Source organism: Citreimonas salinaria (genome assembly GCF_900107235.1).
Taxonomy (GTDB): domain Bacteria; phylum Pseudomonadota; class Alphaproteobacteria; order Rhodobacterales; family Rhodobacteraceae; genus Citreimonas; species Citreimonas salinaria.
This window is the reverse complement of the sequence record NZ_FNPF01000007.1, coordinates 1-174,754: the sequence shown is the minus strand read 5'-3', so window position 1 is coordinate 174,754 and position 174,754 is coordinate 1. Positions and strand designations below refer to the sequence as shown.

Annotated in this window: 175 protein-coding genes, 3 tRNA genes and 1 pseudogene; 89 read left to right on the top strand and 90 right to left on the bottom strand. The window is 67.1% G+C overall.

Annotation, left to right across the window (positions count from 1 at the left end; all coding sequences use genetic code 11):
* Positions 1 to 212 precede the first annotated feature (212 nt).
* The 4 genes from BLW27_RS11145 to BLW27_RS21435 all read left to right on the top strand — a co-directional run bounded on the left by BLW27_RS11145 (position 213) and on the right by BLW27_RS21435 (position 3,205).
* Positions 213 to 1,559: a primase-helicase family protein gene (locus BLW27_RS11145; protein WP_089883248.1), complete on the top strand. Its 1,347-nt coding sequence runs from the start codon at positions 213 to 215 to the stop codon at positions 1,557 to 1,559.
* The gene (locus BLW27_RS11140) at positions 1,556 to 1,921 is read left to right on the top strand and encodes an HNH endonuclease (protein ID WP_089883246.1); all 366 of its coding nucleotides are present in this window, start codon (positions 1,556 to 1,558) and stop codon (positions 1,919 to 1,921) included. The genes BLW27_RS11145 and BLW27_RS11140 overlap by 4 nt, the downstream gene beginning before the upstream one ends.
* Before the next feature lie 93 nt (positions 1,922 to 2,014).
* Complete coding sequence (locus BLW27_RS11135; protein WP_089883243.1) at positions 2,015 to 2,287, top strand: hypothetical protein; 273 nt, start codon at positions 2,015 to 2,017, stop codon at positions 2,285 to 2,287.
* 453 nt (positions 2,288 to 2,740) lie between these two features.
* Positions 2,741 to 3,205 carry a toll/interleukin-1 receptor domain-containing protein gene (locus BLW27_RS21435; RefSeq protein ID WP_245710846.1) on the top strand — a complete coding sequence of 155 codons (465 nt, stop codon included), beginning with the start codon at positions 2,741 to 2,743 and terminating at the stop codon, positions 3,203 to 3,205.
* Positions 3,206 to 3,546: 341 nt separating this feature from the next.
* Here BLW27_RS21435 and BLW27_RS11125 read toward each other — a convergent pair.
* Together BLW27_RS11125 and BLW27_RS11120 are read right to left on the bottom strand one after the other, a co-directional pair.
* A tRNA-Gln gene (locus BLW27_RS11125) sits at positions 3,547 to 3,621 on the bottom strand.
* A gap of 119 nt (positions 3,622 to 3,740) precedes the next feature.
* Positions 3,741 to 4,025, bottom strand: coding sequence for a DUF3572 domain-containing protein (locus BLW27_RS11120; RefSeq protein WP_089883239.1), 285 nt, complete (start codon positions 4,023 to 4,025; stop codon positions 3,741 to 3,743).
* Positions 4,026 to 4,141: 116 nt separating this feature from the next.
* On the opposite strand from BLW27_RS11120, the gene BLW27_RS11115 reads away from it, so the two are divergent.
* The 3 genes from BLW27_RS11115 (at position 4,142) to BLW27_RS11105 (ending at position 6,906) form a co-directional block, all read left to right on the top strand.
* The gene (locus BLW27_RS11115; protein ID WP_089883237.1) at positions 4,142 to 5,575 is read left to right on the top strand and encodes a diguanylate cyclase; all 1,434 of its coding nucleotides are present in this window, start codon (positions 4,142 to 4,144) and stop codon (positions 5,573 to 5,575) included.
* A gap of 132 nt (positions 5,576 to 5,707) precedes the next feature.
* Positions 5,708 to 6,166 (top strand): DUF983 domain-containing protein, encoded by a 459-nt coding sequence (locus BLW27_RS11110; RefSeq protein ID WP_089883235.1) that lies wholly within the window; start codon positions 5,708 to 5,710, stop codon positions 6,164 to 6,166.
* A 20-nt stretch (positions 6,167 to 6,186) separates the two neighbouring features.
* On the top strand, positions 6,187 to 6,906 hold the full coding sequence (locus tag BLW27_RS11105) for an NUDIX hydrolase (protein ID WP_089883233.1): 720 nt from the start codon (positions 6,187 to 6,189) through the stop codon (positions 6,904 to 6,906).
* Between the two features lie 4 nt (positions 6,907 to 6,910).
* Here BLW27_RS11105 and BLW27_RS11100 read toward each other — a convergent pair whose 3' ends face one another.
* The gene (locus BLW27_RS11100) at positions 6,911 to 7,285 is read right to left on the bottom strand and encodes a hypothetical protein (RefSeq protein WP_143042246.1); all 375 of its coding nucleotides are present in this window, start codon (positions 7,283 to 7,285) and stop codon (positions 6,911 to 6,913) included.
* Positions 7,286 to 7,407: 122 nt separating this feature from the next.
* Between BLW27_RS11100 and BLW27_RS11095 the strand changes: the two genes are divergently transcribed.
* Positions 7,408 to 8,184 (top strand): alpha/beta fold hydrolase, encoded by a 777-nt coding sequence (locus BLW27_RS11095; RefSeq protein ID WP_089883229.1) that lies wholly within the window; start codon positions 7,408 to 7,410, stop codon positions 8,182 to 8,184.
* Entirely contained in the window at positions 8,184 to 8,852 is a 669-nt protein-coding gene (cuyB, locus tag BLW27_RS11090; protein ID WP_177177879.1) for a cysteate racemase, read from the top strand. Before BLW27_RS11095 ends, cuyB begins: the two co-directional genes overlap by 1 nt.
* Before the next feature lie 10 nt (positions 8,853 to 8,862).
* Here cuyB and BLW27_RS11085 read toward each other — a convergent pair whose 3' ends face one another.
* Both BLW27_RS11085 and BLW27_RS11080 read right to left on the bottom strand, forming a co-directional pair.
* Positions 8,863 to 9,210 (bottom strand): cyclin family protein, encoded by a 348-nt coding sequence (locus BLW27_RS11085; RefSeq protein WP_245710845.1) that lies wholly within the window; start codon positions 9,208 to 9,210, stop codon positions 8,863 to 8,865.
* A gap of 187 nt (positions 9,211 to 9,397) precedes the next feature.
* Positions 9,398 to 9,667, bottom strand: a complete 270-nt coding sequence (locus BLW27_RS11080) for an acylphosphatase (protein ID WP_089883225.1) — start codon at positions 9,665 to 9,667, stop codon at positions 9,398 to 9,400.
* Between the two features lie 569 nt (positions 9,668 to 10,236).
* Between BLW27_RS11080 and lepA the strand changes: the two genes are divergently transcribed.
* The 8 genes from lepA (at position 10,237) to BLW27_RS11045 (ending at position 19,262) form a co-directional block, all read left to right on the top strand.
* Positions 10,237 to 12,042 (top strand): translation elongation factor 4, encoded by a 1,806-nt coding sequence (lepA, locus tag BLW27_RS11075; RefSeq protein WP_089883222.1) that lies wholly within the window; start codon positions 10,237 to 10,239, stop codon positions 12,040 to 12,042.
* Between the two features lie 109 nt (positions 12,043 to 12,151).
* Positions 12,152 to 12,970, top strand: coding sequence for a hypothetical protein (locus tag BLW27_RS20715; RefSeq protein WP_143042245.1), 819 nt, complete (start codon positions 12,152 to 12,154; stop codon positions 12,968 to 12,970).
* Positions 12,971 to 13,365: 395 nt separating this feature from the next.
* Positions 13,366 to 14,940, top strand: a complete 1,575-nt coding sequence (locus BLW27_RS11070) for an ABC transporter substrate-binding protein (protein WP_089883220.1) — start codon at positions 13,366 to 13,368, stop codon at positions 14,938 to 14,940.
* A 91-nt stretch (positions 14,941 to 15,031) separates the two neighbouring features.
* Positions 15,032 to 15,295 carry a hypothetical protein gene (locus tag BLW27_RS11065; RefSeq protein ID WP_089883218.1) on the top strand — a complete coding sequence of 88 codons (264 nt, stop codon included), beginning with the start codon at positions 15,032 to 15,034 and terminating at the stop codon, positions 15,293 to 15,295.
* A 3-nt stretch (positions 15,296 to 15,298) separates the two neighbouring features.
* On the top strand, positions 15,299 to 16,282 hold the full coding sequence (locus BLW27_RS11060; protein ID WP_089883216.1) for an ABC transporter permease: 984 nt from the start codon (positions 15,299 to 15,301) through the stop codon (positions 16,280 to 16,282).
* 82 nt (positions 16,283 to 16,364) lie between these two features.
* Positions 16,365 to 17,261 (top strand): ABC transporter permease, encoded by an 897-nt coding sequence (locus tag BLW27_RS11055; RefSeq protein ID WP_089883281.1) that lies wholly within the window; start codon positions 16,365 to 16,367, stop codon positions 17,259 to 17,261.
* A 52-nt stretch (positions 17,262 to 17,313) separates the two neighbouring features.
* Positions 17,314 to 18,300: an ABC transporter ATP-binding protein gene (locus tag BLW27_RS11050; protein ID WP_089883215.1), complete on the top strand. Its 987-nt coding sequence runs from the start codon at positions 17,314 to 17,316 to the stop codon at positions 18,298 to 18,300.
* Complete coding sequence (locus tag BLW27_RS11045; protein WP_089883213.1) at positions 18,297 to 19,262, top strand: ABC transporter ATP-binding protein; 966 nt, start codon at positions 18,297 to 18,299, stop codon at positions 19,260 to 19,262. Before BLW27_RS11050 ends, BLW27_RS11045 begins: the two co-directional genes overlap by 4 nt.
* A gap of 21 nt (positions 19,263 to 19,283) precedes the next feature.
* Here BLW27_RS11045 and BLW27_RS11040 read toward each other — a convergent pair.
* Positions 19,284 to 19,359 (bottom strand) — tRNA-Thr (locus BLW27_RS11040).
* Between the two features lie 95 nt (positions 19,360 to 19,454).
* On the opposite strand from BLW27_RS11040, the gene BLW27_RS11035 reads away from it, so the two are divergent.
* The gene (locus BLW27_RS11035; protein ID WP_089883211.1) at positions 19,455 to 20,375 is read left to right on the top strand and encodes a hypothetical protein; all 921 of its coding nucleotides are present in this window, start codon (positions 19,455 to 19,457) and stop codon (positions 20,373 to 20,375) included.
* A gap of 25 nt (positions 20,376 to 20,400) precedes the next feature.
* On the opposite strand, the gene BLW27_RS11030 is transcribed toward BLW27_RS11035, so the two are convergent.
* The gene (locus BLW27_RS11030) at positions 20,401 to 20,658 is read right to left on the bottom strand and encodes a DUF2312 domain-containing protein (protein ID WP_089883209.1); all 258 of its coding nucleotides are present in this window, start codon (positions 20,656 to 20,658) and stop codon (positions 20,401 to 20,403) included.
* Positions 20,659 to 20,780: 122 nt separating this feature from the next.
* Here BLW27_RS11030 and BLW27_RS11025 point away from each other — a divergent pair, with 122 nt between their 5' ends.
* Positions 20,781 to 20,996, top strand: coding sequence for a hypothetical protein (locus tag BLW27_RS11025; RefSeq protein ID WP_089883207.1), 216 nt, complete (start codon positions 20,781 to 20,783; stop codon positions 20,994 to 20,996).
* 81 nt (positions 20,997 to 21,077) lie between these two features.
* Positions 21,078 to 21,506: a protein tyrosine phosphatase family protein gene (locus BLW27_RS11020; protein ID WP_089883206.1), complete on the top strand. Its 429-nt coding sequence runs from the start codon at positions 21,078 to 21,080 to the stop codon at positions 21,504 to 21,506.
* A 7-nt stretch (positions 21,507 to 21,513) separates the two neighbouring features.
* Here BLW27_RS11020 and BLW27_RS11015 read toward each other — a convergent pair whose 3' ends face one another.
* From BLW27_RS11015 to BLW27_RS10995, 5 genes are all read right to left on the bottom strand, one after another.
* Positions 21,514 to 22,710, bottom strand: a complete 1,197-nt coding sequence (locus BLW27_RS11015; protein WP_245710844.1) for a FliM/FliN family flagellar motor C-terminal domain-containing protein — start codon at positions 22,708 to 22,710, stop codon at positions 21,514 to 21,516.
* Between the two features lie 99 nt (positions 22,711 to 22,809).
* Positions 22,810 to 25,491 carry an ATP-binding protein gene (locus BLW27_RS11010; protein ID WP_425429292.1) on the bottom strand — a complete coding sequence of 894 codons (2,682 nt, stop codon included), beginning with the start codon at positions 25,489 to 25,491 and terminating at the stop codon, positions 22,810 to 22,812.
* On the bottom strand, positions 25,488 to 25,784 hold the full coding sequence (locus BLW27_RS11005; protein ID WP_177177877.1) for a hypothetical protein: 297 nt from the start codon (positions 25,782 to 25,784) through the stop codon (positions 25,488 to 25,490). The genes BLW27_RS11010 and BLW27_RS11005 overlap by 4 nt, the downstream gene beginning before the upstream one ends.
* Positions 25,781 to 26,155, bottom strand: a complete 375-nt coding sequence (locus tag BLW27_RS11000) for a response regulator transcription factor (protein ID WP_089883204.1) — start codon at positions 26,153 to 26,155, stop codon at positions 25,781 to 25,783. The genes BLW27_RS11005 and BLW27_RS11000 overlap by 4 nt, the downstream gene beginning before the upstream one ends.
* Positions 26,156 to 26,249: 94 nt before the next feature.
* On the bottom strand, positions 26,250 to 27,572 hold the full coding sequence (locus BLW27_RS10995; protein WP_089883202.1) for an XRE family transcriptional regulator: 1,323 nt from the start codon (positions 27,570 to 27,572) through the stop codon (positions 26,250 to 26,252).
* A gap of 219 nt (positions 27,573 to 27,791) precedes the next feature.
* Between BLW27_RS10995 and BLW27_RS10990 the strand changes: the two genes are divergently transcribed.
* The 11 genes from BLW27_RS10990 (at position 27,792) to aat (ending at position 38,758) form a co-directional block, all read left to right on the top strand.
* Entirely contained in the window at positions 27,792 to 29,135 is a 1,344-nt protein-coding gene (locus BLW27_RS10990; protein ID WP_089883199.1) for a substrate-binding protein, read from the top strand.
* Positions 29,136 to 29,253: 118 nt separating this feature from the next.
* Positions 29,254 to 30,285, top strand: a complete 1,032-nt coding sequence (locus tag BLW27_RS10985) for a branched-chain amino acid ABC transporter permease (RefSeq protein WP_089883275.1) — start codon at positions 29,254 to 29,256, stop codon at positions 30,283 to 30,285.
* Positions 30,286 to 30,435: 150 nt separating this feature from the next.
* On the top strand, positions 30,436 to 31,578 hold the full coding sequence (locus tag BLW27_RS10980) for a branched-chain amino acid ABC transporter permease (RefSeq protein ID WP_089883273.1): 1,143 nt from the start codon (positions 30,436 to 30,438) through the stop codon (positions 31,576 to 31,578).
* A gap of 12 nt (positions 31,579 to 31,590) precedes the next feature.
* Positions 31,591 to 32,346, top strand: a complete 756-nt coding sequence (locus BLW27_RS10975) for an ABC transporter ATP-binding protein (protein WP_089883197.1) — start codon at positions 31,591 to 31,593, stop codon at positions 32,344 to 32,346.
* Between the two features lie 21 nt (positions 32,347 to 32,367).
* The gene (locus tag BLW27_RS10970; RefSeq protein WP_089883195.1) at positions 32,368 to 32,553 is read left to right on the top strand and encodes a hypothetical protein; all 186 of its coding nucleotides are present in this window, start codon (positions 32,368 to 32,370) and stop codon (positions 32,551 to 32,553) included.
* 49 nt (positions 32,554 to 32,602) lie between these two features.
* Positions 32,603 to 33,358: an ABC transporter ATP-binding protein gene (locus BLW27_RS10965; RefSeq protein WP_089883193.1), complete on the top strand. Its 756-nt coding sequence runs from the start codon at positions 32,603 to 32,605 to the stop codon at positions 33,356 to 33,358.
* A gap of 148 nt (positions 33,359 to 33,506) precedes the next feature.
* Positions 33,507 to 35,453 carry an acetate--CoA ligase gene (gene acs, locus BLW27_RS10960; RefSeq protein WP_089883191.1) on the top strand — a complete coding sequence of 649 codons (1,947 nt, stop codon included), beginning with the start codon at positions 33,507 to 33,509 and terminating at the stop codon, positions 35,451 to 35,453.
* A 163-nt stretch (positions 35,454 to 35,616) separates the two neighbouring features.
* Complete coding sequence (locus BLW27_RS10955; protein ID WP_089883190.1) at positions 35,617 to 36,069, top strand: hypothetical protein; 453 nt, start codon at positions 35,617 to 35,619, stop codon at positions 36,067 to 36,069.
* 117 nt (positions 36,070 to 36,186) lie between these two features.
* The gene (accB, locus tag BLW27_RS10950) at positions 36,187 to 36,678 is read left to right on the top strand and encodes an acetyl-CoA carboxylase biotin carboxyl carrier protein (RefSeq protein WP_089883188.1); all 492 of its coding nucleotides are present in this window, start codon (positions 36,187 to 36,189) and stop codon (positions 36,676 to 36,678) included.
* 8 nt (positions 36,679 to 36,686) lie between these two features.
* Positions 36,687 to 38,039 carry an acetyl-CoA carboxylase biotin carboxylase subunit gene (gene accC, locus BLW27_RS10945; protein ID WP_089883186.1) on the top strand — a complete coding sequence of 451 codons (1,353 nt, stop codon included), beginning with the start codon at positions 36,687 to 36,689 and terminating at the stop codon, positions 38,037 to 38,039.
* Between the two features lie 74 nt (positions 38,040 to 38,113).
* Positions 38,114 to 38,758 carry a leucyl/phenylalanyl-tRNA--protein transferase gene (gene aat / locus BLW27_RS10940; RefSeq protein WP_089883185.1) on the top strand — a complete coding sequence of 215 codons (645 nt, stop codon included), beginning with the start codon at positions 38,114 to 38,116 and terminating at the stop codon, positions 38,756 to 38,758.
* Here aat and BLW27_RS10935 read toward each other — a convergent pair.
* The 16 genes from BLW27_RS10935 to BLW27_RS10865 form a co-directional block, all read right to left on the bottom strand.
* Positions 38,722 to 39,087: a DUF2155 domain-containing protein gene (locus BLW27_RS10935; RefSeq protein ID WP_089883183.1), complete on the bottom strand. Its 366-nt coding sequence runs from the start codon at positions 39,085 to 39,087 to the stop codon at positions 38,722 to 38,724. The genes aat and BLW27_RS10935 overlap by 37 nt on opposite strands.
* The gene (mlaD, locus tag BLW27_RS10930; protein WP_089883180.1) at positions 39,084 to 39,530 is read right to left on the bottom strand and encodes an outer membrane lipid asymmetry maintenance protein MlaD; all 447 of its coding nucleotides are present in this window, start codon (positions 39,528 to 39,530) and stop codon (positions 39,084 to 39,086) included. The genes BLW27_RS10935 and mlaD overlap by 4 nt, the downstream gene beginning before the upstream one ends.
* Positions 39,527 to 39,910 carry an NADH:ubiquinone oxidoreductase subunit NDUFA12 gene (locus BLW27_RS10925; RefSeq protein ID WP_089883178.1) on the bottom strand — a complete coding sequence of 128 codons (384 nt, stop codon included), beginning with the start codon at positions 39,908 to 39,910 and terminating at the stop codon, positions 39,527 to 39,529. The genes mlaD and BLW27_RS10925 overlap by 4 nt, the downstream gene beginning before the upstream one ends.
* Before the next feature lie 482 nt (positions 39,911 to 40,392).
* Positions 40,393 to 41,658 (bottom strand): ATP-dependent Clp protease ATP-binding subunit ClpX, encoded by a 1,266-nt coding sequence (clpX, locus tag BLW27_RS10920; RefSeq protein WP_089883176.1) that lies wholly within the window; start codon positions 41,656 to 41,658, stop codon positions 40,393 to 40,395.
* A 155-nt stretch (positions 41,659 to 41,813) separates the two neighbouring features.
* Positions 41,814 to 42,449 carry an ATP-dependent Clp protease proteolytic subunit gene (locus BLW27_RS10915; protein ID WP_089883174.1) on the bottom strand — a complete coding sequence of 212 codons (636 nt, stop codon included), beginning with the start codon at positions 42,447 to 42,449 and terminating at the stop codon, positions 41,814 to 41,816.
* A gap of 176 nt (positions 42,450 to 42,625) precedes the next feature.
* Complete coding sequence (locus tag BLW27_RS10910) at positions 42,626 to 43,225, bottom strand: hypothetical protein (protein WP_089883172.1); 600 nt, start codon at positions 43,223 to 43,225, stop codon at positions 42,626 to 42,628.
* An 82-nt stretch (positions 43,226 to 43,307) separates the two neighbouring features.
* Positions 43,308 to 43,475 carry a hypothetical protein gene (locus BLW27_RS21180; protein ID WP_177177875.1) on the bottom strand — a complete coding sequence of 56 codons (168 nt, stop codon included), beginning with the start codon at positions 43,473 to 43,475 and terminating at the stop codon, positions 43,308 to 43,310.
* 195 nt (positions 43,476 to 43,670) lie between these two features.
* Positions 43,671 to 44,867 (bottom strand): c-type cytochrome, encoded by a 1,197-nt coding sequence (locus BLW27_RS10905; protein WP_089883170.1) that lies wholly within the window; start codon positions 44,865 to 44,867, stop codon positions 43,671 to 43,673.
* Positions 44,851 to 46,128, bottom strand: a complete 1,278-nt coding sequence (gene soxC / locus BLW27_RS10900; protein WP_089883271.1) for a sulfite dehydrogenase — start codon at positions 46,126 to 46,128, stop codon at positions 44,851 to 44,853. The genes BLW27_RS10905 and soxC overlap by 17 nt, the downstream gene beginning before the upstream one ends.
* 22 nt (positions 46,129 to 46,150) lie before the next feature.
* Positions 46,151 to 47,848, bottom strand: coding sequence for a thiosulfohydrolase SoxB (soxB, locus tag BLW27_RS10895; RefSeq protein ID WP_089883168.1), 1,698 nt, complete (start codon positions 47,846 to 47,848; stop codon positions 46,151 to 46,153).
* A 91-nt stretch (positions 47,849 to 47,939) separates the two neighbouring features.
* Positions 47,940 to 48,791 carry a sulfur oxidation c-type cytochrome SoxA gene (gene soxA, locus BLW27_RS10890; protein ID WP_089883166.1) on the bottom strand — a complete coding sequence of 284 codons (852 nt, stop codon included), beginning with the start codon at positions 48,789 to 48,791 and terminating at the stop codon, positions 47,940 to 47,942.
* A 56-nt stretch (positions 48,792 to 48,847) separates the two neighbouring features.
* The gene (gene soxZ, locus BLW27_RS10885) at positions 48,848 to 49,177 is read right to left on the bottom strand and encodes a thiosulfate oxidation carrier complex protein SoxZ (RefSeq protein WP_089883165.1); all 330 of its coding nucleotides are present in this window, start codon (positions 49,175 to 49,177) and stop codon (positions 48,848 to 48,850) included.
* Between the two features lie 19 nt (positions 49,178 to 49,196).
* On the bottom strand, positions 49,197 to 49,604 hold the full coding sequence (gene soxY / locus BLW27_RS10880; RefSeq protein WP_089883163.1) for a thiosulfate oxidation carrier protein SoxY: 408 nt from the start codon (positions 49,602 to 49,604) through the stop codon (positions 49,197 to 49,199).
* Between the two features lie 25 nt (positions 49,605 to 49,629).
* Complete coding sequence (soxX, locus tag BLW27_RS10875) at positions 49,630 to 50,106, bottom strand: sulfur oxidation c-type cytochrome SoxX (protein WP_089883162.1); 477 nt, start codon at positions 50,104 to 50,106, stop codon at positions 49,630 to 49,632.
* Positions 50,107 to 50,256: 150 nt separating this feature from the next.
* Positions 50,257 to 50,835: a thioredoxin family protein gene (locus BLW27_RS10870; RefSeq protein WP_089883160.1), complete on the bottom strand. Its 579-nt coding sequence runs from the start codon at positions 50,833 to 50,835 to the stop codon at positions 50,257 to 50,259.
* A 23-nt stretch (positions 50,836 to 50,858) separates the two neighbouring features.
* Complete coding sequence (locus tag BLW27_RS10865) at positions 50,859 to 51,596, bottom strand: cytochrome c biogenesis CcdA family protein (protein WP_089883158.1); 738 nt, start codon at positions 51,594 to 51,596, stop codon at positions 50,859 to 50,861.
* Between the two features lie 79 nt (positions 51,597 to 51,675).
* Here BLW27_RS10865 and BLW27_RS10860 point away from each other — a divergent pair, with 79 nt between their 5' ends.
* The 3 genes from BLW27_RS10860 to BLW27_RS10850 all read left to right on the top strand — a co-directional run bounded on the left by BLW27_RS10860 (position 51,676) and on the right by BLW27_RS10850 (position 53,614).
* Positions 51,676 to 52,101 (top strand): thioredoxin domain-containing protein, encoded by a 426-nt coding sequence (locus BLW27_RS10860; RefSeq protein WP_245710843.1) that lies wholly within the window; start codon positions 51,676 to 51,678, stop codon positions 52,099 to 52,101.
* Between the two features lie 11 nt (positions 52,102 to 52,112).
* Positions 52,113 to 52,451, top strand: a complete 339-nt coding sequence (locus BLW27_RS10855; RefSeq protein WP_089883156.1) for an ArsR/SmtB family transcription factor — start codon at positions 52,113 to 52,115, stop codon at positions 52,449 to 52,451.
* Between the two features lie 107 nt (positions 52,452 to 52,558).
* Complete coding sequence (locus BLW27_RS10850; RefSeq protein ID WP_089883154.1) at positions 52,559 to 53,614, top strand: YeeE/YedE family protein; 1,056 nt, start codon at positions 52,559 to 52,561, stop codon at positions 53,612 to 53,614.
* 182 nt (positions 53,615 to 53,796) lie between these two features.
* Here BLW27_RS10850 and BLW27_RS10845 read toward each other — a convergent pair whose 3' ends face one another.
* On the bottom strand, positions 53,797 to 54,384 hold the full coding sequence (locus BLW27_RS10845; RefSeq protein ID WP_089883152.1) for a riboflavin synthase: 588 nt from the start codon (positions 54,382 to 54,384) through the stop codon (positions 53,797 to 53,799).
* Between the two features lie 91 nt (positions 54,385 to 54,475).
* Between BLW27_RS10845 and BLW27_RS10840 the strand changes: the two genes are divergently transcribed.
* The 3 genes from BLW27_RS10840 (at position 54,476) to BLW27_RS10830 (ending at position 59,115) form a co-directional block, all read left to right on the top strand.
* Positions 54,476 to 55,771, top strand: coding sequence for a capsule biosynthesis protein (locus BLW27_RS10840; RefSeq protein WP_089883150.1), 1,296 nt, complete (start codon positions 54,476 to 54,478; stop codon positions 55,769 to 55,771).
* 156 nt (positions 55,772 to 55,927) lie between these two features.
* Complete coding sequence (locus BLW27_RS10835) at positions 55,928 to 57,076, top strand: polysaccharide biosynthesis/export family protein (RefSeq protein ID WP_089883148.1); 1,149 nt, start codon at positions 55,928 to 55,930, stop codon at positions 57,074 to 57,076.
* 5 nt (positions 57,077 to 57,081) lie between these two features.
* The gene (locus BLW27_RS10830; protein ID WP_483862381.1) at positions 57,082 to 59,115 is read left to right on the top strand and encodes a capsular polysaccharide biosynthesis protein; all 2,034 of its coding nucleotides are present in this window, start codon (positions 57,082 to 57,084) and stop codon (positions 59,113 to 59,115) included.
* A gap of 4 nt (positions 59,116 to 59,119) precedes the next feature.
* Here the strand turns inward: BLW27_RS10830 and ribD are convergent, their stop codons facing one another.
* From ribD to BLW27_RS10815, 3 genes are all read right to left on the bottom strand, one after another.
* Positions 59,120 to 60,229, bottom strand: coding sequence for a bifunctional diaminohydroxyphosphoribosylaminopyrimidine deaminase/5-amino-6-(5-phosphoribosylamino)uracil reductase RibD (gene ribD / locus BLW27_RS10825; RefSeq protein WP_342708057.1), 1,110 nt, complete (start codon positions 60,227 to 60,229; stop codon positions 59,120 to 59,122).
* The gene (gene nrdR, locus BLW27_RS10820; protein WP_089883146.1) at positions 60,226 to 60,699 is read right to left on the bottom strand and encodes a transcriptional regulator NrdR; all 474 of its coding nucleotides are present in this window, start codon (positions 60,697 to 60,699) and stop codon (positions 60,226 to 60,228) included. Before nrdR ends, ribD begins: the two co-directional genes overlap by 4 nt.
* A gap of 179 nt (positions 60,700 to 60,878) precedes the next feature.
* Positions 60,879 to 61,283: a secondary thiamine-phosphate synthase enzyme YjbQ gene (locus BLW27_RS10815; protein ID WP_089883144.1), complete on the bottom strand. Its 405-nt coding sequence runs from the start codon at positions 61,281 to 61,283 to the stop codon at positions 60,879 to 60,881.
* 168 nt (positions 61,284 to 61,451) lie between these two features.
* Between BLW27_RS10815 and BLW27_RS10810 the strand changes: the two genes are divergently transcribed.
* Positions 61,452 to 62,123, top strand: coding sequence for an SDR family oxidoreductase (locus BLW27_RS10810; RefSeq protein ID WP_089883143.1), 672 nt, complete (start codon positions 61,452 to 61,454; stop codon positions 62,121 to 62,123).
* A gap of 38 nt (positions 62,124 to 62,161) precedes the next feature.
* Here BLW27_RS10810 and BLW27_RS21175 read toward each other — a convergent pair whose 3' ends face one another.
* From BLW27_RS21175 to BLW27_RS10765, 10 genes are all read right to left on the bottom strand, one after another.
* Positions 62,162 to 62,335: a hypothetical protein gene (locus BLW27_RS21175; RefSeq protein WP_177177874.1), complete on the bottom strand. Its 174-nt coding sequence runs from the start codon at positions 62,333 to 62,335 to the stop codon at positions 62,162 to 62,164.
* Positions 62,336 to 62,590: 255 nt separating this feature from the next.
* On the bottom strand, positions 62,591 to 64,582 hold the full coding sequence (gene rpoD / locus BLW27_RS10805) for an RNA polymerase sigma factor RpoD (RefSeq protein ID WP_089883141.1): 1,992 nt from the start codon (positions 64,580 to 64,582) through the stop codon (positions 62,591 to 62,593).
* A gap of 126 nt (positions 64,583 to 64,708) precedes the next feature.
* The gene (dnaG, locus tag BLW27_RS10800) at positions 64,709 to 66,679 is read right to left on the bottom strand and encodes a DNA primase (RefSeq protein WP_089883139.1); all 1,971 of its coding nucleotides are present in this window, start codon (positions 66,677 to 66,679) and stop codon (positions 64,709 to 64,711) included.
* A gap of 97 nt (positions 66,680 to 66,776) precedes the next feature.
* Positions 66,777 to 67,055 (bottom strand): hypothetical protein, encoded by a 279-nt coding sequence (locus BLW27_RS10795; protein WP_089883137.1) that lies wholly within the window; start codon positions 67,053 to 67,055, stop codon positions 66,777 to 66,779.
* Between the two features lie 87 nt (positions 67,056 to 67,142).
* The gene (locus BLW27_RS10790) at positions 67,143 to 67,712 is read right to left on the bottom strand and encodes a TadE/TadG family type IV pilus assembly protein (RefSeq protein ID WP_245710842.1); all 570 of its coding nucleotides are present in this window, start codon (positions 67,710 to 67,712) and stop codon (positions 67,143 to 67,145) included.
* Between the two features lie 4 nt (positions 67,713 to 67,716).
* A complete protein-coding gene (locus BLW27_RS10785) occupies positions 67,717 to 68,253 on the bottom strand; it encodes a TadE/TadG family type IV pilus assembly protein (protein WP_089883135.1) in 537 nt (178 codons plus the stop codon).
* Positions 68,250 to 69,860, bottom strand: coding sequence for a Tad domain-containing protein (locus BLW27_RS10780; RefSeq protein ID WP_089883133.1), 1,611 nt, complete (start codon positions 69,858 to 69,860; stop codon positions 68,250 to 68,252). Before BLW27_RS10780 ends, BLW27_RS10785 begins: the two co-directional genes overlap by 4 nt.
* Positions 69,861 to 70,069: 209 nt before the next feature.
* Entirely contained in the window at positions 70,070 to 71,503 is a 1,434-nt protein-coding gene (locus tag BLW27_RS10775) for a Glu/Leu/Phe/Val family dehydrogenase (protein ID WP_089883131.1), read from the bottom strand.
* Positions 71,504 to 71,685: 182 nt separating this feature from the next.
* Positions 71,686 to 72,171, bottom strand: a complete 486-nt coding sequence (locus BLW27_RS10770; protein ID WP_089883129.1) for a hypothetical protein — start codon at positions 72,169 to 72,171, stop codon at positions 71,686 to 71,688.
* 175 nt (positions 72,172 to 72,346) lie between these two features.
* Positions 72,347 to 73,180: a prephenate dehydratase gene (locus tag BLW27_RS10765; protein WP_089883127.1), complete on the bottom strand. Its 834-nt coding sequence runs from the start codon at positions 73,178 to 73,180 to the stop codon at positions 72,347 to 72,349.
* A 127-nt stretch (positions 73,181 to 73,307) separates the two neighbouring features.
* On the opposite strand from BLW27_RS10765, the gene BLW27_RS10760 reads away from it, so the two are divergent.
* The 5 genes from BLW27_RS10760 (at position 73,308) to BLW27_RS10740 (ending at position 79,913) form a co-directional block, all read left to right on the top strand.
* A complete protein-coding gene (locus BLW27_RS10760; protein WP_089883125.1) occupies positions 73,308 to 73,823 on the top strand; it encodes a c-type cytochrome in 516 nt (171 codons plus the stop codon).
* 229 nt (positions 73,824 to 74,052) lie between these two features.
* On the top strand, positions 74,053 to 75,999 hold the full coding sequence (locus BLW27_RS10755; protein ID WP_089883123.1) for an extracellular solute-binding protein: 1,947 nt from the start codon (positions 74,053 to 74,055) through the stop codon (positions 75,997 to 75,999).
* Positions 76,000 to 76,002: 3 nt separating this feature from the next.
* On the top strand, positions 76,003 to 77,079 hold the full coding sequence (locus BLW27_RS10750) for a microcin C ABC transporter permease YejB (RefSeq protein WP_089883121.1): 1,077 nt from the start codon (positions 76,003 to 76,005) through the stop codon (positions 77,077 to 77,079).
* Between the two features lie 3 nt (positions 77,080 to 77,082).
* The gene (locus BLW27_RS10745; RefSeq protein WP_089883119.1) at positions 77,083 to 78,321 is read left to right on the top strand and encodes an ABC transporter permease subunit; all 1,239 of its coding nucleotides are present in this window, start codon (positions 77,083 to 77,085) and stop codon (positions 78,319 to 78,321) included.
* Entirely contained in the window at positions 78,318 to 79,913 is a 1,596-nt protein-coding gene (locus BLW27_RS10740; RefSeq protein WP_089883117.1) for an ABC transporter ATP-binding protein, read from the top strand. Before BLW27_RS10745 ends, BLW27_RS10740 begins: the two co-directional genes overlap by 4 nt.
* A gap of 73 nt (positions 79,914 to 79,986) precedes the next feature.
* Here the strand turns inward: BLW27_RS10740 and BLW27_RS10735 are convergent, their stop codons facing one another.
* Positions 79,987 to 80,445, bottom strand: coding sequence for an Lrp/AsnC family transcriptional regulator (locus BLW27_RS10735; RefSeq protein ID WP_089883115.1), 459 nt, complete (start codon positions 80,443 to 80,445; stop codon positions 79,987 to 79,989).
* 133 nt (positions 80,446 to 80,578) lie between these two features.
* Here BLW27_RS10735 and ald point away from each other — a divergent pair, with 133 nt between their 5' ends.
* The 3 genes from ald to BLW27_RS10720 all read left to right on the top strand — a co-directional run bounded on the left by ald (position 80,579) and on the right by BLW27_RS10720 (position 83,089).
* Positions 80,579 to 81,700, top strand: coding sequence for an alanine dehydrogenase (ald, locus tag BLW27_RS10730; protein ID WP_089883113.1), 1,122 nt, complete (start codon positions 80,579 to 80,581; stop codon positions 81,698 to 81,700).
* Positions 81,701 to 81,791: 91 nt separating this feature from the next.
* Positions 81,792 to 82,244 (top strand): DUF2383 domain-containing protein, encoded by a 453-nt coding sequence (locus BLW27_RS10725; RefSeq protein ID WP_089883111.1) that lies wholly within the window; start codon positions 81,792 to 81,794, stop codon positions 82,242 to 82,244.
* Between the two features lie 146 nt (positions 82,245 to 82,390).
* Entirely contained in the window at positions 82,391 to 83,089 is a 699-nt protein-coding gene (locus BLW27_RS10720) for a glutathione S-transferase family protein (RefSeq protein ID WP_089883109.1), read from the top strand.
* A gap of 77 nt (positions 83,090 to 83,166) precedes the next feature.
* On the opposite strand, the gene BLW27_RS10715 is transcribed toward BLW27_RS10720, so the two are convergent.
* The 3 genes from BLW27_RS10715 to BLW27_RS10705 form a co-directional block, all read right to left on the bottom strand.
* Positions 83,167 to 83,616, bottom strand: a complete 450-nt coding sequence (locus tag BLW27_RS10715) for a YtoQ family protein (protein ID WP_089883107.1) — start codon at positions 83,614 to 83,616, stop codon at positions 83,167 to 83,169.
* Positions 83,617 to 83,677: 61 nt separating this feature from the next.
* Entirely contained in the window at positions 83,678 to 84,508 is an 831-nt protein-coding gene (locus tag BLW27_RS10710) for a hypothetical protein (protein ID WP_089883105.1), read from the bottom strand.
* A 60-nt stretch (positions 84,509 to 84,568) separates the two neighbouring features.
* Positions 84,569 to 87,088 (bottom strand): GcvT family protein, encoded by a 2,520-nt coding sequence (locus tag BLW27_RS10705; RefSeq protein ID WP_089883103.1) that lies wholly within the window; start codon positions 87,086 to 87,088, stop codon positions 84,569 to 84,571.
* Positions 87,089 to 87,429: 341 nt separating this feature from the next.
* Between BLW27_RS10705 and BLW27_RS10700 the strand changes: the two genes are divergently transcribed.
* The 7 genes from BLW27_RS10700 (at position 87,430) to rpe (ending at position 94,727) form a co-directional block, all read left to right on the top strand.
* A complete protein-coding gene (locus BLW27_RS10700) occupies positions 87,430 to 88,476 on the top strand; it encodes a rod shape-determining protein (protein WP_089883101.1) in 1,047 nt (348 codons plus the stop codon).
* Between the two features lie 71 nt (positions 88,477 to 88,547).
* Positions 88,548 to 89,495: a rod shape-determining protein MreC gene (gene mreC, locus BLW27_RS10695; protein WP_089883099.1), complete on the top strand. Its 948-nt coding sequence runs from the start codon at positions 88,548 to 88,550 to the stop codon at positions 89,493 to 89,495.
* The gene (locus BLW27_RS10690; RefSeq protein ID WP_089883090.1) at positions 89,488 to 90,027 is read left to right on the top strand and encodes a rod shape-determining protein MreD; all 540 of its coding nucleotides are present in this window, start codon (positions 89,488 to 89,490) and stop codon (positions 90,025 to 90,027) included. Before mreC ends, BLW27_RS10690 begins: the two co-directional genes overlap by 8 nt.
* A complete protein-coding gene (mrdA, locus tag BLW27_RS10685; protein ID WP_089883089.1) occupies positions 90,024 to 91,946 on the top strand; it encodes a penicillin-binding protein 2 in 1,923 nt (640 codons plus the stop codon). The genes BLW27_RS10690 and mrdA overlap by 4 nt, the downstream gene beginning before the upstream one ends.
* Positions 91,943 to 93,082: a rod shape-determining protein RodA gene (gene rodA, locus BLW27_RS10680; protein WP_089883087.1), complete on the top strand. Its 1,140-nt coding sequence runs from the start codon at positions 91,943 to 91,945 to the stop codon at positions 93,080 to 93,082. Before mrdA ends, rodA begins: the two co-directional genes overlap by 4 nt.
* Positions 93,083 to 93,090: 8 nt before the next feature.
* On the top strand, positions 93,091 to 94,026 hold the full coding sequence (locus BLW27_RS10675) for a 2-hydroxyacid dehydrogenase (protein WP_089883085.1): 936 nt from the start codon (positions 93,091 to 93,093) through the stop codon (positions 94,024 to 94,026).
* A gap of 20 nt (positions 94,027 to 94,046) precedes the next feature.
* Positions 94,047 to 94,727 (top strand): ribulose-phosphate 3-epimerase, encoded by a 681-nt coding sequence (gene rpe, locus BLW27_RS10670; RefSeq protein ID WP_089883083.1) that lies wholly within the window; start codon positions 94,047 to 94,049, stop codon positions 94,725 to 94,727.
* A gap of 184 nt (positions 94,728 to 94,911) precedes the next feature.
* On the opposite strand, the gene BLW27_RS10665 is transcribed toward rpe, so the two are convergent.
* Positions 94,912 to 95,355, bottom strand: coding sequence for a MaoC family dehydratase (locus tag BLW27_RS10665; protein WP_089883261.1), 444 nt, complete (start codon positions 95,353 to 95,355; stop codon positions 94,912 to 94,914).
* 138 nt (positions 95,356 to 95,493) lie between these two features.
* On the opposite strand from BLW27_RS10665, the gene BLW27_RS10660 reads away from it, so the two are divergent.
* Positions 95,494 to 96,510, top strand: a complete 1,017-nt coding sequence (locus BLW27_RS10660; protein ID WP_089883081.1) for an NADP-dependent oxidoreductase — start codon at positions 95,494 to 95,496, stop codon at positions 96,508 to 96,510.
* An 82-nt stretch (positions 96,511 to 96,592) separates the two neighbouring features.
* Here the strand turns inward: BLW27_RS10660 and BLW27_RS10655 are convergent, their stop codons facing one another.
* The 5 genes from BLW27_RS10655 to BLW27_RS10630 form a co-directional block, all read right to left on the bottom strand.
* Positions 96,593 to 98,125, bottom strand: coding sequence for an ATP-dependent DNA helicase (locus BLW27_RS10655; protein WP_089883079.1), 1,533 nt, complete (start codon positions 98,123 to 98,125; stop codon positions 96,593 to 96,595).
* A 130-nt stretch (positions 98,126 to 98,255) separates the two neighbouring features.
* Positions 98,256 to 98,939, bottom strand: coding sequence for an acyl-homoserine-lactone synthase (locus BLW27_RS10650; RefSeq protein WP_089883077.1), 684 nt, complete (start codon positions 98,937 to 98,939; stop codon positions 98,256 to 98,258).
* 135 nt (positions 98,940 to 99,074) lie between these two features.
* A complete protein-coding gene (locus BLW27_RS10645) occupies positions 99,075 to 99,809 on the bottom strand; it encodes a helix-turn-helix transcriptional regulator (RefSeq protein ID WP_089883075.1) in 735 nt (244 codons plus the stop codon).
* 339 nt (positions 99,810 to 100,148) lie between these two features.
* Positions 100,149 to 101,435 carry a crotonyl-CoA carboxylase/reductase gene (gene ccrA / locus BLW27_RS10635; RefSeq protein ID WP_089883071.1) on the bottom strand — a complete coding sequence of 429 codons (1,287 nt, stop codon included), beginning with the start codon at positions 101,433 to 101,435 and terminating at the stop codon, positions 100,149 to 100,151.
* A 120-nt stretch (positions 101,436 to 101,555) separates the two neighbouring features.
* A complete protein-coding gene (locus tag BLW27_RS10630) occupies positions 101,556 to 102,926 on the bottom strand; it encodes a 1-acyl-sn-glycerol-3-phosphate acyltransferase (RefSeq protein ID WP_425429291.1) in 1,371 nt (456 codons plus the stop codon).
* 286 nt (positions 102,927 to 103,212) lie between these two features.
* Between BLW27_RS10630 and BLW27_RS10625 the strand changes: the two genes are divergently transcribed.
* The 3 genes from BLW27_RS10625 to deoD all read left to right on the top strand — a co-directional run bounded on the left by BLW27_RS10625 (position 103,213) and on the right by deoD (position 106,327).
* A complete protein-coding gene (locus BLW27_RS10625) occupies positions 103,213 to 105,180 on the top strand; it encodes a protein meaA (RefSeq protein WP_089883259.1) in 1,968 nt (655 codons plus the stop codon).
* 117 nt (positions 105,181 to 105,297) lie between these two features.
* Positions 105,298 to 105,618: an H-NS histone family protein gene (locus tag BLW27_RS10620; protein WP_089883067.1), complete on the top strand. Its 321-nt coding sequence runs from the start codon at positions 105,298 to 105,300 to the stop codon at positions 105,616 to 105,618.
* A gap of 1 nt (position 105,619) precedes the next feature.
* Positions 105,620 to 106,327 (top strand): purine-nucleoside phosphorylase, encoded by a 708-nt coding sequence (gene deoD / locus BLW27_RS10615; RefSeq protein WP_089883064.1) that lies wholly within the window; start codon positions 105,620 to 105,622, stop codon positions 106,325 to 106,327.
* 69 nt (positions 106,328 to 106,396) lie between these two features.
* Here the strand turns inward: deoD and BLW27_RS10610 are convergent, their stop codons facing one another.
* From BLW27_RS10610 to BLW27_RS10560, 11 genes are all read right to left on the bottom strand, one after another.
* Complete coding sequence (locus BLW27_RS10610) at positions 106,397 to 107,242, bottom strand: urea carboxylase-associated family protein (protein WP_177177873.1); 846 nt, start codon at positions 107,240 to 107,242, stop codon at positions 106,397 to 106,399.
* A gap of 28 nt (positions 107,243 to 107,270) precedes the next feature.
* Positions 107,271 to 107,468, bottom strand: coding sequence for a hypothetical protein (locus BLW27_RS10605; RefSeq protein WP_089883060.1), 198 nt, complete (start codon positions 107,466 to 107,468; stop codon positions 107,271 to 107,273).
* A 79-nt stretch (positions 107,469 to 107,547) separates the two neighbouring features.
* A complete protein-coding gene (locus tag BLW27_RS10600; RefSeq protein WP_089883058.1) occupies positions 107,548 to 108,327 on the bottom strand; it encodes a succinate dehydrogenase iron-sulfur subunit in 780 nt (259 codons plus the stop codon).
* Between the two features lie 32 nt (positions 108,328 to 108,359).
* Entirely contained in the window at positions 108,360 to 108,683 is a 324-nt protein-coding gene (locus tag BLW27_RS10595; protein ID WP_089883056.1) for a hypothetical protein, read from the bottom strand.
* On the bottom strand, positions 108,683 to 110,500 hold the full coding sequence (gene sdhA, locus BLW27_RS10590) for a succinate dehydrogenase flavoprotein subunit (RefSeq protein ID WP_089883054.1): 1,818 nt from the start codon (positions 110,498 to 110,500) through the stop codon (positions 108,683 to 108,685). The genes BLW27_RS10595 and sdhA overlap by 1 nt, the downstream gene beginning before the upstream one ends.
* Before the next feature lie 40 nt (positions 110,501 to 110,540).
* The gene (locus BLW27_RS10585) at positions 110,541 to 110,912 is read right to left on the bottom strand and encodes a succinate dehydrogenase, hydrophobic membrane anchor protein (protein ID WP_089883052.1); all 372 of its coding nucleotides are present in this window, start codon (positions 110,910 to 110,912) and stop codon (positions 110,541 to 110,543) included.
* Between the two features lie 11 nt (positions 110,913 to 110,923).
* Complete coding sequence (sdhC, locus tag BLW27_RS10580) at positions 110,924 to 111,307, bottom strand: succinate dehydrogenase, cytochrome b556 subunit (RefSeq protein ID WP_089883050.1); 384 nt, start codon at positions 111,305 to 111,307, stop codon at positions 110,924 to 110,926.
* A gap of 218 nt (positions 111,308 to 111,525) precedes the next feature.
* A complete protein-coding gene (locus BLW27_RS10575; protein ID WP_089883048.1) occupies positions 111,526 to 112,554 on the bottom strand; it encodes a MaoC family dehydratase in 1,029 nt (342 codons plus the stop codon).
* Complete coding sequence (locus BLW27_RS10570; RefSeq protein WP_089883046.1) at positions 112,551 to 112,754, bottom strand: DUF1737 domain-containing protein; 204 nt, start codon at positions 112,752 to 112,754, stop codon at positions 112,551 to 112,553. The genes BLW27_RS10575 and BLW27_RS10570 overlap by 4 nt, the downstream gene beginning before the upstream one ends.
* 64 nt (positions 112,755 to 112,818) lie before the next feature.
* Positions 112,819 to 113,370: an NnrU family protein gene (locus BLW27_RS10565; RefSeq protein ID WP_089883044.1), complete on the bottom strand. Its 552-nt coding sequence runs from the start codon at positions 113,368 to 113,370 to the stop codon at positions 112,819 to 112,821.
* Between the two features lie 4 nt (positions 113,371 to 113,374).
* Positions 113,375 to 114,226 carry an HpcH/HpaI aldolase/citrate lyase family protein gene (locus BLW27_RS10560; RefSeq protein ID WP_089883257.1) on the bottom strand — a complete coding sequence of 284 codons (852 nt, stop codon included), beginning with the start codon at positions 114,224 to 114,226 and terminating at the stop codon, positions 113,375 to 113,377.
* Positions 114,227 to 114,530: 304 nt separating this feature from the next.
* Here BLW27_RS10560 and BLW27_RS10555 point away from each other — a divergent pair, with 304 nt between their 5' ends.
* Positions 114,531 to 114,842 (top strand): hypothetical protein, encoded by a 312-nt coding sequence (locus BLW27_RS10555; RefSeq protein ID WP_425429293.1) that lies wholly within the window; start codon positions 114,531 to 114,533, stop codon positions 114,840 to 114,842.
* A gap of 33 nt (positions 114,843 to 114,875) precedes the next feature.
* On the opposite strand, the gene BLW27_RS10550 is transcribed toward BLW27_RS10555, so the two are convergent.
* Positions 114,876 to 115,631: a sulfite exporter TauE/SafE family protein gene (locus BLW27_RS10550; RefSeq protein ID WP_089883040.1), complete on the bottom strand. Its 756-nt coding sequence runs from the start codon at positions 115,629 to 115,631 to the stop codon at positions 114,876 to 114,878.
* 160 nt (positions 115,632 to 115,791) lie between these two features.
* On the opposite strand from BLW27_RS10550, the gene mdh reads away from it, so the two are divergent.
* The gene (mdh, locus tag BLW27_RS10545) at positions 115,792 to 116,754 is read left to right on the top strand and encodes a malate dehydrogenase (RefSeq protein ID WP_089883038.1); all 963 of its coding nucleotides are present in this window, start codon (positions 115,792 to 115,794) and stop codon (positions 116,752 to 116,754) included.
* A 77-nt stretch (positions 116,755 to 116,831) separates the two neighbouring features.
* Here mdh and BLW27_RS10540 read toward each other — a convergent pair whose 3' ends face one another.
* Complete coding sequence (locus tag BLW27_RS10540; RefSeq protein ID WP_089883036.1) at positions 116,832 to 117,974, bottom strand: coiled-coil domain-containing protein; 1,143 nt, start codon at positions 117,972 to 117,974, stop codon at positions 116,832 to 116,834.
* A gap of 280 nt (positions 117,975 to 118,254) precedes the next feature.
* Here BLW27_RS10540 and sucC point away from each other — a divergent pair, with 280 nt between their 5' ends.
* The 9 genes from sucC (at position 118,255) to lpdA (ending at position 128,648) form a co-directional block, all read left to right on the top strand.
* Positions 118,255 to 119,448: an ADP-forming succinate--CoA ligase subunit beta gene (gene sucC / locus BLW27_RS10535; RefSeq protein WP_089883035.1), complete on the top strand. Its 1,194-nt coding sequence runs from the start codon at positions 118,255 to 118,257 to the stop codon at positions 119,446 to 119,448.
* 20 nt (positions 119,449 to 119,468) lie between these two features.
* On the top strand, positions 119,469 to 119,954 hold the full coding sequence (locus BLW27_RS10530) for a hypothetical protein (protein ID WP_089883033.1): 486 nt from the start codon (positions 119,469 to 119,471) through the stop codon (positions 119,952 to 119,954).
* A gap of 15 nt (positions 119,955 to 119,969) precedes the next feature.
* Positions 119,970 to 120,857 (top strand): succinate--CoA ligase subunit alpha, encoded by an 888-nt coding sequence (gene sucD, locus BLW27_RS10525; protein WP_089883030.1) that lies wholly within the window; start codon positions 119,970 to 119,972, stop codon positions 120,855 to 120,857.
* A gap of 469 nt (positions 120,858 to 121,326) precedes the next feature.
* Positions 121,327 to 124,299, top strand: a complete 2,973-nt coding sequence (locus tag BLW27_RS10520; RefSeq protein WP_089883028.1) for a 2-oxoglutarate dehydrogenase E1 component — start codon at positions 121,327 to 121,329, stop codon at positions 124,297 to 124,299.
* Positions 124,300 to 124,303: 4 nt separating this feature from the next.
* A complete protein-coding gene (gene odhB, locus BLW27_RS10515; RefSeq protein WP_089883026.1) occupies positions 124,304 to 125,908 on the top strand; it encodes a 2-oxoglutarate dehydrogenase complex dihydrolipoyllysine-residue succinyltransferase in 1,605 nt (534 codons plus the stop codon).
* Between the two features lie 112 nt (positions 125,909 to 126,020).
* On the top strand, positions 126,021 to 126,254 hold the full coding sequence (locus BLW27_RS10510) for a hypothetical protein (RefSeq protein ID WP_089883024.1): 234 nt from the start codon (positions 126,021 to 126,023) through the stop codon (positions 126,252 to 126,254).
* 88 nt (positions 126,255 to 126,342) lie between these two features.
* On the top strand, positions 126,343 to 126,729 hold the full coding sequence (locus BLW27_RS10505) for a cupin domain-containing protein (RefSeq protein WP_089883022.1): 387 nt from the start codon (positions 126,343 to 126,345) through the stop codon (positions 126,727 to 126,729).
* Positions 126,726 to 127,151, top strand: coding sequence for an MAPEG family protein (locus tag BLW27_RS10500; protein ID WP_089883020.1), 426 nt, complete (start codon positions 126,726 to 126,728; stop codon positions 127,149 to 127,151). Before BLW27_RS10505 ends, BLW27_RS10500 begins: the two co-directional genes overlap by 4 nt.
* Before the next feature lie 108 nt (positions 127,152 to 127,259).
* Positions 127,260 to 128,648, top strand: a complete 1,389-nt coding sequence (lpdA, locus tag BLW27_RS10495) for a dihydrolipoyl dehydrogenase (RefSeq protein ID WP_089883018.1) — start codon at positions 127,260 to 127,262, stop codon at positions 128,646 to 128,648.
* Positions 128,649 to 128,781: 133 nt separating this feature from the next.
* Here the strand turns inward: lpdA and BLW27_RS10490 are convergent, their stop codons facing one another.
* Genes BLW27_RS10490 through BLW27_RS10480 form a run of 3 tightly spaced genes read right to left on the bottom strand, consistent with a single transcriptional unit; the run spans position 128,782 to position 131,092 of the window.
* The gene (locus BLW27_RS10490) at positions 128,782 to 129,519 is read right to left on the bottom strand and encodes a lysophospholipid acyltransferase family protein (RefSeq protein ID WP_245710841.1); all 738 of its coding nucleotides are present in this window, start codon (positions 129,517 to 129,519) and stop codon (positions 128,782 to 128,784) included.
* Positions 129,519 to 130,409: a cell division protein FtsX gene (locus BLW27_RS10485; RefSeq protein ID WP_177177872.1), complete on the bottom strand. Its 891-nt coding sequence runs from the start codon at positions 130,407 to 130,409 to the stop codon at positions 129,519 to 129,521. The genes BLW27_RS10490 and BLW27_RS10485 overlap by 1 nt, the downstream gene beginning before the upstream one ends.
* On the bottom strand, positions 130,406 to 131,092 hold the full coding sequence (locus BLW27_RS10480; protein WP_089883016.1) for a cell division ATP-binding protein FtsE: 687 nt from the start codon (positions 131,090 to 131,092) through the stop codon (positions 130,406 to 130,408). The genes BLW27_RS10485 and BLW27_RS10480 overlap by 4 nt, the downstream gene beginning before the upstream one ends.
* A 178-nt stretch (positions 131,093 to 131,270) precedes the next feature.
* Here BLW27_RS10480 and BLW27_RS10475 point away from each other — a divergent pair, with 178 nt between their 5' ends.
* The gene (locus BLW27_RS10475) at positions 131,271 to 132,206 is read left to right on the top strand and encodes a zinc-ribbon domain-containing protein (RefSeq protein WP_218141103.1); all 936 of its coding nucleotides are present in this window, start codon (positions 131,271 to 131,273) and stop codon (positions 132,204 to 132,206) included.
* 102 nt (positions 132,207 to 132,308) lie between these two features.
* Positions 132,309 to 133,703 carry an aminotransferase family protein gene (locus tag BLW27_RS10470; RefSeq protein ID WP_089883012.1) on the top strand — a complete coding sequence of 465 codons (1,395 nt, stop codon included), beginning with the start codon at positions 132,309 to 132,311 and terminating at the stop codon, positions 133,701 to 133,703.
* A 58-nt stretch (positions 133,704 to 133,761) separates the two neighbouring features.
* Here the strand turns inward: BLW27_RS10470 and BLW27_RS21950 are convergent, their stop codons facing one another.
* The 3 genes from BLW27_RS21950 to BLW27_RS10455 form a co-directional block, all read right to left on the bottom strand.
* Entirely contained in the window at positions 133,762 to 133,887 is a 126-nt protein-coding gene (locus BLW27_RS21950; protein ID WP_281242748.1) for a hypothetical protein, read from the bottom strand.
* A 366-nt stretch (positions 133,888 to 134,253) separates the two neighbouring features.
* Positions 134,254 to 134,541, bottom strand: coding sequence for an HU family DNA-binding protein (locus BLW27_RS10460; protein WP_089883008.1), 288 nt, complete (start codon positions 134,539 to 134,541; stop codon positions 134,254 to 134,256).
* Between the two features lie 130 nt (positions 134,542 to 134,671).
* Complete coding sequence (locus BLW27_RS10455; protein ID WP_089883006.1) at positions 134,672 to 136,156, bottom strand: AMP nucleosidase; 1,485 nt, start codon at positions 136,154 to 136,156, stop codon at positions 134,672 to 134,674.
* Positions 136,157 to 136,302: 146 nt separating this feature from the next.
* Between BLW27_RS10455 and BLW27_RS10450 the strand changes: the two genes are divergently transcribed.
* Entirely contained in the window at positions 136,303 to 137,058 is a 756-nt protein-coding gene (locus BLW27_RS10450) for a class II aldolase and adducin N-terminal domain-containing protein (protein ID WP_089883004.1), read from the top strand.
* Positions 137,059 to 137,144: 86 nt separating this feature from the next.
* Here BLW27_RS10450 and BLW27_RS10445 read toward each other — a convergent pair whose 3' ends face one another.
* Positions 137,145 to 137,633, bottom strand: coding sequence for a lytic transglycosylase domain-containing protein (locus BLW27_RS10445; protein ID WP_089883002.1), 489 nt, complete (start codon positions 137,631 to 137,633; stop codon positions 137,145 to 137,147).
* Between the two features lie 293 nt (positions 137,634 to 137,926).
* Between BLW27_RS10445 and BLW27_RS10440 the strand changes: the two genes are divergently transcribed.
* Entirely contained in the window at positions 137,927 to 138,787 is an 861-nt protein-coding gene (locus tag BLW27_RS10440) for an SDR family oxidoreductase (RefSeq protein ID WP_089883000.1), read from the top strand.
* A 6-nt stretch (positions 138,788 to 138,793) separates the two neighbouring features.
* On the opposite strand, the gene dxs is transcribed toward BLW27_RS10440, so the two are convergent.
* The 6 genes from dxs to BLW27_RS10410 all read right to left on the bottom strand — a co-directional run bounded on the left by dxs (position 138,794) and on the right by BLW27_RS10410 (position 144,037).
* Positions 138,794 to 140,719, bottom strand: a complete 1,926-nt coding sequence (gene dxs / locus BLW27_RS10435; protein WP_089882998.1) for a 1-deoxy-D-xylulose-5-phosphate synthase — start codon at positions 140,717 to 140,719, stop codon at positions 138,794 to 138,796.
* Positions 140,720 to 140,732: 13 nt separating this feature from the next.
* Entirely contained in the window at positions 140,733 to 141,605 is an 873-nt protein-coding gene (locus tag BLW27_RS10430) for a polyprenyl synthetase family protein (RefSeq protein ID WP_089882996.1), read from the bottom strand.
* Positions 141,605 to 141,856, bottom strand: coding sequence for an exodeoxyribonuclease VII small subunit (locus tag BLW27_RS10425; protein ID WP_089882994.1), 252 nt, complete (start codon positions 141,854 to 141,856; stop codon positions 141,605 to 141,607). Before BLW27_RS10425 ends, BLW27_RS10430 begins: the two co-directional genes overlap by 1 nt.
* Positions 141,853 to 142,773, bottom strand: coding sequence for a histone deacetylase family protein (locus BLW27_RS10420; protein ID WP_089882991.1), 921 nt, complete (start codon positions 142,771 to 142,773; stop codon positions 141,853 to 141,855). Before BLW27_RS10420 ends, BLW27_RS10425 begins: the two co-directional genes overlap by 4 nt.
* A gap of 62 nt (positions 142,774 to 142,835) precedes the next feature.
* Positions 142,836 to 143,537, bottom strand: coding sequence for a response regulator (locus tag BLW27_RS10415; RefSeq protein WP_089882989.1), 702 nt, complete (start codon positions 143,535 to 143,537; stop codon positions 142,836 to 142,838).
* Positions 143,534 to 144,037 carry a MarR family winged helix-turn-helix transcriptional regulator gene (locus BLW27_RS10410; RefSeq protein ID WP_089882987.1) on the bottom strand — a complete coding sequence of 168 codons (504 nt, stop codon included), beginning with the start codon at positions 144,035 to 144,037 and terminating at the stop codon, positions 143,534 to 143,536. Before BLW27_RS10410 ends, BLW27_RS10415 begins: the two co-directional genes overlap by 4 nt.
* A gap of 150 nt (positions 144,038 to 144,187) precedes the next feature.
* Between BLW27_RS10410 and BLW27_RS10405 the strand changes: the two genes are divergently transcribed.
* Entirely contained in the window at positions 144,188 to 145,060 is an 873-nt protein-coding gene (locus BLW27_RS10405) for a branched-chain amino acid aminotransferase (protein WP_089882985.1), read from the top strand.
* Between the two features lie 103 nt (positions 145,061 to 145,163).
* On the opposite strand, the gene BLW27_RS10400 is transcribed toward BLW27_RS10405, so the two are convergent.
* From BLW27_RS10400 to BLW27_RS10375, 6 genes are all read right to left on the bottom strand, one after another.
* Positions 145,164 to 146,411 carry a PAS domain-containing protein gene (locus tag BLW27_RS10400; RefSeq protein ID WP_089882983.1) on the bottom strand — a complete coding sequence of 416 codons (1,248 nt, stop codon included), beginning with the start codon at positions 146,409 to 146,411 and terminating at the stop codon, positions 145,164 to 145,166.
* A gap of 114 nt (positions 146,412 to 146,525) precedes the next feature.
* The gene (locus BLW27_RS10395) at positions 146,526 to 147,719 is read right to left on the bottom strand and encodes an ABC transporter permease (RefSeq protein WP_089882981.1); all 1,194 of its coding nucleotides are present in this window, start codon (positions 147,717 to 147,719) and stop codon (positions 146,526 to 146,528) included.
* 3 nt (positions 147,720 to 147,722) lie between these two features.
* Positions 147,723 to 149,507: an ABC transporter permease gene (locus BLW27_RS10390; protein WP_089882979.1), complete on the bottom strand. Its 1,785-nt coding sequence runs from the start codon at positions 149,505 to 149,507 to the stop codon at positions 147,723 to 147,725.
* Between the two features lie 3 nt (positions 149,508 to 149,510).
* Positions 149,511 to 149,798: a DUF1330 domain-containing protein gene (locus BLW27_RS10385; protein ID WP_089882977.1), complete on the bottom strand. Its 288-nt coding sequence runs from the start codon at positions 149,796 to 149,798 to the stop codon at positions 149,511 to 149,513.
* A 183-nt stretch (positions 149,799 to 149,981) separates the two neighbouring features.
* Entirely contained in the window at positions 149,982 to 151,103 is a 1,122-nt protein-coding gene (locus tag BLW27_RS10380) for an extracellular solute-binding protein (RefSeq protein ID WP_089882975.1), read from the bottom strand.
* Positions 151,104 to 151,218: 115 nt separating this feature from the next.
* A complete protein-coding gene (locus tag BLW27_RS10375) occupies positions 151,219 to 152,322 on the bottom strand; it encodes an ABC transporter ATP-binding protein (RefSeq protein WP_089883251.1) in 1,104 nt (367 codons plus the stop codon).
* A gap of 388 nt (positions 152,323 to 152,710) precedes the next feature.
* Here BLW27_RS10375 and BLW27_RS10370 point away from each other — a divergent pair, with 388 nt between their 5' ends.
* Genes BLW27_RS10370 through BLW27_RS10360 form a run of 3 tightly spaced genes read left to right on the top strand, consistent with a single transcriptional unit; the run spans position 152,711 to position 155,705 of the window.
* The gene (locus BLW27_RS10370) at positions 152,711 to 153,907 is read left to right on the top strand and encodes a M24 family metallopeptidase (RefSeq protein WP_089882973.1); all 1,197 of its coding nucleotides are present in this window, start codon (positions 152,711 to 152,713) and stop codon (positions 153,905 to 153,907) included.
* Positions 153,865 to 155,064, top strand: coding sequence for an acetylornithine deacetylase (argE, locus tag BLW27_RS10365; protein ID WP_089882972.1), 1,200 nt, complete (start codon positions 153,865 to 153,867; stop codon positions 155,062 to 155,064). Before BLW27_RS10370 ends, argE begins: the two co-directional genes overlap by 43 nt.
* Complete coding sequence (locus BLW27_RS10360; RefSeq protein ID WP_089882970.1) at positions 155,061 to 155,705, top strand: GntR family transcriptional regulator; 645 nt, start codon at positions 155,061 to 155,063, stop codon at positions 155,703 to 155,705. The genes argE and BLW27_RS10360 overlap by 4 nt, the downstream gene beginning before the upstream one ends.
* Here the strand turns inward: BLW27_RS10360 and BLW27_RS10355 are convergent.
* Both BLW27_RS10355 and ribA read right to left on the bottom strand, forming a co-directional pair.
* Complete coding sequence (locus BLW27_RS10355; RefSeq protein ID WP_089882968.1) at positions 155,702 to 156,232, bottom strand: L,D-transpeptidase family protein; 531 nt, start codon at positions 156,230 to 156,232, stop codon at positions 155,702 to 155,704. The genes BLW27_RS10360 and BLW27_RS10355 overlap by 4 nt on opposite strands.
* Before the next feature lie 23 nt (positions 156,233 to 156,255).
* A complete protein-coding gene (gene ribA, locus BLW27_RS10350) occupies positions 156,256 to 157,344 on the bottom strand; it encodes a GTP cyclohydrolase II (RefSeq protein ID WP_089882966.1) in 1,089 nt (362 codons plus the stop codon).
* Positions 157,345 to 157,488: 144 nt separating this feature from the next.
* Between ribA and BLW27_RS10345 the strand changes: the two genes are divergently transcribed.
* Positions 157,489 to 158,175, top strand: coding sequence for a response regulator transcription factor (locus BLW27_RS10345; RefSeq protein WP_089882964.1), 687 nt, complete (start codon positions 157,489 to 157,491; stop codon positions 158,173 to 158,175).
* A gap of 219 nt (positions 158,176 to 158,394) precedes the next feature.
* A complete protein-coding gene (locus BLW27_RS10340) occupies positions 158,395 to 158,796 on the top strand; it encodes a hypothetical protein (protein WP_089882962.1) in 402 nt (133 codons plus the stop codon).
* Between the two features lie 43 nt (positions 158,797 to 158,839).
* On the opposite strand, the gene BLW27_RS10335 is transcribed toward BLW27_RS10340, so the two are convergent.
* The gene (locus tag BLW27_RS10335; protein WP_089882960.1) at positions 158,840 to 159,196 is read right to left on the bottom strand and encodes a YigZ family protein; all 357 of its coding nucleotides are present in this window, start codon (positions 159,194 to 159,196) and stop codon (positions 158,840 to 158,842) included.
* A gap of 218 nt (positions 159,197 to 159,414) precedes the next feature.
* A complete protein-coding gene (gene pnp, locus BLW27_RS10330) occupies positions 159,415 to 161,556 on the bottom strand; it encodes a polyribonucleotide nucleotidyltransferase (RefSeq protein ID WP_089882958.1) in 2,142 nt (713 codons plus the stop codon).
* Between the two features lie 411 nt (positions 161,557 to 161,967).
* On the opposite strand from pnp, the gene BLW27_RS10325 reads away from it, so the two are divergent.
* The 9 genes from BLW27_RS10325 to selD all read left to right on the top strand — a co-directional run bounded on the left by BLW27_RS10325 (position 161,968) and on the right by selD (position 170,710).
* Positions 161,968 to 162,252, top strand: coding sequence for an STAS domain-containing protein (locus BLW27_RS10325; protein ID WP_089882956.1), 285 nt, complete (start codon positions 161,968 to 161,970; stop codon positions 162,250 to 162,252).
* Positions 162,249 to 162,620, top strand: a complete 372-nt coding sequence (locus BLW27_RS10320; RefSeq protein WP_089882954.1) for a response regulator — start codon at positions 162,249 to 162,251, stop codon at positions 162,618 to 162,620. Before BLW27_RS10325 ends, BLW27_RS10320 begins: the two co-directional genes overlap by 4 nt.
* A 1-nt stretch (position 162,621) precedes the next feature.
* Positions 162,622 to 164,799, top strand: coding sequence for a chemotaxis protein CheA (locus tag BLW27_RS10315; RefSeq protein WP_089882952.1), 2,178 nt, complete (start codon positions 162,622 to 162,624; stop codon positions 164,797 to 164,799).
* Positions 164,792 to 165,259 carry a chemotaxis protein CheW gene (locus tag BLW27_RS10310; RefSeq protein WP_089882951.1) on the top strand — a complete coding sequence of 156 codons (468 nt, stop codon included), beginning with the start codon at positions 164,792 to 164,794 and terminating at the stop codon, positions 165,257 to 165,259. Before BLW27_RS10315 ends, BLW27_RS10310 begins: the two co-directional genes overlap by 8 nt.
* Positions 165,256 to 166,134 carry a CheR family methyltransferase gene (locus tag BLW27_RS10305; RefSeq protein WP_089882949.1) on the top strand — a complete coding sequence of 293 codons (879 nt, stop codon included), beginning with the start codon at positions 165,256 to 165,258 and terminating at the stop codon, positions 166,132 to 166,134. The genes BLW27_RS10310 and BLW27_RS10305 overlap by 4 nt, the downstream gene beginning before the upstream one ends.
* Positions 166,131 to 166,517: a response regulator gene (locus BLW27_RS10300; protein ID WP_089882947.1), complete on the top strand. Its 387-nt coding sequence runs from the start codon at positions 166,131 to 166,133 to the stop codon at positions 166,515 to 166,517. The genes BLW27_RS10305 and BLW27_RS10300 overlap by 4 nt, the downstream gene beginning before the upstream one ends.
* Positions 166,518 to 166,910: 393 nt before the next feature.
* Complete coding sequence (locus BLW27_RS10295; RefSeq protein ID WP_089882945.1) at positions 166,911 to 167,921, top strand: CheB methylesterase domain-containing protein; 1,011 nt, start codon at positions 166,911 to 166,913, stop codon at positions 167,919 to 167,921.
* Positions 167,918 to 168,448 carry a chemotaxis protein CheD gene (locus tag BLW27_RS10290; RefSeq protein WP_089882943.1) on the top strand — a complete coding sequence of 177 codons (531 nt, stop codon included), beginning with the start codon at positions 167,918 to 167,920 and terminating at the stop codon, positions 168,446 to 168,448. Before BLW27_RS10295 ends, BLW27_RS10290 begins: the two co-directional genes overlap by 4 nt.
* 126 nt (positions 168,449 to 168,574) lie before the next feature.
* Complete coding sequence (gene selD, locus BLW27_RS10285; protein ID WP_089882941.1) at positions 168,575 to 170,710, top strand: selenide, water dikinase SelD; 2,136 nt, start codon at positions 168,575 to 168,577, stop codon at positions 170,708 to 170,710.
* On the opposite strand, the gene mnmH is transcribed toward selD, so the two are convergent.
* Complete coding sequence (gene mnmH, locus BLW27_RS10280; protein ID WP_089882938.1) at positions 170,692 to 171,750, bottom strand: tRNA 2-selenouridine(34) synthase MnmH; 1,059 nt, start codon at positions 171,748 to 171,750, stop codon at positions 170,692 to 170,694. The two genes, selD and mnmH, sit on opposite strands and share 19 nt — an antisense overlap.
* A 136-nt stretch (positions 171,751 to 171,886) precedes the next feature.
* On the opposite strand from mnmH, the gene BLW27_RS10275 reads away from it, so the two are divergent.
* Positions 171,887 to 171,961 (top strand) — tRNA-Phe (locus BLW27_RS10275).
* A 488-nt stretch (positions 171,962 to 172,449) separates the two neighbouring features.
* Positions 172,450 to 173,991 (top strand): annotated as a pseudogene (locus tag BLW27_RS10270) (helicase HerA-like domain-containing protein).
* Between the two features lie 137 nt (positions 173,992 to 174,128).
* On the opposite strand, the gene BLW27_RS10265 reads toward BLW27_RS10270, so the two are convergent.
* On the bottom strand, positions 174,129 to 174,754 hold a 626-nt coding region (locus BLW27_RS10265; protein WP_143042242.1), incomplete at its 5' end, for an IS5 family transposase.

The window sequence follows — 174,754 nt, the reverse complement described above, 5'->3', positions numbered from 1 at the left end:
ACCCGCACTCAGGGCTGAAGATGCGCTCGCCACGCGACTTCATCGCAGCTCAAACCGCAACTGCCTGAGTGTCCGGCGAAACGGGGGCAAGACCACCGTGAAGAATAGTGAGCAAGGTATTGATAATAAAAAGAAATTCATGACTTGAGCCACCAGGGGTCACTTAAGGAGGACAGAACCTCCCCAAAGCCCACCAAAGGAGGCATATTTCAATGACGAATATCAATCATGAACACCGCCGGGAAATCTCCCGCGCAATCGCTAGCTGGTACGTCCGCAAGGACAACAAGTACTACCGCGTGGAAGCACCGGGGACCAGCATTTCCCAACCCGACGTGAGGCAGGCCAGCTACCAGAGAATCCGCACCAAGCTGCCGCACATCCCACTAAGCCCCGAGCTGCTCCAGGAAGCGTTCAGGGTTGCTTTCAGCTTGTATCCCGAGAACGCTGACGAAGCCATACGACCTTGGAACGGGCAAGTCGTCAGCAGGCCCGGAGACACCCGCACGCTTTTGATTGCAGACGGTTTCGCGACGATCAACCGTTGGCGGGAGCCGGACTACCGGAACCTACGCGTGAACCATGCCGAGTGGGGTGCGGCCGAGGAACTACTTCGGTGGATGCTGCCAGACGCAGGCACTAGACGGCATGTGACTGACTGGATCGCTTGGTGTCTCCAGAACGAAGCGGACCGACCGACGTGGTCGCTATTCCTTCACAGCAAGGCGAAGGGAACGGGCAAGAGCCAGCTCTGCCGCGTGCTGGACGCCCTGTTCGGCGAAGGGAACACAACATCGCAGAACGGCATCACCTACCTGACAGGACGGTTCAACGCGAGCGTGGTCGCATCGAAGCTGGTTGTCTGCGAGGAGGTGAAGGTAAAGCAGGGGTCGAGCGCTGCCAACAGCTTGAAGACCCTCATCAGTGAACCAACGATCTTGGTGGAGATGAAGGGGCAGGAAGCATACCAGACAGACCAGCGCTGCTGCTTCGTGTTCACGAGCAATCACGTGCCGTTATGGCTGGAGGCTGACGATCGGCGCTACTTCATCGTGGACGTGGAGCATCAGGGCCATGCGAACGGGCCGTTGACGGCGGAGTTCCAGAGGGTGGTGGCAAGGGTGAACGAGCAGATCAAGAACCCCGCATCGCTAGCGGCTCTCTACAATGCCTTCATGGCTCACAAGCCGGCTGACGGGTTCAATGCGCGGTCGCTGAACACCGAGACGCACTCAACGCCAATCATGGAGATGATCCGACAGTCCCAGCAGCAGGTGTCGACCGAGCAGTTGGAGGAATACCTGAACGGGCGTGAGCAGCACTATATCGCGCAGACGGACCTGCATCACTACTGCCAGAAGACGCTTCACGTGAACCCCGAGACGATCCGGCACCGGATGTTGGAGCTCGGATGGCACAAGGTTAAGGTGAAGTGGGGCGGCGTGGACTATGGGCGGGTGCTCTGGCTGCGTCCCGGATACTCAGCCCAACGGGGGGAGGTCGTCGGGTCTGACGGAACGCGACAGCCTGTCCGCGACGAGGTGGAGATCGGCCTATGAGCGGTCTCATGCTTGCACCAACGGAGCGGTGGCTGGACGATGTGATCCACCACCACCACCCTGAGGCTAGGGAGAAGGTAGCTGAGCTGCTGCAGGGCGCCTCAGAGAGGCCAGAGGGCTGTCTGGTGACCGCTGGGCCATCGAGACGAAAGGTCCGCTTCCTGGGCCAGCAGACACGAGCCTACCGCTTCATCTACGCTGTCACGAGGAAGGAGGTGCTGACGCCCGATGACGTGGTCCGCCACAAGTGCCACAACGGGCTGTGCATCAATCCGGAGCATCTGGAGGTTGGCACGAGGGCCGATAACAAGCGCGATGACTGGGAGTTCTCGGCTTATGGCGTGGACTTCAGCATGCTCTAGCGTGGCACAGCCTGTTAGGGATGGAGCGTCGCCTACCCGTTGAACCCGTTCGCTAACCTTGTACTACTTACTTCGGAACGACGGAGACAGGTGATGTCCGACAGCGACGACGACCCCGACATGATCTTATCGAAGCTGTCCGGGTCGTACATGGTCGACGGCATTCGTCTTGAAGTTAACATCCTCTGCGTCGATCCGGACCAAGGATGGGCGCTGGAGATCGTCAACGAACACGGAACCTCAACGACTAGGGATGAGTCATTCGCGTCAGAGCAGGATGCTTGGGACGAGTTCATCGGCACGATTGAGGCCGAAGGTCCGGAAGCGTTCTTTGACGAGGGAGAGTCAATCAACCGCTTGCACTGACCGTCACCTGACGCACAATACCCAATGAAGTTATAGTATCGGACACTAGTCCAAGTTCCGCCTCGACTACACACTTGGATGTGGTGTCAATGACGACCAGAGGCGGCGATCCGTTCGAGCATGAAGGCTTTGGGTTGAAGAACGCATCAAATGCTTCGAAGGGTGCTGGAGTGGCAAAGGAGACCAAGAGGCATGGCTAGATGCACTGCACCATCAAGGGGCCACAGATCGGCGGCCGCCGCAGCGAACTGCCCTGCATGCAGGAATCGATATGGTCGTCCCAGCTCTTTCGGCGGATATGGCGGCGGCTACAGCAGTTATACGCCATACTCGTCCACTTCGTACTCTACCTCAGGGAGCAGTAGCAGTCGGAGTAGCGGCGGTTCTGGACGTCGCACAGCGAAGCCACGCTGGTCCGGAGCAGGTTCGGCGGTCTGGTACACGACCGAACAAGTGCAGGCGCTCACGCCGGTGCGGGAAAACGTGGAAGACCTCGCGGTCTCGCAGCCTGACCTTCGTGACGTGTTTCTCTGCCACGCGTGGGATGACAGGCAGGGTTCGGCGAAGGAACTGTATGACCTTCTCGACGCGCGCGGTGTCCGAGTTTGGTTCAGCGAGAGGGACCTAGGGTTGGGCGTGCCGATGATGCGTGCGATCGATAAGGGCTTGGTAAATTCGCGCATCGGTATCGTTTTAGTGACTCCAGCTATGTTAAAGCGGCTCCCAGCTGAGGGTGTCGCAGACAAAGAGCTGTCCGCGCTCCTCCGACGCGAGCGGCTCATCCCGGTTGTTCATGGAACTACCTATGAAGAGCTTGAGAAGGTCAGCCTCTTACTAGCGTCCCGAGCTGGCCTCAGTACTGCTGAAGAGACGATGGCCGATGTCGCGGCCAAGATCGCCGAACTGGTCTCGATCTAATAGGGTGTGGGTTACCGCGCTCGAACCAGAAGCGGCCGTTGGCGCGAATGCGATTGAACAGCTTGCCATAGGCTATCATCCAAGAGACGAAGGTTGCGCCGCCCCCTAAGACCAGCGTGTTCTTCATGCGCATTGCTGTCGGTCGATCAATGCGAATGCCTGCAAGGTCCGCATAACTGCTTCTTCAACCTTCGTCCGAGCAACCGAAGCACGCCCAAGGCAGGCCGAGAATCTTGAACGGGGCGCCGACCAGCGAATTGGGGCACCGCTTGGGGCAACCGCCCCGCTACGAAGTCCGCTAACTACCTGAAGGGCAAGACGTCACGAGCACAGCGAGTGACTGGCTGGGGTGGTAGGATTCGAACCTACGGTACACGGTACCAAAAACCGACGCCTTACCACTTGGCTACACCCCAACCGTGAGGCGGTATTTACTTGGGCCGACTGGCGGGATCAAGACCCGAAAGGCGGAAAAATTCGTCGTTCTTTCCGCCATCTCCGAAGACCGCGCGTCGCCGCTCCGCCGCCGCGGGGTTCAGGTCCAGTGAACCTGCTCGCCGCCGGGCAGCACGGCGCGGACGCGCATCGGCGTGTCGGGCCGCAGATCGTGCGCCGCGCAGAACGCCTGCACCCAGGCATCCTCCATCAGGATGAAATCCAGCACCGAGGCCTGGAAGGCCGGATCGCCCAGACCGGCGCGGAAATCCGCCTCGGACGCGCCGGTGGCGCCCATGAACACGGGCAGAAGCTCGCCGTCGGCGGCCAGCCACGCCACGGCCTGCAGCCCGATGGTCTCTGCACGATCTCGTGTCAGGTTCATGTTTCCTCGCAGCCGAAAAGATTTTCTTAACCAAAGAGTCTCAATTCTGACGGCGTTGCAACGGGCAACGCTGCGTGTGGCTGGTCCGACGAAGTCGGCCAGGGGGGAAAGGCCGAATGACCGGAAGAATCCTGATCGTCGATTCCGTGCCGACCAACCGCATCGTGCTGCGGGTGAAGCTTGCGACCGCGTATTACGAGGTCGCGCAGGCCGGGTCGGGCGATTCGGCGCTGGGATCGCTGCGCCGCACCCGGCCCGACCTGGTGATCGCCGCCGGCAACCTTCCGGACATGAGCGCGCAGACCTTCTGCGCCAGCCTGCGGGAACACCCCCTGGGCGCGCGCGTGCCGATCATCGTGGTGCTCAACACCGACGATCCCGACGACCGGCTGGCCTCGCTCGCCGCTGGCGCCGACGACGTGCTGGCCCGCCCGCTGGACGAGCTGGTGCTGCTTGCGCGGCTGCGCTCGCTGCTGCGCGCCCGCGACGCCGAGGCCGAGCTTGCGCTGCGCGACGACACCCGCCGCGCGCTGGGCCTGGGCGAGCAGCCGGCCGACTTTGTCGCGCCCGCCCGCGTCATGCTGGTGCCCGCGCGCGCCGACGCGATGCCCGCCGCCCTGCCCGACCAGCTGCGCGCCGCGCTGCCGCACCGGGTGGAACTGGTCCACCCCGACGACGCGCTGCGCGACCGCGACCCGCCCGCCGACGTGATCGTCCTGCTCGAGGCGCCCGACGCGGCAAGCGACGCGCTGTCGCTCCTGCCGCAGCTGCGCAGCGCCACCCGCTCGCGCCACGCGGCGATCATCTACGTCGCGCGCCCGCACCAGCGCGCGCAGGCGGCCGCGGCGCTCGACATGGGCGCGTCCGACCTGCTCTCGGCCGGCCCCGAGGCGCAGGAACTGGCGCTGCGGATCACCAAGCAGGCCGCCCGCAAGCAGACCGCCGACCGGCTGCGCGCCAACATGCGCGACGGGTTGCGCGCGGCGCTGATCGACCCTCTGACCGGGCTCTACAACCGCCGCTACGTGATGCCCCATCTCGACCGGGTGGCCGAGCGCGCGATGCGCCGCGACCGGTCCTTCGCGCTGCTGATGCTGGACCTCGACCACTTCAAGACGGTCAACGACACGCTGGGCCACCCGGCTGGCGACGCGGTGCTGATCGACCTCGCCGACCGGCTGCGCGACAACATGCGCGCCGCCGACCTTGTCGCCCGCTTCGGCGGCGAGGAATTCCTGATCGTCATGCCCGACACGACGGCCGACGAGGCGCTGCGCACCGGCGAGCGGCTGGGGCGCATCATCGCAGCCGCGCCCGTCGTCCTGAACGACGGGCAGCGCATCACCGTCACCGCCAGCATCGGCATCGCGCTGGGCCTGCCCGGCACCACGATGTCGGCGCATTCGCTGATCGACGGCGCGGACCGGGCACTCTATCGCGCCAAGGAACTGGGGCGCAACCGCGTCGAGATGGCGGGGCCGCCGCACCTCCTGGCGGGTCCGCCCGACGCCCTGCCCGCGCCGGCCGAGGCCAAGCGCGCGCTGCGCTGACCGCGCGCGGCGTCCGCACCGACCGCCGCGCCGGCCGGTGCCGCGGTCAGCGACATCCGGACGCAACGACACCATCCGGCCTTCCGGTTACTCAGCACACTCCCCATCTTGCGGGCAGAGAACGAGGACCGCATGACCGACCTACACCACGGCGCCGCCGAAAGATCCGCCCCCGCGCAGGACCAGGATACGGCCCCGGATGCCGCCGCGACCGGCGTCGAGGAAGAGCGCCCCACCTGGCCCGCCGTGCTCAAGGGCTGGCACCGGCGCTGCCCGCGCTGCGGCTCGGGCCCGATGCTGTCGGGCTATCTCAAGGTGCGTGACCATTGCCCGGTCTGCCGCGAGCCGCTGCACCACCACCGCGCCGACGACGGGCCGGCCTACCTGACGATCCTGATCGTCGGGCACCTGATGGCGCCGCTTCTGCACGTGGGCTTCACCACGTTTCGGCCGGATCCGCTGGTGCTGTTCACCTTCTTCGCGGTCGGCTGCGTGGGGCTGTCGCTGTATCTTCTGCCACGGCTGAAGGGCGCGCTGGTCGCCTTCCAGTGGGCGCGGCACATGCACGGCTTCGCCGCGCGCCCCGAGTGAGGCCGAAGCCAGGAGCCCCCATGACGCGCGATACCACCACCCCTGCGACCGACGCCTCCGCCATCCGCGACGCCGCCACCGTGATCGTGCTGCGCGATCGCGCCACCCGGCCGCGGGTGCTGATGGGCCAGCGCGGATCGCAGGCGGCCTTCATGCCGAACAAGGTGGTGTTTCCCGGCGGAGCCGTCGATCCCGGCGACGCGCGGGTGCCCTTGGCCGAACCGCTGCCGCAATCCAGCGCCGCGCGCCTGGCCGAGGATGCCGATCCCGCGCGGCCGCCAGCGCTCGCCGCCGCCGCCGTGCGCGAATTGTGGGAGGAAACCGGCCAGATCCTCGGGCGCCCCGGCGCGTGGTCCGGGCCGGTCCCCGACGACTGGCGCGCCTTCGCCGAAACCGGCCATCTCCCCTCGGCCCACGCGCTGCAATTCGTGTTCCGCGCGATCACGCCGCCGGGCCGCCCGCGCCGCTTCGACGCGCGCTTCTTCCTCGTCGACGCGGACGACCTCTCCAGCGATCCGGACGATTTCGGCCCCGCCTGCGATGAGCTTTCGCACCTGCAATGGATCGCCCTCGACGCGATCCGCGACCACGACCTGCCGTTCATCACCCAAGTGGTGCTGGCCGAGATCGCCGCGCGGGCGCACGACACCGAACCGCCCGCCTCGGTCCCGTTCTTCCGCAACGACGACGAGGAAAGCCTGTTCCTGCGCCTGCACGGCCGCCGCCCGACCGCCGTCTGAGCGTCTAGAGGAACCCGCGCCAGCTCAGCACCGCGATCAGCAGCGCCAGCACGATCAGCAGGTTCGCCACCATCCCCGCGACCACCCGCAGGCGCGCCAGGGACCGCTTCTGGCGAAGTTCCGGCCCCTCGAGATACTGCACCGCCCGGTCGTAGGCCGCGCTCAGCGCCTGCGGGTCGACCTGCGCCTCGAGCCGCGGATGCCCGGCCTTGCGCGCCGCGCGCGCCACGTAGGCCGCATCGCGCCGCACCGCCGCCGGCAGCATCCGCCGCGCCCGCGCCACCCGCAGCTCGAGCGGGCCGCGCCGCAAGTGCAGCCGGTCGGCGAAAAGCACGTTCAGCCTGTCGGCCATCGCGGCGGCGTCGGATCGTGGGGCCATGCCCCCGCGATAGGCGAAAGCGCGGCGCCGCTCAAGCGCGGGACAAGGCGACCGCGTCCGGGCAGGCGCGGCGCGCGCATCTTGGGCTGGCGCGCCGCGGCGGAGGGCGGTATCCCGGGCCCATGCTCAACGTGATCTCACAGGGCGCCGACACGTCCGCGCCGCCGCTTCTCATCGTGCACGGGCTCTTCGGCTCGGGGCGCAACTGGGGCGTCATCGCCCGCCGCCTCGCCGAGGACCGCCTTGTCCTGACCCCGGACATGCGCAACCACGGCGACAGCCCGCGCGCCCCCGTCCACGACTATCCCGCCATGGCCGCCGACCTGGCCGAGGTGATCGAGGCGCATGGCGGCCACGCCGACGTGGTCGGCCACTCGATGGGTGGCAAGGCCGCGATGGTGCTGGCCCTCACCCGCCCCGAACTGGTCGACCGCCTGATCGTGGCCGACATAGCGCCCGTCACCTACACCCATACGCAGATGGACAACATCGACGCCATGCGCGCCGTCGACCTGTCGCGCGTCAGCCGCCGCTCGGACGCGGCCGAGCAGTTGGCCGCCACAATCTCCGAACCCGCGCTGCGCTCGTTCTTCACCCAGTCCGTCGACGTGACCGAGAAGCGGTGGAAGCTCAATCTCGACGTGCTGGCCGACCAGATGCCGAAGATCCTGTCCTTTCCGGACATCGACGCCACCTTCGACAAGCCCACGTTGTTCCTGTCGGGCGCGAATTCCGACTACGTCCGCCCCGAGCACCGCGACGCCATCCGCGCCCATTTCCCTTCCGCCCGCTTCGCCAGGATCCCCGGCGCCGGCCACTGGCTGCACGCCGAGAAACCGCGCGAATTCGAGGACTCGATCCGCGCCTTCCTTTCCATGACCTCGAAGCGCGAGGCGTGATGCGCCCGGTCGGCATCCTCGGCGGCATGGGCCCGCAGGCCACGGTGCTGCTGATGCAGAAGGTGATCGACGCGGTGCCCGCGCGCGACGATGCCGACCACGTGCCGCTGATCGTGCACCAGAACCCGGCCGTGCCCTCGCGCATAAAGGCGCTGATCGAGGGCACCGGCCCGTCCCCCCTGCCGGTCCTGCAGGCGATGGCGCGCGACCTTGCCGCCGCCGGGGCCTCGGCGCTGGCGATGCCCTGCAACACGGCGCATGCCTATGCCGACGGCCTGGCCGACGCGACCGACCTGCCGCTGCTGCACATGCTGGACCTCACCGGCGCCGCGCTGGCAGGCAAGGGCCGGATCGGCGTGCTCGCCTCGCCGGCCACGCGGCTGTCGGGGGTGTTCGACCGCCACCTGCCTGCGGGTTTCGCCTTCCCCAAGGACGACGCGCCGCTGCTGGCGATGATCCGCGCGGTCAAGGCCGGCGCCGCGCCTGCCGCCATCGCCCCCGACCTTGCGGCCGAGGCCATGCGCCTGATGGAGACCTGCGACCACCTGCTGATCGCCTGCACCGAGCTTTCGCTCGTGGCCCCCCTGCTGCCCGACGCCCTGCCGCGCACCGACAGCCTCGACTGTCTCGTCGCGGCCATCGTCGCCCATGCGCAGAGCCGGCCGTAGAAGTCCCCGCTCAGCGATAGGGGCTGCAAAGCCCTTCCGACGCGTCCGCGAAGGACCGGTAGCGTTTCCAGAATTCCTCGTGGCGCGGGTTGTCCGATTGCCGGATCTCCTGCGCGCGGTGCGGGTCCTTGAAGAAGTCCACCGCCATGCGCTGGTCGCCGCCCGAAAGGCTCTGGTTCGCCACGAACTGGATGCAGCGGCACAGCGCGGGGTTCGCCTCGCTCCGCCCGCCGGTCTGGCACGCCACCTGGATGGGGCCGTTGGCGAACGCCGCGCGGGTCGGCATCTCGTTCGACCGCCCGCCCCCGCACGCCGCAAGCATCAACGTCGCCGCCATGAGATATCGCGCTGGAATCATGTCACCTGCCCAAAGAATGCGGCCGCCCGGTGTTCCGGGTCGCGCCGCGCTGCCGATGCGCACCACCATGCGCGAAAACCGCGCCGCGATCAATTCGACTTCCCGTAAAAGGCGCACGCATCCGGCCCGAAATCCAACCGGAATCCGACCGGCCTCCGATCGGCGTGCCGCGTCGGCCGGCCCGCCCCTACCGCCGGATCTCGAACCCCTCCGGCAGCGCCCCGTCCGCCGGTTCGCGGTCGAGCGCCTCGACCCGCGCCGCCCTCGGCCCCTCGCGCAACCGCGCCACCATCGCCTCGACCGCCTCGGGCGTCCCGCCCAGCACCGCCTCGACCGAGCCGTCGTCCCGGTTGCGAACCCAGCCCCGCAGCCCCAGCGCCTGCGCCTCCTCCTGCGTCCAGGCCCGGAAAGAGACCCCCTGCACCCGGCCGGTGACGATCACGCATGTCTGCTGCATGTCTGTTGCTCCGATATTCCGTCCTGCGAAAGGAATTAGACGCACCACAGGGCTTGTCAGCTTATACCATGCGAGAGCCTTTGGAGAAGGTCTGGCCAGCTTTGTGATACCGCCGAGCCGGCAAGCCAACGTTAGCGCGGCTTCCGGATTTGGCGCAAGATCGCGGCACCGCAAGCCACCGCAAACTCGCCGGCCATCGTTCCGTAGGGGCTAGAACCGCGTTCACCTTGCCGGGATTGGCCGCCAGGTAACCCGCTCCGCCTGCCGGAAGGCAAACCTCTGTCGGCCGATCCATCAGGCAAACCCTCCCTTGGGTCGTCCCCGGTTCTCCGGATACATGCCGCCCCGCGTCCGTCCGCACAAGACCCCTGCACCCGGTCCTGTCCGCCCGAAGCATCCGACACAGCGTCTTCTTTTGACCACCGATCGCGGGCCTTTCCTAACAAATCCTGAATCCGTCCCTGTAACCCCTTGTAATCCCGTACCCGCCTTCATGTCCCACCGTGGGACACCTCAAGCGCCCCCGGCGCCACTTGACCGGGCCCTTGATCCGCAGCATATCGCAGGACATGAGCACACCCCAGTCCCGCATCCGCAATTTCTCGATCGTCGCCCATATCGACCACGGGAAATCGACCCTCGCCGACCGGCTGATCCAGCTGACCGGCACCGTCGCCGAGCGCGACATGAAAGAGCAGATGCTCGACGCGATGGACATCGAGCGCGAGCGCGGCATCACCATCAAGGCCAACACCGTCCGGATCGACTATCCGGCCAAGGACGGCCACACCTACGTGCTCAACCTCATCGACACGCCCGGCCACGTCGACTTCGCCTACGAGGTCAGCCGGTCCATGCGCGCGGTCGAAGGCTCGCTGCTGGTGGTCGACGCCACGCAGGGCGTCGAGGCGCAGACCCTCGCCAACGTCTACACCGCGATCGAGGCCGACCACGAGATCGTGCCGGTGCTCAACAAGATCGACCTGCCCGCGTCCGACCCCGAGCGGGTGAAGACCCAGATCGAGGACGTGATCGGCATCGACGCCTCGGAGGCTGTCGAGATCTCGGCCAAGACCGGCCTCGGCATCCCCGACGTGCTCGAGGCGATCGTCAAGCGCCTGCCGCCCCCGCATGGCGGCGACCCGGACGCGCCGCTCAAGGCGATGCTGGTGGACAGCAAGTACGACCAGTACCTTGGCGTCATCTGTATCGTCCGCATCGTCGACGGCACCCTCAAGAAGGGCGACCGCATCCGCATGATGAAGACCGGCGGCACCTACGACGTGGACGACGTGGGCATCTACCGCCCCGCCATGACCGGCGTCGACAGCCTCGGCCCCGGCGAGATCGGCTACCTGAACGCCTCGATCAAGCAGGTCCGCGACACCCGCGTCGGCGACACGATCACGCACGAGCGCAAGCCCTGCGACAAGGCCCTGCCCGGCTTCAAGCCGTCGATCCCGGTGGTGTTCTGCGGCCTCTTCCCGGTCGACACCTCGGATTTCGAGGACATGCGCGACGCGATCGAGAAGCTGGCGCTGAACGACGCCTCCTTCAGCTTCGAGATGGAGACCTCGGCCGCGCTCGGCTTCGGCTTCCGCTGCGGCTTCCTCGGCCTGCTGCACCTCGAGGTGATCCGCGACCGGATCGAGCGGGAATACAACATCGAGCTGATCACCACCGCGCCGTCCGTGGTCTACCACGTGCACATGAGGGACGGCAGCCAGCACGACCTGCACAACCCGGCCGACATGCCCGACATGTCGAAGATCAGCCACATCGAGGAACCGCGCATCAAGGCGACCATCCTCGTGCCCGACGACTACCTCGGCGACGTGCTGAAGCTGTGCCAGGACCGGCGCGGGCTGCAGATGGACCTCACCTACGTCGGCGGTCGCGCGATGGCGGTCTACGACCTGCCCCTGAACGAGGTCGTGTTCGACTTCTACGACCGGCTGAAATCGGTCACCAAGGGCTATGCCAGCTTCGACTACGAGATCACCGGCTACCGCGAGGACAACCTCGTGAAGATGCAGGTGCTGGTCAACGACGAGCCCGTCGACGCCCTGTCGATGATGGTCCACCGCGACCGGGCCGAGATGCGCGGCCGGGCCATGTGCGCCAAGCTCAAGGACCTGATCCCGCGCCAGATGTTCAAGATCCCGATCCAGGCGGCCATCGGCGGCAAGGTCATCGCGCGCGAGACGCTGTCGGCCATGCGCAAGGACGTGACCGCCAAGTGCTACGGCGGGGATGCCACGCGGAAGAAAAAGTTGCTCGAGAAGCAGAAGGCCGGCAAGAAGAAGATGCGCCAGTTCGGGAAGGTGGACATCCCGCAGGAGGCGTTCATCTCGGCGCTGAAGATGGATAGTTAAAGATCTAAATCGTCGAAATTATAATTTTCGAAACACAAGGCATGAAGCGATAATTAAAGGCCTTGAAAAAGCGTTAGAGAGCCTAGGCGAGGCGGGAAAATCCCGGCTTATGTGCATCGCCATTATTTTCGGCGCATTCCTGCTATCAGCGAGCAGCCTGTACTTAATATACTTCAGAACACTGGTAGCCCTTTCGCTTCCCGGAAACTTGGCGGCATTCGCCGATGCGGAACTGGCGGCCGGAAAATTTTTCTTTCTCACAATGTCTGTGGCTGTTTCGCTGTTTTTCGCGAATTATTTTCTGTACTATTTTACGTCTATGGCGCTAATGCTGACATCTCTCAAGGTGTCGCTTAAGCTTAATCACCGAGTAGCCCGAAACACAAGTATCGTTGTTCGGAAGTCGGTTAGGTTCGCAAAGCACAGGAAGCCATTTTTTCTGTTCATATTATCTGCGCTTGTATTTTCATTTATTGAGTACAGGAGTAATTTCTTCTACTTTCTTTGCTATATACTCGTGAACGCCATATCAGCAACTACCCTCTCAGCCTTCTTTCATTTCCGCATCTCTAATTTGGGCGATATTTTTCGTAATTTCGCGCACCTCGACTTCAGCCTCCCTAGCTCAATTGCGAAGGCCTCTGGAACCCGAAAGCTTTCAGCATTGCTCGTTGGCTTCGCTCTATTCTTTGGCGGATTTTCGATTATTGCTGCAACTTTCGATGCGGATGGCATTTTCTCAGGAAATCAAGCCGAGGTTACCTTTACAGATGGCACCGTTGTAACCGCATGGATATCGGCCCCTCTCAGCCGAGGTGTCGTTGTAATTCACAAAATTAAAAAGGGACTCGTTTTAACCTCAGCCGAAGAAGGGTCATTCATCCCCTATGAAAGCATTAAGATAATAGCATTTCCGGATGAGCCGTAGAGTGACGAACTTCCGCAGCGAGCCGCAGGGTGGGGTTTGACCCCACCATCTTCCACCGAACAAGGTGGGGTGAAACCCCATCCTACCCCATTAAATCGGCGTCGGCGCCATAGCGCGCATCGCGATGCGGCGACGAGAACGGCCTATCCTCGGGCCGCGCGACGTATCCGTGCTTGACCGGCTTCATCCACACGAACCGCCTCGGTGCCTCGCATGCGCATGGGATGTGCATGGATCGTGCATGCGCTGTGCCACCCTCGAAACCGGCGCCGGGCCGGGTGACGCGACAGCATCGCGCCCCGCCCCTCGCCGCCGGTTGCGGGCTGGTTCGGGCGCGTTATAGTGCCTGCCCATGAGGCCCGGAAACAGGGCCGCAACCCACAGGGAGACACGCCATGAAGACCACCGGCATCCTCGCCGCCGCGCTGCTGGCAAGCACCGCGCTCGGCGCCTCGGCCGAGACGCTGCGCTGGGCGCGCGCGGGCGACAGCCTGACGCTCGACCCCCACGCGCAGAACGAAGGCCCGACGCACACGCTGGCGCACCAGATCTACGAGCCGCTGATCATCCGCGACGTCACCGGCGCGCCCGAGGCCGCGCTGGCCACCGACTGGGCGCCCTCGCCCGACGACCCGACGGTCTGGGTGTTCAACCTGCGCCAGGGCGTGAAATTCCACGGTGGCGAGGACTTCACCGCCGAGGACGTCAAGTTCTCGATCGAGCGGGCGCAGTCCGAGGATTCGGACATGAAGGAGCTGCTGAACTCGATCACCGAGGTGCGCGTGGTCGACGACCACACCGTCGAGTTCGTCACCGACGGCCCGAACCCGATCCTGCCGGCGAACCTGACCAACCTGTTCATGATGGACAAGGGCTGGGCCGAGGCGAACGACTCGGTCGAGGTGCAGGACGTCGAGGGCGGCGAGACCACCTTTGCCGCGACCAACACCAACGGCACCGGCGCCTACAAGCTGGTCAGCCGCGAGCCCGACGTGCGCACCGTACTGGAGCGCAACGAGGAATACTGGGGCATGGACCAGTTCCCGATGGAGGTGACCCGGATCGAGTACACCCCGATCCAGAACGCCGCCACCCGCGTCGCGGCCCTGCTGTCGGGCGAGGTCGACTTCATTCAGGACGTGCCGGTGCAGGATCTGGGCCGCGTGGCCGAGACCGAGAACCTGACCGTCAAGACCGCGCCGCAGAACCGGACGATCTTCTTCGGCCTGAACGTGGGCGCCGACGATCTGGACAGCGACGACGTCGAGGGCAAGAACCCGCTGGCCAGCCCGCAGGTGCGCGAGGCGATGAACCTGGCGATCAACCGCGAGGCCATCCAGCAGGTCGTGATGCGCGGCCAGTCGGCACCCGCCGGCATGATCGCGCCGCCCTTCGTCAACGGCTGGACCGCCGAGATGGACGCGATCGAGACCGACGTCGACGCGGCCCGCGCCCTGATGGAGGAAGCCGGCTACGGCGACGGCTTCTCGATCCAGCTGGATTGCCCGAACGACCGCTACGTCAACGACGAGGCGATCTGCCAGGCGGCCGTCGGCATGCTGGCGCAGATCGGCATCACGGTGAACCTGGACGCCAAGCCCAAGGCGCAGCACTTCCCGCTGATCTCGAACGGGGAAACCGACTTCTACATGCTGGGCTGGGGCGTGCCGACCTACGATTCGGCCTACGTCTTCAACTTCCTGATCCACACCCGCGGCGACGAGCGCGGCAGCTGGAACGCGACGGGCTATTCCAATCCCGAGCTGGACGAGATGATCGTCAGCCTCGAGTCGGAGACCGATCTCGAGGCCCGGAACGAGACCATCGCCTCGATCTGGGAAGTGGTGCAGGAAGAACAGCTATACCTGCCGATCCACCACCAGGTGCTGAACTGGGGGATGACCGACGCCGTGGGCACCGAGGTCAGCCCCGAGGACGATCCGAAGGTCAAGTACTTCTCCATGAACTGACTTGACCGGCCGGCCATCTAGGCCGGACGCTGGAACAGGGGCACGCGGGCCGACCGCGTGCCCCGACCTTTTGGGGATGGGATTACCCGCGATGAAAGATGCCCTTACCGCCGGCGCCAACGACGCCGCGCCGGCCGCCGCCATCCATTGTCGGGCGGCACGTGCCGGCGCACGCCAGAACGGCAGCGGCAGCCGGGACATGGACCTCACGGAACGCGCCGCGGCGCTGGACGAGCGTGCCGCAACCGTGCAAGAGGGCGCCGTCCGCGCGCGGCCGCTGCTGCGGGGCGCGCGTGATCCTTTCGATCCGACGGTCCGCGAGGCCGACGTCCTGCGCTGTGAAACGGTGAACTGACCCATGCTTGCCTACATCATCCGCCGGATCGGGCAATCGATCCTCGTACTCTTCGTCGTCGGCCTTGTGGCCTTCTCGATGTTCCGGTTCGTCGGCGATCCGGTGGACAACATGCTGGGCCAGGAGCGCACGCAGGCGGATGTCGAACGCCTGCGCGAGCAGCTAGGCCTCGATCAGCCATTCGTCGTGCAATACTACAAGTTCCTCGAACAGGCGGTGCAGGGCAATTTCGGGCTGAGCTACCGCCAGGGCCGTCCCGTCGCCGAGATCCTGCTGGAACGCGCGCCCGCGACGCTGGAACTGGCTTTCGTCTCGGGGCTGCTGGCGCTGGCCGGTGGCATCGGGCTGGGCATCTACACCGCGATCCGAAGGCGGGGCATCTCGGCCAATGCGATCATGACCCTGTCGCTGGTGGGGGTGTCGCTGCCGACCTTCCTGATCGGAATCCTGCTGATCTACCTGTTCTCGGTCGAGCTGGGCTGGCTGCCCTCGTTCGGGCGCGGCGAGGTGGTCGACCTCGGCTGGTGGACGACCGGCTTTCTGACGGTGTCGGGGCTGAAGGCGCTGATCCTGCCGGCGATCACCCTTGGCCTGTATCAGATGACGCTGATCATGCGGCTGGTGCGGACCGAGATGCTGGAAGTGCTGCGCATGGACTACATCCGCTTCGCCCGCGCGCGGGGAATACGCGAGAAGTCGGTCAACTTCCGCCACGCGCTGAAAAACACGCTGGTGCCGGTCATCACCATCACCGGCCTTCAGCTGGGCAGCATCATCGCCTTCGCCATCATCACCGAGACAGTGTTCCAGTGGCCGGGCGTCGGCCTGCTGTTCATCAACGCGATCCAGTTCGTCGACATCCCCGTGATGGCCGCTTACCTGATGCTGATCTCGGTGATGTTCGTCGGCATCAACCTGATCGTCGACATGCTCTACTTCGCGATCGACCCGCGCCTGCGCGTCGACCGCACCGCCGGAGGCCACTGACATGCCCCTCTCCGACCGCCAGTCCGACGCCACGACCATCGCCGACAGCGCGCGCGTGGCGGGCCCCTCGCGCGCGCGGCGCATGTGGGACAGCGATTTCGGCTATGCCTTCCGCCGCGCACCGGTGGCGATGATCAGTTTCGCCGTCGTCATCCTGCTGGTTCTGGCTGCGCTGCTGGCGCCCTGGATCGCGCCGCACGACCCGTTCAACCCGGCCACGCTGAACCTGATGAACGGCTTCACCCCGCCCATGCAGGCCAATGCCTTCACCGGCGACTTCTTCCTCCTGGGAACCGACGACCAGGGCCGCGACGTCTTCTCGACCATTCTCTACGGGATGCGGATCTCGCTGTTCGTGGGCTTCGCAGCGGTGTTCCTGGGGCTGGTCATCGGCGTGACGCTGGGCTTGCTGGCCGGCTATGTCGGCGGCTGGGCCGAGACGATCATCATGCGCGTGGCCGACGTGCAGCTGACCTTCCCAGCGATCCTCGTGGCCATGCTGATCTTCGGCATCGCGAAGGGAGTCACCCCGCCCGAATACCGCGACCAGATGGCGATCTGGGTGCTGATCCTTGCCATCGGCCTGTCCGACTGGGTGCAGTTCGCCCGCGTCGTGCGCGGCGCCACGCTGGTCGAGAAGAACCGCGAATATGTGCAGGCGGCGCGGCTGATCGGGCGCACGCCCTTCGCCATCATGCTGCGCCACATCCTGCCCAATGTGCTGAACCCGGTGCTGGTGATCGCGACCATTTCCCTGGCGCTGGCCATCATCGCCGAGGCGACGCTGTCCTTCCTCGGCGTGGGCGCACCGCCGACCAAGCCGTCGCTCGGCACGCTGATCCGCATCGGGCAGGAATTCATGTTCTCGGGCGAATGGTGGATCCTGTTCTTCCCGGCGCTCACGCTGCTTGCGCTGGCATTGTCGATCAACCTGCTCGGCGACTGGCTGCGCGACGCCCTGAACCCGAAACTGCGCTGATGCCTGTAGCCATCGAACCGCGCGCATCCGTCGAATTGCGAGGCGTCCAGCCATGAGCACCCCCGTCCTGTCCGTCCGCGACCTGGTCGTGGAAATCCCCACCCGTCACGGCATCCTTCGCCCGGTGGATCATGTCAGCTACGACATCCACGCCGGCGAGATCCTGGGCGTGGTCGGCGAATCCGGCGCCGGCAAGTCGATGACCGGCAACGCCGTGATCGGCCTGCTGGACCCGCCCGCGCGCATTACCGTCGGGCAGATCCTGCTGTCGGGCGAACCGGTGCATGCGCTGAAAGGCGAGAAGCTGCGCCGCCTGCGGGGAAAGCGCATGGCGATGATCTTCCAGGACCCGCTGACCTCGCTCAACCCGCTGCTGACGGTGGGCGAACAGCTCGAGGAAACGATACTCGAGCACATGAACGTGTCGCAGGCCGAAGCACGTCGCCGCGCCGTCGCCCAGCTGGAAGAAGTGGGTATTCCTGCCGCCGAGGCGCGCATCGGCTCGTACCCGCACGAATTCTCGGGCGGCATGCGGCAGCGCGTGGTCATCGCGCTGGCCCTGTGCGCCGAACCCGAACTGGTCATCGCGGACGAGCCGACGACCGCGCTGGACGTCAGCGTTCAGGCGCAGATCATCGCGCTGCTGAAACGCCTGTGCCGCGAGCGCGGCGTCGCGGTGATGCTGGTCACCCACGACATGGGCGTGATCGCCGAGGCCGCCGACCGCGTCGCGGTGATGTATGCCGGCCGGCTCGCCGAACTGGGCCCCGTACGCGAGGTGCTGACCCGCGCGCACCATCCCTATACCGCGGGTCTCATGGCCTCGACCCCCTTGGCCAGCCAAGGGCGCAAGCGGCTGGTGCAGATCCCCGGCGCGATGCCGCGACTGGGCAACCTGCCGCAGGGCTGCGCCTTCCACCCGCGCTGCGACCGCGCGCAGGATGTCTGCCGCCGCGACCCCGGCCCGACGCTGGACGCCTACCGGGGCCGCGCCGCCTGCTGGTTTCCGCTGAACACCGAAGAAAAGGCCGCCACATGAGCGCACTCATCAAGGTCGAGGGGCTGACCCGCGTCTTCGACGTCTCGAAGCCCTGGTTGAACCGCGTGATCGAGCGCAAGCCGCGCGCGCTGTTGACTGCCGTGTCCGATGTAAGCTTCGAGATCGAGGAGAACTCGGTCTACGCCCTGGTGGGCGAGTCCGGCTCGGGCAAGTCGACCATCGGCAAGATCATGGTCGGCCTCGTGCCGCCGTCCAAAGGCAAGGTCGAGGTCGACGGCGTGGATCTCGCCACCGAGAAGGACAACGCCAAGGTCGAGGCCGTGCGCGCCGAGATCCAGATGATCTTCCAGGACCCCTACGCATCGCTCAACCCGCGCTGGCGGGTCCGCAACATCATCGCCGAGCCGGTCGCGGCCAAGGGCGGCGACACCAAGGGGCTGGCCGAGAAGCTGCTGGAACAGGTGGGCTTGTCGGCCGCGGACGCGTCGAAGTACCCGCACGAGTTCTCGGGCGGCCAACGCCAGCGCATCTGCATCGCACGGGCGCTGGCGTCGAACCCGAAGATCATCGTCTGCGACGAGCCGACCTCGGCGCTGGACGTGTCGGTCCAGAGCCAGGTCCTGAACCTGATGACCGACCTGCGCGAAGAGCTGGGCCTGACCTACCTGTTCATCAGCCACGACCTGACCGTGGTGCAGCACATGGCCGACAAGATCGGCGTGCTGTACTTGGGGCGCCTGGTCGAGGAAGCGCCGCGCGACCGGCTGTTCTCGGCGCCCAAGCATCCCTACACGCAGATGCTGTTCGACGCCGCCCCGCGCATGGACGCCTTCGGCCGCGAGGTCGAGCCGCCCAAGGGCGAGATCCCCGACGCGATCAACCCGCCGCCGGGCTGCGCCTTCCACCCGCGCTGCCCGATCGCCATCGACCGCTGCCGGACGGAACGCCCGCTGATGCGCCCGATCGGCGACACACGCGTGGCTTGCCACCGGGCGGAATGATCGCGGACGAAGAAGAGAAAATGGTGCCGGCAGAGGGACTTGAACCCCCGACCCCGAGATTACAAATCACGTGCTCTACCAGCTGAGCTATACCGGCACGCGGGCAGGCATAGGACAAGAGGACGGGCGTGCGCAAGGGCCAATGCGTGCCTTAAAAACCGTGCGGAATCGACAAGAATTTGCCGTCAATCGATGGCACCTTCGCTGCGTACCACCGGGGCGGCCAAGACGATGCAGGTGATCCTTCACTGCGGCGTGCATTGCACGGACGATGACAGGCTGCTGAAAGGCCTGCTTCGAAACGCGGACATGCTGCGCGCCGAGGGCACCGCCGTGCCCGGCCCCTCGCGCTATCGAACGCTGCTGTCCGAGATCGTCAACGCGCTCGATACCGGCACGCCCGCCCCCGCCGCACGTGACGTGGTGCTAGACGAGATCCTGGACATGCCCGCCGAGTCCACCGACCGCGTCGTGCTGTGCCACCCGGACCTGTTCTCGGTGCGACGCATCGCGCTTGCCGGCGGGCGGCTTTACCGCAAGGCGGAAAGCCGGCTGGCGATGCTGCGGGACCTGTTCGCCGAGGACCAGGTCGAGCTCGTGCTTGGGCTGCGCGACATGGGCAGCTTCCTTCCCGCGCTTCTGGCCGCCACCCCGCACGAGCATCTGGACGAGGTGCTGCACGGTGCCGATCCGACGGCACTGCGCTGGTCCGACCTGATCGTGCGCATCCGTGCCGCCGTCCCCGGCATGCCGATCACCGTCTGGTGCAACGAGGACACGCCGCTTCTGTGGGGCCAGATCCTGCGCGAGGTCGCGGGCCTTCCGCCCGACCGCAAGATCACGGGTGCCTTCGACCTGTTCGGCGAGATCGTCCGAGACGAGGGAATGCGCCGCTTCCGCGCCTTCCTGAAGGACAATCCCGGCGTGAGCGAGGATCAGAAACGCCGGCTGATGGCGGCGTTCCTGGACAAGTACGCGATCGAGGACGCGCTCGAGGAAGAGCTCGACCTGCCGGGTTGGGACGCGACCGGACTTGAGGCGCTGAGCGCGGCCTACGATGCCGATCTGGACCGGATCGCGGAGATCCCGGGCGTGCGCGTGCTGGTCCCGTGACGCGCGCCGTCGCGGGACCGGACGCTCAGGCCATGCCCAGCGCGGACTTGTACATCTCCAGCACCGCCTCTTCCTCGGCGATGTCGTCGGGCTCGCGCTTGCGCAGGGCGATGACCTTGCGCATGACCTTGGTGTCGTAGCCACGGCCCTTGGCCTCGGCCATAACCTCCTTCTGCTGGTCGGCGATTTCCTTCTTTTCCACCTCCAGCCGCTCGAAGCGCTCGATGAACTGCTTGAGCTCGCCCGCCGCGACGCCGTAGCTGTCGCCGTCACCATCCTGCATCGTGTCTCTCCTGCCGATCAGAGCCTACCGGTTACCCGCGCCGGCTGCGCCCATCAAGGGGTTGCGGGGCCGCGCCGCAGCGTCTACCGCACCGCACGGCGAGGGCATCGGGGAGATACGCTATGGAGTGGCTGATCTGGAGCGGCGCAGTGCTGTCGGCGGCCGGGCTGGCGGGGCTGATCTGGTGCATCGCGGTGGTCCTGCGCGCGCGCCGCAAGGCGGTCGATGACAAGGCGCTGCGCGAGACCGTGCGCCGGATGGTGCCGGTCAACATGGCTTGTCTTCTGGCGTCGGTGCTGGGCCTAATGATGGTGATCATGGGTATCTTCCTGGCCTGAAGCGGCGCGGCGGTCACGAGGTGCCGTCCCTGCCGCGCGGGCGACTGGACAAGACGTGCGCGCCGCAATAGGACGTGAAGCATGGACGCACGACAGATCACCGACCGCTACGCGGTCTCGCCGCAGATCGAGCCAGAAGACGCCGCCGCACTGCGCGACGCGGGCTTCGCCACGGTCATTTGCAACCGCCCCGACGCCGAGGTTCCGCCCGCCCTTCAGGCAGACGCGATCGGCGCCGCCATGCGCGCGGCCGGCTTGCGGTTCGAGGTGCTGCCGATCACGCACCAGACCCTGACGCCCGAGAACGCGGCGCGCCAGGCACAGATCATCGAGGAATCCGAGGGGCCGGTGCTGGCATATTGCGCGTCCGGCACACGATCGACCTTCATCTGGGCGCTGGGTGCGGCCGGCAAGATGAGCGCGGACGATATCGTCGCCGCTGGCGCGCAAGCGGGCTACGACCTGTCGCCGCTGCGTCCGACGATCGCGGCGGCTTCCGCGCGCGGCTGAACCGCGCTCAGGTCTCGAAGTCGAAATCCATCGTCGCGGCCGCGAAATCCTCGTCGGCATCCACCGCGCCGTCATCCTCCAGCGCCGCCGCGTCGAAGTCTCCTCCAAAGTCGCCACCGAAGTCGTCCCCGTCCTCGAAATCGAGCGGCGGCAGGTCCGGCAGCAGGTCGTCGTCGACCTCTTCCGTGAAGCCGCCCGGGAAATCGACCGAACCAGCATCGTCAGCGCTGAATTCCGCTTCGGTCTCCGCACCGATCGCCAAGGCCGCGTCAGCTTCGTCGAAGCCGCCCTGTGACGTCATCGCGTCGGCGCCTGCGGCGGCCATCGCACCGGTTCCCGTCGATTTCGGCCAGTTGATGCGTACGGCGCGCGCGCCGTTCATCTGGCCAAGGCGTCCGCCCGCCACGACCGCGCCGTTCGCGGCGACGATCTCGACCCCGTCCAGCGCAGCTGCCGGAAGCGTTATCAGATCGCCGGCCTTGAGCGCCTCGGCCTTCACAAGGGGCATCCGTACCCGCGAAAGGATGCAATCGAGCCGCGCGGGCACGTTCAGCATCGCCTCGCGGTGCGGTTCGGCGCCGGGGGCCGGCTTGCCGTCCTCCGGCGCGGCCAGCACGCGGTCGGGCAGGAACAGCGAAACGGTGCCGGTTCGCCTGCCCAGCGCCAGGTCGACTTCTGCGTGGAAGGTGCGGTACTCGGCCGCGTCCAGCAGCAGCGACGCGCTGCGCGGATCCTCGAGCATGGCACCGAAGCGGTAGCCCTCGAACTGCGGGCGCAGCGGGTTCTCGGCCAGATTTTCGACAAATTCCGCCAGCGCGCCGTCCAGCAGCGGCGCCATCATCGCCGCGTCGGTGTGGGTCAACGGGCGGGTGTCGACCGGCATCTTGGTGACCTGCTGGATGGTCTGGATCTCGGTCACGCCGGTCAGGATCTCGCGGTCGACCTGCGCCAGCCCGATCGCGCCGCCGGGACCGTCCAGAACGATCAGCAACGTGTCGGGCCGCAACGCCGCGACGACGCCGTCCTGGTCGAGCAGGTCGAGTTGCACGCCGCTGCACACCAGCACCAGCGACCAGGCATCTTCGGCCGTGCGGGCGAGCGCACGGCGCAGCGCCTTGGCCGTCGACATGCCGCGTGCCTCGTGGGCGCGCTGTGCCGCGCGCGCCTTCTGGCCCAGTACACCCTGTCCGCCGCCGTCAGCCATGCATGAATTCGCCAGTTCCCGTCACGGATTCTCCGCCATCGACTGCCGTTATGCGGGTATTTGGTTACCAAGGGCTTTAACGATCCGAGATATCCCGAGCTACTCGGCTGCCTGTTCCAGTGCGGCGGGCACGATCACCCGGAACGCAGCCCCGCCCTGCCCCGGCAGATAGCGGATGTCGCCCCCGAGGCGGGCCATGATCTGTCGACAGATCGCCAGCCCCAGCCCGGCGCCGCCGGCCTTCTGGTCCCCAACGCGCGAGAACTTCTCGAAGATGACGTCCTGCGCCTCGGTCGAGACGCCGGCACCGTTGTCGATGAAATCGATCACCAGCCCCCCAGCGTCCTCGGTCACCGTGATCGTCAAGGCCGGATCCCTGGCGTCGCAATATTTACGCGCATTGGCGATCAGGTTGATGAACACCTGCCCAAGGCGGTCGACGTCCGTCTCGAGCACGACCTGCTCGGCTATTGTGCTCCGATCGATACGGATGCACGCGCCCATCTCGTCCGCCGCCGCCGCCGCGACCGCCCGGTCCAGCAGGTCGGACAGCCGCTCGCGCCGGATGTTGAGATTGACCTGCCCGTTCTCCAGCACCGACAGGTCCAGCAGGTCGTCCAGCAGCCGCGTCAGGCGCAGCGTCTCGTCATGGATGATCGAGGCGTACTTGGCGCGCTGCCCCGGGTCCAGCGCATCCGAATCGCGCATGATCTCGGAAAATGCGCGAATCGACGTCATCGGCGTGCGCAATTCGTGGCTGATCTGCGACAGGAAGGCATCCTTCTGCACCGACAGGCGCGTCAGCTTGTCGTTCGCCTCGCGCAACTGGCGGGCGGTGCGCGTCAGTTCCTGACTCTGCGCCTCGAGCCGGGCGGAGTACTCCATCATCTGTGCGGTCTCGTCGGCCACGGCCATCAGGTCCTCGACCGACACCCGCATCGAGCCGACGATCTGCCCGACCATCGCATGCGCGGTCGCCGCCCCGACCGAGCCCGCCAGTTCGCGTTCCAGCACCTCGAGGAATTGCGGCGTGGGATCGGGCAGCAGGCCCGACACGCCCTGCTTGCGCGCCTCGCGCAAAAACAGCGCCTGCGCCTCGCGCGCGCCAAGGATGCGCTGCGCCATGACCATCAGGTCCTCGGACTGCGCCGCCGCCCCGGACCAGCCGCGCCGACCGGTGGCCGCCAGGTCGGCGTTGACGAACTGCGCGCCCTGCAGACGCTCGATCGGGCTGGGAAAGCTGACCATCGAGGCCACGAAGAACGCGATCGTGTTGAGCGACAGCGACCACAGCACCGCGTGCATCAGCGGGTCGAGCCCGCCGAGCCCGAACAGTGCGTGCGGGTGCAGCGCCGCGATGCCGAACGGCCCGGTCTCGAACACCGCGCGCGACAGGATCACGCCCTCGCCGAAGCTCGGCAGGAAAAGTGCATACATCCAGATCGCGAAACCGATGCCGATGCCGGCCAGTGCGCCGGACCGGGTCGCGCCGCGCCAGAAGATGCCTCCCAGCAACGCCGGCAAGATCTGCGCAAGCCCGGTGAAGCTGACCAGCCCGATCGCCGACAGCGCCGCACCGCCCCCCGACAGCGCGTAATAGACGTAGCCTAGCAGCAACACGCCCATGATCGACAGCCGCCGCGACAGCAGCACCACGTGCCGCACGTCGCCCGAGAAGCTGGCCGCGTCCCGGCGCAGGTGCAGCCAGACCGGCATCACGATGTGGTTCGACACCATCGTCGACAGCGCAATGGCTGCCACGATCACCATCGACGTTGCCGAGCTGAACCCGCCGAGGAAGCTGAGCACCGCCAGCCCCTCCTGCCCCTGGCTCAGCGGCACGGTCAGCACGAACAGGTCGGGATTCGCCCCTGCGGGCAGCAAATCGAGCCCTGCCACCGCGATCGGCACGATGAACAGGCTCATCAGCCCCATGTAGAGTGGGAAGGCCCACGCCGCGAGCCGCAGCTGCGCGTCGCTGTCGTTCTCGACGACCATGACCTGGAACATGCGCGGCAGGCACAGGAAGGCCGCCGCCGACAGCATCGTCAGCCCGACCCAGCGTCCGCCCTGCACGTCCCATTGCCCCAGCGCCGAGGCATCGACGCGCGCCAACGCCTCGGACACGCCGCCCATCAGGCCCCACACCACGAAGACGCCGACCGCCAGCAGCGCGAACAGCTTGACCACCGCCTCGACCGCGATGGCCATGACCACGCCGTGATGGCGCTCGTTCGCGTCGAGGTTTCGGGTGCCGAAGATCACCGTGAACAGCGAAAGACCCGCGGCGACCCAGAACGCGGTCATCAACTGGTTGGACCCGTCGCTTTCAGGATGCGCGAAGACATCGACCGACAAGGTGACCGACTGCAGTTGCAGCGCGATGTAGGGCGTGGTGCCGATCACCGCCAGCAGGGTGACGCCCACGCCCAGCAGGTTCGACTTGCCGTACCGGGACGAGATCAGGTCCGCGATCGAGGTGATCCGCTGGGCGCGGCCGATGCGCACCAGCTTGCGCAGCCCCCAGAACCAGCCGATCATCACGAGGCTGGGGCCCAGGTAGATCGTCAGGTACTCGAACCCGCCCCGCACGGCCGAGCCGACGGCGCCGTAGAACGTCCAGGCAGTGCAGTAGATCGACAGCGACAGCGTGTAGACGATTGGCGCGCGCAGCCAGTCCACGTGCCCTCGCCGCGCCGCACGTTCGGCGACGAAGGCCACCGTGAACAGGAACATCACGTAGGTCAGCGCGATCGCGGCCAGCGCGTTGGTGGTGATCACAGCGCCGTCTCGCGCCGGGCGCGCGCCTCGTCCTCGGCGGCGCGGGCGCGGCGTTCGGCGCGCTCGATCGCCCAGATCAGCAGGCCCGCGGACAGGCCAAGCGCCGCCCAGGTCCCGAACAGGTAGATCAGCGCCCCCGAGGCCGAGACCGCCTCGCCGGGCATGCTCCACAGGATCGGCACCAGCCACAGCATCAGCGCCAGCACCGGAAGCGCGCGGGCCGCATCGCGCAGCCGCCGCAGCCGGTAGGTCTGCCGCTCGACGAAAAGCGGCGGCGGCGGGCCGGCGTTCATGCGGTGCTCCGCGTCAGCGCCTTGACCGCCTCCAGCACCTCGGCGTTCGAGAACGGCTTGGTCATGAACCGGCTGGCGCCGGCACGCTCGGCCAGATCGCGGTCGCGGGTCTGACCGCGCGCGGTCAGCATCAGGATCGGCAGCGCGGCGGTCTGCGGGTCCTCGCGCAATTCGCGCAGGATGTCGTAGCCCGACCGCCCCGGCAGCATCGCGTCGAGGATCACCAGGTCGGGCGCACGGGCGCGCACCGCTTCGGCCGCGTCCACGCCGTTGCCGTGGCTGTCGACGCGGTAGCCCTCGCGCGACAGGATGAAGCTGATAGCCTCGATGATGTTCGGCTCGTCTTCGACCACCAGCACGTGACCGGCCATCCCGCTCTCCCCCCTGATACCAGCCGACGCGCCCCCGGTCGGGGTCCTCCTCGCGCCACCGGTTGCGCGATCCTAGAGCGCTTGGGCGGCTGCGTCAAAAGACCGGTGCGTCGCGCGCCGGCCCGGCCAGGATCGACGGTTCGCGGCGCGCGCGGCAGGGATGACGAGGGCAGACACGGCAGGCGCTGCCGACCTCCTCGACCGGGGGCGCGGTGCCCGCACCCTGCGGCCGCGGGCGGATCAGCATCTGCGCCCGAAACACCGGGTCGCGGTCGCGCAGCGGCGCGTCGATCGGCAGCGCCAGCGCCTCGGCGGTGAAGAACGTGCCGTCGCCCGCTGCCGGGCGCACGGTCTCCGAGATCACCACGAAGGGCCGCGCCAGCGCGCGGTAAAGCGGCCAGAGCGGACAGCCGGCGCCAACCCGCGGCATCGGAAAATCCGGCAGCGGCTTGCGGTAGCCCAGAACGCCGGAAGCGTCGCAGGTTACCAGTCCGACCGGTTCGGCTAGGCGGTCTGGCGGCATCGCCGCCAGGCGGCGCATCACCACCGCGACGTCGGCGCCAAGGGCATCGGCCACCACCACCGGGTCCGGACCCAGCCGGTCGACCGCCTCGTTCAGTCGATCCATCGGCAGCAGCGTCGCGTCGGCCGCATAGCGCGCCAGTTCCGCGCGCAGCACCGACCGCGCGCCGGCCGACAGTTCGCTCCCCATCGCGCGCAGCACCGCGTCCGCATCACCTCCGCGCTCCAGCGCCGGAACGTGGTGGCCCGTCGCATCCCAAGCGGCTAGCACCTCTTCCTGCGGGCTGCCGGTCTCGGACACCGCCTCGCCATCGGACTCGAGATAGGCCACCAGCGCGCGCGACGTCTCGGCCAACCGGGCGCTGTCCTCGTTGATGTTGCGGTGAAAGCGCGCCTGCCATTCCGGCGCGATCTCGACCGGCTCGGCCAGGATCGCCGCGGCCGAGCGGATCGCCGTGACGGTCGTCAGCATCTCGTGCAGTGCGGTGGCGAGATGCGGGTCATGCGTCATGCGATCGGTCAACGCCTCGACCGTACGTTCCAGCGTCGTCACGCGGGCCCGGTTTCGCGCCAGCAGGCGCGCCCAGCCGGGAAAGCGTCCGGCTAGTTCGTCCACACGGTCGATCTCTGCCCCGACATCGGGTGCCGCACCGGCGGCCTCGCGCAACGCGCCGATCAGCGCCGCGCCTGCGCCTTCGGCCAGAAGCGCAGGCTCGGTTTCCAGAAGCGCGGCAATGTCGACCAGCAGCTTGCCGCCGATTCTGCGCCGGTTGTGCTCGATGAGGTTGAGATACGAAGCAGAGATCCCGGCCGCGCGCGCGAGTTCTGCCTGCCGCATGCCACGCGCGACGCGTCTTTCGCGGATGCGCGACCCGATCAGCGTATCCCGGACCATGACTTTCCTTACGTCATTTCAACGCGTTTCTGCGCCGCAACATAAAAGAGTTTACATCATTCGGCTGCACACTTTGCAGACATTGACAAAAAAAGTATTGCGACGAAACCACTTGTTGCGCGGTTTTCCGATGTTTTGGCATTGTTGCTTTGCACCATGTGCATGCCTTGCCGGGAGGAGGAGTCCCGCCTGGGCGCTGAACCTGATTGGGAGGAATCCATGTCCAAGAGCAATCTGACGCGCCGCGGCGTGCTCAAGACCGGGGCCATCGGCGGCGCCGGTCTGGCACTGCCGACGATGTTCGCCTCGCGCGCCAACGCCTACACGAACGAGCCGACCGGCTCGACCGTCACGCTGGGCTTCAACGTGCCGCAGACCGGTCCCTACGCCGACGAGGGCGCGGACGAGCTGCGCGCCTACGAGCTGGCCGTGAAGCACCTCAACGGCGAGGGCGATGGCGGCATGATCAACACCTTCAGCTCGAAGGCGCTCAAGGGCAATGGCATCCTGGGCAAGAAAGTCGAATACGTCACCGGCGACACGCAGACGAAGTCCGACGCCGCGCGCGCATCCGCCCGCTCGATGATCGAGAAGGACGGCGCGGTGATGATCACCGGCGGGTCGTCCTCGGGCGTCGCGGTGGCCGTGCAGGCGCTGTGCCAGGAGGCGGGCGTGATCTTCATGGCCGGCCTGACGCATTCCAACGACACCACCGGCAAGGACAAGCGCGCCAACGGCTTCCGCCACTTCTTCAACTCGTACATGTCGGGCGCCGCACTCGCCCCCGTGCTCGAGGCGAACTACGGCAGCGACCGCAAGGCCTACCACCTGACCGCCGACTACAACTGGGGCTACACCACCGAGGAAGCGATCCGCTCGTCGACCGAAGCGATGGGCTGGGAAACCGTCGCAGCCGTGAAGACGCCGCTGACGCAGACCGACTTCTCCTCGTACATCGCGCCGGTCCTGCAATCGGGCGCCGACGTGCTGGTGCTGAACCATTACGGCGGGAACATGGTCAACTCGCTGACCAACGCCGTCCAGTTCGGCCTGCGTGAGGCGCAAGCCAACGGCAAGAACTTCGAGATCGTCGTTCCGCTCTACTCGCGCCTGATGGCGCGCGGCGCCGGCGACGCGGTCAAGGGCATCTTCGGCTCGACCAACTGGCACTGGTCGCTGCAGGACGAGGCCAGCCAGACCTTCGTGCGCTCCTTCGGCACGGAGTACGGCTTCCCGCCCAGCCAGGCGGCGCATACCTGCTACGTGCAGGCGCTTCTCTACGCCGACGCGGTCGAGCGTGCCGGCAGCTTCGAGCCCTGCGCGGTCGTCGAAGCGCTGGAAGGCTTCGAGTTCGACGGGCTGGGCAACGGTCCCACCCTCTACCGCGCCGAGGACCACCAGTGCTTCAAGGACGTCCTGGTCGTGCGCGGCAAGGAGAACCCGACCTCGGAGTTCGACCTTCTCGAGATCGTCGAGATCACGCCGGTCGACCAGGTCACCTATCCGCCCGATCACCCGCAGTTCGCCGGCGGCGCACTGGGATCGTGCAACAACGGCGCCTGATCGCCGTCACTGACTGCGAAGACAAGGCCGGGCCGGTCCCCAGAGGGGCCGGCCCGCACCGAACCGCTTTTTCGATTTCCTCGGGATGCGGCATATCTGGACCTGGCGGGGTGAGGCCATGGACGCAATCATTCTTCAAATCCTCAACGGCCTGGACAAGGGCTCGGCCTATGCGCTGATCGCGCTTGGCCTGACGCTGATCTTCGGCACGCTGGGGGTCGTGAACTTCGCGCACGGCGCGCTTTTCATGATCGGCGCGTTCTGCGCGGTGCTGCTCAGCCGCATCCTGTCGATGTCGTACACGACGATCGACGAGACGCGCACGGACTTCCTAGGCAACCCAATGCAGGTCAACGTGCCCTACGCTTACGACTTCTTCGGTGAAGCCGCGGGGCAGACAATCATCGAATGGGCGGTGCCGCTGGCGATCCTGTTCGCCATTCCGATCATGATCCTGATCGGCGTCGCGATGGAGCGCGGGCTGATCAAGCATTTCTACAAGCGCCCCCATGCGGACCAGATCCTGGTGACCTTCGGCCTGGCCATCGTGCTGCAGGAGATCATCAAGTACTATTTCGGCGCGAACCCCATTCCCACTCCGGCGCCCCCCGCCTTCACCGGCAGCTTCGATTTCGGAGCACTGCTGGGCTTCGACGCGAACCAGATCCTGTATCCGTACTGGCGCCTGGTCTACTTCATCTTCGCCGCGATCATCATCGGCGCGGTCTTCGCCTTCCTGCAGTTCACCACCTTCGGCATGGTGGTGCGCGCCGGCATGGCCGACCGCGAAACCGTGGGCCTGCTGGGCATCAACATCGACAAGCGCTTCACCATCATGTTCGGCCTGGCGGCCGCGGTGGCGGGCCTGGCCGGCGTGATGTACGGGCCGATCTACTCGCCCAACTACCACATGGGCATGGACTTCCTCGTGCTCAGCTTCGTGGTCGTCGTCGTGGGCGGCATGGGCTCGTTGCCCGGCGCCGTTGCCGCCGGCTTCCTGCTGGGCATCCTGGAAAGCTTCGCCTCCATGCGCGAGGTCATCAACATCATTCCCGGCATCAACCAGATCATCATCTATCTGGTCGCCATCATCATTCTGCTTGCGCGTCCGCGCGGCCTCATGGGTCGCAAGGGCGTGATGGAGGACTGATCAATGTCCGATCAATCGCAAACGACGGGAACCATCGCCCCCAAGGCGGCATCCCGGCCCGGCGCGTCCGGCGCGGCAGGCCGGTCCCGCGGCACGCTGGGCCTTGCGGGCAAGGATTTCCGCCTTCTGCTGCTCGTGGTGGCGCTGACGATGCTGGCGCCCTTCATCCTCAACCCGTTCCCGCAGACCTCGGGGCTGGCGCAGTTCAACGCGGGCTATCCCGACCTGATGCAGCGTTTCGTGATCTACGGAATCTTCGCGATCGGCTTCAACATCCTGTTCGGCCTGACCGGCTACCTGTCCTTTGGCCATGCGGCCTTCCTGGGCGTGGGCTCATACGCGGCGGTGTGGATGTTCAAGCTGGTCGGCATGAACGTGCTGCCCGCGATCCTGCTGTCTGTCCTGTGCGCGGGCCTCTTCGCGCTGCTGATCGGCTACATCACGCTGCGCCGTTCGGGTATCTACTTCTCGATCCTGACGCTGGCCTTCGCGCAAATGTGCTTCGCGCTGGCCTACTCGGTGCTGACGCCCCTGACCGGAGGCGAGACCGGGCTGCAGCTGGCGCTGGACGATCCGCGCATCCTGGGCACCTCGCAGACCGCCAGCGGAAACATCCCCGTACCGTCGCTGTTCGGGCTCGAGATGCGCGAGAGCGTGGACCTGTTCGTCGGCGGCTGGGCCTTCACCTTCAATGCCGGGTACTACTTCTGCGCGATCGTCCTGCTGCTGTCGTTTTACACCGCCATCCGGATCTTCCGGTCGCCCTTCGGCATGATGCTGCGCGCGATCAAGTCGAACCAGCAGCGGATGCGCTATACCGGCCTCAACCCGAAACCCTACGCACTGGCGGCTTTCGTGATCTCGGGGATGTATGCCGGGTTGGCCGGCGGTCTGATGGCGTCGATGGACCCGCTGGCAGGCGCCGAGCGGATGTTCTGGACCGCGTCGGGCGAGGTCGTGCTGATGACGATCCTCGGCGGCGCCGGCACGCTGATCGGGCCGGTCCTGGGCGCGGGCCTGATCAAGTACATGGAAAACATCCTGTCCAAGATCAATTCCGACATCCTGCACGGCTGGTTCGCCTTCATGCCCGACGGGCTCGAGGACTTCGTAATCACGGTCATCTATCCGTTCATCGGCAAGGGCTGGCACCTGACGCTGGGCCTGATGTTCATGGCGGTCGTGATCTTCCTGCCCGGTGGCCTGGTCGAGGCAGGTCAGCGAATCTCTCGTGCGGTACGCGGCAAGAAGGGCCACGACACCACCGACTCCAAGTCCGAACACGCCGAATAAGGAGCGCATCCCATGGGCATTCTCGAAGTCAAGGACGTGGGCAAGCGCTTCGGCGGGTTGCAAGCGCTGTCGGACGTGAACCTCAGCGTGCGGGAAAACACCTGCCACGCCATCATCGGGCCCAACGGCGCGGGCAAGTCCACCCTGCTGAACTGCCTGGTGGGCAAGCTGATCCCGGACACCGGGTCCGTGATGTTCGACGGACAGTCGGTGCTGGGCCGCTCGCCGCACGAGATCAACCAGATGGGCATCAGCCGCGTGTTCCAGACGCCCGAGATCTTCGGCGACCTCAGCGTCATGGAGAACATCCTCATTTCGCTGTTCGCCAAGCGCGACGGCGCCTTCCGCATGCACGCCTTCGAATCCGTCGCCGACGAGCGTGGCCTGCAGGAGGAGGCCGAGCGGATGCTCGACGAGGTCAACATGCTGGACAAGCGCCAGATGCATGCCGCCTCGCTGTCGCGCGGCGACAAGCGCCGGCTCGAGATGGCGATGTGCCTGGTCCAGAAACCAAAGCTGCTGCTGCTGGATGAACCGACCGCCGGCATGGCGCGCGCCGACACCAACAACACGATCGAGCTGCTGAAAGAGATCAAGGAAAAGCGCAACATCACGATCGCCATCATCGAACACGACATGCATGTGGTGTTCAGCTTGGCCGACCGGATCACGGTGCTGGCGCAAGGCACACCGCTGGTCGAGGACGTGCCCCAGAAGATCAAGGGCCACCCCAAGGTAAAAGAGGCCTACCTTGGTGAAGCCGCATAATCCGCCGAACCGGGGATCGACATGGAAAGCCTGATCGTCATTATGACGATTATCACCTTCAACCAAGGCGGCAATCTGCTTTCGGTGGAGACGCAACGGTTCGATGACCCGGCGACATGTTCATCCGTGGCCGCCTCGATCAACCAACGGATGCGGGTTCGGAAGGTGAACCCGGCCACCTATGACATATCCTGCGCTACCTTCTGACCCCGCCTGACGATAGCGCCGCGCCTATCCTTTCCGAGAGGACCATCCGATGACCGTTAAACCTGATTTTTCCAAGCATGCCAACCAGGCCGCGACGGCGCCGGCTTTCCTGTCCGTCTGGGACATGCACAGCTACTACGGCGAAAGCTACATCGTGCAGGGCATCAGCTTCAACGTGCACGAGGGCGAGATCGTGGCCCTGCTGGGCCGCAACGGCGCCGGCAAGACGACCACGCTCCGCTCGATCGCGCGGCTCGACAACCCTCAGGTCAACCACGGCGAGATCTGGCTCGACCACCAGCCGCTGCACAACATGAAATCCTACGAGGCCGCAGTGGCCGGGCTGGGCCTGGTGCCCGAGGACCGGCGCATCATCCCCGGCCTCACGGTGGAGGAGAACCTGAAGCTCGCGCAGATCCAGCCGCCGATCGGCTGGTCGATCCAGCGGCTCTACGAGCTGTTCCCCCGCCTGGGCGAACGTCGCAACCAGGAAGGCGTGACCCTGTCGGGCGGCGAGCAGCAGATGCTGTCGATCGCCCGCGCGCTGGCGCGCGACATCAAGCTGCTGCTGCTGGACGAACCCTACGAGGGTCTCGCCCCGGTAATCGTCGACGAGATCGAGAAGACGCTACGCCTCATCAAGGAGCAGGGCATGACGACGATCCTCGTGGAACAGAACGCAGTGCGCGCGCTGCAACTGGCCGACCGCGCGATCATCCTCGACACCGGCACGATCGCCTTCGACGGCTCGGCCGCCGAAGTTCTGGAGAACGAAAGCCTGCGCGCGGAATATCTTGCGATCTGACGGCCGGCGGCCGCGCGCACAGGGGTGGCGGCAGTCGGCTTGTCTTCGCGCGGCATTGCCGTAACCCTTGCGCCCAGGATCTTGTGACGGGCACGGTCAGCGCCTGCCGGAGAGCGCGGCCTTGTGCCATCAAGGAGGAGGACGACCCATGAAGGACAGCTATTCCCCGCCCGAGGAACTCGTGAAGAACGCCCACGTGGACGCCGCGCGCTACGATGCGCTGTACAAGCGGTCGATCGACGAGCCCGAGGCGTTCTGGGCCGAGCAGGCCGAGCGCATTGACTGGGTGAAGAAACCCACGCAGATCAAGAACACCGACTTCTCGTTGGGGCAGGTCAGCATCGAGTGGTTCCGCGATGGCACGCTGAACGTCGCCGCGAACTGCATCGACCGCCACCTAGAAAAGCGCGCACAGCAGACTGCGATCATCTGGGAGCCCGACGACCCGAACGAGGCCGCGCAGCACATCACGTACCAGCAGCTGCACGACGAAACCTGCCGCATGGCGAACGTGCTGAAGGACTTGGGCGTGGCTCGCGGCGACCGCGTCGTGCTGTACCTGCCGATGATCCCCGAGGCCGCCTACGCGATGCTGGCCTGTGCGCGGATCGGCGCGATCCACTCGATCGTCTTCGCCGGATTCTCGCCCGACGCGCTTGGTCAGCGGATCAACGGCTGCAACGCCAAGGTCCTGATCACCTCGGACGAGTCTCCGCGCGGCGGCAGAAAGACGCTTTTGAAGGCGAACGCCGACAAGGCGCTTCTGCATTGCGACGACAACGTGAAATGCCTCGTGGTCAAGCGCACCGGCGGCCAGACCACCTGGGTCGAGGACCGCGACTACGACTACCGCGCGCTGGCGGCCGAGGCGCCCGCAACCTGCGAGCCCGAGGAGATGAACGCCGAGGACCCGCTGTTCATCCTCTATACCTCGGGCAGCACCGGCCAGCCCAAGGGCGTGGTGCACACGTCGGGCGGCTACCTGACCTATGCCGCGCTGACGCACGAGGTCACGTTCGACTACCACGAGGGCGAGGTATACTGGTGCACCGCCGACGTGGGCTGGGTCACCGGGCACAGCTACATCGTCTACGGCCCGCTCGCCAACGGCGCGACCACGCTGATGTTCGAGGGCGTGCCCACGTATCCGGATGCGTCCCGCTTCTGGCAGGTTTGCGAAAAGCACAAGGTGGTCCAGTTCTATACCGCCCCGACCGCGATCCGCGCACTGATGGGCCAAGGCAACGACTACGTCACGAAATGCGACCTGTCCTCGCTGCGCATCCTCGGCACCGTTGGCGAACCGATCAACCCCGAGGCCTGGGCCTGGTACAACGACGTGGTGGGCGGCGGCCGCTGCCCGATCGTCGATACCTGGTGGCAGACCGAGACCGGCGGCCACCTGATGACCCCCCTGCCCGGCGCCCACGCCACGAAGCCCGGTGCCGCGATGAAGCCCTTCTTCGGCATCCGTCCGGTGGTGCTCGACCCGACCTCGGGCGAGGAGATCCACGGCAACCCGGCCGAGGGCGTGCTGGCCATTGCCGATAGCTGGCCCGGCCAGATGCGCACCGTCTGGGGCGACCACGCGCGCTTTGAGAAAACGTATTTCAGCGACTACAAGGGCTACTATTTCTCGGGCGACGGCTGCAAGCGCGACAAGGACGGCGATTACTGGATCACCGGGCGCGTCGACGACGTCATCAACGTCAGCGGCCACCGCATGGGCACGGCCGAGGTCGAATCTGCGCTGGTGGCGCATGAAAAGGTCGCCGAGGCCGCCGTGGTCGGCTACCCGCACAAGGTCAAGGGCCAGGGCATCTATTGCTACGTGACCCTGATGAACGGAATCGAGCCGACCGACGATCTCAAGAAAGAGCTGCGCGACTGGGTGCGGAACGAGATCGGTCCGATCGCCTCGCCGGACCTGATCCAATGGGCGCCGGGCCTGCCCAAGACACGCTCGGGCAAGATCATGCGCCGCATCCTGCGCAAGATCGCAGAGGACGATTTCGGCGCGCTCGGCGACACGTCGACCCTCGCCGATCCCGCGGTGGTCGACGACCTGATCGAGAACCGCATGAACAAGGGCTAGGCCGCGCCACCGGCCGGCCACGAAGGGCGGACGCTGCAACGTCCGCCCTTTTTCGTGCGCGGGTGAAAGGCCCCGCCGCCGCGATGACGTTAACCAGGTGTTACGAAGGCGCTACGTCAAGCACGGATTCTGCGGTACATTTTAGCATCGTTGAGGCATTCACATGGAGGACGCCATGCAGTTCTCGATAACGACGCTTTCGATGGCACCGATGATCACCGGCCACCCCCTCGGCCTGCCCGAAGCCAAGCGCGCCACCAAGTCGCCGTACGAAATCAAGCCGATCGCCAAGCGCGGCGACATCGACTCGGCCATTGCCGACGCCCGGACGCCGGCCGAGTTCCGGCGCGCGGTGTCCGGAAGGCCGACCGATGACCAAGCGGCGCCGCCCTCTATGCTGCAGATCCGCATATCCCAGCTTCTGGCCGAAGAGATCGCGCCACCGGAGCCCGGGAAGGACGACACCGCAGAGACGCGCGAACAACCCGCTGTCGCGCCCGCGCCACGCGGTGCCGCACAGGACACGACCGACCGCCCGGTCCCCTTCATTGCGGGCGCGCAGGCTTACCCGGCGCTGCCCGAGCTCCCCGCCCCGCAGCTGGACAAGGCCAGCTAGGCGCGCGCTCTTTCCTGACCGCATCGCTTTTCATGTGCGACATCCTGCCCTATAAGCGACACGCCGGTCCCGGACGCGCAGACGTTACCGGGCCGCTGAGGAACGGGCGAGGAACGGATGAGCAAAGAGAAGCATGACGCAGACGTGGCCTTCATCAAGGCACTGGCGGAACTGCTGCGCGAGAACGACCTGACAGAGCTGCAGGTCAAACGCGATTACGCCGAGGATGACAGCCTCAACGTGCGGGTCAGCCGCCACCATCCGGCGCCGGTGCAGCACAAGCAGGTTGCGCCGATGGCACAGCCGCAGGCCCATGCGCCCGGCCCGCGGACCGAGGCCGCCGCTCCCGAGGCGCCCGAGGACCCCGCCGCGCATCCCGGCGCCGTCACCTCACCGATGGTCGGCACGGTCTACATGCAGGCCGAACCCGGCGCCCCCGCGTTCATCTCGGTTGGCCAGTCGGTCAAGGAAGGCGACACGCTGCTGATCGTCGAAGCAATGAAGACGATGAACCACATCCCCGCACCGCGCGCGGGCACGATCAAGCGCATCCTGGTCGAAGACGGCGCGCCGGTGGAATACGGCGCTCCGCTCGTCATCCTCGAATGAGCGCGGCAATGTTCGACAAGATCCTGATCGCCAACCGCGGCGAGATCGCGCTGCGCGTCGTGCGCGCCTGCCGCGAGATGGGCATCGCCAGCGTCGCTGTGCATTCCACCGCAGACGCCGACGCCATGCACGTACGGATGGCCGACGAATCCATCTGCATCGGACCGGCCCCCTCGACGCAAAGCTACCTGGCCATGCCTGCTATCATCTCGGCGTGCGAGGTCACCGGCGCGCAGGCCATCCATCCCGGCTATGGTTTCCTGTCGGAAAACGCCCGCTTCGTGCAGATCGTCGAGGATCACGGCCTGACCTTCATCGGTCCCTCGGCCGAGCATATCAGCCTGATGGGCGACAAGATCACCGCCAAGGACACGGCCGCCAAGCTGGGCATCCCCGTGGTGCCGGGTTCGCCCGGCGGCGTCGCCAGCCTGGACGAGGCCAAGCGCATCGGCGCCGATTTCGGCTATCCGGTGATCATCAAGGCGACCGCCGGCGGCGGCGGGCGCGGCATGAAGGTCGCCCGCAACGAGGAAGAGATGGAGCGCGCCTTCCACACCGCCCGCTCGGAGGCGCTGGCCGCCTTCGGCAACGACGAGGTCTATATCGAGAAGTACCTCCAGAAGCCGCGCCACATCGAGATCCAGGTCTTCGGCGACGGCCAGGGCGGCGGCGTCCACCTGGGCGAGCGGGACTGCTCGCTGCAGCGCCGTCACCAGAAGGTCTTCGAGGAAGCCCCCGGCCCCGCCATCACCCCGGAGGAACGCGCCCGCATCGGCAAGATCTGCGCCGACGCCGTGGCCGAAATGGGCTATCGCGGCGCGGGCACGATCGAGTTCCTCTACGAGGACGGCGAGTTCTTCTTCATCGAGATGAACACCCGCCTGCAGGTCGAACATCCGGTGACCGAGGCGATCTTCGGCGTCGACCTGGTGCGCGAACAGATCCGCGTCGCCTCCGGCATGCCGCTGTCCTTCGGGCAGGACGACCTGAAGATCAACGGCCACGCGATCGAAGTGCGCATCAACGCCGAGAAGCTGCCGAATTTCTCGCCCTCGCCCGGCAAGATCACGCAGTACCACGCGCCCGGCGGCCTGGGCGTGCGGATGGACAGCGCGCTGTACGACGGCTACCGGATCCCGCCCTACTACGACAGCCTGATCGGCAAGCTGATCGTGCATGGCCGCGACCGCCCCGAGGCGCTGGCCCGGCTGCATCGCGCGCTTGGGGAACTGATCGTCGACGGCGTCGACACCACGGTCCCGCTGTTCCACGCCCTGCTGCAGGAGCACGACATCCATACCGGGGATTACACGATCCACTGGCTGGAAAAGTGGCTGGAGGCGGGCGGGCTGGCGCAGTAGCGTCGGCCCATGTTCCCCGCGCTGCCCGACCGCACCGGCCACGCGCGGCGCCCTAGGGGCGCCGTCGTGTCGCCATGACAACCACGGTCATAACGCCCCAGCTTCTGCTGCACGCCTATCGCAGCGGCATCTTCCCGATGGCCGAGCGGCACGACGACCCGGAGATCTTCTGGGTCGATCCACGCCGCCGGGGGATCATTCCGCTGGACGGTTTCCGCATCTCGCGCAGCCTCGCACGGCGGCTGCGGCGTGACGATTACTCCGTGACGCTGGACCGCGCGTTCGAGGACGTGGTCGATGCCTGCGCCGACCGCTCCGAAACCTGGATCAACGACGAGATCCGCAGCCTCTACACGCAGCTTCACCACCAAGGCCAGGCGCATTCGCTCGAGGTCTGGATGGACGGCCAGCTTGCCGGCGGCGTCTACGGCGTGTGCATCGGCGGATGCTATTGCGGCGAGTCCATGTTCTCGCGCCGGCGCGACGGCTCGAAGATCGCGCTCGCCTGGCTGGTCGACCTGCTGCCGCGCGCGGGGTTCAGGCTGTTCGACACCCAGTTCCTGACGCCACACCTCGCCTCGCTCGGGGGGATCGAGGTCACGCGCGCCGCCTATCGCAGCCTGCTGGCAGAAGCGGTCGACGCGCCCGCCGACATCCTATCGGCGCCGCTGGCCGCTTCGGGTCACGAGGTGGTGCAGCGCAACACCCAGACATCGTAGCGCGGGTGATCCAGCGGGTTCAGCGCCGGCGAGGCGGCGATCATCCAGCCGCGAAAGACCGGCTCCATCACGCCCGCCTCGCGGATCGTCAGGAAGGCATAGGCGTTGCCCGCCGGATCGTCCTGCGGGTAGCGGCATTCGCCCAGCACGATCTCGATCCGGCCGAACACGACGCTGTCGCCGGCCTGCAGCGTCAGGTCATCGACCGTGGCGTTCAGCTTGTCCAGGCCCCGCAGCACGGCGCCCAAGCCCTTGACCACGCTCTCCTCCTGCTGCGCCGCCACGCCCGAGGCCGCCATCGCGAGAGCCAGGACTGCCGCGCGGATCATTCGGGGCTTCCGCCGACGAAGGCCATCAGCAGCGAGATCAGGCTGACTGCGCTTTGCGTGTCGGTGATCCGGTCGCCGGCACCGTAGAAGAAGGGCGATCCGCCGGGGCTGAGTTCGACGTAGTTGCCGCCCAGCAGCCCCTCGGACGCGACGAGGATCGCGCTGTCGTCGGGGATCAGCACGTCGTCGCGGATCTGGACGGTCGTGTCGGCGCGATAGGTCTCGGGGTTCAGCGCGATGTCGGTCACGCTGCCCACCTTGACGCCGGCCAGGCGTACATCGGTGCCGACGGACACGCCTTCGAGCGAACGGAAGGACGCGTGCAGGTCGTATCCCTGCGGAGCGGCCGACAGGCCCGTCACCTGCATCGCGTAGAGCCCGAAGCCCAGCGCCCCGGCCAGCACGCAGCCGCCGACCAGCACCTCGGCCGTCGAGTGGCTCATTCCGGGCTCCAGGCTTCGTAGTCGCGGCGTTCGGGCGGGTTCTCGCGGCGGATCGAGCCCGCGGGCGCGTAGGCCAGCGCCGTGCCGGTCAGGTTCTCTCGGTGCGGTTTTTCCCACGGCTTGTGCGCCAGAGGCTTATCCAGCGGCGTCTCTGCGTGGGTGTGGTGCAGCCAGCCGTGCCACTCGGGGCTGACGCGGCTGGCCTCGGATTCGCCGTTGAAGATGACCCAGCGCCGCTTGCCGTCCTTGGACTGGTAGAAGGTGTTGCCCTGATCATCCTGACCGACCCTGGTGCCGTGGCGCCAGGTGTAGAACTGGGTGTTGAGCGTCTGGCCGTTCCACCAGGTGACGGCGCGCAGCAGCGTGTTGAGGATGCCCATGGACGACTCCGGTTGTTCGTGCCCCGGGTTTAGTCCAGCGGGGGTGAGAGGTCCAGTGCCGCGGAGCGTGGCGGCGCGCGGGTGGTGAAGGTGTGATCGGGCTGCGTTCCGGGCGGGAGTCCCGGTGTCCCACGATGGGACACGGGGGCGCCCTAAGGAAATCAATGACTTGCAGAGGCGGATTCATCATCCGTTAGGATTCTCGCCGGCGGGTCGTCGGGCATTCCGTCAAGGCCGGGCCCGAAGCGGGGCGGCATCCGGCCGACGCGGGCCGCGGCCGCCTTCCGCTCGCGCCTGCGGAGCCGCCGGGATGTCGGGCGTGTGGGAATGCCTTGGCGGCGGATCGCGGCCGGAGGCACGGCAGCGGATGCGGGGAAGCGCCGGAAGCGAGCCGGCGAAGCCGCGCGAACCGCGTCGCCAGAAACGACAGGGGCGGCCCGATGGCCGCCCCGCATTCGTTTCGGTGGAGAGCCTCCGTGCGGTCAGCCGGCGGTGGCGCCTTCCTTCTTCTGGTCGGCGTAGATCATCAGCGGCTTGGCGTCCGCGTTGACGACCTCGTCGTTGACCACGACCTCGGTCACGTTGTCCATGCCCGGCAGGTCGAACATCGTGTCGAGCAGGATCCCCTCGAGGATCGAGCGCAGGCCGCGCGCGCCGGTCTTGCGGGCGATCGCCTTCTTGGCGATGGCCGACAGCGCGTCGTCGGTGAAGGACAGGTCGGCATCCTCCATCTCGAACAGGCGCTGGTACTGCTTGACCAGGGCGTTCTTCGGCTGGGTCAGGATGGTGACCAGCGCGTCCTCGTCCAGGTCCTCGAGCGTGGCGACGACCGGCAGACGGCCGACGAATTCCGGGATCAGGCCGAACTTCAGCAGGTCCTCGGGCTCGAGCGCCTTGAACGTCTCGCCGATGCCCTGGGCGCTTTCATCGCGTACGTCCGCGCCGAAGCCCATCGCGCTGCCCTTGCCGCGCTGCTTGATGATCCGGTCGAGTCCCGCGAAGGCGCCGCCGCAGATGAACAGGATGTTCGTCGTGTCCACCTGCAGGAATTCCTGCTGCGGATGCTTGCGCCCTCCTTGCGGCGGCACCGAGGCAACGGTGCCTTCCATCAGCTTCAGCAGCGCCTGCTGGACGCCCTCGCCCGACACGTCGCGGGTGATCGAGGGATTTTCGGACTTGCGCGTGATCTTGTCGACCTCGTCGATGTAGACGATGCCGCGCTGCGCGCGCTCGACGTTGTACTCCGACGCCTGCAGCAGCTTGAGGATGATGTTCTCGACATCCTCGCCCACGTAGCCGGCTTCGGTCAGCGTGGTCGCGTCGGCCATGGTGAACGGCACGTCGAGGATGCGCGCCAGCGTCTGCGCCAGCAGCGTCTTGCCGCAACCCGTCGGGCCGATCAGCAGGATGTTCGACTTCGCCAGCTCGATGTCCGAGCTTTTCGACGCGTGGTTGAGCCGCTTGTAGTGATTGTGCACGGCCACCGACAGCACGCGCTTGGCCTTTTCCTGGCCGATCACGTAATCGTCGAGCACCTGGCAGATCTCCTGCGGCGTAGGCACCCCTTCCGAGGATTTCAGGCCGGCGCCGCGGGTCTCCTCGCGGATGATGTCCATGCACAGCTCGACGCACTCGTCGCAGATGAACACCGTGGGGCCGGCGATCAGCTTGCGCACCTCGTGCTGGCTTTTGCCGCAGAAGCTGCAATAGAGGGTGTTCTTGCTGTCACCGCCTGAATTCGTCGCCATTCTGAACCTTTCTCCACCGCTTTCGATCCGCGGCGGACCGTCGTTTGGCAGGCCGTTTCAGCTTCGGCCGCCAGCGTCCCGCCAGCTTAGGTCAGTCCAAACTGACGGGCAATGCGAAATTCCGCCGCCGCATCCCATGACGCGGCGGCGCCCCGTCACGTGTCCTTGGCCGCGTCCGCGGCCTGGTCGCGGCTTTCGACGATCTCGTCGACATGGCCCCATTCCTTCGCCTCTTCGGGCGTCATCCACTTGTCGCGGTCCATCGCCTCGCGCACCGTGTCGTGATCCTGTCCGGTGTGCCGCGTGTAGAGCTTGTACATGCGCTCGCGCGTCTGCTCGATGTGGCGGGCCGAGATCATGATGTCGGCCGCGGTGCCCTGCATGCCGCCGGACGGCTGGTGGACCAGGAATTCCGAGTTCGGCAGCGCGAAGCGCATTCCCTTGGCCCCACCCACGGCGATGACCGAGCCCATCGAGGCCGCCAGGCCGCAGACCAGGGTCGAGACCTTGGGCCGGATGTACTGCATGGTGTCGTAGATGCTCATCCCCGCGACGACCGAGCCGCCGGGCGAGTTGATGTACATCGAGATTTCCTTCGACGGGTTCTCGGCCTCGAGGTGCAGAAGCTGCGCCACGACCAGCGAGGACATGCCGTCATGCACAGGTCCGTTCACGAAGATGATGCGTTCCTTCAGCAGCCGCGAGAAGATGTCGTAGGCGCGCTCGCCCCGGCTGGTCTGCTCGACCACCATGGGGACGAGATTCATGTAGGTCTCGAAGGGGTCTTTCATGTGCGACTGCCTGCTTTCTGCTTTTCGTGAAACGTCTTCCCGGGCCCACGCCTACCGCGCGCGGGTTACCGGAGTCTTAGTGTCGCCCCCCAGCACCCGCAAGGGGCGCGGGGAAAAACGAGGCGCGGGATGGCGGTGTCGTGGCGCGGATGCGCGCCCGCGGGCATCGGAGGCGCTCAGAAGGTCGGGTGCGGTTCGTCCCCCGGCATCGGCCCCTCGGGGCGGCGCCGGGCCAGCACGACGGCGCGCGGCTCCCACTCGTATGGGTCGTCCCCAAGCACCGGCGCCCAGTAGAGCCGGCCGCCCTTCCGCCACGGGTCGATCACCAGGCCGTCGTTCATCCCCTCGCCGCGGGCCGAGATGATGACGGTCGAGTGTTCTAGCCGCATCGGCGGCTGCGAGATCGCGCGGTGCAGGTCCAGCGTCTCGAATCCCTCGGCGCGCAGGCGCTTTTCCATGTCCTCGGCCCAGTGCCAGCACAGGCCGCGCGGCCGCAGGCCGGCATTGACCTTCATGTTGTGGATCACCGGCGGGTCGGAGATGCCGTACTGCATCGCCAGCTCCAGCGGGTGCATGTAGGAGATCCGCGCGGCGCGGGCGGCTTCCTCGGGGTCGACCGAGGGGTCGAGCGCACGGATGGCGCTTGCGAGCTCGGCGATCCGCGCGGGCTCGGGCCTTGGCAGATCCTCCGGCGCGGGCGCGCAGGCGGACAGCAGCGCCGCCCCGAGAAGCAGGCAAAGGGCGCGCAGCGCGTTCAGGGGAAGAAGATCGTTCATGCGCGCTGATTAGCCGAGCCGTCGGCGGGTGTCGAGCCGGTCGCCCGCATCAGGGCGGTCCGGGATCGCCGGACGGCGCGCGTCAGACGTCCTGGAGCGCATCGGAGGGACAGGGCGTGACAAAGGCCGGCTGCCCGGCGGGCGCCGCGTCGATTCCGGGCTGCGAGCCCGCCTGGCGCGGGATCAGCCCCAGCGCGGCGGCGAGCGCCAGGCCGCTGGCCAGAACGACGATCTGCTTTCGAAAGGTCATGGTCCGGCCTCCTGCTATGGGTCCCGCATTCAGGATGCGCCCGCGCAGTCGATCTGCATAGACCGGTCTTGCGTGCAGTTTTAGGCAAAGGCCACCGCCGGCGGTTTCCTGCCGCGAAAGGCACCATTCCGCCTATCGGAGCGGCGGAACGCGTCGCGCGGCCGCCGGGAATCGGCGGCCGCGCGAGGATTTTGATCACTCCAGGCTTTCGAGATAGGCGATCAGGGCCTTCACGTCCTCCTGGTCGCGCACGCCGGCGAAAGCCATCTTGGTGCCGGGCACCGTGCCGCGCGGATCGGTGAGGAACTGCGTCAGCGTGTCGTGGTCCCAGGTGCCGTCCATGTCGGCCATCGCGGAAGAGTAGCGGAAGTCCTCGACTCCACCGATCTCGCGTCCGACGATTGCGTTCAGCTGCGGCCCCATCCGGTTCTTCGCGCCCTCGCCGACCTGGTGGCACGCGCTGCACTGGCGGAACACGGCCTCTCCGGCGGCGATGAGCTCGGGATCGGGCGCGTCTGCCGGCCCCTCCTCGGCGCTTGCGCTCTGCGCCTTGGCCTCGGCCTCGTCCGGCGCGGTCTCGACGACCGGCGTGGCGACCGCGGCTTCGGTCTCGGTCAGCGGCGCGTCGCCCGAGGGATCGTCGGGCGTCACGTCGAGGACCGTGGCGCGCATGGTGATCTCGACGCTGTCCTTGCAGTTCTCCATGCAGGGCTCGGTCCGCCACTGGGCGTACTCGGTCTGGGGGCGGTCATCGACGAAGAAGCCGTCGCGGTTGGGCATCTCGATCTCGGTGAAGTTCTCGCGCGACAGCACGAAGTCGTCCTCGACCAGGAAGTTCGAGTAGAGGATGTAAGCGGTGATCGCGTAGACCTCGTCGGCGGTGAGGCTTTGCGCGTTGCCGAAGGGCATCGAGCGATGGACGTAGTCCCAGACCGTCGACAGGTACGGCCAGTACGAGCCCACGGTCTTGACCGGGTCGGCGTTGTCCAGCGTGCCGTCACCGCCGGCCAGCTTGGGCCAGTTGCCCACGCCCTCGGCGAAATCGCCGTGGCAGACGGCGCATTTCTCGACGAAGACCTCTTCGCCGGTCATCACGTCGCCCGACCCTTCGGGCAGCCCGGTGCCGTCGGGGGTCACGTCCACGTCCCAGGCGGCGACTTCTTCCGGCAGAGCCTCGCGGCCGAGGCCGAAACGGGTGCCGCCGCCCTCGTCCGCGTGCGCGGCGGAGACCAGGCCGCCCAGCGGGGCCGGGTCGGGAATTGGCAGCGCGGTCAGCAGACGCGGATTGGCAGGCATCGGCGCGATGTTGCGATCGGCGAAATTGGCGGCCGCCGTGAAGGTCAGCACCAACCCGACAGCGGTTGCGGCATAGAGATTACGAGACTTCGACATTTTCGGCCTTCCCGTCCGGCGTGACGTGCCAGGTCTGGATGCAGTTGTTGTGATAGACCGAGTTCAGCCCCCGCACTTCGCGCAGCTGCGCCTTGGTGGGCTGGACATAACCGGTCTCGTCGATGGCGCGGGACTGCAGCAGCATCTCGCTGCCGTCCCAGTCGGTGTCGAGGTAGAAGCGCGTAAGCGCCTTGTTCTCGCCGTCCTTCGCGAGGCGCGCGGGCTGCCACGTCTTGCCGCCGTCCGTGGAGACGTCGACGCGGGTGATGCGGCCGTGACCGGACCAGGCCATGCCGGTGATGACCAGCGGACCGGGACCGTGGGTGATCGGCGATTGCGGGCTGGGTGAGGTGACGACGGATTTCGCGTCCATCACCCAGGTCCATTTGCGCGCGGAGCCGTCGGCCATGACGTCGGTGTATTTCGACGTCTCCTCGCGGCTCTCGACGGGGCGGTCCATGACCTCGATCCGGCGCAGCCACTTCACCCACATGTTGCCTTCCCAGCCCGGCACGACCAGCCGCACGGGATAGCCATGCTCCTTGCGCAGCGCCTCGCCGTTGGCTTTGAAGGCGACCAGAACGTCGTCCAGCGCCTTGTCCATCGGGATCGAGCGGCCGTTGGACGAGGCATCGGCGCCTTCGACGTAGATCCACTTGTCGGCAAGGTCGCCGGCGGCATCGAGCCCGGCTTCCTGCAGCAGGGTGCGCAGCGGCACGCCGGTATATTCCATGTTGTGGATCATGCCGTGGGTGAACTGCGCGCCGTTCAGCTGCGCGCCCGCCCATTCCATGCCGGTGTTGGCCGCGCATTCGAGGAAATAGACGTGGTTCTCGCGCGGGAAGCGTTCGAGATCCTCGTAGGTGAAGACCAGCGGCCGGTCGACGAGGCCGTTGATCATCAGCCGGAAGTCGGGCTTCGCGAGTTCGATCGCGCCGGAATGGTGCCGCTCGAACGCGCAGCCCTGCGGGGTGATCGTGCCGTCGAGCGCGTGAATCGGCGTGAAGTTGATGCTGCTGATCGTGTCGGCGGTCAGCCATTCCACGTTGCGGCGGATCACGTCGTCCTCGAACCGGATCGGCGTGCCGTAGGGATGCGCGTCGACCGGGTCGCCGAAGCCCGACGCCCAGGGCTGCACTTCGGTGATCAGCGGATCGGGTGCGGCGGCGCGGGCGGCGCCGGCGGCCACCGCCCCGGCACCCAGTGCTGCGGCACTGGTCAGGAACTGGCGCCGCGAAGCGCCATTCTTGTCCTTGGTCATGATGGTCTCCTCGATCGGCGGGTCAGCGGTCCGCGACCTCGACACTGGTGTTGTCGGGCACCGTCACGGTGCCCTGCTTGCGGATGTGGCTTTCCACCACGTCCCAGATCGGCGGGCCCTCGGTGCCCTCGTTCACGCTGGCCCAGCCGGTGACGACGTAGGCGCGCGCGGGGTCGATCCGCTCTCCGGTCTTCAGCAGGGTCATGTCGCTGATGCGCTCGCCCTGCGGCTTGGAGATATCGATCCGGTAGCCGAGGCCGCCGGTGCGGACCATGTCGCCGCCCTGCTGGTAGTACGGGTCGGGGTTGAAGATGTTGTCGGCCACGTCCTCGAGCACGACCTTGAGGTATTCGCCCGTCATTTCGGTGCGATATGCCTCGGGGTAGGTCAGTTCGGTGACGTTCCAGATATCCTCGCGCGTGATGTCCTGGCCGGGGATCAGCGACGGCCCCCAGCGGACGCCGGGCGACAGCGCGATCTCGGCGTCGCGTTCGGACAGCAGCGCCTCGCAGATCAGGTCGTCCCACGAGCCGTTGAAGTTGCCGCGACGATAGAGAAGCGTGTCGGTCTGGCCGATCACCTCCTTCAGCTCGGCCTCGAACGGTGCGCGCTGCGCCTGCACCAATGCGGTCATTTCCGGGTCCGGCGCGATCACGTCCGAGAAGATCGGGATCAGCTTGTGGCGGAAGCCCATCATGCGGCCGTCGGACACATCGAGATCGACGCGGCTGACGAACTTGCCGTTGCTGCCGGACGCCACGATGATGGTGTCGCCCACCAGCACCGGCTCGGGCAGCGCGTCGTGGGTGTGGCCCGACAGGATCACGTCGATGCCGGTCACGATGCCGGCCATCTTCTTGTCCACGTCAAAGCCGTTGTGGCTGAGGCAGACGACCAGCTCGGCGCCCTGCGCGCGCACCTCGTCGACCATGGCCTGCATGTTCTCGTCGCGGATGCCGAAGCTGTAGTCGGGGAACATCCAGCCGGGATTGGCGATCGGCATGTAGGGGAAGGCCTGGCCGATCACGGCGATCTTGGTGCCGCCGCGCTCGAAGAACTGGTAGGGTTTGAAGTGTTCGGCTGGCTCGTCCCACGTGGCGTCGAAGATGTTCTGGCCCAGTGCCGCGAAGGGCAGGCCCTCGACGATCTCGCGCACGCGCTCCTGGCCCAGGGTGAACTCCCAGTGGAAGGTCATCGCGTCGGGGCGCAGCCCGTTCATGGCGTTGACCATGTCCTGCCCGGCGGTGTGGTAGCAGGTGTAGCTGCCGTGCCAGGTGTCGCCGCCGTCCAGCAGCAGCGCGTCGGGCCGGTCGGCGCGGATGGCGTTCACAACCGTCGCGATCCGGTCCAGCCCGCCCATGCGGCCGTAGGCCCGCGCCAGCGCGGTGAAGTCGCCCGAGGTCAGCGCGTAATGCGACGGCGAGCCGTCCTCGATGCCGTAGAAGCGGCGGAACTCAGCGCCGGTCAGGTGCGGCACCTCACCCCGGTTCGGGCCGACGCCGAAATTGACCGACGGCTCGCGGAAATAGATCGGCACCAGCTGGGCGTGGATGTCCGTAAGGTGCATCAGCGTGACGTTGCCGAACGTGTCGAATTCCAGCAGCTGGTCCTGGCTCAGCGCCTGCTGCGCGGCCAGCCGCGACCAGTTGCCGAAGCCCGAGGCGCCGACGATCGCCGAAGCCGCCATCGAGGCCTGGAGGAAATCGCGTCTGGAGATCATCGAAACATCCTTGGATTGAGGTCACACATGCGCATGTGTGAATGAATTACGGGCGGAAAACCCCGCGCCGGAACCCGGCGCGGGGCATGGATCAGTTGCGGACCGAGGGACCTTCGACCGACAGCCCGTTGCCGCGCGACTTGACGTACAGCTCCAGCGCAACGAATTCCGGCGAGCCGGTGGCGAACGTCTCGGCGCGGGTGTCGCGCACGCAGCCCTTGAAGCGCGAATGTGCGCCGTTGAGCTTGGCGTTCTTCAACCGGTAGGTCGGAAAGCCGTTGATCTGGCCCTGGCTGAGGTGGTCGGCACGGATGTAGTTGCCGTAGTTTTCCTCGTGGCAGGAGGCGCAGGCCAGTTCGAGTTGGCCGTAGCGGGTGTAGTAGATGTCCTTGCCCTGCTCCCAGGTCTCGGCAGCGGGGCCGTCGATGGCCACGTCCACCGGCATGCCGCGCGACTGCGAGGCGATCAGCGCCTCCATGTTGATCGCAGGCGCGGCATCGTACGGCCACGGCTCGGCGCCCATGCGGTTCACCCGGCAGTCGTTGACCTGCATCTGCACCGTGCGGACCTCGCCGGCGTCCTCGTTCCACTTCGGGTAGGTCGCCGTCACGCCCGCCATGCTTTCGGGGTCGTTGTGGCAATCGGCGCAGGATTGTCCGGCGCTTCCCTCGGCGGTGTTCCAAGTGTTGATCGCCTGATCGACGAAGATCATGCCCTGGTTCTCGAAGTCGTCCATTTGAATTTGCTGCGTCTCGTCCGCGCGGAAGTGCCAGCCCGAGATGACTTGGTCGATGCCGGTGCCTTCCATGTGCTCGGGCGCGTCGGCCTTGGTCGTCATCTCGATCTCGCCGTTGATCACAAGCGTATCGTCGTCGGCCCCGCCGGCGAAGGCGGCTGGCGCGACAAGCAGCGCGGCCATGGCCGTCAGTGCCTTGAGTTTCATGCTTTCTCCTCCCTGAAGCCCCTGCCCCGCGTGGTTGCGGCGCAGGGTCGCGGCGGTCAGCCGACGGTGATCTCGGCGCTGTCTTCGTAGACCGAGCCGTCGTCGTCGTACCAGGTGAACTGGAACGTGCCGGATTCGGGCACCTTCGCCTCGAACTCGAAATACGGGTTGGTCGAGATCGCGGGCTCCATCTTCACGTCGATGACGGTCTCGTCGTTGAACGTGACGTGGAAACGGTTGATGATCGAGCGCGGGATCGTGTTGCCCTCGCTGTCCTTGCGCTGACCGGATTCCATCTGGTGGCTGATCAGCGTCTTGATCGTCACGGTCTCGCCGGCGGATGCCGTGCTGGGAACCTTGACGCGGGGGCGTACTCCGGATGCCATTTAATGTCTCTCCTCTGCCTCAGCCGCCGATGGTGACTTTGACCTCTTGAGAAGCCCTGGCGAAGCTGCCGTCGGCAAGCTTTGCGATGGCGATGATGTCCTGCGTGCCGGCCAACCGGATCCGGGTCGAGGCGCGATGCGCGCCGGCCATCGGACCGAAGTTGAACGTGGCCACGGGCGGGGTCGGGTTGCCGGCCGCCAGCACCATGATCGCGGACGCGCCTTCGGCGGCGACCTCGATCGGAACGGTGTTGCCGTTCTCGGCGATCTCGGGCGCGGTCAGCGTGACCCCGCCCTCGGCCACCTCGGCACCGCCGGTGAACTCGGCCACATGATCCTCGATCGCGGCATTGGCGCGGAAGGGCAGGACGGTGACCAGCGCGGCGCCGGCCCCGAGGGCCAGTGTTTCGCGACGTGTGAACTGCATGCGTTTTCTCCTTTCGTGTCGGGCGTCAGCTGCCCTGGAGCGTCATCAGGAAGGCGACGACATCCTCGATTTCCTGAGCCGTCAGGATCGGGTCGAGCTCGCCCTCGGCGGCCTTGCCGGTGTAGCCGTCGCCGGGACGGATGAAACCGGTGGTCTTGTAGAATGCGGGCATGACCGTCTCGGGGAAGGTCATCTTGGCGTTGGCGACGATGCCGCGCAGTTCGGCCGGGCTGCGGTAGCTGCCGACGGCGTCCAGCGGCGGGCCGACCTCGCCGTGGAAGGGCGCGTCGCTCAGGGCCTCGACCGCGTGGCAGGCGATGCAGTTGCCCTTGCCGCGCGCGATCATCAGTTCGCGGCCACGCTCGGCGTCGCCGACCTGGCCCGACAGCGACGTTTCGATCGCGCCATATTCACCATACGTCACCTGCGTCGGCGCCACGGTATCCGCGACGGCCATCCCCGCCGACAGCGCCACCGCCATCGTGATTGCTGTAAGCCTCATGTCTCCTCCCCTGCGCGTGACGACCCCAAGAGCGGGTCATTGGCGTTTTTTCGTTCCTTACAGACTAGGGCAGTATCCGGGAGCGACGCAACATCAAATTCACGAGTTTGAATAATTCGAACCTTCCGCCGATGCCCGTCCGTCCGCCGCTCAGTCAGTGCGGCCGTTGTCGCGTTCCTGGATCATCCGCGCGTGGTAACGCTGGAAATCTTCCCCGTCGTCAAGCTCGTAGCGCTTTTCGTTGACCCAGGTGAACATGTCCAGCGTCGTCCCGCGCCCGAAGGCGCCCGGCATCACCGCGACCTGCGCGTCCATCGCCGACTGCCCCTCGGGGACCTCCTCGGGCAGGAAGACGATCGTGGGCGTGAACATCACCCGCCACTTGCGCGCCATGTCCCGCTCGGGCAGCGATTCCCCGTCGAGATCCGTCACTTCGGTCGAGCCGTGCAGGTTCAGTTGCACGACGAAGAAGTTCTCCTCGATGTAGTCCGACACCGTCGGGTCGACGAAGACCTCTTCGTGTATCTGCGTGCAGTAGACGCAGCCGCGCTGTTCGAAGAACAGCACCAGGCGCTTGCCCTCGGCGTTGGCCTCGGCCAGGTCCTCGCGCAGGTCCTTGAACGTGTCCATCATCCAGGGCTGCTTGTGCAGCCCGTCGTCGCCCATTTCCTGTGCCGCCGCGGGCCAGGCCATCACCGCGGCCAGAGCCGCCATTCTCAAGGCTTTCATGTCTCTCTCCTCCGGTTCGACGATCAGCTCAGCGCCACCCACCCGGGAAAGGTGTCCAGCATCCACTGGCCGATCAGGTTGACGCTGCCCGTCACGATCAGCACCGCGAATAGGATCAGCATAACGCCCATTGCGCGTTCGGCGTACTTCATCTTGTCGCGATGGCGCGCGGTCCAGCGCAGGAACGGCCCCGAGAACAGCGCCGCCAGCACGAAGGGCCCGGTCATCGCCGCGCCGTAGACCAGCAGCAGCAGACCGCCGCGCCACATGTCGCCCATGCCGCTGGCGATCATCAGGATCGAGGCCAGTGCCGGGCCTACGCAGGGCGTCCAGCCGAAGCCGAAGGCCAATCCCATCAGGTAGGCGCCGAGGATGGTCGTCGGCTCGGCCCGGCTTTCGACGCGGGCCTCGCGGTACAGGAACCCGATGCGGATGACGCCAAGAAAGTGCAGGCCGAACACCGTCAGGATCGCCGCGGCCACCCATTGCAGCTGGTCCATCCAGTCGGCGAAGGCGCGCCCCACGGCCGTCGCACCGATGCCCAGCAGCACGAAGATCGTGGTGACGCCGGCGGCGAAGAAGATCGACGACAGCACCATGCGGCGCTGCGCGCCCGGCGCGATCCCGCTGTCGGCGCGCAGCTCGTTCATCGATATCCCGGCCATGTAGCACAGGTAGAACGGCACCATGGGCAGGATGCAGGGCGTGAAAAAGCTCAGCAATCCGGCGATCGCAGCACCTGCGAAGGAAATGTCGAGCAAAGCGGTCGCCTTTTCTTGAACAATTCACATATTCAAATTAGGTTGTGCGTCAACGACTGGTCAATGCGGGGACGACGCGTTGCGCGACTTTCTTTTCCTTCGACGCCGGCTGGTGACGGCGCTGGCGGCGCTTGCCTTCGTGGCGGGCGGCGCATCCGCGTCCACGGACCCTGCAGCCGCCGCCCCCGTCGACGAGGGCGTCCGCCTGATCATGGTCGAACAGCCCGGCTGCGCCTATTGCGCCGCCTGGGACGACGAGATCGCGCCGGCCTATCCGAACACCGAGGAAGGGCAGTTCGCCCCGCTCGAGCGCGCCGACCTGCGGATGGGTCCGCCCGAGGGCGTCGAGTACGACCGCCGGGTGCAGTTCACCCCGACCTTCATCCTGGTGCGCGACGGGCAGGAGCTTGCGCGCATGGAGGGCTACGTGGGCCAGGACTTCTTCTGGCCGCTCTACCGCGACATGCTGGAACGCAACACCGCGTTCCAGCCCGACGCGCCGTGAAGGATCATGCCATGACGCTTCCGGTTCTGAGCAACGACATGTCCGAGGCCGAGCTCGACCGCATGGTCGAGAAGGCCAACGCGGCATCGGCCTTCCTCAAGGCGATCAGCCACGAAGGGCGGCTGATGATCCTGTGCCATCTCGTGTCGGGCGAGAAATCGGTGACCGAGCTGGAAGAGTTGCTTTCGGCGCGCCAGGCGGCGGTCAGCCAGCAATTGTCCCGCCTGCGGCTCGAGGGGCTGGTGCTGCCGCGCCGCGAGGGCAAGACGATCTATTACCGGCTGGCCGACGACAAGCCGCGCAAGATGCTGGAATGCGTCTACGACCTGTTCTGCGGCGACGACGACTAGAGACGCGCGGGCTTGCGAGACGCGGCGCGCAGGCGCAGTCTGCGTGGGGCGACTGATCGCGGGGGAGCGATCATCGCGCATCCGCGTCATGTCGAAGGAGGATCGGCATGGATTTCCTGATGACCGAACACCAGCTGGTTGCGCTGATCGGGCTTCTTGGCGGCATCTGCCTAGGGCTGGCCGCGCGGATGGGGCGCTTCTGCTCGCTGGGCGCGATCGAGGACGCGCTCTACGGCGGCTCGACCGTGCGGCTGCGCAGCTGGGGCGTGGCGATCGGGGTGGCGATCATCGGCGCCTTCGCCCTGATGGGCGCGGGGCTGCTGCCCGAGGCGCCCTATCACCTGGCGCTGCGGTGGAACCCCTGGGCGTCGATCGCCGGCGGGCTGGTCTTCGGCTACGGGATGGCGCTGTCGGGCATGTGCGGCTTCGGCGCGATCGCGCGGCTGGGCGGCGGCGACCTGCGCAGCTTCGTCATCGTGCTGGCGATGGGCGTGTCGACCTTCATCGTGCTGTCCGGGCCGCTGGCGCCGCTTCGCGTGGCGCTGTTCCCGCAGGAGCTGGCGACGGGCGGAGTGCCGCCGGGGATCGCCCACCGGCTGGCGGCATTGAGCGGCGTTCCGGTGACGGGCATCGGCATCGCCATCGGCGCGGCGGTCCTGGCGGTTGCGCTGGCGCACCGGCCGCTGCTGCGCAGGCCGTCGGCGATCATCTGGGGCGCGGTCGTCGGGCTGGGGGTGCTGATCGGCTGGGCAGGCACGGCCTGGGTGGCGCGCACCGGGTTCGAAGGCGTGCCGGTCATGTCGCACAGCTTCGCGGCACCCTTGGGGGAATCCATCCTGTGGTGGATGACCGGATCGGGCCGGCCGCTGAGCTTCGCGGTGGGCTCGGTCGCGGGCGTCTGGCTGGGCGCCTTCGCCGGCTCGCTGATCAAGGGGCATTTCCGCTGGGAGGCCTGCGAGGACCCGCGCGAGCTGCGCCGCCAGATCCTGGGCGCGGGGCTGATGGGCGGCGGCGCGGTGGTGGCGGTGGGCTGCACCGTGGGCCAGGGGCTCAGCGCGTTCTCGCTGCTGGCCTTCTCGGCGCCGGTCACGGTGGCGGCGATCTTCGCCGGGGCGGCTTTCGGGCTGCGGCAGCTGATCGTGGGCTTTCAGCCGGCCGAGTGATGTCCCACGATGGGACACGACCGCGCCCACCCGATTTCAATGGGTTACGGGGACGCATTAAGGAATTAGAAAGGGAGGGGGGCGCGCTGCCCCCTCTTGCTCCTCCGGAGCAATTCACCCCCGGGATACTTTGGGACCAAAGAAGCCCGGGAAAACCTTGGTCTTTCGGCCGAAGCCGTCGTCTAGACGCTTTCGGCCAGACGCGCCACGTAGCGGGCTAGCGTGTCGATCTCGAGGTTGACGCGGTCGCCGACGCAGGCCTCGCCCCAGGTGGTGACGGCCTTGGTGTGCGGGATGAAGTTGATGCCGAAGCTGGCGCCGTCGACCTCGTTCACGGTCAGCGACGTGCCGTTCAGCGCGACCGAGCCCTTGGGCGCGATGAAGCGCGCGAGCGCGTCAGGCGCGCGCAGGGTGACGCGGGTGCTGTCGCCCTCATCCTGCATGGCGGTGATCTCGGCCACGCCGTCCACGTGTCCCGAGACGATGTGGCCGCCCAGTTCATCCCCCACGCGCAGCGCGCGTTCCAGGTTCACGCGCTTGCCCTCGGTCCAAGTGTCGAGGTTGGTCTTCGACACGGTCTCGGCCGAGACGTCGACGTCGAACCAGCCCTCGCCCAGGGCCACGGCGGTCAGGCAGACCCCGTCGCAGGCGATCGAGGCGCCGATCTGGATGCCGGACGTGTCGTAGGCGGTGCCGATGCGCGCGCGGATGTCGCCGCGGCGTTCGACCCCGCGTATGGTGCCCTTGTCGGTGACGATCCCGGTGAACATGCGGCTGACCCCGTCCTGACGCGCTCCGGCCACAGTTTCGCCGGTCTGCTGATGTAAAGATACGTGCGACGCAACCACATAGACCGGCCCAATGACCTGCGCAACCATCCCGTCGCCCCGCGTCTTCCTGTTCCTGCAAGGCCCGCACGGTCCGTTCTTCGATCGCCTGGGCCGGATGCTGCGGCGCGCGGGGGCCGAGGTGTGGCGCGTGGGCTTCAACGCCGGGGACAGCGCCTTCTGGCGTGATCGGCGCCGCTACATCGCCTATCGCGGCGATCCGGAGGATTGGCCCGGCACGCTGGACGGCATCCTGACCGACAAGCGCGTGACCGACCTGGTGCTGTACGGCGACGTGCGCCCCTGTCACGCCACGGCGATCGTGCGGGCGCGCGCGCGCGGGATCGCCGTGCACGTCTTCGAGGAAGGCTATCTTCGCCCCTACTGGGTCACCTACGAGCGCGGCGGGTCGAACGGCCATTCGCGGCTGATGCGCACGGACGTGGACGAGATGCGCCGCGCGCTGGAGAACTGCGATCTCGAGGCGCCGCTGCCGCCGGGGCATTGGGGCGACATGCGCCAGCACATCTTCTACGGCGCGCTGTACCACGGCCTGGTGATGCTGGCGAATGGCGGCTATCGGGGGTTCCGGTCGCATCGCGACGCGACCGTCATGCAGGAGTTCCGGCTGTACCTGCGGCGGCTGCTGCTGATGCCAGTCACCCGGCTGCAGCGGATGGCGGCCACCGCGCGGATCCGCTTCGGCGGCTTTCCCTATCACATGGCGCTGCTGCAGCTGGAGCATGACAGCAGCTTCCGGCAACACTCGGGCTTCGCGACGATGGCGGATTTCGTCGACACGGTGATCGCGGGCTTTGCGGCGGGCGCGCCCGGGCACCATCACGTGGTGTTCAAGGCGCATCCGCTGGAGGACGGCCGCGTGGACATCCCCGGCGCGATCCGGCGCGCGGGCCGCGCGCATGGCGTGGCCGCGCGGGTGCACTACGTGCGCGGCGGCAAGCTGGCGCAGCTTCTGGGCGATGCGCGCAGCGCGGTGACGGTGAACTCGACCGCCGGGCAGCAGGTGCTGTGGCGCGGGATGCCGCTGAAGGTGTTCGGCGACGCGGTCTATGCCAAGCCCGACTTCGTCTCGACCCAGCCGCTGGCCGAGTTCTTCGCGGCCCCCAGCCGGCCGGACATGCGCGCGTACAAGGATTACCGCCGCTACCTGCTGGAAACCTCGCAGGTGGCGGGCGGCTTCTACTCGGCCCGCGGGCGGCGGCAATTGCTGCGGCAGGTGGTCGACATGATGCTGGCACCCGACGATCCCTACGACGCGCTGTCGCGCGGCACCGCGGCCCCTCGGCAACAGTTGCACGCGGTTGGCTGAGGCGCCGGAGGACGTGCTGGTTTTTCAACGGATTGCGCGCTACGCTTGCCGGATCACGGGCAAGAGCCGGCAAACGGCCCGCCCCGGAGGCAAGGCAAGACACGTCCGGACCGTCGATCAGCCCGGGCCGGAGGACAAGGTCGAGGAGACCGAGCAGTGATACAATCCTCAAGCCGCCCGGCGCGCGCGGTGGCGCTTCTGGCCGCACTTGCCGTCGTGGCATCCTGCGGTCTTCCTCGCGTGGGTCCGACGAAGAACGAAATCTACGCCGGCTCGGTCCAGCGCGAGGGCGACGCCTTCGTGGTGGCGGTGAACGACCGGGTGACGCGCGCGACGGCGGTGATGCCGGCGCTGGGCTTCACCGACGATTTCCGCAATGCGGGGCTTCTGGGATCGGACACGATCCGCGCCGGGGACACGCTGGGCCTGACGATCTGGGAAAACGTCGATGACGGCCTGCTGGCGGCCGAGGCGACGAACTCGACCGTGCTGGAAGAGGTGCAGGTCGACGGCGACGGCTTCGTCTTCGTGCCCTACGCGGGCCGCATCCGCGCCGCCGGCAACACGCCCGAGCGCATCCGCGAGATCATCACCGACCGGCTGGACGACCAGACCCCCGACCCGCAGGTGCAGGTGCGCAGGCTGGCGGGCGACGGCTCGACCGTGAGCCTGGTGGGCGCGGTGGGCGGCCAGGGCGTCTACGCGATCGAGCGGCCGACGCGCACGCTGTCGTCGATGCTGGCGCGCGCCGGCGGCATCACGATCGAGCCCGGCATCGCGCAGATCACCGTGGTGCGGGGCGACCGCCGCAGCCGCGTCTGGTTCGAGGATCTCTACGAGAACCCGGGCTTCGACATCGCGCTGCGCGGCGACGACCGCATCCTGGTCGAGGAGGACAGCCGCGCCTTCACCGCGCTTGGCGCCACCGGCACGCAGGCGCGCGTGCCCTTCGAGACGCAGACCCTGTCGGCGATCGAGGCGATCGCGCAGGTCGGCGGGCTGGTGCCCACGGCGGCGGATCCGACGGGCGTCTTCATCCTGCGCAACGAACCGGCCGAGATCGCCAACCAGGTGCTGGGCCGCGACGACCTGGTGGGCGCGCAGCGCATGGTCTACGTGCTGGACCTGACGCGCCCGAACGGGATGTTCATGGCGCGCGATTTCGCGGTGCGCGACCAGGACACGCTTTACGTCACCGAGGCGCCGTTCACCCAGTGGGACCGCACCATCGCCGCGCTGACCGGATCGCTGGGATCGGCGGCCGCGATCGCGGACGCCACCAGCACGCTGGGCACCGGTGGCTGAGGCCCTTGAGCCATAACGACAACGAGGGACAGGGCCGCGCCGGGGGAGAAATCCTCCGGCGCCTTCACGTGTGCAACGGCGGGTTCCTGCGGCCGGGCATGCGGCGGATGCTGCGCCACGCGGGCTGGCAGGTGGCGCTGGGCCTGCCCGGGCCGGAGGGACACGTGGGCATCTGGGGCGCCTCGCCCACGGCGCATCGCGGCGCGGCGCTGGCCCGGCGCACCGGCGCCGCGCTGGTGCGGATCGAGGACGCGTTCCTGCGCTCGCTGCATCCGGGCCGCGTCGGAGAGCCGCCGATCGGGCTGCTGATCGACCGCCGGGGCGTGCATTTCGATGCCGCCCGGCCATCGGATCTCGAGGTGCTGCTGGCGACCGATCCGCTGGACGACCACGCGCTGCTGGCGCGCGCGCGGGCCGGGATCGCGCGGATGCAGACATCGCACCTGTCCAAGTACTCCGCGACGCTGCCGGACATCGAGCCGCCGGCGCCGGGCTACGTGCTGGTGGTGGACCAGGTGCGCGGCGATGCCTCGGTCACGGCCAGCGGCGCGGACCGGGCGCGGTTCCTCGAGATGCTGACCTTCGCGCGGCAGGAGAACCCCGGCGCGCGGATCGTGCTGCGCACCCACCCCGAGACCGCGCGGGGCCTGCGGCCCGGGCACTTTACGCCGGCCGACTGCACCGAGGGGATCACGCTGAACGACGCGCCCGTGTCGCCCTGGGCGCTGCTGGAGGGGGCGACCGCGGTCTATACCGTTTCGTCGCAGATGGGGTTCGAGGCGATCCTGGCGGGGCACCGCCCGCGCGTCTTCGGCACGCCGTTCTACGCCGGCTGGGGCCTGAGCGCGGACGAGACCACCCTGCCCCGCCGCGCCCGCACCCTGACCCGCGCGCAGCTGTTCGCCGCGGCGATGATCCTCTACCCGTACTGGCACGACCCCTACCGCGACCGGCCGGCGACGTTCGAGCAGGCGCTGGACGCGATCGAGGCGCAGGCCCGCGCCTGGCGCGAGGATCGCGCGGGCTGGGTCGCCACCGGAATGCGGCTGTGGAAGCGCAAGCCGATGCAGGGCTTCTTTGGCGCGACGCGACGCGTGGTGTTCACCGAGAACCCCGACAAGGCGAGACGCGTGTCCGCGAGCACCGGCCGCCGCCGCATGGCTTGGGCCGGCAAGGCACCGGCCGAGGACGCGGTGCAGGTCGAGGACGGGTTCCTGCGCTCGCGCGGCCTCGGCGCGCAGCTGGTGCCGCCGCTGTCGCTGGTGCTGGACGGTCGGGGGATCTACTACGATCCGACCCGCCCCTCGGGGCTGGAGCGGCTGATCGCGGAGAGCCACGGGCTGCGCGAGGACGAAAGGCTGCGGGCCGAGCGGGTGATCGCGCGCATCCGCGCCGGCGGGCTGTCGAAATACAATCTGGGTGGCGCGGTGCCGGACCTGCCGGAGGGTCGGCGCGTGCTGGTCGTCGGCCAGGTCGAGGATGATGCCTCGATCAGGCTGGGAAGCCCGGAGGTCCGGACCAACGCGGCGCTGCTGCAACGGGCGCGCGCCGAACGCCCGGACGCGGTGCTGCTGTACAAGCCGCACCCGGACGTGGAAGCCGGGCTGCGCGCGGGGCGGGCCGAGGCGCCCGAGCGATGGGCCGACGCGGTGCTGGCCGGGACGGCGATCGCGCCGCTGCTGGAGGCGGTGGACGAGGTCTGGACGATGACCTCGCTGACGGGGTTCGAGGCGCTGTTGCGTGGCGTCGCGGTGACCACGCTGGGCGCGCCGTTCTACGCGGGCTGGGGGCTGACGCGGGACCTGGGGCCGGTGCCCGCGCGGCGCCTGGCCGGGCCGCGCTCCGACGTTGTGGCCCTCGTCCACGCGACGCTGGTCGCATATCCGCGCTACCGCGACCCGGTGACGGGCCTGGCCTGCCCGGTCGAGGTGGCGCTGGAGCGGCTGGAGTCGGGGCACGCCCTGCCGCGTGGACCGGTGGTGCGCGTGCTGTCGAAGGCGCAGGGCCTGCTGGCGTCGCGGGCGTCGCTGTGGCGCTGACCGCCTACGCGGCGCGCCGCCAGACCTGCCGCGTGTCGCCGCCCACCGCGTCCAGCGCGCGCAATCGGAAACGCGGCGCCTCGGCCAGCCGCTCGATCCCGAGCGCGCCCAATCCGGGCTGACCTTCGGCCCCCAGCGCGAGGCCCGCGCCGAAGACCTGAAGCTCGTCCACCAGGTCGGCGGCCAGCAGCGAGGCCGCCAGCTGTCCGCCGCCCTCGCAGAAGACTCGGGTGATGCCTTCGGCCCCCAGGGCCTGAAGTACCGCCAGCGGATCGACCCGGCCGGCGGTGACCGCGCAGGGCAGCAGTCGCGCGCCGAGACCGGTCCAGGCCTCGCGTAGCGGGGCGGTCACGTCGGCGCCGTGACAGACCCAGACGGGCACCTCGCGCGCGGTGCGGGCAAGCTGGCCCATCAGCGGCAGGTCGAGATGGCGCGAGACGGCAACGCGGACCGGCTGGCGGCGGTCGCCGAAGCCGCGCACCGTCAGCGCCGGGTCGTCGGCGCGCGCGGTGCCGGCGCCGACCATCACCGCGTCGTGGCTGGCGCGCAGGGCGTGCACGGCGCGGCGCGCCTCGGGCCCGGTGATCCAGCGGCTTTCGCCCGTCGCGGTGGCGATGCGACCGTCGAGGCTGAGCGCGAGTTTCAGGGTCAGCCAGGGCCGGCCCTGGTCGATGCGCAGGAAGAAGCCGCCAAGGTCGTCCTGCGCCTGTTCTGCCAGCACGTCCGTCACGACCTCGATCCCGGCCTCGCGCAGGCGGGCGAAGCCCGCGCCCGAGACGCGGGGGTCGCGGTCACCGATGGCTGCGACGACGCGGGCGATACCGACCTCGACCAGCGCGTCGGCGCAGGGCGGCGTCCGGCCGTGATGCGAGCAGGGTTCCAACGTGACATAGGCGGTGGCGCCGCGCGCCGCGGGGCCTGCCATGCGCAGCGCCTCGGTCTCGGCGTGGGGGCGGCCGCCCGGTTGCGTCCAGCCGCGGCCGACGATGCGGTTGTCACGGACGATGACGCAGCCGACGGCGGGGTTGGGCCAGCACTGGCCGCGCGTCCGCCGGCCCAGCGCCAGCGCGTGGGCCATGTGGCGGGCGTCTTCGGCCGTCGCGGCGGCGGTCACTTGTCGCCCGGCGCGCCGGGCTGGGGCCGCAATTCGCTGACGAAGCGGTCGAAATCGTCCGCGGCCTGGAAGTTCTTGTAGACGCTGGCGAAGCGCACGTAGGCGACGGTGTCGATCCGGGCGAGCGCCTCCATCACGATCTCGCCGATCAGCTTCGAGGGGATGTCGGTCTCGCCCATCGATTCAAGCCGCCGCACGATGCCCGAGATCATCTGGTCCATGCGCTCGGGCTCGATGGGGCGTTTCTGCAGCGCAATCCGGATCGAGCGTTCCAGCTTGTCGCGGTCGAAGTCTTCGCGCCGGCCATTGGATTTCACCACCACGAGGTCGCGCAGCTGCACGCGTTCGTAGGTGGTGAACCGTCCGCCGCAGGCCGGGCAGAAGCGCCGCCGCCGGATCGAGACGTGGTCTTCGGCCGGGCGTGAATCCTTGACCTGGGTGTCTATGCTTCCGCAAAACGGGCAGCGCATTCGGCCGGTCCCCTCGTTCGTGACTGCTCATGGGCGTGGTTGCGGGGTTCGGCCCGCTTATCCACAGGAACTATAGGCAACCCCGCAGGTTTTGGGTAGAGCCGATTTCCCGGCCCCAGATGCGGATTCGCGGGCGGCGCTGGCCGCGGATGCGGGCGTCGGCGCGGGGGTGTCGCCGCTCAGGCCATGTGCGCGACGACCTGCCGGCGATGCGGGGCCGCGCGATGCTCGACCAGGAAGATGCCCTGCCAGGTGCCCAGCGCCAGCGTGCCGCGCGTCACGGGGATCTGCAGGCTGACCGGCAGGATCGAGGCCTTGATATGCGCGGGCATGTCGTCGGGACCTTCGGAGCGATGCATGACGAAAGCCATGTCGGGATGATCCGCCGGCGGCACGGTCCGGTCCAGCCAGGCCAGCAGGTCGCGGCGGACATCGGGATCGGCGTTTTCCTGGATCAGAAGGCTGGCCGACGTGTGGCGGATGAACAGCGTGCACAGCCCGGTGCCGCGGACCCAGGCCGCCACGTCGCCGGTGATTTCGTACAGGCCCGGCCCGCTGGTCGAGATGGTGAATGTGGTCTGCATAAATCCCCTGCCCCCGGCTGCACCTGCCACACGTCTGTCGCACGGCTTGTCGGCGCGGTGCAACGCCGCAGCCGGCCGCGCGGTGAAACCAAGGCGATGCGGCGGGGGTTGAAGGGGCGACGCGCCCTTTCGGGCGGCACCAGGACAACAGGTAATCGGGACACGACCATGACCAGGACGATCTTCATCACCGGCGCCTCGAGCGGGATTGGCGCCGCCACCGCGCACGCGGCCGTCGAGGCGGGCTGGAACGTCGGGCTCTTCGCCCGATCCGAGGCCAAGCTGGCCGATCTGGCGGAAACGCTGGGCGACGCGGCGCTGCCCCTGCCCGGCGACGCGACCGAGTTCACGCAGCAGCAGAAGGCGGTGGACCGCCTGGCCGAGCATTTCGGCAGCGTCGACGCGGCCTTCGCCAACGCCGGCACCGGGCTTTCGGCCGCGGGTACCGAGGCTGGGGATCCCGAGGAATGGGAGCACATGATCCGCGTCAACGTAATGGGGCTGCTGTGGACCGCGAAGGCTGCGATGCCCCACCTCAGGAAGGCGAAGGGCGACCTGCTGCTGACCGGGTCCGCGGCCGGCCGGCGACACATCAAGGGCTCGGTCTATGGCGCGTCGAAGTGGTTCGTGCACGGCTACGGCGGCAACCTGGCCGAGGAGATGCGCGAATTCGGCGGGCGCTGCACGGTGATCGCGCCGGGCATGGTGGACACGCCCTTCTTCGACGAGCCCAAGCCCGACAAGCTACAGGCCGAGGACATCGCGCGCGCAGCCATGTTCGCGCTCGACGCCGACAAGCGCGCGGCGGTGCAGGAAATCTTCGTCATGCCGAACGACTAGCGGCAGCGGTGCCGGCGGGGCGGTCGAGGATGCGTTCGTCAGACGAAGCGAACGACCGCCAGCGCCGCGAGTGCGGCGACGACGATGGCGAACAGGCTCATCATGGCCGGCCTTTGGGCGACGGGTTTGGCCGCGAAGCACCGGCCGCAGTAATTGCGCCCCAACCGCATCCGATGGCCACATTCATCACATCTGAACAAGCGTACCGTCATGGCGCCACACCCCGGTGTGCCCCTCCACTAAGCCGAAGAGCGCGATTCGAGTCAAATTGTAACGGATGCCACAGGCGTCTGCGGTTCGCCTGTGCGTGCGAAACGGGCAGGCGTGCGATGGCGGGCGGCCGGGGCACGAAACCGCAAGCCGATCCGGCGCGGCGGGCGCGTGCGGCACGAAAGACCCGGAACGACAAAGGGGCCCCGCGCGGGGCCCCTCATCATGCGTGTCGCGTCCAGAGCGCCGTGCCGGCGCTACTGGTCGAGGAAGGAGCGCAGCTTGCGCGACCGGCTGGGGTGCTTGAGCTTGCGCAGGGCCTTCGCCTCGATCTGGCGGATGCGTTCGCGCGTCACGCTGAACTGCTGGCCCACCTCTTCCAGCGTATGGTCGGTGTTCATGCCGATCCCGAAGCGCATGCGCAGCACGCGCTCCTCGCGCGGGGTGAGCGACGACAGCACGCGGGTCGTGGTTTCCTTCAGGTTGTCCTGGATGGCGGCGTCCAGCGGCAGGACGGCGTTCTTGTCCTCGATGAAGTCGCCGAGCTGGCTGTCCTCCTCGTCGCCGATGGGCGTCTCGAGGCTGATCGGCTCCTTGGCGATCTTCATCACCTTGCGGACCTTCTCGAGCGGCATCTGCAGCTTTTCGGCCAGTTCCTCGGGCGTGGGTTCGCGGCCGATCTCGTGCAGCATCTGGCGGCCGGTGCGCACGAGCTTGTTGATCGTCTCGATCATGTGGACCGGGATGCGGATGGTCCGCGCCTGGTCGGCGATCGAGCGCGTGATCGCCTGCCGGATCCACCAGGTCGCATAGGTGCTGAACTTGTAGCCGCGGCGATACTCGAACTTGTCGACCGCCTTCATCAGGCCGATGTTGCCCTCCTGGATCAGGTCCAGGAACTGCAGCCCGCGGTTGGTGTACTTCTTGGCGATCGAGATCACGAGGCGCAGGTTGGCCTCGACCATCTCCTTCTTGGCGACGCGGGCTTCCTTCTCACCTTTCTGGACCTGGTTCACGATGCGGCGGAACTCGGAGATGTCGAGGCCCACGTACTGGCCCACCTGCGCCATCTCGGCGCGCAGCTCCTCGGCCTTGTCGCTGGAGCGTTCGATGAAGGTCTGCCAGCCGCGCCCGGCCTTCTGGCCCATGCGGTCCATCCACGACGGATCGAGCTCGTGCCCGCGGTACTCGTCGATGAATTCCTTGCGGTTGATGCGCGCCTGGTCGGCCAGCTTCACCATGGCGCTGTCGATGACCATGATGCGCTTGTTGATGCCGTAGAGCTGGTCGATCAGCGCCTCGATGCGGTTGTTGTGCAGGTGCAGCCCGTTGACCAGTTCCACGATCTCGCCGCGCACGCGCTGGTAGCGCGTCTCGTCCTCGGCCGAGAACGATCCGTCCTCGTTCAGCGTGGCCGAGATGCGGCTGTCCTGCATCGCGGCCAGCTCCTCGTAGTCGCGCGCGATCCGGTCGAGGGTCTCCAGCACGCGCGGCTTCAGCGCCGCCTCCATCGCGGCCAACGACATGTTGGCCTGCTCGTCGTCGTCCTCGTCGTCCTCGCGGGCGATCGGGTTGCCGTCGGCGTCGTATTCCGTGCCGCCGCCGGACTCGTCGGACTTGGACGTCTCGGCGCCCGAGGTGTCGACCACCGGTTCGCCCAGCTCGCCCTCTTCGCCCATCTGCCCGGAGAACGTGGTCTCGAGGTCGATCACGTCGCGCAGCAGGATGTCCTCGGACAGCAGTTCCTCGCGCCAGATGGTGATCGCCTGGAAGGTCAGCGGGCTTTCGCACAGCCCCAGGATCATCGTGTTGCGGCCGGCCTCGATCCGCTTGGCGATCGCGATCTCGCCCTCGCGGCTGAGCAGTTCGACGCTGCCCATCTCGCGCAGGTACATGCGCACCGGGTCGTCGGTGCGGTCGAGCTTCTCGGATGTGCCCGAGCCGAGCGTGACCTCGCCGGCCTTCTTGGTCTCGACCAGATCGGTCGTTCCCTTGGCCTCGTCGTCCTCGCCTTCCTCGTCGTCCTCGGTGACCTGGATGCCCATTTCCGAGAGCATCGACATGACGTCCTCGATCTGGTCCGAACTGACCTGATCGGGCGGCAGCACCTGGTTGAGCTGGTCGTAGGTGATGTAGCCACGCTCGCGCGCGTCGGCGATCATCTTCTTGACCGCGGCCTGGCTCATGTCGAGCGACAGCTCTTCCTCCTGCTCCTGAGGCTTCGCGTCGTCGTTGTCCTTGGCTGCCATGAGGCTCTCCTGATCGAGGGACGGGCGGTGATTCGTCCGGAGCGAATCAAACCGGGGTCATGCTGATTCGCAAACCGGTTTACCCAGATTTCCCGCTTGTTTCCCTAACATAATTCTCGTGGCCCGCTAGTGCCGCCCCTTGTCGAAGCGGATCTGGGCCAGCAGCGAATCGAGCGCGCTGCGCTCGGTCCGGTCTACATGGGCGCCGTTCGGGCCGATTTCGAAATCGGCGTCGTCCTCTTCGTCGAGCCGCCCCGCATGGGCGCGGGCCTGCGCGGCCTGCGCCAGTCGCCATGTCAGCGCCTCGTCCGGATGGCGCTCCAGATCCTCTTCGGCCTCGGCCATTTCTGCCCGCCAGCCGCGCGCGGCTTCCAGTTTTGCCAGCACCTCGGCCACCGTCAAGCGGGCCAGATCGGCATCGCCGGGCCGCCTGAGGCATGGCACGATTGTCAGATGGCGCGAGGCCAGCATGGTTTCAAGGGCTTCCGCGCCGATCGCGTCCTCGCATCGCGCGCGCATGGCGCCCTCGTTGCCGATGCAGCGCAGGATCGCGTCGCGCAGGGCGGCGTGATCGGGGTCGACGCAATCCAGCGCCTCCAGCCGGGTCTCGAACTCAGCCGCGATTTCGGGCGTGGTCAGCACGGTGGCCAGCACCACGGCCTCGCGCAGGCGGGTTTCGGTATCCTCGTTCGCGCTGGCCAGCAGCGACGCCTTGGCCAGCGGCGTGGCGGGCTGGGGCGCGTCGCGGCGCCAGGGCTTGCGGGCGCCGCCGCCCCCGCCGCCGCCGAAGCCGCCATCGCGGGGCTTCGGCTTGGCGCGGAACAGCTCCCACCGCAACTCCTTGATCGCCTGGCCGTAGTGGTGGCGCAGCGACGGGTCCTTGATCGCGGCGATGCGTGCGCGCAGCGCCTTGTCGAGTGCTGCGCGGCGTTCGGGGCTGTCGAAGTCGCGGCCCGCGATCTCGCGCTCCCACAGGACCGAGACCATGGACCGCGCGGCTTCGAGAACCTTCGCCACGGCCTGCGGGCCTTCGGCGCGCAGCAGGTCGTCGGGGTCCTTGCCCTCGGGCATCAGGGCGAAGCGCAGGCCCTTGCCCGCCTCGAGCAGCGGCAGCGCGAGGTCGATCACCCGTGCCGCAGCGCGCAGCCCCGCCGTATCGCCGTCGAGCGCGATCACCGGCTCGTCGCTGACGCGCCACATCAGCTGGATCTGCGGCTCGGTCACGGCGGTCCCCAGGGGTGCGACGGCGGCCTCGAACCCGGCCTCGGAGAGCGCGATGACGTCCATGTAGCCCTCGGCCACCACGAGGGTCTGGCCCTTGCCGGCTGCCTCGCGCGCGGCGCGCAGGTTGTAGAGGTTGCGCGACTTGTCGAAGAGCGCGGTCTCGGGCGAGTTGAGGTACTTGGCGTTGTCGTTCGGGTCCATCGCCCGGCCGCCGAAGGCGATCGCGCGGCCCCGCCCGTCGCGGATCGGGAACATGATGCGGTTGCGGAACACGTCGTAGGGCTTGCGGCCCTTGGCCGAGTCCTTGACCAGCCCGGCCTCGCGCATCAGCGCGATGTCGACGCCCTTGCTTTCCAGGTGGGTGCGCAGCGCCTCCCAGCCGTCGGGGGCAAAGCCGATCTCGAAGCGGTCCAGCGCGTCTGGCTTCAGGCCCCGCCGGTCGAGGTAGGCGCGCGCATCCGCCGCCACGCCGCGCTGCAATTGCAGGCGGTAGAACGCGACGGCGACCTCCATTACCTCGGCCAGCTGGGTGTTGCGGTCGGCCTTCTGCTGGGCCCGGGGGTCCAGCTTCGGCACCTCCATGCCGGCCTCGGCGGCGAGGATCTCGACCGCCTCCATGAAGCCGACGTTCTCGGTGTAGCAGACGAACTTGATCGCGTCGCCCTTCGCCTGGCAGCCGAAGCAGTAGTAGAAGCCCTTGCGGTCGTCGACGTGGAACGACGCGGTCTTTTCGTGGTGGAACGGGCACGGCGCCCACATGTCGCCCTTGCCCTGGTTCGACTTGCGGTTGTCCCACATGACCTTGCGCCCGACGACCTGCGTCAGGCTGGTGCGGGTGCGCAATTCGTCCAGGAAACCGGGGGGCAGACTCATGGTGACAGTATCGCGCCGCGACGCGCCGAATCCAAGCGTGACCCGGCGCGACACCGTCGCCCGCCAAGGGAAGGTCCGGGGCGGAGATGCGAGCGGATCAGAGCGCCTCGCACTGGGCGCGCCAGGCCTCGGCCACCTGCTCGGTCAGCAATTCGGGCGGAAGCGTGACGATCCAGTTGGCCAGCATCGCCGCCACGTCCCCGGGCAGACGGGCGCCTAGGGCGGCGGCGGTCTGGTCGCGGCTGGCGCCGTCGGCGCGCGCGGTGACGCCGATCATCACCACCCTGGCCTGGTCGGCGCATTCCTGCGGGTCGTATTGCTGCGCCGCCGCCGCGCAGGGCAGCAGCAGGCCGAAGACGAGCGCGAGGCGCGGCATTGAGATCCCCCTTTGGCAGCGAGCCCGGCGCATCGCCGGGCCACGGGACCCAGCTAGTCCGTCACCGCGCCGGGGGCAACCGCGGGATCAGCCGGCCCAGACCACCTGGGGCGCGAAACGCGGCCGCGTGAAGACGAAGTTGTAGAAGTGCTGCGGTTGCAGCGCCGGGATGTCGAGCACCGGCGTATGCTCGGTCTCGGTCTCGACCACGACGACGGCTTCGTTGTCCAGCAGGGTCGGCAGCCGGTCGCGAATCAACGCCAGCAGGTTGTCGTCCATCGCGCCGAAATCGCCGCGGGTCTGCGACCAGCGCACCTCGTATTCGTCGTTCCCGGCGTCGTAGCGCACCAGCGAGATCCGCAGCCCATAGGTGCCGGAGCTGTTGGTCAGGTAGCGCAGCACCGACAGCATCCCGTCGAGATACTCGGTGTCGAGCGCATCGGTCTCGCGCGAGATGGCGTCCGAGATCGTGTGCGCCGCCTTGATGTTGAGGCTTTCCTGCCGGAACGCCTCGAACAGCGTGAAGGTCGAGGCCATGACCACCAGGATGAGCGGCGTCCAGATCACCATCTCGATCGAGATCACGCCGTCCTCGTCGCGGCCGAAGCGGCGCAGGCGACGCGACAGCGCGCGCAGGAAGGGGGCGGGGTTCAGCATGGTGTCACCTCGGTTCCTGCACGAAGGCCGACTTGACGACCAGCCAGGAATAGCCTTCGGCGTCCTTGTGCAGCTTCTCGCCCAGCCCGATTGTCGGCAACACCGGCTTGAACGTCATGCAGACGCGCAGCAGCATCAGCTGGTTTTCCATCCCCGGGGCGAAACTGCGCACCGGGCGCGGCTCCTGCTCGGCGTTCTGGCAGTCGGGGCTTTCGGTGAAGCCGTCCATCGCCCGCGGCGACACCGGGATCATTTCCAGCCGGAGGTTCCCGGCGCAATTCTGGATGATGTTCGCCTTCTCGCAGATGCTGTCGCGCACCTCGAGATAGCTTGGCGGCGAGCCGGTGCCGAGGCGGATATCGCGGACGGACAAGTCGACCGCGCGCTCGAGCATGGCGTGGCGCAGGTTCATGTAGGCGATCTCGATTCCGCTGGCCAGCAGCATGAAGACGAGGGTGAACCAGATCGCGAACTCGATCGTGACGTTGCCGTCTTCCGCGCGGCCGAACCGGCGGAGGCGGCGCAGGACGAGGCGGGTCATTCGGTCAACCTCAGGCTGTTGATCTGGCGCGCGATCGCGTGGAAGGTATCGGCGATCTCGACCCCTTCGACATCGAAATAGTGCGCGGCCGACGACGCGCAGTCGCGCATCGCCTCCTGCCCGCGGGCAGGCGCCTCGAAGCCGATGGCGAAGACGACCATGCCCCTGGCGCGCGCGGCGGCGCAGATGCGCGACAGCCGGTTGTCGGCCTCGGCTGCGCCCACGGTCGCCTCGGCCGCGTAATACATGTCGTAATACTGGCTGTAGGAGACGTAGCCGTCGTAATAGGGTTGCGTCATGAACCGGCGCGCCACGGCACGGGAACCGAACCGCGCGAAGACCTCGGCATGCGTCATGCGCCGTGCGCCCGTGCCGCCGTCGGGCTGGTTGGCGTAGCGGCGCTGCGCATCGCTCTCGTAGCGTTCCTGGAACCAGACGTCGTTGCTAGACCCCGACCAGTCGCGCACCCGCAGGGAAAACCGGTCGTCGGAGGCGTAGGTGTTGCCCCGGTCGTCGATCCACAACTCGGAAAAGCCGGTGCGGTAATGCGGCTTGAGATCGTATTGCGAGGTGTTGTCGCCGTCGGTCATCACCACCACGAATTTCAGCGCCTCGCGGTCGTCGTATTCCGCGGGGCGGGCGTTCGCGGTTGCCGGCACCATCCCGGCGGCCGCCAGCTGCTGCACCACCGGCCGCATCGCGGGGTCCAGAAGCGCCACGCCCAGTTTCATGCCCAGATCGGTGGCCGTGTTGCCGCCGGCGCTCAGCGCGCCGATGCGCTCGCGCAGAAGCACGGAGTCCGCGCTGTGGATGATGATCGCCGAGGTTTCCGCGGTCGGGCACCAGGGGTTGGAGATCGCGGTCGCGTTCTCGTAGGTGGAATACGGATCGAAATGGCCCAGCCGGCGCAGCGTGGCGGCGGGATCGACCGCCGTCTCGTCGAAGTCGGCGGCGTCGAAGGCCACGCAATGCGAGTAATCGTGCGTCTCTTCGAGGTTGAAATAGGGCGCCAGGCCGGTCCCGATATTGACGGTCGCGCTGTAGGGCACCACCGACACGGTGGTCAGCCCCGGCGCGCCCTCGGGCTGGATCACCGTGTCGACGAAGGCGCGCGCGGCGTCGCGCAGGTTTCCGATCCGGTCGTAGTTGCCCATCGAGCCGGACACGTCCAGCACCAGCGCGATCTCGACGTTCGCCACCTTTTCCTCGGCGGTGGCGCGGGCCGGGGCCAGCAGCTGGTCGAAGCCCGACAGGCGCAGGAAGAAGGTGTCCAGCGAGCGCGCGCTGCTGGCGGTGACGACGCGGTAGTTCAACCCTTCGTCGACGATCACGTCGCTCAGCGCGTCGGACATGCCGGCGCGGGCGACGTAATCCTCGACCACCGCGACGGGCGGGCGGTTCTGCTCGAGGTCCGCCGCGGCCAGCACCGCGCGGTCGATCGTGCCCTGCATGGAAGAGCGCACGGCCTCCTGGCGCATGATGTCGACCGAAGCGCCCGTGATGCCCAGGAGCAGCACGATGAACAGCGCCGAGAAGATCGTCATGGAGCCGTCTTCCGACGTCACGAATCCGGCAACCGCCCGGCGACGCTGAAGTGGTTCCCTCATGCTCACGATCCCTTCCGGCGGCTGGATTTGCGCAGTCACCTTTCAGGGATAGGCCGGCATTGCGGCGGGAACCGGTCGGGAACCGGGTCGCGCGCACGACAAGTTCGCGGCTTTTTCGCGGCACGCGTCCCCGCCGCAGCGACAATGCCCCGTCCGTCGCCGGTTTGAAGCGGCAAGCCCCCGGCACGCCCCGGCGCGCCGGGTGGCGGTCACAGCCCCTTGGCGCGGTAGCTCGAGGCGACCTTGCCGATCGACACCAGGTAGGCGGCGGTGCGCAGATCGGTCACGTCCTCGCGGCCGTGCCAGGTCTCGCGCATCGACTGGTAGGCGATGCGCATCGTGTCATCGAGCCCCGAGCGCACCAGCTCCAGCTCGTCGGCGCCGCGCAGGTACTTTGTCTTGAAGTCCGGCGACAGCGTCCAGCCCACCCCGCTGTCGGCCGACAGCCGCTCGAGCTCGTCGATGATCAGCTGGTGGCGCGATTCCTCCTGCCGGCGCTGCATCCGGCCGAAGCGGATGTGGCTGAGGTTCTTGACCCATTCGAAGTAGGACACCGTCACGCCGCCGGCATTGGCGTACATGTCGGGAATGATGACGCAGCCGCGGTCGCGCAGGATGTCGTCGGCGCCGGCGGTGATCGGGCCGTTGGCGGCCTCGATGATCAGCGGCGCCTTGATGCGGTGCGCGTTGGACAGGTTGATGACCCCCTCCAGCGCGGCCGGAACCAGGATGTCGCAGTCCTCCTCCAGCAGGGCCGCGCCTTCGGCCGTGAAGCCCGCGCCGGGGAAGCCCGCGACGCCGCCATGGCGCAGGATCCAGTCGTGCAGCGCCTCGATGTCGAGCCCCGCCTCGCTGAAGACCGCGCCGTCGCGCTCGATCACGGCGGTGATGCGGCAGCCGTCCTCCTCCGACAGGAACTTGGCCGCGTGGTAGCCCACGTTCCCGAGCCCCTGCACGATGACCCGCTTGCCGTCGAGCCTGCCCGAAAGCTTGGCGACGGCGACGTCCTCGGGGTGGCGGAAGAACTCGCGCAGGGCGTATTGCACGCCGCGGCCCGTCGCCTCGACCCGTCCGGCGATGCCGCCCGAGTTCAGCGGCTTGCCGGTGACGCAGGCCCGGGCGTTGATGTCGGTGGTGTTCATCCGCGCGTACTGGTCGGCCATCCAGGCCATCTCGCGCTCGCCGGTGCCCATGTCGGGGGCGGGCACGTTCTGCGCGGGGTGGATCAGGTCGCGCTTGGCCAGCTCGTAGGTGAAGCGGCGGGTGATCAGCTCCAGCTCGTGCACCTCGTAGTCGCGCGGATCGATGCACAGCCCGCCCTTCGAGCCGCCGAAGGGCGTCTCGACCAGCGCGCACTTGTAGGTCATCAGCGCGGCCAGCGCCTCGACCTCGTCCTGATTGACGGTGGGGGCGTAGCGAATGCCGCCCTTCACCGGCTCCATGTGTTCGGAATGCACGCTGCGATAGCCCGTCAGCGTGCAGATCTGCCCGCGCAGGCGCACCCCGAAGCGGACCGTGTAGGTCGAGTTGCAGACGCGGATCTTCTCCTCGAGCCCCGGAGAGAGGTCCATCAGCGCCACGGCGCGGTTGAACATCAGGTCCACGGATTGGCGGAATGTCGGTTCGCTGCGCGGTACGTTCATGGATCGTCCTCCGGATGGGCCGACGGATCCGGGTCCGGATCGCGCGGCGGCGTCTGGCACGGGATCGGCGCATGCGCTTTGCCCGCGCGTCACCCTCTCCCCCGCACGGTAGCGCCCGGATGGCCTGCCAAAAACCCCCTATTTCCGCCGATTCCCCGACCGCCTCCGCATGGGGCCCGCCGTCAGGCCTCGCGCGCCGGACGCTCGGCCACCCGCATCGCCAGGATGTCGGCCACGGGGCGCGTCTGGTGACCCGCGGTCACGCCCCCCACGGCCACGCGCCGGCCCGAGCGCCACCACAGGCCCGGCCGCCAGACCGTGCGGCCCGACGTGCGCAGCAGCAGCGAGAAGCCGTTCGACGGCTTGAGCGCGAAGATCCCCCGGTCGACCCGCACGATGTCCTCGGTCCGCGCGATCTCCTGGCCCGTGCTGTCGAAAAGCCCCTCCTCGGTCAGCACGATCGAGATTCCGGTCGCGCGCCACATCAACTGCGCCAGGACCAGCGAGACGAAACCGACCACCAGCAGGAACGCCATCCACAGGACCGAGACCGGCGGCGTCGCGACCGCGATCCAGATCAGCAGCAGGCCGAGACCGCCCAGCGCACCCACGCCAAGCGCCCGGCGCGGGGCCGAGGCGGTGATCCGTGCCAGTTCCCGTTCGCTCATGCCTCTCCCCGATCCCCTTGCCGCGGGGGCCCTGCCCCGCATCGTCCGTGTTCCGGAGCCCCCGGTCGGGCGCGCCCGCCGCCCGGCACGGGCGGCCTCCGAGGCCCGCTGCCGAAGGCGGCGGGCCGAGATATCTGCGCGCGGCCCCGCCCGGGCGCGCTCCGCGTGGAAACCCTCAGTCGCGGCGCGGATCGCGCGGGTAGACGCCGAGGATTTCCAGCATGTCGGTGAAGTAGTCCAGCTCTTCCAGCGCGCGGTCGACCGCCGGATCGTCAGGATGGCCCTCGATGTCGGCGTAGAACTGCGTCGCCGTGAACGACCCGCCGACCATGTAGCTTTCCAGCTTGGTCATGTTGACGCCGTTGGTCGCGAAGCCGCCCATCGCCTTGTAGAGCGCGGCGGGAATGTTGCGGACCTGAAAGACGAAGGTCGTCATCATGCCGTGTCGGCCGCGCCGCGTCAGGTCCGGCTCGCGGCCCATGATCAGGAAGCGCGTGGTGTTGTGGGCGTGATCCTCGATGTGCCGGGCCAGGATGTGCAGCCCGTGCAGATCCGCCGCCAGGTCCGACGCCAGAACGCCCTCGTCGCGCGCGCCCGAAGCGGCCAGGTCCGCCGCGGCGCCCGCGCTGTCCGCGGCGGCCTCGCCCTTGATGCCGTATTGCGACAGGAAGCTCTGCGCCTGCGGCAGCAGCACAAGGTGCGCGCGCACGCGCCTGATCTCCTCGATCTGCACGCCCGGCAGCGCCATCAGGCTGATATGTACGCGCACGAAAGCCTCGTCGACGATGCGCAGGCCGCTTTGGGGCAGCAGGCGGTGGATGTCGGCGACGCGGCCGTAGGTGGAGTTCTCGACCGGCAGCATCGCCAGCTCGGCCACCCCCGTGCGCACCGCCTCGATGGCGTCCTCGAAGTTGCGGCACGGCAGCGGCTCCATGTCCGGCCGCGCCTCCCGGCAGGCCTGGTCGGAATAGGCCCCGGGCTCGCCCTGGAAAGCGATGCGTTTCGTCATGCGGGCGATCCCCCTGAAAGTTGCCCGCATCGGGGGCGTTTCGTCGCGGTATCTACCGCTTGCCTCGCTGGAAGGGAAGCCGTAGATACCCGCGCGACGACCGGGAAAACCAGGAACGGGCCTTTTCATGTTTGACACGATGACCTTCACCAAGACCCTCGGCGCGGTGTGCGGCGCGCTTCTGGTCTTCCTGCTGGGCAAATGGGCGGCGGAAACGCTGTATCATGTCGGTGGAGACCATGGCCACGAGGTCGCGGCCTACGTGATCGAGGTCGAAGACGCCGAGGCTCCCGCCGAAGAGACGGCTGCGCTTGCACCCGAAGAATACCTCGCCGCCGCCGACGCCTCGGCCGGCGAGCGCCTGTGGAGCCAGTGCCGCGCCTGCCACCAGCTCGAGCAGGGCGCGAACGCCGTGGGTCCGTACCTGTACGGCGTTGTGGGCCGCGAGGTCGCCGCCGCCGAGGGCTTCAACTATTCCGGCGCGCTGAGCGAGCACGCCAACGTCTGGACGCCCGAGAACCTGTTCGCGTTCCTCGAGAACCCGCAGGGCTTCGCGCCCGGCACGTCGATGAGCTATCGCGGCATGCCTTCGCCCGAGGATCGCGCGAACCTGATCGCGTTCCTGGACCAGACCGACGAATAGTCCCGCGCCGCGCGCAGGTCCGACCCGACGCAGGGGCCGCCTTGGGGCGGCCCCTTTTCGATTCTCGGCGCCTCCCCGCACATGCGTCTCGCGGCGCGGCGGGGCCGGCCCTGCCCCGGCAAGGACGGCCGACCCGGTCCCGCCAATCACGCAATCTCAACTTGCATGTGGCCCAAGGCCGCTTCACCCTTGGCATTCTGAAAGGCGCAGGACTTTCGAAGGAGAGCACATGACACGCCACGCCGACCCCAGCCACGCCCGGACCGGGCACCGCACGGATCCCGCGCGCGGGACGATCCTTGCCGCGCTGTTCGCCGCGGGCTGTGCCCTGGGCGCCGGACCCGCCGCCGCCCAAGAGGCCACGGCGGCGGACGCGAGCGGCATGGCGGACGAGGAAATCGTCACCGCACACGGCTATTCGAATTTCGGAGCCCTGAGATACGACCCCGACTTCGAGCATCTCGACTACGTCAATCCCGACGCGCCCAAGGGCGGCGAGATCAGCCAATGGGCGCAGGGATCCTTCGACAGCTTCAACCGCTATTCGCGAAAGGGCGTGTCGGCCTCGCTGACCGAACTGCTGCACGAGCGGATCATGGTGTCGACCGCCGACGACCCCTACGGCACCTACTGCTATCTGTGCGAGACGCTGGAATACCCCGAAAGCCGCGACTGGGTGATCTTCAACCTGCGCGACGACGTGACCTTTGCCGACGGCACGCCGATGACCGCCGAGGACGTGAAGTTCACCTTCGAACTGTTCCTGGAACAGGGCCTGGCGGAATACGTCAACGTGATCGAGGGCTTCGTGTCCGAGGTCGAGGTTCTCGGCCCGCACCGCGTGCGCTTCAATTTCACCGAGGACGCGCCGCGCCGCGAGGTCGTGCCCTTCGCCGGCAGTCAGATCGTTTTCTCGAAGGACTGGTTCGAGGAGACCGGCGCGCGGATCGACGAAAGCACGCTCGAGGCGTTCATGGGCACCGGGCCCTACGTGATCGGCGACTACGACGTCGGACGGCGGGTGGTCTACGAGCGCAACGAGAACTTCTGGGGCGCCGAGCACCCGATGAACGTGGGCCAGAACAATTTCGACCGCATCCGCGTCGAGTACTTCGCCGACGGCGCCGCCGCCTTCGAGGCGTTCAAGGCGGGCGAATACACCTTCCGGCTCGAGAACTCGTCGAAGGACTGGGCCACCGGCTACAATTTCCCGGCCGTCGAAAATGGCCACGTCGTGGTCGAGGAACTGCCGGACGGGACGATCGCCACGGCACAGGCCTGGGTCTTCAACCTGGACCGCGAGACCTGGCAGGACCCGGAAGTGCGCGAGGCGATCCGCCTGATGTTCAACTTCGAGTGGTCCAACCGCTCGCTGTTCTACGGCCTCTACGACCGCGTGAATTCCTTCTGGGAGAACTCGGACCTCGAGGCGACGGGCATTCCCACCGAGGACGAGGCCGCGCTGCTGCGCCCGCTGGTCGACGAGGGCCTGCTGGACGAATCCATCCTGACCGAAGAGGCCGTGACGGCCCCCGTCAACGAGGCGGAAAGCAACCAGCCTGGCCGCTCGCAGCGCCGCCAGGCGCTGCGCCTGATGAACGAGGCCGGCTGGGAGATCGGCGAGAACGGCCTGCTGCGCAAGGACGGGCAGACGATGGACCTGACCATCCTCGGCTTCAGCGCGGCGTTCGACCGGATCGTCAACCCGTATATCGAGAACCTCAAGGAGATCGGCATCAACGCCCGCTACGAACGGGTCGACGTGTCGCAATACGTCCGCCGCCGCGAGGACGGCGATTTCGACATGGTCAACCAGAGCTTCGCCATGGGCTTCGAACCGGGCTTCGGCCTGCGCCAGTGGTTCGGGTCGGAAACCGCCGACAACAGCTCGCGCAACCTGATGCGCCTGCGCGATCCGGCGGTGGACCGCCTGATCGACCACGTGGTCGAGGCCGACACGCTGGACGAGCTGCGCACCGCCGTGCACGCGCTGGACCGGGTGCTGCGGGCCGAGGGCTTCTGGGTGCCGCAATGGTACAAGGCAAGCCACACCGTCGCCTACTACGACATGTACCGTTACCCCGAGCCGCTTCCGCCGCTTGCTTTGGGCGAGCTGTCGTTCTGGTGGTACGACGAAGAGGCGGCCGAAGAGCTTCGCCAAGCGGGCGCGCTGTAAGTCGTGGGAGCCTATATCCTCAGACGCCTGCTGCTCATCATCCCCACGCTTCTGGGGATCATGATCATCAACTTCACCCTCGTACAGTTCGTCCCCGGCGGCCCGATCGAGCAGATCCTGGCCAACATCGAGGGCGAGGGTGACGTGTTCCAGGGCATCGCCGGCGGCGGCGGCGGAGAGCTGTCCGCCGCCTCGGACGAAAGCGCCGGCAGGCGCGGGTTGCCCGCCGACTTCATCGCCCAGCTCGAGGCCGAGTTCGGCTTCGACAAGCCGCCGCTGGAGCGCTTCCTCGACATGCTGTGGAACTACATGCGGCTGGATTTCGGCGAAAGTTACTTCCGGTCCGTGTCGGTGATCGACCTGGTGCTCGAGAAGATGCCGGTCTCGATCAGCCTCGGCCTGTGGTCGACGGTGATCGCCTACCTGGTGTCGATCCCGCTGGGCATCCGCAAGGCGGTGCGCGACGGGTCGTCCTTCGACACCTGGACCAGCGGCGCGATCATCGTCGCCTACGCGATCCCCGGCTTTCTGTTCGCCATCCTGCTGCTGGTGCTGTTCGCGGGCGGGTCCTACTGGCAGATCTTCCCGCTGCGCGGGCTGACCAGCGACAACTGGGAGCAGCTGAGCCCGCTGGGCAAGGTGGCCGACTACTTCTGGCACATCACGCTGCCGGTGCTGGCCTCGACCATTTCGGCCTTCGCCACGCTGACGCTGCTGACCAAGAACAGCTTTCTGGACGAGATCAAGAAGGCCTACGTCATCACCGCCCGCGCCAAGGGGCTGAAGGAATCCCGCGTGCTCTACGGCCACATCTTCCGCAACGCGATGCTGATCGTGATCGCCGGCTTTCCGGCGGTGTTCATCGGCGTGTTTTTCTCCGGCAGCCTGATCATCGAGACGATCTTCTCGCTCGACGGCCTCGGCCGGCTGGGCTTCGAGGCGGCGGTGGCGCGCGACTACCCGGTGATCTTCGGTACGCTGTTCATCTTCGGCCTGATCGGCCTGATCGTGGGCATCCTGTCGGACCTGATGTACGTGCTGGTCGACCCCCGCATCGACTTCGAAAAGCGCGAGGGCTAGGAGATGGTCTTCAACCCCCGCCCCGAACCCGACACGCAGCCCACGCCCGAGCACGAAGGCGATCCGGCGCTGCGGCCCGAACCCACGCCCGGCGTTCCGGTGGCGCCGCAGCCGCCCCGCGGCCGCTTCGCGCTGACGCCGCTGAACCAGCGGCGCTGGCGCAACTTCAAGCGCAACCGCCGCGCGTTCTGGTCGCTGTGGATCTTCGCCATATTCTTCATCCTGTCGCTGTTCGCCGAGTTCCTGGCCAACGACAAGCCGATCCTCGTCAGCTATCGCGGTGAATGGCGGATGCCGGTCTTCACCTTCTACCCCGAGACCGAGTTCGGCGGCGACTTCCGGACCGAGGCCGCCTACCGCGACCCCGAGGTGCGCTGCCTGATCGTCACCGGCGGCTATGAGGCCTGCTTCGACGAACCCGAGGAGTTGATCGCCGAGGTGCAGGGCGGCGCTGACCTGACGGCCGAGTACCCAGAGTTCAACCGCGGCTGGATGCTGTGGCCGCTCGTGCCCTACAGCTACAACACGCCCGTGGACCGCCCCGGCGCGGCCCCCCTGCCCCCGAGTTCGCAGAACTGGCTGGGCACCGACGACACCAAGCGCGATGTGATGGCCCGCGTGATCCACGGCTTCCGCCTGTCGATCCTGTTCACGCTGATCGTCACCGCGGCCTCATCCGTCATCGGCATCATCGCCGGCGCGCTGCAGGGCTATTTCGGCGGCTGGCTGGACCTGATCTTCCAGCGGATCATCGAGATCTGGACCGCGACGCCGTCGCTTTACGTCATCATCATCCTCTTCGCGATCCTCGGGCGAAGTTTCTGGCTGCTGGTCTTCCTGATGGTGCTGTTCGGCTGGGTGGCGCTGGTGGGCGTGGTGCGGGCGGAGTTCCTGCGCGCGCGAAACCTCGAATACGTCCGCGCGGCCAAGGCGCTGGGGGTCAGCAACTGGACCATCATGTTCCGCCACATGCTGCCCAATGCGATGGTCGCCACCGTCACCATGCTGCCCTTCATCGTCACCGGCACGATCAGCACGCTGGCCGGACTCGACTTCCTCGGCTTCGGCCTGCCGTCCTCGGCGCCGTCGCTGGGCGAGCTGACGCTTCAGGCCAAGCAGAACCTGCAGGCGCCCTGGCTGGCCTTCACCGCCTTCGCCGTCTTCGCCATCATGCTGTCGCTGCTCGTCTTCATCTTCGAAGGCGTCCGCGATGCCTTCGACCCGAGGAAGACCTTCTCATGAGCGCCGTTCTCCAAGTCCGCGACCTCAAGGTCGGCTTCCGCCAGGACGGCGCCACGACGCAGGCCGTCAAGGGCGTCTCCTTCGACGTGGGCGAGGGCGAGACCGTGGCACTGGTGGGTGAAAGCGGCTCGGGCAAGTCCGTCACCGCGCTATCGACCGTCTCGCTGCTGGGCGACGCCGCGCGGGTCGAAGGGTCCGTCATCTACCGCGACCAGGAGATGATCGGTGCCTCCGACCGCCTGCTGCGCAAGGTGCGCGGCAACGACATCAGCTTTATCTTCCAAGAGCCGATGACCTCGCTCAACCCGCTGCACACGCTGGAAAAGCAGCTGCGCGAAAGCATCGAACTGCACCAGGGCCTGACCGGCGACGCGGTGCGCAAGCGCATCATCGAACTGCTCGACCGCGTCGGGATCCGCGACCCCGAAAGCCGGCTGACGGCCTACCCGCACCAGCTGTCAGGTGGGCAGCGCCAGCGGGTGATGATCGCCATGGCGCTGGCCAACGGCCCCGACCTGCTGATCGCGGACGAACCCACGACCGCGCTCGACGTCACGATCCAGGCGCAGATCCTGCGCCTGCTGGCGGACCTCAAGAAGGCCGAGGGGCTCAGCCTGCTGTTCATCACCCACGACCTCGGGATCGTGCGCCGCATCGCCGATCGCGTCTGCGTGATGAAGGACGGCGAGATCGTGGAATCCGGCCCCACCTCCGAGATCTTCGCCAACCCGCAGCACCCCTACACGCAGATGCTGCTGTCGGCAGAAAGCACCGGCGTGCCCGACCCCGTGCGCGAGGACGCCGAGCCCATCGCCAGCACCGACAACCTGCGCATCTGGTTTCCGATCCAGAAGGGCCTGCTCAAGCGCACCGTCGGCTACGTGAAGGCGGTGAACGACGCCAGCATCGCCGTCCGCGCGGGCGAGACCGTGGGCATCGTCGGCGAATCCGGCTCGGGCAAGACGACGCTGGCGCTGGCGATCATGCGCCTGATCCAGTCCGAGGGTGCGATCACCTTCCGCGGCGAGAACGTGCGCGACTGGTCCACCCGCCGCCTGCGCAAGCTGCGATCCGAGATGCAGATCGTCTTCCAGGACCCCTACGGCAGCCTGTCGCCGCGCATGACTTGCGAGCAGATCATCGCCGAGGGGCTTGGCGTCCACGGCGCGCCCGACGGCCGTCCGCACCGCGAACTCGTGGCCGAGGTGATGCAGGAGGTCGGCCTGGACCCCGCCACGATGCACCGCTACCCGCACGAATTCTCGGGCGGCCAGCGCCAGCGCATCGCCATCGCGCGCGCGATGGTCCTGCGGCCCCGGCTGGTGGTCCTGGACGAGCCGACCTCGGCGCTCGACATGACGGTGCAGGTGCAGATCGTCGACCTCCTGCGCAAGCTGCAGCGCAAGCACGACCTGGCCTACCTGTTCATCAGCCACGACCTGAAGGTGGTGCGCGCGATGTCCCACCGGGTGATCGTCATGCGCAACGGCGACGTGATGGAGCATGGCACGGCTCAGGAGATCTTCGACGCGCCGAAGACCGACTACACCCGCGAACTGCTGGCCGCGGCCTTCGACGACATCGCGGTCTGAACCGGCGCACCGACGGGACGGCGGGCGGGGCGATGTGCGCCGCAGGCGTACGAGCGGCGACCGGCGTCCCCGATCAGACCGGCAGCGCCGTCGTCTGGCAGACCGTGCGTAGCGCGAAACTCGACTGCATCTGCGCCACGCCCGGCAGGCGGGTCAGGTATTGCCGGTGGATGCGCGCGAAATCGTCTGTGTCCTCGGCCACGACCTTCAGGATGTAATCCGCCGTGCCCGCCATCAGGTGGCATTCCAGCACGTCCGGAATCCGCGCCACCGCGGTCTCGAACGCCTCCAGCACCTCGTCGGCCTGCCGCAACAGGGTGATCTCGACGAAGACCGTGGTCGGCAACCCGATCCGGCGAGTGTCCAGCAGCGCCACGTAGTCACGGATGTAACCGTCGGCCTCGAGCCGCTGCACCCGGCGGTGACAGGCCGAGGCCGACAGGTGCACCGCCTCGGAAAGGTCGGCGTTCGACATCCGTCCGCGCCGTTGCAGAACCCGCAGGATTCGCCGGTCGGTTTCGTCCAGGTTCATGCGGATTCCTTTCGCCGAAAGCCACCTGCACCGAATAATCTTCGCATGATCTCCCCGCAAGCGCCGAAGAAAGATCGGCAAACGGCACGCCTGCCGTGGCACGCTCTCCCGCAGGGAGAAGGAGCCAGTACCCATGAAGATCGGATGCCCCACCGAGATCAAGCCGCAGGAATTCCGCGTCGGCCTGACGCCCAACGCCGCGCGCGAGGCTACGGGCCACGGCCACGCCGTCGTCGTCCAGCGCGGCGCGGGCACCGGCGCGGGCTTTGCCGACGCCGATTACGAGGCCGCCGGCGCGGCGATCGTCGACACCGCCGAAGAGGTCTTCGACACCGCCGACATGATCGTGAAGGTGAAGGAGCCGCAGGCGGCCGAGCGCGCGATGCTGCGCGAGGGCCAGATCCTGTTCACCTACCTGCACCTCGCCCCCGACCCCGTGCAGACGCGCGAGCTGATGCATTCGGGCGCCACCTGCATCGCCTACGAGACCGTCACCGACGACCGCGGCGGCCTGCCGCTGCTGGCGCCCATGTCCGAGGTGGCCGGGCGCCTCGCGCCGCAGATGGGCGCATGGACCCTGCAGAAGGCCAATGGCGGCCGCGGCGTGCTGATGGGCGGCGTGCCGGGCGTTGGGCCCGCGCGCGTGCTGGTGGTGGGTGGCGGCGTCGTCGGCACCCATGCGGCGCGCATCGCCGCGGGGATGGGCGCGGACGTGACGGTTCTCGACCGCTCGCTGCCGCGGCTGCGTTATCTCGACGACGTGTTCGGCGGCACGTTCGGCACCGGGTATTCCAGCGCGGGGCTGCTGTCGGAGCACCTGGAGCAGGCCGACATGGTGATCGGCGCCGTGCTGATCCCCGGCGCCGAGGCGCCCAAGCTGGTGTCGCGTGCGGACCTGTCGCGGATGAAGCCGGGCGCGGCGCTCGTGGACGTGGCGATCGACCAGGGCGGCTGCTTCGAGACGTCCAAGGCCACCACCCATGCCGACCCGGTCTACGACGTCGACGGGATCATGCATTACTGCGTCGCCAACATGCCCGGCGCGGTGGCGCGCACTTCGACCATCGCGCTGGGCAACGCGACGATGCCGTTCATGCTGGCGCTGGCCGACAAGGGCTGGCGGCAGGCCTGCGCCGATGACCCGCACCTGCTCGCGGGGCTCAACGTCCATGCCGGGCGGCTGACCTACTATGCCGTCGGCCGCGCGCAGGGGATCGACGTGACCTCGCCGCAGGTGGCCGTCAAGGCCGAGTGACCGCTTTCCGCCGAGGGCCGCGGGGCGGACGGAACAGCCCTGCGGCAGGCGCGTTTCGGGTGCAGAGATGCAACCGATAGGAGTAGTCACGATGGTTACGACCGTGGGCACCAGTTCCGACTTCAACAAGCTGATCGAGAATTTCATCATCCTTGAGCATGACGCGATCGCCGCCTACGACGCGGTCATCGAGCGGCTCGAGAAGCCCGAGTTCAAGGCCAAGATCGCCGAGTTCAAGGGCGACCACGAGCGTCACATGACCGAACTCAAGAGCATGGCGACCCGCAACGGCGTCGACATCCCCGGCAAGGGCGACATGAAGCAGATGCTGACCACCGGCAAGGTCGCCTTCGCGGACATGGTTGGCGATGACGGATCGATCCTGATGGCGATGGCCAGCAACGAGAACGACACCGTCGGCGCCTACGAGAACGGCAAGGACAACGATTGCGTGCCGGCCGAGGATCGCGCGGTCTTCACCCGCGCCTACAAGGACGAGCTGCGCCACAAGGAATGGATGGAAACGACCGCCCGCACGGTCTGATCGACGCTTTCACGCGACACCGCGGCCCAGCCCCGCGGCCGCCTGCCGGCGCGCACAGCCCCTGTGCGCGCCGGTTGCGTTTGCGAGGGCGCGTCGCGGGCCTACGGTCAGCCTCAAATCAGCTTCAAACCAGACGGAGACACCCGATGTTCGACCTCGCCACCCATCCGATCGCGCGGCGCTGGCCCGCCCGGCATCCCGACCGCATCCAGCTCTACTCCTTCCCCACGCCCAACGGCGTGAAGGCCGCCATCGCGCTGGAAGAGATGGGCCTGCCCTACGAGGCGCACCGCGTGACGCTGTCCGACGAGGACGTGAAAAGCCCCGAGTTCACCGCGCTGAACCCCAACGGAAAGATCCCCGCCCTGATCGATCCGAATGGCCCCGACGGCCCGCTGGCGCTGTTCGAATCCGGCGCGATCCTGGCCTACCTGGCCGAGAAGTCCGGCAAGTTCGGCGGAGCGACCACCGCAGAGCGGTACGAGATCCTGCAATGGGTCATGTTCCAGATGGGCGGCCTCGGCCCGATGTTCGGTCAGATGGGGTTCTTCTGGAAGTTCGCCGGCAAGGACATCGAGGACCCGCGCCCGCGCGAGCGCTACGCGAACGAGGCGCGCCGCCTGCTGGGCGTGATCGAGACCGCGCTGGACGGCCGCGAATGGATCGCCGGCGACTATTCCATCGCCGACATGGCGATCGGCCCGTGGCTGAACGCGCTGAACTTCTACGAGACGAAGGAGCAGGTCGGCTGGACAGATCACCCCCGCTGCGTGGCCTACCTGGACCGTTTCATGGCGCGCCCGGCGGTGCAGACCGGCCTGAAAACGCCCCCGCGCGAGGGCTGATACGTGTCCCGCCGCGCCCACGCCTAAGGGTGGTGGCGCGGCAATCCGCCGTGCCGCCACCCTGCCCCGCCACGCGCTCAGCCGGGCAGCTTGCCCGTCATCACGTAGCGCAGGATCTGCACCACCTGTTCCGGCGTTCGCGCCACCGCAAGTGCTGCGGCGTCGACCTCCTTCAGCGCGTGGTCGTGCTCGGCTGGCTGCAGGATGATCAGCGACTTGCCCAACGCCGCGGCCATGCCGGCGTCGAAGGCCGCGTTCCACTGCTTGTACTTCTCGCCGAAGCGCACGACGACCACGTCGGCCTGCTCGATGCCTCGGCGGGTGCGGATCGCGTTGACCATCGCGCCCTTGCGGTCGTGCCAGAACTTGTCGTCCTCGGCGCCCAGGATCGCCACGCCACAATCGTCGCTGGCGGCGTGATCGGTCACCGGCGCCTCGAAGGCCACGTCCAGCCCCTGCGCGCCCTGCACGATCTGCTCGCGCCAGTCGGTGTGGATCTCGCCGGAAAGATAGACCTGAAGAGTCATACGCGTCCCTTTCGCTGCTGTCGGGGTCACCACATAGGACGCAGGGCGCGCGGGCGCAAACCTAGCGCCCCGCCAGCGCCGCCGACATTGCGCGCACGCCCACCAGCACGCCGCCCAGGATCAGCGCCGGCAACACCAGCAGCCGGAACACGAAGACCGACAGGATGCCGATCAGGCTGGCCACCAGGTCGTCGGCACGCTCGTAGAGATTGCCGGCCATCGTGGTGTAGCGTTCCATCCCGTCGCGCAGCTCGGCCATGCGGCCCCACAGGCTGGCGCTGTCCTCGGGCTGTGCGATGGCGGGTTCGACCTGCGCGGTGATCTCGGCCAGCACCGCCTGGTGGCGCGTCATCGCCGCGTCGGTCATCCGGTCGGACAGGGCCGAGGCCGCAAGGAACGCGCCCGGCAGCGCCAGCGCCAGCACTGCGCCGTAGAGGCCCAGCCGCCAAGCGATCAGCCGCATCGCCCCTTGCCTGCCCAGCGCCGCCACCCCTGCCGCCGCGGCCAGCATGACGAAGCCCACGGCCGCGGCCGGTCCCATCGCCACCGACAGGATGCCGGTCGCGACCATGACGACGAACACCATCGCGGCCACGCGCTCGATCGTGTCGTCCACGGGCTCCAGCGCCTTGAGCGGCTGCGCCGTTCCCGACACCACCATCGAGCCGCCGACCTCGACCTCTTGCGCGGTCGACAGGAACGCGTTTAGCGAGCGCAGCGTCAGGTAGACCCCGCCGGCCGAGGCCGCGACAGTGGCGGCGTAGCGCTCGGCGCCCGACACCAGCGGGTTGCGCGCCTGTCCGACCAGCGCGGCGACCAACGCCAGCGCCGCCAGCACCAGCAGCAGCGCCCGCCCGGCGCCCGTGCGCCGCCCGATCGAAGCCTTTTCCATGTGGTCCCTCCGCCGCTTCGCAGGCACCGTAGCGGGGCCGCGCGGGCGGGGGAACAGGCATCAGCCGTCCGCGCGGATGGTGGCGTTCTTCGGATCGTAGGGGCTGTCGCAGGTCACTGTCGCGTCCCACAGGTCGCCCATGATCCGCACCTTCAGCGCCGTGCCCTCGGCCGCCAGGTCCGGGCGCACGTAGCCCATCCCGATCGACTGGCCGAACGCGACCGAGTAGCCGCCCGAGGTCAGCCGCCCGACGCGCGTGCCGTCGGGCAGATACAGCGCCTCGCGCCCCCAGGGATCGGCATCGGCCGGCCCGTCGATGCGCAGCGTCACGCAGGCGCTGCGGATGCCGGTCTTCTCCATCGCCGCCTTGCCGTAAAAGTCCTTCGACAGGTCGACGAAGCGATCCAGCCCCGCCTCGAGAGGCGTCGCGTCGCGGCCCAGTTCGTTGCCGAAGGCGCGATAGCTCTTCTCCTGCCGCAGCCAGTTTTGCGCCCGCGCGCCCACGAGCTTCAGCCCGTGCGCTTCGCCCGCCTTCATCAGCAGGTCCCACAGGTAATTCTGCATCTCGATCGGATGGTGCAGCTCCCAGCCCAGCTCGCCGGTATAGGCGACGCGGATCGCGCGCACCGGGCACATGCCCAGTTCGATCTCGCGCGCCGACAGCCACGGCAAGCGCGCGTTCGACAGTACGGTGGCTGCGTCCGCGTCCTTCACGATGTCGCTGAGCACGGCGCGCGCCTTCGGCCCGGCGATGGCGAAGACGCCCCACTTCGTGGTGACGTTCTCGACCCCGAACCAGCCGTCGGGACCGCCGCCCTGCGTGGCGAACCAGTCCTCTTCCGCCTTGCGCAGGTGGTCGCCGTCATAGGCCTCCCACGCGCCGGCGGAGACGAGGTAGAAGTCGTCCTCGGCCAGCCGCACGATGGTGTATTCGGTGCGCACCGTGCCGTGCGCGGTCAGCGCGTAGGTCAGGTTGATGCGCCCGACCTTGGGCAGCCGGTTGCAGGTGAACCAGTCGAGGAACGCCGCCGCACCCGGGCCGAAGACGCGGTGCTTGGCGAACGTCGTCGCGTCGATCAAGCCCACGCCCTCGCGGATCGCCTTCGCCTCGTCCACCACGTGCTGCCACCAGCCGCCGCGGCGGAAGCTGCGTGCGTCGTGGTCGAAGCTGTCGGGGGCGTCCAGCGGGCCGTAATAGTTCGGCCGTTCCCACCCGTTCACGCAGCCGAATTGCGCGCCCAGCGCGCGCTGCCGGTCATAGGCGGGCGCGGTGCGCAGCGGGCGGCAGGCGGGGCGCTCCTCGTCCGGGTGGTGCAGGATGTAGACGTGCTCGTAGGCTTCCTCGTTCTTGCGCGCGGCGTATTCGGTGGTCATCCAGTCCCCGCCGTAGCGCCGCGGGTCGAGGCTTGCCATGTCGATCGCGGCCTCGCCCTCGACCATCAGCTGCGCCAGGTAGTGCCCGGCCCCGCCGGCGGCGGTGATGCCGAAGGAGAAGCCCTCGGCCAGCCACATGTTGCGCAGGCCCGGCGCCGGCCCCAGCAGCGGGTTGCCGTCGGGCGTGTAGCAGATCGGGCCGTTGTAATCGTCCTTCAGCCCCACCTGTTCCGAGGACGGAATCCGGTGGATGAAGGACATGTATTCCTCCTCGATCCGGTCGAGGGCCAGCGGAAACAGGTCCGCGCGGAAGCTGTCGGGCACGCCGTATTCGAACCGCGCGGGGGCGTTGCGCTCGTAGGGCCCGAGGATCCAGCCGCCACGTTCCTCGCGCACGTACCACTTGGCGTCGGCATCGCGCAGGACGGGATGCTCGCCGTGGGTCTTGCGGTAGTCCACCAGCGCCGGGTCGGGCTCGGTGACGATGTACTGATGCTCGACCGGGATGGCGGGGATCTTGATGCCCAGCAGCTTCGCCGTGCGCTGCGCGTGGTTCCCGGTGGCGGTGACCACGTGTTCGGCGTGGATCACCGTCGTCTCGTCCGAGGGCACCAGGTTGCCCCCCTTCTCGGCCATCTTGGTGACGGTGACGTCCCAGTGATCGCCCTTCCAGGCATAGCCGTCGACCTGCCAGCGGCGCTCGATCTCGACGCCGCGCTGCCGCGCCCCGCGGGCCAGCGCCATCGTCACGTCGGCCGGGTTAATGTAGCCGTCGGTCGGATGGTACAGCGCGCCCTTCAGGTCCTCGGTGCGCACCAGCGGCCAGCGTTCGGCGATCTGCGCGGGCGTCATCCACTCGAAGGGCACGCCCACGGTTTCGGCGGTCGCGGCGTACAGCCGGTACTCGTCCATCCGCGCGTCGGTCTGCGCCATGCGCAGGTTGCCGACGACGTAGAAGCCCGCGTTCAGTCCGGTTTCGTCCTCGAGCGTCTTGTAGAGCTTGATCGAGTGGTCGTGGATATGCGTCGTCGCGTAGCTCATGTTGAAATACGGCAGCAGGCCTGCCGCGTGCCAGGTGCTGCCGCTGGTCAGCTCGTCGCGCTCCAGCAGCATGACGTCGTCCCACCCCGCCCGCGCCAGGTGATAGGCGATCGAGGTGCCGACGGCGCCGCCGCCGACCACCAGGGCTTTGACATGGCTTTTCATGGCGCGCTCCGCTGCTTTCCGGGGCCTGTTCCCGGCCTCTGCATATCGAAGCGCGCGAGGGCGCGAAGGCCCGTCCCGACACCTGAAGGCCGGAAAGCGACCTGCCGCCCGGACCGGCCCCGGCCGTGTGGTTCGGGACACGCCGCAGCGCCTCGATCCGCAGCGCCGTTAACGCCAACTTAACCACAAACGGCGCATTCCCGTATAGCGCGAGCCGGCGGCGGTTTCGCGCTTAAAAGGACGGACACGGCCCTTTCAACCCAACCCGGGCAAGCCTATAACGGCGCCTGGCACGGGCTCTCAGAGTCGCGGGCCCGGACTACTTTTGGGACAGGACGCGGATGTTTGGACTGGACAAAATCCTGGGCATGTTTTCGGCGGACATGGCCATCGACCTCGGGACGGCGAACACGCTGGTCTACGTCAAGGGGCGTGGCGTGATCCTGTCAGAACCGTCCGTCGTCGCCTATCACGTCAAGGACGGCGTCAAGAAGGTGCTCGCGGTGGGCGAGGATGCCAAGCTGATGCTGGGCCGCACCCCCGGCAGCATCGAGGCGATCCGCCCGATGCGCGAAGGCGTGATCGCCGACTTCGACACCGCCGAGGCGATGATAAAGCACTTCATCCGCAAGGTTCACCGTCGCAGCACGTTCTCGAAGCCGAAGATCATCGTCTGCGTGCCCCACGGCGCCACGCCGGTGGAGAAGCGCGCGATCCGGCAATCGGTGCTGTCCGCGGGGGCGCGCAAGGCGGGCCTGATCTCGGAACCCATCGCGGCGGCGATCGGCGCGGGCATGCCCATCACCGACCCCACCGGCAGCATGGTCGTCGACATCGGCGGCGGCACGACCGAGGTCGCGGTGCTGTCGCTGGGCGACATCGTCTATGCGCGGTCCGTCCGCGTCGGAGGCGACCGGATGGACGAGGCGATCATCTCTTACCTGCGCCGCCAGCAGAACCTGCTGATCGGCGAATCCACGGCCGAGCGGATCAAGACCTCGATCGGATCGGCGCGGATGCCCGACGACGGGCGCGGCAGTTCCATGCAGATCCGCGGGCGCGACCTTCTGAACGGCGTGCCGAAGGAAACCGAGATCAGCCAGGCCCAGATCGCCGAGGCGCTGAGCGAGCCGGTCCAGCAGATCTGCGAGGCGGTGATGACCGCGCTGGAGCAGACGCCCCCCGACCTTGCCGCCGACATCGTCGACCGCGGCGTGATGCTGACCGGCGGCGGCGCGCTGCTGGGCGATCTCGACCTTGCCCTGCGCGAACAGACGGGGCTGGCGGTCTCGATCGCCGACGAAAGCCTCAACTGCGTTGCATTGGGCACCGGAAAGGCGTTGGAATTCGAAAAGCAGCTGCGCCACGCGATAGACTACGACAGCTGAGGGCGCATCCGCGGCAGAAGGACAGCCTTCTGCCGCGATCGGCAGACTGACCGAACCCGGACGACAAGCCAGTGGCTCAGAACCGATCCAGCGATGATTACACCGGCCCGCTGAAGCGGCTCTTGCTGGTGATCCTGGCGCTTGCGCTGCTGGGGCTGTTCCTGCTGTGGCGCATCGACAGCCCGCGGGTGGAACGGTTCCGCGCGCACGTGGTCGATCGCGTCGTGCCGGGCATGGACTGGGCGATGGCGCCGGTGACCGGCGCGGTCAACCTGCTGCGCGACTTCCAGTCCTACCAGCGGATCAGCGACCAGAACCAAGAGCTGCGCCGCGAACTGCGCCAGATGACCGCCTGGAAAGAGGCCGCGCTGCAGCTCGAACAGGAAAACGCGCGGCTTCGCGATCTCAACAACGTCCAGCTCGACCCGCGGCTGACCTACATCACCGGCGTGGTGCTGGCCGACAGCGGCTCTCCGTTCCGGCAATCGGTCCTGATCAACGTGGGCGGGCGCGACGGCATCGTCGACGGCTGGGCCACGATGGACGGGATCGGGCTGGTCGGGCGGATCTCGGGCGTGGGGCCGAACACCAGCCGGGTGATCCTGCTGACCGACTCGACCAGTCGCATCCCGGCGATCATCCAGCCGTCGGGGCAGCGCGCGCTGGTGGTGGGCGACAACTCGGCAGCGCCCCATATCGACTTCATCGAGGACCCCGACCTGGTCCGCCCCGGCGACCGGATCGTGACCTCGGGCGACGGCGACGTGTTCCCCGCCGGGCTGCTGGTGGGCCAGGTGGCGCTGGACCCCGGCGGACGCGCGCGCGCGCGCCTCGCGGCGGATTACGAGCGGCTGGAATTCCTGCGCGTGCTGCGCGACCACGGGGCGCGCCGGGTGCGCGCGCCCGCGTCGCTGATCCTGCCCGAGGTGCCGCCGGGCACCCGCGACCCGCAGGGCCCGCCCGCGCCCGAGCCATCCGCCGGGACCGCCCCCGAGACAGCGGAGCGCACCGATGGCTGAGCGCAGCGGCACCCGCCTGTGGCTGATGCGCGCGGTCTACCCGACCCTGGCGCTGCTGATCCTGTTCGCGCAGCTTCTGCCGATGCAGGCCGCGCCGGCGCGCATCGCCGGCCCCGACCTGCTGGTGGCGCTGACCTTCGTCTGGGCGCTGCGCCGCCCCGATTACGTGCCCATGCTGTCGATCGCGGCGGTGATGCTGCTGGCCGACCTGCTGACCCAGCGGCCGCCGGGGCTGTGGGCGGCGCTGGTCCTGCTGGCGGCGGAATGGCTGAAGGCCCAGGACCGGCGCGTCCGCGGCAACACGTTCTTCGCGGAATGGCTGACCGTGGCGACCGCGCTGATGGTGATCGCCGTGATCTACCGCGTGGTGCTGGGATTGCTGGTCCCCGGACCGGGCACGCTGGCGATGCACGCGATCCAGTACGGAATGACGCTGGCCGCCTACCCGCTGGTGGCCGCGATCAGCCACATCGCCTTCGGCGTGCGCCACAGCGCGCCGGGTGAATTCGACCCCGTGGGACGCGGCGCATGAAACGGACATCGAAGGAAACCGCACAGAGCGCCCGGCGCATCACCCGCCGCGGGCTGATCCTGGGCGGGCTGCAGCTGGGTTTTGCCGGCGTGCTGGCCACCCGGATGCGGCACATGCAGGTCGACCAGGCGGACGAGTTCCGCCTGCTGGCCGAAGAGAACCGCATCAACATCCGCCTGCTGCCACCGGCGCGCGGGCGGCTCTTCGACCGCGAGGGGCGGATCATCGCCGACAACGCGCCGGCCTACCGCATCACGCTCGTCCCCGAGGACGCGGACGACGTCGAGGCGGTGATCCACCGGCTGGCCCACCTGATCGAACTCGACGACGACGCGATCGAACGCGCGCTGGCCGAGGTGCGCCGCAGCGCGGCTCCCTTCCTGCCGGTTACCATCGCCGACCGCGTCAGCTGGGAGGCGGTCAGCCGCGTCGCGGTCAACGCGCCCGCCCTGCCCGGCGTCGCCCCCGAGGTCGGCCTGTCGCGGATCTATCCGCTCAGGGAACTCTACGCGCATGTGGCGGGCTACGTGGGTCCGGTCTCGGAACGCGATCTCGCCCGCTACGAGGACCCGCCGCCGCTTCTGCGCATCCCGCGCTTCCAGATCGGCAAGGTGGGAATCGAGCTGCACCACGAGGAGACCCTGCGCGGCCACGCCGGCACCAAGCGCGTCGAGGTCAACGCCACCGGCCGCGTCATGCGCGAGATCGACCGCCGCGAGGGCGAGGCCGGCGGCGACATGCAGCTGACCGTGGACAACGCGCTGCAGGAATACGTCCAGGCCCGGTTGGGCGAGGAAAGCGCCTCGGTCGTGGTCATGGATCTCGAGCACGGGGACCTGCTGGCGATCGCCTCGGCGCCCTCCTACGACCCCAACAAGTTCGTGCGCGGCATTTCGATCGCCGATTACGCCCTTCTGCGCGACAACGACCACCGGCCGCTGGCCTCGAAGACCGTGCAGGACGCCTATCCGCCGGGCTCGACCTTCAAGATGTGCACCGCGCTGGCCGCGCTCGAGGCCGGGGTGATCGGACCGGACGACACCGTGTTCTGCCCGGGTTCGTACCAGGTGGGCACGCGGACCTTCCGCTGCTGGAAGCGCGGCGGGCACGGGCACATGAATCTCGAAGCCAGCATGCGCGAAAGCTGCGACGTCTACTATTACGACCTCGCGCTGAAGGTCGGGATCGAGAACATCGCCGCGATGGCGCGAAAGCTGGGGCTTGGAAGCGCCCCCGACGTCCCGATGTCGGCGGTCACCGATGGGCTGGTGCCCGACATCGAGTGGAAGCAGCGCGTGCGCAACCAGGGCTGGCGCATCGGCGACACGGTGAACGCATCGATCGGACAGGGCGACATCCTGACCTCGCCGCTGCAACTGGCGGTGATGACCGCGCGCATCGCCACCGGCCGGTCGATCGAGCCGCGGCTGGTCCGCCGGATCGACGGCGTCGAGACTCCGTCGCGTGCGGGCGAGGACCTGGGCCTGAACCCGCAATACCTGCGCTGGATCTGGCGTTCGATGCACGCGGTGATGAACGACCGGCGCGGCACCGGCTACGGCTCGCGGGTCGAGGCCGAGGGCATGGCCATGGCCGGCAAGAGCGGCACGGCGCAGGTGCTCAACCGCGTGGTGAAGAACGACGAGGTGCCGTGGGAGGAACGCGACCACGCGCTGTTCGTCAGCTTCGCCCCTTCCGACAACCCGCGCATCGCGGTGTCGGTGGTGGTCGAGCACGGCGGCGGCGGTTCGGCCGCCGCGGCGCCGATCGCGCGCGACGTGACGCTGCAGGCGCTCTACGGCGGCAAGCCGCCGCTCGACGCCTACCCGTCGTCGCAGCGCACCCGGATCGAGGCCCAGCAGGAGCGTCTGGAACGCGAACGCCGCCTGCGCCTGGCCGAGGAGCGGAGCCGCGCATGAGCTACCTCGAGTACAACGTCAAGACGGTGCCCTCGGGCTGGCGCAAGATCCTGTATTTGAACTGGCCGATGGTGGTGCTGCTGTCGGCGATCGCGGGCGTCGGCTTCCTGATGCTCTACTCGGTCGCGGGCGGCTCGTTCAGCCCCTGGGCCGAGCCGCAGATGAAACGCTACGTGCTGGGGCTGACGGCGATGTTCGTCGTGGCGCTGGTGCCGATCTGGTTCTGGCGCAACATGGCCGTGCTGGCCTATCTCGGCGCGCTCGGCCTGCTGGTCCTGGTCGAGTTCTTCGGCACCGTCGGCATGGGCGCGCAGCGCTGGATCGACTTGGGCTTCATGCGGCTGCAACCGTCCGAGGTTATGAAGATCGCGCTGGTGATGATCCTGGCGGCCTATTACGACTGGCTGCCGCTGCGCCGCACCTCGCACCCGTTCTGGGTGCTGCTGCCGGTGGTGCTGATCCTGCTGCCCACCGGGCTCGTGCTGACCCAGCCCGACCTCGGCACCGCGCTGCTGCTGACCTTCGCCGGCGCGCTGATGATGTTCCTCGCCGGCGTGCACTGGCTGTATTTCGCCGTGGTGCTGGGGATTGGCGCGGGCACGATCCGCATGGTCTTCGAAAGCCGCGGCACCGAGTGGCAGCTGCTGAAGGACTACCAGTTCCGCCGCATCGACACGTTCCTCGACCCGTCCAGCGACCCGCTGGGCGCGGGCTACCACATCACGCAGGCGAAGATCGCGATGGGCTCGGGCGGCTGGACCGGCAAGGGCTTCATGCAGGGCACGCAGTCGCGGCTGAACTTCCTGCCCGAGAAGCACACCGACTTCATCTTCAACACGCTGGCCGAGGAATTCGGCTTCATCGGGGGCATGTCGCTGCTGGGGCTCTACATCCTCGTGCTGGCGTTCTGCCTCGTCTCGGCGCTGGCCAACCGCGACAGGTTCTCGTCGCTGCTGACGCTGGGGGTCGGGTTGACGTTCTTTTTGTACTTCGCGGTCAACATGTCGATGGTCATGGGCCTTGCGCCCGTGGTCGGCGTGCCGCTTCCGCTGGTCAGTTACGGCGGCTCGGCGATGCTTGTCTTGATGATCGCCTTCGGGCTGGTACAAAGCGCCCACATCCACCGCCCCCGCTGAGAGAGTCCATGAGCGTCAACATCCTGTTCGCCGCCCCCGCCAACCGCTGGGCGCAATACGAAACACACCTGCGCACCGCGCTGGATGCCGACGGCCTGGACTACGTGCTGTCGACCGACCTGGCGCCCGAGACGATCGACTACATCGTCTACGCGCCCAATTCCGACGTGCAGGACTTCACCCCCTTCACCCGCCTCAAGGCGGTGATGAACCTCTGGGCCGGCGTCGAGGACGTGGTGGGCAACCGGACCCTGCGGGTGCCGCTGGCGCGCATGGTCGACGACGAGGGGCTGACACAGGGCATGGTTGAATACGTCACCGGCCACGTGCTGCGGCATCACCTGGGCCTCGACGCGCACATCGTGAACCCGGACCACCGCTGGGACGATGCCGCGCCGCCGCTGGCGGGCGAGCGGCCCGTGACGATCCTGGGCCTCGGCGCGCTGGGAACCGCCTGCGGGCGTGCGCTGCGCACGCTGGGCTTCCACGTCACCGGCTGGAGCCGCACCGAGAAACGCGTCGCCGGGATCGAGTGCCTGCACGGCCCCGACGGGCTGGCCCGCGCGCTGCGCGGCGCGCAGGTCGTCATCACCCTGCTGCCGCAGACGCCGCAGACGGAAAACATCCTAAACGCGCGCAGCCTGGCGCTGCTGGCGCCGGGGGCCTTCGTCATCAATCCGGGCCGCGGTCCGCTGATCGACGACGACGCGCTGATCGACGCGCTGGACCAAGGCCAGGTGGCCCATGCCACGCTGGACGTGTTCCGCACCGAACCCCTGCCCGCCGAACACCCGTTCTGGGCGCATCCGCGGGTGACCGTGACCCCGCACATCGCGTCGGAAACCCGTCCGCCCTCGGCCGCGCGGGTCATCGCCGACAACATCTGGCGCAACGAGACCGGCAAGCCGATGGTGCACCTGGTCGACCGCGACGCCGGTTACTGACCTCTTCTGGAGACACGCCCATGAGCTTCGACCGCAGCGTGAAGATCGCGCCGTCCATCCTGTCCGCCGACTTCGCCGATTTCGGCCGCGAGATCCGCGCGATCGAGGACCAGGGCGCCGACTGGGTCCATGTCGACGTGATGGACGGCCACTTCGTTCCCAACCTCACCTTCGGCCCGCCGGCGGTGAAGGCGTTCCGCCGGCACGTCACCACGGTGATGGACGTGCACCTGATGATCTCGCCCGTCGACCCCTACATCGACGCCTATGCCGAGGCCGGCGCCGACATCCTCACCGCCCATGTCGAGGCCGGCGCGCATACGCACCGCACGCTTCAGGCGATCCGCGCGGCGGGGATGAAGGCGGGCGTGGCCCTCAACCCCGGCACCCCGGCCGAGGCGGTCGAGCACCTGCTGGATCTCGCCGACCTCGTCTGCGTGATGACCGTCAACCCCGGCTTCGGCGGGCAGAGGTTCATCGACATGACCGAGAAGGTCCGCCGCCTGCGCGCCATGATCGGCGACCGCGAGGTTCACATCGAGATCGACGGTGGCGTCGACACCGGAACCGCCCGCCGCGTGGTCGAGGCCGGCGCCGACGTGCTGGTCGCGGGCTCGGCCGTGTTCCGCGGCGGCTCGGTCGAGGACGCGTCGGTCTACGGCCGCAACATCGCCGCCATCCGCGAGGCCGCCGCCGGCTGAGTTCGGGACTTCGTTATCGGAAGGTAAATCCGTCTCTGCAAGCCATTGATTTCACTAGGCGGGGATGATGTCCCACCGTGGGACACCTCATCCCCGCCGATACCGGAACGTCGCCATCCCTGCGGCGAGGATCCCGCCGGCCGGCCGCGAAGACCCCGGCAAGACCCGTCATTCCGCCGTCCTTTCAGTCCTTCACGAAGGCGCGGGTGATCCAGGCCGCCACCAGCGCCGGCTGATCGCTGCCCTCGATCTCCAGCTCGACGTCCCAGTGGATGTTGAGCCAGCCCTCGCCCTCGTCCACCCCGGCCACGGCAAAGCTGCCGCGGATGCGGCTGCCGACGGGCACCGGCGTGACGAAGCGGATGCGGTCGAAGCCGTAATTCACGCTGGCCGACAATACGGGCAGATCCTCGGTCACCTCGTAGGACATCGCCGACAGCATCGACAGCGTCAGGAAACCGTGCGCGATGGCGCCACCGAAGGGCGTCTCGGCGCGGGCGCGGTCGTCGTCGAAGTGGACGAACTGCCAGTCCCCGGTCACCTCGGCGAAGGCCCGGACGCGCGCCTCGTCCAGCACGAACCAGCCGGATTTGCGCGGCGGCAGCGCGCGCAGGTCGTCGCCGATCATCGCGCCGACCACCGTGCCGTCGCCTCGCGGAGCGTCGTCTTGCCGTGCATCCGTCCCTCCCCTTGCCGTCGGCCCGTGTCGACGTAGACTGAACGGAACGCGCCGGATGGTGCAACCGCTTTCCCGAACGGAGGATCCATGACCGACCAGATGCGCCGCATCACGCTCGCCCGCCGCCCGAAGGGCATGCCCGTACCCGACGATTTCGCGCTGGAGACCGATCCGCTGCCGGAACTCGGCCCGGGCGAGGTGCTGGTCGCGGTGACGTACCTGTCGCTGGACCCCTACATGCGCGGCCGGATGGACGACGCCAAAAGCTATGCGCCCTCGGTCGGGCTGGGCGAGGTGATGACCGGCCAAGGCGTCGGCCGGGTGGTGGCGTCGCGCGCCGACGGGTTCGCCGAGGGTGACATGGTCACCGGCATCACCGGCTGGGCCAGCCACGCGGTGCTGCCGGGCGACCAGCTGCGCAAGCTCGACGATCGCCTGCCGCCGACCACCGCGCTGGGGGTGCTGGGCATGCCGGGCTTCACCGCCTGGACGGGCTTGCGGAAATACGGCCGGCCGCAAAAGCGCGAGACGCTGGTGGTGGGCGCCGCGACCGGGCCGGTGGGCTCGCTCGTGGGGCAGCTAGCCAAGTCCGCGGGGCTGCGCACGGTCGCCGTCGCGGGCGGACCCGAGAAGTGCCGGCTTGCGACCGAGACCTTCGGCTTTGACGCGGCGGTGGACCACCGCGCGCACGACGACGCGCGCTCTCTGCGGAAGGCGCTGGCCGAGGCCGCGCCGGACGGGGTCGACATCTACTGGGAGAACGTCGGCGGCAAGCTGCTCGAAGCCGTGCTGCCGCTCATGAACACCCACGGTCGCATCCCCGTTTGCGGCACGATCGCGTGGTATGGCGGGGTCGAGGACAGCGCCGACCGGCTGCCCGCGACTTGGCGCGCGGTGCTGGTCAAACGGCTGAGCATCGACGGCTTCATCATCTTCGACCACTGGGACGACTATCCCAAATTCCTGCAAGAGATGGCGCCGAAGGTCGCGGCGGGTGAGATCGCGTTCCTCGAAGACGTGGCCGAAGGGCTCGAGAACGCGCCCGAGGCCTTCATCGGTCTGCTACAGGGCCGCAACCGCGGCAAGCAGATCGTCGCGATCTGAGCGAGGCGCGGAACGTTCGCGCGTAACCGGGTGGGACGGCGGGTGGGGCGATGCGACGCAGGCGCGAGCGGCGCCCGTCGGCCTAGCCCTCCGGCTCGGCCGACAGGGTCAGCGGCGCCGGCGCACTCGACAGGTCGTCGATCCGCAGCGGCCCGGTGGGACGCGACAGCCGGTTGCGCACCACCCAGTGCAGCCGCGCCTGCGCGCGGGTGATCGCAACATATGCCAAGCGCTTCCACAACGGCTGGCCGGCCTCGCTTCGGCCCATGCGGGCGGCGGCGAACAGGTCGGGCGCGAAGACCTGTACGTCCTCCCATTGCGAGCCCTGCGCCTTGTGGATCGTCACCGCGGCGCCGTGCAGGAACGTCGCCCCCATGCGCGCGGCGAAGGGGATGAACGGCTCCTCGGCGTCCGGCTTCTCGATCTTGACGATCGAGGCGGCGGAGACCTGCGGTTCGGGCGCGCCCACCACGTGCAGCTTCGAGAACCCAAGCTTGCGGCCGGGGCCGAGATAGATCACCTGCGCCCCCTTGATCAGGCCCCGCGCCTCCAGGTCCAAGCGCTTCTTGCGGTGCTTCAGCGGCAGCTCAATGCCGTCGCAGATCAGCGGTTCGCCTTCCAGCAAGCTATCCTCGGGCGCGCCGTGCACGTTGCGGAAAGCATGGATCAACCGGATGCGCGTGGCGTTGCGCCAGACCAGCACCGGCGAGCGCGCCATCAGGTCGACCTCGACCCGCTCGGCCAGCCGCACGCGATCGTCGGCGCGCGCCTTTTCCGCCACCAGACGCTCGAAATCGTCGAAACCCAGGTCCGGATCGGCCAAGGCATGGGCGAGGTCCAGGATCGGATTGTCGGCGGCCTGCCGGTGTATGCGGCTCAGTTCCAGCACCTGGCTCGGCTTCAGTCGGTCGAAGACCATGCCACCGCTGGTATCCTTGACCGGGGGCAACTGCGCGGGATCGCCGAACAGCAGCAACGTCGGGAAGATCTCCTGCAGGTCCTCGACCTGCCGTTCGTCCAGCATCGAGGCTTCGTCGACGAAGCCGATGTCCAGCGCCTCTTCGCGACGCTTCCAGCCGGTGATGAAATCGCTGCCGCGCAAACCGGCGGCGGCAAGGGCGGCGGGCACCGAGGAATGCACCCGATAGCTCGCCTCGGCCCGGTCCAGCGCCTCGGGGGTCAGGTCCTCGATCTCGGGCTTGTCGCCGTTGCCCATCAGCCATTCGGCGATGCGCTCGTATTCCGGGTCGTAGACCGGGGTATAGAGGATGCGGTGGATCGTGGTGGCCGGCACGCCGCGGTTGCGCAGCACGCTCGCGGCCTTGTTCGTCGGCGCAAGGACGGCCAGCGTGCGCCGGTCACGCCGGCGGCGGCCTTCCCAGTCACCCGAGACGGTCTCGACCCCGGCGGCCTCGAGCGCCTTGACCAGTTCCGACAGTAGCAGCGTCTTGCCACTGCCTGCCTTGCCGGTCAGCGCGAGGATCCGGGACTTGCCTTCCTTCGCGGGCAGGCACAGCCCGTCTTCCAGGTCGATGCCCGCGTCGCGCAGCAGGACCGCCACGGCATCGTAGGCCTGGGCCTGGTCGTCTGAGAACTGGATCACGGGCGCGTTCATGCGCGCGACCCTATCCGCAGGGCCGGAGCGGTGCCAGATCAAACCCGGCGTCGTCGTCGGCCCGTCGTCTGTCGCGGCCCTTGGCGGCCGCCGGTGGAGCGGGCTCTGCCCGCCCGTCACCGGGCGTTGGTCATGCGGCCAGCGACATCGGGGCTGCGGCGGCGGCGATCGTTTGGACGGCGAGGTCCATCATCGGGGTCGGCTCGGTCGCGTTGAACGAACGTTCGAACCAGCGGCGGGTCATCTCAGGGGTGATGCCGGCGCTTTTCGCCACCGAAGCCTGCGCCTCGCCCGAGAATTCCCACAGGCCGACCGAGATGCGCTCGCGGCCTTCGCCCTGGCTGCCGAGGATTTCCGGCGACGAACCGATGCGGCGATAGATGCGGACCATCCGGGCATCGAAGACGCCGACGAAATGCTCGATGTCGAATTCCTTCATTACCTCCCCTCCGGCCAGCATCAGTGCGGCGGCGACACCCGGCGTAGCTTCGCGGGACAGGCAGAAGCGGGTGCATTCCCAGATGAAGGGGCTTTCGATGCGCACGCCGTCGGTGAGGTGCAGGAAGTGGTCGTTGACCATGGTCTGGCCGACCGTCGGCAGCAGGCGCATCGACCCGCCATGCGTGCCGTCCGCATTCTCCCAGATCACGTAGAGCGGGTTCTGGTCGTCGTATTCGTCGCGCTCGTAGCCCTGCTCGTCGACCGAGACTTCCCAGCCGAGGCGGGTCTTGAACTGGTCGGCACGGTCCAGGAACATCGTATGCGCGAGGGTCGGGAAGGCGTGCAGGTCTTCGGCGTAGATGTAGCGGATCATGTCGTTTCCCCTTGGTGTCGTGCCGGTCGCTGGTGCGTCGCGGCGTTGATCTGATGAGGAGAGTTTTGCTCCGAGTTTCTTAACGACATCATTAAGGACCGCGCGGCGTGGTTACCGGCGGCTTAACGGGCCCTTCTATACCACGATCAGACCACGGCTGAGGGCCCGTGCGACCGCGTGTGTGGTGTTCAGCGCGCCAAGCTTGAAGCGCGCGCTTTCGACGTAGACCCGTAGCGTGTGCTCGGAGATCGACAGCTTGTCGGCGGCTTGCGCCCGAGACAGGCCGATCGCCAGCATCGTCATCGCTTCGACCTCGCGCGGGGACAGCGGCTGGCCTTGGTCAGGCGCGCGGCCCGGTTCGAGCTGCAGCGCCACCTGGTTGAAGCAATGGGCGATCAGGATCAGGTCGCGTCGGTGTCCGGTGGTGAATTCCTCCCATTCCTCGTCGGAGCAGATGTGACTGACTGTGAACAACGCGTACTGGCCGTTCGGGCCGCGGATCGGGATGGAGAAGCCCTGGTTGCCGACCCCGTGGGCTATCGCATCCTGAAGAAAGGCGCGTGCGGCCTTGCTGCTCCAGTCGAGGCGCTTCCAGTCGATTGGATGGAACTTCTGGTAGCAGCCCTGAATGACCGGATCGACCCTCAGGTATCCCTTCTCGAGATACCGATCGACCCATACGTCGTCGTATGTTCCGCAGCCATATTGCTCGCCTGCGCTGTTAACCCAGTGGTAGACGACGTGATTGACGCCGTAGAAATCGCGGAAGGCGACCGACGCGGACTGAAGCCGCTCGATCGAGTCAGCGGATTCCAATCCTTCGATCAGCGCGTCCAGACGCGGCGCATTTGCCAAGTACCCCAAGGCCATCCCCCTCGGCAGCGGACGCAATTTCGACCTGAGCGACGAAGGACGCGTCGTCGAGATGCGCCGCCAACGTCGGCATGTCGTTGGCGCGCGCGAAAGCCTTCAGATCGGAGAGTACGTCCAAGATCCAGTCATGTCCCATGGGGAGCCTCGCTTAAGAGTGGTTAACGACCAATTAAGACAACTCTAGCATGAGCGGATTGGGCTAGATATTCGCACATTCTTACTCCCCAGAAATAGCGAGGCGGCAATTTCCAAGTCCTTGGAAGGCTTGGCGCCGCCCCGCCGCCGATGTCCATCCGCCTCCGGCGGTGGGTGATTCGCGGCAGGCCGGCGCAGGGTTCAGCGCCCCGCGTCCAGCGCATCCTCGAACGTCCGCAATCCGGTGCGAGGCGCCTGAACGAGGACAGCCATATTGCCGGGCTTATGCTCGTTCTTCATCATCTTGGTATGCGCCGCGGGGATCTCGGCCCAAGGGAAGACCTCGGACATGCACGGGTCGAGCCGCCGTTCGATCATCAGCCGATTTGCCGACGCCGCCTGCTTGAGATGCGCGAAGTGCGACCCCTGCAGGCGCTTCTGGTGCATCCACATGTAGCGCACGTCGAAGGTGCAGTTGAACCCGCTGGTCCCCGCGCAGATCACCACCATGCCGCCCTTCTTGCAGACCAGCGTCGAGACCGGGAAGGTCGCCTCGCCCGGATGTTCGAACACCATGTCGACATTCACGCCCTTGCCGGTGATGTCCCAGATCGCCTTGCCGAACTTGCGCGCCTCTTTCAGCCAGGCGTTGTATTCGGGCGTGTTCACGGTGGGCATTTGGCCCCAGCAGGAGAATTCCTTGCGATTGATGACGCCCTTTGCGCCTTGGTCCAAGACGAACTGCCGCTTGCTTTCGTCCGAGATCACGCCGATCGCGTTCGCGCCGGCGGTGTTGGCCAGCTGGATCGCGTAGGAACCGAGGCCGCCGGATGCCCCCCAGACCAGCACGTTCTGGCCGGGCTTCAGTTCATGCGGGTGGTGACCGAACAGCATCCGATAGGCAGTGGCCAACGTCAGGGTGTAGCAGGCGCTTTCCTCCCAGGTCAGGTGGCGCGGCCGGGGCATGAGCTGCTGCGCCTGCACCTTCGTGAACTGAGCGAAGCTGCCGTCCGGAGTCTCGTAACCCCAGATCCGCTGCGTGGGCGAGAACATCGGGTCGCCGCCGTTGCATTCCTCGTCGTTGCCGTCGTCCTGGTTGCAGTGGATGACGACCTCGTCGCCAACTTTCCAGTTCCGCACTGCCGCGCCGACCTTCCACACGATGCCCGACGCGTCGGAACCGGCGATGTGGTAAGGCTGGCCGTGGCCATCGAACGGACTGATCGGAACGCCCTTTCCAGCCCAGACACCGTTGTAGTTCACGCCCGCAGCCATCACGAGCACCAGAACCTCGTTGGAATCCACGTCCCAGGTGTCGACGACCTCGACCTGGAAACTCGTCTCGGGCTCTCCGTGACGCTCGCGCCGGATCGCCCAAGCATACATCTTCTTCGGCACGTAACCCATCGGGGGCATCTCGCCGATCTCGTAGAGATCCTTCTCGGGCGCGTCGTACTGGGCGATGCCCGGTTGCCTGTCCAAAGCCATGACGGCCTCCTGTCAAAGTCGTGTCCACGCCACGCCGCGGTGCAGAATCGCGCGGGGCCAACTTCGACTTAAGGCCGAAAAGGTAACTTTGCAACAGTTCAGCTGCTTATCTGAGCAACTTTATAACCGAGCAGTCGCAGCATTATCCTCATCGCACTCCATCAGGTGAGCGACTGAGTTGGCGTAATACTCGGCCAGCGCGCGCTGTTCGGGGACGATGGCGTATTGGCCGCCCTGTTCAGCGGCGATACCGCGCCCAGTCAGCGCCTGCAGGCCGACCTCGACCGCCGCCGCGCTACTGCCGCGTGGCAGATGCACCTGGGCGTCGCCAAGACGCGCGACCGCCGCGTCGGTGCCGCGTTCCAGCTCCTCCCTGCTCTGGCGCTCGGCCTGCATCAGCAGCCAGGCGACCAGCGGAACCGGCAGGACCGGGACGATGGCGGCGATCCGTTGCATCAGCGTCGTCGCCAGTGCGTCGGCGTCGGCCGCCAGATCCGGCGCGTCGCGCAGCGAAAGCGGCGTGCCGAAGCTGACCGCGGCATACCCGAAACGCCGGAACCGGCCGGTCAGCTTGCGCCAGGCCTGCCGCAGGACCGCCCGCATGACGCGCAGGATGCCCGCGTCGAACCGGCGCGTGCCCGCCTGCCCCGCGCCGATCAGCACGCGATCCTCGAGAACGCGGTCGTAATTCAGGGCCACGGGAACGAAGACGATATCGCGCGCGCCCTGTCGGCCGCCTTCGACGATGTAGCTGAGCAGGCCCTTCTTGGGCGGGCTCACCCGTCCGTCGAGACTCAGCCCGCCTTCCGGGAATATGGCCTGCGTCACGCCGGCCTCGGTCGACATCTGCACGTAGCGCCGCAGGACGCGGCGATAGAGCATGTCGCGCGCGCGCCGACGGATGAAATACGCCCCCATCGACCGGATGAGCCGACTGAGCGGCCAGACGTGCGCCCATTCTCCCACTGCATAGGACAGCGCCGACCGATCGGCGACGAGATGCGTGACGAGCACGTAATCCATGTTGCTGCGGTGGTTCATGACGAAGACCACGGTCGCCTCCGGGTCGATCGCTTGCAACGCCGCGGAATCGTGATGGAGCAGCCGCACCCGGAACAGCGCGTTGGACAGCCGTCGCGCCAGCCCGACGCCCCAGCCGAAATAGGTGAAGGCGGAGAACGACGGCACGATCTCGCGCGCGTAGGCGCGGGCGCGCTCGAAGGCCACGTCCTCGCGCACACCGGTTTCGCGCGCGTGGGCAACGATGGCGCTGGCTACCTCGGGGTCGTAGCACAGTCGCTGGATCAGGTCGTAGCGGCGCAGCAGCTTGAACGGCTGAATCGGCCGTTCCAGCCGCCGGTTCAGGCGATCCACCGCGCGTTGCATCCGGCGGCGCAGGAACCAGCGCACGGACGGAAACAGAAAGTGCGTTGCGAATGCCGCGACCGCGAAGATCAGGATGAGGATGAACAGCCAAAGTGGCAGGGTCACGGGCGCGGTCATGGGCTGGGAAGGTGTCAGCGCGGGCGTGCACGCGCAACCCTTTCCGTTCAGTCCCGACCTGCCGGCGCAGCCAGCGCTGCGGAGGCATCACCGCCGCGACAGCCCCCGCACACCGGAGGCCGGCTCAGCGCATAGCGCTTGCCGAAGCGATCGGAACAGGAAATCCTGCGACTAGGCGCGCTGCAGCGCAGCGAATTGACAGAGACATATTATGTCTATTATGTATGACTTGACGCAACAAGATTGCATGATCAATTCGCCACCGGAGACCCCGATGACCGATACCCCCTCTCGCGATAAGCCTTGGCTGATCCGAACCTACGCAGGCCATTCGACTGCATCCGCGTCAAACGCACTTTACCGCGGCAACCTTGCCAAGGGACAGACCGGGCTGTCGGTGGCCTTCGACCTGCCGACGCAGACCGGCTATGACAGCGACCACGTGCTGGCGCGCGGCGAGGTGGGCAAGGTCGGCGTGCCGATCTGCCACCTGGGTGACATGCGCACGCTGTTCGACGGCATCCCGCTGGAGCGGATGAACACGTCGATGACCATCAACGCGACGGCACCATGGCTCCTGGCGCTCTACATCGCGGTGGCCGAGGATCAGGGCGCGGACATCGCCATGCTCACCGGCACGGTTCAGAACGACCTGATCAAGGAATACCTCAGCCGAGGCACCTATATCTGCCCGCCCGAGCCCAGCCTGCGCATGATAGGCGACGTGGCTGAATACTGCCTGACCCACGTGCCGAAATGGAACCCGATGAACGTGTGTTCCTACCACCTGCAAGAGGCCGGCGCCACGCCCGAGCAGGAGCTCGCCTTTGCGCTGGGCACCGCCTGCGCCGTGCTGGACGAGCTGCGCCCCCGCGTGCCCGAGGCCGATTTCGGGCGCATGGTCGGGCGCATCAGCTTCTTCGTGAACGCGGGCATCCGCTTCGTCACCGAGATGTGCAAGATGCGCGCCTTCGTCGACCTGTGGGACGAGATCCTCGTTGAACGCTACGGCGTGGCCGATAAGAAATACCGCCGCTTCCGCTACGGCGTTCAAGTGAACAGCCTCGGCCTGACCGAGCAGCAGCCCGAGAACAACGTCTACCGCATCCTGATCGAGATGCTGGCCGTTACGCTGTCGAAGAACGCCCGCGCGCGGGCGGTGCAGCTGCCGGCGTGGAACGAGGCGCTGGGCCTGCCCCGCCCCTGGGACCAGCAATGGTCGATGCGGATGCAGCAGATCCTGACCTATGAAAGCGACCTGCTGGAATACGAGGACCTCTTCGACGGCAACCCGGCGGTCGAGCGCAAGGTTGCCGCGCTGAAAGAGGCCGCGCGGGCCGAGTTGGCGAACCTGGACGGGATGGGCGGGGCGATCCGCGCGATAGAATACATGAAGGGACGGCTAGTGGAATCGAACGCGGTCCGCGTCGGCCGGATCGAGCGCGAGGAAACCGTGGTGGTCGGCGTGAACCGCTTCACCGGGACCGAGCCCTCGCCGCTGATGGGCGAGGATGGCGGCATCCTGAAGGTCGATCCGGGAATCGAGGCCGAGCAGGTCGGTCGGCTGCAGGCTTGGCGCGCGGCGCGCGACGGCGCGGCGGTAAAGGTGGCGCTAGCGGATCTGCGTGCCGCGATGCGCGAGGGGCGCAACGTGATGCCCGCCTCGATCGCCTGCGCGAAGGCCGGCGTCACCACTGGCGAATGGGCCGGCGAGATGCGCGCAATGCACGGCGAATACCGCGCGCCCACCGGGGTTTCGGCATCGCGCAGCAACATGACCGAGGGGCTGGACGATATCCGAGAGGCCGTCGATGCGGTCAGCGACCGGCTGGGCCGGCGGCTGAAGCTCCTGGTGGGCAAGCCCGGACTCGATGGCCATTCCAATGGCGCCGAACAGATCGCGTTCCGCGCGCGCGATTGCGGCATGGAAATCGACTACGCGGGAATTCGGCTGACACCGGAACAGATCGTCGACGCGGCCGGCGACGGCGCGCACGTCATTGGGCTTTCAATCCTGTCGGGCAGTCATGTCCCCCTCGTCGAGGACGTGCTGCGCAGGCTCCAAGAGGCGGGGCTTTCGGAAACCCCCGTGATCGTCGGCGGGATCATTCCCGACGCGGACATAGCGCGGCTGCGCGCAATGGGTGTCGCGAAAGTCTACACGCCGAAGGATTTCGCTTTGAACGCGATCATGATGGATATCGTCAATCTCGCCGATCGAACGAATGTCGCCGCCGAGTGACGCTCGATAGGCGGAATGGCGCCCTATTTTGTGTCACCTCCTGACCGGCGTGCGGATCAATGTTGCAATGCGTGTTGTTTCTTCATACAGGGATCGAAAATAAGCGAGGATACCGGAATGGCAATCGATCTCGACAAACTGTCACGCGACGAACTGGTGAAACTCATTTCCGATGCGGAAAAGGCGCTCAAGACGCTCGAGGCACGGCGTAAGGCCGAAGCCAAGCGTGCCGCCGAAAAGGCCGCGCAGGAATACGGTTTTTCGCTCGATGACGTGGTGTCGGGTGGCAGCGCGAAGGGCGGCAAGGGTCCGAAGGGCGCACCGAAATACGCACATCCCGAAAATCCCTCTCAGACCTGGACCGGCCGCGGCCGTCAGCCCAACTGGGTGAAGACTGCGCTGGAAAGCGGCAAGACGCTCGAAGACCTGAAGATCTGAAATGACCGTCCATATCGACGCAAAGCCCGGGCAGATCGCGGAAACGGTGCTGATGCCCGGCGATCCGCTGCGCGCGCAATGGGCGGCGGAAACCTTTCTGGAGAATCCTGAATGCGTGAATCGCGTTCGGGGCATGTTCGGCTTTACCGGAACGTGGAAAGGCAATCGTGTGACGATCCACGGGTCGGGGATGGGAATGCCCAGCCTTTCGATCTACGCCAATGAGTTGATCCGGGATTACGGCGCCAAGACCTTGATCCGTATCGGCTCCTGCGGCGCGATGCAGGAACGCGTTGCGATCAGGGACGTCATCATTGCAATGACGGCCTCGTCTCTTTCGACCCCTTCGCGCGGCATCTTCCGCGATCTCAATTATGCGCCCTGCGCGGATTACGGATTGCTGCGCTCCGCGGCCGATGCCGCGCTTGCGCGGGGGATCACGCCGCATATGGGGGGCATCTATTCGTCTGACGTCTTCTATGACGAACGGCCGGACCTGAACGAGGAAATGATGCGGCACGGCATCCTGGGCGTCGAAATGGAAGCGGCCGAGCTTTACACGCTGGGGGCGCGCTACGGCGTCCGCGCGCTTGCCGTGCTGACTGTCAGCGACCACCTGGTGACGCACGAGGCGCTGCCATCCGAGGATCGCGAGCGGTCCTTCGGTGACATGGTCGAGATCGCTCTTGAGGCGGCCTTTCCAGGCTAGCCCCACGCGCCGGCTGAGAGGGGCTCTGCCCCTCGCGCTCTCCGCGGTGCTTTTCCAGTTAAAGGGCGCTCAACGGCCGTGGCTGCGATCGTAGCTGTTCTTCGCCGGCGGCTGCCATCCGGCCAGCGTGGCGGGATCGGGGGCTAGGATCTCGACCCGCAGAGGGTGGCAAGCGGCCGCGTCCGAGGAATGCTCGGCCGAACAATCGCCGCCGGGACAGGCGCTGAGCGCGCCCAGCAGGTCGATCTCGGCGAACAGGGTAAGCGCGTCTCCGGGACGTACCGGGCTTGCCTTCATGAAATACTGCCCGGTATCGCGGGTGAAGCCGGTGCACATGAAGACGTTCAGCACGTCGTGCACGTGTCCTTCGGCGTCGGACAGCGGCAGGTCCAGCACATCGGCCAGCGCGCGCGTCAGGTTCGAATGGCAGCAATGGTGGTACTGCGTACCGGCCAGCAAATTGCCAGTATAGGGATCGCAACGCGTGCCGATGACATCGTGCACCGAACCGCCGAAGTCGTCGATGCCATACCAGACGAGGCTGTCCCCGACGATCGTCGCCAACGGCCGCAAAGTGGGAAATCCTGACCAGAGCCGATCGCCGGTAGACACGTGCGTGCCGTGCAGCGCGCGGGTCTTGCCCGAATAGAACCGCTCGGACAGGTCGTGCGCGTTCCACAGATTGAGGTCGCCGACCTGCGCGCCCTCGATGCATGCGATGCGGAAGAAGTGCCCGGCCGGTACGCGGAAGGTGCCAGCGTCGCGCGGGGGCACGGTCACAGTGTCCGTGACCCGCGCCGAGGCCAGCGCCTTGCCGTAGAGCGCGAGGTCGGGCTTCGGCAGCCTGTGGACCGGATAGCAGATCACCGGCGGCACGGCGCGGCGGGCCTTGGCGTCGTCGGGTGCTTCGGTCATGTGCATCCTCGCTGGGTTCCTCGTTGGATCAAGTCGGGCCGCCATCGCGCAGGCACGTACGGGGCGCCTTGCCCGCCGGCGCCCGGGTCGTGACGCCGCAATTGACGCAGGTCCAGACGCTGTCGCCAGCCTTGGGGTATTCGCGCCAGCGGCAGGCTCGCGTCTTCCGGTTCGAGAAGATCGCGATCAACACGAAAGCGATTATCAACCCGGCGATCACCAGCATGCGCGAGGCACTGCAACGGGATGATACCGGCGCGCGACGGCGCCGGCCGAGGGCCGCCAGACTGGGCCCGCAAGAACCATCAGACCGCGCGGTCGAGCATCATCTTCTTGATTTCCGAGATCGCCGCCGCCGGGTTCAGCCCCTTGGGACAGGTCTTGGCACAGTTCATGATCGTGTGGCAGCGATACAGCTTGAACGGATCCTCGAGGTCGTCTAGCCGCTCGCCGGTCGCCTCGTCGCGGCTGTCGATGATCCAGCGATAGGCATGCAGAAGAGCTGCGGGTCCAAGATACCGGTCGCCGTTCCACCAGTAGGACGGGCAGGACGTCGAGCAGCAGGCGCACATCACGCATTCATACAGCCCGTCGAGCTTCTTGCGGTCCTCGATCGACTGCTTCCATTCCTTCGCGGGGCGGTTGGTTTTGGTCTCGAGCCACGGCATGACGGACTCGTGCTGCGCGTAGAAATGGGTGAGGTCGGGGATCAGGTCCCGGACCACCGGCATGTGCGGCAGCGGGTAGATCTTCACATCGCCCTTGATGTCGTCGAGACCGTAGATGCAGGCGAGGGTGTTGATGCCGTCGATGTTCATTGCGCAGGAGCCGCAGATCCCTTCGCGGCACGACCGGCGGAAGGTCAGGGTCGGGTCGATCTCGTTCTTGATCTTGATCAGCGCGTCCAGGACCATCGGGCCGCACTTGTCCATGTCGACGAAATAGGTGTCGACGCGGGGATTTTCGCCATCGTCCGGCGTCCATCGGTAGATCTGGAACTTCCGCACGTTGGTGCCGCCCTCGGGCTTTGGCCAGGTCTTGCCGGTGCGGATCTTCGAGTTCTTCGGAAGGGTGAACTGAACCATGTCAGACTCCTATGGGTCGGGCCGTGCAGGGCTCAGCCGGCCTGTTGCAGCAGGACCGGCAGCCCCCGGGTTCCTAGGCAATTGAGCGTCTCGGGCTTGGTAATGATCTGGCCGACCACCTCTGCCGTGGCAGGGGTCGGGCCAAGGGCCGCGTCGGCGGCCAAGGCTCGGATCTGCGCCGCGGTTGCATTGTCGATCACGCAGTCGATGGCCGGCTCGACCGGCAGGCCCGGGAAGCGATCGACCACCACCCGCGTGACGACCGATCGCGCGGCCTCGCGCGCAAAAGCGTCCTGCACCTGCGGCGAGCAACCGGCAAGCGTCAGAGCGGCGCCGGCTAAGAAGGCCCCTCGCATCAGAATGTCCGCGTCTTCGGCGCGATGCGCTGCAACTCGATCCCGCCCTGATCTTCCGTGGTCAGAGGCTCGGTGATCACGGGACGGAAGCTCAGATCGACCTCAGTGGCGTTTATCTGGTCGCCGCGCATCCGCGAGATCGTATGCACGCGCCACTTATCGTCATCGCGGTCGGGATGATCCTCGTGTGCGTGGGCGCCGCGGCTTTCGGTGCGTGCCTCGGCCGACACGATGGTCGCCAGCGCGTTTGGCATGAGGTTGGTCAGTTCCAGCGTTTCCATCAGGTCAGAATTCCAGACCAGGCTGCGATCGGTGACCTTCAGGTCGTCCACCTTTTTCGCGATCCCGGTCATCTCCCTGACGCCGTTCGACAGGGTTTCGGACGTGCGGAAGACGGCAGCGTCGCGCTGCATCGTCTTCTGCATTTCCAGCCGCAGTTCGGCCGTTGGCGTCTGGCCGTCGGCATGGCGCAGGGTGTCGAAGCGGTCGAACGCCTTGTCGATCTGCGACTTCGGCGCGACAGGCACCGCGCTTTCCCGATCGACGGTCTTTCCCGCGCGGATCGCGGCGGCGCGGCCAAAGACCACAAGGTCGATCAGCGAGTTCGAACCGAGGCGGTTCGCACCGTGCACACTGGCGCAGCCGGCCTCGCCCACGGCCATCAGACCGGGAACGACGGCGTTCGGGTCGCGCTCGGTCGGGTTGAGGACTTCGCCCCAGTAGTTGGTTGGGATGCCGCCCATGTTGTAGTGCACGGTCGGGATGACGGGGATCGGCTCCTTGGTCACGTCGACACCGGCGAAGATCTTTGCGGATTCCGAGATGCCCGGCAGACGTTCGGCCAGCGCCTCTTTCGGCAGGTGCGATAGGTTCAGGTGAATGTGGTCGCCATGCTCGCCCACGCCGCGACCTTCGCGGATCTCCATGGTCATGCAGCGGCTGACGTAGTCGCGCGGCGCAAGGTCCTTGTAGTTGGGCGCGTAGCGCTCCATGAACCGCTCGCCTTCCGAGTTCGTCAGGTAGCCGCCCTCGCCGCGCGCCCCCTCGGTAATCAGGCAGCCCGAGCCGTAGATGCCGGTCGGGTGGAACTGCACGAACTCCATGTCCTGCAGCGGCAAGCCGGCGCGGGCGACCATGCCGCCGCCGTCCCCGGTGCAGGTATGGGCACTGGTCGCGCTGAAATAGGCGCGCCCGTAGCCACCGGTCGCCAGCACCACGGTCTTGGCGTTGAACACGTGGAACGTGCCATCGTCGAGCTTCCAGCACAGGACGCCGCGGCAGGCGCCGTCCTCCATCAGCAGGTCGATCGCGAAATACTCGATGTAGAATTCGGCCTTCTGCTTCAGACTCTGGCCATAGAGCGTGTGCAGGATCGCGTGACCCGTGCGGTCCGCGGCGGCGCAGGTGCGCTGCACCGGAGGGCCTTCGCCGAACTCGGTCGTATGCCCGCCGAATGGCCGCTGGTAGATCTTGCCCTCTTCGGTACGGCTGAAGGGCACACCGTAATGTTCGAGCTCGTAGACTGCCTTGGGCGCCTCGCGCGCGAGGTACTCCATGGCGTCGGTGTCGCCCAGCCAGTCGCTGCCCTTGACCGTGTCGTACATGTGCCACTGCCAAGAGTCGGGCCCCATGTTGGACAGCGATGCGGCGATGCCACCCTGCGCGGCCACGGTGTGCGACCGGGTCGGGAACACCTTCGTCACGCAGGCGGTGCGCAATCCCTGCTCGGCCATGCCCAATGTCGCCCGCAGGCCCGCGCCGCCGGCCCCCACCACGACCACGTCGTAGTCATGCGTTTCGTACTCGTATGCAGCCATCTATCCTGCTCCGTCTGAAATGGTCGCGACCGGGGGCGCCTTACAGCGCCAGCCGCGCGATCGCGAAAAGGCCGACGCCCGCGGCGCCGTAGCTGATGCACGTCATGCCCAGCAGAAGCCACTTTTCCCACGGGCCGTGAACGTAGTCCTCGACCAGGGTCTGGAAGCCGTCGTTGAAGTGCTTGAAGGACACCACGATCGTCAGCGCGGCGACGATCGCCGGGAAGGGGCGCGAATAGTAGATCAGCACCTCGGTATAGGTGCCGCCGAGCGCGGCGCCGAAGGTGAAGACGAAAAGCGGGATCAGGATCAGCAGCGCGACCGAGCTTTTCTTCATGCTCCAGGCATGCTGCGTGCCGGTTTTGGCCGACCCCATGCCTTCGGCACGCTTGCGATCTGTCAGGAATGCCATGGCGTATCTCCTCAGATGACCAGAACGGTCACGATGGTCAGCACGACCGAACCGCCGATTACGGCCCAACTCAGCATGTCGGTGCTATCGATGTCCATGAGATGCCCGAAGTCCCAGATCAGGTGTTGAACGCCTGCCAGCGTGTGATACCACAGCGCCCATAGCGACAGGAACAGCACCAGGTCGCCGAACCACGAGGTGAGGACGCCGTCCGCCGTAGCAAATGCCTCGGGGCCGATCGCGGCGGCCAGCAGCCACCAGACGATCAGCAGCATGCCCACCAACAGCGCGTTGCCGGTGATGCGCGTGAAGATCGAGGTGATCGAGTTGAGCTGCGGCCGGTAGACCTGCAGGTGCGGTGAAAGCGGGCGATTGCCCCGGTTCACGTCGGCCATCTGGACATCCTTTCGGTTCCCTTGGGCTTGCGTTGTAATGCTTTTGCGTCGGCTGTCACGGGCTGCCGTCGGCGCAGGACCCAGTTTTTTGGCGCAATTCGGCGGATTTTCATATCTTGTGATCACAGGTATCAGAACTGTGATCACGCTTTCGGCGCCGCGCGGCATGCCACGGCATGCACAATAGGCGCGAAAGTGATTCTGTCAGCCTTTTTGCTTCACAGCGGCATCAGCGCCCAGTAGTCCAAGTCGAGCAGAACGTGCGGCAGATACCTTCCGTCCTCGCCCCGCAGGGTGGACGGCTCGCCGCCCTTCGTTGCGACCAGCCGCAGCCGGATTGCCCCCACGCCGGGTGCATCGCATTCCGCGACATCCAGCACTTCGGACCACGCGCGGATGGTATCGCCGGCCAGGCAGGGGTTCGCATGCGCGCCGCCGTTCAGCCCCACAATCATCTGCGCGTTCGCCAGCCCGTTGAAGCTGAGTGCGCGCGCCATCGAGATCACGTGCCCGCCATAGATCAGGCGGCCCTCGGGGCGTACGGTCAGGTCGAAATGCACCTTGGCGGTGTTCTGCCACAGGCGTGTGGCCAGCATGTGCTCGGCCTCTTCGACTGTCACGCCGTCCACGTGGTCGATCACCTCGCCCACCGTATAGTCGCGCAGGCGGTGCGGCTCTCCGGCGAGGGTGAAGTCGTAGCGGGTGAAATCCAGCCCCTCGGGGAGCACGAGGTCCAGGGCGTCGAGCGCGCCCCGCAGTTCCGGCACCACCGTGTCGGGTGCAGGCGCGTCGGCGTCGCGCTTGCGCACCATCACCCAGCGGACATAGTCGAGCACGATCTGCCCGTGCTGGTTCACACCCTCGCTGCGCACCCAGACCACGCCGGTCTTCCCGTTCGAGTTCTGCTTCAGCCCGATCACGGTCGAGCGCGCGCGCAGGGTGTCTCCGGGCCAGACCGGGCGGTGCCAACGACCCTCGACGTACCCCAGGTTGGCCACGGCATTCAGCGAAATGTCGGGCACCGTCTTGCCGAAGACCAGGTGGAAGGCCATCAGGTCATCTATCGGCGACGCCGGCAGCCCGCATGCCTGCGCGAAGACGTCCGAGGAATGCAGCGCGTGCCGCGCCGGATACAGCGCATGATGCAGCGCGCGTTCGCCTCCCGACACCGTGCGCGGCACCGCGTGGTCAATTACCTGTCCGACACTGTAATCCTCGAAGAAGCGCCCGGCGCTGGTCTTGCTCATTGCTCGCCCAACTTCATGCCGGGCGCGTACGTGCCCTCGACCTCTTTGACGACAGCCTGGCCGCAGCGCATGACACCGTTCGCCGCATCGAACGCGTAGGTCGGGTCGCCGTGGAGGCTCCACCCCTTGCTCAAGGCCTCCGTCACCTTGTGGCAGAACGCCGATGTGTCATCTTCGGACAAAAAGCGGTAAAGTTTCATTGGCTTGCCTCGTGTTCCTTATGCGATACAATGGATTGTATCGGTACGATCGGCGGGCGACGCGTCACCTCGGGAAAGGCCAAACACCCAGCCATGCGTGGATGGCGGCGATCGCGGCAAATGCGACCAGCGTGATGATCACCAGCTTGACGTCGCCCTTCGGCTCGCCACGCGCGGGACGCACCCAGTCCTCGGAGCGGTTGATGACGATGACCTCGGCCACGGCCCAAAGCAGCAGCCCGCCGAACAGGATGATCGAAGCCAGATCGCCGTTCACCAGCAGGTGCGCCACGGCCCAGATCTTGACCGCGGTCAGTTGCGGATGGCGCATCACGCCGCGCAGCCGTCCGGTGGTGGCCGACATGCCGAAGACGAAGATCGCCAGCAGCATGAGCAGATTGTTCACGTGCACCAGGAAGGCGGGCGCATACCAGACTTTGATCATATCGGTGCCGCGATAGCCGATCACCATCAGCACGACACCGCCCAGTATGAATGCGGCGAACAGCCCCTTGCCGCCGTCGCCCATGCGCGCGCGACGCTCGGGGGCGATGCGCTTGAACATGTGGCCCAGTACCCAAAGGGCGAGGCCGAGGATCAGGAGGACGTAGGACATGGGCTCACTCCGCCGTGAGGGTTTCGATCGCCTCGGCTTTTGCCAGAGTTTCGCGCGCCGTGTCCACGTGCAGGTTCTCGACGATCTTGCCGTCGACCACGGCGACCCCCTGCCCCTGCGCCACCGCTTCGTCAAAGGCGGCGATCTGGCGGCGCGCCAAGTCGATTTCCTCGGCGGTGGGCGCGAAGGCGGTGTTGGCGCTGTCGATCTGTGCGGGATGGATCAGGGTCTTTCCGTCCATGCCCATGTCGCGGCCCTGCTCGCACTCCGCCCGCAGGCCGTCCTCGTCCTTGAAGGCGTTGTAGACGCCGTCGACGATCACGCAGCCATGTGCCTTCGCGGCCAGCACGCACAGCCCCAGACCCGCCATCAACGGCATCCGGTGGGCCCGAAACCGCGCGCCCAGGTCCTTGGCCAGGTCGTTGGTGCCCATTACCAGCCCGGCCAGTTTCGGATGCGCGGCTATGCGGTCCGCGGCCAGCATGCCCTTGGGCGTCTCCATCATTGCCCAAAGCGGCTTGTCCGTCAGGGCGGCCAGCGCGTCCAGATCTTCGGGGCCGTTCACCTTGGGCAGCAGCACGGCGTCGCAGGGCACGTCGGCCACCGCCTGGGCGTCGGCACGGCCCCACTCGGTGTCCAGCGCGTTGATCCGCACGAGCGTCAACCGCCGGCCGTAGCCTTGCGCCAGCGCATCCGCCAGCATGACCCGCGCCGCGACCTTCTCGGACGAAGAGACCGCGTCCTCGAGGTCGAAGATGATCGCGTCGACCGGCAGGGTGCGCGCCTTTTCCAGCGCGCGCGCCTTCGAGGCGGGAATGTAGAGGACGGACCGGCAGGGGCGTGTGCGCATGTCCATGAGCACCTCCTCGAGAAACATTGTTGCTCAGCAAGTGGCCATCTTTCGCGCGCCCCTTCAAGCGCCGAAATGCGAAAGCGCGGTTATGCAGCACTGGTGGCGCGGACGCCGGCAAAGTCCCGAGATTTTTCGGCAACGTCCGACGCGTTAACCATACATTGGGGAAATCTTCCGGAATGTGAGGCTGTCGAAAGGGCCGGGACGCGTCGATCGGAGGGATGCACCGGATCGAGGGGACACAATCTCCGGACGGCTTCGGGAAAGGGCCTCCGGTGCGTGCCGAAAGGGTGACGCGATGACGAAGATGACGGCGAAACTGATCGTGCTCTCGATCGCACTGGCGTCGGGTGCGGCCACCTTGGCCCAGGCGGAAACGCAACCGCGCAACTGCGCGCCGCGCGACACGGTGATCGAGCGGCTGGCCGCGAAATACGGCGAAACGCGCAAGAGCATCGGGCTTGGCAAAAATGCGGTGATGGAGGTTTTCGCCTCGGCCGCGACCGGCACGTGGACGATTACGCTCACCACGACCGGCGGGCTGACCTGCCTCGTCGCCTCTGGCCAGGCTTTCGAGAACATGGCCGACGTCCTGCCGCCGCAGGGCGAAGCCGTATGAGATCGGCCGGGGGCCATGCCCCCGGCCTTTCGATCAGGTGACGGCGATCCAGATCAGCCTGACGCCCGTCACGGCCAGCAGCGTGTAAGTCACGCCGAAGAAAAGCTTTTCCGACACGAGCGTATGCGCGCGGATGCCGATCCAGGTGCCCAGAAGCGCGAAGGGCGCCAGGGCCGCTGCCAGCAGAAGCGTTTCGGTCGTAAAGATGCCCATGCCGGCATAGAACCCCGATTTCAGCAGGTTCACCGCCCAGAAGACCAGCACGGTCGTCGCCTGGAACGCCGTCTTCGACATCCCCCGCCCCAGAAGGTAGACTGCAGCCGCGGGGCCGCCGGCGTGGCTGACGAAGCTGGTGAACCCCAACACCACTCCGGCCACCGTTCCCGCGACAGGTCCGGGCTTGCAGGCGGCGGCGCGGATGATGCCCCGGGCCTGGCCCAATCGCCACGCGACGAAGCTCAGCGACACGATCCCGATCAGCAGGCGGATCGCATCGGGGCTGGCCGCGGCATAGAACGCCGCCCCCGCCAGTGTGCCGGGCACCGCGCCCAGCAGCAGCACCCGCGCCGCCGACCACTCCCAGCGGCGCCAATAGGCGCGCAAGCTTGTCACGTCGATCAGCATCAACAGCGGCAGCATCAAGCCCAGCGCCGCGCCGGGCGGGATCACCAGCGCGAGAATCGACGCGCTGGCAAAGGCGGCGCCGGACCCGAAGCCGCCCTTCGAAACGCCGGCGAAGATCACCGCGGGCACCGCGATCAGGAAAACCGACCAGCTGAGGATTTCCACGGCGCGCTCCGGAAAAAGCCAAGGATGCGCCAGCCTTACTCACAGCCTGCGGCGCGGGACAACCCTGCGCCGCGCCCCCTGCCGCGGCGCGGCGGCCTTGCGCGCGACGCGGCAAAGGCCTACTCACGCGCCAGTCAAACCGAAGGATCGGAGAACATCCATGGCCAGACCCAAGATCGCCCTCATCGGCGCGGGACAGATCGGTGGCACGCTTGCGCATCTTGCCGCCATGAAAGAACTGGGCGACGTCGTCCTGTTCGACATTTCCGAGGGTACCCCCGAGGGCAAGGCGCTCGACATCGCTGAATCCGGCCCGTCCGAGGGTTTCGACGCGCGGCTGAAGGGCACTTCGGATTATGCCGACATCGCAGGTGCGGATGTCTGCATCGTCACCGCGGGCGTTCCGCGCAAGCCGGGGATGAGCCGCGACGACCTGCTGGGCATCAACCTCAAGGTGATGAAGGCCGTGGGCGAAGGTATCCGCGAAAACGCGCCCGACGCCTTCGTGATCTGCATCACCAACCCGCTGGACGCGATGGTCTGGGCGCTGCAGAAGTTCAGCGGCCTGCCGACCGAGAAGGTCTGCGGCATGGCCGGCGTTTTGGACAGCGCGCGCTTCCGCCACTTCCTCTCGCTCGAATTCGACGTGTCGATGAAGGATGTCACCGCCTTCGTCCTCGGCGGGCACGGCGATACGATGGTCCCGCTGACGCGCTATTCGACCGTGGCCGGCATTCCGCTGCCCGACCTGGTCAAGATGGGCTGGACGTCGCAGGAGAAGCTGGATGCGATCGTGCAGCGCACCCGCGACGGCGGCGCCGAGATCGTCGGCCTGCTGAAGACCGGCAGCGCGTTCTACGCGCCCGCCACCAGCGCGATCGAGATGGCCGAGTCCTACCTGAAGGACCAGAAGCGGCTGCTGCCCTGCGCGGCCTATTGCGACGGCGTCTTCGGGCTGGACGGGTTCTACGTCGGCGTGCCCACGGTGATCGGGGCGGGCGGTGTGGAGCGCATCGTCGACATCAAGCTGACCAAGGACGAGCAGGCGATGTTCGACAACTCGGTCGCCGCCGTGAAGGGCCTGGTCGAGGCGTGCAAGGGCATCGACGACAGCCTCGCCTGAACCAGCCACAATCGGGAAATGAAAAAGCGCCCCGATTTCGGGGCGCTTTTGTTTGCGAACAGGCAAGCCGCAATCGGTCAGTCGGCATCTTCCGGCACGACCACCAGCCGCCCCGCCGGCGCTACAGCGCCGTCCGACGTCTCGGCCTCATCGGCAGTGGCAGGGGTGTCGCCTGCCTGGCCCTCTTCGGACGCGCCGGATTGATCGCCCAGCGGAACGAGAACCCTTTCCTGCATGTCCGCGCCTTCGGACGCCGCGCCCTGTTCTTCACCGATGGACGCACCTTCTTCGCCCGTTCTCTCCTCTATCAGCTCGTCTGCGTCCTGACCCGACGCCGCCGCGCCCTGTTCCAGCGTCAGGGCGTCGTCCTCGGACAATGTCGACGAGATCGCTTGTTCGATCTGCAGCAGGCGGTTGGAACGCTGTTCGACCTGCGCCGTGAGGCTCCTGACGAGTTCCTGCAGCTCGTTGCGTTGCTGAAGTTGCGCCGCAACCAACTCCTCGAGTTCAAGCCGGCGCGCGTCCAGCTGACCGGTGGATTGTTCCAGTTCCGCCTGCCGCGCCTGAAGGTCTTCGACCTCCGTGCTCAGCGTATTGACCCGTCCACGCAACTCGGTTTCCTGGCGGACCGCAGCCTGCAGGTCTTCCTGCGCCGAGACGAGGGTTTCCGACACCGCGGCGCTCTCCTCGTTCAGGCTAGACAGGGTTTCGCGCAGTTCGGCCTCTTGCTGGCGGGCCTCTTCGAGCCGCTGCGATACGCCCTGAAGCGACTCCTCGCGGTCGGTGATCTGGTTCTGCAGTTCAGCGCTGCGGTCGTCGAAGGTGGAGATGGTCTCCTGTAAGGGCTGGGCTTCTTCTTGCAGCGTCTGCACTTCCTGCTCACGCTGGGCGACGGTTTCGGACAACGTGGCGCTTTCCTCTTCCAGGTCGGCGATCCGCGCGTTCAACGTCTCGACCTCGGACTGAAGTTCTGTACGCTGCTCTTCGAGCTGATCCAGCTGCGGACGAAGCTCTGCAAGTTGAGTCTCCAGCTGCTCGACCGTTCCGTAGGCTGTCACCTGCTCGGCCAGCTGCGTCTCGACCGTGCGCAGGTCCTGCGCCAACCGGTCCTCGAGCTGCGATTTCGTCACCGAAAAGTAGATCGCCAGAAGCCAGCCTACCGCCAGGACCAGCCAGAATATGATGCGTTTCATGTCCGAGGACCCGGTACGTTGCGCCATGATGCCCTTCCTCTTCCCAAAGCGTAATATGCAGCGGGGCAACGCTGCCTCGGCGACAACAGTTCCCTTGCCTGAAACCGCTTGCACCTGATTCGCAGCACCACAGCGCAACGGCCCCGATCCCGCGATCGCAATGTGATCACAGCTTTCGAGCGTGTGATCACATAAGGCGGAAAATCGCCGGTCCGGACCGGATCGGGCAATTAATCGTTTAACCTGTGGGTGTAGGCACGCGTATACCGCGAAAAATCGCAAGCAAAATGACGGGGACAGTCGACCCATGAACATTCACGAATACCAGGCCAAGGCCCTGCTGCGCAGCTACGGCGCGCCGGTGTCCGACGGCCGTGTCGTCCTGCGCGCCGAGGAAGCCAAGACCGCCGCGTCGGCGCTGGACGGCCCGCTCTGGGTGGTCAAGGCGCAGATCCACGCCGGTGGCCGCGGCAAGGGCAGCTTCAAGGAATCCGATGCGGGCGAGGCCGGCGGCGTGCGTCTGGCCAAGTCGGTCGAGGAAGCCGAGCAGGAGGTCAAGCGTATGCTCGGCCGCACGCTGGTGACCAAGCAGACCGGCGAGGCCGGCAAGCAGGTCAACCGCATCTACATCGAGGACGGGTCGGGCATCGAGACCGAGATGTACCTGGCCCTGCTGGTCGACCGCCAGACCAGCCGCGTGTCCTTCGTCGCCTCGACCGAGGGCGGCATGGACATCGAGGAGGTGGCCGAAAACACCCCCGACAAGATCCTGTCCTTCAGCGTCGACCCCGCCACCGGGTACCAGCCGTTCCACGGCCGCCGCATCGCCTTCAACCTCGGGCTGGAAGGCAAGCAGATCAAGCAGTGCGTCGCGCTGATGGGCACGCTCTACAAGATGTTCGTCGAGAACGACATGGAGATGCTCGAGATCAACCCGCTGATCGTCACCGACGGCGGCGACCTGAAATGCCTCGACGCCAAGATGAGCTTCGACGGCAACGCGATCTACCGCCACCCAGACATCGCCGAACTGCGCGACACGACCGAGGAGGATTCCAAGGAGCTGGAAGCCTCGAAGTACGACCTCAACTACATCGCGCTCGACGGCGAGATCGGCTGCATGGTCAACGGCGCGGGCCTAGCGATGGCGACGATGGACATCATCAAGCTCTACGGCGCCGAGCCTGCCAACTTCCTCGACGTGGGCGGCGGCGCCACCAAGGAGAAGGTGACCGAGGCGTTCAAGATCATCACGTCGGACCCGAACGTGAAGGGCATCCTGGTCAACATCTTCGGCGGCATCATGCGCTGCGACGTCATCGCCGAGGGCGTGATCGCCGCGGTGAAAGAGGTCGGCCTGAAGGTGCCGCTGGTTGTGCGCCTCGAAGGCACCAACGTCGACAAGGGGAACGAGATCATCTCGAACTCCGGCCTCGACGTGATCGCGGCCGACGACCTCAAGGACGGCGCGCAGAAGATCGTGAAGGCTGTCAAGGGGTGACACGCGCGCGGCTTTTTTCCATGGGCACCGCGCTGGTCGCGGCGCCGATGGCCCTCGCGCAGGACGATCCCACCGTGGCGCCCGAAGCGCTGGCGGGCTTCGCGCTGGACGTGTGCGTCGTTACCGCGGACGCGCCCGACATGGGCGAGACGATCGGAGACTTCACGCAGGTCACGCAGGACGAAGGCTCGGCCCGCTACGAGCATCCCCAGGGGCTCACGCTGGCCTTCGCCATGCGTCAGGATTTCTTCTCCTGCGAACTGGTCGTGCCCGAGGCGTCCGAGGCATTCTTCTCGGCGCTCTACGCCTCGTTCGGCACCGAGATCCAATCGCGGTTCGAGGCCGACGACTTCGAACAGGTCGAGGACGGGCAGGTCTGGGAAATCTACACCGAAGACGGCCTGCTGGTCGAAACCGAACTGCAACAGGACGAGGGCGGCCGCATCACGCTGACCTCGAGCACCGAAACCGCGCAGACGCCTCCCCGCGCGCGCGATACAAACTGAACGGAAGGGACAGAAATGGCCGTCCTCGTCGACGAGAATACCAAAGTCATCTGCCAGGGCCTGACCGGCTCGCAGGGCACTTTCCACACCGAACAGGCGATCGCCTACGGCACCAAGATGGTCGGCGGCGTGACGCCGGGCAAAGGCGGGCAGACGCATCTGGACCTGCCGGTCTTCAACTCGTGCCACGAGGCGGTGCACAAGACCGGCGCGAACGCGTCCGTGATCTACGTGCCGCCGCCCTTCGCGGCGGACAGCATCCTCGAGGCGATCGATGCCGAGATCCCGCTGATCTGCTGCATCACCGAGGGCATCCCGGTGATGGACATGATGAAGGTCAAGCGCGCGCTGGAAGGCTCGAAGTCTATCCTGATCGGGCCGAACTGCCCCGGTGTCATCACGCCGGACGCCTGCAAGATCGGGATCATGCCCGGCCACATCCACAAGCGTGGCAAGGTGGGCGTCGTCAGCCGTTCGGGCACGCTGACCTACGAGGCGGTCAAGCAGACCACCGATGTGGGCCTGGGCCAGTCGACCTGCGTCGGCATCGGCGGCGACCCAATCAAGGGGACCGAGCACCTGGACGTGCTGGAATGGTTCCTGGCGGACGACGAGACCGAGGCGATCATCATGATCGGCGAGATCGGCGGCTCGGCCGAGGAGGACGCCGCGCAGTTCCTGGCGGACGAGAAGAAGCGCGGCCGGTGGAAGCCCACCGCGGGCTTCATCGCCGGGCGCACGGCGCCTCCGGGACGGCGCATGGGCCATGCGGGCGCGATCGTCGCCGGCGGCAAGGGCGGCGCGGACGACAAGATCGAGGCGATGAACCGCGCCGGGATCGTGGTCGCCGACAGCCCCGCCAGCCTGGGCGAAGCCGTCCTGAAGGCGATCGACAAGGGCTGAGGCCCGACGGAAAATCGGGGTGTCCCACGATGGGACACCCCGGCACGCACGGAAAATCAAGGGGTTGCAGGGACGGATTCATCTTGCGTTAAGATATGGGCGCAGCAGGCGCGGCACGATGGCCACCCCGCCGGGGGTATCTTTCATGCCGCACCGGGCCTTTTTGGAGCCGCTTTGAACGCCACATATAGGGGGGCGCCCGAAGACTGACCGAGGGAAGACTGACCGAGGGAAGACTGACCGAGGGAAGACTGGCCGCACGAAGACTGACCGAGGCACGCCCCGACGCGAGACGCACCGAGAGAAGACCGCAGACAAGACGCACCGACGAGACGACCGCACACCAAGACGACTGCAGACCAGGATTCCCGCGCCCGGCGCACCGATCACCCGGACGCCCCGACCAGCGCACACCGCCCCGCGACGCACCGACCCAGACGCACCGATCAGGTCACAAAGGACCACCGCGATGACCGACCAAAGCCCCAACGACGTCTTCCACGCCTCCAGCTTCATGGCTGGCACCAACGCGGAATACCTCGAACAGATGTATGCCCGCTACGCCAACGATCCCGGCGCGGTCGACGCGGCCTGGGCGGATTTCTTCCGCCAGATGGGCGACGACGAGGGCGCCGTGAAGCGCGAGGCCGAGGGCCCGAGCTGGGCGCGCCGTGACTGGCCGCCGCAGCCCAACGACGACCTGACCGCCGCGATGACCGGCGAATGGCCGATGCCCAGCCCCCCGGCCGAGGCGAAGGGCGCCAAGGACAAGATCGAGGCGAAGGCCGCGGAAAAGGGCGTGACGCTCAGCGACGACGCGGTGCAGCGCGCCGTGCTGGACAGCATCCGCGCCCTGATGCTGATCCGCGCCTACCGCATCCGCGGCCACCTGGCCGCCGAGCTTGACCCGCTGGGCATGCGCACCCCCGAGCCGCACCCCGAGCTGGACCCGAAATCCTACGGCTTCACCGAGGCCGACATGGACCGGCCGATCTTCATCGACAACGTGCTGGGCCTGCAGATCGCAAGCCTGCGCGAGATCCTCGACATCGTGAAGCGCACCTACTGTGGCACCTTCGCGCTGCAATACATGCACATCTCGGACCCCGAGCAGTCGGCCTGGCTGAAAGAGCGGATCGAGGGCTACGGCAAGGAAGTCAGGTTCACCCGCGAGGGTCGCAAGGCGATCCTCAACAAGATGGTCGAGGCCGAAGGCTTCGAGAAGTTCCTGCACGTGAAATACATGGGGACCAAGCGGTTCGGCCTAGACGGTGGCGAATCCCTGATCCCCGCGATGGAGCAGATCATCAAGCGCGGCGGCGCGCTGGGGATCGAGGAGATCACCATCGGGATGCCGCATCGCGGCCGCCTGTCGGTGCTGGCCAACGTCATGGGCAAGCCCTATCGCGCGATCTTCAACGAGTTCCAGGGCGGCAGCTTCAAGCCCGAGGACGTCGACGGGTCGGGCGACGTGAAGTACCACCTCGGCGCGTCCTCGGACCGCGAGTTCGACGGCAACAGCGTTCACCTGTCGCTGACCGCGAACCCCAGCCACCTCGAGGCGGTGAACCCCGTCGTGCTGGGCAAGGTGCGCGCGAAGCAGGACCAGAAGAACGACAGCGACCGGCGCAAGGTCCTGCCGATCCTGCTGCACGGCGACGCGGCCTTCGCCGGCCAGGGCGTGGTCGCGGAATGCTTCGCGCTGTCGGGCCTGCGCGGGCACCGCACGGGCGGCACCGTGCATATCGTGGTCAACAACCAGATCGGCTTCACCACCGCGCCGCACTTCTCGCGCTCCTCGCCCTACCCGACCGACAACGCGCTGGTGGTCGAGGCGCCGATCTTCCACGTGAACGGCGACGACCCCGAGGCCGTGGTGCACGCCGCCAAGGTCGCGATCGAGTTCCGGCAGAAGTTCGGCAAGGACGTCGTGATCGACATCTTCTGCTATCGCCGCTTCGGTCACAACGAGGGCGACGAGCCCATGTTCACCAACCCGGTGATGTACAAGAAGATCAAGGGCCACAAGACGACGCTCAGCCTGTACACCGAGACGCTGGTGAAGGACGGCCTCATCCCCGAGGGCGAGATCGAGGACATGAAGGCCGCCTTCCAGTCCCACCTCAACGAGGAGTTCGAGGCCGGCAAGACCTATCGCCCGAACAAGGCCGACTGGCTGGACGGGCGCTGGTCGCATCTCGACCGCCAGAAGCAGGGCAAGTACCAGCGCGGCCGCACCGCGATCCAGCCCAGGACGATGGCGGCGGTGGGCAAGGCCCTGACCACGGTGCCGGAGGGCTTCCCGCTGCACCGCACGGTGGGCCGCCTGCTGGAATCCCGCGGCGAGATGTTCGACAGCGGCAAGGGCTTCGACTGGGCCACCGCCGAGGCGCTGGCCTTCGGCAGCCTGCTGACCGAGGGCTACCCGGTGCGCCTTTCGGGCCAGGACAGCACGCGCGGCACGTTCAGCCAGCGGCACTCGGCCTTCGTCGACCAGGAGACGGAAGAGCGCTACTACCCGCTCAACCACATCCGCGACGGTCAGGCGCGGTTTGAGGTGATCGACAGCGCGCTGTCGGAATACGCGGTGCTGGGTTTTGAGTATGGCTACTCGCTGGCCGAGCCCAACGCGCTGACCCTGTGGGAGGCGCAGTTCGGCGACTTCGCCAACGGCGCGCAGATCATGTTCGACCAGTTCATTTCCTCGGGCGAATCCAAGTGGCTGCGCATGTCGGGCCTCGTGTGCCTGATGCCGCACGGCTTCGAGGGCCAGGGCCCCGAGCATTCCAGCGCGCGGCTCGAGCGGTTCCTGCAGATGTGCGGGCAGGACAACTGGATCGTCGCCAACTGCTCGACCCCGGCGAACTACTTCCACATCCTGCGCCGGCAGCTGCACCGGTCTTTCCGCAAGCCGCTGATGCTGATGACGCCGAAATCGCTGCTGCGCCACAAGCTGGCCGTGTCCGATGCCGAGATGTTCACCACCGGCAGCAGCTTCCACCGGGTGCTGTGGGACGACGCCGAGCAGGGCCATTCGGACCTGACGCTGAAGCCCGACGCCGAGATCAGGCGCGTGGTGATGTGCTCGGGCAAGGTGTACTACGACCTGCTCGAGGAACGCGACGCCCGCGGGGCGGACGACATCTACCTGCTGCGGGTCGAGCAGTTCTATCCCTTCCCGGCGATGAGCCTGGTGAAGGAGCTGGAGCGCTTCAAGCAGGCCGAGATCGTCTGGTGCCAGGAAGAGCCCAAGAACCAGGGCGCCTGGACCTTCATCGAGCCCAACATCGAATGGGTGCTGGGCCGGATCGACGCCGCGCACAAGCGGCCGCGCTATGTCGGCCGGGCGACCTCGGCCTCGCCGGCGACGGGCCTGGCGTCGCAGCACAAGCAACAGCAGGCAGCGCTCGTGGACGAAGCGCTGACGATCGAAGGGAAGTGATCCAATGACCGAAGTGCGAGTCCCCACGCTGGGCGAATCCGTGACCGAGGCCACCGTGGCGACCTGGTTCAAGAAGCCGGGCGACACCGTGGCCGTGGACGAGATGCTGTGCGAGCTGGAAACCGACAAGGTGACGGTCGAGGTGCCCTCGCCCGTGGCCGGAAAGCTGGCCGACATCGTCGCCAACGAGGGCGACACCGTCGGCGTCGACGCGCTGCTGGCCAACATCGCCGAGGCAGGCAATGCCGGCCCGGAAGAGACCAAGCCGCGCAAGCAGCCAACCGAGGGCGACGCGAAGGCTCCCAAGCCCAAGGAGAAGGAGAAGGCCCCGAGCGCCGACGCCGATGCCGGCGCGGGCGAAGGCGGCTACGGCGGCGACGAGAGCATCGACGTGATGGTGCCGACGCTGGGCGAGAGCGTGTCCGAGGCGACCGTCAGCACCTGGTTCAAGAAGGTCGGCGACAGCGTCGAGGCCGACGAGATGCTGTGCGAGCTGGAGACCGACAAGGTCAGCGTCGAGGTGCCCGCCCCCGCCGCCGGCACCCTGACCGAGATCGTCGCCGAGGAAGGTTCGACCGTGCAGGCGAACGCGAAGCTGGCCGTCATCGCGCAGGGCGCGGGCGGCGGCGCGGCGCCTGCCCCGAAGCAGGACCAGGCGCCGACGAACGGTGGCCAGTACACCACGCCGCCCGCGGGCGACGGCGCCGGCCGCGCGGATGTCGAGGACGCGCCCAGCGCCAAGAAGGCCATGGCCGAGAAGGGCGTCAGCCGCGATCAGGTGCAGGGTTCGGGCCGCGACGGCCGCGTGATGAAGGAGGACGTCGCCAAGGCGGCCTCGGCCCCGCAGGGTCAGCCGCAGCAGCCGGCGCAGCCGGCCGCGCCGCGCGCCCCCGTGGCCGCCGACGACGCCGCGCGCGAGGAGCGGGTCAAGATGACCCGCCTGCGCCAGACCATCGCGCGCCGCCTGAAGGACGCACAGAACAACGCCGCGATGCTGACCACCTACAACGAGGTGGACATGACCGAGGTCATGGCGCTGCGGAAGGAATACAAGGACCTGTTCGAGAAGAAACACGGCGTCCGCCTGGGCTTCATGTCGTTCTTCACCAAGGCCTGCGCGCACGCGCTGAAGGAAGTCCCCGAGGTCAACGCCGAGATCGACGGCACCGACATCGTCTACAAGAACTTCGTGCACATGGGCATCGCCACCGGCACGCCCACCGGCCTTGTCGTGCCGGTGATCCGCGACGTCGACGCGATGTCCTTCGCCGAGATCGAGAAGGCGATCGCCGAGAAGGGCAAGCGCGCCCGCGACAACAAGCTGTCGATGGCCGAGATGCAGGGCGGCACGTTCACCATCTCGAACGGCGGCGTCTACGGCAGCCTGATGTCCTCGCCCATCCTCAACCCGCCGCAATCGGGCATCCTGGGCATGCACAAGATCCAGGACCGGCCGATGGTCGTGGGCGGGCAGATCGTCATCCGCCCGATGATGTACCTGGCGCTGAGCTACGACCACCGCATCGTCGACGGCAAGGGCGCGGTGACCTTCCTGGTCCGCGTCAAGGAAGCGCTGGAAGACCCGCGCCGCCTGCTGATGGACCTGTAAGATCGCCGGGGCGCCGTCTGGCGCCCCGCAGCGACAGGGCGCGCCGCACGGCGCGCTGCACGACATGGGGGGCGCCGCACGGCGCCCTGGCCACCCCCGAAGGAGAGACGCCATGAGCCTGCAACTGCTCGCGCATTACAGAACCTTCGACCAGTCCGAGTTCGACGCCCACGCGGAATCGCGCGGCCAGGCCGGGCTGACCCTGCTGCAGCGCTGGAAGGCCGAGGACGGCAGCCAGTGGGCGCTGTTCTCGGTCAACGACCAGGCCAAGGCCGCCGACTGGCTGGACCGCGAGGGCGCGCTGGATCACGGCCCCTCGACGCATCACTTCCTGCGGACAGTGTGACGCGATCCGCCCGGCGCCAGGGCTGACGGGCGGCGACACCCGCCCCCGGCCGGGCGGCCAAACTCATCCCCCAGCCTCCGGAGGCCACATGACCCATCAACCCGTGTTCGTTCCCGCCAATTCGCCCGACCTTCAGGTGATGAAGGAGGCAGGCCGGGCCGGGCTGCGCTACCGCCTGCTGATCGACGCGGATGGCGGGCCCAGCAGCGCGCTGTGCCAAGGGCTGTTCTACATCGACAGCGGTCACGCAGATTCGCCGCATCACCACGACGTGCCGGAAACCATCCACGTGATCGAGGGCAAGGGCTTCGCGATCCTCGGCGACAAGCGCCAGGAGCTTTCGCCCGGCGACACCCTGTTCATTCCCGCGGGCCTGGTCCATGGGTTCGAGGCGCCGGAAAGCATGATCCTGCTGTTCACCTTCCCGGTCGAGCGCTTCTCGGACGTCACCTATCACGATGCCGGCAACGCATGACGCCCGAACTGACCGTCCTGACGCTGGCGGGCCTTTTGCAGGTCGTGCAGTTTGCCTTGATGTCGTTCCCGGCGAATCTGGAGCTTGGCCCCGGCAAGACGATGGGCCCGCGCGACCGCGCGCGGCTGGGCGGCGCGCTCGAGGACCAGGTGAGCGTGGGCACGGCGCGGCTCTACCGCGCGCTCAACAACCACTTCGAGGGGCTGATCCTGTTCACGCTCGCCGTGGTGGTGGTCACGCTGGGAAACGCCGCCAGCCCGCTGACCGCGGCCTGCGCCTGGATCTACCTGGGCGCGCGCGTGGCCTACGTCCCCGCCTACTGGCTGGGCCTGACGCCGTGGCGGTCGATCATCTGGGCCGTGGGCTTCGGCGCGACCGTGGTGATGCTGCTGGCCGCGCTGTTCGCGGGGTTCGCCGCGTGACCGCGCTGACGCCCCTCCCGTTCCCCGCATGCGCCCCCGTTGCATGCCCCCCGCGCGCATGGGATGAGCTCCCGCAGCGCTAATCCGATTTTCGACAGGAGTTCCCTCATGGCCTCATACGACGTCATCGTCATCGGTTCCGGCCCCGGCGGCTACGTGGCCGCCATCCGCTGCGCCCAGCTGGGTCTCAAGACCGCCTGCGTCGAGGGGCGCGAGACGCTGGGCGGCACCTGCCTCAACGTGGGCTGCATTCCCTCGAAGGCGCTGCTGCATGCCAGCCACCAGCTGCACGAGGCGCAGCACAACTTCGAGAAGATGGGCCTGAAGGTCGGCACCCCCAAGGTCGACTGGGCGCAGATGCTGACCTACAAGCAGGAGACCATCGACACCAACACCAAGGGCATCGAGTTCCTGTTCAAGAAGAACAAGATCGACTGGCTCAAGGGCTGGGGATCGATCCCCGAGGCGGGCAAGGTCAAGGTCGGCGACGAGGTCTACGACACGAAGAACATCATCGTGGCGTCGGGCTCCGAACCCAGCAGCCTGCCCGGCGTCGAGATCGACGAGAAGGTGGTCGTCAGCTCGACCGGCGCGCTGGAGCTGGGCAAGATCCCCAAGAAGATGGTCGTGATCGGCGCCGGCGTCATCGGGCTGGAACTGGGCAGCGTCTATGCGCGACTGGGGACCGAGGTGCAGGTGCTGGAATTCCTCGACACGATCACGCCGACGATGGACGGCGAGGTACAGAAGAACTTCCTTAAGCTGCTGAAGAAGCAGGGGCTTTCCTTCACGCTGGGCGCCGCCGTTCAGGGTGTCGAGACCGCCAAGGGCAAGGCCAGCGTCAGCTACAAGCTGCGCAAGGACGACAGCGAGCATTCGCTGGAAGCCGACGTGGTGCTGGTCTCGACCGGGCGCAAGCCGTTCACCGACGGGCTGGGCCTCGAGGCGCTGCGGGTCGAGATCTCGGACCGCGGCCAGATCAAGACGAACGATCACTGGCAGACCAGCGTCAAGGGCATCTACGCCATCGGCGACGCGATCGCCGGCCCGATGCTGGCCCACAAGGCCGAGGACGAGGGCATGGCCGCGGCCGAGGTGATCGCGGGCAAGCATGGCCACGTGAACTACGGCGTGATCCCGAGCGTGATCTACACCCACCCCGAGGTCGCCTCCGTCGGCAAGACTGAGGAAGAGCTGAAGAAGGAAGGCCGCGCCTACAAGGCGGGCAAGTTCAGCTTCATGGGCAACGGGCGCGCCAAGGCGAACTTCGCCGCCGACGGTTTCGTCAAGATCCTCGCGGACAAGGAAACCGACCGCATCCTCGGCGCGCACATCATCGGCCCGATGGCGGGTGACCTGATCCACGAGATCTGCGTGGCGATGGAATTCGGTGCCGCGGCCGAGGACGTGGCGCTGACCTGCCATGCGCACCCGACCTACTCCGAGGCGGTGCGCGAGGCTGCGCTCGCTTGCGGCGACGGCGCGATCCACGCCTGATCGCCGCCCGACGCTCAACGGCCCGCCGCACACCGGCGGGCCTTTTTTTGCGCCTCCAGGCTGCCTTGATCCTCATGGGGTGAATGCACGGAAAGCGCATAGGGGCAGAACCCCCTCGCCCCGCGACCCGGACCTACCGTGTTGGGGACACGAACCCTGCCTCGGCCATCAAGGCGTCGGAACTCGCCTCGACCTCGGCCTCGAGCCGCTTAAGGAAGGTCTTCTTGTCCAGACCGGGCGGGATCACGGGCAGGAACTCGACCACCGCGGTGCCGGGCTTGCGCAGGATGCCCCGGCGCGGCCAGAACAGGCCGACATTGGTGCCCACGGGCACGCAGGGCTGCCCCAGCGCGCCCATCTGCTGATAGAGCGCCGCGGTGCCGACCTTGTAGGGCGCCTTGAAGCCGGGCGCGACGCGGGTGCCCTGGGCGTAGATGATCAGCTGTCCGGGATCGGCGGCGCCGCGGGCCACGTCGAGCGACATCTTGCGGATCGCCTGCCCGCGCTTGCCGCGATCGACCGGGACACAGCCGATTCGCAGCGCGTACTGGCCGATCACCGGGGCGAACATCAGCTCGCGCTTCATGATGAACTTGCCGGCGGGCACGGCGCCGAAGATCAGGATGATGTCGAGAAAGCTCTGGTGCTTGGCGGCGATCAGCACCTCGCCCGTGGGGGGCGTGCCGCGTACTTCGGTGCGCAGGCCGACCATCCAGCGGGCCGTCCAGCGCACCCAGCGGCAGAAGTTGAGGCAGGCCGAGCGCGCGCCGCGCCGCGACACCAGCGCCCAGGGCAGGAAGACGATGCCCAGCACCGCCATGGCAAGGTACATCTGCACCACGAAGACCAGCGACCGCAGCCATTGCACCATCAGCTCAACCCACTCAGAACACGCCGCGCGGCGCTGCGCGTCGCCGCCCAGGCGACCAGCGCGGCGAGCGGCGGAAACAGCACCGGCAGCACCCAGTGCCAGCCGGCGAAGCGCAGGTCGGTCAGGAAGCCGCCGGCCTCGCCCCCCGAAGGCAGCAGCGCCACCGCCAGCGCGCCGAGGCCCGTGCCCACGGCAGCCCCCGTCAGCGTGCGCAGGGTGAAGCGGCGGACGAAGGCGCCGGCGATGTAGGCGTCGGTCGCGCCCACCAGCCGCAGCACGGCGATCACCTGCGCGTTGGCGGCCAGCGCCGCGCGCGCCGCCAGCGTGACCATCGCCGCCGTCACCGCGCCGATCAGCGCAATCGCCACCCAGCCCAGCAGCCGCAGGCGGCCCGCCGCCTCGATCAGCGGGCGGCGCCAGCGGTCGTGGGTGTCGAGCACGGCGCCCGGCACCTCGGCCTGCAGGCGCAGGCGCAGCCCGTCGGGGTCGAAGCCGTCGCGCGTCTCCTCGATCTCGATCAGGCGGGGCACCGGCAGGTCGGCCACCGGCAGGTCGGGGCCGAACCACGGCTCGAGCAGCGCGCGCTGTTCTTCGTCGCGCAGCGCGCGGGCCGATTCGACGCCGGGCGTCTGCTGGAGCAGCGTCAGCGCGGTACGGGTCTGCTCGGGCATCTGCTCCTCGGGGGCCGAGATGCGCAGCGTGGCACTGCGCGCGAGGGCGGAGTCCCATTCCTCGGCCAGCCGCCCGGCGGCCAGCGCCAGCGCCAGCGTGAACACCGCGAGAAACGCCATTGCCGCGGCGGTGAACACGACCAGCCGCGCGGTGAAGCCCGAGGGCGGCACGACACGGTCGGCGCCGGGATCGGGGCGCAAGGCGGAAAGCGCGTTCACAGGTCGGCCCCCGCCGCCTGCAGCACCCCGCCCGACAGGCGCAGAACGCGCGCCTGCACCTGCGCCTTGGCCGCGCGGATCAGCATCAGGTCGTGGGTGGCGATCATCACGGTCTTGCCCATGCCGTTGAGCGCGATCAGCAGGTGCAGAAGGCGCTGCGACATTTCCCAGTCGACGTTGCCGGTCGGCTCGTCCGCGAGGATCACCTCGGGCGACAGGATCAGCGCGCGGGCCAGCGCGGCCCGTTGGCGTTCGCCGCCCGAAAGCTCGGGCGGGAAGGCGTGCGCGCGCGCGCCGAGGCCGACCCAGGTCAGCAGGTCGTCGAGGTTGCCCTGCTGGTCCTCCATCACCTGCCCAGACACCGTCAGCGGCAGCGCGATGTTGTCGATCACCGGCAGGTGGTCGAGGAACTTGCAATCCTGGTGCACGACGCCGATGCGGCGGCGGACCAGCGCGATCCCGTCGCGCGGCATCGCGGCCACGTCGTCGCCGAACAGGCGCAGCTGGCCTTGGGTGGGCTTCAGCGCGCCGTAGCACAGTTTGAGGAACGTGGTCTTGCCCGCGCCGGACGGCCCGGTGAGGAAATGGAACGACCCCGGCGCCAGCGTCAGCGACAGGTCGCGCAGCAACGGCGCATCGCCCTTTGCGCCGTAGCCGTAGGCCACGTTTTCCAGCTCGATCACGTCCGCCTGCCCTGCCCTGTCCGGTGGCACAGTCTTGCCGCAGCGGGACGGGGGTTGCAATCCGGCCACGGCGCGGAAACGGGGGTTTTCCCGCCTTCCGCCGCGGCGTATCGTGCCACGGAACCGCGCCATGGAGGCGGCGGAAGGCGGCTTTGGAGACGGCTTTGGAGAGCGCGACGTGAGCAAGATCCGCCTGGTCTGTCCGCGCTGCGGGGCGCGGTACGACGTGCCCCCCGAGGTTATTCCCCCCGAGGGGCGCGACGTGCAGTGCTCGAACTGCGCGCATACCTGGTTCCAGTCCGCCGAGACCGTGCAGCCCGCGCCGACGCGGCGCGATCCCGCGCCCGAGGCGCCGGTCGCGGACCAGCCGGCCCCGGCGGAGACGCACCCGGCCGGCATTGCGCCGGTGGAGGCCGCGACGGTCGAGACCGGACATCACGCGTCCGGGCCTGACGCGGCCGGGCATGACGCGTCAGGCGACGATCACGAAGACCAGGCCCGCGAGGACGAGGCGCAGCCGCGCCCCGTCCAGCCGCGCAGCCTGCCGCCCGAGATCACCGAGGTCTTTCGCCAGGAGCGCGAGCACGAAGCGCGGCGGCGCGGCGCGGCCTCGCCGATCGAGAGCCAGCCGGACCTGGGTCTGCCCGACCCGCCCGACGACGCCGAGGCGCGCCGCGCCCGGGCCGAGCGCGAGCGGATGGCGTTCGTGCGCGACGAGGAGACCGCCAGCCCGCCGCCCGCCTTCGTGGCGGCCGGCTCGCGGCGCGATCTGTTGCCGGATGTCGAGGAGATCAGCGAGACGCTGCGTGGCAGCGACCGTCGGGCGGATGGGCGTGCCGAACGGCCGGCACGGCCCGGCAGGCCGGGGCGCCCCGCGTCGCGGATCGAGCCGGACGAGGCGCGCGGCGGCGGATTCGCCCGCGGCTTCGTGCTGGCGCTGGCGCTGGCGGCGATCGCGGCGGCGGTCTATCTTGCCGCGCCGCGGATCATCGAGCGGCAGCCGCAGGCCGAAGCCGCGCTGCGCCCCTACGTGAACGCGATCGACGAGGCGCGGCTGTGGCTGCACGGCGCCGGCGCCGACATCCGCGCCGCGCTGGACGATCTGGGCTCCTGACGGGGCGCGCGTGAATTTTCCGGCGTCCCCGTGGCCGCGCATTGCCGCGGCGGCGCGCGCATGGCTTACTGACCCGAACGAGTGCCGAAAGGAGAGATATCCATGGACGGAGCGCTGACGCAGAACGACCGGAGCCACGTGGTGGACGCCGACAAGGCGCATGTCTGGCACCACCTGGTCCAGCACAAGCCCTTCGAGACGACCGACCCCAACATCATCGTCGAGGGCAAGGGGATGCGCGTCTGGAACCAGACCGGCAAGGAGCATCTCGATGCGGTGTCGGGCGGCGTCTGGACGGTGAACGTGGGCTACGGACGCGAGCGCATCGCCAAGGCGGTCTACAACCAGCTGATCAAGCTGAACTATTTCGCCGGCGCCGCGGGGTCCGTCCCGGGCGCGTTGTTCGCCGAGAAGCTGATCTCGAAGATGCCGGGGCAAAGCCGCGTCTATTACTGCAACTCGGGGTCGGAAGCGAACGAGAAGGCGTTCAAGATGGTCCGCCAGATCGCGCACAAGCGGTACGGCGGCAAGAAGCACAAAATCCTGTTCCGCGACCGCGACTATCACGGCACCACGATCGGCTGCCTGTCGGCGGGCGGCCAGGACGAACGCAACGCACAGTACGGCCCCTTCGCGCCGGGCTTCGTGCGCGTGCCGCATTGCCTGGAATACCGCCGCCACGAACAGGACGGCGCGCCGCAGGACAATTACGGCGAATGGGCCGCCGACCAGATCGAGAAGGTGATCCTGGCCGAGGGGCCCGACACCGTGGGCGCGCTGTGCCTCGAGCCGGTGACGGCAGGCGGCGGCGTGATCGCCGCGCCCGACGGCTACTGGCCGCGCGTGCAGGAGATCTGCCGCAAGTACGACATCCTGCTGCATATCGACGAGGTGGTCTGCGGCGTCGGCCGGACCGGCACGCACTGGTTCGGCTACCAGCACTACGGCGTCCAACCCGACATGGTTACGATGGCCAAGGGGGTTGCCTCGGGCTACGCCGCGATCGCGTGCCTGACCACGACCGAGGCTGTGTTCGACATGTTCAAGGACGATGCCGACGACCCGATGAACTACTTCCGCGACATCTCGACCTTCGGGGGCTGCACGGCGGGACCTGCGGCGGCCCTCGAGAACATGGCGATCATCGAGGACGAGGGCCTGCTGGAAAACACCTTGGTCATGGGCGAGTACATGACCGGCAAGCTGCACGCGCTAGCCGAGAAGCACGCGGTGATCGGCGACGTGCGCGGCAAGGGCCTGTTCCTGGGCGCCGAACTGGTCACCGATCGCGAAACGCGCGAACCGGTGGAGGAGGCGCGCGTCAAGGCGGTGGTGGCCGATTGCATGAAGCAGGGCGTCATCATCGGCGCGACCAACCGCTCGGTTCCCGGCAAGAACAACACGCTGTGCTATTCGCCCGCGCTGATCGCCACGAAGGACGACATCGACCAGATCGTCGAGGCGACGGATGCCGCACTGGGCCGCGTCTTCGGCTGAGGATCGCGGGTTCTGCAAGCACAAGGGGTCGCGCCGGGCGCGGCCCCTTTTTCGCGGCCTATTCCCCGGGCGGGGCCGCCCTCTCTTCTCTGTCGCGGCGCAGGTCCTCGGGCCTGGGGCGCTTGCCCACGGGGACGTAGTCGATGTCCTCGTTGCGCAGGCCGATCACCAGAGCGGGGATCATCAGGAAGATCAGGCAAAAGATCGGCTGCAGCGCGGTCGGGCCCGCCTGCCCCCTTCGAGATGCGCGCGACGAACAGGTCCAGCGACCACGTCACCATTCAGCTCCAATTGAAGACCGTCCAGTCGCCCTGCCAGCCCCAATCCTCGCTGCAGCATCAACCCGGAAGCATTTCCACGCCCCTAGCCGGGAACGCGGTTCCCCGTGCTGCGCAACGGCATGTGAAAAAACGAAAAGGGTCGCCCGAGGGCGACCCTGTGCGAAAGCGGGCCGGTTCCGCCCGCGATCGATACGTCGTGATCGTGCGATCCCCGAGGGGCACCGGGCTGCCTTGCGGCGTTGCGATACCGTGCCGTCAGGTATCGGCGATCAGCCGTTCACGCTGTCCTTGAGCGCCTTGGCGATGGTCACCTTGACCTGCTTGTCGGCCTCTTTTTTGAACTGCTCGCCGGTGGCGGGGTTGCGCACCATCCGCTCGGGACGCTCGCGGCAGTAGATCTTGCCGACGCCGGGCAGGGTCACGGCGCCGCCGTTCGACACTTCTTCGGTGATCAGGCCGGTCAGCGCGTCCAGCGCGTTGCCGGCGGTCTTCTTGTCGGTGTCCATCTTGTCCGCCAGCGCGGCCACAAGCTGGGTCTTCGTCATCGGCTTCGCCATTTCAATGGTCTCCTTCACTGCCCGTCCCTAGGGGCTCTGGTCCGGATTAAAACCGGATGTAGCGGTAAAACACAACAACTCGTGTCCGTCTCGGCGCATCAAATGCGCATTTTGCGCCAAAAACCGCGCGTTACAGGAAGGCGGTTTCCTCGAAACTGCGCAACTTGCGGCTGTGGATCCGTTCCAGCGGCATCTCGCGGATGTGCTCCATGGCGCGAATCCCGATCATCAGGTGGCGTCCGACCTGCGTGCGGTAGAAGTCAGACGCCATGCCCGGCAGCTTCAACTCGCCGTGCAGGGGCTTGTCGGACACGCACAGCAGGGTGCCATAGGGCACGCGGAAGCGGAAGCCGTTCGCGGCGATCGTGGCGCTTTCCATGTCGAGCGCGATCGCGCGGGATTGCGACAGGCGCTGGACCGGCCCGCGCTGATCGCGCAGCTCCCAGTTGCGGTTGTCGACGCTGGCCACCGTCCCGGTGCGCATCACGCGCTTGAGGTCGTAGCCCGAAAGCTGGGTCTCCTTCTCGACTGCCTGCTCCAGCGCGATCTGGATCTCGGCCAGCGCCGGGATCGGCACCCAGACCGGCAGGTCGTCGTCGAGCACGCGGTCCTCGCGCAGGTAGGCGTGCGCCAGCACGAAGTCGCCGAGGCTTTGCGAGTTGCGCAGCCCCGCGCAGTGGCCGACCATGATCCAGGCATGCGGGCGCAGCACGGCGATGTGGTCGGTGGCCGTCTTGGCGTTTGAGGGACCGACGCCGATATTGACCAACGTGATCCCCTGCCCGCCCGGGCGCTTGAGGTGGTAGGTCGGCATCTGCGGCATGCGCGGCGACGCGGGAAGCGGCTGGTCGGGGCCGGTGATCTCGGCGTTCCCGGTGGACACGAAGCTGGTGTAGCCGCTGTCGGGATCGGCCAGCATCGTGCGGGCGAAGGTCTCGAACTCGGACACGTAGAACTGGTAGTTGGTGAACAGCACGTGGTTCTGGAAATGCTCGGGGTCGGTCGCGGTGTAATGCGCCAGCCGCGCCAGCGAGTAATCCACCCGCTGCGCCGAGAACAGCGCCAGCGGCTCGGCCCCGGCGGCGTCGGGCTGCGCCACGCCGTTGACGATGTCGTCGTTCGTGGTGTTGAGGTCGGGCACGTCGAACACGTCGCGCAGGATGAAATTCGCGGCGCCTTCCTGCGGGACGCTGATGTCGGGGAAGTTCGCAACCGCGAAATGCACCGGCATCGGCGTGGCGGAAGGGCCGATCTGCACCGTCACGCCGTGGTTGTGCATCAGCAGGCCGATCTGCTGGGTCAGATAGCGCTCGAACAGCGCGGGGCGGGTGACGGTGGTGGAATAGGTGCCGGGCCCGGCGACGTGGCCGAAGCTGAGCCGGCTGTCGACATGGACGTGGCTTTGCGTGACCAGCCGGATCTCGGGGTAGAAGGCGCGGTAGCGCAGGCCGGGGTCGCCCTTCTCCAGCGTCTCGGCGAAGCGGTCGCGCAGGAAGGTCGCGGCCTCGTCGTAAAGCTCGCACAGGCGCGCCACCGCGGCGCGGGCATCGTCGAAAGCCTCTGCCTCGGGGGTCTCGGGGGTGACGATCTGCGGCACGGTGCCTGGGTCCTGCATGGGCCTCTCCTGGATTTCGGCGCAAGGTGACAGCTTGTCGGGGCGGGTTCAAGCGCGGGCGCAGTCCGCGTTGTCGGATAAACCCGGTCGGAACCCGCGGCGGCATGGGTTAGGGTCGCGCCACGCGAAGCCCCAGGAGACCCGCCATGAACGCACCCCAGCCGATCGCCAATCTCGACCATCTCGAGCAACGCGTGGATCTTGCCGCCGCCTTCCGCTGGACCGCGCGGCTGAACATGCACGAAGGCGTCGCGAACCATTTCAGCCTGGCCGTGAACGACGACGGCACGAAGTTCCTGATGAACCCCAACCAGATGCACTTCGCGCGCATCAAGGCATCGGACCTGATCGTGGTGGACGCGAACGACCCCGACACGCTGAACCGCCCCGGCGCGCCCGACCCGACCGCCTGGGGCCTGCATGGCGGGCTGCACCGGCATTGCCCGCATGCGCGCTGCGCGATGCACGTGCACTCGATCCACGCTACCGTTCTCGCCTGTCTGCAGGACAAGCGCCTGCCGCCGATCGACCAGAACTGCGCCACCTTCTACAACCGCATCGCCATTGATGAGCACTACGGCGGGCTGGCCTTCGAGGAGGAGGGCGAGCGCTGCGCGCAGCTGCTGGACGACCCGCGCAAGAAGGTTCTGGTGATGGGCAATCACGGCGTGATGGTGATCGGCGACAGCGTCGCGGACACGTTCAACCGGCTGTACTACTTCGAGCGCGCGGCCGAGACCTATATCCGCGCCCTGCAGACCGGCCGGCCGCTGTCGGTGCTGTCCGACGAGATCGCCGAGAAGACCGCGCGCGAGCTTGAGGAATACCCCGAACAGGACGCGCGGCACCTGGCCGAACTGAAGGCGATCCTGGACGCGGAAGGATCGGATTACGCCGCCTGAAGGCAGAGCGCGCGAGGGCGTTCCCTTGCGCTACATGATCGACGAGGGGCGCGCCGCCCCTCGCGGAACACTAGAACAGCAGGGCCTCAGCGCAGGCCGGTTTCTTCCAGAAGCCCGGCGCGCTTGGCCTCGGGATAATAGCCCTTGGCGTAGAGGAAGATCGCCTCGTCGGGGTCGCCCTCGGACACCAGATAGGCGCCGCGCAGGTATTTCAGCGCGTATTGCAGGTTGGTATCGGCCTGCAGAAGGTCGGCGGGTCGGCCTTGGAAGCCCATCGAGCGGGCGGTCGCGGGCAGGATCTGCAGGAGGCCGTAATAGGGACCGTTGCGGGCGCCGGGGCGGTGGGTGCTTTCGCGGATCGCCAGACGGTGCACCAGGCTGCGCGGCAGCTTGTAGTGATCGGCCCACTTGTTGATCGAGGCGCGCAGCTCGGGCGTCTCGTTGGGGTGGAGCGGCGTTTCCACCAGGGCTCTCGAGACCGTCTCGGGGCCGCCCGGACGGTCGGTCGCGGGGCCGTAGGAACAGGCGGCGGTCAGGGCCAGAAGAAGGGTGCAGGCGGCGATGCGTGTCAGCATGCGGAACGGCTCCGGTTGTGGCGCACCATAGCGGTAAACCGAAACCGTGGCGCCGCGCCACGCCGCGTTCGGCCATAGGCGAAGCCTTGCCACCGCGGGGTCGGGATCGGCGGATTGCCACGCGTCGGGGCGGGATTCTGACCATCGAGCGCGGGTTCCGTGCCGCTCGCGCCCCTTGGCGCGGCGCGCGGCGCGCCAAGGGGCGGGAATGCCGCGCCTTGCGCGGGGCGATTCGTTGCGGCGCCGGAGTCGTAGCTCTTGCAAATCGGCGCCTTGGCAGGCACCACCAAGGCATGCCCGGAACGCTTCTTTCCCTCGGCCACGGATATTCGGCCCGCGCGCTGGCCCGGCGGCTGGTGCCGCAGGGCTGGACCGTGATCGGCACCACGCGCGACGCGTCCAAGGCCGAGCGCCTACGCGCCGAGGGCGTCGAGCCCATCGCGTGGGACCGCGACGCCATCGCCGAGGCGGTCGGCCGCGCGACGCACATCCTCGTCTCGGCCGGCCCGGATGCCGAGGGGGACCCGTCGCTGCGCATCGCCCGCGACGCGATCGAGGCGCGCGTGCCCGAATTGTGGTGGGTCGGGTACCTGTCCACCACCGGCGTCTACGGCGACCACCACGGTGCCTGGGTCGACGAGGCGACGCCGCTGACGCCCGGCACCGCGCGCGGCATCGCCCGCGTCGAGGCCGAGGCCGAATGGGGCGCGATCCCGCACCTGCCGCTGCACGTCTTCCGGCTGGCGGGCATCTACGGCCCCGGCCGCGGCCCGTTCGAGAAGGTGCGCCGCGGCACAGCCCGGCGCATCGTCAAGCCGGGTCAGGTCTTCTCGCGCATCCACGTGGACGACATCGCGCAGGTGCTCGAAGCGTCGATCCACCATCCCAATCCCGGCGCGGTCTACAACGTCTGTGACGACGACCCTGCCCCGCCACAGGACGTGATCGCCGACGCCGCCGATCTGCTGGGCGTGCCGCGCCCGCCGGAAGTCGCGTTCGAGGATGCGGAGCTGAGCCCGATGGCGGAGAGCTTCTATGCCGAGTCCAAGCGCGTCTCGAACGACCGGATCAAGGAGGAGCTGGGCGTCGAGTTGCTGTATCCCGACTACCGCGCCGGCCTGCGGGCGATGCTGGACAGCGACTCTGGCGCCTGATCCCCGCTAGGCGCGCTTGCTCAGCGCCTCGATCCCCAGGACGTTCAGCACCTTCGCCTCGATATCCGCGGCGTTCAGGCCGGCCACGGCATACATGTCGGCGGGGCTGGCCTGGTCGATGAAGATGTCCGGCAGCACCATCGAGCGGTATTTCAGCCCGGTGTCGAAGACGCCTTCCTCGGCCAAAAGCTGCGCGACGTGGCTGCCGAAGCCGCCGATGGCGCCTTCCTCGACGGTGATCAGGGCCTCGTGCTCGCGCGCGAGGCGCAGGATCAGGTCGCGGTCGAGCGGCTTGGCGAACCGGGCATCGGCGATCGTCGGGTCGATGCCGCGGGCCTGCAGCGCCTCGGCGGCCTGGCGCACCTCGCGCAGGCGGGTGCCCAGCGACAGGAGCGCCACGCGGCTGCCCTCGTGGATCATCCGGCCGCGGCCGATCTCCAGCAGCTGGCCGCGTTCGGGCATCTCGACGCCCTCGCCCTCGCCGCGGGGATAACGGAAGGCAATGGGCCCCTCGTCATGCGCGGCGGCGGTGGCGACCATGTGCTTCAGCTCGGCCTCGTCGGCGGCGGCCATGACCACGAATCCCGGCAAGTTCGCCAGGAACGCGACGTCGTAGCTTCCCGCATGGGTGGCGCCGTCGGCACCGACCAGCCCGGCGCGGTCGATGGCGAAGCGGACCGGCAGGCGCTGGATCGCCACGTCGTGCACGACCTGGTCGTAGCCGCGCTGCAGGAAGGTCGAATAGAGCGCCGCGAAGGGCCGCATCCCGCCAGCCGCGAGGCCGGCGCAGAAGGTCACCGCGTGCTGCTCGGCGATGCCGACGTCGAAGGTGCGGCTGGGATACCGCTCGGCGAACAGGTCGAGCCCGGTGCCGTCGGGCATCGCGGCGGTCACGGCGCAGATGCGCGGATCGTCGGCGGCAAGCTGCATCAGCGCGCCCGCGAAGACCTTGGTGTAGCCGGGCGCGTTGCTGGGCGCCTTGGTCTGCTCGCCGGTGGCGACGTTGAATTTCGCCCGCGCGTGCCCGCGGTCGGGCGCGTGTTCGGCGGCGTGATAGCCCTTGCCCTTCTTCGTGATGGCGTGGATCAGGATCGGCCCGTCGGCCCGGGCCTTGACCGTGCGCAGCACCGGAAGCAGCTGGTCCATGTCGTGCCCGTCGATCGGGCCGACATAGCTGAAGCCCAGTTCCTCGAACAGCGTGCCGCCGACGGCCATGTGCTTGAACAGGTCCTTGGCGCGCTTGGCGCCCTCGCGGAACGGCCCGGGCAACATGCTGACGGCGCTTTTCGCGGCCGCCTTGAGGTCCTGGAACGGCGCCTCGGCGTAGAGGCGGCTTAGATACGAGGACATCGCGCCGGTGGGCGGGGCGATCGACATCTCGTTGTCGTTGAGGATCACGATCAGGCGCTTGCCCAGGTGACCCGCGTTGTTGAGCGCCTCGTAGGCCATCCCGGCCGACAGGGCGCCGTCGCCGATCACGGCAATGGCGTCGCCGTGACCGGTGTCGCAGGCACCGCCCAGGTCGCGCGCCACGGCAAAGCCCAGCGCCGCGCTGATCGAGGTCGAGGAATGCGCCGCGCCGAACGGGTCGTAGGGCGATTCCGACCGCTTGGTGAAGCCCGACAGCCCGCCCTTCTGGCGCAGCGTCTGCATCCGGTCGCGCCGGCCGGTCAGGATCTTGTGCGGATAGCTTTGATGGCTGACGTCCCAGATCAGCTTGTCGCGCGGCGTGTCGAACACCGCGTGGATCGCGACCGTCAGCTCGACCACGCCAAGGCCCGCGCCCAGGTGCCCGCCGGTCTTGGACACGCTGGCGATCGTCTCGGCGCGCAACTCGTCGGCGAGGCGGCGCAGCTTGAAATCGTCCATGCCCTTGAGGTCGGCGGGGCTGTGGACGCGGTCCAGGATGGGGGTATCGGGCCTGTCGGTCATGGGCGTGCGTCCTTCAGTTCCGGCGCGAGATAACGAACCGGGCGGCCTGCCGCAAGGGCTCGGCCCGCGCACCATAGACAGCTAGCGCGTCGCAGGCCTCGGTCACCAATGCGTCGGCGCGGCCGCGCGCGGCATCGAGGCCCAGCAGCGACACGAAGGTCGCCTTGCCGCGATCGGCATCCTTGCCCACCGCCTTGCCCATCGCGTCGACGTCGCCCTCGACGTCGAGGATATCGTCGGCGATCTGGAAGGCCAGCCCCAGCGCCTGCGCGTACGTACCCAGCGGCGCGGGGTCGGCGCACGCCAGCCGCGCGCCGGCCTCGGCCGCCCAGCGGATCAGCGCGCCGGTCTTGTCGGCCTGCAGACGGGTGATTGCCGCCAAGTCGAGCGGCGCATCGGCGCGTTCGGCGGCCATGTCCAGCGCCTGCCCCAGCACCATGCCGCGCGCGCCCGACGCCCTTGCAAGGGTGAGCGTCAGGTCGGCGCGCACATCGGCGTCGGGATGGCAGGCGGGGTCCGAGACAAGTTCGAACCCCAGCGTCTGCAGCGCGTCGCCGGCCAGCACGGCGGTCGCCTCGTCCCACTTGCGGTGCACGGTCGGCCGGCCGCGACGCAGGTCGTCGTCGTCCATGCAGGGCAGATCATCGTGGACAAGGCTGTAGGCGTGGACCGCCTCGATCGCCATGGCGGCGCGCAACGCGCGGTCCGGGTCGACGTCGTGCAGGCGCGCGCCCTCGATCACGAGGTAACCGCGCAGGCGCTTGCCGCCCTCGAGCGCGTAGGCCATCGCGTGCACCACGGGCACGTCCGGCCATCCGTCCAGCTCCCGCGCGAAGCCCGCGCCGATCGCTTGCGCGGCCTGGTGCAGCCCGGTCTCGAAGTGCATCAGAGCCCTTCGGCGGGCTTGGTTCCGGTCGGGTTGCCCTCGGCGTCGAGCGTGATCGCGGCGACCTTTTCCTCTGCCTCGCTCAGCTTGGCATCGCAGCGTTTGCGCAAGGCCGCGCCGCGTTCGTAGAGCGCGATGGATTCGTCCAGCGCCACGTCGCCGCGCTCGAGCTTGCTCACCACCTGTTCGAGTTCGGCCATCGCCGCCTCGAAGCTCATCTCCTCGACGGGGGTCTGGGTCTGGTCGGTCATGTCTTCTCCGTCAATGTGATCACGTGGGCCGCGGCGCTCTCGGCCAGCGCGGCGAGATCGTAGCCGCCCTCGAGCACCGAGACCACCGGCGCGCCGCTCGCCTTCGCGATGGCGCAGAGTTCCGCCGTGAGCCAGGCGAAATCCACGGTTTCCCAGTTCAGCTGGGCCAGCGGATCGTCGGCATGGGCGTCGAAGCCGGCCGAGATCAGCAGCAACTCGGGGGCGAATTCGCGCAGGCGGGGGAAGACGCGTGTCTCGTAGGCGCTACGCATGGTGTTACCGCCGCTGTCGGGAACCAGCGCCACGTTGAGCACGTTGTCGTGCGCGCCGGTCTCGTCCGGGCTACCGGTGCCGGGCCAGAGGGGCATCTGCTGCGACGACACGAACAGCGTGCGCTTCTCGTCCCACAGCAGGTCCTGCGTCCCGTTGCCGTGGTGCACGTCGAAGTCCACCACCACCACGCGGCTCAGCCCGTGGCGGTCGAGCGCGTGCTTCGCGGCGATCGCCACCGTGCCGAACAGGCAGAAGCCCATCGGGGTCTCGCGCTCGGCGTGGTGGCCGGGCGGGCGCATGGCGCAGAAGGCGCTGTTCGCCTCGCCACCCAGCACCATGTCGACGCCGCGCATCGCGCCGCCCACCGCCCGCCGCGCCGCCCGCATCGAGCCCGCCGACAGGAACGTGTCGGCGTCCAGTTGCCGGGTGCCCGTCCTGGGCAGCGCGGCGGCGATGCGATCGATGTAGGATTGCGGATGGCACAGGCGCAAATCCTCGTCTTCGGCCTCGGGCGCCGTGACGCGCAGCAGGTCCATTCCCTGAAGCGCATGCAGCACGTGTTCCAGCCGGGCCACCCGTTCGGGGTGCCCTGCCGGGGTGACATGGGTCAGCCCGTCCGCGTGGGTGATGAGTGCCGTGGCCATGCCGTCCCCTGCCCCGTGTCGACGCTGTCAGGGAAACCCCATGCGCCGTCCGAGGGCAACCGTCAATCCGGCGCCAGCATGTAGCCCGACCCGCGCACGGTCTGCAGGTAACGCGGGCTTTTCGGGTCGGATTCGAGCTTGCGCCGCAGGCGGGTGATCTGCACGTCCACGGCGCGCTCCTGCGCCTGACCGTCGCCGCGGCCCAGTTCCTCGACCAGTTGCGCGCGGCTGATCGCCTCGCCGGGGCGGGCCGAGAAGATGCGCATCAGGTGCGCCTCGGTCGCGGTCAGGCGCACAGGTTCGTCGCCCTGCCAAAGCTCTCCACGCTCGGTGTCGTAGCGGATGCCGCCGAGGCTGAGCAGGTTGGGCACGGTCGGTGCTGCGGGCGGTTCGGGGATGCGCCGCAGGATGGCGTTGATCCGCAGCAGCAGTTCCTTGGGCTCGAATGGCTTGGGCAGGTAATCGTCGGCGCCGGCCTCGAGCCCCTTGATCCGGTCCTCGGTCTCGGCCCGGGCGGTCAGCAGCAGGATCGGCGTGGTCGAGCGATCGCGGATCGCGCGGGTCAGGCTGACGCCGTCCTCACCCGGCATCATGACGTCGAGCACGATCATGTCGAAGTCGAGGCCCTGCAGCAACCGACGGGCGTGGCCGGCATCGCGCGCGGCGCTGACCAGGAAGCCGTGGCGGATCAGGAACTTCTGCAGCAGCGTCCGGATGCGTTCGTCGTCGTCGACGATCAGCAGATGCGCGTCGGCTCCGATCATCCGCGGCCCTCCCGCAGGCGTTCGTACTGGCGCCGCATCTCGGGGTCCATCATCGCCTCGAGCACGCGGCGGAAGCCGGCCACCGCCTCGGGGCCGGCATCGCGGAAGGCGGCGCGCAGGCGTGCGCGCTGCACCTCGGACAGCTCGCGTTCCAGCGCCTCTCCTTCGGGGGTCAGGTAGAGGTGGCGCTCGCGCTTGTCTACTCGGCCCACGCGGCTTTCGACCAGGCCGTCGCCGATCAGGGTGCGCAGCACGCGGTTGAGCGATTGCTTCGTCACGCCCAGCGTGGTCAGCAGGTTGTTGACCGTCGTGCCGGGCGCGCCGTGGATGAAATGCAGCGCGCGGTGATGCGCGCGGCCATAGCTGAGCGAGGCGAGGATGCGGTCGGGATCGGCGGTGAAGCCGCGATACGCGAAGAACATCGCCTCGGCCCCCTGGCGCAACTGTTCGTCGGTCAGGTAAAGCAGGGTCTCGCCCTGCATCTTGCGCGCCTCGGTCATGCTGCCCCGCGGTTCCGGTCCCGAGAGTGATTTTATGTCAGTCTTGTTGACATTCCAAGCCCGAACTGGTACCGAGTCTCAGTTTTCGCGCAACTTTACGTCCGATCCGGTCATATCGTGCGCAACAAGTGAAAAGCTAGGGAGCGCGGGATGGCAGACGCAGCCTACGACGATCGTGACGGAAAGATCTGGATGGACGGAACGCTGACCGACTGGCGTTCGGCCAACGTGCACGTGCTCAGCCACGCGCTGCATTACGCTAGCTCGGTTTTCGAAGGCGAGCGCGCCTATGGCGGCAAGATCTTCCTGTCGCGCAAGCACTCCGAGCGGCTGCATTTCTCGGCCGGCGAACTGGACTTCGAGATCCCCTTCTCGGTCGACGAGATCGAGGCGGCCAAGGCGCAGGTGCTGGAAGCCAACGGCCTGACAGACGCGTATGTGCGCGCGGTCGCGTGGCGCGGCGCGGGGCCGGACATGGGCGTCGCCTCGCGGCGCAACCCGGTGCGGCTGGCGATCGCGGCGTGGGAATGGGGCAGCTATTACGGCGACGCCAAGATGAAGGGCGCGAAGCTGGACATCGCGAAGTGGAAGCGCCCCTCGCCGGAGACGATCCCGGTTCACGCCAAGGCGGCGGGGCTTTACATGATCTGCACCACGTCCAAGCACGCGGCCGAGGCCAAGGGCTGCTCGGACGCGCTGTTCATGGATTACCGCGGCTACGTTGCCGAGGCGACAGGGGCGAACATCTTCTTCGTGAAGGACGGCGAGGTGCATACGCCCAAGCCCGATTGCTTCCTGAACGGCCTGACGCGCCAGACGGTGATCGGCATGCTGCACGACCGCCAGATCAAGGTCCACGAGCGCCACATCATGCCCGACGAGATGGAAGGCTTCGAGCAGTGCTGGCTGACCGGCACCGCAGCCGAGGTCACGCCGGTGGGGCAGATCGGCGATTTCCGGTTCGAGGTCGGGCCGCTCACCCGCGACATCGCCACGAGCTACGAGGCGCTGGTACGCGTCTGACAGGCCTGCTGTCCCCAGTGGCGCGCCGGGCGAACGATTGATGACCGAAGAAGGGCGCTGCGGCGCCCTTCGCTGTTCTTGGGCGGCCTGCGCCGATGCCCGGCTAGACCAGCGCGCGCAGCATCGCGGTGTTGCTCTGGATCACGGCGTTCAACTCGACGATCCGCGCCAGCCGCTTCTCGATCTCGTTCTGGCAGGCGTCCAGCTGTTCGACGATGCCACCGAGCGCCGTTCCCTGATCGGACAGCGTCGCGCTTTCGATCTTGCACATCATCCGGGTCGAGCTGAGACCGGTCACGTACCGCTTCATGTCCAGCACGCTGCGGCCGAAGCGCATCGCCTCGGTCTCGACGCTGCCCAGCGAGTCGCGCGTCTGCTTCAGGAAGTCCGCACGCAGGTCGACAATCGTCGCACGCTCCCGATCGAGGTCGTGACCGGGCATTGAGTCCACGTCGGCCCGCGTCAGGGTCTCGGAGACTTCCTGCTGCAGCGCCGCCGCGAAGCCGAGGAACTGGCTGTTCAGGATCGCGTCGCGGATACGCGCGAAGACGCAGGTATCGCCATCGACGAAGGTGTTCACCCAGGTCGACATCTCTTCCAGCATCTGACTGTAATTGACCGAAATCGCGCTGATCGGGCCGCCGGCGTTTTCCAGACGCGAGGCGATGATGCGCATGTTCATCGGGACGGTCCGGATCGCGTTGAACGCCTCGGTCATCTCGGCGGTCTCGACCTGCACGTCGGCAATTCCGCGCGACATGGTCAGCAAACGCTTCTGCACCTGTTCCAGCGGCTCGCCCATCGCCTTGGCGCGCGCCTCGAACTCGGCCGCGATGGCGGCCGCCTGGAAGGTCTGGTAGCTTGCGTAGCCCAGTTCCCGCACGCGCTCCAGCAGCAACTCGGCGCTTTGCTGCGGGGTGAGGCCGTCCTCGCGTTCGGCCTTGAGAAGGTCGGCGTAGATGGCGGCGACGGTTTCGCGCATCGGCGAGGTGGGCTTCAGGCGGATCGAAATGTAGCCGTCGTTCCACGGCGCCACCAGGGCGAAGACCCAGTAATACCCGCCCGACTTGTCGCGGTTCTTGACGTAGGTGCCGACCGGCTTGTCCGCCTTGATCGTGTCCCACATGAATTGGAATACGCCCCTGGGCATGTCGGCATGGCGGATGATCTTGTGCGGGGTGCCGGCCAGCTCGTCCCAGGAATAGCCGGAGATCCGGCGGAAGACGCCGTTGCCGGCCTTGATGACGCCGCGCTTGTCGGTGCGCGAGAAAAACATCTCGTGCACCTGGAAGGAAATCTCTCCGACCGTGCTGCGTGCCTCGGCCGCAAAACCTGGATTCAATTCCGTCATGCTGTCCTCGTTCAAACGGGTTGCCGCACAATCCGACGGAAGGTTTAGGAAAAAATGAAGGGCCGCGCGGTATCTCCACCGCACGGCCCCAGAATGGCCGGAAAGCCTGCCGCGTCAGCCCGGCGACAGGCCGCGCAGACGCTCGGACCGGCGGCGCAGAAGCTCGACCGTTGTCAACAGCACGATCGAGATGCCGACGAGGATTGTCGCGACCGCCAGGATCGTGGGCGAGATCTGTTCGCGCAGGCCCGTGAACATCTGCCACGGCAACGTCTGCTGGTTGGCCGAGCCCACGAACAGCACCACGACCACCTCGTCGAACGAGGTGATGAAGGCGAACAGCCCGCCCGAGATCACGCCCGGCAGGATCAGCGGCATCTGCACCCGGAAGAACGTCGTGACCGGGTTCGCGCCCATGTTCGCCGCCGCCCGCGTCAGCGACCGGTCGAAGCCCACCAGAGTGGCGGTGACGGTGATGATGACGAAGGGAATGCCCAGCGCCGCATGCGCCAGGACCACGCCGACATAGGTGCCCTGAAGCCCGATGCGCGAGTAGAAGAAGTACATCCCCGCAGCCGAGATGATCAGCGGCACGATCATCGGCGAGATCAGGATGGCCATGATCGCCTGCCGGAACGGGACGTGCGGCTGACTGAGGCCGATGGCCGCCAGCGTGCCGAAGCCCACGGCGAGAAGCGTCGCCACCGGCGCGATCATCAGCGAGTTGCGCAGCGCCTGCTGCCACTCGGCGGAGCTGAAGAAGTCGCGATAGTGGCGCAGCGAATACCCGGCCGGGTCGAAGGACAGCATTTCCGGCGTGAAGGTGAAGAAGTTCTCGGCGTTGAAGCTCAGAGGCATGACCACGAGGATCGGCGTGATCAGGAAGACGAAGATCGCGCCGCAGATCACCCTGAAGCTGTAATGCCACAGGACCTGCCCGCCGGTCAGGTAGGGTGGCAGGAACATCCGGTAGCGACCGCGGCCGATCCAGTAGATGAACCACCCGAGGAACCACCCGAACAGTCCCCCGAGGACCAGGCCGGGTGCGCCGCCGACGAGGAAGCCGGCGACGAGGAACAGCGCGATGCAACCCCACTTGAAGCCTTTCTCGTTCTTGACCCCGGCCAGACTCAGCGCAACCCATGCCAGCGCGGCGCACAGGACGAAGCCGATCACGACGCCCAGCAGGCCCGAACCCTGCGCGGTGCCGACGAAGAGCCCGAAGAAGGCCCCCGCGCCGCCCACGACAGGCAGCGTGAAGGAATAGGGCAGCGTTTTCGTTTCCGTTATGACGACGGTGTCCGACATGCCTCAGCCCCCCAGCTTCACGTTGTCGATGCCCACGATCCTGTCATAGGCCCAGTAAAGCGCCAGCACCACGACCAGAAGGATCGAGCCGAGCGCGGCCGCGAGGCCCCAGTTGAGCGAGGACGAGATGTGGTAGGCGATGCGGTTCGAGATGAACGTGCCGGTCGTGCCCCCGACGATCTCGGGCGTGATGTAGTAGCCGATCGACAGGATGAAGACCAGGATCGACCCCGCGCCGATCCCCGGCACCGATTGCGGGAAGTAGACCCGCCAGAACGTCGTCCAGTTGGTCGCGCCCAGCGACTTCGCGGCGCGCACGTAGCTGGGCGGGATCGTCGACATCACGGAATACATCGGCAGGATCATGAACGGCAGCAGGATGTGCGTCATCGCAACGATCGTGCCGAACTGGTTGTTGATCATCACGAGCCGGCTGCCGTCACCCACCAGGCCCAGCCAGACCAGCACGTCGTTTATCACGCCCTGCTGCTGCAGCATGACCTTCCAGGCGCTGGTGCGCACCAGAAGCGAGGTCCAGAACGGCAGCAGCACGAGGATCATCAGCAGGTTCGCAGTGCGCATCGGCAAGTTCGACAGCAGGTAGGCGATCGGGTAGCCCAGCAGGATGCAGCTGAACGTGATCGTCAGCGACAGGAACATCGTCCGCTGCAGCAACAGGCCGTAGATGCGCTCGTTCTCCGGGCGGAATTCCGGGCCGTCGGGGGTTTTCTGCATGTCCGCGGCGTTCAGGAAGTACCCGGTCGTGTAGGCGGGCGCGTAGGTCTGGATCGTGCGCCACGGGCTTGGTGTGACCCAATCGTCGTCCGACTGCGCGAAAAGGTCGCGGAAGCTTTGCGCCTCGACGTCGGCAAGGCCGGCCTTCAGGTCCACCAGCGCCTGCGCCTGGGGTCCGGAAAACGCGGCCAGCTCGGACTCGGGTGTCTCGGCCAGATCCTGGGCGAGCGCCACGTAGACCGCTTCCCACGGCTCTTCCTCGGCGATGCTGTCCTCTTCCTCGAGCACGGTGATCAGCGCGAAGTCGGCGTAGGCCTCGGACGTGCGAGGCAGCAGGTCGATGACCTCCGCCGAGGGGGTGTACCCGATGTCGATATCCTCGGGCGCGGTCGCGCAGGTGGCGATCGTGGCGCACCACAGGTCGCCCAGCGGGCTGCGCTTGCTTTCGCGGATCAGGGCAAGGATGGCGTCGCGGCGGGTATCCAGGAAATCCTCGCCGCCCTCGCCGGACATCAGCGACAGCCAGTAGCCGGCATCTTCCCACTCGGGCGAGAAATCCTCGATGTACTCGACCTGGTCCTCGCGGAAGTCGTCGAGGTCCCGGCCGGAGCCGCGGAACAGAGAGGACACGCCGGTGTTCTCGTAGTTCAGACGCTGGCCGAGGCGGGTGTGCTGCCGGGCTTCGACAGCCGCGAACAGGTCGTAGTAGAATGCCTCGTAGACCGCCTCGGGCGGCAGCTCGTCGGTGGCCGGGTCCCATTCGGACAGCTGGGAAGTGGTGCGCGGCAGCGTGTCGGACACGATCTGGTTCTCGATCGAGCGGAACAGCATGTCGAGGATCGGCGCGATGAAGGTCACCAGCACGAAGATCAGCAGCGGCGCGATCAGCATCAGCGCCCGCAGCTTCTGCGCGCGCAGCGCGCGCCGCAGAGACTTCTTGAGCGGCGTGCCGTCGGCCGCGAGCACCGGGTTGTTCTTCGCCTCGGCCGCGGCAATGCCCTTCTCGGGCGTCGGCGCGTCGATGGTGTTGGCGTTGGAGGTGGCGTCGCTCATGGCTCAGGTGCCCTCGACTAGGATGATCGTGGAGGTCGCGGTCCGGCGTCGGATCTCGGCGATCTCCTGGTATTCGGGGTCGTGGTAGGCGCGGCGCGCGGTCTCGTAGTCGGGAAATTCAATGACCACGTGACGCTCCTGCGTCTCGCCCTCGGGGGTCTCGGACTGCCCCCCGCGCACGAGGAACTTCGCGCCATAGGATTGCAGCAGCGGCGTGTCGCGCTCGATGTATTCGCGATAGGCCTGCGGGTCGTGCACCGTGATGTGGCCGATGATGTAGCCCTTGGGCATGCCATCCCTTTCCCTGTCCGCGCTCCGCCCCGTCCTTCGACGCGGTGCGGGTCACCTGCCCGTCCGTCCGCTGCCCCCGGCGATGCCGCTGGGCTCGTCGGCGAAGCTTGTTGGTGGGCAGAGCGGGCGGAACCCGCTCTGCCGGTGTCGTTGGCGCCGGGCATCAGGCCCGGCCGGGCGCGCTCAGCGTGCCAGCCACGCCTGGAACTTGGCGTCGATGTCGTCGCGGTAATCCGCCCACCACTCGTAGTTCTGCACGAAGGCGTTGTCCGAGTTGTCCGGGTTGGTCGGCATGTGCGGCGCCATCTCGATCCCCAGTTCCGCGTGGGTCGACACCAGCGGCACCGAGGATGCGCGCGCGGGGCCGTACGAGATGTACTTGGCCTGGTCCGCCAGGCGCTGCGTGTCGGTGGCGAATTTGAGGAAGTGCTCGACCCGGGCCAGCTTCTCGTCCGAGAGGCCCTCGGGGATGATCCAGCCGTCGATGTCGTAGACCTGCGCGTCCCACAGCATCTCGAGCGGCTGGTCCTGCTCGACGATCGCCGAGAAGAAGCGCCCGTTATAGGACGAGCCGATGACCGCTTCCGCGTCCGCCAGGGTCTGGATGCTTTCCGCGGCCGAGGTCCACCAGATCGTCTGGTCCTTGATCGTGTCCAGCTTGTCCAGCGCCTGCTGCTGACCTTCCTCGGTCTCGAGAACGTCATAGATGTCCTCGAAGGCGACGCCGTCGCACATCAGGGCCCATTCCATGTTGTTGATCGGGCGACGCTCGAGCGTGCGGTTGCCCGGGAAATTCTCGGTGTCGAACAGCGCGCAGATGTCCTCGGGGGTGCGGCCTTCCCACTCGTCGACGTCGGTGCGGTAGGCGTTGGTGATCGAGTAGGCAATCTGCGGAACGAAGCAGTCGGACACGATCATGTCACCGAAATCCTCGGTGGCGGGCGTGCCGTCCGGCGCCTCGGCGAGGATCTCGTCATGGTCGACTTCCATCGCCAGGCCCTCGTCGCACAGGCGCATGGCGTCGGCCGCGGTCACGTCCACGAGATCCCAGGTGATGTTGCCGGCCTCGTCCATCGCGCGCAGCTTGGCGACGGCCTCGGGCGAGCTTTCGTCCCAGGTGACGCTGACGCCGGGGTTCTGCTCCATATAAGGCTCGACATAGGCCTTGAGCTGGCTTTCCTGATAGGCGCCGCCCCAGCTGACTATCGTCATGCTGTCGGCCATCTCGACATGGCTTTCGGCGTTCGCGCCGGCAGCAGCGACGGTCAGAGCCGTTGTCGCAAGAAGCGTCTTGGTCAGTTTCATTTCATACTCCCTAGTCACCCGTTTGGCGGATTGGTGGGGCCGGGTCACGGGTAGAGACGGCCGACCCTCAATTTGACCGTGCGCGTCCGATTACGAAGCGCGCGGCAAATGGATCTCAGTGCGCGTCGAGCGCGCGGCAATCTTCCGGCATCCAGCCGATCTCGATGTCCTGACCGGGCTTCAGGCGGACCTGGTCGGGCGCGTTGCGGGTCTTGATGACGAAATCGTCCTTGCCGGCGACCCGGAGGCGCGTACGGAAGATGTCGCCCATGTAGACGAATTCCAGCACTTTGGCCTTGAGCGTGTGGGCGCCCTCGCCCAGGCGGTCCTTGTTGATCTCGACCCGCTCGGGGCGGATCGACACGCGGGTGCGCTCGCCCGGCTTGGTGACGTTGATCGGGTTGGCATCGATCAGTTCGCCGCCGTCGAGCCTGACGGTGCAGCGACCGTCGGCTATGTCCTGGATCGTGCCCTCCAGCGTGTTGTTCTCGCCGATGAACTGCGCGACGAAACTGTTCTGAGGACGCTCGTAGAGCTCGTCCGGGGCGGCCAGTTGCTGGATCCTGCCGTCGTTGAACACGGCGACCCGGTCTGACATGGTCAGCGCCTCGGTCTGGTCGTGGGTCACGTAGACCACGGTGATGCCTAGGTCGTGGGCAAGGTTTGTGATCTCGAACTGCATGTGCTCGCGCAGCTGCTTGTCGAGCGCGCCCAGCGGTTCGTCCATCAGCACGAGCTCGGGCTCGAAGACCAGCGCGCGGGCCAGCGCGATGCGCTGCTGCTGGCCGCCCGAAAGCTGTGCGGGCCGCCGGTTTCCGAATTCGCCCATCTGCACCATGTCGAGCGCGTGCCTGACCTTCTTCTCGCGCTCGGCCTTGCCGATCTTGCGCACCTCGAGCGGGAAGGCGAGGTTCTCGGCCACGGTCATGTGCGGGAAAAGCGCGTAGTTCTGGAACACCATGCCGATCCCGCGCTTGTGCGGGGGAATGTTGTTGATCGACACCCCGTCCAGCAGGATGTCGCCATGCGTCGCCGTCTCGAAGCCCGCCAGCATCATCAGGCAAGTCGTCTTGCCCGAGCCGGAAGGCCCCAGCATGGTCAGGAACTCGCCCTTGGGCATGGACAGGTTGAGGTCTTTCACGACGAGAGTTTCGCCGTCATAGCTTTTCTGAACGCGTTCGAAGGCGACGAACGCTTCGCCGTTTCCCTGTTCGGCCAAGGCAGGCTCCCTGTGATGGTCTGCGGTCTGGTGCCGCGATTGGCCCATAGTAGAGCCTGTCCGCGCCCGCGTTTCAACCGTTAGCATGATTTTCGCCATGCAGACGCCGGCATTCGGGACATTCGGGCAGATTTCGGGCACGAAGCAGGAGGATCACCCGGCCAAAAGCCTTCTTTCGGACAGTCGGGCCAGGCCGGTTGCCCGACGGACCGGCTGGATCCGGGCGCGTTCGCGGGACGGCCTGCCGGTCGTGCGTTGTGCACAGTTCCGCAAAAGGCGCCTGAAAACCCGGCGGCTTTTCCATTGGCGTCGCCCCGATGTCGCTTTCGGACAGCCAGAGCTGTGTACAGCTGAGATAGCTGGAAGGGCAAAACACTCAGAGGCCGCGATGCGCTACCATCGATTTGAGAAGAACCTGCCGTTCACGGATGCCGAGTTCGAGCGCCGGCTGGCGCTTGTGCGCGCCGCCATGGACCGCGCCGGCATCGAGGTCCTCTTCGTCACCGATCCGTCCAACATGGCGTGGATCACCGGCTATGACGGCTGGTCCTTCTACGTCCACCAAGGAGTGCTGGTGTTCCACGATGCGGACCCCGTCTGGTGGGGGCGCAACCAAGACGCCAACGGCGCCGTGCGCACCGTGTGGATGGGCGACGACCGGGTGATCGGCTATGCAGACAACTACGTGCAATCGACCGAGCGTCACCCGATGGACGACCTCGCGCAGCGGCTGATCGGCATGGGGCTGGGCACCACGCGGCTGGGCGTCGAGATGGAGAACTACTACTTCTCGGCGCGGGCCTACATGGCGCTGCACGACGCCCTACCCGGCGCCAAGCTGATCGACGCGACCGCGCTGGTGAACTGGCAGCGCGGCATCAAGTCGGACGAGGAACTGGTCTACATGCGCAAGGCCGCGGCGATCTCGGAAAAGATCGTCGACGGCCTGATGGAGCGCGTCGAGCCCGGTGTGCCGAAGAACGAGGTCGTCGCCGAGATCCAGCGCGACGCGATCATGGGCATCGACGACGACTGGGGCGATTATGCCTCGATCGTGCCGCTTCTGCCATCGGGATCGGACGCCGCAGCACCGCACCTGACCTGGGACGGACGTCCCTTCCAGAAGGGCGAGGCCACGTTCTTCGAAATCTCCGGCTGCTACCGCCGCTATCACGCGCCGTTCTGCCGGACGATCTTCCTCGGCGAGCCCCCCGACATCTTCCGGAGCGCCGAGGCGGCGCTGGTCGAGGGGCTGGAGGCTGGGCTGGACGCCGCGCGCGCCGGCAACCGCGCCCGCGACATCGCCGAGGCGCTGGCCGCGCCGCTGGAGCGCGCCGGGATCGAGCGCGGCGCGCGCTGCGGCTATCCGATCGGGCTGAGCTATCCGCCGGACTGGGGCGAGCGCACGATCTCGCTGCGCGCGGAGGACGAGACCATCCTGGAGCCCGGCATGACCTTCCACTTCATGCCCGGCCTGTGGATGTCCGACTGGGGGCTCGAGATCACCGAATCCATCCTGATCACCGAAAACGGAGCCGCCGAATGCTTCTGCGACAGGCCGAGAAAGATGTACGTCAAGCCGTGAGCGACCTCGACGCGACCGAGTCCATCCTTGGCGACATCGTCGCATATCCCACCGTCTCGGCCGAGCCCAACATCGCCCTGATCGAGCACATGGCCGAACGGCTGGAGGACAGCGGCGCCCGCGTCGAGATCTTCCGCGACGAGACCGGCGGCAAGGCCAACCTGTGGGGCACGATCGGCCCCGAGGGCGACGGCGGCATCGTGCTGTCGGGCCATTCCGACGTGGTGCCCGTGGCAGATCAGGACTGGTCGATGGACCCGTTCGCGCTGACCCGGCGCGACGACCTGCTGTATGGCCGCGGCACCTGCGACATGAAGGGCTTCATCGCCGCCAGCATCGCCATGGCGCCGCATTTCGCAGCACAGACGCTGAAGCGCCCGGTGCACTTCTGCTTCACCCACGACGAAGAGGTCGGCTGTCTGGGCGCGCGGCAGCTCGTGCCGCAGCTTCAGGCGCGCGGAATCCGGCCGTCGATCGCCATCGTGGGCGAGCCGACGACCATGCAGATCATCGAGGGGCACAAGGGCTGCTGCGAGTACACGGCGCGCTTCACCGGGCTGGAGGGCCACGGCTCGGCCCCCGACCGGGGCGTGAACGCGGTGCTCTACGCCGTGCGCTACGTCAATCGCCTGATGGAGCTGGCCGAGGAGCTGAAGCACCGCGCGCCGCGCGACACGCCCTTCGATCCGCCCTGGACCACCGTGAACGTGGGCCGGCTGCACGGCGGCGTCGCGCACAACGTCATCCCCGGCAAGGCCGAGGTGGAATGGGAGATGCGCCCGTCGCAATACGGCGACGCAGAGTTCGTCAAGGAGCAGCTGGCCCAACTGGTTGAGCACGACCTGCTGCCGGCGATGCGCGCGGTGTCGCCTTGGGCCGACATCACCACCGAGGTGATCGGCGAGGTCGTCGGCCTCGAGCCGATGACCGAGAACGCCGCGCGCGACCTGGTGCGCGAGCTGACCGGCGACATGGACGCGCACACCGTGCCCTTCGGCACAGAGGCCGGGCTGTTCCAGGGCATGGGCATGTCCGTCGTAGTCTGCGGCCCCGGCTCGATCGCGCAGGCGCACAAGCCGGACGAGTACATCTCGCGTCCGCAGCTTCAGGCGTGCCTCGACATGCTGCACGGGCTGCGCCGCAGCCTCGCCGCATGACCGAGGCCTCGGCCCGGTTCGACCGCATCTGCGCCACGTTGCGCGACCGGATCTGCCTGCTGGACGCGCCGCCGGGCACCCGTCTGTCCGAAGAGGCGCTGGCGAAGGAGTTCGGCACCTCGCGCACGCCCATCCGCCGCGTTCTGGCGCGGCTCGAGGCCGAGGGTCTCGTGGCGGTCCGGTCCGGCGTGGGGTCGATCGTCACGGATCTCGACCCGACGGAATTCGCGCAGGTCTATGCCTTGCGGCTGGAACTGACGCAACTGGTGGCGGTTCTGGACCCGGTCAAGCCGACGCAGGCGCATGTTGACCGCGTCCAAGGCTTCGTGACGCGGGGCGAGGCTCTGGCCGCCGCGCCCGACGCGCGCGGGTTCGCGACACTCAACCGCGCATTCCACGATTTCGGGCTGTCGCTGACCGCTAACACGGCGCTGCGCGAAGTCGCCGAGCGGCTGTATCTGCGTACGGCGCGGATCTGGCTGCAGGCGGTGGCGCACATGGACCTGGCGCAGGAATGCGCGATCTTTGCCGAGGAAATCCGCCAGACCCATGAAGCGCTTCGTGCCGGCGACGTGCAGGCGGCCGCGCTGATCCGGCGCGCGCATATCTCGATGAGCGCGGCCCGGCTGGCCCGGATCTAGTCTCCGCGCCGCACTGCGCCGCCCGTGGCGCGACGCCCGTCCAGCGCCTGCGGCACGATCAGGCGTGTGCCGGGATGGATCAGTTCGGCGATCCGGTGCAGGTGATCGCGGCGGAAGGCGACGCAGCCCGCCGTAGGGAAGCCGGGCCTCCGCCACCGGTGCAGGAAGATGGCCGAGCCGCGCCCGCGCTCGGCGCGCGGCCAGTTCCAGTCGGTCAGGATGACCAGGTCGTAAAGCGGGTCGGGGCGCCGCAGCATTTCGTGGCTGCCGGCATAGGGCGCGCGGACCATGAGGTTGTACGCCTCGTCGTCCACGTCGTCGGACCACAGGTCCGAGGGCCCGATCGGCTCCGCCCAATCGGCGGGCCGCGCGATCCGGTCGGGACGGTAGAGCAGTCCCACGATCCGGTGCACGCCCGCCGGCGTCGCGCCGTCGCCCTCGCGCTTGTCGGCGCGCACGCCGCCGCGCCCGATCGTGCAGGGCCAGAGCCGCCCGCGAAACCGTAGCCCCTCCGGCGTCAGCACCATGTCGGTACTGCGGTGGGACCGACTCAAAACAGGTGTCCCGACTTCTCGGCCTTCACGGCGAGGTAGCGCGCGTTCTGCGGCGTCCGACCGACCTGTAGCGGCACGCGCTCGGTCACGTCGATGCCGGATTGCCGCATCATCGCGATCTTGGCAGGGTTGTTGGTCAGCAGCCGCACCGAGACTATGCCCAGCGCGTCGAGGATCTGCGCGCCCAGCCGGAAATCGCGCTCGTCATCCTCGAAGCCCAGCCGGTGGTTCGCCTCGACCGTGTCGAAGCCCTGGTCCTGCAGCGCGTAGGCGCGCATCTTGTTGGCCAGCCCGATCCCCCTGCCCTCCTGGTTGAGGTACAGCAGCACGCCGGCGCCTTCGTCCCCCATCTGCGCCAGCGCGGCGTTCAGCTGTGGCCCGCAATCGCACTTCAGGCTGCCCAGCAAATCGCCGGTGAAGCAGGCCGAATGCAGCCGCGCCAGCACGGGCGCTGCGCGATCCGGGCGGCCGATCTCGATGGCGTAATGCTCTTCCGAGCCGTCCTCGGGGCGGAAAATGTGCAGCCGCGCGGTGTCGGATACGCGCAGCGGCACGTTGGCGGCGACCACCTTGCGCAGCGCCGGCACCCGTTCGAGGAACGGCGCCACGGCGCGCGCGTCAAGGCACAGCAGCCCCTCGGCCGCCGCAAGCGCATCTGCGTCGGCGACGGGCACGACCAGCGCGGCGGGCAGCAGGCGCGCGGCCTTGCACAGCACCAGCGCCAGACGATGCAGCGAGGCGTCGCCCCCGCGGCGCGTGCGCAGGGGGCCCTTCATCGGACGGGCCAGATCCTCTTTAGGGTCGGCCAAGTCGCGCACCCAGGCCAGATCGGCGTCGGCCGGCAACGCGACGCGGGCCACGTCGCCGTCATAGGCGCGCGCCTTCAGCGTCGCCGCGCGGCGGCCCGTCAGCGCCAGATCGACCTCGTCCAGCGCGCGCAGGGCAGCCAGCCGTTCCGGCCCCAGCGTCTCGGCCGCCGCGACCAGCACCGCGACCCCTTCCCCCGCCAGAAGCACGGGCACGCCCATGCGCAGATCCGAGCGCGCGCGCGCCAAGGTTTCGGAAAGATCGGGACCGAGCGGCATGAACGTCCTCGCCTCGTTGCCGGATAGGCCTACGTTTGTAACAATATCTGTCAGCGCACACGAGGGCGTGATAGCCGTGCAGCAAACCTTGCCCGCCGGCGCTTCTGGTCTCATCTGCGCCGAAACGCAAGGAGGACAAGCCGTATGGCACAGCTTCGGAACATTCTGCTGGTCGACGACGACGACGACCTGCGCGAGGCGCTGGCCGAACAGCTGGTGATGACCGAGGATTTCGAGGTGTTCGAGGCCGAGACCGGCGCGGCCGCAATGACGCGGTCGCGCGAACAGGTCTACGATCTGATCATCCTCGACGTGGGCCTGCACGACACGGACGGGCGCGAATTGTGTCGCCTGATGCGCAAGCAGGGTGTGAAGTCGCCGATCATAATGCTGACCGGCCACGACACCGACGCCGACACGATCCTGGGGCTGGACGCGGGCGCGAACGACTACGTAACCAAGCCTTTCAAGTTTCCCGTCCTGCTGGCGCGCATCCGCGCCCAGCTGCGCCAGCACGAACAATCCGAGGACGCGATCTTCAACGTCGGCCCCTACACGTTCAAGCCGGCGATGAAGATGCTGGTGACCGAAGACGACCGCAAGATCCGCCTGACCGAGAAAGAGACGAACATCCTCAAGTTCCTCTACCGCTCGTCCGAGGGCGTGGTGCCGCGCGACGTGCTGCTGCACGAGGTCTGGGGTTACAACGCGGGGGTCACGACGCACACGCTCGAGACGCACATCTACCGCCTGCGCCAGAAGATCGAGCCGGACCCGTCCAACGCCCGGCTGCTGGTGACCGAGTCCGGCGGATACCGGCTGGTCTCGTGATCGGATGGAACGACCTTACGTCAGCGTCGTTGCCATCGCAGGACGAAGGCGGCGCGGGCCAGTCGGCACCGGCCTCCGTCCAAAGGATCCCGTTGCATGTGCGGGTAATCACATGCACCTCCCTGTTGGACTGGCCGGGCGCTTGGCGCCCGGCTTTTTTTTCGTAAGACTGCATTCATCTTTCGGTCCGAGAATGACGTCGCAATCAGGAGATCGCGCATGTTTCTTCGCGTGCTGATACTGGCAGGCGCCCTTCCCGCGGTCGCCGGTGCCGACATCATGACGGATGCGCCCGCCGCGCCCGCGCCGCGCTTTGACGGCCATGTCACCCGCGCGGATTCGCGCAACGCGCTGAACAGGGGTGACGCGGCGATGGCCCGCGGCGGCCTACCCCCCGATCTGATCCAGGGGCTGATCGCCGTCGGGCTGATCTCGGCCGCCTCGGCATACGGGGCGAAAGCGGCCAAGCACGGAAGGCACGACGACCACGGCCACTGGGATGATTGGCCGGATGACGGTGGCTGGCGGAAGCGCTGGCCCTACGGCCATGATGGCCACGAAGGTGGCGGCAGTCAGGAACATGGCGGTCACGGCCGCAGCGACGCGGTTCGCCAGGACTGAGCACAATGCGTGACGGTGCAACGCTCCGCCGCGCAGGTAGCGTTCAAGCGCCCCGCGCGTCCAGGTAGGCGCGAACGACGGTCTGCACGTTGCGGAACCTGTCTCCGCCCAAGTGCTTGCCACCGAACCAGCGCGTCACCACGACCATCTCGTCATGCACGCCCTCGCGTTCGAGCATCCGCAGGATCACGGCCGCGGCGCCCGCCTCGCCGTCGTCATGCCACATCGGCCCGTGCTCGCGGCCGAGGCAGGCCCAGGTGTTGTGCGTCGCCTTGGCGAACTTCTTCTTCCTCTTCAGCGCCTTCAGGAACGCCTTTGCCTCGGCCTCGGACCGGCAGGGTCCGCCGGCGGCGGCATAGCGGGATCCCCGGTCGGACAGGATGTTCTCGAGCACGAGCATGTCACCCGCCTACCGCCCGGTGGCGATCCCGGCAAGCGAAACGCCGGATCGCGTGGGCGACCCGGCGCTGCTGAGGGAGCATCGGCGCGGAGAGAGGCGATCCGACAATGCCTTCATGCCACCGATTGATTTAAGCTTGGGTTAAGGATGCACCCCGCCACATGAAAAAGGGGCGCCCCTTTCGACCGGTCGAGCCGGCCGGCTATAAGTCAGCCGGATCACTCGGCCGTCTGTTCGGCCTTCTCGGGGGCGAGTTCCTCGCCGGTGTTCTGGTCGACCATCTTCATCGCCAGACGCACCTTGCCGCGATCGTCGAAGCCGAGAAGCTTGACCCAGACCTCCTGGCCTTCCTTCAGCACGTCCGAAGGATGGTTCAGGCGGCGGTTCTCGATCTGGCTGACATGCACCAAGCCGTCGCGCTTGCCAAAGAAGTTCACGAAGGCGCCGAAATCGACGATCTTCACGACCTTGCCCTTGTAGACCTTGCCCTCTTCCGGCTCGGCCACGATCGAGTAGATCATGTCGTAGGCCGTCTTGATGGCATCCGCGTTCGGCGAGGCGATCTTGATGATACCCTCGTCGTTGATGTCGACCTTGGCGCCCGAGACCTCGACGATCTCGCGGATCACCTTGCCGCCCGAGCCGATCACTTCGCGGATCTTGTCGGTCGGGATCTGCATCGTCTCGATGCGCGGCGCGTGCTGGCTGAACTCGCCTGCTTCGGACAAGGCCTTGTTCATCTCGCCCAGGATGTGCAGCCGGCCTTCCTTGGCCTGCGCCAGCGCCTTGGTCATGATCTCGGGCGTGATGCCCGCGACCTTGATGTCCATCTGCAGCGAAGTGATGCCCTTCTCGGTGCCCGCAACCTTGAAGTCCATGTCGCCGAGGTGATCCTCGTCGCCCAGGATGTCGGTCAGCACCGCGTAGGAGCCGTCTTCCTCGAGGATGAGGCCCATCGCGACGCCGGCCACCGGCGCCTTGAGCGGCACGCCCGCATCCATCATCGACAGCGATCCACCGCAGACCGATGCCATCGACGAAGAGCCGTTGGACTCCGTGATCTCGGAGACCAGCCGCAGCGTGTAGGGGAAGTCCGTCGGCGACGGCAGGACCGCCTGCAGCGCGCGCCAGGCAAGCTTGCCGTGGCCGATCTCACGCCGTCCCGGAGGGCCGACGCGACCCGCTTCACCGACCGAGTAGGGCGGGAAGTTGTAGTGCAGCAGGAAGTTCGACTTGTAGTTGCCGGTCAGCGCGTCGATGAACTGCTCGTCATCGCCGGTGCCCAGCGTGGTCACGACCAGCGCCTGCGTCTCGCCGCGGGTGAACAGGGCCGAGCCGTGGGTCCGCGGCAGCAGACCGGTTTCCGACACGATCGGGCGCACCTGGTCCAGCGCACGGCCGTCGATCCGCTTGCCGTTCTTCACGACCGAACCGCGCAGGATGGTCGACTCAAGCTTCTTGAGCGCCGAGCCGAGGTTCGCGTCGGCAAGCTCATCCTCGGACAGCTGCGCCTTGATCGCGTCCTTCGCGGCGGCGACCGCCTGCGTGCGCTCCTGCTTGTCCAGGATCGCGTAGGCGTCGCGCATCTGCGTCTCGCCCAGCGACTTCACGCGGTCGTACAGCGCCGAGTAGTCCGGCGGCTGGAAGTCGAACGGCTCTTTCGCGGCTTCCTCCGCCAGGTCGATGATCAGGTCGATCACCGGCTGGATCTGCTCGTGCGCGAACAGGACCGCGCCCAGCATCTCGTCCTCGGTCAGCTCGTAGGCCTCGGACTCCACCATCATGACCGCGTCCTTGGTGCCGGCGACGACCAGGTCGAGGCGCTGGTCGGGGTTGTTGCGCAACAGCTGCATGTCTTCGGCCATCGGGTTGAGGACGTACTCGCCCTCCTCGAAGCCCACGCGGCAGCCGGCGATCGGCCCCATGAAGGGCGCGCCGGAAATCGTCAGTGCGGCCGACGCGGCGATCATCGCAACCACGTCGGGGTCGTTGACCAGGTCGTGGCTCAGCACGGTGCACATCACCAGCACTTCGTTCTTGAAGCCGGGGACGAACAGCGGCCGGATCGGCCGGTCGATCAGGCGCGCGGTCAGCGTCTCTTTCTCGGAAGGACGCGCCTCGCGCTTGAAGAAGCCGCCGGGCACCTTGCCCGCGGCGTAGTATTTTTCCTGGTAGTGCACGGTGAGCGGGAAGAAATCCTGCCCTTCCTTCGCCTGCTTGGCGAAGGTCACGTTGGCCATGACACTGGTTTCGCCCAGCGTGGCGATCACCGAACCGTCGGCCTGGCGGGCAACCTTGCCCGTTTCCAGTGTGAGCGTTTCCTCGCCCCACTGCATGCTCTTCTTCGTCTCTTTGAACATCGTCGTATCCTGTCTGGAGGCGCTCACGGGCGTATCCCGTGTCCTCCCATGTCAATGGCGGCCCCATTGCCGCCGACCCCTTTCATCGCATTCCCACGGCGCGGGGGTCGTCGCGCCCTGTCTCAGATGTGGCCCTCGCATACAGGGTTTCGGCGCCTTTGCAAAGCGGCGATGGGCGCGTCATCCGAAACGCGCCGTGCTGACCTCAGAATGTCAGAATGGATGAAGGATGCGAAGGTTCTGACCCGTGCGATGCCGGCGTTCCGTCAACAGGGAGGAACGATGAAAATGCTTCGTAACTCGCCGTGGCGCGGAACCGTTTGTTAATCGCGCGACCGTAAGCCTGTCAGCCGTCGGACAAGTCGTGGATCACTCGGTCCGGCGGCTTCGATCATCAGAAACAGGTTAGCGATGGCAGATATTCATTTTCATGCACTTGCCCCGGCCCGTGCGCGATCCGGCGAGGATCCGCTCGTTCCGTTCCTGCTGGGCGCCCGCAATGCGCCGGTGACGATTTCCGCCCGTGACGTCCAGCGACTCGACTCCCTTCGCCTGCAATTGCTGCTGGTCGCGAAGCAACAATGGGAGGCCGACGGGATCGATTTCAGGATAACGGATACGGCTCCGTCCTTCCACGAGGGCCTGCAGCGCCTCGGCCTGAATCCACAACACTTCGAAAAGGAGACGGTGCAATGACGAGAGTCCTGGCCATCGACGATTCCCGCACGATCCGGAACCTTCTGCGCGTATCGCTCGAAGGCGCCGGCTTTGAATTCCACTCGGCCTGCGACGGGCAGGAAGGCGTGGACGTGTTTCCGGATGTGGATCCCGACGTGGTAATCACCGACATCAACATGCCCAGGATGGACGGTTTCGGCGTCATCGACACGCTGCGCAGCGGCCCTAACCGGACCAACGTGCCCATCCTCGTTCTGACCACCGAAAGCTCGGACGACCTGAAGGCCCGCGCGCGCGATGCCGGCGCGACCGGCTGGATCGTCAAGCCTTTCGACGACACCTCGCTGGTGTCGGTCCTGCGGCGGCTTACGGGGCACGTGAACTGACATGTCCGGCAATTCGATCAGAGATACCTTTTTCGAGGAATGCGAGGAGCTTCTCGAAGCTCTCGTCGAAGGGCTGTCCCAGATGGAGGAAAGCCCGGGCGATACCGAAGTCGTGAATGCCGTGTTCCGGGCCGTCCATTCGATCAAGGGCGGTGCGGGGGCGTTCGGACTGGATGAACTCGTCAACTTCGCGCACACGTTCGAAACAGTCATGGACAAGGTTCGCGGCAACGAGATCGTCGTGACCGGGGACCTGATGGCCCTGTTCCACCGCTCGGGCGACCACCTGTCGGATCTCGTCGTCGCCGCGCGCGATGAAACCGTCGCCAACCAGGAGACCGAGGCCGGGCTGATCAAGGAGCTCGAAGGCCACCTGGGGCCGGATCACGCGGAAGAGGAATTCAGCTTCGACGCGCTGACGCTGGATTTCGATGCCGATTCGTCGGCCGCCATCGTCATCGATGACCTGGAAGGTTCACAAGCACAGGACCACGAGGCCGAGCGACGCTTCGGCATCGCCTTCACGCCAACGCGCGCGCTTTACGAAAACGGGCACGAGCCGCTTCTGCTGTTCGATGCACTCGCCGAACTGGGAACGCTGTCGGTCGAAATGAACATGGCGCAGCTTCCGGATTTCGACGCTTTCGATCCCGCCGAACCCTGCATCTCGTGGACTCTTGATCTGCTCACGCAGGAAACGGAGACGACGCTGCATGAAGTCTTCGAATTCGTCGAGGGCCTCTGCGTGATCGATATCTCCGTGACCGAGGTACCCGCCCACACACAGGTAGAACCGGCGGACGGGGAGCTGGCTCCGCCGGCATTCGATCCGCCGGAGGAGACACCAATGCCAGATGCCACGAGCGCCGATTCCGTCCCTGATCCGGCACAGGCCGAAGAGACCGCGTCGCCCGGCACGGGGCCGGCTGCAAGCGTCGCCGGAAAGGAGCCCCGCGGGCCGAAAGCCACGCTGCGGGTCGATCTGGACCGGGTTGACCGCCTGATCAACACCGTGGGCGAACTGATCATCAACCAAGCCATGATCTCACAGCGGATCGAGGAACTGGATCTGCCAACGGTCGCCCATCTCACCAACGAGCTGGAAGCCTACAAACTGCTGGCGCGCGACATCCAGGAAGGCGTGATGGCCATCCGCGCCCAGCCAGTCAAGCCGCTGTTCCAGCGCATGTCCCGGATCGTGCGCGAGGCATCGGACGCGACGGGAAAGAAGGCCCGCCTGGTCACCGTTGGCGACTCGACTGAGGTTGACAAGACGGTGATCGAGCGGCTGGCCGATCCGCTGACGCACATGGTGCGAAATGCCGTCGATCACGGGCTTGAGAAATCGGAAATCCGTGCCGCGGCCGGCAAGGATAGGATGGGCACGATCCGACTTTCGGCTGCGCACCGCTCGGGTAGCGTGTTCATCGAGATCGCCGACGACGGCGCCGGCCTGAACCGCGAGCGAATCCTCGAAAAGGCAATCGAGAAGAACCTGGTTCCAGCCGATGCGGAATTATCGGAGCCGGAGATCGACAACCTTCTGTTCCTGCCCGGCTTCTCGACGGCCGGCACAGTGTCCAGCCTTTCGGGGCGCGGCGTCGGGATGGACGTGGTCAAGAACGCCGTTCAGGCGCTGGGGGGGCGGGTCTCGATAGCGTCACAGCCAGGCAAGGGTACGACCTTCACCATCATCCTTCCGCTGACGCTGGCCGTGATGGACGGGTTCGTGATCTCGGTATCGGACCAGACGATGGTCATCCCGATTTCGTCGATCCTGGAAACCATCCGCCCCAAACCGAAGGACATCCATGTCATCGGCACCGACTCGCACGTGGTCAGCGTTCGTGGGTCTTACGTCCCGATTGTGGACGTCGCGGAAAATCTGGGGCTGGGAAAGATCCGAAGCGACAAGGAGGTCGGGATTCTGCTTCTCGTCTCGACAGAAACCCAAGGCCTGACCGCGCTGCGCGTCTCCGCGATCCACGACCAGCGCCAAGTCGTGATCAAATCACTGGAGAGCAACTATGCGGCAATTCCTGGTGTATCGGCAGCGACGATACTGGGGGATGGAAAGATCGCACTCATTCTTGATCCTGAAGAGCTCATAAAGCTCGCCCAGCCATCGGCATCCGACCAGATCGCACAGCACGCCAGAATGGAGCTTAGGCATGCCTGAAACTGAAATTTCCCGAGCGGACTCGTACTTCGAGTTCATCACGTTCTCGACCGGAGGCCAGAGTTTCTGCCTTGAGATCACTCAGATCCGCGAAATCCGGCGATGGACTCCGGTCACGGCCCTACCGCACACGCCTGATGACGTGCTCGGAGTCATGAACCTTCGTGGCGCCGTCATCCCGATCTTCGATCTGGCATCGCGCTTTGGCCTGGGCGCAACCCCCGGCAATGAGCGCAACGTTGTGATCGTTGCGGCCGTCGGAGGCACGACCATCGGTCTGCTGGTGGAGTCCGTTTCGGAAATCCTCTCGGTCGCAAAATCGTCGATCCAAGAGACGCCGGATATCAAGTCCGAGGCTACGAGGAACAGCATTCTCGGCATGATTTCGGTAGGCGACACAATGGTGCGCGTCGTGAACCTCGATGCGGTTCTGGATGCCGGATTAGGCGTCGCCGTATGATCAACCCCGTTCATCCAGAGGCCGGGGCGGCGTCGTTCAGCGACAACGAATTCGAGCGTCTCGCGGCCTTCGCGAATCGCTCGTTCGGGCTGAAGCTGTCCCCGGCCAAGAAACCTCTCGTCTATTCACGCATTTCGAAGCGCTTGATTGCTTTGAAGATCGATAGCCTGAACAACTACATCGATCTCGTCGAAAAGGGGAACCAAGGGGATGAACGACTGGAACTTATTTCCGCCTTGACCACGAACGTCACGGCCTTCTTCCGGGAAAACCATCATTTCGATACGGTTAGGAAGGAGATAATCCCGACGATCGCGGCGAGAGCTGGCAACCAGAAACGCGTCCGGTTCTGGTCCGCGGGTTGTTCGAGCGGAGAAGAGCCCTATTCTCTCGCGATGACGCTGCTTGAGTACCTGCAATCTGCGTCGAGTCTCGACCTCAAGATCTTGGCCACGGACATTGACCCCAAGGTAGTCCAGAGGGCGAGACAAGGCGAGTACCGAAAAGAAAACCTCGACCAATTGCCTGCCGGGTACCTCGCAAAGTATTTTAGAAAAGTCGGAAGCGACGACAGCTATTCCGTATCGCCGGAGATTCGGAGGATAGTAACGTTCGGCGAACTGAATCTGATAGAGACGCTTCCGATCAAGGGACCGTTTGACGCCATATTTTGCCGGAACGTAGCGATTTATTTTGACATGGAAACGCAGCAGAAGGTCTGGAACAACTTCGCCGACCTTCTACTTCCCGGTGGACATCTCTTCATCGGGCACTCCGAACGGCTAACTGGCCCAGCCCTCAATACTCTGAAAATCACGGGCGTCACCACGTACCGAAAAAACGGTCTTCCCTTGTCAGGATGGAGCAACACATGAGCCTCAAGGACTCTCTAAAAGTTATGGTTGTCGATGATATGGCAACAAGTCGTGGCCTTATAACGCAGGCTCTCGACGAAATCGGCATCAAGAACTACGTAACGGAAAATGACGGCAAGCAGGCTCTCGAGCGGCTTGCACGCAACCCGGTGCACCTGGTCCTTTCGGATTTCAATATGCCTGGCCTAGATGGCCTAGGACTTCTAAAGGCCGTGCGTAGCCAAAAGTCGACTCAGAAACTTGGCTTCATTCTGGTTACCGGCCGCCCCACTCCCGACATGGTCGGCCAAGCGAAGGCGCTGGGCCTGAACAACATGATCAAGAAGCCGTTCACCTCAGCTTCGATGAAGCAATGCATCGAAAGCGTTGTTGGCAAACTATGAGCGGAACGGATTCCAGCCCTGGTAGTATTGAACACGCGATCAGGATCGGCGCTGACGAGCTTCATGTTCTGCAGACGCGACTGACAAAGGTAGAACGCCAGATCGAAACCATCTTTTCGAGAAGCCATTCAAATCTGACCTCCGAAGAAATAGCGTCTCTTCAGGATATGGACCTTATCGTTCAGTCTATCGCCGCCCTACAAGGATATTTCGACCGCCTTTCCGACGAAACAATCGCAAGCCCCACGCCAAGAATTCCAATCGCCATAAGTTCCATTCCGATCGGGGAATTGCGGGACAGATTTCTCGGACTGCAGAAGAAACAGGTAAGTCGGGGCCTTCCAGAATTGTTCTGATGGCCGGTCCATTGCATCCAAAACGTCTGGAAAGCTCATGCAAACGGTTATTGTCGCCATCCCGGACGATGCGGTTCGGCAACGGATAAGCGAGCAGGTCGCATCTCTGCCGGGTTTCCGCTTGGTCGCGCGCACGCGCACTCTCATGGATACGTACAACGAGATCGAGACACGCGCGCCAAACGTCATTCTGATCGCGGAAAGCCTGTCGGCAATGCCGGAATTCGAAGTCATGCGTGCGCTTTTCGTCGCCCTGGACGTGCGTTGGCTGGTGGTGACGTCCAGTCCGGCCGCAAGCCGCGCGATGCAGACTGCGGCAGCGAAGTCTGATCTCTTTGCTCTGGCGCACGACTCTTCGCTGGCCCAGCTCGAGCAGCAACTGCACAGCGTCACGCGTAGCCAGGCGATGCCGATGAAAGCGCCCGACGCAGAGGCGAGTTCGACCCCGATGGCGAGGATCGACAGGATCATTCTGATCGGCTCCAGCACCGGGGGGGTCGATGCGCTGCTGGCGATCCTCCGTGATTTCCCGGCCGACTGCCCGCCGACCGTAATCGTGCAGCACACTGGCGTCGGCTTCGGCGTCAGTCTGGCCGCGCTGCTGGATCGGCAATGCCGCGCGTCGGTGCGGTTGGTAACCGAACCGACTGCGCTGAGGCGCGGCGCCATCCTGATCGGTGCCGGCGTCAAAGCGCACCTTCAGATGGCCCCGGGCCGCGTGGCGCAGGTCGAACTGGGCGACTCGGCACCCGTCAGCGGCCACGTGCCCTCGGTCGACGTGTTCTTCGAATCCGCAGCACCCTTCGCCGGGCGGGTCTCTGCCGCGCTTTTGACCGGAATGGGCCGCGACGGCGCCACCGGATTGAAGACGTTGCGCGACGCGGGCGCGCACACGATCGCACAGGATCAGACGACTTCGGTTGTCTTTGGAATGCCGCGCGCGGCAATCGAACTGGGCGCGGCAAACGAAGTCCTGCCGCTCGACTCCATAGCCGGCGCGTTGCTGCAATCCTCGCCGCGCCGCCCTCTGATGGAACGCCGCGCATGATCGCAGGACACGATCAGGTCATCAATGTGGTTCAGGGCGATTTCGAGATCTCGGATCGGCCCAACGTGATCCTGACCACGGTTCTGGGGTCCTGCGTCGCCGTCTGCCTGTATGACCCCGTCAGACAAATCGGCGGGATGAACCATTTTCTGCTGCCCTACGGCGACAGCGGTGGCGGCGTGAGCATGCGTTACGGAACCTATGCCATGGAATTGCTGATCAACGGGCTTCTCAAGAAGGGTGCGCGCAAGGAGCGGCTTGAAGCCAAAGTGTTCGGCGGAGCCCGCATGAACGAGAAGCTTCGCGATATCGGCTCATCTAACGCGGCCTTTGCCAAAGAATTCCTGGCTGAGGAGAACATTCCGATCATCGCCGAAAGCTTGGCCGGCAACGCCGCACGTCGCATCCGCCAGTGGCCCACGACCGGCCGGGTAAGGCAATTGCTGGTCGAAAACCCGACGGAAATTCCCGTGGAGCGCCCGGCCCCGATGCCGCGCACGCCAAAGGAGGACATTACCCTGTTCTGACCGGATCCCTCTTGCTGCGGCTGGCGCTGGGCGCTGGGCGCTGGGCGCTGGGCGCTGGGCGCTGGGCGCTGGGCGCTGGGCGCTGGAGCGGGGCGATGGTAGTGGAACGACTCAAGGGGGGACCCGATGAATCGTTCAGACCTGCCGCTCGTCCGCGATCTCGTCCTGATCGGAGGTGGCCATACGCATGCGCTGATCATGCGATCCTGGGGGATGTCGCCGCTCCCCGGTGTGCGCGTCACCGTGATCGACCCCGAACCCGAAGCCGCCTATTCTGGGATGCTGCCCGGCTTCGTCGCCGGGCACTATCCGCGTGCAGCATTGGGAATAGATTTGGTGCGTCTGGCACGCTTTTGTGGCGCGCGATACGTTCGGGGCGCAGTCGACCGCGTCGATCGCGATGCAAAGTCGATCCACTTGGCGGGCCGCCCTCCGATTTCTTACGACCTAGCCTCGGTCGACGTGGGAATTTCCAGCGCCATGCCCGACATGCCAGGCTTCAACAGGCACGCGATCGGAGCCAAACCGCTCGGACCGTTCGCCGATGAATGGCAGCGCGTGCGCGAAGACCCGAGCCGTCGGGGCATTGTGGTGATAGGCGGCGGCGTCGCGGGATGCGAACTTGCCATGGCCATGGCGCACGCGCGCAGGGGCACGGCAACGACCGTGACCGTTGTCCAGCAGGGACGGATCGGCACAGGCCTCGGCAGCAAGGCCTCGGCCTGTTTGCGGCGCGCACTGGCCGACGCAGGCGTCACGGTATTGGAAGGCAGGAGCGCGCACCGGATCACGGAGGACGCGGTTCACCTCGACGACGGCTCCCGGATCGAGGCGGATTTCGTCACCGGAATCGCCGGCGCCCGACCGTACGACTGGCTTGGAACCACCGGCCTGACCGATCAGGACGGCTACGCCACGGTGGATGCCCGCCTCCAGACCCGCGATCCGGCGATCTTCGCGGCCGGCGACTGCGCGCACATGACGCACGCACCGCGCCCCAAGGCCGGCGTATACGCCGTGCGCCAAGCGCCGATCCTGCTGCACAACCTGAAGGCAGTGCTGTCCGGAACGGGCGAACTGCGCCGTTACCGGCCGCAAAAGGACTATCTCAAGCTGATCTCGCTGGGCGGCAAGTCGGCGCTGGCAGAGCGGTTCGGCGTCTCCTTCCGCAACCCGCTGCTCTGGCGCTGGAAGGACCGCATCGACCGCCGCTTCATGGACAGGTTCGCGACCCTGCCTCGCCCCCCGGCCCCGGACCTGCCGTGGCCGCGCGCGATGGGCGTGCGGCAGGCACTGGGGGAAAAGCCCTTGTGCGGCGGATGCGGCGCCAAGATCGGCCAACAGGCGCTACGCCGGGCGCTTGCGCAGGGGGGCGAGGACATGCCGGGCGACGATGCGGCCGTCCTGCTCACCGGGCAGGCGCGGCAGGTCATCTCGACCGACCACTTGCGCGCCTTCACCGAGGACCCCGGCCTTCTGGCGCGCATCGCGGCCGTGCACGCGCTGGGCGACGTCTGGGCGATGGGGGCGAGACCGCAGGCCGCCACGGCATCCATCGTCCTGCCGCGCCTGTCGGATGCGCTGGCGGAACGCACGCTGCGCGAGATCATGCTGGTGGCGCGCGAGGTGATGGAATCTGCCGGTGCGTCCATCGTGGGCGGGCACAGCACGATCGGCGCCGAGATGACCATCGGCTTCACCGTCACCGGACTGTGCGCGGGTCCGGCGCTGACGCTTGCCGGCGCGCAGCCAGGCGATGCGCTGATCCTGACCAAGCCGATCGGCAGCGGCGTCATGCTGGCTGCGGAAATGCAATACGAGGCGCGCGGCCGCAACGTGATGCGCGCATTGGACGTCATGGCCCGGCCGCAGGGCGAAGCCGCCGGAATTCTGGCCGGCGCACATGCGATGACCGACATTACCGGCTTCGGCCTGGTGGGTCACGCCGCCGCCATGGCCGAGGCATCGCGGTGTGGCATCATTCTCGACGTCGCAGCCGTCCCGCTGATGGACGGCGCGCTGCGCTTGGCCGAGCGCGGGATCCGCTCGACTCTCTACCCTCAGAACCGCGACGCCTTCCCCGAACTGCCGGTCCGCGACGCCCGCGACGCATTGATGTTCGACCCGCAGACTGGGGGCGGCCTGCTCGCCGCGTATCCCGGCAACCATGAACCGTTGGTCCGCGCCCTGCGTGCAATCGGCTTCGATGCCGCCGCCGTTGGTCGCATCACCGACCGACCCGGTCAGGTCGCCTTCGCTTGAAGCCACGCGGCGACGTCGTCCGCCGCCCGATCAAGATCGTCCGCGCCCAAGCCGGATAGGCTGAAACGAACTGCGATCTCGGGCGCGACCGCCTGAAGAGACTTGGCATAAGCGGGGTCGTAGTGGTCTTCGGCCAGCGCGTGGCACAGCGCCACGGGGTCGCCCGCGTCGATCAGAGAAGACCATTTCTCAATTACCGCACTGCCGCGGAAATGCCGCAGCGGCGCAAGGCGATCCTTCAGCGCCACGCCATCCGCCAATACGTCCTCGTAGGCGTGGGCGAGATAGCGTGCGCGCGCCTCGATCGGCGCCTCTACCATCAGCCAGGGCGCGCGCCGCATCGCCGCCCAGACCGCAGGCGGCAGATTCACGCTGCCGATCTTGCTGCTTTCGGCCTCGACCACCACCGGCCGCTCCGGATCGAACCGCGCCAGCGCCGCCGCCAGTGCGCTTTCGAACCCCTTCTGCGAGGGTTGGCCGACGGACAGACCGCCCAGAAGCGAACCGCGATGCCGCGCCAGACCCTCCAGGTCCAGCACCTGCACGCCCCGCGCCGCAAGCCGAGGCAGAAGCGCCGTCTTCGCCGTGCCGGTATGGCCGCCGATTTGGACGAAGCGATGCGCCAGCCGACCTTCGTAAAGCCGTTGCGACACGAGCCGGCGATAGGTCTTGTAGCCGCCCTCGATCACTTCGGCACGCCAGCCGATCTCGCGCAGCATCCAGGTGAAAGCGCCCGAGCGCTGCCCCCCACGCCAGCAATAGACCAGAGGTCGCCAGCCCCCGTCGTGCCCTGCAAGGCGATTCTCGATGTGCAACGCGGCGTTGCGGAACACCAGCGCGGCGCCGATCTTGCGCGCGCGAAACGGCGAGTCCTGCTTGTATATCGTGCCCACACGCGCGCGCTCGGCGTTGTCCAGCACCGGCAGGTTGATCGCCCCCGGCACGTGATCCTCGGCGAATTCGGCCGGGCTGCGGACGTCGATGATCGCGTCGAAGCAATGGGCCGCAATGTCGTAATAGGTCTGAAAGCGCCTTTTCATGGCCGCACGGATATCCTGCCGGAGTGCCTTGTGGAAGGCGCTCCGGCAGCGGCGGTTTTTTTGGTTCGCAACCCTCTGGACACCGCCCGAGCGGTCGGCTAGACCGCCGTCACCCGAAGGGTCGCCCCTTCCCCGTGCCCGGGTAGCTCAGGGGTAGAGCAGTGGATTGAAAATCCTCGTGTCGGTGGTTCGATTCCGCCCCCGGGCACCACAATATCTCCATTAGAACGCCTCAGATCCTATGAAAACACGGGTTTCTCCGGATTTAGGGGCGAGCGTCCTTCGATTTGCTCCACAATTTGCTCCACCAGACACTGCCGTCCGAGGGAGCGCGACTGCGGGAAGATGGACGGTGATCTATCCGCCATGTGCGGTGCTGCATTCGGATGCGGCGCCAAGGTGGTGCCAGCTGTCTGGCGCGTCGCCACCCTGACTGCGGCCCAGAAGCAATTTTGGGGCGTTCAGCCGGCGAAAGCTCTCGCTTTGACCCACAGGAGCATGGATCGTTCCGCCCTGACCGGGACTCCGCCTTGAACGGCACGTCGGGGAGATTTGCGGATTCCCCGACGTGAAAGCTCGGGGCGAGACTGATATAGGATCGTTGCGCCGCAGTTCGGGATCAGATCCGGCGCTTCCTCTCGGCGCGAAAAAATGGAAACGTGACGAAGCTTCGGCAAGCGTCGGGACAAGGAGCCCCGGATGCAGGACCAGATATTCATCGGCAGCGGTGGCGAAAGCTATGACGCGCCACAGGGCCTGATGCTCAAGTATGCGAACCGGCACGGTCTGATCGCCGGCGCCACCGGAACCGGCAAGACGGTAACGCTTCAGATCATCGCGGAAGGCTTGTCCGCCGCCGGAGTCCCGGTGTTCCTGGCGGACGTCAAGGGCGACCTGTCCGGGCTGGCCGCGGCAGGAAGCCCCGATTCCAAGCTGCACCAGGCGTTCACGGACCGCGCCGCCACCATCGGCTTCTCGGACTACCGCTACGAGAGCTTCCCCGTCACGTTCTGGGATCTGCTGGGCGAACAAGGCCATCCCGTCCGGACGACGGTGGCCGAGATGGGGCCGCTTTTGCTCGCGCGGTTGATGGAGCTGACCGAAGCCCAGGAAGGCGTCCTGAACATCGCGTTCCGGTTGTCCGACGAACAAGGGCTGCCACTGCTGGACCTGAAGGACCTGCAGGCGCTCCTCGTCTGGGTGGGCGAGAACCGTGCCGACCTTTCGCTGCGCTACAGGAACGTTTCTCCGGCCTCGATCGGGGCGATCCAGCGCCGCCTGCTCGTCCTCGAGAACCAGGGTGGCGCGAGGCTTTTCGGCGAGCCAGCGCTGGAGCTGGCGGACCTGATGCGCGCGGATGCCGACGGCCGCGGGCGGATCAACATTCTTGCCGCCGACGGGCTGATGGACAGCCCCCGGCTTTACGCGACCTTCCTGTTGTGGCTGCTGAGCGAGCTTTTCGAGGAGTTGCCCGAGGTCGGCGACCCGGATAAGCCGAAGCTCGTCTTCTTCTTCGACGAAGCGCATCTTCTCTTCGACGACGCGCCCAAGGCCCTGGTCGACAAGGTCGAGCAGGTCGCACGGCTGATCCGCTCGAAGGGGGTCGGGGTCTACTTCGTCACCCAAAACCCCGCGGACGTGCCTGAAAGCGTGTTGGGCCAGCTGGGCAACCGCGTCCAGCACGCGCTGCGCGCGTTCACGGCCCGGGACCGCAAGGCGCTGAAACTGGCGGCCGAGACCTACCGCGAGAACCCGCGCTTCGACACGGCAGACGCCATCCGCGAGATCGGCGTGGGCGAGGCCGTTACATCGATGCTGATGGAGAAGGGCGTTCCGGGGGTGGTCGAACGCACCCTGATCCGACCGCCGTCTTCGCAACTGGGGCCGATCGACGACACCCAGCGCGGCCAAGTCGTTGCCGCCTCTCCTGTGGCCGGCAAATACGAGACCCTTCTGGACCGCCAGTCCGCGCACGAAATCCTCGCACAGCGAGCCGGCATCGCTGCCCGCGAGGCCGAGCGCGCCGAGGCCGACGAGGAGATGCAGGCTGAACAGCGCGAGTATCGTTCGGCGCGCCGGTATTCCGGAACGAAGGTGCTGCGCACCGCCTCCACCCGCCGCGCCCGGTAGTCCGAAAGCGTCGCCGGCGCGATCGGGGCAGTCGTGATAAAGGAATTGAAAGGCACGACTGGCCGACGGATCGTGCGCGGGATACTCGGGGGGTTGTTCCGAGCCCGCTAAGGCTTCTCTGCTCGGAAGGCATTTTAGCTGTTGAGAAAGTTGCATGAGCTTGATGGCGCGGCCATCGCATCGTCCAGCACCACGGCATTGTTGCGTAACTCACGCCTAAGGCGTGACTTCCCCTTTCCCCGCTGATGTCATGCCACGCGAACGATCTCGGCGGTGCCGAGGGCTGAGAAGCGGTTCATGAGTGCGACGCGGATGTGGATTTCGGCGGTTTGGCGGTCGGGATCTCTTGCGGCGATGCGCTCGCCGAATGCCTTGAGGCATCGCATCTTCGCCTCCACGCGGCTCCTGGCGTGGTATCCGGTCCAGTGCTTCCAGAACGCCCGGCCGTAGTGTTTCGTGGCGCGTAGCGTCTCGTTCCGAGCCTTTGCTGCCGGGCAGTCTTCCTTCCAGGGGCGCCCGTTCTTCCGGATCGGAATGATCGGCGTGGCTTGCCGGTCGATGATGGAGGCATGGCAGCGGCGGGTGTCGTAAGCACCATCCGCGGTCACGGAGCCTATCTGCTCGTCCTCGGGGATCTGGCCGAGCAATTCGGGCAGGATCGGACTGTCGCCGTCGCTGCTGGGGGTGAACTCGACTGCCCGGATGTCCGAAGTGGCGGTATCCATCGCCAGGTGGACCTTGCGCCACTGGCGGCGACTCTGCACGCCGTGCTTGCGAGCCTGCCACTCACCATCGCCCAGGAACTTGATGCCGGTGCTGTCCACGAGGAGGTTCAGGGGACCGTCGGCAAGGCGGTACGGGATCTGGACCGCCA

Coding starts and splice junctions, on each gene's coding strand:
- BLW27_RS10315 (WP_089882952.1), top strand. CDS start 162,622: ATGTCCGGCAATTCGATCAGAGATACCTTTTTCGAGGAATGCGAGGAG.
- mlaD (WP_089883180.1), bottom strand. CDS start 39,530: ATGAGCCACTCGACGGCCGAGGTGCTGGTCGGCGGCTGCGTGCTGGCC.
- BLW27_RS20715 (WP_143042245.1), top strand. CDS start 12,152: ATGTGCATCGCCATTATTTTCGGCGCATTCCTGCTATCAGCGAGCAGC.
- BLW27_RS11095 (WP_089883229.1), top strand. CDS start 7,408: ATGCTCAACGTGATCTCACAGGGCGCCGACACGTCCGCGCCGCCGCTT.
- BLW27_RS10720 (WP_089883109.1), top strand. CDS start 82,391: ATGTTCGACCTCGCCACCCATCCGATCGCGCGGCGCTGGCCCGCCCGG.
- BLW27_RS10975 (WP_089883197.1), top strand. CDS start 31,591: ATGGGCATTCTCGAAGTCAAGGACGTGGGCAAGCGCTTCGGCGGGTTG.
- lpdA (WP_089883018.1), top strand. CDS start 127,260: ATGGCCTCATACGACGTCATCGTCATCGGTTCCGGCCCCGGCGGCTAC.
- soxC (WP_089883271.1), bottom strand. CDS start 46,128: ATGACCAAGGACAAGAATGGCGCTTCGCGGCGCCAGTTCCTGACCAGT.
- BLW27_RS10380 (WP_089882975.1), bottom strand. CDS start 151,103: ATGAAACTGACCAAGACGCTTCTTGCGACAACGGCTCTGACCGTCGCT.
- BLW27_RS10910 (WP_089883172.1), bottom strand. CDS start 43,225: ATGAACGATCTTCTTCCCCTGAACGCGCTGCGCGCCCTTTGCCTGCTT.
- BLW27_RS10605 (WP_089883060.1), bottom strand. CDS start 107,468: ATGCTGGTGATCGCCGGGTTGATAATCGCTTTCGTGTTGATCGCGATC.
- BLW27_RS10925 (WP_089883178.1), bottom strand. CDS start 39,910: ATGGGCATCCTCAACACGCTGCTGCGCGCCGTCACCTGGTGGAACGGC.
- BLW27_RS10310 (WP_089882951.1), top strand. CDS start 164,792: ATGCCTGAAACTGAAATTTCCCGAGCGGACTCGTACTTCGAGTTCATC.
- BLW27_RS10415 (WP_089882989.1), bottom strand. CDS start 143,537: ATGATCGGAGCCGACGCGCATCTGCTGATCGTCGACGACGACGAACGC.
- BLW27_RS10965 (WP_089883193.1), top strand. CDS start 32,603: ATGACCGTTAAACCTGATTTTTCCAAGCATGCCAACCAGGCCGCGACG.
- BLW27_RS11025 (WP_089883207.1), top strand. CDS start 20,781: ATGGAGTGGCTGATCTGGAGCGGCGCAGTGCTGTCGGCGGCCGGGCTG.
- BLW27_RS11080 (WP_089883225.1), bottom strand. CDS start 9,667: ATGCAGCAGACATGCGTGATCGTCACCGGCCGGGTGCAGGGGGTCTCT.
- BLW27_RS11020 (WP_089883206.1), top strand. CDS start 21,078: ATGGACGCACGACAGATCACCGACCGCTACGCGGTCTCGCCGCAGATC.
- BLW27_RS10915 (WP_089883174.1), bottom strand. CDS start 42,449: ATGAAAGACCCCTTCGAGACCTACATGAATCTCGTCCCCATGGTGGTC.
- mrdA (WP_089883089.1), top strand. CDS start 90,024: ATGAAACGGACATCGAAGGAAACCGCACAGAGCGCCCGGCGCATCACC.
- BLW27_RS10610 (WP_177177873.1), bottom strand. CDS start 107,242: ATGACCGAAGCACCCGACGACGCCAAGGCCCGCCGCGCCGTGCCGCCG.
- clpX (WP_089883176.1), bottom strand. CDS start 41,658: ATGGCGACGAATTCAGGCGGTGACAGCAAGAACACCCTCTATTGCAGC.
- BLW27_RS10710 (WP_089883105.1), bottom strand. CDS start 84,508: ATGGAAAAGGCTTCGATCGGGCGGCGCACGGGCGCCGGGCGGGCGCTG.
- rpe (WP_089883083.1), top strand. CDS start 94,047: ATGAGCTTCGACCGCAGCGTGAAGATCGCGCCGTCCATCCTGTCCGCC.
- BLW27_RS10425 (WP_089882994.1), bottom strand. CDS start 141,856: ATGACCGACCAGACCCAGACCCCCGTCGAGGAGATGAGCTTCGAGGCG.
- odhB (WP_089883026.1), top strand. CDS start 124,304: ATGACCGAAGTGCGAGTCCCCACGCTGGGCGAATCCGTGACCGAGGCC.
- ald (WP_089883113.1), top strand. CDS start 80,579: ATGAAGATCGGATGCCCCACCGAGATCAAGCCGCAGGAATTCCGCGTC.
- BLW27_RS11030 (WP_089883209.1), bottom strand. CDS start 20,658: ATGCAGGATGGTGACGGCGACAGCTACGGCGTCGCGGCGGGCGAGCTC.
- BLW27_RS11115 (WP_089883237.1), top strand. CDS start 4,142: ATGACCGGAAGAATCCTGATCGTCGATTCCGTGCCGACCAACCGCATC.
- BLW27_RS10645 (WP_089883075.1), bottom strand. CDS start 99,809: ATGGCCTTGGGGTACTTGGCAAATGCGCCGCGTCTGGACGCGCTGATC.
- BLW27_RS11140 (WP_089883246.1), top strand. CDS start 1,556: ATGAGCGGTCTCATGCTTGCACCAACGGAGCGGTGGCTGGACGATGTG.
- BLW27_RS11100 (WP_143042246.1), bottom strand. CDS start 7,285: ATGGCCCCACGATCCGACGCCGCCGCGATGGCCGACAGGCTGAACGTG.
- BLW27_RS10620 (WP_089883067.1), top strand. CDS start 105,298: ATGGCAATCGATCTCGACAAACTGTCACGCGACGAACTGGTGAAACTC.
- BLW27_RS10390 (WP_089882979.1), bottom strand. CDS start 149,507: ATGAGCGACGCCACCTCCAACGCCAACACCATCGACGCGCCGACGCCC.
- BLW27_RS10790 (WP_245710842.1), bottom strand. CDS start 67,712: ATGCTGAACCCCGCCCCCTTCCTGCGCGCGCTGTCGCGTCGCCTGCGC.
- sucD (WP_089883030.1), top strand. CDS start 119,970: ATGGCCGTCCTCGTCGACGAGAATACCAAAGTCATCTGCCAGGGCCTG.
- BLW27_RS11050 (WP_089883215.1), top strand. CDS start 17,314: ATGAGCACCCCCGTCCTGTCCGTCCGCGACCTGGTCGTGGAAATCCCC.
- BLW27_RS10555 (WP_425429293.1), top strand. CDS start 114,531: ATGACGGCGAAACTGATCGTGCTCTCGATCGCACTGGCGTCGGGTGCG.
- BLW27_RS10530 (WP_089883033.1), top strand. CDS start 119,469: ATGGGCACCGCGCTGGTCGCGGCGCCGATGGCCCTCGCGCAGGACGAT.
- BLW27_RS10765 (WP_089883127.1), bottom strand. CDS start 73,180: ATGACGAAACGCATCGCTTTCCAGGGCGAGCCCGGGGCCTATTCCGAC.
- BLW27_RS11045 (WP_089883213.1), top strand. CDS start 18,297: ATGAGCGCACTCATCAAGGTCGAGGGGCTGACCCGCGTCTTCGACGTC.
- BLW27_RS10400 (WP_089882983.1), bottom strand. CDS start 146,411: ATGACGGAATTGAATCCAGGTTTTGCGGCCGAGGCACGCAGCACGGTC.
- BLW27_RS10815 (WP_089883144.1), bottom strand. CDS start 61,283: ATGCAGACCACATTCACCATCTCGACCAGCGGGCCGGGCCTGTACGAA.
- BLW27_RS10490 (WP_245710841.1), bottom strand. CDS start 129,519: ATGGTGCAATGGCTGCGGTCGCTGGTCTTCGTGGTGCAGATGTACCTT.
- acs (WP_089883191.1), top strand. CDS start 33,507: ATGAAGGACAGCTATTCCCCGCCCGAGGAACTCGTGAAGAACGCCCAC.
- BLW27_RS10460 (WP_089883008.1), bottom strand. CDS start 134,541: ATGGCGAAGCCGATGACGAAGACCCAGCTTGTGGCCGCGCTGGCGGAC.
- BLW27_RS10955 (WP_089883190.1), top strand. CDS start 35,617: ATGGAGGACGCCATGCAGTTCTCGATAACGACGCTTTCGATGGCACCG.
- pnp (WP_089882958.1), bottom strand. CDS start 161,556: ATGTTCAAAGAGACGAAGAAGAGCATGCAGTGGGGCGAGGAAACGCTC.
- BLW27_RS10735 (WP_089883115.1), bottom strand. CDS start 80,445: ATGAACCTGGACGAAACCGACCGGCGAATCCTGCGGGTTCTGCAACGG.
- BLW27_RS11060 (WP_089883216.1), top strand. CDS start 15,299: ATGCTTGCCTACATCATCCGCCGGATCGGGCAATCGATCCTCGTACTC.
- rodA (WP_089883087.1), top strand. CDS start 91,943: ATGAGCTACCTCGAGTACAACGTCAAGACGGTGCCCTCGGGCTGGCGC.
- BLW27_RS10770 (WP_089883129.1), bottom strand. CDS start 72,171: ATGAGCGAACGGGAACTGGCACGGATCACCGCCTCGGCCCCGCGCCGG.
- rpoD (WP_089883141.1), bottom strand. CDS start 64,582: ATGGCAGCCAAGGACAACGACGACGCGAAGCCTCAGGAGCAGGAGGAA.
- BLW27_RS10445 (WP_089883002.1), bottom strand. CDS start 137,633: ATGCTGACACGCATCGCCGCCTGCACCCTTCTTCTGGCCCTGACCGCC.
- sdhC (WP_089883050.1), bottom strand. CDS start 111,307: ATGGCCGACGTGAACCGGGGCAATCGCCCGCTTTCACCGCACCTGCAG.
- BLW27_RS10295 (WP_089882945.1), top strand. CDS start 166,911: ATGCAAACGGTTATTGTCGCCATCCCGGACGATGCGGTTCGGCAACGG.
- selD (WP_089882941.1), top strand. CDS start 168,575: ATGAATCGTTCAGACCTGCCGCTCGTCCGCGATCTCGTCCTGATCGGA.
- BLW27_RS10385 (WP_089882977.1), bottom strand. CDS start 149,798: ATGCCCAAGGGCTACATCATCGGCCACATCACGGTGCACGACCCGCAG.
- BLW27_RS10470 (WP_089883012.1), top strand. CDS start 132,309: ATGGACGGAGCGCTGACGCAGAACGACCGGAGCCACGTGGTGGACGCC.
- BLW27_RS10755 (WP_089883123.1), top strand. CDS start 74,053: ATGACACGCCACGCCGACCCCAGCCACGCCCGGACCGGGCACCGCACG.
- ccrA (WP_089883071.1), bottom strand. CDS start 101,435: ATGGCTTTGGACAGGCAACCGGGCATCGCCCAGTACGACGCGCCCGAG.
- BLW27_RS10290 (WP_089882943.1), top strand. CDS start 167,918: ATGATCGCAGGACACGATCAGGTCATCAATGTGGTTCAGGGCGATTTC.
- BLW27_RS10655 (WP_089883079.1), bottom strand. CDS start 98,125: ATGAACGCGCCCGTGATCCAGTTCTCAGACGACCAGGCCCAGGCCTAC.
- dxs (WP_089882998.1), bottom strand. CDS start 140,719: ATGACCGACAGGCCCGATACCCCCATCCTGGACCGCGTCCACAGCCCC.
- BLW27_RS10905 (WP_089883170.1), bottom strand. CDS start 44,867: ATGTCGAAGTCTCGTAATCTCTATGCCGCAACCGCTGTCGGGTTGGTG.
- BLW27_RS10340 (WP_089882962.1), top strand. CDS start 158,395: ATGTTTCTTCGCGTGCTGATACTGGCAGGCGCCCTTCCCGCGGTCGCC.
- sdhA (WP_089883054.1), bottom strand. CDS start 110,500: ATGGCTGCATACGAGTACGAAACGCATGACTACGACGTGGTCGTGGTG.
- BLW27_RS10665 (WP_089883261.1), bottom strand. CDS start 95,355: ATGATCGGCGACGACCTGCGCGCGCTGCCGCCGCGCAAATCCGGCTGG.
- BLW27_RS10450 (WP_089883004.1), top strand. CDS start 136,303: ATGAACGCACCCCAGCCGATCGCCAATCTCGACCATCTCGAGCAACGC.
- BLW27_RS11055 (WP_089883281.1), top strand. CDS start 16,365: ATGTGGGACAGCGATTTCGGCTATGCCTTCCGCCGCGCACCGGTGGCG.
- accB (WP_089883188.1), top strand. CDS start 36,187: ATGAGCAAAGAGAAGCATGACGCAGACGTGGCCTTCATCAAGGCACTG.
- BLW27_RS10705 (WP_089883103.1), bottom strand. CDS start 87,088: ATGAAAAGCCATGTCAAAGCCCTGGTGGTCGGCGGCGGCGCCGTCGGC.
- BLW27_RS11120 (WP_089883239.1), bottom strand. CDS start 4,025: ATGAACCTGACACGAGATCGTGCAGAGACCATCGGGCTGCAGGCCGTG.
- BLW27_RS10995 (WP_089883202.1), bottom strand. CDS start 27,572: ATGGTCCGGGATACGCTGATCGGGTCGCGCATCCGCGAAAGACGCGTC.
- dnaG (WP_089883139.1), bottom strand. CDS start 66,679: ATGAGTCTGCCCCCCGGTTTCCTGGACGAATTGCGCACCCGCACCAGC.
- deoD (WP_089883064.1), top strand. CDS start 105,620: ATGACCGTCCATATCGACGCAAAGCCCGGGCAGATCGCGGAAACGGTG.
- BLW27_RS11145 (WP_089883248.1), top strand. CDS start 213: ATGACGAATATCAATCATGAACACCGCCGGGAAATCTCCCGCGCAATC.
- BLW27_RS10560 (WP_089883257.1), bottom strand. CDS start 114,226: ATGGACATGCGCACACGCCCCTGCCGGTCCGTCCTCTACATTCCCGCC.
- BLW27_RS10455 (WP_089883006.1), bottom strand. CDS start 136,156: ATGCAGGACCCAGGCACCGTGCCGCAGATCGTCACCCCCGAGACCCCC.
- BLW27_RS10370 (WP_089882973.1), top strand. CDS start 152,711: ATGCGCTACCATCGATTTGAGAAGAACCTGCCGTTCACGGATGCCGAG.
- BLW27_RS10810 (WP_089883143.1), top strand. CDS start 61,452: ATGACCAGGACGATCTTCATCACCGGCGCCTCGAGCGGGATTGGCGCC.
- BLW27_RS10325 (WP_089882956.1), top strand. CDS start 161,968: ATGGCAGATATTCATTTTCATGCACTTGCCCCGGCCCGTGCGCGATCC.
- BLW27_RS10600 (WP_089883058.1), bottom strand. CDS start 108,327: ATGGTTCAGTTCACCCTTCCGAAGAACTCGAAGATCCGCACCGGCAAG.
- BLW27_RS10565 (WP_089883044.1), bottom strand. CDS start 113,370: ATGTCCTACGTCCTCCTGATCCTCGGCCTCGCCCTTTGGGTACTGGGC.
- BLW27_RS10745 (WP_089883119.1), top strand. CDS start 77,083: ATGGTCTTCAACCCCCGCCCCGAACCCGACACGCAGCCCACGCCCGAG.
- soxZ (WP_089883165.1), bottom strand. CDS start 49,177: ATGGCATCCGGAGTACGCCCCCGCGTCAAGGTTCCCAGCACGGCATCC.
- ribA (WP_089882966.1), bottom strand. CDS start 157,344: ATGCCGCTCGGTCCCGATCTTTCCGAAACCTTGGCGCGCGCGCGCTCG.
- BLW27_RS10505 (WP_089883022.1), top strand. CDS start 126,343: ATGACCCATCAACCCGTGTTCGTTCCCGCCAATTCGCCCGACCTTCAG.
- nrdR (WP_089883146.1), bottom strand. CDS start 60,699: ATGCGCTGCCCGTTTTGCGGAAGCATAGACACCCAGGTCAAGGATTCA.
- BLW27_RS10740 (WP_089883117.1), top strand. CDS start 78,318: ATGAGCGCCGTTCTCCAAGTCCGCGACCTCAAGGTCGGCTTCCGCCAG.
- BLW27_RS10970 (WP_089883195.1), top strand. CDS start 32,368: ATGGAAAGCCTGATCGTCATTATGACGATTATCACCTTCAACCAAGGC.
- sucC (WP_089883035.1), top strand. CDS start 118,255: ATGAACATTCACGAATACCAGGCCAAGGCCCTGCTGCGCAGCTACGGC.
- mnmH (WP_089882938.1), bottom strand. CDS start 171,750: ATGAAAAGGCGCTTTCAGACCTATTACGACATTGCGGCCCATTGCTTC.
- argE (WP_089882972.1), top strand. CDS start 153,865: ATGCTTCTGCGACAGGCCGAGAAAGATGTACGTCAAGCCGTGAGCGAC.
- cuyB (WP_177177879.1), top strand. CDS start 8,184: ATGCGCCCGGTCGGCATCCTCGGCGGCATGGGCCCGCAGGCCACGGTG.
- BLW27_RS10345 (WP_089882964.1), top strand. CDS start 157,489: ATGGCACAGCTTCGGAACATTCTGCTGGTCGACGACGACGACGACCTG.
- BLW27_RS11070 (WP_089883220.1), top strand. CDS start 13,366: ATGAAGACCACCGGCATCCTCGCCGCCGCGCTGCTGGCAAGCACCGCG.
- BLW27_RS11085 (WP_245710845.1), bottom strand. CDS start 9,210: ATGATTCCAGCGCGATATCTCATGGCGGCGACGTTGATGCTTGCGGCG.
- BLW27_RS10785 (WP_089883135.1), bottom strand. CDS start 68,253: ATGACCCGCCTCGTCCTGCGCCGCCTCCGCCGGTTCGGCCGCGCGGAA.
- BLW27_RS10855 (WP_089883156.1), top strand. CDS start 52,113: ATGACGCTTCCGGTTCTGAGCAACGACATGTCCGAGGCCGAGCTCGAC.
- BLW27_RS10935 (WP_089883183.1), bottom strand. CDS start 39,087: ATGATCCGCGCGGCAGTCCTGGCTCTCGCGATGGCGGCCTCGGGCGTG.
- BLW27_RS10305 (WP_089882949.1), top strand. CDS start 165,256: ATGATCAACCCCGTTCATCCAGAGGCCGGGGCGGCGTCGTTCAGCGAC.
- BLW27_RS10320 (WP_089882954.1), top strand. CDS start 162,249: ATGACGAGAGTCCTGGCCATCGACGATTCCCGCACGATCCGGAACCTT.
- BLW27_RS10440 (WP_089883000.1), top strand. CDS start 137,927: ATGCCCGGAACGCTTCTTTCCCTCGGCCACGGATATTCGGCCCGCGCG.
- accC (WP_089883186.1), top strand. CDS start 36,687: ATGTTCGACAAGATCCTGATCGCCAACCGCGGCGAGATCGCGCTGCGC.
- BLW27_RS10510 (WP_089883024.1), top strand. CDS start 126,021: ATGAGCCTGCAACTGCTCGCGCATTACAGAACCTTCGACCAGTCCGAG.
- BLW27_RS21175 (WP_177177874.1), bottom strand. CDS start 62,335: ATGACGGTACGCTTGTTCAGATGTGATGAATGTGGCCATCGGATGCGG.
- BLW27_RS10990 (WP_089883199.1), top strand. CDS start 27,792: ATGTCCAAGAGCAATCTGACGCGCCGCGGCGTGCTCAAGACCGGGGCC.
- BLW27_RS11000 (WP_089883204.1), bottom strand. CDS start 26,155: ATGGCCGGTCACGTGCTGGTGGTCGAAGACGAGCCGAACATCATCGAG.
- BLW27_RS10595 (WP_089883056.1), bottom strand. CDS start 108,683: ATGCGAGGGGCCTTCTTAGCCGGCGCCGCTCTGACGCTTGCCGGTTGC.
- mdh (WP_089883038.1), top strand. CDS start 115,792: ATGGCCAGACCCAAGATCGCCCTCATCGGCGCGGGACAGATCGGTGGC.
- BLW27_RS10985 (WP_089883275.1), top strand. CDS start 29,254: ATGGACGCAATCATTCTTCAAATCCTCAACGGCCTGGACAAGGGCTCG.
- BLW27_RS10780 (WP_089883133.1), bottom strand. CDS start 69,860: ATGAGGGAACCACTTCAGCGTCGCCGGGCGGTTGCCGGATTCGTGACG.
- BLW27_RS10360 (WP_089882970.1), top strand. CDS start 155,061: ATGACCGAGGCCTCGGCCCGGTTCGACCGCATCTGCGCCACGTTGCGC.
- BLW27_RS10650 (WP_089883077.1), bottom strand. CDS start 98,939: ATGATCCGCTACATCTACGCCGAAGACCTGCACGCCTTCCCGACCCTC.
- BLW27_RS10335 (WP_089882960.1), bottom strand. CDS start 159,196: ATGCTCGTGCTCGAGAACATCCTGTCCGACCGGGGATCCCGCTATGCC.
- BLW27_RS10850 (WP_089883154.1), top strand. CDS start 52,559: ATGGATTTCCTGATGACCGAACACCAGCTGGTTGCGCTGATCGGGCTT.
- BLW27_RS11005 (WP_177177877.1), bottom strand. CDS start 25,784: ATGAACGCCGGCCCGCCGCCGCCGCTTTTCGTCGAGCGGCAGACCTAC.
- aat (WP_089883185.1), top strand. CDS start 38,114: ATGACAACCACGGTCATAACGCCCCAGCTTCTGCTGCACGCCTATCGC.
- BLW27_RS10430 (WP_089882996.1), bottom strand. CDS start 141,605: ATGCACTTCGAGACCGGGCTGCACCAGGCCGCGCAAGCGATCGGCGCG.
- BLW27_RS21180 (WP_177177875.1), bottom strand. CDS start 43,475: ATGACCTTTCGAAAGCAGATCGTCGTTCTGGCCAGCGGCCTGGCGCTC.
- BLW27_RS10570 (WP_089883046.1), bottom strand. CDS start 112,754: ATGAAACTTTACCGCTTTTTGTCCGAAGATGACACATCGGCGTTCTGC.
- BLW27_RS10840 (WP_089883150.1), top strand. CDS start 54,476: ATGACCTGCGCAACCATCCCGTCGCCCCGCGTCTTCCTGTTCCTGCAA.
- BLW27_RS11110 (WP_089883235.1), top strand. CDS start 5,708: ATGACCGACCTACACCACGGCGCCGCCGAAAGATCCGCCCCCGCGCAG.
- BLW27_RS10410 (WP_089882987.1), bottom strand. CDS start 144,037: ATGACCGAGGCGCGCAAGATGCAGGGCGAGACCCTGCTTTACCTGACC.
- BLW27_RS10520 (WP_089883028.1), top strand. CDS start 121,327: ATGACCGACCAAAGCCCCAACGACGTCTTCCACGCCTCCAGCTTCATG.
- BLW27_RS10725 (WP_089883111.1), top strand. CDS start 81,792: ATGGTTACGACCGTGGGCACCAGTTCCGACTTCAACAAGCTGATCGAG.
- BLW27_RS10420 (WP_089882991.1), bottom strand. CDS start 142,773: ATGGCCACGGCACTCATCACCCACGCGGACGGGCTGACCCATGTCACC.
- BLW27_RS11135 (WP_089883243.1), top strand. CDS start 2,015: ATGTCCGACAGCGACGACGACCCCGACATGATCTTATCGAAGCTGTCC.
- BLW27_RS11015 (WP_245710844.1), bottom strand. CDS start 22,710: ATGGCTGACGGCGGCGGACAGGGTGTACTGGGCCAGAAGGCGCGCGCG.
- BLW27_RS10870 (WP_089883160.1), bottom strand. CDS start 50,835: ATGAAAGCCTTGAGAATGGCGGCTCTGGCCGCGGTGATGGCCTGGCCC.
- soxB (WP_089883168.1), bottom strand. CDS start 47,848: ATGATCTCCAGACGCGATTTCCTCCAGGCCTCGATGGCGGCTTCGGCG.
- BLW27_RS10675 (WP_089883085.1), top strand. CDS start 93,091: ATGAGCGTCAACATCCTGTTCGCCGCCCCCGCCAACCGCTGGGCGCAA.
- BLW27_RS10980 (WP_089883273.1), top strand. CDS start 30,436: ATGCTGGCGCCCTTCATCCTCAACCCGTTCCCGCAGACCTCGGGGCTG.
- BLW27_RS11065 (WP_089883218.1), top strand. CDS start 15,032: ATGAAAGATGCCCTTACCGCCGGCGCCAACGACGCCGCGCCGGCCGCC.
- soxY (WP_089883163.1), bottom strand. CDS start 49,604: ATGCAGTTCACACGTCGCGAAACACTGGCCCTCGGGGCCGGCGCCGCG.
- BLW27_RS10500 (WP_089883020.1), top strand. CDS start 126,726: ATGACGCCCGAACTGACCGTCCTGACGCTGGCGGGCCTTTTGCAGGTC.
- BLW27_RS11035 (WP_089883211.1), top strand. CDS start 19,455: ATGGCACCTTCGCTGCGTACCACCGGGGCGGCCAAGACGATGCAGGTG.
- BLW27_RS10760 (WP_089883125.1), top strand. CDS start 73,308: ATGTTTGACACGATGACCTTCACCAAGACCCTCGGCGCGGTGTGCGGC.
- BLW27_RS10660 (WP_089883081.1), top strand. CDS start 95,494: ATGACCGACCAGATGCGCCGCATCACGCTCGCCCGCCGCCCGAAGGGC.
- lepA (WP_089883222.1), top strand. CDS start 10,237: ATGAGCACACCCCAGTCCCGCATCCGCAATTTCTCGATCGTCGCCCAT.
- BLW27_RS21950 (WP_281242748.1), bottom strand. CDS start 133,887: ATGATCCCCGCTCTGGTGATCGGCCTGCGCAACGAGGACATCGACTAC.
- BLW27_RS10845 (WP_089883152.1), bottom strand. CDS start 54,384: ATGTTCACCGGGATCGTCACCGACAAGGGCACCATACGCGGGGTCGAA.
- BLW27_RS10775 (WP_089883131.1), bottom strand. CDS start 71,503: ATGAACGTACCGCGCAGCGAACCGACATTCCGCCAATCCGTGGACCTG.
- BLW27_RS10405 (WP_089882985.1), top strand. CDS start 144,188: ATGGCAGACGCAGCCTACGACGATCGTGACGGAAAGATCTGGATGGAC.
- BLW27_RS10690 (WP_089883090.1), top strand. CDS start 89,488: ATGGCTGAGCGCAGCGGCACCCGCCTGTGGCTGATGCGCGCGGTCTAC.
- BLW27_RS10300 (WP_089882947.1), top strand. CDS start 166,131: ATGAGCCTCAAGGACTCTCTAAAAGTTATGGTTGTCGATGATATGGCA.
- soxA (WP_089883166.1), bottom strand. CDS start 48,791: ATGAAACTCAAGGCACTGACGGCCATGGCCGCGCTGCTTGTCGCGCCA.
- BLW27_RS10585 (WP_089883052.1), bottom strand. CDS start 110,912: ATGGCATTCCTGACAGATCGCAAGCGTGCCGAAGGCATGGGGTCGGCC.
- BLW27_RS11105 (WP_089883233.1), top strand. CDS start 6,187: ATGACGCGCGATACCACCACCCCTGCGACCGACGCCTCCGCCATCCGC.
- BLW27_RS10700 (WP_089883101.1), top strand. CDS start 87,430: ATGTTTGGACTGGACAAAATCCTGGGCATGTTTTCGGCGGACATGGCC.
- soxX (WP_089883162.1), bottom strand. CDS start 50,106: ATGAGGCTTACAGCAATCACGATGGCGGTGGCGCTGTCGGCGGGGATG.
- BLW27_RS10575 (WP_089883048.1), bottom strand. CDS start 112,554: ATGAGCAAGACCAGCGCCGGGCGCTTCTTCGAGGATTACAGTGTCGGA.
- BLW27_RS10355 (WP_089882968.1), bottom strand. CDS start 156,232: ATGGTGCTGACGCCGGAGGGGCTACGGTTTCGCGGGCGGCTCTGGCCC.
- BLW27_RS10625 (WP_089883259.1), top strand. CDS start 103,213: ATGACCGATACCCCCTCTCGCGATAAGCCTTGGCTGATCCGAACCTAC.
- BLW27_RS10715 (WP_089883107.1), bottom strand. CDS start 83,616: ATGACTCTTCAGGTCTATCTTTCCGGCGAGATCCACACCGACTGGCGC.
- BLW27_RS10395 (WP_089882981.1), bottom strand. CDS start 147,719: ATGTCGGACACCGTCGTCATAACGGAAACGAAAACGCTGCCCTATTCC.
- BLW27_RS10795 (WP_089883137.1), bottom strand. CDS start 67,055: ATGCCGCGCCTCGCGCTCGTCTTCGGCCTGCTGCTGCCCTGCGCGGCG.
- BLW27_RS10540 (WP_089883036.1), bottom strand. CDS start 117,974: ATGGCGCAACGTACCGGGTCCTCGGACATGAAACGCATCATATTCTGG.